This is a genomic window from Streptomyces sp. NPDC091387, assembly GCF_044756945.1.
Lineage (GTDB): Bacteria > Actinomycetota > Actinomycetes > Streptomycetales > Streptomycetaceae > Streptomyces.
Genome location: NZ_JBIVTZ010000014.1, coordinates 1 through 230,686, shown reverse-complemented (window position 1 = coordinate 230,686; position 230,686 = coordinate 1). Strand labels below are relative to the sequence as shown.

Here is a 230,686-nt window from a genome sequence, read left to right as displayed (position 1 = left end):
CCTCGCCGTTCCCGCGCATCCCGTTCCGCGAGTCGATGCTGAAGTACGGCAACGACAAGCCGGACCTGCGCGCCAAGCTGGAGCTCGTGGACATCTCCGACGTCTTCGCGGACTCGGAGTTCAAGGCCTTCGCGGGCAAGCACGTCCGCGCCCTCCCGGTGCCGGACACCGCGGGCCAGTCCCGGAAGTTCTTCGACGGCCTCGGCGACTACGCAGTCGAGCACGGCGCGAAGGGCCTCGCCTGGGTCCGGGTCGGCGAGGACGGCAAGCTGGCGGGCCCGATCGCCAAGTTCCTCACCGAGACGGACGTCAAGACCCTCACCGAGCGGCTCTCCCTCGTCCCCGGCCACGCCGTGTTCTTCGGCGCCGGCGAGTTCGACGAGGTCTCCAAGATCATGTCGGTCGTCCGCGTCGAGGCGGCCAAGCGCGCCGGTCACTTCGAGGACGGCGTCTTCCGCTTCTGCTGGATCGTCGACTTCCCGATGTACGAGAAGGACGAGGACACCGGGAAGATCGACTTCTCGCACAACCCCTTCTCGATGCCCCAGGGCGGCCTGAAGGACCTTGAGGAGAAGGACCCGCTCGACATCCTCGCCTGGCAGTACGACATCGTCTGCAACGGCATCGAGCTGTCCTCCGGCGCCATCCGGAACCACGAGCCCGAGCTGATGCTCAAGGCCTTCGAGATCGCCGGTTACGACCGCGAGACCGTCGAGCACGAGTTCGCGGGCATGCTCCGCGCCTTCCGCCTCGGCGCCCCGCCGCACGGCGGCATCGCCCCGGGTGTCGACCGCATCGTGATGCTGCTGGCCGACGAGCCCAACATCCGCGAGACGATCGCCTTCCCGCTGAACGGCAACGCCCAGGACCTGATGATGGGCGCGCCCACGGTGCTGGACGAGGCGCGGCTGCGCGAGCTGAACATCCAGCTCCGCAAGCCGGTCGCGCCCGCGAAGGACGCCACCGAGAAGTAGACGGGAAGCGCACCGGGAAGCAGCCCGTCAGCTGCACCGGGTTTCACGTGAAACAGCCCCTGGTCATCCGGCCGGGGGCTGTTCCGCGTCCCGGCCGCTCCCGGGACGTGCCGCGACGGCCCGCACCGGAGACGCACAGGAACGCACAGGCTGCACCCAAGCCCCTGCCAGCTGGGCTCCCTAACCTCCTGGACATGACAGATACTCAGGAACCCGCGCACAAGAAGGACCTGACCCGCCGCCGGATGATCCTCGCCGGTGGTGCGGCCGTCGCCGCGGCCGGAATCGGAGCCGGAGCCGTCGCGAACGCCTCGGCCGGCGAGGCCGGCGCCCACAAGGGCGGCAGCGGCGGGAAGAAGCCCGCCGGGCAGGGCGAGGCGTGTTACCGGCTCACCTCGGAGACCACGGAGGGCCCGTACTACATCGACGCCGACAAGATCCGGAAGGACATCACCGAGGACAAGGAGGGCATCCCGATGACCCTCCGCCTCAAGGTGATCGACTCCGACACCTGCAAGCCGCTCAAGCGGGCGGCCGTCGACATCTGGCACTGCGACGCGCTGGGCGTCTACTCCGGTTACGAGAGCATGAGCACGGGCGGCCCCGGAGGACCGGGCGGCGGCACCCCACCGACCGGCGCCCCCACGGACGCCCCGACCGGCGCCCCCACCGGTACGCCCCCGTCCGGCGGCCCCGGCGGCCCCGGTGGTCCCGGCGGTGGCGGACACAGCGAGCCCACCGACGACGAGCGCTATCTGCGCGGCACCCAGCTCACCGACCAGCACGGGTACGTGGAGTTCCGGACGATCTTCCCGGGCTGGTACCAGGGCCGTGCCGTGCACATCCACACCAAGGTGCACGTCGGCGGCAAGATGACCGACGCCGGGTACGAGGGCGGGCACACCTGCCACACCGGCCAGTTCTTCTTCGCGGAGTCCGCGGTCCTCGACTCGGCGAAGGCCGAGCCGTACTCCACCAGCACCACCACCCGCACGACCCTCACCGAGGACACCATCTACGACCAGAGCGGTGTCACGGGCGGGCTGATGAAGCTCTCGTACCGGAAGAACCACATGGCGCGCGGTGTCGTCGGCTCGATCACCATGGGCGTGGACCCGGACGAGACACAGGACGGGACGGGGATGTGACCGCACAGACCTGACCGGGTCGCGCACCGCCGCACGGAGGGGCTCCGGGCATACAAGTACACGAATCACCTGAACGGTTACAGCCGGATGGCCCCGGTGCCGGATTGGCGAAACCCGGCTGCGGCAAAGACTGCCTGGGACGACATCGGCACAGCGGACCCCCCGACCGTGTCCGCAAAGCCCCCGCGGCTTCGCCACCGACCGTTCAGGAGCCCCTCCGTGTCCGTGCCCCGTTCGAGCGTTCCTCGCCGGCTCCCGTACATCGTCTGCGCCGTCCTCGTCCTGCTCCTGGCCGGGTGCGGAACGGTCGGCATCGCCGGTACGGGTGGGAGCGGCGCGCCCGCGAGGAGCGCGGGCGTTCCCGGCTCGCCGGGAGCCGGCGGGGCGTCGGCCGCACCGTCGTCGGCCGCGCCCGCCGCACCGCCGAGACCCGCGCCGGCCCCACCGCGGGAGATCCCGGGGCTCGGCCCGCGGACCAGGGCGGCGATCCCGGCCGGTACCCGTCAGGCGTTCGTCGTCACCGGCGAGTCCGCGGACTCCAACCGCTCCACCGCCGTGCTCTACACCCGGGACGGCCCCGCCGCGGACTGGCGGGCGGCCATGGCGCCCTGGCCCGCCCACAACGCCCTGAACGGCTGGACCTCCGACCACTGGGAGGGCGATCTCCGCTCACCCGTCGGCGTCTACACGCTGACCGCGGCGGGCGGCCGGCTCGACCCCCCGGCCACGGCGTTCCCGTACGACCTGAGCCCGGACTTCAAGGTGGCGGGCGAGGGTTTCCACGGGGAGCCGCTGGAGGGGTCCTTCGACTACGTCGTCGCCATCGACTACAACCGCCTCCCCGGCACCTCACCCCTGGACCACACCCGTCCGCTCGGCACGGAGCGCGGCGGCGGCATCTGGATCCACGTCGACCACGGCGGCCCCACCCAGGGCTGCGTATCGATCGCGGAGGACCGGATGAAGGAGCTGCTGGGCCTGCTCGACCCCGCGCAGGACCCCGTCGTCGTGATGGGGGACGCCACGTCCCTGAGCGCCTGAGAGCGACCGCTCGTGCTCATCGCCGGACACGCGCGAAGGGGTGGGACCGCCGGCGCGGTCCCACCCCTTCGCCTACGTACGAGCCGTTACTCGGGCTTCTCCTCCAGGCGCGGGAAGAGCACCGCGCCCTTCGTCACCGTCGCGCCGGCCGGCAGCTGGCCCCAGTCGGCGGCGTTCTGCACGGGCCGGCCGGAGAGCGCGCCGAGGGACTCCTCGGCGCCCAGGCACTCCCACAGCTGCTGCGAGGTGTCCGGCATGACGGGATTCAGCAGGACCGCGACACCGCGCAGCGCCTCTGCGGCCGTGTACAGGATCGTCGCGAGGCGGGCCCGGCCCTCCGGCGACTCGTCCTTGGCGACCTTCCACGGCTCCTGCTCCGTGATGTAGCCGTTGACCTGCTTCACGAAGTCGAAGATCGCCAGGATGCCGCCCTGGAAGTCCAGCTCCTCGCCGATCTTCCGGTCGGCCACGGCGACGGCCTTCGACAGCCCGTCGTACACCGCCTGCTCGGCCTCGCCCGCGGCCGCGGCCGCGGGGAGCGCACCGCCGTAGTACTTGCCGACCATGGCCGCGAGGCGCGAGGCCAGGTTGCCGTAGTCGTTGGCGAGCTCGGAGGTGTAGCGGGCGGTGAAGTCCTCCCAGGAGAACGAGCCGTCGCTGCCGAAGGCGATGGCCCGCAGGAAGTACCAGCGGTACGCGTCCACGCCGAAGTGCGAGGTCAGGTCCTGCGGCTTGATGCCCGTCAGGTTCGACTTCGACATCTTCTCGCCGCCGACCATCAGCCAGCCGTTGGCGACGACCTTGCCCGGCAGCGGCAGACCCTGCGCCATCAGCATCGCGGGCCAGATCACCGCGTGGAAGCGCAGGATGTCCTTGCCGACCAGGTGCACGTTCGCCGGGAACGTACGGTCGAACTTCTCCTGGTTGGAGCCGTAGCCGACCGCCGTCGCGTAGTTGAGCAGCGCGTCGACCCACACGTAGATGACGTGCTTGTCGTCCCACGGGACCGGGACGCCCCAGTCGAAGGTCGAGCGCGAGATCGACAGGTCCTGGAGACCCTGCTTCACGAAGTTCACGACCTCGTTGCGGGCCGACTCCGGCTGGATGAAGCCGGGGTTGGCCGCGTAGAACTCCAGCAGCTTCGGGCCGTACGCGCTCAGCTTGAAGAAGTAGTTCTCCTCCTTGAGGATCTCCACCGGCTTCTTGTGGATCGGGCACAGCTTCGTGCCGTCCTCGGCCTCGATGAGGTCGCCGGGGAGCTTGTACTCCTCGCAGCCCACGCAGTACGGGCCCTCGTACCCGCCCTTGTAGATCTCGTCCTTGTCGTACAGGTCCTGCACGAACTCCTGCACCCGGTCGGTGTGCCGCTTCTCCGTCGTACGGATGAAGTCGTCGTTCGCGATGCCGAGGTGCTCCCAGAGGGGCTTCCAGGACTCCTCGACGAGCTTGTCGCACCACGCCTGGGGCGTGACGTTGTTCGCCTCGGCCGTGCGCATGATCTTCTGACCGTGCTCGTCCGTGCCGGTGAGGTACCACACCTTCTCGCCCCGCTGGCGGTGCCAGCGGGTGAGCACGTCGCCTGCGACGGTCGTGTAGGCGTGGCCCAGGTGAGGAGCGTCGTTGACGTAGTAAATGGGGGTCGAGACGTAGAAACTCCGCACGTCCTCGCCCCCCTGCTTCTCTGATCCAGTGGCCGCCATGGTCGAAATCCTAACGGTCCGTGGGAGATCCACTCGCACCGAATAAACGCGGGGGCGGATGCGGAGAGCTTTGCGAAACATCGCTTCCCGTAGCAAAGACGCATCCTGGGATGGAGTGGACACGCATGTACGAGGCAGAGGACATCACGATGCGGGTACTGGTCGCCGAGGACGAGGAGATCCTGGCGGAGCTGGTCGCCACCGGGCTGCGGCGGGCGGGGTTCGCCGTCGACACGGTGTACAGCGGTGATGCCGCCCAGGCCTACCTGGGACTGCACGACTACGACGTCGTCGTCCTGGACCGCGACCTGCCCCGCGTGCACGGCGACGACGTGGCCCGCGCACTCGTGGCCTCCGGCTCCCGGACCAGGATCCTGATGCTCACCGCCGCCGGGTCCATGGAGGACCGGGTCTCCGGGCTCGACCTGGGCGCCGACGACTATCTCGGCAAGCCCTTCGAGTTCCCCGAGCTGGTGTCCCGGGTCCGGGCGCTGCGGCGGCGCAGCGCCCGCCCCGTGCCGCCGCAGCTGGAGCGGTACGGAATCCGGCTCGACACCGTACGGCGCACCGCGTCCAGGGACGGGCAGGAGCTGGACCTCTCGCCGAAGGAGTTCACCGTGCTGCAACTGCTGCTGGAGGCCGACGGCGGGACGGTCAGCGCGGAGGAGCTGCTGGAGCGGGCCTGGGACGCCAACGCCGACCCCTTCACCGGGGCCGTCCGCGTCTGCATGAGCAAGTTGCGCGGCAAACTCGGCGAACCGGCGGTGATCCGCACCGTGCAGGGCGTCGGGTACGCCCTGTGAAGCATCCGGGACGGGTGCCGCACTCCACGATCAGGACCCGGATCGCGCTCGTGTACGGCGGGGTGTTCCTGGTGCTCGGCACCGCCCTGCTCGTCACCGTCAACCTGGCCTCCCGCGCCGGTACGGACTCGCAGGCCCGCTCCATCGCCCGCACGGCCGCGGTCGTCCAGCCGGGCTACGCGGTGAACGGCCCCCTCGTCACCCGCCGGAGCCTCGGCCCGCCGACCGTCTACGACCTCACCGACCACGTGAGCGACGCGGCCGGCCACCAGCTGCTCATCTGGTCCGCCGCCTCCCTGCTCGTGATGACGGCCTGCGCGGTGGGTGTCGGCTGGTGGACCGCGGGGCGGGTCCTGCGGCCCGTCCACGCCATGACCGCCAAGGCGCGCCGGCTCTCCGAGCACACGCTGCACGAGCGGATCGCCTCCAGCGGCCCCGACGACGAGCTCAAGGAACTCGGCGACACGCTCGACGCGCTGCTCGCCCGGCTGGAGAGGGCCTTCGACAGTCAGCGGCGGTTCATCGCCAACGCCTCGCACGAGCTGCGGACCCCGCTGGCCACCCAGCGGACGGCGATCCAGGTCGGCCTGGACGACCCGACGCCGGACGACCTCGTACGGACCCGGCAGACGCTCCTGGACAACAACCGGCGCAGCGAGCGGCTCATCGAAGGCCTGCTGGTGCTGGCGCGCAGCGAGCGCGGGCTCGCGAAGGGCGAGCGGGAGGACGTGGACCTGGCCCGGGTGGTGGCGGAGGAGGCGGGCCGGTACCCGGGGGTGACGGTCGGGTCCGTTCCCTGCGCGGTGCTGGGGAACCGGATGCTGCTGGCCCAGCTGGTGGCCAATCTGCTGGCCAACGCGGTGACGTACAACGTGCCCGGCGGGACGGTGGAGGTGTCGCTGACCACCGGGGGCGGGAGCGGGGTGCTCCGGGTCCGCAACACCGGCCCCGTGGTGGACGGGGCGGACATCCCCGGGCTGTTCGAGCCGTTCCGCAGGGGCGAGGGCAAGGACCGGATGGGGCGCGGTTCCGGACTCGGTCTCTCGATCGTGCGGTCCATAGCTTTGGCGCACGGCGGTACGGTCACGGCGGTGCCGGGCCCGGAGGGCGGGCTCGCCGTGACCGTACGCCTGCCGGTCGATCAGGAGCCGGCGGCGACCCAGGCGGGCAGCGCGGCGAGCACCTCGCGGTAGAACGCGGTGTCCGCGACCTCACGCGGGGCGGGGCCCGCGTGGAAGAAGCCGGCGTTCGGGGCGTCCAGCTTCCGCAGGAAGTCGAAGCCCTTCGCGTCCTCGTCGCCGAACGCGACGAACTGGAAGAACAGCGGCAGCCGTGCCGCGTCGGTCAGGGCCTGGCGGGCGGCCGGCTTGACGTCCGGCGGGCCGTCCGTCTGGAAGATCACCAGCGCCGGGCCGGTGGCCCCGGACTTCTCGTAGTGCGCGACGACCTCCTCGACGGCACGGTGGTAGTTCGTCCGGCCGAGCCGGCCGAGGCCCGCGTTCAGCTCGTCGATCCGGCCCTCGTGGCCGGACAGCTCGACCGTGCCGGTGCCGTCGATGTCCGTCGAGAAGAAGACGACCTGGACGGTGGCGCTCTCGTCCAGGTGCGCGGCGAGCGCGAGGGTGCGGTCGCCCAGGTGCTGGGCGCTGCCGTCCTTGTAGAACGGCCGCATGGAGCCGGACCGGTCCAGGACCAGGTAGACGGTGGCGCGCAGGCCGGTCAGCCCGTGCGCCTTCAGACCGGCCTGGGCGGCCTTGTACGGGGCGACGAGCTCCGGCGCGCGGGACTTGACCCGGGCGAGGGAGAGCGCGGGCTTGCCGTCGGCGGGGGCGGCGACGGGAGCGGGAGCGGGGGCGGGAGTGGGAGTGGGAGTGGGGAGGGCAGCGGCCGGTTCGGGCTCGGCTGCGAGTTCCGGTCCGGCTTCCGCCACCGGCTCCGCTTCCGGTTCGGGTTCCGGGTCCATGTCGATGGTGATCGGCGCGGGCGCGGCCTCGGCGGCGACCGGCTCGGCGGCCGCGGGGGCTTCGGCCGGAGCCTCGACGGGCTCCGGGGCCACGGCAGCCGCCACTACCTCGACCGGCTTCGACTCCTGCTCCGGCTTCGACTCCGCCTTGGGCGCCAGATCCAGCTTCAGCTCCGGCTTCGACTCCGGCTCTGCCTCCGCGGCCTTCGTCCTGGGCCCGGAGCCCTGCGACGGAACCGTGGGGGTGGCCTTGGGCGCGGGGGCGGCGGCCTTGTCGAAGGCGGCTGCCACCAGGTCCGTCGCCAGATCGCCGTCATCCTTGACGGCCCGGGACGTGGCGGTCCGGGTCGTCACGGACCCGGACTCGGCGGACCCGGACGTGGTGGACCGGGATGAAGTGGAGGAGGCCGGGGCCGGTACCGAGGCCTTGGTGGTCGCGGCGGGTTCGGGCTCCGACTCGGCCGGCACAAGCGCTTCGTCCACCGTCACCGACTCCGACTCAGCGGACCGGGTGCGCTCGCCCTGGGGCGGGACCGTGGCCGTCGTCGGGCCGTCCTGCTCCGTGACGTCACGGCCGAACACCTTGCGCAGCAAGCTCCGAATGCCCATGGGCGAGGCCTTTCACGTGAGTTGGGTGCGATGAATGTCCGTACTGCGGGAATTGATCCCTGGCCAGGGCGGATACGTAAGGTTAGCGGCCGGATCAGGCCGTTCGGTGGTGCGGCCCGCCTGAGGGACAACTGAGCCGAAACCGATCCCGGACCGAGTCCTGTCACCGCGTTGTGGTGGTCTGATGTACGTCATTCACATGTATTTCTGTAGTGCCGAGTTGCCTGGTTGACGCGAGTGGCCGGGCCCCGCGCGTATCGGGCGCACTAGAGTCGGAAGCATGGTTTCCGGTGAGGCTCCGCAGGCGGCGGGCAGTGTTCGGGTCGACGTCTGGATCTGGTCGGTCCGGCTGACGAAGACGCGTGCGCAGGCTGCCGCCGCCTGCCGTGCCGGTCATGTGAAGGTGGCCGGCGAGCGCGCCAAGCCGGCCCAGGCGTTGCACGTCGGCGACGAGGTACGGCTGCGCCATGCGGGCCGGGACCGGGTCGTGGTCGTGTCGAAGATCGTGAAGAAGCGGGTCGGGCCTCCGGTGGCGGCGGAGTGCTTCGTCGACAACAGCCCGCCCCCGCCGCCGCGCGAGGCCGCGATCCAGGTGCCGGTGCGGGACCGGGGCGCGGGGCGGCCGACGAAGCGGGACCGGCGCGAGATGGACCGGTTGCGGGGGGACGGGCCGCCCTCGGAGTGACCGGGCCGGTCCGGGTGCGGTGTTACGGCTGCGGGGAGGCGATCGCCCTGGCCGCAGCCACCTCCTGGCGCAGCGGGGCCAGTACGCCGTCCTCGTCGCCCGGGAGTTCGGCGCGCACCTCCACCAGGACCTCGCTCGCCCTGATGCCCGCCGCCAGTTCGCGCAGCTGCTGCTGCACCTCGGCCACCTCGGCCGGTTCCGGTTCCGGCGCCCCGTGGTTGACGCGGACCCTGGCCGCGGTCGTGGCGTCCACGATCCGTTCCACCGCGACGACCAGGGGCCACCACGCGGTGGCCCGGCGGCCGGTGGGGGGCGGTTCCGTCAGGGCGCGCTGGAACTCGGAGCGCACGGCGGACAGATCGCGGTAGATACGGCGCCGGGCCCGCACCCGTTCCGCCCGGTCGCCGGAGGCCTCCGGCTCGAAGGCGTACTCCACGTAGTCCGCGATGTCCGTCACCGCGTCGGCCAGGCGGTGGCCGATCCGGGTGTGCCAGCTCTCCGGCCACAGCAGGTATCCGGCCACCAGCACGATGCCGCAGCCGATCAGGCTGTCCAGGAAGCGCGGCCAGACGAGGTCCACGCCCTGGTGGTTCAGCAGGTCGGACAGGAGCAGGATGACCGGGGTGACGGCCGCCGTCTGGAAGGCGTAGCCCTTCGCCGTGAACGCCGGGATCAGCGAGGCGAGCAGCACCATCACCGGCACGTCCCACCAGCCGATCGGCACCTCCGCCAGCACCGGCGCCGCGATGACGAGGCCCGCCACCGTGCCCACCGAACGCAGCACGGCGCGGGAGAACACCGAACCGAAGTCGGGTTTGAGGACGAAGGTGACGGTCAGCGCCACCCAGTAGGAGCGCGGTACGTCGACCAGTGAGGTCAGCGACTGGGCCAGCCCGATGCAGAGGGCGAGGCGCAGCCCGTACCGCCATGAGGGCCCGGAGAGCAGGACGTTGCGGGTGGCGCGCCGGACGCGTGCCCCCAGCGCGGCGGGGCGGCCGAGCCGGTCGTCGACGTTGTACGGGTCGGGTTCCGCCTTGTGGACGACCGCGGCGGCGTGCCGCAGGGCGCTGTCCACGGCCCGGGTGGCGGGCGAGTCCGGTGCGGGCAGGGCGGGTTCGGCGTCACCGGTGCGGCTGTCCTCGATGTCGTCGGCCAGTTTCCGCACCGCCGCCGGGATCTCGGGAGGCAGCGGGCGCCGCCGCAGGTGCACCGCGGGGGCCGCCTCGACCAGCGGGATGACGACGTTGAGCTGGGACAGCATCCGCACCATGGTGCCGCTGCGGCCGTGGTAGCGGGCGCGGCGGGCCAGGATCAGGTCGTAGGAGGTGTTGAGGGACTGGGTGACGGCCTGCCGTTTCTCCTCGTACGCGTCGGTGCCGGCGGCGGCGAGCAGATCGGCGACCGTGCAGTACGTCCCGGCGACGGAGACCCGTTCCGGAAGTTTCCGCCGCAGGGGCCAGGCCAGCAGCGTCAGGGCGAGGACGAACAGTCCGCCGAGCGTCAGCAGCAGCGGCGCCACCCACCACGGTTCCGGCATCGGAAGTCCGGCGCCCACCACCGAGTTGAGCAGGAGCAGCAGCCCCGATACGGAGGCCACGGCGCCGATCGTCGACATCATCCCGGAGACGAGCCCGATGGCCGTGAGCACGGCCACGGCGCCCCAGCCGGACCCGTGCACGAGCGTGCCGATCATGATGCCGAGCGCGCCGAACACCTGCGGTACGGCGATGTTGAGGATGCGCATCCGGTACGCGTCGGCGGTGTCGCCGATCACGCCGGAGAGCGCGCCCATGGAGACGAGCGCCCCGTACACCGGCCGGTCGACGGCGAATCCGGCGGCGAGCGGCACGGCCAGGGCGACGGACGCGCGGGCGACGGCGGCCCAGGGGACGGGGGTGGGCTGCGGGCGCAGCCCGTACCGGAGCCAGACGGGCGGCATCCCCCGCCGCGGCGCCGCGGCGGAACCTGTGCCGTCCAATCCGTACCCCCTCCGGTGCTCAGCGGTCAGCCGCGGTATCCCTCGACCTCGTCGGCCGGGCGGACCCGGGCCTGTGACGGGTCGTCCCCGAACTCGCTCAGTGCGCGGCGCTGCCGCAGCAGGTCCCAGCACTGGTCGAGCCTGACCTCCACCGTACGCAGTCGCTTCCGCTCGTCGGAGGTGAGGCCCGGGTCGCGGCCGCCGCGGTCGCGCAGGGCGCGCTCCTCCGCGACGAGTCCGTCGATGCTGCCGATGATGTCGTGCTCCTGGTCGCTCATGACGTCCTCGTTCCGCTCGGTGGTGGAGGGTGCCGGCTGATGCGCCGGGGGTGGGGTTCAGCGGTGGCGGTGGTTGCGCAGCACGATGACGGTCTTGCCGCGGGCCCCGCCGGTCCGGTTGCGGTCCAGGGCCTGGGGGGCCTTCTCCAGGGGGAGTTCGATGTCGATGGGCACCCGGAGCACGCCTTCCGCGGCGCCCGCCGCCAGGACGTCCAGCAGGACGGGGCTGGGGTCGAGCCGGAAGTCGATGCCGCGCACGCCCCCGGGGAGCGCCGCCCCGGTCGCGGCGCCCCGGGTGCTGAGCGCGATGCCGCCGGGCCGGACCGTCGCGGCGTGGACGGCGAACGCCTCCGGGGTGCCGGAGACCAGGTCGGCCAGTGCGTCGATGCCGTCCGGGCAGACCGCGCGTACCGAGTCGGCCGCCGGGCCCCGGGTGGTGTCGACCGTGGCGGCGGCGCCCAACGACCCCATCCTGGACCGCTCGTCGCCGCGCACCGCCGCGATCACGCGCACGTCGCGGGCCCTGGCGAGCTGGGTCAGACAGCTGCCGACGCCGCCCGCCGCGCCGATGATCAGCAGGCTCTCGTGGCCGCGGAGCACCGCCGCCTCCAGGATCTGCGCGGCCGCCATCCCGGCTGTCGGCAGCGCGGCGGCGGTCCGGGCGTCCAGGCCGGGCGGGACGAGCGTGATGGCGGCGTCCTGCGGGACGCAGACGTAGTCGCAGTACGTACCGGCGCCGACCGCCGGGCCGGTCCGTCCGAAGACCTTGTCGCCGACCCGGAAGCGGTTGTCGCCGCGGCCGATCATGTCCACCCGGCCCGCGAAGTCCACGCCGACGACCAGCGGGAACACATGCGGGACCTGTCCTTCCAGGGAGCCGTCGGCCGTCTGCCAGTCGTAGGGGTTGAGGGAGGCGTACTCGACCCTCACCCGTACCTCGCCGGGCGCCGGTTCCGGCTTGGGGACCTCGACCAGTGCGGGGTCGGCCCGGAACGCGCCGACGGCGATGGCTCGCATACGGAAGACCTCCCAGTCGCCCCCGGCAGTGCACGCGATCCACTCTTCCCCGGCCCGCCCGCGCCCGCACGTCGGCGCCCGCGGGGCGCATCCGTCACGCGTCGGGCGACGGCACCGGCAGCACCCGCCGGGCCCAGATCCGTGCCGCCACCGCGCACACCGCCAGGGCAAGACCCGCACCGAGGACGATCCACACCGTCGTGCGCAGGGACGCCGTCAGCGCGTCGTAGACGGCGGCCGCCCCGTCGGTCTCGTTGCCCGGCACCTCGGCCAGCACCCGGTTGCGGGCGAAGGCGAGGGCGCCGCGCAGCAGCAGCGCGCCGACCGCGAAGCCGGTCCCGGCGACGGCGGTGGCGGCCAGCGCGGCGAGCGCGGAGCCCCGGCGGCCGGGCCCGCCGCGCACCCACGCCAGGACCACGGCCAGCAGGGCGAACACCAGCGTGCCGACGGCCGGCCAGATGCTCGCGGCCCGCAGCCACCGGAAGCTCTGCCGCAGCTGGTCGGCCCGGTCGGCGGAGACGATCTGGATGTCGGTGTGCTCGATGGGGATGCGGTCGGCGAACGGCACCCCGTTGTCCAGCAGGTTCTGCTTCACCTGTTCCGTCACGGGCGCCAGGTCGATGGTGACGCTCTCGCCGGTCCCGCCGTCCAGCGCGGCGGTGACGGCCTCGTGGGCGGTGCGGTTCGCGGCCTTCCACGCGGCCCGGAAGGCCTCGGTCGTGGTGAAGGACTGCACGGCCTGGTGCAGGAAGCCGCGCACGGTGTCCCCGAGCGGACCGACGTCGATCTGCTTCATCGCCTCGTCCGTGATCAGGTCGGCCACGGTGGTCTGCACAGCGGGATCGGAGGCCAGCGGCTCCACGGCGGCGACGTAGCGGTCGGTGTCGTCGATCTCCAGATCGACCCACGCCGAGAGCGCGCTCAGCGGTACCAGGACGGCGAGCAGCACCAGGAGGGCCGCCGAGAGTGCCGTCGAGAAGTAGGTCCGCACCCCACCAGGGAATCCCGGATGCGCCGGGAGCGCCCCGGGCCGTGAGCCATTCGAGTTGCCGGGCGGCGCGAGCAGGTGTGCTCTGGAGGGAAAGAGGGGGCGACGGAAGGAGCTTGCCGCCATGGCCGCACACGCTTCGGTACAGGCACGCGGAACGCGCTCGCGAGCGCGCGCCCGGCACCACTCCACCCTCAGCTGGGCGCTGCCCGTCACGCTCGGTGTGATCCTCGGCTGTTACGCGACGTCCATCGTCCGGGGCGGCGGTGTCCTCACCGGCGGGCAGCTCGCCCTCGGGCTGATCTCGGGCGCCGTGCTCGCGGCACTCTGCTTCGGTCTGGGCCGGATGCAGAAGCGGCTGCCGGCCGTGGCCGCGGCGGCGGCCTACGGCGCCCTGTTCGGCGGGTCCATCGGCTTCCTGTACAGCCTGTCCGGCAAGAGCATCCTCGCGGCGTCGGTGCTGGGCCTGCTGACCGGGGTGGGCATGCTGCTCGCCGCGTTCTACGCCTTCTACACCCACGAGGACTGAGCGCGCCGGCCGCGCATCCGCGTCCGCCTCCGTCAGCGATCCTTGACCTTCTCCGCGGGGGAAGGCCAAGGATCGGCGTGCCGGGCGAGCACCGCCCGCGGTCGCGCGGGCCGGTGCGGCGGGCGCCCCGGACAACGTGGCCTGTGCGGTGGCGGACGTCGTGGCGCTGTGACGGTACGGAGCCGGCCCGCGCGGGCGTGAGGAACGCGTGGGGCGGCAAGAGGGCGGGCCCGCGCGGTCGTGGTGAACGCGCGGGCCCGCCCTCTGCTTGTGCGTGTCGGCGTCAGCCGCGCACCACCGTCACCGGGCACGGCGCGTGCTGGGTGACGTGGAGGCTGACCGAGCCGAGCAGGGTGGCCTTGAAGCCGCTGTATCCGCGTGCGCCCACCACCAGCAGGCTCGCGCCCTCGGCCCGGTCCAGCAGGGTCTGCGCCGGGTTGCCGATCACCACGACCTTGCTGACGGCGGCGGCACCCACCGCGCCGAGGGCCTCCTCCAGCGCCTCGGTGAGCGACACGGTCGCCAGGGCCTGCGGGTCGAAGTCCTCCGGCAGGCCCGGCATCATGGACGCCCAGCTGGTGGCGGGGTACTCCCAGCTGTTGACGGCCTCGACCGTGTCACCGGTCAGCTCCGCCTGGCGTACGGCCCAGTGCAGTGCCTTGATCGACGACTCGGAGCCGTCAACGCCCACCACGATCCTGCCCATCTCTGCCTCCAGCTCGGTTCGGCTCGGTTGCACGGGTGCGCCGTGCGGTGTCCCGACGGCGCGCCCTCCCGCCCAACTCTAATCAAATAGGACGAAACCACAGCGCCGGGGGTCGGCACCGCACCACTCGGGCCGGTCAGGCCTGCCGGAGACCGGCCAGCTGCTGCTCGAACGGGACCACCTCGTCGTCCACGCCGAGGGTCCTGGACGCTCCGGAGACGGCCCGGCCACCGGTGATCGCGCTCGCCAGCTCGCCGCCCGCACGCCGGATCCGGGCCGGCAGCCCGTCGGCGTACGCGTCGCCCGACGCACCCCAGTCCTCCGACGCCGCGTACACCGACGTCGGCAGCGTGACGGCCCGCAGGTAGGCGAAGAGCGGGCGCATCGCGTGCTCCAGCACCAGCGAGTGCCGGGCGGTGCCGCCGGTCGCCGCGACGACGACGGGCTTGCCGGTCAGCGCGGTGTTCTCGACGAGGTCGAAGAACGACTTGAACAGCCCGCTGTACGAGGCGGTGAAGACCGGGCTGACGGCGATCAGCCCGTCCGCCTCCGTGACCGCGCCGATCGCTTCCTCCAGCGTGGCCGAGGGGAACCCGGTCACCAGGTGGTTGGCGATGTCGACGGCCAGGTCGCGCAGCTCGATCACCCGGACTTCGACCGGGCGGTCCTGCTCGGCGTCCAGCCGGTCCCGGGTGGCCCCGGCCAGCCGGTCGGCCAGCAGCCTGGTCGACGAGGGGCGGCTCAGCCCGGCCGAGACGGCGACGATCCTCAGCGGTTCGGTGGCGAACACGGTGTCAGCTCTCCTTCGCGATGACGGCGGGGTGCAGGGGCGCGGACTCGGGGACCCCGGCCGGCCGCAGGGCGGCGAACTCCTTGCGCAGCACCGGTACGACCTCCTCGCCGAGGATGTCGAGCTGCTCCAGGACGGTCTTCAGCGGCAGCCCCGCGTGGTCCATCAGGAACAGCTGGCGCTGGTAGTCGCCGACGGCGTCCCGGAAGGACAGCGTCCGCTCGATGACCTCCTGGGGGGAGCCCACGGTCAGCGGTGTCTGCTGGGTGAAGTCCTCCATCGAGGGGCCGTGCCCGTAGACCGGCGCGTTGTCGAAGTACGGGCGGAACTCCCGTACCGCGTCCTGCGAGTTCTTCCGCATGAACACCTGCCCGCCCAGGCCGACGATGGCCTGCTCGGCGGTGCCGTGCCCGTAGTGGGCGTAGCGCTGGCGGTACAGGCGCACCATCTTCTTGGTGTGCTCGATGGGCCAGAAGATGTTGTTGTGGAAGAAGCCGTCGCCGTAGTACGCGGCCTGCTCGGCGATCTCCGGCGAGCGGATCGAGCCGTGCCAGACGAACGGCGGGACACCGTCCAGCGGGCGCGGGGTCGCGGTGAAGGACTGGAGCGGTGTACGGAACTTCCCCTCCCAGTCGACGACGTCCTCGCGCCACAGCTTGTGCAGCAGGGCGTAGTTCTCGATGGCGAGCGGCATGCCCTGGCGGATGTCCTTGCCGAACCACGGGTAGACCGGGCCGGTGTTGCCGCGGCCCATCATCAGGTCGACGCGGCCGTCGGCGAGGTGCTGGAGCGTGGCGTAGTCCTCGGCGATCTTCACCGGGTCGTTGGTGGTGATCAGCGTCGTGGACGTGGACAGGATCAGGTTCTCGGTGCGGGCGGCGATGTAGCCGAGGGTGGTCGTGGGTGAGGACGGGACGAACGGCGGGTTGTGGTGCTCACCGGTCGCGAAGACGTCGAGGCCGACCTCCTCCACCTTCTGCGCGATGGCGATCGTGGCCTTGATCCGCTCGTGCTCGCTCGGCGTCCGGCCGGTCGTCGGGTCGGTGGTGACGTCCCCGACGGTGAAGATCCCGAACTGCATGGCGCCCGCCTCCAAGATTGTTGAACATTGAACTATGTGAACACACCTTACAACGGAGTGCCCCACCTCCCTATTCCACGGGACCCTCCGGTGCGGGGTCTGAGTACGCTGAACGGGTACGGAGGCCGCCCGGAGCCCCGGGCGGGACGGAGGCGAAACGGACATGAGCGGGACCAGCCCCGGGAACGACGACGCACCTCCGCCCGAGCCCGCGAGCGAGATCGACCGCGACTACGGCGGCGGCACGGAGGCCTGGAAGGAACGCGGCGTCGCCCTGCGCGTCTTCATCTACATCTTCGCCACGCACCTGTTCGCGGGCTTCGTCTGGATCCTCTTCTACGTGGGCGAGCACGCCGAGAAGTGAGCGCCGCAGCTCACCGAACCGTCGGGGTTCGACGTCCAGCGACCACGAGGCGGACTACGGGCAGGTGCCCGACCCGCGGGAGCTCGCGTGAGCGCGGGCCGCGGCGACCGGGCAGCGCCTCCCGCGCCGGAAGGGCAGTGGGAAGTCCGCTTCGCCGACGCGGCGGCGGCCAAAGGCTGGGAGAGCCTGGGCCGACAGGCCCGCAGCGACACATACCGCGCCTGGATCACCATGCGTACGGACCCGAGGCCGGCGGCCGGGGGTGCCCCGGCATCACAGGTTGAAGGGCAGCCTGGCCCACGGAACCCACCGGGGGCAGACCTGCGAACAGTGGCAGATCGAGGTGACCGGGGGCGGACGCGTCTGGTACCTCCTGGACACCGCGGCCGACACCTGCTGGATCACCTTCGCGAGCGCAGGGCACCCACGGGCCACAGACCGGTCATGAGTCCGAAAGGAAGGTGCCCCGGCCCCACGCCTCGGACATAGCGCGGAGCTGACGCCCGGCCGGTGACGTCCGGAATGTGCTGTTGCGCGGGGCGGGGCCGCGTTACGATCGCCCCATGACCTCCGTACCGTGCCGGAACTGGTGGCGCTCCTCCTAGGAGCGGCCACCTCTTCTGCGCGGGACCAGGGCCGTTCGATATGGACGGCCCTTTTCTGTGCCCTTTTTCGGTACGGGCTTCCCGCCCGGTGGGCCGTCCTCCACGCACACACCGACGCGAGGAGAGACCACTCATGACCACGACCACGACCACGACCACGCCCGCGACCGACGCCGCCCCGGACATCGCGCTGGAAGAGCGGATCCGGCGGTACCCGGAGAGGTTCCGGGTCCTGACCGGTGACCGGCCCACCGGGGCGCTCCACCTCGGGCACTACTTCGGCACGCTCCACAACCGGGTGCGGCTCCAGGACCTCGGGGTGGAGACGTTCATCGTCATCCCGGACTACCAGGTGCTGACCGACCGGGACGTGGCCGAGCGGCTCACCGCCACGATGGAGGGCCTGCTGCTGGACTACCTGGCCGTCGGCATCGACCCGGAACGCTCGGTGATCTTCAACCACAGCGCCGTGCCCGCGCTCAACCAGCTGATGCTGCCGTTCCTGAGCCTGGTCTCGGTCGCCGAGCTGGGCCGCAACCCCACGGTCAAGGACGAGATCGCGCACTCCCGGCAGGACTCCGTCAGCGGCCTGATGTTCACCTACCCGGTCCACCAGGCGGCCGACATCCTGTTCTGCAAGGGCAGCCTGGTGCCGGTCGGCCGGGACCAGCTGCCCCACCTCGAAGTGGCCCGGACCGTCGCCCGGCGGTTCAACGAGCGGTACGGGACCGTTTTCCCGGAACCCGAGGCGCTGCTCTCCGCCGTGCCGCAGCTGCTCGGCACCGACGGCACCAAGATGAGCAAGAGCCGCGCCAACTCCATCGCGCTCGGCGCCGGTACGGACGAGACGGCCCGCCTGATCAGGGGCGCCACAACGGACGCCGACCGGCACATCACCTACGACCCCGAGGGGCGGCCCGGCGTGTCCGGCCTGGTGCTGCTGGCCGCGCTCTGCCTCGACCGCGAGCCGCACGCCGTGGCCGAGGAGATCGGCGGCGGGGGCGCCGCCGCCCTGAAGCGGACCGTGACCGACGCCGTCAACACCCGGCTCGCACCGATGCGCGCCCGCCGGGCCGCGTACGCACGGGAGATGGGGTACGTACGGTCCGTGCTGCGCGCCGGCAACGAGCGGGCGAACGCCATCGCCGACGCGACGCTGACGCAGGTGCGGGAGGCGATGGGGGGCCTGGACCGGGGCCGCGCCTCATGACCGGTCAGCGAGGCGTCAACGAGCCACGTCGGCGCAGCAGTTCGGCCAGGCCGCGCCGGGTGGCCGCGATGACCACCCGGTCGGTGGGCTGGAGCACGTAGCCGGGGTGCAGGTTCCACACGAGGCCGCCGGGGCGGTCCCCGGCGCCGGGGACCGTTCCCGGCGCCGTCAGGTCCGGGCGGCGGTCGGCGGGCGGGGCGACGTCCAGGGCGAGGACCCGCCAGGCCCCCGAGCGGAACGCCTGCTCCACCGTCCGGCCCTCCAGCTGCGGATGCCCGGCCACCTCGATCGCGGCGAACAGCATCACCTTCCGCTCGACCGGCACCGCGCCCAGGATCTGCCGCCCCATCATGGCGACCGCGAAGGAGGGCGCGGCCAGATGGGAGACCGAGCGGGAGCGGGTCAGCGCCTGCGGGTGGGCGGTGCGCAGGGTGCGGTAGACGGCGGTGGCGAACTCGTCGTCGAACAGGCGCAGCGTCACCCGCAGATTCGGCTTGACCGAGCGGGCGTACAGCGCGGCCTCCAGATTGGTGGTGTCGATGCTGGTCAGGGCGAGCAGGGCGCGGGAGCGGCGGATCTTCGCCGCCTCCAGCACGCCCTCCTGCGTGACGTCCCCGATGACCACCGGCACGTGCAGCCGCCGGGCCACCGGGATGCCGCGCGCGTCCGGGTCGTCCTCCACGCACACGACGGGGATGCCGAGTTCGCGCAGCTGGACCAGGACACGGGTGCCGATCTTCCCGAGACCCAGCAGCACCACGTGCCCGGACAGACCGCGCGGCGGGCGGCGCAGCGAAGAGACGGTGCGGAGCGAGCCGAAGGCCTCCAGCACCCCGGCGACGAGGAGCGGCAGGAGCATCAGCCCGGCGACCCCGGACAGGAGCTGGATGATCTGGCGGGCCGTGGGGTCGCCGATGGCCGGGTCGCCCATCGCGAACAGGTCGAGCAGCGTCAGATAGGCGGCGTGCAGCGGATCGTCCCCGGTGGTGAACGTGGACGCCACCGCGAGCCCGAGGACGGCCGTGCCGACGCCCAGCGCGGACCAGCGCAGCCGGCGCGAGAAGATCTGGCTCAGCGGTGCGCCCCGGCCGCCCATCCGGGGCGTCGAGGAGGCCGGACCGCTCTGGCTGACGGCCTCCAGGACGATGGTGCCGCGCCCGGTCGCCGCAGCCACCTCGGCCTGGTCGGGCAGCAGCCGGGGGCCCTCGTCGCCGCTGCTGTCGGAGCCCTCGGTGCCGGCCGGGTCGTGGGTGGTGGAGGAGAGCAGCGCCAGGGTGCACAGGCCGGGGTCGGCGACCTGGCCGTTCCGGGGCGGGGTGCGTTCCGCGGCCCGCAGGAGCAGGCCCTCCGCCCGGATCACCTTGCTGGACCCGGCGAGCACGGTCGCCGCGAGGGCGGGGGCCGCGGTGTCGGCGTCGGACAGGACCGTGGTGGAGGCGTCCAGCGCGGTCTGGTCGAGCCCCGGCGAGGCGACGGCGGCCGCCTGGTCGAGCAGGGCCTCCAGATGCTGGCCGAGCTTGCGGTTGTAGAGCCGGATCACCAGCCGGACGCGGGGGTTGAGCCGACGGGCGGTCAGCGCGGCGCGGATGTTGCGCTCGTCGTCGTCGTAGACGAGGGCGAGGGCGGCGGCCGTGTCGACACCGGCCTCCTCCAGCGCCTCGTCGGACGGCTCGTGCGCCTGGAGGATGCGCACCGCCTCCACACCGGCGTTGGTGTCGCTGTCGCCGCTGCCGGCGCCGTTCCCGGCGTTGCGGTTCATCGCCGACGACATCCGGCCGAACAGGGCAGCCGCCCGGCCGCGCCCGGTCAGCGCCACCTCCGGCCGCCTCGGATCGGGCCCCGGCGGCAGGACGAGGGTGACCCGCTCCCCGTAGACGTAGCGCAGTTCCACGGCGAGGCGCTGGGCGAGCGCGTCGTCGCCGCAGACCACCATGTGGCCGGAGAACGGGGAGCGTTGGGGCTGCTGAGGAAGTGGGGGCACATGGCCCAGCATGCCTGTTCCCTTCTCGCGGCCCTAGTGATCGCCGCGGTGAGTGGTTCCGGGTGTTCCGGGCGTCCCCGGTGTCACGGACGCCGGCCCGGCCAGGAGCCCGCGGGGGTCCGCCGCCCGGCTGATGGCCGACTCGACCGCCGCGATCCGGTCCGCGAGCAGGCCGAGCGCGGCCACCGCACGGGTCACGGGGTCGCCGTCGGGGCCGCCGAGCGCCTGGGTGCGGACGTACGCGGCGGTGACGGCGGACCAGCGGGCGGCCTGCTCCGGACCGAGGGTTCCGCGCAGCGCGGCGAGCTTCAGCAGGGCGGCCTCCGCGCCCGTGGTGAGCGTCTGGGCCTCGCCCGCGTAGTGGTCGTCGATGACGTCCGACAGCTCGGCGTCGTTCATCACGGGCACGATCCGCTCGGCGATCCGGTTCATGTTCCGGTACGAGCCCTGGAGCCGGAAGGGCGGTTCGGTGCGCGTCGCGTCCGTCTGGGCCGCCGAGGCGATGTACGCGGCGTTGACCGCGAGAACGGTGTCGCGGGCGGTGAGCAGATGGCGCAGCACGGCGACGACGCGTTCCACCTCCGCGGGCGTGTACGGGTGCTCCAGCCGGTTCGCGCCGGACGCGGGTTCCGTGCCGGCGGCGAGCCGCAGCAGCAGCGTGAGGTCGTCGCGGGACCGGCCGGCGAGCGGGGCCAGCACCGGGTTGGCGGTCAGCGCGTTCTCCACGAAGCTCAGCGCGAAGACGTCCTCCCGGCCGCTCAGCACCTCGCCCAGGTTCCAGACGTCGGCCCGGTTGGCGAGCATGTCGGGAATCCGGAACTGCTCCCCCGACTCGGTGTAGGGGTTGCCCGCCATGCACACCGCGAACCGCTTGCCCCGCAGGTCGTAGCTGCGCGGCTCGCCGTCCCGCACTCCCTCGATCCGGCGGGTGGCGTCGCAGAGCGGGATGAACTTCTGGAGCAGTTCCGGTGAGGTGTGCTGGATGTCGTCGAGGTAGAGGAGGGTGTTGTTGCCCGCCTCCAGCGCGAAGTTGATCTTCTCGATCTCCTGGCGCGCGGTCGCGCTGCGCGCCTGCGCGGGGTCCAGCGACGTCACGTCGTGGCCGAGGTTGGGTCCGCTGATCTTGACGAGGACCATGCCGAGCCGGTCCGCGACGTACTCCATCAGCGTCGTCTTGCCGTAGCCGGGCGGAGAGACGAGCAGCAGCAGGCCCTGCGAGTCGGTGCGCCGGTCGGCGTCGGCGGTGCCGAGCTGCTTGGCGAGGCTGTCGCCGATCAGCGGCAGGTACACCTCGTCGAGCAGCCGGTTGCGGACGAACGCCGACATCACGCGCGGCCGGTGGTCGTCCAGCCGCAGCCGGGTACGCTCGGCGGCGGCCAGCGCGGTGCGCCGGCGCTGGTAGGCGCGGAAGCCGGGCACCGTGACCGTACGGAACTCCTCTGTACGGAAGAGGAGTTCGTCGATCCGCAGGCGCAGCCGGCCCCGGTCGATGCGCGGGTGGACGCCGAGGAGCCCCTCCACGGTCGCGGTGAGCGGCGCCTCGCCCTCGTAGCGGCGGACGGCCGGCTCCGGGCAGAGCTCGACGGCGACGGCCTCCGCGAGATCGCCGTCGTCGAGGTCAGAGCCGCTCGCGCGGGAGTACGAGCCGAGCCACCCCTCGACGAGCTGGCGGCGGGCCGGCAGGTCGTCCCCGAGGGCCGCGAGATCCTCGTCGTACGCCGAAGTGCCGGTGGTGCGGCGGAACTTGTCCAGGAACGTGCGGACCCCGGCGCTGGTGACGAAGCCCTCCGGGCCGCTCGTCAGCTCCTCGAAGAGGTACACGGCGACGGCCCGCGCGCCCTCGCCCGCGATGACGCCGGCCCACTCCTCCTGGAGTGCGGCGACGGCCGGGGCGAGCCCGAAGGTGTCGCGGGCGCGGGCCAGCGAGCGGGCCCGGCGCGTCCAGGAGGTCCGCAGGGACTCATCCGCCCGGTGCGCCCAGAAGAGCTGGGCGGCGGCCCGGACGGCGGGCGGGCAGCGCAGGAGCCCGGCCCCGGCGTGCAGCCGCAGCAGTACGGTCAGGATCGCGCCGGCGTCCTCGTCGTGGACGCCGCGCTGATACCCCTCGTCGTACGTACCGGCCGCCGACTCCCTTACAAGAGTCGCTAGTTCGGCCGGGTCCAGGGCGGCCAGCCGGTCCGCTCCCTGCTCGGCCAGCAGCCGGGCGGCCAGGTGCTCGCCGCGGTAGACGGCAGGGGACTCGGAGGGCAGCTGCTGGTCCCAGTACGGGCGCGTCGCACCGAAGTCCGGGTCCGTCACCGGCATCCGGTAGTCGGTACCGGTGACGGCGAACGCGAGCCCGTCCCCCTGGGGGACCAGCGTCAGATCGAACGGCTGGGTGTTCACCGCGAACCGGTGGCGGCCCAGCCGGATGGTGGCCCCGCCGTCCGCGTACAGCTCGCTGCGGTCCCGCAGCGCCCGCCCGGCCTCCTGGCGGGCCGCGAGCAGCTGCCCGTCCAGCTCCTCCGCCCGTACCGCGTCCCCGAGTTCGCGCAGCTCGGCCGCCGTGCGGCGGACCTTGGTGACCATCGGGTCGGAGGCGAAGTAGGTGTGGACGGCGTCCGCGTCGGACAGGGCGGCGCTGCGCCGGGAGACCGTGTCCAGCACCCGGGCGGCGGACTGGGCGAGGCGCTCGGTGCGGCGGGCGAGAGCGTCCTGAAGGGTCTGCCTGCGGGCCGAGAACGCCTCGTACACCTCCGTCCGCCGCTCGCCGAGCGCGGTCAGGAAGTCGTCGAACTCCGCGAACCGCGCCTCCAGGTTCTCCAGCTGGAGCAGCAGCCGCGCGAGCTGCTCGTCGCAGGTCTCGGGGGTGGCCGCGGCCGCCAGCGCGCCCGTCACCGCCTGCCCGAGCAGGGCGAACTCGGCGGCGAACTCGGCCCGGCCCTCGTGGTCGAGGAGGGTGCGGCGGCGGGCGTCGAGGATGGCGCGGACCCGGTTCACCCCGCCGAGCACCTCGGCGATCCGCTCCAGGATCGAGGTGCGGACGACGCCGTCACCGATGTCGAGCCCGGCGACGACGTCCGTGACCGTGCTCAGCCCGTCCGTCATCCCCGTCAGCCGCTCGCCGAGCGCGGCGGCGTCGGTGACGGTGGCGAGCGCGGACGCCTCCTCGGTGAGGCGGGCGATGTCCTCGTGGTAGCCCGCGAAGGCGTCGTCCCTGGCCAGGAACGCGACCGCGCGCCGGCCGGCCGAGGCCAGGTCGTCGGCGGTGGCGGCGGTGAGCTCGTCGATCCGCGCGGTGTCCGCGTACCGCATCTCACCGAGCGTCGCCAGATGGCCGTGCGCGGCGCGGAGTTCGGTGAGCCGGGTGACCCACTCGGCGGCGGACCGCGGGGCCTCGCCGCGGACCCGGCGCACCAGCGTGGTGATCCGGTCCGCGCTCTCGTCGAGCGCGTCGGCTGCCTGCCGGGTCAGCTCCTGGACGCCCTCGAACTCGGCCAGCACCTGCTGCGCGGTGTCCCGGACTTCGGTCAACGGGACTGCGAGGGAGCCGAGTTCGTCGTCGTCCAGCCAGTGGTAGCGGTCGGTGGCGCGGGTGCAGTCGGCCACCAGCCGCGCGTAGACCGCGGCGGTCGGGGTGGTCCCGTCCGCGCTGTGCGCGAGCGCGAGGCAGTCGGAGATGCCGCGCACCAGGTCGGCGTTGCCGATCCGGGCGAGCGGGCCGGTGCCGGCGGGGCGGGAGGCGGCGTAGGTGTCGGAGACGTACGGCGTCCGCCAGCGCTGCACCGGGTGAACCCGCGCCGGTCCGGCGTCCGGGCCCTCCACCGGGTCCCGCAGGAGTACGAGGGTCCCGTCGTCGAGCAGGGCGTGGCCGCGGCCCTGGAGCGGGGTGGCCACTTCCTGGCGGATCACGTTGTAGGGGAGCAGCAGGCTGCGGCCGTCGTCCCGGGAGCGGAACGCGTAGAGCACGTCCTCCCCGTTGGGGGAGCGCACGGCCCCCTCGAAGGCGGGCTCGGTGAGCGGCCGCGCGATGTCGAAGGTCTTGGCGGTGCCGGTGGTCAGGTAGAAGCCGCCGGGGAAGATGATCCCCTGGTCCTCGGGGAGCCGGTGGCAGGCCGGGCCGATCGCGTCCAGCCGCAGCACCGTGCCGAGAAGCGCGTTGAACACGAGGTGGCGGGCGGCCTCCTCCTTGTACGGGCGGACGCGGAGCAGGACCAGCGGGCCGAGCTCCGCGTACTCGACCTCGGCGTCGGCGAGCGACTGGAGGGGCTCGGTGACCGGCTCCCGGTAGATCCCGTCCGGGGTGTCCGTGTCGTTGACGGCCTTGACGGTGAGGTGGCCGCCGAGAGTGGTGACGAAGAGCCGCGCGTCGCTTCCGTCGCCCGTTCCCCCGATGGCGATGTGCGGGTGCCGACCCGGGATGTGGGCCTCGCGTCCGGCGACGGTCCAGGTGAAGTCGTGCGACGGCGGGAACACGTGGTCGCGCTCGCCGCGTGCGTCGAGGAACGCGCCGGGTGTCCCGTCGGGGCCGAGGGCCCAGCGCAGGACGCGGATGTCCTCGGCGCTCTCGCCGGTCCGGAACACGGCGAGGAGCCGCCCGTCGGTACGGCGCAGCCGCAGCAGCCGGGCGTCGCGGTAGTAGCGGTGCAGCCCATTGAACTCGCGGACGAACGCCTCGTCGGTGAGGAGCGCACCGGTGCCGGGGGCCAGCTCGGCGTCGTACAGCGCGAGTACGTCCTCGACGGCGGGCTCGTCGCCCCGGCCGGGGCCGCGTTCGAAGCCGAACAGCAGCCGGCCGCCGATCGCGACGAGGTCGCGGGGGGTGGAGGCCTGCTCGGTACGGATCTGCTCGCTGCCGAGCAGCCGCAGACCGGTGGAGCCGAACTCCTGCGTGCGGCGGGAGTTGAGCGCCTCGGCGCGGCGGGTGAGCTCCGCGGCCTGGCCGGCGAGCCGGCGGCGCAGCACGTCGTAGGCCCCGGCCTCCACGGGGCCGCCCGGGGGCGGCGGGGTTCCGGTGTCCATGCGGTGCGGCTCCTTACGGGTGGGCGGATGCGTGCGGCCGGGCGGCCGGTGGTGTCCTCAATCGCCGGACGGGCTTGAGGGGACGGGCTGGGAGGAAGGTTCGGGTGCGTCCCCGGCACCGTCCGTCCTCAATCGCCGGACGGGCTTGAACTGCCGCCCCCATCGGGCAGACCCGGTCCGTCCGGCGGTCGAGGACAGCGCGCCGGTCACGACACCGGCGTGCCGTTCCGGGACGGCGACTGGACCGCGTTCACCGGCAGGTCCGCGAGGCCCAGTTCACGTGCGTGGTCCAGGAGCCGGCGGACCTGGTCCGCCCCCGCGCCACCCGCTCCCGGTGCGGCCATCATCCGCATCAGCAGCGCCGACACCGTCAGGTTCTGTACATCGCCCGACGACACCGACCCCAGCACCTTGGTCAGGTCGTCCGTGAACGACGACGTGCCGTTCAGCCACGGCCCGGCGAGCGCCTTCGCCGTGTCGGAGTTCCCGACGAAGCCGTCGAGGCTCTTGCCCATGGAGATGGACGAGACCAGCCGGTCGAAGAAGACCGACTCCCCGCCGACGATGTCGATGTCGGCGTTCTCCAGCCCGGCGGACACGATCGTCGCCTGCGCCTGAGCCACCTGCCGCTGCACATCGAGACCGGCGAGCCGGATCTCCTTCTCCGCCTCCAGCCGCAGCCGGTACTCCTCGTGACCGCGCGACGCGTCGTCCAGGGCGGCCATCGCGGCCGCCTTGTCGGTGAGCCCCGCCGCCTCGGCCTTCAGCTTCTCGCCGATCACCGCCGCGTCGGCCGTCGCCTGGGCCTGCGTACCCTCCGCCGCCGCGAGCGCCTTCAGCCTGGAGCCCTCCGCCTCGGCCCTGAGCCGGGCGGACGTCGCCTCGGCCTCGGCCAGGCCGGTCTTCTCGATGACCTCGGCCGCCGCGTCCCGTACCCGCACCTCCGCGAGGCCGGCCGCGGCCGACTCCGCCTGCACGCCCTCGGCCAGCCGCAGCTTCGCGCGGGCGTCCAGGTCCGCGGTCTTCAGCCGGGCCTCGGCGAGCGTGAGCTGCTCGGCCGCCCGGTGGGTGGCCGCGGCCTCCGCCGCCTCCGCGGCCTTGATGTCCTTGACCAGCTGCTCCTGGGCCTCCGCCTCCGCGGCGATGATCACGGACTTGCGGGTGCGCTCGGACTCCTCGACGGAGCGCAGCGTCTTGATGGACTCCTCCTGCTCGGCGACCGTACGGTCCACCGCGATCCGCTCCCGGATCACATCGGCGACCTCGCGGCGCTCGGCCTCGACCTCCTTCGTCGCGGCGATCCGGTTCAGCTCGGTCTGCCGCTCGCGCCCGATGACCTCGATCATCCGGTCCTTCTCGATGCGCTCGTTCTCCACCGCGATGACCCGCTCGCGGTTCTTCTGCGCGACGGCGATCTCCCGGGCCTGGTTCTCCCGCTGGATGCCGAGCTGCTCCTCCGTCCTGATGAACGCCCCCTGGGCGCCGAGGCGTTCCTCCTCCTGGACCCGGGCGGTCACGGCCTCCTCGCGGGCCCGCAGCGTCTCGACCTCGCGGCGCTGCTTGATCTCGGCCTCGGCCTGCCGGCGCTCCAGCTCCAGGATGGTCTCCCGGGCGTCGACGTCCTGCCGGGTGATCTCCTTCTGCTCGGTGCGCTGGAACTCGTTGGTCCGCACGTGCTCGATCGCGGTCAGCTCGGTGATCTTCCGAATGCCCTGCGCGTCGAGGATGTTGGCGCCGTCGAGCTGCACCATCGGGGTCTGCTCGAGGAAGTCGATCGCGGCGTCGTCCAGGTGGTAGCCGTTCAGATCGGTGCCGATGACCCGGATGATCCGGTCCCGGAACTCCTCGCGCTTGGTGTACAGATCGACGAAGTCCAGCTGCTTGCCGACGGTCTTGAGCGCCTCGGAGAACTTCGCGGCGAAGAACTCCTGGATCGCGACCTTGTCGCTGGCCCGCTCCGTACCGATGGCCTGGGCGACCTTGATGACGTCCTCGACGGTCTTGTTGACCCGGACGAAGAACGTGATGTGGATGTCGGCGCGGATGTTGTCCTGGCAGATCAGGCCCTCGCGCCCGGTGCGCCGGATCTCGATGGTCTTCACCGAGATGTCCATCGATTCGGCCTTGTGCAGCACCGGCAGGACGACGGCACCGGTGAAGGTCACATCGACCTTCTTGGTCTTGGAGATGATCAGGGCCTTGCCCTGCTCCACCTTGCGGAAGAGCCGGGTGACGATCAGCAGCAGGGCGATGGCGACGAGCAGGACCACGGCGATGAGCAGGCCGAGGCCCAAGGAGATGGCTTCCATGACAGTCCTTGGCGGCTGGTGGTACGGAGAATGAGAGGTGGAGTGGGCACGGCTCGGGGACCGGTCGCCGTGCCGCGTCCGGGCGTGGCGGAGCGGACCGGCGCCGCGCGTGGCGGTGCGGTGCGGGTGGGCGTGGGGCTCAGGCGGTGTGGCCGGGGGCGGCGCGCCGGTGCGTGGGCAGCGGCTGCGGCGGTCCCGGGTCGAGCGCCTTGTCGTACGGCGAGACCCAGAAGAACTCGCCCGCGTCGTCCCATGCGTACAGCAGCCCCGAACTCCCCGAGGTCAGCTCCGCGTCGTCCGGCCGCAACTGCCTGACCTGGACGATCGCGGTGGACCCGTCGGCCGCGGCGACCTCGGCCTGCCCGAAGTCCGGACCGACCGAGCCGGTACGGATGGTGCAGACCCGGCCCAGGAAGTCCTGGCGCGATGGTGGAGGCTGGTCCGGGAAGAAGCGGCGGAAGTGGTGCACGAGCACCCGCGCCACGGCCCAGGAGATCAGCAGCGCGCCGGCGAGGATGCCGAAGGCGAGCGCGGCGCGGGCGGTGCCGGTGACGTCGCTACGGTGCAGCAGGACCGAACCGGCCAGCGAGGTGAACCAGGCGACGGCCACCATCAGGGACACCGAGACGGTGACCGGCACACCGCCGACCCCGGCCATGTCGGCGTCGAGGTCCGCGTCGAAGGAGTGGTGGTCGGCGGCGCCGGCCAGGACGAGCAGCCAGAAGGCGATCACGACGACGAGCGCCGCGGCGAAGAGAACGGCCGGGAAGGACAACGTCGCTGTCAGGAACTCCCGCATCGGTCCCACCCCCTGCCGTCCCGCCGACAGCACTGCCGGCGTCTGCGCGTGGTCCGGCGACGACCCGGGCGCCGCGGTACCGCCGTCAGCGGTCCCGCGGCAGCCGGGCCTTCCCCCGTACCCCCGTTCGCACCCCCGTGTTTCCCCCGTGGTCCCCCGGTTGGTGCTGACCGGATCGTGTCATTGGGGGCCGGGCCGTCGCACTGCCGGAACACGGCAATCTTTCTCCGTCCTCGATGCCGGGCACCGGCACCGGACCGTGAGCGTTGTGCCAATGTCAGCAACGAAGCAGAACTGGAGGCGGGCGCGTGCCTGAGCCGGAGATTCCCGACAGTTTCCTTGAGGGCTACGCCCACGTCCTGGGTGAGGTCGCCGTCACCGGCCGTCGGCTCACCCGTGAGGAGCTGGAGACCCGGCGCACTCTGGGCAGGCAGGCCGCCGAGGCCGGACACCAGCTCCGCGCCCTGGTCCGGATGCACCTGACCGAGACCCGCACCTCCTGGCCGGCCGCCGCCCCCGGCGCCACGGCGGCCACCTCTGCCGCGGTCGCCGAGAGCGTGCTGGCGGCGGCGGAGCAGGCGGTCGACGCGTTCGCGGAGGGCTTCGAGCGGGCGCAGCGGCTCACCGTGCGGCGCGAGGAGGCGGCCCGCCGGGAGTTCATCGACGACCTGCTGTACGGGCGCAGCGACCTGGGCCGGCTCGCCGAGCGGGCCACGCGCTTCGGGCTGCGGCTCTCGCGCGCCCACGCGGTGGCGGTGGCGGCGGGCCCCGAGGCGTACACCGAGACGGATGCCGTGCCCCGGCAGGTGGAGTCGGCGCTGCTGGCCCGGTTCAGCGGCCGGAAGATCCTCATCACGACGAAGGACGGGCGGCTGATATGCATAGCGCCCGGCAGTCAGCCCGACGTCCTGAGGTACTTCGCCAAGCAGGCGCACGCGGCGACGGACGGCGGCCGGGTCGCCGTCGGCCGTGCCCACCGGGGCCCCGGCGGTGTCGTCCAGTCGTACGACGAGGCGCTCGACGCGCTCGATCTGGCCGACCGGATGGACCTGGACGATCCGGTGCTGTACTCCGCCGATCTGCTGGTCTACCCGGTGCTGACCCGGGACCGGCAGGCGATGTCCGACCTGGTGCGCAGCGAGCTGGGCCCGCTCCAGGAGGCGCGGGGCGGAGCGGAACCGCTGCTCAAGACGCTGTCCGTGTACTTCGAGTCGGGCTGCGTGGCGGCCGAGACGGCCCGCCGGCTGGCGCTGAGTGTGCGGGCCCTCACCTACCGGCTGGAGCGGATCCACCAGCTGACCGGCTCCGACCCGTCCGACCCGATGCACCGCTACACCCTCCAGACGGCGGTGATCGGGGCCCGGCTGCTGGACTGGCCCGCGAAGGAGGTGTGAGCCGCCCGCGCGCTGCCTCCCCGGTCCTGCCGGGTCCCGGCAGGACCGCGCCCCGACGGCGCTCCCCGCATGCGGGCCGTCCGCCCTCCGCCTAGCGTGATCACTCGGGGGATACCGGCGGTGTGCGCAACGAGGGAGATCCGCACCATGGCCCGACACGCGCGTCCGTCACGGGAGCCGGCCGAGGGCGGGAAGGGGCGCGGCTCGTCCCACCGGTGGTGGGTGCTGGGGGTGATCGGGCTCGCCCAGCTGATGGTGGTGCTCGACGCGACGATCGTGAACATCGCGCTGCCCTCCGCCCAGCAGGACCTCGGCTTCAGTGACGGCAACCGCCAGTGGATCGTGACGGCGTACGCCCTCGCCTTCGGCTCGCTGCTGCTGCTCGGCGGCCGGATCGCCGACCTGGTCGGCCGCCGGGTGGTGTTCCTGACCGGACTCGTCGGCTTCGCGGTGGCCTCGGCGATCGGCGGTGGTGCCCCGAGCTTCGAGATCCTCGTGCTGGCCCGCACCCTCCAGGGCATGTTCGGCGCGCTGCTGGCCCCGGCCGCGCTCTCCCTGCTCACCACGACGTTCACCGTCCCGAAGGAGCGGGCCAAGGCCTTCGGTATCTACGGGGCCATCGCGGGCGCGGGCGGTGCGGTGGGGCTGCTGCTCGGCGGGGTGCTGACGGAGTACCTGGACTGGCGCTGGTGCCTGTACGTGAACCTGCTGTTCGCGCTCGTCGCCTTCCTCGGCGGCTGGCGCCTGCTGGACGCGGGCGCGCCCGTGGACCGTCCGAAGCTCGACATCCCGGGGACCGTGCTGGTCTCGGCCGGACTCTTCTGCATCGTGTTCGGATTCTCCAGGGCCGAGACGCATCCGTGGAGTTCCCCCGACACCTGGGGTTTCCTGGCGGCCGGCGTGGTACTCGTGGCGGCGTTCGCGTGGTGGCAGACCAGGGCCGCGCATCCGCTCCTGCCGATGCGGGTGGTGCTCGACCGGGACCGGGCCGCGTCGTTCCTCGCGATGTTCATCTCCGGCGGCGGCCTGTTCGGGGTGTTCCTGTTCCTCACGTACTTCCTGCAGAAGAGCCTGTTCTACTCGCCGGTCAGCACCGGTCTGGCCTTCCTGCCGATGATCGCCGTCATGATCGCGACGTCCGTGACGACGACGAACGTCCTGGTGCCGAGGCTCGGCGCCAAACCGATCGTGCCGCTCGGCATGGGCCTCGCGGCGGCCGGCATGGTGTGGCTGACCGCCCTGGACCTGAACAGCACCTATCTCGCCCATGTGCTGCCCCCGCTGATCTGCCTGGGGCTCGGACTGGGCATGATCTTCGCCACGGCGATGAACCTGGCCACCGCCGGGGTCGCCCCCCGGGACGCCGGGGTGGCCTCCGCGATGGTCAACACCAGCCAGCAGGTGGGCGGCTCCATCGGTACGGCGCTGCTGAACACCCTCGCCACCAGCGCGGCCACCCGCTACCTGGTCGGCCGCCGCCCGACCCCGGAGGCCGTCGCCCAGGCCCAGCTGGAGAGCTACTCCACCGCGTACTGGTGGTCCGCGGGCTTCTTCGCCGTCGGGTTCCTGGTCACGGTGCTCCTCTACCGCCGGGGCGTGCCCCACGCCCACCCGGTGGAGGAACCCGCACGGGCACGGAGCTGACCCCGGCCCTCAGCGCCCGCTCCCGGCGGTCAGCGCGCGGTCCTCAGCGGTTACTGCTCCCGGCGGTCCGGGCGCCCTCGGTGAGACGTACGAACGCGATGGCCTCGCCCAGGGTCGGGTGGTCCGCCTCGCTGCCGTCGACCGTGAACCCCGGGTACGCGCGGAGCCGCCGTGCGATCCGGGGGTGCCGGGGCGCGTACCGCGCCGTCAGCTCGCCGCCCTCCCCGGCCGGCAGATCGGCCGCCGTCACCGCGTGGAACCGGCGGCCCACCTGCACGGTGGCCTGCGGCGTCTGTTGCAGATCGCGGTACCAGTCGGCGGCGGGCCCGGATCCGGACGCCACCGTCCAGCTCCGCCGGCCGTCCACCGTCGCGGACTCGACGACCTCGACGGCCGTGCGGCGCGGCTGTCCCGAGGCGCGCCCGGTGTGGACGAGGAGCAGCAGACGCCCCCGGAACAGGGGTCCGAGCCCGGCCCGGAACATGTGGACCGGCAGCCGGACGGCGGCACGCCGCCAGCCCGTCGGAGGGGACGGGGGCCTGGGGTCGGACGAGGCCGCGGATTGATGCGTCACGGTGCAAACGTTGCACAATCCAAAGATGTACGCCACCGTCGCACTCCGTGAACCGGATGGCGGGACGACACCTTTCGGTCACGGCCCCGCCCGGCTTCCGGTACTGCCGGCCAGGCACGGTACAAAGGGGCATGGCCGCGCACGAACAGGCATCTGAGAAACGACCGTCCGCTCCCGGCAGGGACGACGTCGACGCGGTGACGCGGGCCGTGCTGACCGCGTCGAGACTGCTGGTGGCGGTCTCCGCACGGTCGCTGGCGGCGGTCGAGGACCGGGTGACGCTGCCGCAGTTCCGGCTGCTGGTGGTCCTCGCCACGCACGGGGACGCCAAGCTCGTCTCGCTGGCCGAGCGCCTGGGCGTCAATCCGTCGACCGCGATGCGGATGCTGGACCGGCTGATCGTCGCCGGTCTGGCCGAACGGCAGGTCAACCCGGCCAACCGCCGGGAGACGGCACTGCGGGTGACCCCGCAGGGCCTCCAACTGGTCGAGGACGTCACGGCCGGCCGCCGCCGCGAGATCGCCTCGATCGTCGAACGCCTCGCGCCGGAGCAGCGGTCCGCGCTGATCGAGGCGCTGACGGCGTTCACCGCGGCGGGCGGCGAGCCGGCCGTGTCCGGGGGCGGCGCGGACGCGTACCCCCTGGGCTGGGTGCCCGACCTCCCCGCCGCCCAGGACGACTGAGGTTCAGTCGGCGGTCTGAGCCAGCTCCTCCTGCGGCGCGGGCACCCGGGCGGCGGGAATCGTGCCGCTGTCGGCCCCGGGAGCCGTGCCGCCGTCCTTGGCGCGCCACTTCTTGATCAGCTCGACGGCGGGCTGGGTCCAGCGCGCGGTGAGCGGGCCGACGATGACCAGGATCAGGACGTACGCGGTGGCGATGGGGCCGATGCGGGGCTCGGTCGCCACGGCCAGACCGGCGATGACGATGGAGAACTCGCCGCGGGCGACGAGCGTGCCACCGGCCCGCCAGCGCCCGCGCGACCCGATGCCGGCCCGCCGGGCTGCGTACCAGCCGGTGGCGATCTTGGTGAAGACGGTGACGACGGCCAGCAGCGCGGCCGGGAGCAGCACCGGCGGGATGTCCGCGGGATTGGTGGAGAGCCCGAAGAACACGAAGAAGACGGCGGCGAAGAGATCCCGCAACGGGGTCAGCAGCTTGCGCGCCCCCTCCGCGACCTCTCCGGAGAGCGCGATGCCGACGAGGAATGCCCCGACGGCCGCGGACACCTGCAACTGCTGGGCCACCCCGGCGACCAGCACGGTCAGTCCGAGCACGACGAGCAGCAGCATCTCGGGGTTGTCGGAGGACACGGCCCGGCTGATCAGCCGCCCGTGCCGCAGCGCGAGATAGAGGACGAATCCGACGGTGCCGAGCGCGACGAGGAGCGCGATGCTCCCGCCGGCCAGGCCCACGCCCGCGAGCATCGCGGTGAGCAGCGGCAGGTAGACGGCCATCGACAGGTCCTCGATGACCAGCACCCCGAGGATGACGGGCGTCTCCCGGTTGCCGAGCCGCCCCAGATCGGCGAGCACCTTGGCGATCACCCCGGACGACGAGATCCAGGTGACCCCGGCCAGCGCCACCGCCCCCACGGGCCCCCACCCGAGCAGCAGCGCGGCGACGGCCCCCGGCGTCGCGTTGAGCACGAAGTCCACGGCACCGGACGGGTACTGCGTCTTCAGACTGGTGACGAGCTCACTCGCGCTGTACTCCAGCCCCAGCAGGAGCAGCAGCAGGATGACGCCGATCTCGGCGCCGACGGCGGTGAACTCCTCACTGGCCCCGAGCGGCAGCAGCCCGCCCTGGCCGAACGCGAGTCCGGCGAGCAGATAGAGGGGGATCGGCGAGAGCCCTATTCGCCCCGCGAACCGCCCGATGATGCCCAGTCCCAGAATGACGGAGCCGAGCTCCACCAGTAGTGCGGTCGTGTTGTCGTGCACGGTCAGCCCTCCGCAATGATTTCGGAGAGCGTGTCCACGCCCTCGCGCGTACCGACGGCGACGAGCGTGTCCCCGATGGCGAGCCGGAAGTCCGGCCCAGGTGACGGATGCGCACTGTGCGTACGCAGCACCGCCACGATCGAGGCCCCGGTCCGGGTCCGGGCCCGGGTGTCCCCGAGCAGCCGGCCCCCGTACGGGGAACGCGTCCCGAGCGGTATGTGCTCGGTGACCAGATCGATGCCGTCGGTCCGTACGGCGTCGATCGGCGCGGCGTCGATGAGGTGCGCGAGCCCGGTGGCCTCCTGTGGAGTCAGGGGTACGGAGAGCCGGCACGAATCAGGATCGTCCTGGTCGTAGAACCCGATGAACCGGCGCCCGTCGTGGTGCACGACGACGGAGATGTGCTGGCCCGATTCGGTGGTGTAGTCGTACTGCACTCCGACTCCGGGCAGCGTGGTGCGGTGGGTTCCCATGGCTTCCTCCCGAGGAGTGCGACGCTTACTGAACGCACTTGGTGATCTCTTTAGTCCCGCATTACCCTAACCGGACCCTTGATGGGGTCTTCGAGTTTGCGTTCCGCCCGTGGGTGGATGGCTTCCCTGGTGCGCCTTGCGCTGTGGGGCGGGCGGCTCTCTCCGGTACGCCTTGCTCTCCGGCGCCACGGACGAGCGGTGCGGTTTACGGGGTTCGGGCGGTGAACGGTGCGGGCTCGGGTTCAGTGATGGGCGATTTGGTCATGTATGCCGGACTTCGTGAAGCTGCTTCGAAATGGCAGGATGCGTCCAGAGAACCCGAGGTCAGGCAGTCTGCTCCCCGCGCGTGCGGGGATGAACCCTCGCCCGCAAGGGCCTGACCGGGCGAATGCTCCTGCTCCCCGCGCGTGCGGGGATGAACCCGGGAGGAGCGGGAGCAGCAGCGCCAGCGGGAGCTGCTCCCCGCGCGTGCGGGGATGAACCCGCCTCGCGACCGAGTCCGCGGCTCGCGTCGCGCTGCTCCCCGCGCGTGCGGGGATGAACCCGAGTAGGACACGTTCGGTTGCAGCCCGCCCACCTGCTCCCCGCGCGTGCGGGGATGAACCCCAGCAGCCGGGGTCTTTGCCTGCCCGGCCAAGCTGCTCCCCGCGCGTGCGGGGATGAACCCTATGACCGGACCGGTGGGTGCTGGGGGACTTCCTGCTCCCCGCGCGTGCGGGGATGAACCCGCGGTCGGCCTGCGAGATGCACAGCGGGTCGACTGCTCCCCGCGCGTGCGGGGATGAACCCCCGAACAGCACGTCGTCGGACGGGGGGAACACCTGCTCCCCGCGCGTGCGGGGATGAACCCTCGGGGTTGTCGCCCCCGCCCTGTCCGTCCGTCTGCTCCCCGCGCGTGCGGGGATGAACCCGCGGGGAGTTCGATCATGGTTGTCCCTCTCCGCTGCTCCCCGCGCGTGCGGGGATGAACCCGCCTCGCCCTGGTCGCCCCCCTCAGCAAGGCACTGCTCCCCGCGCGTGCGGGGATGAACCCACGTCGACGGCGACGCGGGGATGGAGCGAGAACTGCTCCCCGCGCGTGCGGGGATGAACCCGGGTGCACCATTCCAGCGTTCGCGGACACGGGCTGCTCCCCGCGCGTGCGGGGATGAACCCTGCCACGACAAGTCGTCATCGCCGCGCCGGCACTGCTCCCCGCGCGTGCGGGGATGAACCCGGCGACTGGACGGCAGACATGTGTACTCCGGGGCTGCTCCCCGCGCGTGCGGGGATGAACCCTGCCACGACAAGTCGTCATCGCCGCGCCGGCACTGCTCCCCGCGCGTGCGGGGATGAACCCGGCGACTGGACGGCAGACATGTGTACTCCGGGGCTGCTCCCCGCGCGTGCGGGGATGAACCCTGCCACGACAAGTCGTCATCGCCGCGCCGGCACTGCTCCCCGCGCGTGCGGGGATGAACCCTGGCGGCAGCCAAGGACGTGAAGGCCGAGAACCTGCTCCCCGCGCGTGCGGGGATGAACCCTTGCTGTACGGCTGCTCGCACTTGAAACAGCCCTGCTCCCCGCGCGTGCGGGGATGAACCCCCTCGCCACGACGGTCCGCACTACGACTGGTTCTGCTCCCCGCGCGTGCGGGGATGAACCCACCACGGCCGAGACGGTGATCGCGTCCTGGTCCTGCTCCCCGCGCGTGCGGGGATGAACCCGTCGGGGACACCACGGTGGCCCGGAGCAGCACCTGCTCCCCGCGCGTGCGGGGATGAACCCAGCAACCGGCCGCCGCCCGGCCCGGATGACCCCTGCTCCCCGCGCGTGCGGGGATGAACCCGGCCCCTGGATGGCGACGGTGGCGTTGAAGCCCTGCTCCCCGCGCGTGCGGGGATGAACCCGGGCCGAACTCCAGCTACAGCAAGATCGCTGCCTGCTCCCCGCGCGTGCGGGGATGAACCCGGGTACAGGCCGGCGGTCTGTACCGTCGAGGACTGCTCCCCGCGCGTGCGGGGATGAACCCGTCTCCGGCGACGCTTTGAAGGCCGCAGAGACCTGCTCCCCGCGCGTGCGGGGATGAACCCCACGTCGTCGACCCAGTGAATCTGCACACGGTCTGCTCCCCGCGCGTGCGGGGATGAACCCTCCACGGAGTCGCCATCGATCCGTGCGGTGATCTGCTCCCCGCGCGTGCGGGGATGAACCCAGCCGCGCGAACAACCCGCCCAGGGGTGAGTGCTGCTCCCCGCGCGTGCGGGGATGAACCCGCCGGTATCTGTCCGCCGTCGTCGATACCGTCCTGCTCCCCGCGCGTGCGGGGATGAACCCCGGTCCTGCGCCGCGATCATCAGAACCCGGACCTGCTCCCCGCGCGTGCGGGGATGAACCCGCGCGGTTGTACCGCTGGGCGCGCGTCAGGCCCTGCTCCCCGCGCGTGCGGGGATGAACCGAATGAGCGGCCGTTTCCCCGGCGCCCCCGACCCTGCTCCCCGCGCGTGCGGGGATGAACCCACATAGCCGTTCTTCTTGATCAGGACTCCGCCCTGCTCCCCGCGCGTGCGGGGATGAACCCGACGTACTTCGGCCTCACGACAAGACCAACGCCCTGCTCCCCGCGCGTGCGGAGATGAACCCAGCTTGGCCTCGGCCCCGGACGGCCACCGGGCCTGCTCCCCGCCGTGCGGGGATGAACCCCAGCACAAGGACTACGCGCAGCGGAACCTCGCCTGCTCCCCGCGCACGCGGGAATGAACCCTTGCCGACCTCGTTCGGGAGTATGCCCGCCCGCACCTGGACCGCTGTCGGCCTCGGGTACGGGCGGGAGATCAGCGAGCCGGGTGCTGCGGGTGCGACTGTGGGTGCGTTCGGGGCCTGGCGCACAGCATCCTGTGGACGTTGACCGTGCCCCCGGCGCCCGAGGCCGCGTCGATATAGATCTGCTCGGCCTCGTCCGGCCGCATCAGCTGCTCGCAGCGATCACAGATCACCGGGCCTCCTTAGGGGTGGCGACGAGGCGGCAGCGCGCGACCTCTTCGTACTCGGTGTGCCCCATCCGCCCGGCGTGCTTCAGCGCCCAGGTGTCAGGGGTGATGTGTGAGCGGCTCGGCTCGGGCTCTTTGCCGCAGCCCGGGGTGAGGCAGCGGATCAGGATGAAGGTCTGCGGTGCCTCGCCGCGGGGAGCGCCGATCGTCCACTCCGTGAACCGCATCACCGACCGGGGGGTCATCGGCGGGTCTCCCGCCAGGCGCGGCCGTGGGGCAGGGTGCTCCGGCGCGGCAGGCGGCGCACTGGGCGGTGTGCCCGAGGAACACGCGGTACGCGCCATCAGTGCCGGCGGGGCGGTGGCGGGGACATTCGCAGTCAGGGAACGCGGCGCTGGGGTCCACTGTCGTGACCGGAACAACCTCGGCCTCCGGCCGTAAGACGCGGGTGATCCCCGCCCTGTCCACTTCGTACACCTTGAGCGTCATTCCCATGGAGTGCCCCAGCCGTCGGTTGTCATCGCCTCAACAGCATCGACTGGTGGGGCTAACTGCGGTATGACCAGGAGGGGTTACCGAGGCGGTCATGCACTCGTTGCTCCTCCAGCAAGGCGCCTGCGCGTGCATAGGATCGCAACGGAAGTCACCATGGATGCCACCACCCCCGGCCTGCTCACCCCGGACGTGCTCGACAGAGCTGACGTTCGGGCGGCGCTCATCGAGCACGACTTCGCAGCCGTCTTCACCCTGATCAAGAAATGGGGCGGCCTCTCCCAGAACCGCATCGCCTCCGCCTGCCAGTTCACCCCGGGCAAGGTGTCCACGATCATCAGCGGGGCCCAGCGCGTCACCAGCTTTGACGTCGTCTGCCGAATCGCTGACGGTCTCCGCATCCCGGGCATCCTGCTCGGGCTCGCACCGCGGCCCTGGGAGGGCGATCGCACTTCAGCACAGCACGATCAGCCAGACGTTCCAGGTGAACGGCCAGACACGGACGAGATCCCGTGGCGGCCCGACGCCACTGTGGACCTGGCCACCCACCTCACCAGAAGTGATCTCGTGATGGACCGAAGGGCCCTCACTCGCGCCCTCGCCGGTGCCGCTGTAACCGGCGCTGCGCTCCTCGACAGCCTCGAAGGCTGGCTCGTGCCGGCCGCCATCGTGCCGGAGCACCGCCGTCCCGGTCGACTCGGCATGGGTGATGTCGCGGAGCTGGAGACCACCGCGCGGGCCTTCCGCCAGTGGGACCACCAGTACGGCGGCGGACTCCGGAGGAAGGCAGTGCTCGGCCAGCTCGCCGAGGTCTCCGGCGCCCTCGACGACCACCAGGCACCCGCTGTCGCGGACCGGCTGTATCGCGTCATGGCCCAGCTGGCCGGCACCGCCGCGACGATGGCATGGGACTCCGGTCTGCAACGGCGGGCCCAGGACTACTACCGCCTCGCGCTCCGTGCCGCGCACGCCGGAGGTGACATCATCTTCGGGGCCAACGTGCTCGCCGGAATGGCCCGCCAGATGCTCTACCGCGACCGGGCCGATGACGCGCTCCAGCTCATCCACCTTGCCCAGGAAGGCGCCCGCGATGTCATGGGGCCCCGAGTCCGTGCCATGCTCCACACGCGAGAGGCGTGGGCATACGCAACCCAGGGCAGACATGCGGGGTTCCAGCGGGCGACGGCCCGAGCAGCCGAGGCGCTGGCAGCAGCAGGCAGCGACGAAGAGCCCTACTGGATTGCGTACTTCGACGAGGCAGAGCTCGCGGGCGTCACCGGGGGACGGCTTCTCGACCTCGCCCGCGCCGACCCGCGCCGACACGCCGCCCAGGCAGCTGCCGAGATCCGGACCGCCCTGGCATACCGCGGCCAGGAGGCCGGGCGTTCCCACGCGCTCGACCGTATCGGCCTGGCGGAATGCCAGTTCCTCGCTGGCGATATCCGGTCGGCTGCCGCCGAAGCAACTCTCGCGGTGCAGGCCGCGCGAGGGACGCAGTCGGGGCGTGTCCGCGCACAGCTCGGGCAGTTGTACCCCTACACCGTGGGGCACAGCGCCTCGCGTCCGGTGCGGGAGGCGCGCGATAGTATCCGCGACCTGCTGTCGAGCTGAGGGACGGGCGCATGACGACATTGGCCGTGACCGGGCATATGGACCTGACAGACGAGAGCGTGCCGCTCGTGCGCGAGGCTCTGCGCAGTCTGCTGGCCGGCTACAGCGAGGACCTGACGGGGGTCTCCTGCATTGCAGCGGGATCGGACAGCATCTTCGCCGAAGAGGTTAATGCCGTGGGCGGACGTTTGGTGGTCGTGATCCCCTCTCAGGACTACCGCGCCCGGAAGGTCAAGCCAGAGTACGCGGCAGTCTTCGATCACCTGGTCGAGACCGCCGTCGAGGTGTTTACGCTGCCGCATGAGACTGCCGGCCGCCGCGCTTACGAGGCGGCCAACGCCGAGCTCTTGCAGCGTGCCGATCGGCTCGTCGCCGTCTGGGACGGCCTTGCTCCTTCGGGGAAGGGCGGGGGTACAGCGGACACGGTGGAGGAGGCCCGAGCTGCTGGAGTGCCGGTAGATGTGGTGTGGCCGGATGGAGCGGCACGACGGGGCTGACCCCGGACACGATGAGGGGCCCCCGCCGCCGGCCGAAGCCGGAAGCGGGGGCGTTCTGGATCATGGGCGGCGACGGTCGAGCAGCGCATACGCGGCTGGAGACGCGGTCGGGGCGGGCACGGACGCCCGTCGCGTCGGCATACGAGCGCATCCGGGTCTCCCGGCGGGGGCTGGAGGCTGTACCCGGCCGGGCAGGGGTGCCCGCTGGTCCCATTAGCCCCGTTACGCCCGTCTGCTCTGCTTTTTCCCGCCGCACCGGTCGAGCCTCAGATGCCCTTCTCACCGCGTAGCACCGACGGGCCAGGGGCCGACACCGCGGCACGAGCGGTCAAATGCTCCACCACGTCACCCGGATCGGGTGCGCCCTCCTTGAGTCGAGGTAACCCTCCGGAGCCTGGCAGGTGGCATTCGCGCACTGCGTTGGTTCAGTCAGTTTGACGTGCGGCTGCCGCGTAGTGAACGACCGAAAATGATCAGCACGATGATGACTACCACCACGCGAATCCCTGGGTCGACTGGGGGCATGGAACCGGCACCAGCTCCAATGACTGTCAGTAAGAGCTGTCGGGTGAACGGCTGGTCGAACTCAGGTTGTGCGGCTGCGGGTCCATGTGCTGCGGTCATGACTCATTCCGTTCTGCAGAGTGGCTTGGCGTGCAGGCTGACGGGTGCGGGTCCTGGCGAGGCGCGACGTAGATGGCCGCCCAACTCCGGTCCTGGTGCGCCTACTTCAGGAGCATGGCACACGTGCGTCATCCCCGAGCGGTCTTCCGCGAACCTGGTTGCAAGGTCATGAGTGCTCAACATGAGTTTATGCAGTTGAGGCTGCTGTGGACTGAACGTATGAGATTGCGGGAGCCGACCATCCGGACCCGGTTCCCTCGCACGTGCGAGGGAACCGGCGGCCAGATCGTCGGTGTAGTCCAGCCCCGATGGGGTTCATCCCCGCGTACGCGGGGAGCAAGCGTTGGGTGACGCCCAACGGGAGTTCATGCAGGGGACATCCCCACACTTGTGGGGAACCGGGGGCCGAGCCGACCTACGTCCGCGGCGCAACTCGCCAAGTTCGACGAGCCCGACGAGGGTCCAGAGTATGTCGCGACGAGGACAGTCCCAAGTTGCCGAATCGGGCAAACAGCCCTCCTCTCCCATTTACCCCCTTCGGGATGGATGCGGCCGTCTTCCCAAGTCCCGAGGGCGGCCACGCTCATTACCGCAAACACATCCTCCAAGGTGTGGATTCAGAAGACGAGGCACATTCGAACGCCAAGCTGTATTCAATGTCCGCATGTCCCACGCAAGCCGGATACGCCCCCTCCCCAGCTCGGCGTTGACCGCGCCCACTCGCACCGTGTGGGCCAAGCACGACCGTCCCACCGAAGGCTGGTTGCCCCTCTGGCAGCACATGTCCGACAGTGCGGCTATCGCCGGCCTCCTCTGGGACGAGTGGGTTCCCCGCCTGATCCGGCAGCAGATTGTTGACGTCGTCCCGCACCCGGACGACGCCCGCCGCCTCGTCGTCTGGCTGGCTGCCACGCACGACATCGGGAAGGCGACGCCCGCCTTCGCCTGCCAGGTCGATGGGCTCGCCGACGGCATGCGCGGGGCCGGGCTGGACATGCCGCACCAGAAGCAGTGGGGGGACGACCGGCGTATGGCGCCGCACGGGCTGGCCGGGCAGTTCCTGATGCAGGAATGGCTCGTGGAGCGGCACGGGTGGACGGTGCGCGCCGCCGGGCAGTTCGCGGTGGTGGCCGGTGGGCACCACGGAGTGCCACCCGGGTACGCGCAGATCCACGATCTCGACAGGCACCCCGAGCTGCTGCGCACTCCGGGGCCGAGCGAGGCACTTTGGCGCGGTGTGCAGGACGAGTTGCTTGATGCCTGCGCGGAGGCTTACGGCGTACGCGAACGACTCGACGCCTGGCGCTCGGTGAAGCTGCCGCAGACCGTGCAGGTGCTGCTGACGGCCCTCGTCATCGTCTCCGACTGGATCGCGAGCAACCCCGACCTCTTTCCGTACTTTCCCGAAGACGTACCGCGTACCCCGGACGAGCGGATTGCCGCCGCCTGGCGCGGACTTGATCTGCCTGGCCCGTGGGAGCCCGCAGAGCCGGAGGGGACGCCGGCCGAGTTGTACGCATCGCGGTTCGACCTGCCGGCCGGGGCCGGGATCCGGCCGGTGCAGGAAGCCGCCGTACGGCTCGCGCGTGCCCTTCCCGAGCCGGGGCTGATGGTGATCGAGGCACCGATGGGGGAGGGCAAGACCGAGGCGGCCCTCGCCGCGGTGGAGATATTCGCGGCCCGCAGCGGGGCCGGCGGGTGCTTCGTCGCCCTGCCGACCCGGGCGACGGGCAACGCCATGTTCCCGCGCCTCCTGAAGTGGCTGGACCACCTGCCGGGCGCCGAGCGCCACTCGGTCTTCCTCGCGCATGCCAAGGCCGCGCTGAACGACGAGTACGTGGGGCTGATGCGCGCAGGCGGAGGAGGTGGCGTCCGAGCCGTGGATGTGGACGGCCCGGCCGGTACCCGTCGGGCCTCGCGGGACGCCCGGCCGGGTGCGGCAGAGCTGATAGCCCACCAGTGGCTGCGAGGCCGCAAGAAGGGAATGCTCTCGTCGTTCGCGGTCGGGACGATCGACCAACTCCTGTTCGCGGGGCTCAAGAGCCGCCACCTGGCGCTGCGCCATCTCGCACTGGCGGGCAAGGTCGTCGTGATCGACGAAGCTCACGCTTCCGACGCCTACATGAACGTCTACCTGGAGCGGGTGCTGTCCTGGCTGGGCAGTTACAGGGTGCCGGTCGTCGTGCTCTCCGCGACCCTGCCCGCCGCCACGCGGCGGGCTCTGATCGGGGCATACACGGGTGACACCTCTCCGGAGGGAATCTCCGACAACGCCACCGCCGCGCAGGGATATCCGGTGCTGACGGCCGTCGCGCCGGGCAGCGCCCCACTGACCGAGTGCCCGCCGGCGGCTGCCGACCGGGGTACGGACGTCCTGCTCGAACCGCTCGACGACGATGTGTCCGTGCTCGGCGACACCTTGGCCGACGCGCTGTCCGGCGGTGGCTGCGCACTCGTCGTACGGAACACCGTCGACCGGGTGCTGGAGACGGCGGAACGGCTGCGCTCCCGCTTCGGCGGCACGGCGGACGTCACCGTCGCGCACTCCCGCTTCATGGACCTGGACCGGGCCGCGCTGGACGCGAGGCTCCTGAGACTCTTCGGGCCGAACGGCGATCGTCCGCGTGGGCCGAAACCGCACATCGTCGTGGCGAGCCAGGTCGCGGAACAGTCCCTTGACGTCGACTTCGACCTCCTGGTCACCGACCTCTGTCCCGTGGACCTCATGCTCCAGCGGATGGGGCGCCTGCACCGGCACCAGCGGGGACCCGGCCAGAACCAACGGCCGCCGGCCCTGCGCCGGGCCCGGTGCCTGGTCACGGGGGTTGACTGGAACGGCACACCGCCCGAACCGGTACGGGGTTCGGAGCGGGTGTACGGACGGCACACCCTGCTGCGGTCCCTCGCCGTGCTCCGCCCGTACCTGCACGCGCCGGGCAGCACCCTGAGCCTTCCGCAGGACATCCTCCAGCTCGTCCAGACGGCCTACGGAGAACAGCCGATCGGCCCGGCGAGTTGGGCGGAGGCGATGACCGCCGCCGATCTGGAGCACCGGACCCGCCGTGCGGAGCAACAGACCGAGGCGGAGGTCTACCGGCTGGACCGGGTCCGCAAGCCGGGGCGGCCGGTGATCGGCTGGATCGACGCGGGTGTGGGCGACGCCGACGACTCCCGGGCCGGCCGCGCCCAGGTCAGGGACAGTGAGGAGAGCCTTGAGGTACTGGTCGTCCAGCGGCAGCCGGACGGTTCGCTGACCACGGTTCCCTGGCTCGACCGGGGGCGCGGGGGGCTGGCGCTGCCGACCGATGCGGTTCCGCAACCGGGGGCGGCAAGAGCCCTCGCCGGGAGCACGATGCGGCTGCCGTTCCACTTCTCGAAGCCATGGGTCCTGGACCGGGCCATCGACGAGCTGGAGGAGCTGCTGATTCCGGCCTGGCAGGCGAAGGAGTGCCCGTGGCTGGCCGGGGAGCTGATTCTGGAGCTCGACGAGCACTGTCAGACCCAACTGGCAGGCTATGAAATCGAGTACAGCAGTACTGACGGACTCAGGGTGGGGCGCCCCGGCGCCCTCGACGTAAGGCTGGTGGAACACGTGCCGTCGTTCGATCTGGTGTCACGCCCGTGGCTGCCGGTCCAGCGGGTCGACGGCACGACTGCCGAGCTGTCGCTGCTGGACGTGTTCGCCCAGGCAAGCGGTGTGCGGAGGCTGGTGGGTGACGTCCCGACGCAGGAATTCGCCCTGGTCAGACTGTTGTTGGCGATTCTGCACGACGCCGTGGACGGGCCGGACGACGTCGAGGACTGGGCGGATCTCTGGGAGAGCGAGGACGCCTTCGAGGCCGTACCGGCCTACCTGGAGCGGCATCGTGCACGCTTCGACCTCCTCCATCCGCACCAGCCCTTCTTCCAGGTCGCCGGGTTGCACACGGAGAAGGACGAAGTCTTCTCACTGAACCGCATCGTGGCCGATGTCCCCAACGGAGACCCCTTCTTCAGCATGCGCATGCCCGAGGCCGAGCGCCTCGGTTTCGCCGAGGCCGCCAGATGGCTGGTCCACACCCATGCCTTCGACACGTCGGGCATCAAGTCCGGCATGGCGGGCGACGACCGGGTCAAGGGCGGAAAGGTCTACCCGCAGGGAGTCGGCTGGGCGGGCAACCTGGGCGGGGTGATGGCGGAGGGGACGAACCTGCGTGAATCGCTGCTCCTCAACCTCGTAGCCCCTGACCACTCCACCTTGCGTTTCAGGGACGACGACACTCCGGCCTGGTGCCGCGAGCCCTGCGGACCGGGCGCGGAGTCGCCGCTGAACCTCGCCTCCCGGCCCTCCGGCCCCCGGGATCTCTACACCTGGCAGACGCGGAGGGTGCGCCTGCACCACGACGACACCGGTGTGTACGGCGTCGTACTCGGCTACGGGGACCCCATCGTGTCGAGGAACAAGCAGCTGCTGGAGCCCATGACGGGCTGGCGGCGCAGCGAGGCGCAGGAGAAGAAGCACGGACTGCCGCGCGTCTACATGCCCCGTGAGCACGACCCCGCACGAGGTGCCTGGCGTGGCCTGGCCGGCCTTCTCCAGAACGGGCCGGGGAAGGGCGGAGCGCAGAGCGGGGAGCCGGCGGCATTTCTCCGGCCGGGCCTGCTGACCTGGATGGCACGACTGGTCCACGAACAGGCCCTGCCGAGAGGCTTTCTCTTCAGGACGCGCATCGTCGGGGCGCGATACGGAACGCAGCAGTCGGTGATCGACGAGTTGGTCGACGACGGCGTCACCATGCCCGTCGTCCTTCTGCACGCGCAGGACAAGCGGTACGCCGCTGCGGCCGTCGACGCGGTGGGTGACGCGGACCTCGCGGTGAGAGCGCTGGGTGACCTCGCTGCCGACCTCGCCCGAGCGGCCGGTTCCGACCACGACACGCACCGGGATGCGGCCCGCGAACGGGGATACGGCGAGCTGGACGGTCCCTACAGGCTCTGGCTGCGGCGGCTCGGGGAGAGCGACGACCCGGCGCGCGAGCGTGAGGCATGGCAGCAGCGGGTGGGCCGGATCATCAGGGATCTGGGCGACGACCTGCTGGATTCGGTGACCACCGCCGCGTGGGAGGGCCGAGTGCTGGACCTGGGCAAGGGCCCTCAGTGGTTCGACGACACGAGCGCCGACAAGTGGTTCCGGATCCGGTTGGGCAAGGCACTGCCCAGGGCTCTTCCGATCCCCGCGCCGCGCGGCGTCACATCGCAAGGTCCGCTCGGCGAAAAGGATTTGGTGGAGGAGACGGCATGAGCGCAGACCGGCGGAGGAGCGGCGCGTCGACCGGCGCCCCCGTACAGACGGAATCCCTGTCCGCCGCGGACCTGATCAACGAGACGGTGCACTCCCATGTCTCGCGCCTGCAGTGGGGGTACCGAGAGGACCGCTCGGAGGCTGTCGCCACCGTGGCACGCATCAGGCGGGGCGCCGGTAAGCCGGCCGGTGAGATCCCTGACCTCTGGGGCCTCATCGGGGCCGAAGCGCTGTACGTACGAGGGTGGCGCGAGGAGGACGCGGGCCGCGCCGAGAGCGCGGTTCACATGGCCGTCACCCTGTGGGCACTGCATCAACAGGGCCACCATGCGGCGGACATGCACGTCAAGGACGGTCCTGGCCTCGGCAAGGCCGTCCGCAGGCTGATGCCCGACGCCGCGATGGACGAGCCCATCCGCAAGCGGTTCGTACGCGCCGGCACAGCGACGTCCATCGACGCCCTGGCCACTCGTCTGCGCGAACTCGTCGTGCTGCTGAGGCGCGACGACATCGCCATGGACTACGGGAAGCTCGCCTCGCAGCTGTACGCCTGGCAGCGGCCGGGAGGCCGGGCCGAGGTGCATCGCGCATGGGGCCGGAGCTTCCACTCGTACGGGCCGGTCAAGCCCGAGGGGGACGCCCCGTAACGAGCTCGGGGACACCGCATCATCGCCTCTGCCTGCCGGGTGCTCCACCACCGGATCATCCGCACGACCGACAAGGACCCTTCGTGAGCCGCACCATTCTCGACGTGCACATCCTCCAGACCGTTCCGCCCAGCAACCTGAACAGGGATGACACCGGATCGCCGAAATCCGCGGTGTACGGGGGCGTCCGGCGTTCCCGTGTCTCCAGCCAGGCGTGGAAGCGGGCCACCCGGACGGCGTTCCGGAACCTCCTCGACCCCAGCGAACTGGGTGTGCGCACCCGGAAGGTGGCCGAGGCGCTGGCCGAGCGGATCATCGCCCAGGACGAGACGCTGAGCGACCAGCGGGAGAAGGTACTCGCCTTCGCCGCGGAGACAGTCGCCGCGGCGACCGGCACCAAGGTCGAGGCTCCCAAGCGCAGGGCGAGTTCGGCCAAGGAGCGGGCCGAGGGTGGGGAGGAGGCTTCGGAGCCGGCACCGGAGTCGTCCTATCTCCTGTTCCTGAGCACGCGCCAGATCGACGCCCTCGCGGGCCTGGCGGTCGAAGGGCTGCGGTCGGGCGAGCAGGCCAAGGAGTTCTTCAAGAACAAGGAGAGGAAGGCCAGGGCCAGGGCTCTCGCCAACAGCAGTCACTCCGTTGACATCGCGCTCTTCGGCCGTATGGTCGCGGACACCACCGACATCAATGTGGACGCGGCCGCCCAAGTCGCTCACGCGATCGGGGTGCATGCGGTGGAGACCGAGTCCGACTACTTCACCGCTGTGGATGACCGAAATGCCTCCGACGAGTCCGGGGCCGGAATGATCGGCACCGTCGACTTCAACTCGAGCACCCTCTACCGCTACGCCGCGGTTGATGTGGACCGGCTGCACGACAACCTCGGAGCGGGATCGAACGACGGGAGCCCCGCGACCGAGCCGGTACGCAGGGCCGTCGAGGCGTTCCTGGAGGGCTTCATCACCTCCCTCCCCACCGGCAAGATCAACACGTTCGGCAACCACACCCTCCCCGACGCCGTCGTGGTGAAGCTGCGGACGTCCCGCCCGATCAGCTTCGCCGGTGCCTTCGAGGCGCCTGTGGTCGCGAAGGGCACGGGAGGCCATGTCGAGGAGGCATGCACGGCACTCGCTACGTACGTGCCCGGTGTCGAGGCGGCGTACGGAGCCGAGAAGGACACGAGCACGTGGGTCGTGCGGGTCGGATCAGCCACGGACGCGCTGGCGGGCCTGGGTACAGAGGTCACCCTGGCCCAGCTCGTCGAGTCGGTGGGTGCGGCAGTCGGCGACCGGCTGGGCGGCGTCTGAATGAGCGTCCTGACCCTCCGGCTCGCCGGTCCGCTCCAGGCCTGGGGCTCTTCGGCCCGTTTCTCGCGCCGCACCACGGATTCGGCGCCCACGAAGAGCGGAGTGGTCGGCCTTCTGGCCGCGGCGCTCGGACGCCCCAGAGACGCTGATCTCTCCGACCTGGCCGCGTTGCGCTTCGGCGTACGCATCGACCAGCCGGGCACCCGTATCCGGGACTTCCAGACCGCGCACCACGACGACACGGGCAAATCCATGCCGGTGTCCGAACGCTTCTACCTCGCGGACGCCGTGTTCGTCGCTGGGTTTGAGGGCGACGAGGACCTGCTCGTACGACTGCTCGCAGCCGTACGCCATCCTGTCTTCCTGCCCTTCCTCGGTCGGAGGTCATGCCCGCCGAGCCGCAACATCGATATGGGGCTGCATCCCGGAGCCGAGCTGGCCGCGACGCTGGCCGCCCACGAGTGGCAGGCGTCCGACTGGTACTGCCGACGGCGGCGCAAGGACGAGTCCGTCGACCTCACCGTGCTCCTGGAAACCGGGCCCGACGACGACGGTGCGGAGGGGCCGGGTGATGCGGTACGGGATCAGCCGATCAGCTTCGACCCGCGTCACCGGCGGTACGGGCTGCGAGGAGTGGTCGCGCGAACGGTGACGGTTCCCAACCCCCGTGCCGACCGGAGGAACGAGCGGGCGGCCCTCGCCTCGCACGATGCGGTGGGCCACCTCACTCAGCTGGACAGGGACGGTGCCTGACATGTACCTCACGCGCTTTCGCTTCAACGCGGCGAGGACCGGTGCCCGGCGACTGCTGACGTCACCACAGATGCTGCACGCCGCGGTGATGTCCTCCTTCCCCGACGCACCCCCCACACCCGACGGGGGACCACGGGTGCTCTGGCGGATCGACTACAACTCAGCGGCCGAGGTGCTGCTGTACGTCACCAGCCCGGCCAGGCCGGATCTGACACATCTGGTGGAGCAGGCGGGCTGGCCGACGGCGGAGCCCCAGGGCTGGTCGACGTACGACTACGCCACCTTCCTGACCGGGCTGTCCGCCGACAGTGTCTGGGCGTTCAGGCTCACGGCCAACCCGGTGCACAGCATCCGTCGCAAGGAGGGCGAGCCGACGAAACGCACCGCGCACCGGACGCCCCGCTACCAGATCGAGTGGCTGCTCAAGCAGCAGGACCGCGGGGGCTTCGCCATCGTGGAGAAGGCGCCGGAGGCCCGTCGTTTGGAGCGGGGGGACGAGTACGAGCTGGCGGTGGGCGGGGCCCGGGGGCTGTCATTCAGTAAAAACAGTGCCTCGTCCGTCATGAACAGTCCCTCGTTCGGCAATAACAGTGCCTCGTCCGGTAAGGACAGTTCCGCCAATAGGGGCAGCTCCGGCAGTAGGGGCAGTTCCGCGGCGGCGGGCAGGAACGCCGTACGGATCGCCGCCGTGACCTACCAGGGCCGGCTACGGGTGACCGACCCCGAGGTCTTCCGCCTGAGGCTGGCTTCCGGACTGGGTAAGGCGAAGGCCTACGGCTGCGGGCTGATGACCCTTGCTCCCGTGGTGTGAGGACGGACCATGACCTCTTCGTCGCTGGGAGCTCGCAAGCTCTCGTCACCGCGTGAACTGAGCAGGGTGGGGGACCGGCTGTCCTTCGTCTATCTGGAGCGGTGCGTCGTGCACCGTGACGCGCACGCCATCACCGCCGAGGACGCGGAGGGCACGAGGCACATTCCGTCGGCGACCATCGGAACACTCCTCCTCGGCCCCGGAACCCGCATCACCCATCAGGCCATGAGCGTCCTCGGCGAATGCGGAGCGGGCGTGGTCTGGGTCGGTGAACACGGAGTCCGCTTCTACGCGGGCGGGCGTGCCCTCACCCGCTCCTCCGTCCTGGTGCAGGCTCAAGCCACGGCGTGGGCGAACCAACGCCGACGCCTGGCGGTCGCCCGCGACATGTACCGGCTGCGCTTCCCGGACGAGGACCCGGCCCGCCTGACCCGTCACGAACTGCTCGGGCACGAGGGCACGCGCGTCAAAGCCTGCTACCGCAAGGAGGCTGCCCGCACCGGCGTCCCCTGGCACGGCCGTCACTACACTCCGGGCGACTTCGCATCCGGCGACGCGCCCAACCAGGCGATCACCGCGGCGGCCCAGTGCATGTACGGCATCGCCCACGCCGTCGTGGCCGCTCTCGGATGCGCTCCGGGCCTAGGGTTCGTCCACTCCGGCCACGAGCTGTCCTTCGTGCTGGACATAGCCGACCTCTACAAGACAGAAATCGGCATCCCGGTCGCGTTCGACGCCGCGGCCGAGGGCCCCGAAGACATCGGCTCCCGAACCCGACGCGCCTTGCGGGACGCCGCGAACCGTACGGGCCTGATGGACCGCGTGGTCACCGACATCAAGCAACTCCTCGGGGCCGGGAGCGGTTCTGGAACCGGCGCTGATGCTGATGCAGGCGACGAAGAATCACGAGATCAGGTGATGCTGCAGTCGGACGGTGGCACGGAGCTCAGTGCCGGGCGTAATTACGACGAGGGCGTCATCTGGTGACGGTCATTGTCCTCACCAACTGTCCGATGGCCCTGCGCGGATTCCTCACGCGCTGGCTTCTGGAGATTTCCCCGGGCGTCTTCATCGGCGGCCCCTCCACGCGCGTGCGCCAGGCGCTGTGGGCGGAGGTCAGGCAGTATTCGGGCCAAGGGCGAGCGCTCCTTGCGTACAGCGACAACAGCGAGCAGGGGTACGCCTTCGAGACCCACGACCACAAGTGGCACCCGGTGGATCACGAGGGCCTCACGTTGATCCTCCGCCCGAAGGACAGACCGCCGCCCGCTCTGTCCCCACCCACCAAGGGCTGGAGCAAGGCCGCGAAGCGGCGTCGGTTCGGGGGGTCTTGAGGGCGTCGAGACGTCTGCGTCGCCGAGGTTGATCGAACCGAGTCACACCACTGCCATCCCCGCTGCCCGCGCCCGTCAATGACCGGAGCGGTGGCGGCCCCCGAAGGTGACGAGAGGGGTGAAATGTCCGAGTTGCTGAAGCTGCTCGAGTTCAGCCAGTCCGTCGGATAAACCCGCAGGTCACAGAGTCTGCTCCCCGTGCGTGCGGGGATGAACCCTGCCGCCGGGTGCGGTACTCGCGCACGCGGCCCTGCTCCCCGCGCGTGCGGGGATGAACCCCGTCCTCCTCCGGCATCGGCGACGCGTTGGGGCTGCTCCCCGCGCGTGCGGGGATGAACCCCACGTAGATCGTGATTGGACCCTTAACGTTTGCTGCTCCCCGCGCGTGCGGGGATGAACCCCTCCGGACCCAGTTCCCGGTGTACCCGCTGCGCTGCTCCCCGCGCGTGCGGGGATGAACCCGACCAGCTCGCCGCCGCCATCGCGGCGCACCCCTGCTCCCCGCGCGTGCGGGGATGAACCCCGATCGGGTGGATCGACTGACGGATGACGCCGCTGCTCCCCGCGCGTGCGGGGATGAACCCCTGATCCTGTCCACCATCGGCGTGAGCCTGTTCTGCTCCCCGCGCGTGCGGGGATGAACCCCCGATCGGCATGCCCTCCATGAACTGCTCGCCCTGCTCCCCGCGCGTGCGGGGATGAACCCATGTCGTTCAACGACACCGAACTCAGCGTCGTCTGCTCCCCGCGCGTGCGGGGATGAACCCACACCGAGATCACCCGGCGCAACAAGCCGGCCCTGCTCCCCGCGCGTGCGGGGATGAACCCGCCGCCGGACGGCCGTGGACGACCGCGAGATGCTGCTCCCCGCGCGTGCGGGGATGAACCCGCCTCGCGCTCCTCGCGCCTCCGGTCCCGGTACTGCTCCCCGCGCGTGCGGGGATGAACCCAGGCCCGGAACACGACGAACCCCCCGGGCTTACTGCTCCCCGCGCGTGCGGGGATGAACCCAGCGTTGGTCTCAGCCTCTGAGCAGCAGTTACCTGCTCCCCGCGCGTGCGGGGATGAACCCGGTCTCCCCAGAGGCGATCGCTTCGCGGACGGCTGCTCCCCGCGCGTGCGGGGATGAACCCTCGGCCTCTGTCCACTGGTCCAGCACCCATCCCTGCTCCCCGCGCGTACGGGGATGAACCCAACGGCGGGGACACGAACGGGGCTTACACCGGCTGCTCCCCGCGCGTGCGGGGATGAGCCCATGTAGAGCTGGGTCTGGCGGACGGCTAAGGGCTGTTCCCCGCGAACGCGGGGATGAACCAGAAGCACCAATCTGCTCAGGTGAGTAGGTTGGCTGCTCCCGCGCGCGCCGTGCCACTCGGCTCGGCGCCGTCGCGTCCGTACAGGCAGACCCCCGCACCGCACCAGCCGGCCTCGCGGCGCCGGGGGACAGACGCCCGTGTGCCCGAAGGCGAACACCCACGACGCCCGCGTGCTCGAGGCGGACGCCCACGCGCCCCAGGTAAACGCGCGCGTGCCCGGACGGTGGGGAACCGGCCGGGCACGTGGGTGTTGCTGTCGGGGGCGGACGTCAGTCCGTGACCTCGATCTTGCCGTTCTGGTTGGTCGAGGCCGCGGTGGCCGTTTCCGGCTGGGCCGGGATCTCCGACTTCGGGGTGGCGCCCCTGAGGTTCTTGAGCAGGGCGGTGAGGTCGACGCCCGTGGTGGAGCTGAGGAGCTCCATGCCCTGGGCGACGTTGTCCGTGACGGTGCGGGACAGCTGGCTCGCGCCGTCCGTCGAGATCACGGTCAGCTTGTCGATGGCGCTCAGCGGCTCGGACGCCTTGGCGACGACCTGCGGGAGTACCTCGACGAGCATCTGGAGCACGGCCGCGTCGCCGTACTGGGCGAAGGCGTCCGCCTTCTTCCGCATGGCCTCGGCCTCGGCCGAACCCCTCGCGGCGATGGCGGCGCCCTCGGCCTCGCCCTCGATGCGTACGGCGTCGGCGAGTGCGGAGCGGTGCAGCTTCTCGCCCTCACCGGTCAGGCGGGAGCGCTCGGCTTCCGCCTCGGCCTCCTTGACCTGGGCGATACGGCGGGCCTCGGCCTCCTGCTCGGCCTGGTAGCGGGCGGCGTCGGCGGGCTTGCGGACCTTGGTGTCGAGTTCGCGGTCCGTCAGCGCGGCCTGGCGCTCGGCGACCTTCTCCTGCTCCTGGAGGACTTCCTGCTGGCGGGCGGCCTCGGCGAGGGGGCCGGCGGCGTTCGCCTTGGCGGCGGCGGCCTCCGTCTCGGCCTTGATCTCGGCCTGCTTGAGGTAGAACGTCCGCTCGGCGATGGCGATCTCTTCTGCGGCCTTCAGCCGGGCCTGCTCGGAGGCGCGGCGGGCGATCGCCTCGGCGATGTCCGCCTCCTGCTTGGCGCGGGCGGCCTCGGGGCGGCCGAGGTCCTCCAGGTAGGAGCCCTCGGTGGTGATGTCCTGGATCTGGAAGGCGTCCAGGATCAGGCCCTGGCCGGACAGGCTGGCCTCGGCCTCCTCCGCCACCTGGCCGGCGAACGCGGCCCGGTCGCGGATGATGTCCTCGACCGACATCCGGCCGACGATGGCACGCAGTGCGCCGGAGAGCACTTCCTGGGTGAAGCCGACGATGCCGTTCTGCTGCTGCAGGAAGCGCTGGGCGGCGGCCCGGATCGCGTCCTCGCTGCCGCCGACCTTGACGATCGCGACGCCTTCCAGGTTGGACTTCACACCGCGCAGCGTGACGGCACCGCGCACGGCGATCGGGATGTGCCGGCTGGACAGGTCCAGGGTGAACTTCTGCTGGACGAACGGGACGACGAAGACGCCGCCGCCGACGACGACCTTCTGGCCGCTGTTGTCGATGCTGGCGCGCCCGGTCACCGGGTCGACGGACTTCTTGCCGCGGCGGCCGGTGATGATGAACGCCTCGCTGGGCCCGGCCACCTTGTAGCGGGTGATGACCACGAGGGCCAGCAGGACGAGGAGTACGACGACTCCGACGATGGCGATCAGTACTGGACTCATAAGGGTGTCCCCCTCTGCCTCCCGTCGGGGACGGCAGTTCTGTTGCGAGCGGTGGTGGGGCGGCCGGTTTGCCGGCTCAGCGTTCGACGGGGCGGACCGAGACCGAGGTGGTCGAGAGCGTGGCCTCGACCCAGATCTCGGTGCCGCGTGCGACCGGCACCGGGCTCTTGGCCGACAGCTTCACGACATGACCCCCCAGCCGCAGCAGTACCTCTCCGTAGCCGTCGGCCGGAATGGCCGTGACCACGGAGCCGGCCGAGCCGACGAGATCCGAGTCCCGCGGCGTGGCGCTGGTCTGGTCCCGCATCAGGGCCTGGCTGAACTTCCAGGTGAGCCAGGCGGCGACCAGACCGGCGAGGACACCGGCCCCGACGGCTGCGAACGTACCGACACCGGTCGTGCCGAGCACGATGGCGCCGCCGAAACCGAGCATCGAGACGAATCCGGCGATCACCGGAAGGGAGAGCAGACCGTCGAAGAGGCCGTCCAGCACGCCTCCGAAGAGGCCTTCGAGTATTCCGTCGAAGATCAGGGACAGTGCGAGCAGCACGATTCCCGCAATGCCGAGACCGAGAAACAAGGTCACGTGATCACCCCTCCCGGTCTGCGGAATCCCCCGAACATTTCCGTCGAACTGGCTGGATGGTCCCATACATGCCGGTCCGGTGACACTGCCGGGTTCCGGCAGTCTTCTAGGCGTTCCGGATGCCGGAGAGGTGGTCCGCCAGTGTGTCCAGTGACTGGAACGTGGCCCCGAGGAGTGCCACGTGCTTCCAGCGCAGCACTCCCTCCGCGTCGATCAGGAACACGGCCCGGCGCACGCCGATGCCCGGCGCCGCCACCCCGTACGCGCGTGCGATCTCGCGGCCGGTGTCCGCCAGCAGCGGCATCCGCAGGCTGTGGGCGCGGGCGAAGGACTCGTGGCTGTCCACGTCCTGGGGGCTGATCCCCCAGACCTCGGCGTCGAGTCCCTCGAAGGTCTCCATGCCGGAGGAGTACGAGCAGAGCTGCTTGGTGCACACGGCCGTGTTGTCGCCGGGGTAGAAGGCCAGGACCACGGCCCGGCCGCGGGCGGCGGAGAGCGTGTAGTCGCGGCGTTCGAACGTGTCACCGTCGAGCGCCCCGCCCGCGAGGGTGAAGTCCTGGACGGTACTGCCGAGTTGCGGTGAAGATCCCATGGTGTGTCCTTCGGTGTCCGGCGCTGCGGCGGTGGTGCCGCCCCTGCTCCGTACAGCATGCTCGGTACCGCTCCACCCATCCGCACCGGAGGTAGGCATGACACGACGACGACCGCCCGAGTCGGCGGTACTCCTGCTGCACGGCGGACGGGAGACCGGGGTCGGGGCGCCGCCGCCCGGACCGTTCAACCTGCCCGCGGTGCGGATGCGTCCGTTCGCGCACGCGCTGGGGCGGGCGCTGCCGGGGGACGTCCTGGTGCGTGCCGTCCGGTACGGGCACCGGGGCTGGAACGGGTCCCGGGCGGACCCGCTGCACGACGCCGTGCGCGCCCTGGACGAGGTGCGGCGGGAGGCGGGGGAGATCCCGGTGGTGCTGGTGGGGCACTCGATGGGCGGCCGCGCCGCACTGAACGCCGCCGGGCACCCACTCGTACGGGGTGTGGTCGGTCTCGCCCCGTGGTGCCCGGACGGAGACCCGGTCGAGCAGCTCGCCGGGCGCGACGTCGTCCTCGTGCACAGCACCCGCGACCGCGTCACCAGCCCGGAGGCCTCCCGCACGCTCACCGCACGGGCGCGCCGGGCCGGGGCCCGTACCTGTCTGGTCACCGTGCACGGCAGCGGCCACGCGATGCTCCGCCGCGCCCCCGCCTGGCACCGGCTGACCACGGCCCTGGTCACCGGGCTGCTGGGGCGGGCCCCGCTCCCCGGCCCCGTCGCCGAGGCCCTGCTGCTGCCGCCGGAGGCCCCGGCCGAGGACGGGACCGTCGATCTGGACCGGCTGCGCGCCGACGGCCTGGCGAGCGGGGCGGCGCCTCCGGTCCGCCCGCGCTGATCGGCGGCGGGCCGTCCGGGGATGCGGGGGCGGTGCGGGCAGCCGACGATGAGGGGCCGGGCAGTCGGGCGGCCCGCGCCCCGCTCCAGGAGGTTGCCTTGCAGGCCGATGAGTACGCCGGCGGTCCGCCGCCGCTCGACACCATGGCGCTCGCGGCCCTGATCGGCGGCACCACGGCCGGGGTGGCGGTCCTCGACACCAAGCTGCGCTACCTCTACGTGAACCCGGCCCTCGAACGGCTCAACGGCATCCCGGCCGCCGAGCACCTGGGCCGTACGGTCGCCGAGGTGCTCCCCGGGATCGACGTCCGCGAGGACCTGATGCTGGCGGTGCTCTCCGACGGCCGGCCCCGCGAGATCACCTCCAGCGGCCGGACCCCCGCGTCCGGCGCCGCCCGGCGCTACTGGCACGGCGCGTACCACCGGCTGGAGGTGGCCGGCCGGGTGGTGGGCGTCGCGGGCATCCTGCTGGAGGTCATGGCCTCCGACGAGGAGCAGCGCCAGCTGGCCCAGGCCCGCCGCCATCTGAGCCTCCTGGACAGCGCGAACACCCGCATCGGCACCACGCTCGACATGGACACGACCTGCGCCGAGCTGGTCGACCTCGTCGTACCGGGGCTCGCGGACCTCGCCACGGTCGAGGTCTTCCCGCCGGACGTCGCCCCGCCGGTGCGCCCCGCACCGCCCGGGGTGACCCGGCTGAGACGGGCGGCGCTCACGGCGGTGCCGGGGCTGCGCGAGCGGCTCGCGCCCTTCGGAGTGGCCGGCGACTACGTCGACTACCAGGAGGACGCGGCCGTGACGCGCTGTCTGGCCACCAACCAGCCGGTCGTCGAGAACCTCACGGGCGACGAGCGGCTGGGCCGCCTGGCACCCTCCCCCGAACGGGTGGCCGTCTACCGGTCCCTCGGGATGCACTCGGCGGTCGTCGTGCCGGTCTCCGTGCGCGGCGGGCCGATCGGTGTCCTCGCCCTGGTCAGGGCGGGGGACTCGCCGACCTTCACGGAGCAGGACGTGGTGGTCGCCCGGGAACTCGCCGGACGGGCGGCCGTCGACCTCGACCACGCGCGCCGTTTCACCCACGAGCACACCATCGCCCTGGAGCTCCAGCGCTCCCTGCTCTCCGAACCGCACCCGCCGCACCCGCACATCGAGGTCGCCACCCGCTATCTGCCGGCCGACCGGAGCGTGCTGGTGGGCGGCGACTGGTTCGACATCATCCCGCTGCGCGACGGACGGCACCTGAAGGCGATGGGCGATGTGATGGGGCACGGGGTGGAGGCGGCCGTCGCGATGAGCCACTACCGCTCGCTGCTGCGGCTGCTCGCCGACGAGGAGCTGCCGCCGCACCGCATCCTGCGACAGCTCGACCGGATGGTGGAGCGGTCCGGTCTCGACCGGGCGGCGACGTGTCTGCTCGCGGTGGTCGACCGGGCCGGCGGGATGTGCCAGGTGTCGAGCGCGGGCCACCTCCCGCCGGTGTTCATCGAGCCCGGGGCGGCGGGGACCCGGCTGGGCGACGTACCCGCGGGGCCGCCGCTCGGCACCGGGTTCGGCGGCTACCGGACGACGGAGGTGCGGTGCGCCCCGGGCACGGTGCTGTTCATGTACACCGACGGCCTGGTGGAGCGGCGCGGAGAGGACATCGACGTGTCCGTCGGCCGGCTCCTGGACCTGAAGCTGCCGGCGAGCGGGAATCTGGAGGAGCTGCTCGACGACGTCCTCGACCGCTTCGGTCCGGGCGCGGAGGACGACATCGCGGTGATGGCCTCGCGGGCCCTGTCCGGACCCGCCCGGGATGGGCCCGGACAGGGGTGAGCCCGGGGGCGCTGTCAGTGGCGGCTGCGAGGATCGGTGTCATGAAGCCCTTCCTCCTCGCCGACATCGAAGCAGCGGTCCGCAGCAGCTGGGGCCCCGACACCACCACGCCCGCGTACCGGCCGCACTGGACCCCCGCCAACCCCGCCCGCGACCAGTGCGGGGTCACCGCCCTGGTCCTGCACGACCTGCTGGGCGGTGACCTCGTACGCGGTGAGGTCCGGGTCGGCGGGGTGCGCACGGACTACCACTGGTGGAACCGGCTGGGCCCGGGGACGGAGATCGACCTCACCCGCGAGCAGTTCGCCCCCGAGGAGATCGTCACCGGCGGCACGGCCGTTCCCCGGCCCCCGGAGATCGTCCGCCTGCGCGAGGAGTACGAGCTGCTCCGGGACCGGGTCCTGGGGCTGCTCCACGGGAGCGCCGCACCGGGTGAGGACCGGGCCGGCGGTCAGCCCAGTTCGAGGCTGGTGATACCGAACAGCCCGGTGTGATCGACGTCCGGTGCCGGCCCGGTGTACATGCGGGCCGTCTCGAACGACGGGGTGAGGCCCAGCTGTCCGGCGAGCCGTACCGCGGCCGGGTTGACGTCGGGTACGTCCACCGCGACCGGGGTCGACGGATCGGTGGCCGCGAGCGCGCTCACCAGGGCGGCGGCCGTCTCCGGCGTGGCCGCGTACAGCGGGCCGATGCGCGAGGACGTACGGCAGGCGCGCAGCACGGCGAGCCCCTCCACCTCCCCCTCGCGCAGCGCGACCAGCGCGGTGCGGCCGGGAGCGGTGGTCCAGGCCGCCAGGAATCCGTCGCGCTCCGCCGGGAAGAACCGGCGGTCGTACGCGGTGACCTGGCCGAAGGGCAGGGTGCGGGCGTCGGCCAGGGTGACGCCGGGCGGCGGTGCGATGTCCACCGGCACCAGCCCCTCGTACCGCATGTTCGTCCAGACCGGGCGGAAGCCGGACCTGCGGTAGTTGGCCTGCTGCTCCACCACCCCGTCGAGGCCGGTGTTCCGCCCGTCCAGCCGGGCCGTCCCGGTGGCCCAGAGCCGGCTGCCGTAGCCCTGGCCGCGCAGTTCCGGGCGGGTGAGGTAGAAGCCCAGGAAGCCGTGGTCCGCGCCGTAGCGGATCACGGAGACGCAGGAGACGGGCGCACCGTCGAGCCTGCCGATCAGGAAGCCGCAGGGATCGGCGGCGAAGAAGGCCTGACCGTCGGTCAGGCCCGGGTTCCAGCCCTCGGCGTGGGCCCAGTCCGCCATCATCCTGATGTCGTCCGCGCTTGCTGTGGTGATCTCGAATGTCGGCACGGAACCACCCATACCAGGGCGCCGGCCGTTCCACGACAGTCCGCCGCGTTCACCACCCGGTCCAGAGCAGACTGTTGACGAGCAGGGCGACGGCCGCCTGGGCGGCCAGCCAGCCGCGGCGGCCGGGCGTGGGCAGCAGCGCGGCGGCGGGCAGCAGCCAGAGCATGAAGGGCTGCCAGATCCGTTCGGTCTCCGCCTTGCTCATCCCGGACAGGTCGGCGGCCAGCAGGGCGAGGAACGCCGCGAGTACGAGCAGGACCAGCCGCTGCGGCGCGGCGGCGGTCTCCGTCCGCAGCGCGCCCACCGCCCCGGGCACGGCCGCCGCGCTCCGGCGCAGGCCCGCGACCGTCGCCGGTCCGACGGCGATCACGGTGCACGCGAGGTTGGCCCAGACCCAGTACGAGTACGGGCGGAATCCGCCCGCCGCCTGGTAGTAGCGCTCGACCAGCAGGTGGTACGCCTCCCACCAGTCGAACCCGGCCAGGGTGAAGGCGACCGGTGCGGCCAGGGCCCCCAGGACGAAGAGCGGGACCGGCCGGGCGGTGCGGGCGATCAGGAGAACGGCCAGGAGCGGCAGGGCGACGAGCGCCAGACCGTAACTGAGGTAGCAGGTCAGTCCGTACAGCAGCCCCGCGCCGAGGGCGGCCGCCGCGGGGCTGCGGACCTTGCCGGTCGCGGCGAGGCCAGCAGGGCGACGGACCAGGCGGCGACGGCGGCGAAGTAGCCGTCCGCCGAGGTGCCGGCCCAGACCGCGACCGGCGCGAGGACGAGGAAGGGCGCGGCGCGGCGGGCCGTGCGCTCGTCGGCCAGCACACGGACGGCGACCAGTGCGGCCAGCGCGGCGGTGGTGCCGGTCACGACGCACCAGACCCCGGCCCAGGCGCCGCCGCCGAGCCCGATCCGGTCCAGCAGGACGAAGGTGAGGGTGGCGCCCGGCGGGTGACCGGCGACATGGGTGGGCCAGTTGCCCGGCGGGCCGATCAGGATGTGGTCGTTGAAGCCGCGCAGGGCGGCACCGATGTCGTCGAAGCGGCCGATGGCCCTGAGGTACTCGTGCTTGGTGGTGAGGCGTTCGGCGATGCCGCGCCCCCAGCCGTCGATCAGCGCCAGGGAGAAGACCCAGGCGAGCGAGGCGCCCCAGCAGACCGGCAGCAGGGCCCGCCAGCGCAGCCGGTCGGCCAGGGCCGGACCGTACGCGACGACGGCCACGGCGACGGCCGGCGCGGCGGCGGTGCCGGGCCCGACGTGCGGGTACCAGGTCGCGAGCAGCGGCGGCCAGTGGACGTACAGGACGCGGTCGAAGTCCTTCACGGCCCGGCCGACGAGCACGGCGGCGACGACGAGCAGCACGCCCGCGCCGGCCGCGGCCAGGTCGAGGCGGTGGCCGGTGCGGCGGTCGCTCTCCGGTTCGGTGCGCCGCTCCGCGCGGTCCTTGGTCTTCACCCACGCACGGTATGCACGCCGGGGCGGCGTGGGCGGGTGCGGACGGGGCGCGTCACCGAACCGTCAGATTCCGCACCCGACCAGGGCCGTCGCGGACCGCAGTCGGATGACGTCAGCGTTTCGTCAGGAGTCGCAGAAGCCCTGCCCCGGTACCCCGGGCATAGCGTCGGGGCATGGGCGACAGACGTCGGTTCCGACGCTTCAGACTTCCCGCACCCCTGCCCGGCCTCTCCTCCGGCCGCGCCGCCGGGCTCCTGGAACGGACCCCCTCCGCGCCCGGTTTCTGGCGCAGCCCGGTGCGCGGGGTCCGGTTCACCGCGGTGCTCGGGCTCGTCCTGCTCGGTGGGATCACGCTGCTGTTCGTGACCGGTCTGCTGTCGTACGCGGCGTACAACCCGGACCTGAACCCGGTCAACGACAAGACCCCGGACAAGGGCCTGCTGGGGTTCTACCTCTTCGCCTGGCCGACCGGTCCGCACTGGCTGTACCGGCTGACGCAGGGGCTGCACGTCACCGTCGGGATCGTGCTTGTCCCGGTGCTGCTGGCCAAGCTCTGGTCGGTGGTGCCGAAGCTCTTCGCGCTGCCGCCGGCCCGGTCGGTGGGCCATGCGCTGGAGCGGCTGTCGCTGCTGTTCCTGGTGGGCGGGGCGCTGTTCGAGTTCGTCACCGGACTCCTCAACATCCAGCTGGAGTACCTGTTCCCGGGCTCCTTCTACCCGCTGCACTTCTACGGGGCGTGGGTGTTCTTCGCCGCGTTCCTCGCCCACGCCGGGCTGCGGACCCCGCAGGCCGTGCGGGCGCTGAGGTCGGGCGCGCTGAGCGGGAACGTGCCGGGGGACCCGCTGGCCTCCCCGGCCCCGGCCGCGCCGACGCTCTCCCGGCGCGGGGCGCTGGCCATGGTGGGCGCCGGTTCGCTGGTCCTGCTGATCACCTCGGCGGGCCGGAGCTTCGACGGGCCGCTGCGGCAGATCGCGCTGCTCACCCCGCGCGGCGCCGCCGAACCCGGTTCGGGCCCCAACGGTTTCCAGATCAACAAGACCGCCGCCGCTGTCGGGATCACCACCGCGGAGACGGGGGAGGGCTGGTGGCTGACCGTCAGCGGACCCGCCGGTGACCTCCGGTTCACCCGGGAGCAGCTGCTGGCCATGGACCAGTACAGCGCGGCGCTCCCGATCGCCTGCGTGGAGGGCTGGTCCACCTCTGACCAGTGGTGGCGCGGCGTCCGGCTGAAGGACCTGGCGGAGCTCGCCGGGTACCCGCGCAACCCGCCCGGGGTGCTGGTGGAGTCCGTGCAGCGCAGCGGACCGTTCCGCCGGGCGGCGCTCCGCGACAACCAGGTCCGCGACCCCCGCTCGCTGCTGGCGTTGCAGGTCAACGGCGAGGACCTGTCCCCCGACCACGGCTACCCGGCCCGGATCATCGTCCCGGCCGCGCCCGGCGTGCTCAACACCAAATGGGTGTCCCGGCTGACCTTCGGAGAGCTGTGAGGAGAGCTGTGAGAAGAGCTGTGAACAGGCTGAACCCCCGTGACCTCGTGCGGCGCTGGTACGGGGAGGGCCCGCTGCACCTCCTGCTGATGGCCGCCTCCTTCGCGCTCGCGGGATACGCGGGGGTGCGGCTGCTGGCCGGCGACACGTTCGGCGTCGTCGTCTGGTTCGTCGGCGCGGCCCTCGTGCACGACCTGGTGCTGGTGCCGCTGTACGCGAGCGCGGACCTGCTGCTGCGGCGCTCGCTCGCCCCGCGCCCCGGCCTGGTCAACTTCGTCCGGGTGCCGGTCTTCCTGTCCGGCCTGCTGCTGCTGATGTGGTGGCCGCTGATCACCCGGCACACCAGGCGCTACGAGCCGGCGAGCGGGCTCTCCCCCGATGTGTTCCTGGGGAACTGGCTGCTGATCACGGCCGCGCTGTTCGTGCTGTCGGCGCTCTGGCTGGTCGTCAGGACGCTGCGGCCGCGGCGCAGGGAGACGAAGGTGCGGCCGTCCGCCTCCCACTGATCGACGGTCAGCCAGCCGAGGAGTCCGGCGTACCGCAGCAGTGCCGGTGTGCCGAGCCGGGCCCAGGGGAAGGGCGCGACGGGCGCGGCCCGGTCGCTACGTCCGTCGTCCAGCTGGACCCGGACCCGCTCGTCGATGTCCTGCGGGGCGGTCTCCGCGATGAGCAGCCCGCCGGGGGCGAGCACGGCCGCCGTCCGGTGCAGGAGTCTGCGCGGGTCGCCGCCGATGCCGATGTTGCCGTCGACGAGCAGGACGGTGCCCCAACGTCCCTCGCCCGGAAGGGGTTCGAAGACCGAGCGGTGCAGGGCGGAGCCGCCGAGCCGCAGGGTGCGGGCCACCGCCGCCTCGCTCACGTCGATGCCGAGCGCACGGTGGCCGCGGGCCGCCAGCGCCGCGACCAGCCGGCCGGGCCCGCACCCGATGTCCAGGACGGGCCCCTCGCAGCGGTGCAGCGCGGACAGGTCCGCGGCGTCCGCGCCCGCGCACCAGCGCTCCACGTCCAGCGGCAGCAGCCAGCCGTCCGTACGGCGCAGGAACAGCGGACCGTGACCGTTGCGCAGGGCGTTGGCGTACGGGTCGGTGCTCCAGGAGGTGGTGTCCGGGTGCGGCGGGCGGACCGTTCCGTGCCGGGGAACCGTCTGGCTCATCGGGCCACCGCCCCGGTCAGTCCGGCGAGTACGGAGGCGAACCGGCCGTGCGGCGCCAGGGCGGCGACGTCCACGGCGTCGGCAGCCGTGTCCACGTCCCGCAGCCTGGGCAGGTCACGCACCGCCAGCCCGGCCCCGACCAGCCGCCGGCGCTGCACCGCGCCGGTCTCCGGCACGGACATCGGCACCCCGCGCAGCAGCTCCGGGTCCGGCTCGGCCAGGCCCAGCGCCCAGAAGCCGCCGTCCTCGGCCGGGCCGAACCAGGCGTCGCAGCCGTCCCAGGAACCGGCGCGGAGCGCGGGCGCCAGATCGGCGGCGGTGATCTGCGGGGTGTCCATGCCGATGAGGAGCGTCGGCCCCGTGCTGCCGCCGAACGCGGCGGCCAGCCGTTCGTCGAGGCCGCCCGCGCACTGGCCCACCACCTCGATGCCCGGCGGCAGCCACGGCCCGGGCGCCCCGTCGAGGACGAGCACCCGCCGCGCGGCGGGCAGTGCGAGGACGGTGCGCAGGGTGTCGGCGAGCGAGGCCTCGGCGAGCCGTGCGGCCTCCCGCGGGGTGAAGGGCGGCGTCAGCCGGGTCTTGACCCGGCCGGGCAGCGGTTCCTTCGCGATGACCAGCAGGGTCACCGGCCCGACGGGCGGGGCCCCGCCGACGGCTCCGGTTCCGGCGCCCTTTGTCCCGCCGGTACAGGCCGCCGGGCTCACCGGGACACCCCCACCGCGACCGGCGCCTCGCCCAGCACCGCGCGCATGTCGCGCACCGCGTGCCAGGTGCCCCGCCAGGTGCCGGTGACCTTCGACTTCCCGGTGCGCGAGAGGTAGGGGACATCCGTCTCGGCGACCCGCAGCCCCGCGTCCGCCGCCCGCACCACCATCTGCAACGGGTATCCGCTGCGCCGGTCGGTGAGGCCGAGCGCCAGCAGGTCCGCCCGGCGCCCGGCGCGCATCGGCCCCAGGTCGTGCAGCCGCAGCCCGGTACGTCTGCGCAGCAGCCGGGACAGCGCCAGGTTCCCCGCGCGGGCGTGCAGGGGCCAGGCGCCGAGCCGGTCGGGGCGGCGGCGGCCGAGCAGCAGATCGCTCTCGCCGTCCGCGATCCGGCGGACGAAGCCGGGGAGCAGCCCGGGGTCCAGGGACCCGTCGCAGTCGCAGAAGCAGACGAACTCCGCCTCGGCGGCGAGCAGCCCGGCGTGGCAGGCGGAGCCGAAGCCGCGCCGCGGCTCGTGCACCACCGTCGCGCCGAGCGACCGGGCCAGTTCGGCCGAGCCGTCGGTGGAGCCGTTGTCGACGACGATGGCGCGCCAGCCGCGCGGGATCGCGCCGAGCACCCCGGGGAGGGCGGCGGCCTCGTCCAGGCAGGGCAGCACGATGTCGGCGCGGGGGCCGGAGGTGTCGCAGGAGTCGGTCACCCGGCTCACCCTACGGAGCACAATCCGACATTTCGGGCCATGGATTCTTACGAAACGTGGACGTCGACCGTGTGGCGGTGTCCACACGCCCGGCGCGCGGGGAACGGGTGCCAGGGTGGGGTCATGCAGCCCGCCCTTCCCGCCCGTCCGGCGCCGGGGGGCCCGGAAGCCGGGGGCGAGGTCTCCGGCCCCGGCCCCGCTCCCGTCCCCGGCCCCGCTCCCTCCCGTGACCCGGCCACCGCCCCCGTCCCCGGCCATGTCCTCGTCGTGGACGACGACCCGACCGTCTCCGAGGTCGTCGCCGGATACCTGACCCGTGCCGGCTACGACGTGGCCCGCGCGGCGGACGGCCCGGCCGCGCTGGAGTGCTTCGCCCGCCGCCGCCCCGACCTGGTCGTGCTGGACCTGATGCTGCCCGGCATGGACGGCTTCGAGGTCTGCCGCCGGATGCGGGCACACGGGCGGGTGCCCGTCATCATGCTCACCGCGCGCGGCGACGAGGACGACCGCGTCCTCGGCCTGGAGACGGGGGCGGACGACTACGTCACCAAGCCGTTCAGCCCGCGCGAACTCGTCCTGCGCGTCGATTCCGTGCTGCGCCGCGCCGGTGCGGCCGCCGTACCCGCCGGGCGCCCGGCGCTGATCGAGGGCGCGGGCCTCGTCCTCGAACCGGCGGCCAGGCGGGCGACCAGGGACGGCCGGGTACTGGCCCTCACCCTGCGCGAGTTCGACCTGCTCGCCTTCCTGCTGCGCCACCCGGGCCGGGCCTTCACCCGGGAGGAGCTGATGAGCGAGGTGTGGGGCTGGGACTTCGGTGACCTGTCGACGGTGACGGTCCATGTGCGCCGGCTGCGCGGCAAGGTCGAGGCGGACCCGGCCCGGCCGGAGCTCATCCGTACGGTCTGGGGCGTGGGCTACCGCCTGGACCTGCCGCCCGGCCCGCCGGCGGACGCCTCCTCGGGGGAGCCGGCATGACCGACATACTCCTCATCGCGCTGTTCGCGTTCCTCGGCGCGGCCGCGGCCGGGCTGCTCGGCGCGCTCGTCCTGCGGCTCTTCCGGCACCGCTCGCTCGTCGTCTCGCTGACCGTCGTCGCCGCCGTCGCCGTGACCGCGATGCTCGCCGGGACGCTGGCCGTCGCCTGGGCGATGTTCCTGTCGCCGCACGACCTGTCCGTGGTCACGACCGTCGTCGCGATGGCCGCCGTCGTCTCGCTCGTCACCGCGATGCTGCTCGGCCGCTGGGTGGCGGCGCGGAGCCGCGATCTGACCCTCGCCGCCCGCTCCTTCGGCGACGGCGGCACCTTCGCGGCGCCCGCCGCCCCGGCCACCGCCGAACTCGCCGCCCTCACCCGGGAGCTGGCCGCCACCAGCGCCAAACTCGACAGTTCACGTGAGCGCGAGCGCGCCCTGGAGACCTCGCGGCGGGAGCTCGTCGCCTGGATCTCGCACGACCTGCGCACCCCGCTCGCCGGGCTGCGGGCCATGTCGGAGGCGCTGGAGGACGGCATGGCCGTCGACTCACGGCGCTATCTGCGGCAGATACGCACCGAGGTGGAGCGCATGAACGACATGGTCGGCGACCTCTTCGAGCTCTCCCGCATCCACGCCGGTTCGCTCACCCTCAGCCCCACCCGGATCTCCGTGTACGACCTGGTGGGCGACGCGCTCGCCGGCGCGGACCCGCTGGCCCGCGAGCACGGCGTACGGCTGGTCGGTGACCGGATCGAGGCGGTGCCCGTCGAGGTCGACGGCAAGGAGATGAGCCGGGTCCTGGGCAACCTCCTGATCAACGCGATCCGCCGCACCCCCGCCGACGGCACCGTGGCGGTGGCCGCGCAACGCACGGGCGGCGGTGTGGTCCTGTCGGTGACCGACGGCTGCGGCGGCATCCCGGAAGAGGACCTGGCCCGGGTCTTCGACACCGGATGGCGCGGCACCCACGCCCGTACGCCCCCGGCCGGCGCGGGTCTCGGGCTCGCCATCGTGCGCGGGATCGTCGAGGCGCACGAGGGCCGGGCCGAGGTCCGCAACGTCACCGGCGGCTGCTGCTTCGAGGTCACCCTGCCGGTGGCGTGAGCGCGGGGCGGCGGACGCCGGGTCAGTGGGCCGGGCTCGCGGCCATGTCCCGCTGCGGGGCCGCCGCGAACTCCGCCATGCCCTCCGCGAAGCCCACCGCGGGCTTCCAGCCCAGCTCGTCGCGGAGCCGCCGGGAGTCGGCCGTGACATGGCGTACGTCCCCGAGCCGGTACTCACCGGTGACCGCCGGGGCCGGGCCGCCGTGGGCGGAGGCCAGGGCCTGGGCCATCTCGCCGATGGTGTGCGGCTCCCCGCTCCCGGTGTTGTACGCGGCGAAGCCGCCCGGCGGGAGCCCGGAGACGGCCTCCAGCGCCACCGCGTTCGCGGACGCCACGTCCCGCACATGGACGAAGTCCCGCCGCTGCGCGCCGTCCTCGAAGACCTGCGGCGGCTCGCCCCGGGCCAGCGACGAGCGGAAGAACGAGGCGACCCCGGCATACGGGGTGTCGCGCGGCATCCCCGGCCCGTACACGTTGTGGTAGCGCAGCGACAGCGCCCGCCCGCCGGTCGCGCGCGCCCAGGAGGAGGCGAGGTGTTCCTGGGCGAGCTTGGTGCTCGCGTACACATTGCGCGGGTCCACCGGCGCGTCCTCGCCGACGAGCCCCGGGGTCAGTTCCGTACCGCAGGAGGGGCAGAGCGGCTCGAACCTGCCCGCGGCCAGATCGGTCTCCGCCCTGGGCCCCGGCCGGACCGGGCCGTGGAGGCGGCACGCGTAGCGGCCCTCGCCGTAGACCACCATCGACCCGGCGAGCACCAGGCTCCGCACCCCGGCCCCGGCCGCGGCGGCGAGCAGCACGGCCGTCCCGAGGTCGTTGCACCCGACGTACTGCGGGGCGTCCGCGAAGTCCTTGCCGAGGCCGACCATCGCCGCCTGGTGGCACACGGCGTCGATGCCGCGCAGCGCGCGGTCCACGGCCTCGCGGTCGCGGACGTCCGCGACGATCAGCCGGCTGTCGGCCCGCCGGTCCGCTCCCTCGCCGTGCGCCGAGGGCAGCAGGGCGTCGAGCACCACCGCCTCGTGCCCGGCCGAGGTGAGGGTCCGGACGATCTCCGACCCGATGAACCCGGCTCCGCCGGTGACCAGTACGCGCATGACGGCCACGCTAGGACGCCGCGGCCGGTGGGCGGGGTTGCGCGGTCGGCACGTCACGGGACCGTAAGAACCGGACCCGTTCGGCGGGGCGGCTTCCGGCCGCCCGGTGACGACGGATCAGCCGAACAGGAACGCGCCGGCCGTGGCCGCGCCCAGCGCGGTCCCCGCGGTCACCTGGCCGACCGTGTGGTAGCCGAGCGCGACCCTGGACCAGCACACGGCGGCCGTCATCAGGTACCCGAACAGCCACCACGGCGAATGGACCACGGCGAGCAGGGCGACGACGGCCGAGGCGACCGAGGCGTCCACCGAGATCTTCCAGACCGTGTTCACGGCCAGCAGGACGACCGTCATCGCCCAGAGCGCGAGCATCGCGGTCAGGATGCCGGTGGGGGCGCCGCCCAGCACCATGACCGCGGAACCGGTGCCGATGGAGCCGAGGATGACGAGGAAGATCGGGGCCCGCTTGGTGCGGTCGACGACATGGCGGTCGCCCCAGGTGCCGCGTCCGCGTTCCCACTCGATGTAGCCGGCCGGGATGATCCCGGCGCACAGGGCGCCGAGCAGTCCCCACAGCAGTCCCGTCCACTCGCCCGCCGCCGCGCATCCGGTCGCGAGCATCCCGGCGAGCAGGAGATTACGTGGCTGGAAGACATCGGTCACCGTACGGGCGGTGGAGGTGGTGCGGGAGGTCTCCGCGAGGCCGGTGCCGCTCATGCCGTCTGTTCCTTCGCTGCTGCTGTCGCTGTGGAGGACTCCAGGACCTGCCGGGCCCGGTCGGCCGTGACCGTCCGGTACGCGGCGGCGACCCGGACCAGCCAGGCGACCTCGCCGTCCTGGTCGGTCGCGTGCTGGGTGCCGACGGCCGCCGCGTGCCCGGGGGCCGTGCCGTCGGCGTGGGCCGCGAGGGCCGCCTTGATCCAGTACGCGTCGGTGAGCGGTCCCGTCCGCTCCCGGTCGGTGGCGGTGGCCTCCGCGGCGGCCCCGGCGGCCGCGAGGAGGGTGTCGGGGGCGTAGTGGCGCAGCTTCTCCACCGCGTCGGCGATGTCCGCCGTCCAGCGGTCGATCCGCAGGTCCGCCGGGGTGCCGAACCGGGTCAGCTCGCGGACCAGCGGGGCCGGGGGGTCGAAGGGCTGGTCGGGGAAGGCCGCCATCAGCTCGTACCAGAGCGCGTGCAGTCGGACCTGGGCGCGCCAGAGCTTCGCCCGGCGGCGGAGGTTGCTCAGGGCGGGGATGGAGGCGCCGACCGCGAAGAAGGCGAACAGCACCACCTGCGCGGCCTCGGTGATCTCGTCGAAGTCCAGCGCGAAGGCCTCGCTCGGCGGGTCGATCACGCTCACCCAGAGGAACAGCGTCCGGCTGACGGTGTATCCGACCCCGATGAACATCGCGAACGTCATCATGCCGAGGCCGATGCGCAGGCGGCGGAGCCCGGCGCTCGCGGTGGCCAGCGCCCACTGGTAGGCGCAGACGGCGGACGCGGTGCCGAGGTAGAGGTAGAACACGCTCATGTAGAGCGTCGCGCCCCACTGCCCGGCGTGGTCGGCGACGAAGCGGTCCGAGGGGACGGAACGGTCGACGACCGTGAAGAACAGCACCGTCAGCAGCACCAGCGTGGCGACCGACGCCTTCGCGGCCACCTGCTGGATCAGCCGGGCGAACCGTACGTGCCGCGGGACGCCCCCGGCATCCGGGTACTGGCCGTAGATGGCGACGATGTAGCTGAGGATGGCCAGGATCGCGACGGTCGCCGTGTAGTGCTTGATCAGCACCGAGAGGTCGGTGACGGAGCTGTCGTTGAGCCCGATGCGCACGACCCGGGTCTTGGTCCACAGGGCGGCGGCGAATCCCGCGTAGCAGCCCCACAGGGCCCGGCGGCGCCGGTCGTCCTCGTCGCCCCAGAGGGCGGCCGGCATGCGCCACAGGGCGACGGCTGTCATCAGGCCGGCTATCAGGTAGCCGGCGAGGTCGAGCGGTGTCACGGCGGAAGTCCTCGGGGTGGGGGAAGGGTTCGGCTGCGGAGCGGGGGCCGGGCCGGTGCTACGTGCGGCGGAACAGTCCGCGGCGGCGGTGGGCGACCGGGAGGGAGAGCGAGTCGGCGAGCCGCCCCACCATGTCATCGCTCGTCACCTCCCTGGCCATCCGGGGGATGAGCGAGGCACCGAATTCGGCCATGCGTTCGTCGTGGGTGTCGTACTGGGTGCGGGCCTGCACGGCGTCGGGGGTCAGGAGCGCGTCGGGGCCGATGACCCGGGAGATCAGCGAGGTGTCGAAGACGGGCAGCAGCCGCTGGAGCTGCTCGGCGTCCAGCGAGGTGCCGTGGTCGAACCACTCGTGGCACAGCTCGTGCAGGATGACGTGCTGGGTCCGGTACGCGGTGGGCCGCCGGCGGTAGAGGACGAAGCTGGTCCCGCCGGCCTTCAGCCGCAGCCCGCAGGCGCCGTTGACGCGGGCCAGCCGGTCGGGCATCTCGTGCAGCACGATGGTGCGGTCGCCCGCCTCCTCCATGTTCGCCACCAGGCCGGCGATCGAGAAGGGCGCGGGCAGGGGGAGCCCGGCGAGTCCGGCCTCGCACTCTTTCCGCAGTCTGCGCAGGGACATGTGACCGAGGCCCTAACTCCGTGGTCCGCCGTCGGCGGGGCGCTGCCGGTTCTTCGCGTCCTCCAGCAGGGCGAGCGCGAACTGCAGCAGCTCCGGGGGCAGTCCCTCCTCGTTCAGTCCCCGTCCGGCCAGCCCGCTGATGTCCCCGGTGCGCCGCTTGGCCAGGAACTGCAGACCGTCGACGACGTCGTCGACGACCTCGGACTCCTCCTTGAAGAAGCGCCAGTCCACACCGAAGCCGAGACCGAGCGCCTTGAGGATGTCCTCGGAGGGCTGGGTGACCTTGCCGGCCAGGATGTTGGAGAAGTAGCTGTGCGAGAGCGATCCGCCGCGTTCCTTGACCAGGTCCGCGAAGACCCGCCCCGAGATCTTCCGGCCCGGGAAGGTCTTCTCGACCATGTACTCGACCTTCTGCCGCAACGTCCGCAGTTCCGGCGCGCGTTCCTCGCCGCTGTCCATCCGGCCCCCCACGTGTCCGTCCCCCGCGCGGGGCCTGTCCGGCGCCGTGCGGTGTCCGATTCGGTCAACGGGCTCGTACTGTAACGAACGCCCGGCCCGCCGCTCCCGGCGCGGGAGCCCATGAGCGCATTCCGAACGGGGACGTACCGGCACATCCTGCGGCGGTGTACAGGAGCAGGGTTGCGCAAATACTCTACGTCACTGTTAACTCGAAAAAACACGGGCAGGGGACCACGAGGGGAGCCCCTTGCCCGTGAGTTCGGCGGCGACGCCTGCGCGAACGGGGCCTCCCATGACGGGGCAGGGTGCGCACAGGGGTGTAGCCCTTCACGACGGGGGATGCGTGAAGGGCTACGTGTGCATTATGGCCCGAGGGCACGCAGTCATCAACTGACCCGCCGGTCAGTGTTCTTGCGAGCGCGGTGCCGGGGCTCCGCGGACGCGGCCGAAGAGGGCGGGACCGCGCCCCGGACCGGCGGCCCCGGGGGCCGCCCGCTCAGATAACTTCCCCCATCCGGCCAGGGAAATCTGTCGCGGCTATGATAGAGACGATGGCTCGCACAACGAGAGTTCCTCCTCCGGTCAACGAAGTCGGCGACACGCGGCAGGTGCCCATGCCCCCAGAAACCCCTCCGCATTCCACCGACCGTCTCGATGACGACGACTACCCCGCCTACACCATGGGCCGCGCCGCGGAGATGATCGGCGCCACGCCCGGATTCCTCCGCGCGATCGGCGAGGCCAGGCTGATCACCCCGCTGCGGTCGGAGGGCGGCCACCGCCGCTACTCCCGCTACCAGCTCCGCGTCGCCGCCCGCGCCCGGGAGCTCGTCGACGGGGGCACGCCGGTCGAGGCCGCCTGCCGCATCGTGATCCTGGAGGACCAGCTCGAAGAGGCGCTCCGGCTCAACGAGGAGCTGCGCAGGCCGACTCCCGGCCCCTGAGGGCCGCTTCTCACGCTTTTCAGGGCGCCGCCTTCCGGCTGTTCGCCGTCTCCACCACCGCCGCCGTGCTGCCCCGTTCGATGAGCCGGGGCAGCGGCACCTGGATGGTGTGCGCCGTGCCGCCGTCGAGCAGCGCGGTCAGCTCCCGCGCGGCGAGCCGCCCGAACGCGACCGTGTCCCTGGACAGCGCGGTCAGCCACGGCGCGGTGAGCCGGCACAGCGCGGAGTCCTCCCACGACACCACCGACACATCGGCCGGGACCCGGAAGCCGAGGCCCGCCGTCACCGCCACCCCGGCCGCGGCCATCACGTCGTTGTCGTAGACGATCGCGGTCGGCGGGGTGTCCTGCTCCAGCACCCGGCGGGTCACGGCCGCGCCCTCGGTGTCCGAGTAGTCCGTGGTCACCGAGTGGGCCTCGGTCAGTCCGCGCCGGTCGGCCTCGATGCGCAGGGACCGGATGCGCCGGTCGGTGTGCGCGAGCGAGGGCAGTCCGGCGATGTGCACGATGCGCCGGTGCCCCAGCTCGTGCAGCCGGCCGACGACGGCCGCCATCGCTCCCGCGTCGTCGGCGCGGATCTGTGAGAGGCCCGGGTGAGGGCCGGTGTCGCTGCCGGGGAGGGCGCCGATGACGACGCCGGGCAGGCCCAGTTCGTCCAGCAGGCCGACGCGCGGGTCATCGGTGCGGGGGTCGACGACGAGTACGCCGTCGACCCGCCGCTCGGCCCACCAGCGCCGGTAGACCGCGCACTCGGCCGTCACGTCCTCCACCACCTGGAAGAGCAGCCCGAGCCGGCGCTCGGCCAGGACCTCCTGGATGCCGGAGATCAGCTGGAGGAAGAAGGAGTCCACGCCCAGGTTCGCCGCCGGACGGGCCACCACCAGCCCCACGGTGGCCGAGCCCTCGCCCGACAGCGCGCGGGCGGCGGTGCTCGGATGCCAGCCCAACTGCTCGGCCACGCGCCGGATTCGGTCCCGGGTGATCGCCGAGACCCCCGGGCGGTCGTTGAGCGCGAAGGAGACCGCGCTCTCGGACACGCCGGCCCGCTGGGCGATGTCCTTCATGGTCGGCCGTCGTGCGGGCGTGCGTCTGGCCGGCGGGGTATCCCCGGCCGGCGGCCGCTTCGGTGTCACCGAGTGCCTCTCTCCTGCGTTCCCTGTGGCTCTCATGGGTCGTCGGGTTCGCGCTCCCCCGGGGGGCATCGTAGGGCTTCCCGGTCCCATGGTCGAGCGAACCGCTCCTGCAACTAATGCGCTTGAGCTGATGGCACCTAAAGCGCATTAGTCGTAGATCTTCAATGCAGTGTCACTCGGGTCTGACCTGCGGGTATGTCGAGAGTAGCCACTTAACTGCGGAGAATGTATTGACTTTCCGTCACGCGCATTGCAGGGTCTGCTGGGCGAACGCATCCGGCCGGTCCGCGACCTCCGGTTCGCCGTCCGCACGCCTGGTCCGAGCAAAGGAGCCGTTCACCGTGCGCATCTCTCGCAGAGCAGTCGCCACTGCCGCCGTCCTCGCCACTGTCCTGCCGTTGAGCGCCTGTGGCGGTGGATCGGGGACGGGTTCGTCCGACGCCTCGGGCAAGGTCGAAGGCAAGATCACCTTCCAGACCTGGAACCTCCAGGCGAACTTCAAGGACTACTTCAACGGCGTGATCGCGGACTTCGAGAAGAAGTACCCGGACACCGACGTCAAGTGGGTCGACCGCCCCGGCGAGGGCTACGCGGACAAGATCAGCGCGGACGCGGCCGGCGGCACCCTGCCGGACGTCGTCAACGTGTCGCCCGACCTGGTGGCCCCGCTGGCCAAGGCGGGCATCGCACTGGACCTCGACAAGGCGGCTCCGAAGTACCGCGAGGAGTACCTGGCGGGCGCCTGGCAGAGCCATCAGATACCGGGCACGGAAGGGACGTTCGCCTTCCCCTGGTACCTCAACACCGGGCCGATGTTCTACAACAAGCGCCTCCTCAAGGAGGCCGGACTCGATCCAAAGAACCCGCCGTCCACCTACGACGAGGTCTTCTCCGACGGTCTGAAGCTGGCCGAGAAGAGCAAGGGCAAGGTCGCCACCCTCGCGAACGTCCCCACCATCGAGGACTTCGGCCGCTACGGCGGACAGCTGATGAACAAGGAAGGCACCGGCTTCGCCTTCAACGACGCCAAGGGCATCGAACTCCTCACGCACTACAAGGAGTTGTACGACGCCAAGGCGCTCGACGCGCAGGCCCTGACCGCGACCCCGGAGTCGTCGGGCCACAAGTTCCTCACCGAGTCCGTGGCGATGAACCCGGGCAGCGCGCTGGACCTGGCCAACTTCAAGAAGCAGGCACCGAGCCTCTACAAGAACATCGGGATCACCGACCAGGTCAGCAGCACCGGCAAGGCCAACATGTACGTCATGGGCATCATGGTGAACGCGCAGACCAAGCGGAAGCCCGCCGCCGTGGCCTTCGCCCACTACATGACCGACGCGACCCGGCAGATGGAGTTCGCGAAGAAGGTCGCCATCTTCCCCAGCACCGCCGGATCGCTCGACGACCCGTACTTCACCCAGGAGGACGGCACCGACGAGACCCGCGTCCGGGTCGCCGCCGCCAAGTCCCTGAAGACGGCGGTCAATTACACGCCGGTCCTGTTCAGCGAGCAGATGAAGACCGAGCTGCGCAACCAGATCGCCAAGGCGCTGCAAGGAAAGCAGAGTCCCAAGGAAGCCCTTGACAACGCTGTCAAGGCCTGTGACCGGCTGTTGCAGCAGAGCTGAGCCCCCGGTGACCACCTCCGCCCCCGCCCCAGCCCGCCGCATCAGCCGCCATCTGCCCCTCAGCCCCTGGCTGTTCGCGGCTCCCGGGCTGATCGTGGTCGGTGCCTTCAGCCTCTACCCGTTCTTCAGCACCCTGGTCAACGCCTTCACCGACCGGCGGACCCTGGTCCCGGGGAAGTTCGTCGGCCTGGCCAACTTCCGTGAGCTGCTGCACGACGAGATGTTCTGGACCGGGCTGCGCAACAGCGCGCTGTACGTCCTGGTCGTCGTCCCGGCCCTCGTCATCCTGCCGCTGCTGCTGGCGATGCTCGTCCAGCGGCACATCCCCGGCATCACCTTCTTCCGCTCCGCCTTCTACACCCCGGTCGTCGCGTCCATCGTCGTCGTCGGCCTGATCTGGGTGTGGATGCTCGACGACCGGGGGCTGATCAACTCCCTCCTGGAAGCCGTCGGCATCGGCAAGGTCGGCTTCCTCAGCGACCAGTGGCTGCTGCTGGGCAGCGCGATGGTGGTCACGGTCTGGAAGGGCCTCGGCTACTACATGATCATTTACCTGGCCGCGCTGTCGAACGTACCGAGGGAGCTGCACGAGGCCGCCTCCGTGGACGGTGCCGGGGTCGTGCGCCGCTTCTTCACCGTCACCGTTCCCGCCATCCGCTCCACCATGGTGCTGGTCGCGGCGCTGTCCTCGGTCTCCGCCTTCAAGGTCTTCTCCGAGGTCTATCTGATGGCCGGCCCCTCCGGCGGCCCGGCGGGCGAGGACACCACCCTGGTGATGCTCGTCCAGCGGGTCGGCACCGGGCTGACCGGGCGGGTCGGGTACGCCTCCGCCATCTCGGTCGTCATCTTCGTCGTCACCGTCGGCCTGATGCTCCTGGTGCTGCGCGCCGACCGCAAGGAGGACGCGTGAGCTTCCTGAAGACCACCGACGCGGAAGGGCGCCGCGTCGCGCCCTGGCAGCTCGTCCTGCGGTACGTGCTGCTGCTCGCCGTACTGGTGCTGACCGTGGGACCGTTCCTGTGGCAGCTCTCGACCTCGCTGAAGGGTCCGAACGAGGACATCTTCAGCTCGCCGCCGAAGTTCTTCCCCAGTGATCCGACCCTGGACAACTACAGCAGGGTCGCCGACACCATCCCGGTGTGGGACTACGCCTTCAACTCCCTCAAGGTCGCCGCCGCCAACGTGGTCACCAACTGCGTCGGCGCCGCACTGGCGGGCTACGCACTGGCCCGGCTGCGCTACCGGGGGCGCGGGGCCGCGACGCTGGCGTTCATCCTCGCCATGCTCGTGCCCGTGGAGGGCATCATCATCGCCCAGTTCACCACCATGCGTGACCTCGGACTGAACAACACCCTGCTCGGGGTGCTGCTGCCGGGGTCCATCGGGGCGATGAACGTCCTGCTGATGCGCAACGCCTTCCTGAACCTCCCCCAGGAGGTGGAGGAAGCGGCCTTTGTGGACGGTGCCAACGTGTGGCAGCGCTTCCTCAGGATCGCGCTGCCCTCGGTCAAGGGCACCCTCGCCGTCGTCGCGATCTTCGCCTTCATGGGCTCGTGGGACGACTTCCTGTGGCCGCTGATCGTCCTCAGCGACCCGGAGAACTTCACCCTGACCATCGGGCTGAACTATCTGCACGGCACCTTCGCCAACGACGAACGGCTCGTCGCCGCGGGCACGATCATCGCCGTGCTCCCGCTCATCGTGCTCTTCGCCGGTCTGCAGCGCTTCTTCTTCCGGGGTGTCGGCGAAGGAGCCGTCAAGGGCTGACCCGCCCGACCCCGATCCGCCGGACGGGCCGCGGCCGACCGCCGCGGCCCCGCACCACAGAACCAGGACCCCTGTTCCGTATGAACACCTCCCCGATGCGTTTCGGCGCCAACTACACGCCCAGTCAAGGCTGGTTCCACCACTGGCTGGACTTCGACCTCGACGCCGTGCGCGCCGACCTGGACTCGATCGCCGGTCTCGGCCTCGACCACATCCGGGTCTTCCCGCTCTGGCCGCTCTTCCAGCCCAACCGCACCCTGATCCGCCCGCGCGCCGTCGAGCAGCTCGTCCAGCTCGCCGACGCCGCCGCCGAACGCGGGCTCGACGTCAGCGTGGACGGGCTCCAGGGCCATCTGTCGAGCTTCGACTTCCTGCCCGCCTGGACCCGGACCTGGCACCGGCGCAACCTCTTCACCGACCCCGACGTGGTCTCCGGACAGGCCGAGTACCTGCGGACGCTGGCCGCCGCCCTCGCCGACCGGCCCCACTTCATCGGGATGACGCTCGGCAACGAGATCAACCAGTTCTCGGGGGAGCCGCACCCCGACCCGGACCGCATCACCCCCGAACAGGCGGGCAACTGGCTGACCCGGATGCTCGACGCCTGCGAGGAGGGGGCGCCCGGAAAGCTCCATCTGCACGCCGAGTACGACGCCTCCTGGTACCAGGACGACCACGCCTTCACCCCCGCGCACGCGGCCCGGATCGGGGCCGTCACCGCCGTGCACTCCTGGGTCTTCAACGGCACCGCCCAGCGGCACGGCCGCACCGGCACCGCCACCGAGCACCACGCCGCCTACCTGATCGAGCTCTCCAAGGCCTGGGCCCTCGACCCGCACCGGCCGGTCTGGCTCCAGGAGGTCGGCGCCCCCGCCCCGCTGATCCCGGCCGAGCACGCCGCCGGGTTCACCGCGGCGACCGTCGAGAACGCACTGGACTGCGAGGACGTCTGGGGCGTCACCTGGTGGTGCTCCCACGACGTGTCCCGCTCGCTGGCCGACTTCCCCGAACTCGAATACGGGCTCGGCCTGTTGACCAACGACCGGCAGGTCAAGCCGGCCGGCCGGGCCATCGCCCGGATCATCGAGGAGCAGCGCGGCCGGACGCACCGGCCCGCGCTCCGGACCACGGCCCTCGTCGTCGACACCGGGGACGACACGACCGCGCCCCGCCGCTCCACCTGTGCCCCCGGCGGCGAGGTCTTCGAGGCCTTCGCCCGGCTCACCGCGGACGGGGCCCGCCCCACGACCGTCCTCGCGAGCAAGGCCGGCGACGCGGAGCACCTCGCCGCCCGCGGCATCACCGAGGTCGTCGCACCGGACCAGGTCCGGTGACCCCACGCGGTCCGTGACCACCGCGTACCGCACCGGAATCGCACCTCGCACGTTACGGAGCACACCATGAACGAGCCCGGCGCCGCCTCCGTCGCGCACCGCTGGTAACCGCCCCCACCACCCCACCTCATATCGGAGCCACCCTCATGCACGACGACCGCAGCCTGGTCGAAGCCCGTCTGAAGCGCGTTCTCGACGAGCGCATCCGGCCGGCCGTATACCCGGAATCCGTACCGCTGGACGTAGCCGTCTGGAACGCGCCGGGCGAGCCCGTTCCGGTCGCGGAGGGCCTCGCGGGTGCCACCGAACCGATCGCGGTCGGCGACCGGTGGGGCGCCCCGTGGGGCACCTGCTGGTTCCGGGTCTCCGGGACGGTCCCCGAGGCCTGGGCGGGCCGGACCGTCGAGGCGCTGCTCGACCTCGGCTTCGACGAGAACATGCCGGGCTTCCAGTGCGAGGGCCTCGTCTACCGCCCCGACGGCACCCCGGTGAAGGGCCTCAACCCGCGCAACCAGTGGGTGCGCGTCGGCGCCCCCGCCGCCGGTGGCGAAGAGGTGCTGCTGCACATCGAGGCCGCGTCCAACCCGGTCATCCTCGACTACCACCCCTTCCTGCCGACCCAGCTGGGTGACAAGGAGACCGCGGGCAGCGAACCGCAGTACACCCTCGCCCGGATGGACCTCGCCCTCTTCGACGAGAACGTGTGGAACCTCGTCCAGGACCTGGAGGTGCTGGGCGAGCTGATGCAGGAGCTGCCGGTCGACGGCGCCCGCCGCTGGGACATCCTGCGCGCCGTCGGCCGCTCGCTCGACGCGGTCGACCTCCAGGACGTCAACGGCACCGCGGCCGCCGCCCGCGAGCAGCTCGCCGCCGTCCTCGCGACGCCCGCGCAGCCGTCCGCGCACCGCATCAGCGCCGTCGGCCACGCCCACATCGACTCCGCCTGGCTGTGGCCGCTGCGCGAGACGGTCCGCAAGGTCGCCCGTACGACGTCCAACATGACGGCCCTGCTGGAGGACGAGCCGGACTTCGTCTTCGCGATGTCGCAGGCCCAGCAGTTCGCCTGGATCAAGGAGCACCGCCCCGAGGTCTACGCGAAGGTCAAGCAGGCCGTGGCGGACGGGCGGTTCGTGCCGTCCGGCGGCATGTGGGTCGAGTCCGACACGAACATGCCCGGCTCGGAGGCGATGGCCCGCCAGTTCGTGCACGGCAAGCGGTTCTTCCTCGACGAGTTCGGCATCGAGAACGACGAGGCGTGGCTGCCCGACACGTTCGGCTTCGCGGCCGGACTGCCGCAGATCATCAAGGCCGCGGGCTCCAAGTGGCTCCTCACCCAGAAGATCTCGTGGAGCCAGACCAACAAGTTCCCGCACCACACCTTCCGGTGGGAGGGCATCGACGGCACCCGGATCTTCACGCACTTCCCGCCCGTCGACACCTACAACTGCTCCATGAAGGGCAGCGAGATCGCCCACGCGGCGAAGAACTTCAAGGACAAGGGAGTCGCGCAGCACTCCCTCGCGCCGACCGGCTGGGGCGACGGGGGCGGTGGCACCACCCGCGAGATGATCGCCAAGGCGGCCAGGATGCGCAGCCTCGAAGGGTCCGCGACGGTCACCTGGGAGACGCCCACCGACTTCTTCACCAAGGCGGAGGCGGAGTACCCGAACGCACCGGTGTGGGTCGGCGAGCTCTACCTGGAGCTGCACCGCGCCACCCTGACCAGCCAGGCGAAGACGAAGCAGGGCAACCGCCGCAGCGAGCACCTGCTGCGCGAGGCCGAGCTGTGGGCCGCCACCGCCGCCGTGCGGACCGGCTCCGCCTACCCGTACGAGCAGCTGGACCGGATCTGGAAGACGGTGCTGCTGCACCAGTTCCACGACATCCTGCCCGGCTCGTCGATCGCCTGGGTGCACCGCGAGGCGGAGAAGACGTACGCGGCCGTCGCCGAGGAGCTGAACGGCATCGTCGACACCGCGCAGCGCGCCCTGGCCGGTGACTCCGCGGCGGGCCGGACCCTCCTCTTCAACTCCGCCCCGCACGCCCGCGGCGGCGTCCCGGCCGGTGCGTCGGCCGCCGTCACGGCCGCCGACGGCGGCACGCTCGCGCCGCGCGAGGGCGGCGGGTTCGTCCTGGACAACGGCCTGCTGCGGGTGGAGATCGACGCCCGCGGACTGGTCGTCTCCGCGTACGACATCGGCGCCGGGCGCGAGACGGTGGCCCCGGGCCAGGCCGCGAACCTGCTCCAGATCCACCCGGACTTCCCGAACATGTGGGACGCGTGGGACGTCGACGCGTTCTACCGCAACACCGTCACCGACCTGACGGACCTCGACGAGCTCACCCCCGTCGAGGACGGCGGCGCCGTGTCCGTACGGATCGTCCGCGGCTTCGGCGACTCGAAGGTCACCCAGCGGCTGACCCTCGCGCCGGGCGTCAAGCGGCTCGACATCGACACCGAGGTCGACTGGCACGAGACGGAGAAGTTCCTCAAGGCGGCGTTCCCGCTGGACATCCACGCCGAGCGGTACGCCTCCGAGACGCAGTTCGGGCACTTCTACCGGGCCACCCACACCAACACCAGCTGGGAGGCCGCCAAGTTCGAGGCCTGCAACCACCGCTTCGTCCACCTGGAGGAGCCGGGCTGGGGCGTGGCGCTGGTCAACGACTCGACGTACGGGCACGACGTGACCCGCACGGTCCGCGACAGCGACGCGGGCACGACCACCACCGTGCGGGTCTCGCTGCTGCGCGCCCCGCGCTTCCCTGACCCGGAGACCGACCAGGGCGTGCACCGCTTCCGGCACGCGCTCGCGCCGGGCGCCGCGATCGGCGACGCGGTCCGCGAGGGCTTCCGCATCAACCTGCCGGAGCGCCGGGTGGCCGGTGACCGCGAGGTGGCTCCGCTGGTGGCCGTCGACAACGACGCGGTCGTGGTCAGCGCGGTCAAGCTGGCGGACGACGCGAGCGGCGACCTGGTCGTGCGGCTCTACGAGTCGACGGGCGGCCGGGCCGGGGTGCGGCTCGCGGCCGGCTTCGAGGCCGTCGGTGTCGTGGCGACCGATCTGCTGGAGCGGCCGCTGGCCGACGCCGTGGTTCCCGAGCTCGTCGGCGGCGGCGTCCAGCTGTCGCTGCGGCCGTTCGAGCTGATCACGCTGAGGTTCGCCCGCGGCTGATCCCCGGCCCGGTGCGCCCGCGGACCCGTCCGCCGGCGCACCGGGCGGTGCGGCACCGCCCCGTGCGGCGGCGAATATCTACAGCGACAAGCACAGAATTTTACGCAATGCGCGATGAGGGTTTATGGCGCGCCGGGCGGAGTGTAATTACTTGCCGCGCCTGGCCGCATTCATTGTGCTACTGTAGATCTCAGTTGCAGTTGTGGTTCCCAAAGACTCCAAGTGCTCTCCTCAGCTAAATGGGCTGAGTGGGTGCACTTTTGTATTTCCGGTTCATTATCCGGATGGGGTAATCATCGCGGCGACGTGGGACTGGCACAGTGCGAGTCCCCGGGCTCTGCCCCAGAAGGAGATAAAACATGGCTACTGGCACCGTCAAGTGGTTCAACGCGGAAAAGGGCTTCGGCTTCATCGAGCAGGATGGTGGCGGCGCTGACGTCTTCGCCCACTACTCGAACATCGCCGCCAGCGGCTTCCGTGAGCTGCAGGAGGGCCAGAAGGTGAACTTCGACGTCACGCAGGGCCAGAAGGGCCCGCAGGCGGAGAACATCACCCCCGCGTAACCTGATTGCTTCGGCGCTCACGCGCTGAGATGCTTTCGCGCAGCTGGGGCCCGCACCTTGGGGTGCGGGCCCCAGCTCGTTGCTTTTCCGGGCCCACCCCCGAGCGATGCCGTGCCGGTGCACCACCGCCACGAGCTGCCGGGCAGGCGCCCAGAACCAAGATCTTCACCGTGCGGCGGACGATCCGCCATGGCTCCCGGACCGGAACACCGGCCCGCCGGAGCCCCGTGACGTGACCTGCAGGACCGCTCCGCGGGCCCGCTCGTCCCGTCATTGCGAAGCACCGGACCCGGTTCGGCCGGGCCCCGTATCGGCTCAAGACCGGCTGCCGGGCTTCGTTCACGTATGCCAACGGCCCGTTCTTGCGATTCTTGTGCCGCTCGTCGCGCAACGAATTCCTCGATACGCGCCATATCGAGGAAGGGTTCCGTATGAACCGCGACCGCACAGCCCGTTCAAATGACCGTTATTCCCGCACCACCTCCGGCGGCTCCCGTTCGGGCGGCGGCGGCTTCCGCTCGCAGGCCCCGAGCCGCCAGGGCGGCCAGGGCCGCTTCGGCGCCCCGGCCCAGCGCTCCGGTGGCGGCGGTGGCTACGGCCGCCGGCCCGCCGCGAAGCAGGGCGAGTTCGCCCTGCCGAAGACCATCACCCCGGGCCTGCCCGCCGTGGAGGCCTTCGCCGATCTGGACATGCCGTCGCCGCTGCTGTCGGCGCTCGCCAACGAGGGCGTCACGGTGCCGTTCCCGATCCAGGCGGCCACGCTGCCGAACTCGCTGGCCGGCCGTGACGTACTGGGCCGCGGCCGTACCGGCTCGGGCAAGACGCTCGCCTTCGGTCTGGCCCTGCTGGCCCGTATCGAGGGACGGCGCGCCGACGCCCGCCGTCCGCTGGCCCTGGTGCTCGTCCCCACCCGGGAACTGGCCCAGCAGGTCACCGACGCGCTCACCCCGTACGCCCGCTCGCTCAAGCTGCGGATGGCCACGGTCGTCGGCGGCATGTCGATCGGCCGGCAGTCGGCCGCGCTGCGCGGCGGCTCCGAGGTCGTCGTCGCCACTCCGGGCCGGCTGAAGGACCTGATCGAGCGGGGCGACTGCTCGCTGGACCGGGTCTCCATCACCGTCCTGGACGAGGCCGACCAGATGGCCGACATGGGCTTCATGCCGCAGGTCACCGAGCTGCTCGACCAGGTGCAGCCGGAGGGCCAGCGGATGCTGTTCTCGGCCACCCTGGACCGCAACGTCGACCTGCTGGTGCGCCGCTACCTGCACGACCCGGTCGTCCACTCGGTCGACCCGGCCGCCGGTGCGGTGACGACGATGGAGCACCACGTGCTCTACGTCCACGGCGCCGACAAGTACGCCACCACGACGGAGATCGCCGCCCGCGACGGCCGCGTGATCATGTTCCTGGACACCAAGCACGCCGTGGACAAGCTCACCGACCACCTGCTCAACAGCGGGGTCCGGGCGGCGGCGCTGCACGGCGGGAAGTCGCAGCCGCAGCGCACCCGCACCCTGACCCGGTTCAAGACCGGGCACGTCACGGTGCTGGTCGCCACCAACGTCGCGGCCCGCGGCATCCACGTCGACAACCTCGACCTGGTCGTGAACGTCGACCCGCCGAGCGACCACAAGGACTACCTGCACCGCGGCGGCCGCACCGCCCGTGCCGGGGAGTCCGGCAGTGTCGTCACGCTGGTGCTGCCCAACCAGCGCCGCGAGATGACGCGCCTGATGGCCGACGCCGGGATCGTCCCGCAGATCGCCCAGGTCCGCTCCGGTGAGGCCGAGCTCAGCCGGATCACCGGTGCGCAGACGCCCTCGGGCGTGCCCGTCGTCATCACCTCGCCGGTGTCGGAGCGGCCCAAGGGCGGTTCCTCGTCCCGCGGCCGCCGCAGCCGCCCGGCCCAGGCCCGGCGCACCTCGTCGTCCTCGGCGTCGTCTTCCTCGTCGTCGTCCCAGCCGCGGGGTGGCGGTGCGCAGCGCCGGCCCTCCGGCAACCGTGCCGCCTGACCGTTGCCCGCGTTCCCGTCCGGTTCCGCTCCCCGACCCCGTTGAGGCACTATGCGCTGCGTCATCGCCCGCTTCCCTTTCGACCTTTTCAAGCACGAGGTCGAGGCATCGATGAAGGGCATCAAGCCCGAACCCGTCACCGGGGAATCGGTGATCATCAGCCGTCGTGTCTATCCGGTCAAGCAGGTGGGTGAAGTGATCACCCGGCAGGACCGTCGCGACTTCACGGCCGGTGAGGTGACCCGGGCGCTGGGGCGTCTCGGCTTCACCTGCCGGTCCGTACCGGCGCCGTCCGCTCCGGTGGAGCTCAGCCCCATGGAGGCCGCTTCGGCCGCGCTGGGCAGTCCCGGACAGGACGCCTGAACCACCGCACCACACGCCGGGGCCCGGCTTCCCCTCAGGGGAGCCGGGCCCCGGTGCGTCGTGTGTCCCGCGGCGGTCAGCCCCGGAGCGCCTCGGCGAGCGTGACGCCGACGAACACCGCGCCCAGCCCCGCCACCACGCTCGCGACCACGTTGGCCGCCGCGTAGAACCGTGCGCCGTCCTCGGCCAGCCGCAGCGTCTCGTAGCTGAAGGTCGAGTACGTGGTCAGCGCCCCGCAGAGCCCGGTGCCCAGCAGCAGCTGTACGTGCGAGGAGGCGGCGCCGGCCGTCACCGCGCCGGTCAGCAGCCCCAGCACCAGGCAGCCCGTGACGTTCACCGTGAACGTTCCCCAGGGGAAGACGGTGTCGTGCCGGGACTGCACCGCCCGGTCGGTCAGGTACCGCAGGGGGGCGCCGACCGCGGCGCCGACGATCACCAGCAGCCAGTTCACCGGGGCTCCTGCGGCTCTCCCCGCCGCACCAGCTCGCAGGCGTCCAGGACGACCGGGCTGTCGCCGGTCAGCTCCTCGATCAGCGGCAGGAACGCGCGCACCTTCTCCTCGGTGTCCACGATCACCACCGCCACCGGCAGGTCCTCGCTCAGCGAGAGCAGCCGCTGGGTGTGGATCATCGACGAGGCGCCGAAGCCCTCGATCCCGCGGAACACGCTGGCGCCCGCCAGTCCCGCCGCGTGCGCCCGGTGCACGATCTCGGTGTAGACGGGCCGGTGGTGCCAGCCGTCGGTCTCCCCGACCAGGACGGTCAGCCGCAGGGCGCGCTCGGTCCTCGATGTCGTCATGACTGCCTCCACGCCAGCGCGCGGCGTGTCAGCCACACCGCGCTCCACACCGCCGCGAGGGCCGCGAGCAGTGTCAGTCCCAGATAGGCCAGACCGCTGCGGGCCCGGTCCGCGTCGACGAGGCGCTCGATGTCCACGGCGTAGGTGGAGAAGGTGGTGAACCCGCCCAGCACCCCGGTGCCGAAGAACGGCCGCACCAGCCGGTGGGCCGCCCACACCTCGCTGATCACCACCATGAACACGCCGATCACGGCGCAGCCGACGACGTTCACCACGAGGGTCGTCCACGGGAACCCGTCACGCGCCGTGGGCCACAGCAGCGACGCCCCGTAGCGCGCGGACGCGCCGGCCGCGCCGCCGAGCGCGATCACCGCGACGACCGGGACCTGGGGGTTCAGGGGCTTGGTGGGCACACGTCTCCTACCTGCCGGGGCGCCCGCCGGACGCGAGCGCGCTCGTCGCCAAGTAGGGACCGTTGGCGGCGCGCTCGCGGCCGCGGTTCGGGTACGGCGGGCCCCACCGCCGCGCGGTGGCCGTCACCGGCCCCCGCTTCCTCCAGATTATCGCGTGGTCCGTACGGGGGCGTGCCGGGCCCGATGCGGCTCCCGGGGCCCGGGGATCCCCGGTGTTAGGCTCGCGCGGCCGTCCGCGCGGATCGCGGTGTCACGAGGACCGACACGAGGGAATGGCCGTGGAGAAGACGCCTCCGAGGATCGTGGTGGTCGTACCCACCTATGACGAGCGGACGAACCTGCCGGTCCTCGTCGGCCTGCTGACGGACCTGGGCCTGCCCGGTCTGCGCGTTCTCGTGGTCGACGACAACTCCCCGGACGGCACGGGCGAGGTGGCCGACCGGCTCGCCGAGGAGACCGGGGGCGTCGTGGGGGTGCTGCACCGGACGGCGAAGGACGGGATCGGCCGGGCCTATGTGGCGGGGATGACGCGGGCGCTCGCCGAGGGCGCGGACGTGGTGGTCCAGATGGACGCGGACCTCTCCCATCCGGTGTCCAGGGTGCCGGTCATGGTCGACACGCTGTTCGCGGAGGACGCCGCGGTGGTGATCGGCTCGCGCTATGTGGAGGGCGGCTCGCTCGCGACGGAGTGGCCCCGGCACCGCAAGGCGCTGTCCGCCTGGGCCAATTTCTACGTCAACGCGATTCTGCGGCTGGGGGTGAAGGACGCCACCGCCGGGTTCAAGGCGTGGCGGGCCGCTGCGCTGAACGCGATCGACGTCCCCTCTGTGCACAGCAACGGGTACTCGTTCCAGGTGGAGATGAACCACCGCGCGGTCCGGCGCGGGCTGCGGATCGTCGAGGTCCCGATCCGGTTCGAGGAGCGGGTCAGCGGTGAGTCGAAGCTCGGTCTGCGGGTGCAGATCGAGTCCGCGATCGCCCCGTGGAAGCTGCTCCTGGGCCGGTACAGGGGCTGACTCCCGGCCGTTCACCCGATCGGCCACCGCATCTGCGGGCCCGGCGGGGAGGCCGCAGGGTGGTCCCATGTGGCCCCGTCGAGTCGTGCTGGGCGCCGCGGTCCTCCCGCTCGCCCTGCTGGTGCCGCGGGACTCCCCGGTGCGGCTCGCGCTGCCCGTGACGGCCGCCCACGAGCGGCCGCGCCCGGTGCCGCGCGGGGCGGCGCAGCCGGCGATCGTCAGCCGGGCGGTCTGGCGGGCGGACGAGCACCTGGTCAGGGAGCCGGCGGTCTACACGGGCCCGGTGCGGGCGGTCTTCATCCACCACACCGGCGAGTCCAACGACTACGACTGCGCGGACGTGCCCCGGATGCTGCGGGCGGTGGAGGAGTCCCACATCGAGGGCAACGGCTGGGACGACATCGGCTACAACTTCCTGGTCGACCGGTGCGGGACGATCTACGAGGGCCGGGCGGGCGGCGTCCGGCGTTCGGTCCGCGGCGCGCACACCACGGGCTTCAACGCCGACAGCGTGGGCATAGCGGTGCTGGGCAACTACGGAAGCGGGGCCACGGTGCCGCCGGTCCTGGTGCGGGCGCTCGCGAGGGTGGCCGCGTGGAAGCTGATGCCGGGCGCCGATCCGCGCGGCACGGTGCGGCTGGTCTCGACGAACGACGCGAGCAGGTTCCCCAAGGGCGCGGCCGCCGTGCTGCCCGTCATATCGGGCCACCGCGACGTGTACCAGACCAACTGTCCGGGCGAGGCGCTGTACGCCCAACTGCCCGCGATCCGGGCCGCGACGGCGGCTCTGCGCAAGGGGCGGTGAACGGCGGGGGACCGCCCCCGTCGGACGAGGCGAAGGCCCGGCTCGACGCCCGGCTCCGACGGCGTACGGGGGCAGGCCCCCGGGCCGGTGTCCACCGGTCGGTGGACACCCGGTTCCACCGGCCGGGGCTGCCGGGCGCGGGGCCCCGCGGACCAGCGTTCACCGCATGAGAACACGACCCGTACGGATGGCCCGCTGGGTGCGCGGCACCCGTGGAAGGCGATCGTCGGCTGGTGGCCAGGATGCGCCGGCCCGTGCCCGTCACGCTGACCGCCCGCGAGGCGGAGGTGCTGAACGCGGTCGCCGACGGGCTGTCCAACGGGGAGATCGGCCGACGGCTGTTCACCGGCGAGGCCACGGTGAAGACCCACCTGCTGCGGATCTTCGCCAAGCCCGACGTCAGCGACCGCACGCGTGCGGTGGTCGTCGCGATGAACGGCGGTCTGCCGCACCGGCGTCAGGCCGCTCCCGTGGAGTCCCGCCGGGTTCTCCGACGACCAGGCACTTGTCGATTATCGATATGCTGCTCTAAGGTGAGCATATCGATAATCGATGGAAAGAGATGCGATGAACACGCGACTCATGAGCGCCCTGTCCACGGTGACCTTCGGTCTGGCCGTCCTGAGCGGACTCGCCTTCCTCGGTACGGGCGTCACGCGCATGCTCGACGACGGGGCGGTCTGCGTGGAGACGGGCTTCTGGGCCAATGCCCGGCTGGCGTCGGACGGGCTGCCGGTCGCGAAGGGTGTGGAGGCGTCGGGCAGCCTCACGCGGCTCTGCCAGGACAGCCCCTCCGTGGGCCAGCGCGCGGCCGACCTGGGCGGCGAACTGCCCTGGCTGCTGTTCGGCGCCCTCGCGCTGCTGCTGTTCTCCCGGCTGCTGACGTCCGTGCTGCGGCAGGGCCCGTTCACCGAGGCGGTGGCCCGGCGGCTCACCGCCCTGGGCTGGTTCGTCACCGTGGGCACGCCGCTGGCCGGGCTCGTCGTCGGGTGGTCGCGGTCCTGGCTCGTCGGGAGCATGGCGCCGGGCGTGGGCTCCGGGCCGACGGTCACCGGACCGATGGTGCTCGTGCTCGCCGGCCTCGCGGGTGTGATCCTGGGGAAGATCATGCGGGAGGGCGCGCGTATGCGAGAGGACCTGGAGGGGACCATCTGATGCCCGAGGAGGAGCTCCACTCGATCCGCATCCACCTCGACCGGCTCCTGGCCGAGCGCGGAATGACGCTCACCGAACTGTCCGCGCGGGTGGGCATCACCGTCGTGAACCTGTCCGTGCTCAAGAACGGACGGGCCAAGGCCGTCCGCTTCTCGACGCTGTCGAGGATCTGCGACGTCCTCGGCTGCCAGCCGGGCGACCTGATCACCCACGAGCCCGCGGAGCCCGCCGGGCCCTCGGAGCCCGCCTGAGGGCCGGCCCGGCTCAGCAGTCGGCGGCGTCGCGCGACAGCCCGTACGCCGAGTCCAGCCGGTAGGTACCGCCCCTCGGTACGGTGAGCCTGGTCCAGTCGCCGTCCTGCCGCAGGCAGCCACCGGCACCGCGCCCGCCGACCGCGCGTGCGCGCAGCCACGGCGAGTACGCGAGCCGTACGGTCACCGAGCCCGCCTCCGGCACCCGGACCACCAGATCGGCCTCGCTGCCGCTCACGACCGAGGCCGGCGCCGGCACCAGGGGCACCGCGTCACGCACCCGGTAGACGGTCCAGCCGTCGTCCCGCCACACCTTCCGCAGCCAGGGCAGCCCGCTCCGCACCAGGGCCGCCTCCGCCTCCGCGGGACCGTCGGGCTTCCCGTGGTGCAGCACGACGTACCCGACGGCCCAACGGTCGAGCCAGGCACGGTAGGTGGCCGGGGACAGCGTCCCGTCGTAGAACAGCCGCCCCCGCTCCACGTCGAGTTGGCGGTTCCAGCCGCGTGCCATGTTCACGTGGCGGGCCAGGACGGTCGCCTCCCGGTGGTTGCGGGCGGGGACGACCTCCACCCGGGTGAGATCGGCGTTCAGGCGGCGCAGTTCGCCGACGACGCCGTCCGTGCGGGCCGCCCAGGACGGCGTGTGGTCGGAGACCCTCAGATCGTCCAGGGTCTTGTCGGCCAGCCAGTTGGCGGACAGCCCGAGGGCCACGGCGATCACGGCGATGCGCGTCCAGTGCCTCTCCCGGAGGAGCGTCAGGAGCGCCGCGAGGAGCACGGGGACCGCGACGAGACCGAGGAGCCGCTCGACGTTCGTGCCGATCGGGGAGGCGACGAGGAAGACGAGGACGACGCCGACGGCGTACACCACGGCGCCGTATCGCGGTACGCGCCATGCGCGCCCCGGCGGCGCCGCGACGGCCAGCGCGGCGCAGACGATGAGCGGCATCCACAGCCGGCCGCTGTGCATGGGCTGCTCGCCGCCGCCGGGGAAGAGCAGCGCGACGGTTCCCACGACGACGAAGAACGGGACGATCAGGACGACGCCCTTTCGCCACTGCCGGTCGAGGAGGTACGCCGCCCCCGCCACCACGAGGAACAGCCCCGCGACCGGACTGGCCATCGCCGCCAGCGCCCCGGCCACGACGGCGACCACGGCGCGGTGGGCGTACAGGCAGGCGACGAGCCCGATCGCGACGCCGAGCGCGAACGTCGTGCGGCCCGACGCGACGTTGCACCACAGGGCGAGCGAGGCGAGTACCGCGGGGGCGAGCGGCAGGCGCATCCCGGTGCGTACGAACAGCACGGCGATGAGCCACGAGCCGGCGATCCCGGCGGCCACGGAGACCGTCCGGACACCGAGGAAGGCCATCAGGTAGGAGGAGAAGACGCTGTAGCCGGCGGTGTGGATCCCGCCGTACCAGGAGAGGTTGTACGCCGAACCCGGGTGGCGTGCGGTGAATCCCGACCAGGCGAGCTGCGCGGCCAGGTCGCCGCCGCCGGTGGCCAGGACGAGCGCCCACACGACGTACAGCGGGACGACCACGGCAACGGCGACGAGCGGCACGCGCTGCCGCCGCCACCAGGGCGGGGCGGCCGGTTCCTCCTCCCGGCCGCCCCCCAGCCGATCGCCGACGTCACCCGCACCCGCTCGCACTTCCCCGCTGACACCCACCCGGCAACCCTAGGGCCTCCCGTCCGGAGCGGGCCGGACAAGGGGCGGACCGGCGTCGGGTCAGCGCAGGGTGTTCAGCATCTCCGCGCCGAACGGCGTGATGTCACCGGTGCGCCCTTCGATGGTCTTCGCGGCCCACTCGGGGTCGGCGATCAGCGCGCGGCCGACGGCGACCATGTCGAACTCGTCGCGCTCCATCCGGTCCAGCAGCCGGTCGATGCCGGTGACCTCGGAGCTGTTGCCCTGGAAGGCGCTGAAGAAGTCACCGTCCAGGCCGACAGAGCCGACGGTGACCGTGGGCCTGCCGCTGATCTTCCGCACCCAGCCGGCGAGGTTCAGGTCGGAGCCGTCGAACTCGGGCAGCCAGTAGCGGCGGGTGGACGCGTGGAAGACGTCGACGCCGGCCTCGGCCAGCGGCGTGAGCAGGGTGGCCAGCTCCTCCGGCGTCTGCGCGAGCTTCGCCTCGTAGGCGTCCATCTTCCACTGGGACATACGGAAGAAGAGGGGGAAGGCGTCCGACACGGCCGCGCGGCAGGCCGCCACGATCTCCGCCGCGAACCGGGTCCGCGCGACGATGCCGCCGCCGTAGGCGTCGGTGCGGCGGTTGCTGCCGGACCACAGGAACTGGTCGATCAAGTAGCCGTGCGCACCGTGCAGTTCGACACCGTCGAAGCCGAGGCGCTCGGCGGCGGCCGCGGCGTCGGCGAACGCGGCGATGACGTCGTCGAGGTCCTGCTGCGTCATGGCGCGGCCCTTGGGCTCACCCGCCAGGGACACGCCGGAGGGCCCGACCGGCTCCGCGTCCGCCACCGGCGGCGCCCCCTCGGTGCGCGTGACACCCACGTGCCACAGCTGCGGAATGATCGCGCCGCCCGCCCGGTGCACGGACTCCGCGACATTCGCCCAGCCCGCGAGCGCGTCCTCGCCGTGGAACCGGGGGACCCGGTCGCTGGTGCCCGCGGACGCGTGATCGACATAGGTGCCCTCGGTGATGATCAGCCCCACACCGCCGGCGGCCCGCCGCTCGTAGTAGTCCGCCACGTCCTGGCCCGGGACGCCGCCCGGGGAGAACTGCCGGGTCATCGGGGCCATGGCGATCCGGTTGCGCGAGGTGAGCCCGCGCACCGAGAAGGGGCGCGCGAGGGTGTCCGTTGCACGGCCGGCGGTCACGTCTGTCACTTGATGTCCTCTACGTAGGCTCGGGGCGTCCACCGGTCGCCAACACCGGTGCGCGGCCGCGGCATCCCCGTTCCGGGCCGGATGTGGTCAAGGTCTCGCGCGAGGGCCGCGACCGCCGGGAGATGCCGTCGCCCCCGCGGTGCGAGACAGGTCTGCCGAACCCCGGGGGAACACCTGGCGATGGGTCTGTCGGTGGGGGCAGGTCCGCTGCTGCCGTCGGCCTCGGTGGCGGACACGCCGCGGGAGACCGTGGTGCCGGCTGCCACGCGCGGCAGCCACGAGTCGGCGTCGCTGTTCTCCGCCGACACGCGGTCGGGGACCGACGGGGCCGGGGCCGAGCGGGTCTTCCACCAGCTGGAGGGCCGGACGGGCCTGGTCTGGACGCGTTACGCGGACGGCAGCTCCACCCCCGTGCCGGCGGGCACGGTTCCCGGGTCGAACCGTGGGACGGGCACCGATGTCCTGGCGCGCGACGACGGCAGCAGCGGTCCTGGCCCAGCCGTCGACCGGCGGCAAGAGCGTCACCGTCGTCGCCTCGTCGCCTCGTCGAACTCCGGCGTCTCCTCGGCGTCCGACCGTCCGGTGGCCTGTGGCGCCATGACGGCAAGGCCGCCGGTGCCGTCACCTCCCGTGTGCGGATCGCCTCCGGCTGGGGCAAGTCCTGTACGACGGTGGTCGGCCTGGGCGACATCACCGGTGACGGCCGCACCGACATCGTGGCCCGGGACGCCAAGGGCAAGCTGTACCGCCACAGCGGCACCGCGGCCGGCACCCTCGCCGGTGCGGTGATGATCGGCACGCGTGGCTGGAGCGCCTACAAGGGCCTGTACTGAACCGGCCCCGTAGCCACGGAGAGGGGCGGGGGATGGGGATGGGAACGGCGAGGACCGCGGTGGTGCTGGGGGCCACCGGGCAGATCGGGACCGCGGCGGTCGAGCGGCTGGTGGCCGCGGGGTGGGACGTGCGGGCCGTCAGCCGGGGCGGGGGAGGGACGTGGCCCCGGGAGTGGGGGGTACGGGCCCTGCCTGCGGACCGGAACGACGACGGGGCCGTGCGGCGGGTGGTGGGGAAGGGATGCGACCTGCTCGTCGACTGCGTCGCGTACGACACGCGACACGCGGATCAACTGGTGCGGCTGGGAGACCAGGTGGGCTCCGCCGTGGTCGTCTCCACGTTCATGGTCTACCGGGGTGACCGGGACGCGGGCGGTACCCGGTATCCCGTTCCGGTGACCGAGGCGCAGCCCACCGTCGTACCGGACGACACGACGTACGCCGGTGGCAAGGCGGCGCTGGAGCGGAGGCTGTGGGAGCGGGCGCCGTTCCCGGTGACGCTGTTGCGGGCCGGGATGGTGCACGGACCGGGCTCCGCCGCCCCGCGGGAGTGGTACTTCGTCAAGCGCGCCCTCGACCGGCGTCCGGTCCGGCTGCTGGCGTACGAGGGGGCGGGCATCTGCCACCCCACGGGCACCCGCAACCTCGCCGAGCTGATCCTGCGGGCCGGCCTGCGCCCCGGCCGCCGGGTGCTCAACGCCGGTGACCCGCGGCCGCCGACCGTACGGGAGATGGCCGCCGCCGTGGACGCGGTCCTCGGGTGCGAGAGCGAGCAGTACCTGATCCGGGGGCCGGGAGCGCCGGGGCTCGGGCGGACGCCGTGGTCCCTGGCGCACTCCTTCGTCATGGATGTGAGCAGGGCCGAGCGCGAACTCGGCTACCGGCCCGTCCACGACTACGCCGGCTCGCTGCCCGAGACCGTGGCCCGGCTGGTGGACGAAGTGCGGGGACGGGAGTGGCGCGAGGTGTTCCCCAAGCTGGCCGCGCGCTGGGGGCGGACGGCCTTCGCGTACGAGGCGGAGGACCGGGCCGTCGCGGCGGGGGAGGCGGGCGGGCAGGCGATCGTGGCGCCCGGCCCCTGACCACCACAGGCCGCTCGGCCACCACGGGCCACCTGATTACCACGGGCCGCTCCGGGTTCTGGACAACCTGTCGTGCCGCGCCGCCGCCGGAATCGGCGCGATCGCGGGGTTGCGGAGTGCGCCGGGGCCTGAGTGCGGGCCCCGTACCCGGCCGCACGCGCGTATACCGGCGGTGCGGCGGGCGGCGGCACCGCGGCGGCGTTCCGCCGCAAGCCGGATTCCGGCCCGGGGCACCTTGTCCGCTACGCATCGTTTCCGTCTGATCACCATTGGCAACGGCGGGCCCGTCCCTCAACGATGAGCCCTGCCGGGTGGATTCCTTCCGAGAGCGGTGGGACCGGTGTGGTGAAGGGAGTCCGTCATGAACGAGGAGACCCAGCACATCGAAGAGGTCACGGAAGAGGAGCTTCCCGAGTTCGCACTGATGGTGGACCTCCCCGACTAGGACGTCGGGGGAGTCGGCACCACTGCGCGCGCCGTGCGGCGGGCTCCGGCCCGCCGCACGGTGTCGTCGGCGCGGGGTGCGTCACGGCGTGACCGGCCCAGGAGGAGTGGCGAGAGAGGAGAGGGCCGCATGCGGGTGGAGCCGAGCGCCCGAGGCGCGGTAGCGGACCGGACACTGCTGCGGGAGCGGATGCGTACGGTGCTCGACCGGGCGGATCTGCGGGTGCCGCAGGAAGCCCTGCACCATCCGGCGACCGTCGAGACCGTTCATCTGGTGCAGCGCGCCCTGCGGTCCGGCCCGCTCGGCCCGGACCGGCTCCGGTCGTTCTCGGAGCGGCTCGACCGGGTGCCGCCCGCCCCCGTCTGCGGGGCGGCCGCGCCGCAGGGACACGTGAGCCGCAGTGTGGCGCGTGCGTTGCGGTCGGTTCCGGCGCGGGGCGCGGACGCGCCGGCGGTGACGGCGGACGTCGTCGAGTGGGAGACGGCCGAACGGGACGTGCTGGAGGCGGCGTTGGGCCTGCTGGAGCGGGTCTGGCCGCAGAGCGCCGCCGAGTTGCGGGAGACGGTGGTCGAGGTCGTGCTCCTGGGAGGCGCGGCGATCGACGGCTTCACGGACTTCGCCGTCCATGGCGCGGTGCTCATCAACAGAAGTCGTCTGCGGGACGGTTCGGGCGGGTTGCCCGGCGTCGTGCGGTGCGCCGAGGCGCTGGTCCACGAGGGGGCGCACACGCGGTGCAACGCGGCGGCGGTGGCCGAACCCTTCCTGCTGCCGGACGGGGCGGGCCGGGGCGGGACGGATCAGGGCGGACCGGTGCTGGTCGCCACCCCACTGCGGGCCGACCCACGCCCCCTGACCGGCCTCTTCCAGCAGACCGTCGTCCTCGCGCGCAGCGTGCTGCTCTACCGCGCACTGGCCGGGGAACCGTTCCCGGACCCCGGTCCGGCGGCGGTCGGGGCCCGGTACGCGAAGCTGCTGGACGGCGCCCGGCAGGCCGTCCGGACCCTGGCCGCCCACACGGACAGCCTCACCCCGCACGGCCGGACCGTGCTGGCGGAGTGCGCGGCGGTGATCGGTGAGCCCGCCCGCCACGGCGGGCCCGTACCCGAGGAATCCGCCCCCGGGGGACCCGCGTGAGCGCGTGGACGCCCCAGGTCTTCGTGCCCTACCCCGACCACCCCGGCGTCCTGATGGCACGGGTGGCCGCCCGGTCCGCCGCGTTCGAGGGGGCGACTTCCGCCGCCGGGGCCCGGGTGATCGTCGGCAGCGCCACCGGACACGACAGGGACCAGGTCGTCCGGGGTGCGCGCGGCGAACTCCTCGAACGGATGGGGAACATCGTGGCGGGCCGGGAGGCCGAGGCCGCCGCCGGGACCGTCGCCACCTGGAGCGAGCTGCGCCGCGAGGGCGTGCCCGCCCTGGAGCCCCACGAGCTGCCGCGGGAGCGCCGGTTGTGGGTGCGCGGCCGTACGGTGCGGGGCGCCGGAATCCGGGTACCGGCCGGGTCCGCGTACCTCCGGCACCGGCCCCCGCCCGGCTGCGGCGCCACACCGTCGGCCGGGTCCACCGGCGTCGCCTCCCACCCGGACCGCGAGGCCGCCGCGCGGCACGCGGCGTGGGAGGTACTGGAACGCGATCTGGTGCGCCGCAGCTGGTACGGGCCGGCCGCGTGGCCCCCGTACCGGCTGCCGGGGGAGCTGGGCGGAGCGCTGGGCGCGCTCACGGAGGCGCGGGGGCTGGTCGTCACCGCGCTCGCGCTGCCCGCACCGGCCGGCGCCGCCTGCGTGGTGGCGTGCCTGCACCGGCCCGACGGCACGGGACAGGCCTTCGGCGCCCGGTGCGGGCCGCCGGACACGCTCCCGGCGCTGGTCGAGAAGGCCGCGTACGAGGCGCTCATGGTGCGCTGGAGCATGGGCACAGAGACCGCCCGGCGGGCCTGGGACCAGTGGCACGGCACGACCCCGCCCGGGACGGCCGTGCAGCACGCGCTGTGGGCGTACCACCGGCAGGACAGCCTGGGCCTGTGGGGACCGGCCCGTGCGCCGGAGGCGGATCCGCCGGGAGCCCGCACCCGTTCCGCGCCGGCCGATCCGAGCGACCCCCTCCGCATCCTCGCCGAGCACACCGGCCAGGACGTGGTCCTCGTCGACACCACTTCCCGGCCCGCCCGCGACGCGGGCGTGCACGTCGTACGCGTCATCGCCCCCGGCGCCCTCCCGCTGCCCACGGGCAGCGGCCCCGGGCGCCCCCACCCGTTCGGTTAGGAGCCGCACCCGTATGACGTCAGAGCCCATCAACCAGAACCGACGCCCGCACTACGCAGTTGAGTTCGCGGACGACTACGACCGCTGGTTCGGCAAGCCCGGCGTGAGCGGCGCGACCGTGGACGCCCTCGAAGCGCTGGCCGGCGAGGGCGCGGTGCTCGAACTCGGCATCGGCACCGGCCGCATAGCGCTGCCCTTGCGGGCCCGTGGCCTCGACGTGCACGGCATCGACGCGTCGGAGGCCATGGTCGGCCGCCTCCGTGCCAAGCCCGGCGGCGTGGACCTGCCCGTCACCATCGGCGACTTCTCCCGGGTGCCGGTGCCGGACGGGGACGTCTTCTCCCTCGTCTACCTCGCGGCCGGCACGTTCTTCGAACTCCGCGAACAGGCCGACCAGGCACGCTGTTTCGCCCGGGTGGCGCAGCACCTCGCGCCCGGCGGCGTCTTCGTCTTCGACTCGCACGTGCCCGAGGCCCTCGCGGTGGCGGCGACCGGCTCCCAGGTCGTCTCCGAGGGGAGCGACCACCTGGTCCTGTGCTACCGGCGGATCGACCCGTCGGTCCAGCGCTACAGCTCGCACTACGTCATCCACGAGAACGACCGGACCCGGCGGATGCGCGTCGAGTTCCGGTACGCGGGAACGGGGGAACTGGACCTGATGGCCCGCCAGGCGGGGCTGCGGCTCAAGGAGCGCTGGGGGAGCTGGGCGGGCGCCCCCTTCACCCGGGACAGCACCTACCACGTGTCCGTGTACGAATCCCGCTGAGTACGACGCCCCCGCACCCCCCCGAGACCTCCGACGGAGGACCGCATGAGCCAGCACGGTCGACTACGGCAGCCCGGTGCGGAGGAACGGCCCGATCCGCCGGCCGAGCCGCTGCGGTCGTTCCCGCTCGGCCACGCGGACGGGCTCGGCCCGCTGCCGGAGCTGGCCGAGCTGCGCCGGGACGAACCCGTCGTCCGGGTACGGACGCCCGGCGGCGGCACCGCGTGGCTCGTCACCCGCCACGCCGACGTGCGCCGGGTGCTGGCCGACCCCCGGTTCAGCCGCGGCCGTGCGACCCGGGGGAAGGGGCCGGGAGGCCGGACGACGGCCCTGCCCGACTCGATCCTGGCCACCGATCCGCCCGACCACTCCCGGCTCCGCAGGCTCGTCGCGCCCGCGCTGACCGTCCCCAGGGCGGAGGCGATGCGCCGGGACATCGCGCGCCTGGCGGACGAGCTGCTGACGAGGATGACGGAGGCGGCGGGGACCGGGGAGGGGCCGGGTGCCGACCTCGTCCCCCACTTCTGCCGGCCCCTTCCCCTCACCGTCATCTGCGATCTGCTCGGCACCCCGCGCGTGGACGCCGACCTGCTCGACGCCTGGGACGGCGTCCTGCGCAGCACCACCGCGAAGAACGCCGAAGTGAGTGCCGCGGTAGCGGAGATGACCGGTTACCTCACCCGGCTCGTCGCCGCCAAGCGGGCCCATCCCGCCGACGACATGCTCAGCACGCTCATCGCGGCGCGCGACGACGGTGACCGGCTGAGCGAGGGCGAGCTCGTCTCGTTCTGCCTCGTGCTGTTCACGGGCGGCTACGGCACCACGGCGAACCGGCTGGCCGGGATCGTCCACCTGCTGCTCGAACAGCCGCAGCGGTACGCGGTGTTGTGCCGCGAGGGCCACCGGGTCCCGGGCGCCGTCGAGGAGCTCCTGCGGTACGCCCAGGCCGCCATGGGCGCCAATGTGCGGGTGGCCACCGAGCGCGTCCGGCTGGGGGACGTGACCGTCGGGGAGGGGGAGTCGGTCATCGCGCTCATGGCGTCCGCCAACCACGACGAGGACGTCTATCCCGATCCCGGCGTGCTCGACCTCACCCGGTCCGCCGCCGGCCACCTGGCCTTCGGCCACGGCGTCCACTTCTGCGTCGGCGCGCAGCTCGCCCGCGTCCAGCTCCAGGAGGCCCTGACCGCCCTGACCCGCCGCCTGCCCGGCCTCCGCGCCGCCGGTCCGCCCCGCTGGCGGACCGGGCAGACCACCAGGGCCCCGCAGTCGCTGCCGGTGACCTGGTGACGGCGGGCCGGGCACGTCACGCGACGGTCATGTCGCCCGGTGTTGCGTCGAGGTGACGCACAGTCAACGCTGTGGCGAGGTCGTGACGGCACCCCGGGACAAGGAGATCGGTGCCACCACGGAGATCGCCGACCTCGACAAGCAGTCCGCGGCGGTCAACGAGGTCGAGCGGAAGGCGCTGCGGCAGTACGCCTTCCTGCCGCTGTTCAGCGGTCCCCCGACCTACGGCGTGAAGGAGGGCCTCGCCAACGTCGGCGCGACCATCTTCTGCACCCCGCTCCCGGAGACGGTCGGCCGGCAGAAGTGGCGCGGACCCCGGTACGCCTGCGGGGCGTACCGGGGTCCGCGCCACGGGCCGGGCGGGTCAGGACCGGGTCGCGGCCGGATCCATCCGCACGACCGTCCGGTCCCGCCGGGCGCGTTCCGCGGCCCAGACGACCAGGTGGGACTCCAGGGTCTCGTACGGCCCCGAACCCACCAGCGAACGGTCCCCGCCGGCGACCGCCGCGACGAAGGCCCGCAGGAGCTCGGTGTCGGCGCCGCCGTGCCCGTCGGCGGCGGACGCCCCGCCGTCCGGGTCCAGGTCGAAGGTCTCCTGGGTGTCGGTGAGGAAGTCGTGCAGCGTGATCCTGCGCCCGTCGCCCTCGATCGAGCCGTGGGTGCCGAAGACCCGCGTCTTGCGGAAGTCGAGGGCCGTGAAGGCGGTCATGGTGAACGAGGCGGTGACCCCGCCCTCGTACTCCAGGTTCACGACCTGGTGGTCCACCACGTCGTTGTGCCCCGCGTAGACGCAGGTGCCGTAGGGCCCCTCCGCGAGTGCGGTGTGCAGTCCGGCCGGGGTGACGTCGTCGGTGAGCACGCCGAGCGGCCACTGCTCGTACACCGGGTCCCCGAGGAACCGCTCGTAGATACGGACCGCGGAGTACACACAGGTGCGCTCGACGGGGCAGCTGACACAGCGGTCACCCGCGCCCTCGGGCTTGTTCTCGGGCCGGAAGTGGTGCAGGCCGCCGAAGGAGGAGACCCGTTCGACGGGACGGCCGACGAGGTGGCCCAGCCAGTCGATGTCGTGGCTCGACTTGGCCAGCAGCATGGGGGACGACTGTGCCTCGACCGCCCACTGGCCGCGTACGTAGGAGTGGGCCTGGTGCCACCAGCCGACCGGCTCCAGATGCTCGATGCTGACGATGTCACCGATCCGGCCCTCGGTGATCAGCTGCTTCAGCTGCACCGAGTACGCGGTGTAGCGCAGCACGTGGCAGACGCCGAGCAGGATGTCGTTGCGCACGGACGCCTCGACGATCCGGCGCGCGTCCGCCTCCGACGGTGCCATCGGCTTCTCGAGCAGGAGGGCGTAGCCGAGGTCGGCCAGTGCCACGGCCGGATCGGCGTGCATCCGGTCGGGGGTGGCGACGACCGCGGCGTCGGCGAGCCTGGGACGGGCGGCGAGCGCGGCCCAGTCCTCGAAGACGTTGGCCTCCGGGAGGCCGAACTCCGCGGCGAGGGACTGCCGTCGGACGGGGTCGGGGTCGGCGACGGCGGTGACGGTCGCCAGGCCCTCGGAGACTGCGATGCGCGCGTACGAGGCCCCCCGGGCCCCGGCGCCGACGATCGCCAGAGTGACGGTCACGGAAAAGTCCTCATTACTTGACGGCACCCTGGAGGATGCCCTTGATGAAGTGGCGCTGGAAGAAGAGGTAGAGCAGGACGATCGGCGTGATCACGATGATCGTGCCGGCGGACAGCAGCGGGATGTTCTGGCCGAACTGCTGGACGAACTTGCCGAGTCCCGAGGGCGCGGTGCGCATCGCCGGATTCTGGATCAGGACCAGCGCGAGCAGGAACTGGTTCCAGGACCACATGAAATACAGCAGGCCGAGCGTGGTGAGCGCCGGTCCCGCCGTCGGCAGCAGCACCTTGGTCAGCGTCCGCCAGCTGCCCGCGCCGTCGACCGCCGCGGCCTCGGTGAGCTCCTGCGGCAGGGACTCGAAGTGGGTGCGCATCCAGTAGACGCCGAAGGGCATGAACAGACCGATGAGCGGCAGGATCACCGCCCAGTAGCTGTTCAGCAGGCCGACGGACCGCAGGTCGTAGTAGAGCGGGATGACGATCGCCTCGTACGGCAGCGCCATGCCCAGCATCAGGACCGCGAACAGGGGGCCCTTGACGCGCAGCCGCATGGACGCCAGGCCGTATCCGGCGAGCGTCGCGAGGATCAGCGCGATCGGTACGACTCCGAGCGCGATCACGGCGCTGGACTTCAGCAGCGAGCCGAAGCCCGCGGTGGTCCAGGCGGTGGCGAAGTTCCCCCACTGGGGATCGGACGGCCATGCGAGCCCCGGTGACAGCTCGGACTGGGGCTGGAGGGCGGCGCTGAAGAGCGCGAGGAAGGGGAAGAGAACCGACGCGGCGGCCAGGATCAGGACGAGCCGGGGCAGGTGCTTGGACATTTCATCGCTCCCGGGTGAGCCTGTTCAGGACGTACATGACCGCGCAGGTGAGTACGGACAGCACGGTGGCGAGCGCGCAGGCGGTGCCCACGCGGCCTGCGGTGAAGACGAGTTGGTAGACCTGGACACCGGGGACCATGGTCGAGTAGCCGGGTCCGCCGCCCGTCATGACGTACACGACGTCGAAGCCCGCGAGGGCGGCGATGACCGTGACGGTGCAGGCGACGCCGATCTCCTTGCGCAGACCCGGCACCGTGATGTGCCAGAACTGGCGCAGCCGGCCGGCGCCGTCGAGGGAGGCCGCCTCGTAGAGCGACGGGTCGATCTTGCCGATGCCGGAGAGCAGCAGCAGGAAGCACAGGCCGGTGGAGACCCAGGTGCCGATGAGGCCCACGGTCGGCAGCGCCCAGGAGAAGTCCCCGAGCCAGGCCCGGGTGAAGTCGCCGAGGCCGACGGCGCGCATGAGCTGGTTGAGCGGGCCGTCCTCGCTGTAGATCCACTTCCAGACGACGCCGACGGCGACGAGGGGGAGGACCTGGGGAAGGAAGATGACGGTACGGATCAGCGGCATCGCCCGCCAGGGCACGGAGGCCACCAGCGCGGCCAGCACGAGCCCCAGGCTCACCGGGATCACGGTGTAGAAGAGGATGAAGACGAAGGCGTGGAGCAGGGCGCTGCGCAGGGCGGGCTCGTCGAAGACCGCCGTGTAGTTGTCGAGGCCCGCCCAGGTGGCGACGCCGACGCCGTTCCAGTTCCAGAACGAGAGCCACACGCTGTGCACCCAGGGTGCGATGACGAAGGCGCCGTAGAAGAGGAAGGCGGGCAGGACGTACAGGAGCGGGACGAGACGGTGTCGCCTCGCGCGGTGGGCGGCCGGCCTCGCCGCGCGCACCGGGCGGGTGGCGTCCTCGGCCACCCGCCCGCCGCCGACGAGTACATCAGCCATGGGTGGCGGCCCACTCGTCCTGGACGGCCTTGATGAAGCCGGTGGTGTCGGTCTTGCCGGCGAGGAGTTCCTGGGTGCCGGCGGTGAGCTTGTCGTTCATGGTGGCGGTGGCGTTGTTGTTGAAGCCCACGAGGCCGTTCTCGGCGTTGACCTCGGCCCAGGCGGCGACGATGTCGGTCATCACCGTGTCCTTCTCGGGCTTGGCCGCCTTGATGTCCGCGGGCATGAAGCCGGCCTTGAACTGGGCGGCGGACGCCTCGGGGGAGTGCAGGAAGTCCAGGAAGGCCGCGGCCGCGTCGGGGTGCTCGGAGCGGGTGGAGACGGCGTACGCGACGGACGTGCCGATGGCGGTGGCGTGCTCACCGGGGAAGGTGAAGAACCCGGCGTCCTTGCCCAGCTTCGCGCCGATCTTCGCGGCGTCCCAGTTCCCGTCGACAAAGAACAGGCCCTCGCCCTTGGAGAACTTGTCGGTCGCGGTCTGCAGGTCGGTGCCGTTGGCGCTCTTGGGGAGGTAGCCCTTCTTCGCCCACTCGCCGACCTTGGTGACGGCGGCGCGGTTGCCCGCGGTGTCGAAGGTGGTGCCCTTCTGCCCGAAGGTCCACTTCGCGGCGGTCTCCGCGCCGTCCGCGGACTGGCCGGCGAGCTGGATCGGGAAGGAGGCGTGGCCCTCGGCGTTGCCCAGCTGGAGCGGCAACTCACCTGCCTTCTTGGCCTTGGCGAGCGCGGCCTCGAACTCCTCGATCGTGGCCGGCGGCTTGGAGATGCCGAGCTCCGCGGCCTTCGCCTTGTTGTAGTAGACGCCGACGAGCGAGAACCCTGCGGGAGCCGCGTAGAGGTTGCCCTTGCCGAGGGTGGAGCCGTCGGCGGCCACCCGCCACTGGTTGAGCTGGGTGCTGGCGTACGTCGTGTTCCAGCCGTACGCCTTCGCGTAGGGCGAGAGGTCGCGGACGAGCCTGTCCTTGACGGTGGTGCCCACGGAGTTCAGCAGTGCGATGTCCGGCGACTGGTCGGAGGAGAGCGAGAGGTTGAGGCTCTTGTTGTAGTCGTCGTAGTTGGTGTCCTGGTATTTGACCTGCACGTTGGGGTGCTTGGCCTCGAACGCCTCGATGATCGTCTTGACGGCCGCACCCGATTCCGGGGTGGAGACCAGCCTCAGGGTCACGTTCTCCTTGGGCACGCCGGTCTTGACGGGGCCGGTGGACTCGGCGGGAGCGTCGCTGCCGGCGCCCGGCGCGCAGGAGGTCGCGGAGAGCACCACGAACACGGTCCCGGCCAGCATTGTTCTGAGCTTCATCGGGTTGATCGCTTTCGGGAAAGGCGCAGGCGCCATGTGGCAGGATGACGAGTCGGGACACTAGCCGTGTATCCGAGGTTTAGTAAGAAAGTTTTCTATCGAAGTGACTCAAGTCACATGGAGTCCGTCCCGGCACGCGGGGACCGGCGAGGGGATTCGATGAGCGACGCAGAGGTCCCGCCCGGCGGCGACCAGAGCTCTCTCCGGCATCTGAACACCAGCCGGGTGCTGCATCTCCTGTACGACGGTGTCCCGTTGACGATCAACGCGCTCTCGCGGGTGACCGGGCTCTCCCGGCCGACCGTGCGCGGCATCGCGACGGCCCTGCTGGAGGCCGGGCTGCTCAAGCCGGACGGGCAGGACACGGTCCGCACCGGGGGGCGGCCCGCCCAGCGCTACGCCTTCGACCGGAGCGCGGGCCGCCTCGCCGGCCTCCGCTTCGACGTGGACGGCGTCTGGGCGCGGGTGACGGACCTCGCCGGGGAATCGGCCGTGACGGCGCACGCGCCGCTGCTCGCGGAGGACACCCCGGAACGCCGCCTCGACGCGGCGGTGGCGCTCGTCCGGGAGCAACTCCCCACGCCGGAAACCCCGTTGTGGGCCGTGGGCGCCGGTACGCCGGGCATCGTCGACAGCGCCGGAACCGTACGGCTGAGCGTCGCCATCCCCGGCTGGACGGGTGTCGAGCTCACCCGTGAGCTGGGAGACCGGCTGGGCTGTCCGGCGGTGACGGCCAAGGACACCAACCTGGCCGCGCTCGCCGAGCACCGGATCGGTGCGGCCCAGGGCACCCCCGACATCCTCTACGTGCAGATGGGCAGCCGGCTCGGCGTGGGCGTGCTGGTCGACGGGCTCCCGTTCACCGGGCGGACCGGGGCGGCGGGCGAGATCGGGCGCCACCCCGAGCTGGGCTGGCAGGACGCCCCGGCGAAGCTCTTCGCCGCGTCGGGCTCGTCGCGCGACAGCGAGGAGGAGGCGGGGGCGCTCGCCTTCGCCCGCGCGGCGCACGGCGACCCGGAGGCGCGGGCCGCGGTCGACGCCTACGCCCGCACCCTGGCGAACGGCATCGGCGCGATGGTGCTGGCCGTCGACCCCCGGCTGATCGTGCTGGGCGGCGGCCTGGCCAAGTCCGGTGCCGTGGTGCTCGATCCGATCCGGAGCCGGCTGGCGGAGATCTGTTACGAGGCGCCCCCGCTCGCCCTGACGGCCCTGGTGGACGACGTGGTGAGCGTCGGCGGGGTGGAGGCGGCGCGCGATCTGGTGCGCGCCGGTATGCGGGTGACCGTCGACCGGGTCCTCCACTCCTGACCCGGAGTCATCCCTGACCCCGGGCCTTGCGCGAGGCATTGACAGGGCTTGGGGCTCACCGGCACATTGCGGGCACACTTTCGAAGGAAAGTTACCTACGAAAGAGCTACGTAAGAGCCCTCCCTAAGGAGCAACTGTGAGACGTCGTCCCCTGCGGACCCTGCTCACCGGCGCGCTGGCCACCGCTCTCTGCCTCATGGGTTCCGCGCTGAGCGGACAGAGCGCCCGAGCCGCCGACTTCCCTCCCAGTCCGGTCGCGAAGCCGGGCTACACCATGGACTTCCAGGAGGAGTTCGACGGCACCTCGCTCGACGAGGACAAGTGGCTGCCGTACTACCTGCCCCACTGGACCCCGCAGCGGGAGAACGCCAAGGCGCGCTACACCGTCGCCGACGGCGTGCTCACCGAGCGCCTGGACCCGGACACCCCGGCCTGGAACCCCCAGTACGACGGCACGGTGAAGATCTCCAGCATCCAGACCTTCAACCAGGACTGGTGGCACCGCTTCAACTACGACATGCCGAACGACCACCACGAGCCGAAGTTCGACGGATACTCCACCCGGTACGGCTACTTCGAGACCCGGGCGAAGTTCTCGAACGTCGGCGGCGGAGGCCATCAGGCGCTCTGGCTGGTCGGCACCGACGACACCTCCAGCGCCGCGGCCAACTCCGAGATCGACTTCATCGAGACGTTCTTCAGCAAGCCCGAAACCTGGCGCATCGCCGCCTACGGCTGGGGAGACCCCGACTTCCTCGGCTCCTGGAACTCCTCCGAGGACCCGGTGCCCAGCGGGAAGCCGACGGAGGAATACCACGTCTACGGCATGGAGTGGACGCCGACCGAGCTGAAGTTCTACTACGACAACCAGCTCTTCAAGACGATCAACGACGCGCCCAACATGCCCATGGGCATGATCCTCGGCCTGTACACCGACGCGGGCTCCGGCCGGCACAACGACGTCTGGCCCAAGTCGTGGAACGTCGACTACCTGCGGGTCTGGAAGAAGGACGGCGGCTACCCGCAGACGTACGACCGCTACAAGAACCGCCAGACCGGCCAGTACATGCACATCAAGGACAGCACCGGCCGACTCCAGTACGGCGACGTGCCGGCCACCGACCTGACCTCGCAGTGGACCCGGGAGAGCACCGACGGCCACTACCGCTACAAGAACCGGGCCACCGGGGAGTACCTGAACACGGAGGGCGCCACCGGCACCGTCCAGTACGGGACGTTCCCGTCCACCTGGTGGAGCGGCCAGTGGACCGAGGAGAACGCCGACGGCCGCATCCGCTTCAAGAACCGTCAGACCGGCCAGTACATGCACACGGAGGGCGCCACCGGATCCGTCCAGTACGGCTCCGTGCCCGCGACGTACTGGACCAGCCAGTGGACGCGCGAACCCGCCCTCTGACCACCGCCTGACCCCCGGGCGCGCCCCCGCAGAGGGGCGCGCCCGCCTCCCTCCTGGAGCCACCCCGATGCGCCAGCCCGCACCCCCCGCCCCCGCCGTTCTCCGTGCCGCTCCGGCCGCCCTCGCCGCCGCCCTGGTCCTCGTGCTGAGCGGCTGCGATTCCGCCCCGGCGCCCGCGCCCGCCCCCGTCGGCGCCGCCGCCCCGGCCTCCCCCACCCCGCAGGGGGGCCCGCCCACGGGCCCGGCGGGCCGCTCCCTCTGGGCGCTCATCGACGACCGGGGCGACACCATCAGGTCGCTGCCGGACGACGACCCGGACGTCACCGCCGTCCGCAGGACCGTCGCCCTGCACTCGGCGGCCACCGACAACCGCGACCACCGGGCCCTCACGGACGGCGTCGGCGGAGCCGAAGGCGAATTCGGCTTCTACTCACCGGAGTTCATCCGGGCGCTCAAGGCCCAGGGCTACGACCGGCAGCTGGCGGTCCTCTACCGCACCAACCGGCTGACCACCCACCAGGTGAAGACCGCCTGGTACCGCTCCACGCTCTACGAGGACCGGGCGACGGCCAAGGCGGAGATGGACACGGTCATGGAGTTCACGGCCGCCACCCCGGGCTACCTGAAGAAGGGCGGCTTCGCCCTGAACACCCCGTACACCCAGCACCGGACCGTGAGCCTGGCCAAGCAGGGCGGGAAGTGGAAGATCACCGCGATCCGGAAGAGCCCTCTGACGAAGACGGCTCCGCGCCCGGAACCATCCTGAGGAAGGGTGCCCGGCCTCCCCGCAGCCTGTGATCCAGGTCACATCATCCGGGTCGATGACTTCGCCGTGCGTCGCCGGTCATACCTGCGACAACACTCGGACGAGGAAGGCCCGTCATGACGCAGACGCTCAACGCCCGCCGCACCGAAGCCAGTTCGCCGCCCGTCTCCCCTTCGGTGGGCCGACGGCTTTCGGCCGGCGCGGTCCTCGCGGGCCCGCTGTTCCTCGGCGCCGGCCTCGTCCAGGGTTTCACGCGGGAGGGCTTCGACTTCACCCGCAACGCGATCAGCCAGCTCGCCCTCGGTGACCTGGGCTGGATCCAGACCGTGAGCTTCCTGCTCACCGGCACCCTGCTGCTCCTCGGGGCGGCCGGCCTGCGCCGCGTGCTGAGACCGGAGCCGGGCGGGACCTGGGGGCCGGTCCTGATCGCCGTGTTCGGCGCCTCGTTCCTGGCCGCCGCGGCCTTTCAGGCCGATCCCGGAGGCGGCTTCCCCGTCGGCTCCCCCGACGTGGGCACGATGAGCGCGCACGGCGCCGGACACATGGCCGCCGGGGGAATCGGCTACCTCGCGCTGTGCGTCGCGTTCCTCGTCCTGGCCCGTCCGCTGGCGGCCCGCGGCCACCGCGGCTGGGCCCTGGTCTCCCGTATCGCCCCGGTCGTCGTCCTCGCCGGATTCATGGCCTCCGCCGCCGCGGTCCTGCTGTTCACCCTCGGGGCCGGCTCCGGGCTCTGCTGGCTGGCGGCCGTCGTGGTCCGACTGCTCACCGACGCCTCGCCGGACAGCCGCCCGACGCGGTGACCGTCCCTCACCGCGAGTGGAGCGCCCACTTGCTGCCGTCGACGGACGTCGTGCCCGGCAGCGCGATGAGTTCGGGCTTGAACAGCGGGGGCGCGCCCATCGCGGGCTCCCAGGTCGCCACCGTCTCGTCCTGCGGGACCTCGATCCGCCGCCCCTCGGCGAGATCGGACACCACCCGCAGCAGCAACCGCACCCCGAGCGGGGCCAGATGCTCGCGCCACAGGCTCTGCGCGGTCGAGCCCGGGGGCACGAACAGGTGCTCCTGGGCGGCGAGCGGGCCGGCGTCGGTGCGCTCGGTGAGGTGGTAGACGCTCCCGCCGGTGACCTTGTCACCGTCGCGGACCGTCCACCGGATCGCGTCCCGGCCGCGGTGCAGCGGCAGCAGGCTGGGGTGGTACCCGATGGTGGCGACGCCGGCCCTGGCGCGCGTCCGGCGGCCGAGGAAGGCGTGCGAGTGCGCGGCGACGATGACATCCACCCCGTCCGGGACATGCATCGCGCGCAGCTCGGCGGAGTCCGTCCACGGGATGTCCCTGGCGTACGCCCAGGAGCGCAGACGGTCCCAGGACAACGCGTTGCCCTCGTCGGACCGCCCCTTGCGCACCCGGGGGGCCGCCGCGCCGGCGATCTTGTGTCCCTCGTCCAGCAGGGCGTCCGCGACCTGCACCGCGAAGGCCCCTCGTCCTGACATGTAGATGTTCACGCGCGCTCCAGGCGGTCGCTGGTCGGGTTTCTGCGGCGGGCGGACACGACCGGCCGGGCCGGCCCGCTCACCCGTCGGCCTCTTTCAGTCCGGAGTGATCGGGCCGCAGCCGCACCGACAGCGCGGAGAGCCCGGTGAGGAAGTTGGACCGGATGCGCCGTGCCTCCCCGGTCTGCTCGATCCCGGTGGCGAAGTCCCGCAAGGCCATGAGCAGTTCGGCGATCTCGACCTTGGCCAGGTACGAGCCGACACAGAAGTGCGGGCCGTAGCCGAAGGCCATGTGCCTGTTGGGGGTGCGGCCGAGGTCGAACGTTCCGGGCCGGTCGAAGACCCGCTCGTCGCGGTTGCCGGAGGCGTGCCAGAGCGTGACGATCTCGCCCGGCCGCAGCCGGACGCCGTGCAGCTCTGTCTCGTGGACGACGCTGCGCCCGAAGTGCATCGTGGGTGACGCCCAGCGCAGCACCTCGTCCACCGCGGTGTCGATCGCGACCTCGCCGTCCTTGAGCCGCCGCCACTGCTCGGGCCGGGCCGCGAGCGTGTGGACGCAGTCGATCATCGTGAGCCGGCTGGTCTCGTCGCCCCCGATGATCAGGCTGTAGCAGTTGAGTACGACGTCCTCGTCGGAGAGCGGCACACCGTCGACGGAACTGCCGATCAGCATGCTGATCACGTCGTCGCCCGGCGACTCGCGCCGCAGCTCGACCAGGTCCATGAAGTACATCAGGATCTCGTTGCGGGCCATCTCGGAGTCGAGTTCGCCGATGTCCTCGTCGTCGGTCGACAGGGCGGTCTTGGTCTGGGTGAGCAGGTGGTCCCGGTCCTCCTCGGGGACGCCGAGCAGGTTCGAGATCGTGGTCATCGGGATCCGGCCGGCGATCTGCCCGGCGAAGTCGCAGCCGCCGTCCTCGACCGCCTCGCGGATCAGCTGCCGGGTGCTGACCCGTACCGCCCGCGCCACCTCGTCGAGCACCCGGGGCGAGAGCACCCGCTGCAGGATCTTGCGCAGCTCGTGGTGCCGGTGCCCGTCCGTGACGGCCAGCATCCGGCCGGCGCCGGCGTCACCGCCGCCCAGCAGCGTGACGAGCACGTTGCCGCGCTCGGACGTGAAGTTCACGTCGTCCCGGTAGGTGGCCATGATGTCGTCGTGGCGGGAGAGCACCCAGAACCCGCCGCGGCCGTCGGCCGGAGGGTTCCAGTGCACCGGGGCGGTGTCCCGCAGGGTGCGCCAGTACGCGTCGAGGTCGTGGTCCGCGAAGGTGTCCGGGTCGCCCAGGTCCACGGTGCCGGGTGCCGGTGCCCGTGTGTTCACGGTCACCAGTCCGTACGCCAGAACCGGCGCGGCTGGAAGGGGTAGGTGGGCAGGGGCACGCGGTGGCTGGTCTCCCCGAGGTGCAGGGAGGCGAAGTCCACCCGCTCGCCGTTCACCCAGGCCGCGGCGAGAGCGGAGAGCGCCGGTGCGTCCGCGCCGGAGTGCACGATCCCGTCGTCGTTGCGCGGGAAGGACTCCGCGTCCACCCGCGGGGCGTGCCCGGTGGTGACGGCCGGGCCGGGGGAGGAGCCGGCGGACAGCGCCCCGATCAGCTCCTCGCGGCTGCGGACCACGGCCGCCCACCGGCGGTCCATCACCTTGCGGCCCATGGTGAGGCTGAAGCAGACGTCGTCCAGCCGCAGTCCGGGGTTTGCTGCCAGCCAGTCCTTCAGCCGCGCGCACTGCCGGGCGAGGGCGTCGTCGTCCATGGCGGACAGCGTGGCCAGCCGCGGCCTGCCGACGGCCTCCGGGGCCCGCTCGGCGACGGCCGGCGGCTCCTCCAGCACCAGGTGCGCGTTGTAGCCGCCGCCACCGAGCGAGGTGATGCCCGCCCGGCGGATGCCGGACTCCGGCTCCCAGTCCGCCGACTCCAGCTGCGGTACGAACGGGGTGCTGGGGAAGTCGAGGTCCTCGTTGACCTCCGTCAGGTTGACCGTCCGCGCCAGCTTCCGGTGGTACAGGGACAGCGCGGCCTTCATCGCGCCGAAGCCGCCCGACACCACGCCGCCGTGGCCCACGTTGCCCTTGACGCCGCCGATCGAGCTGGTGCCGGTCTGCTTGCCGTACGCCATGGTCGCCGCGTGCACCTCCAGCTCGTCGGTCACCGGGAGACCGAGGCCGTTGGCCTCGTACATGGACACGGTGTCCGGGGTGATGCCGCCGACCTCCATGGCGGCGGCGATGCACGCGCTCAGCCGCTCGGGCTGCGCCAGACCGTAGGCCATCGCGCTGACCCCGTTGTTGTTGACGGCCGAGCCCTTGACCACGGCGTAGATGTGGTCGCGGTCGGCGACCGCCTGGCCCACCGGCTTCAGGAGCAGTGTGACGACACCGCTGGACAGCGCGGTGCCGGTCCCGTTGGCGTCGAACGGGCGGCAGTGGCCGTCCTTGGACAGGACGCGGTTCTCCTCCCACAGATGGCCGCGGGGGTGCGGGAGCCGGACCATGGCGCCACCGGCTATCGCGAGGTCGGTCTGGCCGAGCAGCAGCGACTGGCAGGCCAGGTGGACCGCGTAGTGGAAGCCGGCGCAGACGGCGGCGAGGGTGACGGCCTCGCCGGTCAGCCCCATGTAGTACAGCGCGTTGGACGTCATGGTGTCCGGCGACCACGCCAGGCTCGCCTCGATCGCCTCGGGGCCGACCGAGGCCCGGTCCGGTGGGGAGCCGTAGAGCGCGGCGGTCTGCGGGTTGTTGGCGCCGTACACGCCCACCTCGGCCTTGACCCGGTCCGGGTCGTAGCCGCCGTCCTCCATCGACTCCCAGGCGCTCTCCAGGAACAGCCGGTTCTCCGGCGTCATCGCGCTCGCCATCCGGTCGCTGATCCCGAACACCGTGGGATCGAACCGGTCGTAGCCGTCGAGCACACCGCAGGCCCGTACGTAGAACGGGTTGTGGATCAAGGTCTCGTCGACCATGATCTCGTCCTTGGCCAGGAACGACACGGACTCCCTGCCGTGCACGAGGTTGTCCCAGAACTGTTCCTTGGTCCGGGCGCCGGGTGTCCGGCACGACATGCCGATGACGGCCACATCGCCCGGGTCGTAGTCCTGCTCGGGGCTTTCTGTCATGGAAGGCTCCTGCCTCGGGTCGGGTGGGGTGGCTCAGCTGCCGGTGGAGGTGCGGCGGCCGCGCAGCGCGGCGCGGCGGGTGGTGGCGCGCAGGCGGGCCGACTGGACCACCTCGGGGGTGGCGCCGCTGTCGTCGTCGAGCCAGCGGCCGAGGGAGGAGATGTCGCGGAAGCTGAAGAGGTCGGGCACGCGGACGCGGCGGCCGAACCGCCGGGTCATCAGCCGGGCCAGCCGGACGAGCAGCAGCGAGTCGCCGCCCAGGTCGTAGAAGGCGGCCTGGACGTCGATGCCGGCCGGTTCGAGGCCGAGCAGTTGGCCCCAGATCTCCGAGAGCGCCACCTCGGTCGGGGTGCCGGCGGCCCTCAGGGGCGGGCCTGACTCGGCGGCCGGCGGCTCGGGGAGCGCGGCGCGGTCCAGCTTTCCGCCCGGTGCCAGCGGAAGGGCGGTCAGGAACACCAGGGTCCTGGGCACCATGTGGTCGGGGAGTCCGGTGGCGAGTCTGTCGGTGATGGCGGCCTGGAGTGCGGCGTCCAGCCAGACGCCCTCGCGGGGGTCGTCCGCGGGCACGACGTACCCGACGAGCCTGCTGCCCCGTACGACGGCGGCGGCTTCCCGGACACCGGGGCAGCCGGTCAGCCGGGCCTCGACCTCCTCCAGCTCGATGCGGTAGCCGCGCAGCTTGACCTGGTGGTCGGAGCGGCCGCCGAACCGGAGTTCCCCGTCCTCGGTGAACGTGACGATGTCACCGGTGCGGTACATGCGTTCGCCTTCCACGAACGGGTCGGGCACGAACCGTTCGGCCGTGGTGAGCGGCCGGTTGACGTAGCCGTGGGCGAGGCCGGCGCCGCCGATGTACAGCTCACCGGGCACACCGGCGGGCAGCTTCTTCAGGTTCTCGTCGAGGACGTAGGCGCGGACGCCCGTCGACGGCGTCCCGATCGAGGGTTCGCCGGTCCCGTCCCGCGGCACCGGCTTGAACGAGCAGAAGACGGTCCCCTCGGTGGGGCCGTAGGCGTTGAACACCCGCTCCGCGGCGGTCTCCTCGTACGCCCGGTCCACCAGCTTGCGCCGCAGCGGCTCGCCACCGAACACCACCGTGCGCACGTTCGGCGGCAGACAGGCGGCGTCGAGCAGGCCGTTCATCACCGACGGGACGACGTTGAGGTGGGTGATCCGGTCGGCGTACGGGCTCTCCGGCAGGTGGACGGCGCTCTCCACGAGCACGACGGCGCCGCCGCGGCACAGCGCGCCGAAGATCTCCATCACGGACATGTCGAAGCAGACCGAGCTGGCCGCGGAGACACCGCTCAGGTCGCAGCCGTCGAAGATCCGGTCCAGCTCGGCCAGCATGGCGACGCAGCCGCTGTGGTGGATGGCCACGCCCTTGGGCAGGCCCGTGGAGCCCGAGGTGTAGATGATGTAGGCGGTGTCGCCGGGCACGACGGGTACGGGCCTCTCGCCCGGCCGGGTCGTCACGGTCTCGCCCAGCAGGACCGCGGTCGGGCCGGCCGGGCAGTTGGCCAGGGACGCGGGCGTGGTCAGCAGCAGGCGGGTCCCGCTGTCCCGGACCATGAAGTCCAGCCGCTCGGCCGGGTAGTTCGGGTCCAGCGGTACGTAGCAGGAGCCGGTGCGCAGGATCGCCAGGATGCCGACGAGCAGGTCGGGGGTGCGCTCGACGCAGATGCCCACCGGGACACCGGGGCCGGCGCCTTCGGCGACGAGCTGTTCCGCCAGCGCCCGGGAGCGGGCGTTCAGGTCGCCGTAGGCCAGTACGCCGGCGTCGGAGTAGACCGCGGGGGCGGCGGGGTTCTTGACCGCCTGCTCGATGAACTCGGAGTGCAGGGTCTCGGTCACTGGTCTGTCTCCTCGGGGCGGCCGTTCGGCGCGATGTCCTGGAGGGCCAGGTCGGGGTGGGCGATCGAGGCGAAGAGCACGGTGCGGTAGAGCGCGAGCAGGGCCGTCACGGTCTGCCTCTCCAGATAGCTCGGTTTGTACTGGATGTGGCCGACGACCTCGCCGTCGATGTCGGCCATCGAGATCTCCAGGTCGAATTTGGCGAGGTGCCTGCGCACCGGCAGCGGTTCGAGCGGCAGGGCGCTGCCGGGCGCGATGGTGTCGCCGATGCCGTGGAAGAGCTTCACGGAGCGGGGGAACGCGTCCGAGGAGAGCCAGTTCACGACCACGTCGAACCACGGCGAGCGGCCCTCCGCCCTGGCCGGTTTCAGGGTGGACGCCAACAGGTCGAGCGGGTAGTTCATGTGTTCGAGCAGTCCGAGCGAGAAGGTGTGGACCTCGCTCAGCAGCTCCCGGAAGCTGCGCTCGCCGCTGGGTTCCGCCCGTACCAGCACCGTGTTCAGGTAGTAGCCGATGGCCGACTCCCAGCCCGGTTCGCCGCGTTGGGCGATGGCCGTGGCCAGCACGGAGTCCTCGACACCGGCCGCGCGGTTCAGCGTGGCGAAGAAGCCGGCCAGCACCACGGTGCTGATCGACACCCCTTCCCGCAGCGCGAACTCCCGCAGCAGACGGGTCTCTTCCGCGCTCCAGCGGAACGTGAGGTCGCGGCCCTCGTACGTGACGCCGGGAGGCCGCTCCATGGTGGACAGGTCGAGAGGGGCGGGCGGATCGGCCAGCTTCCGCGACCACCAGGTCAGCGCGGCGTCAGCGGCCGGGCTTGCCAGCCACCGCCGCTCCGACTCGACGAACTCCGTGTAGGGGGCGACCGGCTCCCGGCTCGCGGGGTCCGCGCCCTCGTAGAACTCCTGGAGTTCGCGGATCATCACGTCGGCCGACGCCGCGTCCGACGCGATGTGGTGGACCAGCACCAGCAGGTAGTGGTCCGCCGGTCCCCGCGTCATCAGCACCACCCGCACCAGCGGGCCGTTGTCCAGGTCGAGCGGCAGATGCCCGTACCCGGCCAGCTCCTCGCGCGCCTCCTCGTCGTCCAGCCCGGCGCTGTCCACCACGACGAACTCGTACACCGGCTCGTCCAGGATGACCTGGTACGGGCTGCCGCCCGCCTCGACGAAGAGCGTGCGGAGCGCGGGATGGCGCTCCATCACGGCCTGCACGGCGCGGTCGAGGGCCTGTTCGTCGACCTCCCTCCGGATCCGGGCGGCCACCATGAAGTTGTAGGGCACGGCGTCCGGCGCGACCTGCTGCATGAACCACAGGGAGGCCTGGCCGTGCGACACCGGTGCCAGTTCGAGTCCGAGACCGTCGGCGCGCAACTGGTCGAACGCCGGTGCGTCGGTGGCGTCCAGCAGTCCGCGCGCGGCCAGTTCCTCGACCAGCTCCTCGGCGTCCAGCTCGGACAGGCCGTCGAGGAACGCCCGGTCCTGCCCGCCCCCGGGCGGATCCGGCTGTGACTGGGTCTGTGGCCGGGTATTCCGGGGTTCCTCGCGGACGGCCGGTGCCGGCTCGGGCGCCGTGGTCGCGGCCGGAGCGCCGACGGTCCCGACGACGTGGTCGACGACCTCGGCCACGGTCCGGCCGTCCAGGAACACCACCGGCGACACCCGGTGCCCGAACAGCGACTGCAACCTGTTGACGAGGCGGATCGCCAGCATCGAGTCGAGGCCGAAGTCGCGCGGGGCGGCGCCCGCGTCGAACTTGTCCGCCGGCACCCCCAGCGCGTCGGCGATCTCGCCGAGGACGACGTCCTCCAGCGGCCTGGACCCCACGTCCGCGGCCGCGCCGGTGGTCGCGCTCACCGGCCCGTTCGTCGGTTCCTCGGCCCGGACCACGGGTTCGGCGACCGGTGCCGACGCGGCGCGGGCGCGGGGCTCGGTGTCCAGCCAGTAGCGGTCCTTCTGCCACTGCACGAGCGGGGTCTCCACGACCTCGGCGTCGTCGGTGAACAGTGAGTCGAACGTGAGCGGCACGCCCCTCACGAACAACGAAGCGGCGGCCCCCAGCAGGCAGCGGACGTCGTTCTCGTCACGCCGCAGGGAGTTGACCGCGTGCACGTCCGCGCCACGGGTCAGCGCGATCTCCTCGACCGCGCCGCGCAGCGTCTCGTGCGGGCCGATCTCGACGAAGTTGCCGACACCGGCGTCGACCAGCGCACCGATCGTGTCGGCGAACCGGACCTGGTTGCGCAGGTTGTGCGCCCAGTAGTCGACGCCGACGACCGGGTTCACCGTGTCCGCCAACGCCGTGGAGTGGAAGTCGATGGTGCCCGTGCGCGGGGTGATGCCCTCGACGCGCTCGCGCAGGGGCTGGATCAGCGGGTCCATGCCGGGGCTGTGCACCGGCCGTTCGACCCGGATCTTCCTGGTCGCGATCCCGGCCCGGCGGAGATCGGCCTCCAGGGCGCCGACGGCCTCGGGCGAGCCGGAGACCGCCGCGCTGGTGGGGCTGTTCACCACGGCGACGGCCACGTGCTCCGCGTACGGGGCGATCCACGGCAGCAGCTCCCGCTCCGGCAGGTCGACCGAGATCATGGCGCCCGCGGCGGCCTGCCGTTCGAGCAGGTGCGAGCGGGCGACCACGACGCGGGCGGCGTCCTCCAGCGACAGCGAGCCGGAGACGCACGCGGCCGCGACCTCGCCCAGGCTGTGCCCGACGACCGCGGCCGCCCGGATACCGAGGTCGAGCCAGACCTGCGCCAGCGAGACCTGGAGGGCGAACAGGACGGGCTGCTGGACGTCCATCTCCTCGAAACCGGCCCGGTCCGCCGGGGCGGCGAGCCGGTCGAGCACCGAGCAGCCGCCGGCCGCGCGCACGGCGGCGTCGCAGGCGTGCATCCGGGCACGGAATCCGGCGTGCGAGCGCAGGAGCTCCCGGCCCATGCCGACCCACTGCGTGCCGCCGCCGGAGAACACCAGGGCCACCCGCTGGTCGCGGTTGCCGGCGACCGTGCCGGTGACGACACCGGGGTGCGGCAGGCCGGCGGCCGTCCGGGCGAGCCCGTCCAGGACGTCCTGACGGTTGCGGGCGAGCAGCACGGTCCGGTGGTTGTGGTGGGTGCGCCTGGTCGCGAGGGTGTAGGCCAGGTCGGAGGCCCGCAGGCCCGGGTCGCGTTCGACGTGGTTGGACAGCTCGCGGCAGGTGTCGGCCAGCGCGTCCGCCGAGCGCGCCGTGACGGGCACGAGCTGCACCTGCTCGTCGGCCGCGACGTCGCCCCGGCCCGGCGTGACGTGCCGGCCCCGGTCGCCCGCGGTGAACGGGCCCGTCGTGACGGGGTGGCCGGCGGCGTGCAGCGCGCCGAGCGAACCGAGCAGGGTCCTGGCCTCGTCGGCGCCCCGCCGCAGCGAGGGCAGGGTGGCCGCCGGGAGGATCTCCGCCACGGACTTGAGCAGGACCGGATGCGGGCTGAGCTCGATCACCGCGTCGATGTCGTGGCCGCGCAGGGCCGTCAGGGCGTCGACCACGCGGATCTCGCCGCGCAGGTTGTCCGCCCAGTAGTCCGGCCCGAGCTCCGCGCCGTCGACGCGTTCGCCGGTGACCGTGGAGATCATCGGGATGCGGGTGGTCCGGGGCCGGATGCCGTCGAGTCCGGCCCTCAGCGGTGCGAGGACGTGGTCGACCAGCGGGGAGTGCGGCGCGTGGCCCATCCGCACCCGGTGGCTGGTGATGCCCTCGTCGCTCAGCCGCTGGACGAGCCCGTCGATCTCCTGGGGTGTGCCGGTGACCAGGGTGGAGCTCAGGCCGTTGTGTCCGGAGAGCGTGAGCCCGCCGCTCAGGTACTTCCCTGTGACGTCCGCGCCGGTCGTCACCACGATGCCCTCGCCGCGTCCGACGGCCAGCTGCTGGAGGAGCCGGCCGTGGCAGGCGGCCAGCCGCGACGCGTCGTCGAAGTCGAGCGCCCCGGCGATGTGGGAGGCGGCGAACTCACCGACGCTCTGTCCCACGACCACGTCCGGCTCCACCCCCAGTGAGCGCCAGGCGTCGGCCAGCGCGACCTGGATGCAGAACAGCAGCGGCTGGAAGACGTCCATGTCGTCGATCCGGCCGTCGGGCGCCAGCATCTGGTCGATGAGCGAGAAGCCCAGCAGCTCCCGCATCCGCTGGTCGGAGCGCACCATGGACCGCCGGAACACCGGCATACCGGCGAGCAGTTGCCGCCCCATGCCCACCCACTGCGACCCGTTGCCCGAGAACAGGAACGCCACCCGCGGCACGCGTTCCGCCTGCTCCCCGACGCTCAGCCCGTCGGCCGCCGAGCCGGCGGTGAAGGCGTCGAGCTGAGCCCGGAGCTCGGTCAGGTCACGGGCCGCGGCCGCCAGCCGGAACGGGCCGCCGTTGTGCGTCCGCCCGCAGACCGCCCGCAGGTCGTTCTCGTCCCGCAGCGCCGATACCCGCGCGGCCAGCGCCTCCCGGGAGTCCTCGGCCAGCAGCAGGAGCGAGCCCTCGGGATGCGGCAGTTCCTCGACGACGACGTGGCAGATCGCGCCGCCGAAGCCGAACGAGCTGACGCCCGCCCGGCGCGCGTCGGACCGTCGCGGCCACGCCGTCAGCCGGTCCTGGACGGTGAGGTTGTACGCGTCGAACATGACCTGCGGGTTCGGGGAGGCGTAGTGCAGGCTCGGTGGCAGCACGCCGTTGCGGATCGACAGGGCGAGTTTGACCAGGCCGACGATGCCGGCGGCGGCCTCCAGGTGCCCGACGTTGGACTTGACGGAACCGAGCCGCAGCGGCTCCGCGCGGTCACCGCCCAGGACCGCGCCGATGGCGTTGGCCTCGATCGGGTCGCCGAGGGGCGTCGCGGAGCCGTGGCACTCGATGTAGTCCACCAGCCGGGGTGCGATACCGGCCCGGCGGTAGGCGTTGCGGAGCATCAGCTCCTGCGCCTGGGGGTTCGGCGCGGTCATGCCGTTGCTCAGGCCGTCGTTCTGGGACGAGCTGCCCTTGATCAGGCAGTAGACCGGCAGGCCGCGCTCGATGGCCACGCTCAGCGGGGCCAGCACGACGACTCCGGCGCCCTCGCCCCGGACGTAGCCGTCGGCCCGCGCGTCGAACGGCTTGCAGCGGCCGTCCGGGGCGAGCGCGCCCATCTGGGCCATGGCGGTGTAGTAGTCGGGGACGAAGCTCAGGTTCACGCCGCCGGCCAGGACCAGTTCGCTCTCGCCCATCCAGATCGACTGGCATCCCACGTGCACGGAGACCAGCGATCCGGCGCAGGCGGCGTCGATGGCCATGCTCGGGCCCTGGAGGCCGAGGACGTAGGAGACGCGGTTGGCGATGATGCCGTCGTGCATGCCGGTCGCGGTGTGCGGGGTGATCCGGCTGTCGGGGCCGCGGTAGTGCGCCAGCGCGGCGTAGTCGCCCCAGCAGGAGGCCATGAACACACCGGTGTCGCTGCCGACGAGGCTCTGCGGCGCGACCCCCGCGTCCTCCAGCGCCTCCCAGGCCAGCTCCAGGACCAGCCGCTGCTGGGGGTCCATCTGGACGGCCTCACGGGGTGAGATGCCGAAGAACAGCGGGTCGAACCGGTCGATGCCGTCGATGAATCCGCCCCAGCGCACCGCGTCGCCCAGGAGCTCGCGCCGCGCGGCCGGCACCGGGCCGACGGCGTCCCGGCCCTCGGTCAGCAGCCGCCAGAACGCGGACGGGTCCGGTCCGCCGGGGAACCGGCAGCCGATGCCCACGATCGCGATGGGCTCGTGCGATCCGGTACGCCGCTCGCGGCCCGGGGCGGTCGCGGCCGCGGGCGGACCGTCGACGAGCACCTGGGACAACTCGTCGATGGTCGGGTACTGCCACATCCAGGTGACCGGAACCTTCAGGCCGAGGAAATCGGACAGCGAGGCGGCGATCCGAGACAGCTTCAGCGAGTCCAGACCGTACCGGTGCAGCGGTGCCCAGCGGTCCACCGTGTCCCTGGACACGTCCATCAGATCAACCACACGAGAAATAAGGAATTCTGTTACGTCGTGCACATCACGTGCTGCGTGCTCCTGGGGCATTTCGGCTCCTCGGCAAGGCAAATGAAATGTACTGGTAGAGCTTGCGGCCGGTTGCTTGAGGGCGCGGAAACTCCGTCAACCATGCGGTAACAGCGGGAAATGAGGTGGCCGTGGCACGTATGCGGGCATGCGTGCATACGCGGCCGTGTCCGGTGGTTGTCAAAAGGGATCAGCCGGCGCACAGGCGACCGGACCGAAGAACGCGTGAATCAGGGATTCGCTCGGCCGTGCCGAGTTCCGTACGGGAGCCGCTCGCGGGGAGACCCTCTCAGGGGCAGGGGGATCCGGGCCGGGCGGGACAGGAAGTCCCGCCCCGGAGAGCGCGGCATGGCTGTCGAGAAACTGGTACGCGCACCGAGACCCAACCCCCGTCAAGTCGTCCTGGCCGAACCGGATTCCGATCCGGTTCGGCATCGCTGCCCGGCAGTTCGAGCGCCGGGGTGCATCATCCGTTTCCTGGCCGAGCCGATCAGCGACCGCATTGTCCTCGGTGACATGCGGACGGAACTCGTCCTCCGCACTGCCACTGCCGATGAGCGCCGGGATTACATTTTCCTGGTCAGTAACTATGCGGACTGACGTGGACCGGAATAAGAGGCACTCGCCCGACCGACGCACATCAGAGTGCCACTCGGCGAATGGGGAGACAAGTGTTCTTCGCGGGTCAGGAGATGCGCTGGCGAGAACTGGCCCCCGGGTGACTGGTTCGCCGTCTTGCGCTTCTCCGGAAGTGCGGCGGTCCGGTCGTCATGGCCGAGGAGCGGGGGTGGCCTGGACAGCGGGCGGGCCGCATTGCAAGCTGCTCGGCATGAAATACAGCAACCACGAACGGGTGTCGGCCGACGCCCGCGCGGCCGGCTTACCGACCGGGGCCGCGTACCCCCGACGACCGGACAGCGGGGCGGGAATCCACACCCCGCCGGCCGGTCCGGCAACCACCGCCCCCCTGCCCGGCACAGCCGTGAGCGCGTTCGCGGGGAGTGCCGCATGACCGGTACGGGGGCGATACCGCGGGGCCGTCCCGGCCTGGCCCTCGCGGTGCTGGCCGGGGCGCTCGCCCTGGACGTGAGCGGTCTCGGAGTACTCAACGCCGCTTTGCCGTCCGTCGGAGACCGGTTCGGTCTGGCGGACAGCACGCTCCAGTGGGTCATGATCGCCTACGCGGTGACGTTCGCCGGGTTCCTGCTGGTGGGCGGCCGGCTGGCCGATGTGCTGGGCCGGCGGCGGGTGTTCGAGTGCGGGATCGCCCTGTTCACGGTGGCGGCGCTGGTGGGCGCCGTGGCGCCGAGCACGGGCGTGCTGCTCGGGGCGCGGGCGGCCCAGGGCATCGGCGCGGCCCTGTCGGGTCCGGCGGCGCTGGCCCTGCTGACCGAGGTGTTCCCGGCCGGTCCGGCGCGCAACCGGGCCTTCAGCGTGTACGCCGCGGTCGGCGCGGCGAGCTTCAGCGGCGGGGTGCTGCTGGGCGGGGTGCTGACCCAGTTCTTCGGCTGGCGTTCGGTGCTGTGGTTCTCGGTCGTGCTGGGGCTGGGCGTGCTGGCGGTGACGCGGGCCGGTCTGCCCGGCGGTGCCGGGCGCGGTGGCCGGCTGGATCTGCCCGGGGCGGTATCGGGCACGCTGGGGCTGACCCTGCTGGTGGTCGGCGCGAGCAGTGACGGCGCACTGGCGTGGAGCGCGCTCTGTGCCGCGGTGGCCTTCCTGGCGCTCTTCGTGGTGCGCGAACACCGCACCGCCGACCCGTTGCTCCCGCTCGGACTCTTCCGGGTCTCCTCGGTACGGGCCGCGAGCCTGGCGGCGTTCCTCCAGTACATGGGCTCGGTCGGGATGCTGTTCTTCGCGCCGCTGTATCTGCAGGGGATGCTGGACTACTCGCCGCTGGAGTCCGGCCTCGCGCTCGTCCCGATGTCGCTCGCCGTGTTCCTCACCGCGAACTACGCCACCGGCCGCCTGCTGGCCAGGCACACCCCGCGCACGCTGATGGCCGTCGGGCTCGTCCTGATCGGCGGGGGAACAGCGCTGTGGATGACCACACCGCACCACGGCGGCTATGCGCTGCACGTGCTGCCCGGCCTCGTCATCAGCGGGATCGGCCAGGGGCTGAACTTCCCCTCGATGACGTCCGCCGGGCTCACCGGTGTCGCGCCGGAACGGCACGCGGTCGCCGGTGCGGTGAATGTCGTGGCGCAGCAGATCGGCGCCAGTGTCGGCGTGGCGGTCATGGTCCTGGTCGCAGCGACCAGCGACGACCGGCTCACCGGCTACCACCTCGCCTACCTCGTGGCGGGCATCGCCTGTGCGCTGGGTGCGGTGTCCATCGCCGTGGTGCGGCGGGCACCGGACGCGAAGCGGACACCGTCGTCCGGTACACCGACATCCGGTACACCGACATCCGGAACACCGACATCTGAGACGCAGACATCTGAGACGCAGACCGTCATGACGGCGCGGCCCGAGGACTGAGGGCCGGTCACGCGGCACGGGGCTTCCCGGACGCGGCGCTCGGCCCCGCCGGGCCGTCCGCGTCCGGGGCACGCGAGTCGTACGGGACTCAGGACACGACCTATCGGACGGGACTCAGGACACGACCTATCGGACGGGACTCAGGACACGACCTGATAGATGCCGGTACTGCCGTCGATGCTCTCCCGGATGATGTCGGCGTGTCCGGCGTGCCGGGCGGTCTCCTCGATCATGTGGAGCAGGACCCACCGCAGGTTCCGGTCCATGAGGTCGGCCCGGCCGCACGGGGCGTCCAGCTCCAGGCCCGCGGTGATCTCGCGCGAGGTGGCCGCCTGCTCCTCGAAGTAGGCCGTCCAGTGCTGCACGGTGTCCTGCTCGCCGACACGGAAGTCCTCGGCGTCCCAGTCGCGGTCCTCCGGCTCGGGCCACTCGCCGGGGAGCACCCGCCCCGCCACGATGACCTGGAACCAGCGGCGTTCCCAGAGGGCGGAGTGCTTGAGCAGGCCCAGCAGGGAGAGCGAACTCGCCGTCGGTGTCCTGCGGGCATCCACGTCCGAGACGCCCCTGATCTTCCGCAGCAGATCGGCGCGCTGCTTGTCGAGGAACCCGCAGAGGGCTTCCCGCTCGGTGGATATCGAGAACTGATCGGCGGTCATGGCGCGGACGCTACCGGACCACCGATCCGGCCCGGCCCCGCACCGTCAACGGCACCACGCCCCTCCCTCCAGCGGCCGTTCGGGCCGCTCGGACCTGTCGCGGAACCCCTTCGAATGTCGCCGGCCCCCTGCAGATTTGTCCGCGATCGGTAACCGAGGGATCTTGTGAGGGTGTTCGTGTGTCTTGATGGGTGCACGGCATCGGCGGAGACGACAAAGGGGCGGGCGGACATGGCGAAGCACAAGGGAAGGGGATGGCACAGCCGGCTTCTGGCGGCGGCACTCGGAGTGACGGCGCTGGCCGCCGCGACCTCGGTGTGGACCGCACAGGCCGAGACCGCCGGAGGGCGTCAGCCGCAGGCGCACGCCTCCTCGCCGGACGGCCGGGCCCAGGGCGGGAAGGCGGCCAAGGTGGCTGAGGACATCGCGCACGCCTCGGACCGCGGCGCCAAGGGCGTCAACATCACCATCGACGACGGACCCGACCCGACCTGGACGCCGCAGGTGCTGCGACTGCTCAAGGACAGCGGTGTGAAGGCCACGTTCTGCATGGTGGGCACGCAGGCCCAGGCGCACCCCGACCTGGTCAAGGCGGTCGTGGCGGGCGGCCACCGGCTGTGCAACCACACGGTCTCGCACGACACCGCCATGGACACCAAGTCCGAGGCCTACCAGTCCCAGGAGATCCTGGACGCCGAACGCATGATCACCAAGGCGTCCGGTGGCGTCCGGCCGCAGTACTACCGGGCCCCGGGCGGCGCCTTCACCCCGTACAGCCGGCATCTCGCCGCGTCCCGGGGGATGCGGCCGCTGGGCTGGAACATCGACACCAAGGACTTCGAGCATCCCGGGGTGGACACCATGGTCGCCACCGTGAAGAGCGAGATCTCCAACGGGCCGACCGTCCTCTTCCACGACGCGGGCGGTGACCGCTCCCAGACCCTGGCCGCTCTGCGCCAGGTGCTGCCCTGGCTGCGGGAGCAGGGGTACTCCTTCGGCTTCCCCGTGCGGTGAGTGCGGCTCTCCGCCCGCACGGACGCCAAGTCCCGCCCGGTCAGCCGCGGTCCGGGCCCCGGACCCGTGGGGCGTCGCGGGGACCCCGTAACGCCTCACGTGGTGAACGCCGTTGGCACCCGGCACGGATCCCGTCCGCCCCGCCGCGAAGACACTCGTCAGCAGCCTGCGCCACCACAGCCTCGTCAACGGTCCCGTGAACCAGCGCTCCTACCCCGCCGCTGCCGCCGCCGACGCCTCGGCCAGGCGCTCGAACGTCTGGTTGAGTACCGCCCTGCGTTCGTCCTTGTACGCGGGCTTCGGTTCCAGGCCGTCGATCGTCCGCTCCCACACCGCCAGGAACGTCTTCTGCCAGGTCCGGATCACCTCGGGCGACGGGAGGGTCGGGCCCACCCATCCCTGCCGGTCCAGGAGGAGGAGCAACTCCAGGTTGCAGGGGACGGTCACACCCCAGTACTCGTCCGGTTCCAGCTCCACCGGATCGCCGGCCATCGCCTCCGTCACCTCGGTCACCAGCCGGCCGGCCAGCTCCGCGAGATGATCGGCCGCCGTGTCGCTGTCGAAGTTGCCCGCGCCCCACGTGCCCACTGTTCCGCCTCCGCGTCGTGCGTCGTCGTTTCCGTCCTTCATCACAGCAGACGCCACTGACAGCCGGGGCCGGCCGCGGGAAGCCCGATGTACGTGCGCAAGTCCGCTTGCGTGGCCGGAAGTCCGTGAGCGGCGAGGCTCTCGCCGAGGTCTCCCTCCGTGTTCCACCAGCCTTCGGGCAGGTCGCCAAGGGCGTACAGAAGCTGTTGCTGGGGGCGGGGGAGCCGCGCGTACGGGGGGCGGGGGGCAGCCAGGGGGCCGGGGAACAGGTCCGGCAGCACCGCCTTCGCCATGGACGCCCGTTGTGTCGCGCTGACGGACGGCAGGCAGGCGGCGACCGCGGCGCGTGCGGTGGGGGAGGGCGGGAGGGCGAGCAGAACGTCGGCGGTGTGGCCGTGGAAGTCGCCCCGGCCGAAGTCGGTCGCGGGTACGGGCGCGGGGGCCGTGGCTGCGGCAGCGAGTACGGCGACGGCCCGGTCGAGGAGCCGGCCGTCGAGTGCGGCGCTGCGGGCGGTCTGCGCGAGGGCGGCGGCGGCGGCCCAGCGTACGAGGCCGTCCTCGGCGTCCAGACCTGCGGTGAGGGGGTCCGGGAGCGTCTTCGGGCCGAGGATGCCGACGGCTACGAGCAAGGTGGCCCTCGCGACGGCGTCGTCCTCGCGCGAAGCGAGGCCGAGCAGGAGAGGCAGAGAGGCGCCCGCCAGTTCGGGGAACCAGGCCAGCAGGTAGGCGGTCCTGGTGCGCACCCGGGGGTTCTCATCGTCCAGGAGGCGGCACAGGGACGGGAGTTCGGCGCGTACGGCGTCGTACGAACGCATCGAGGAGTCGCGGGGATCGACCGGGTTGCCGGCCGCCAGCCAGTCCCGGGTGTCCCGCAGATCGCGGTGCCGCTGCTCGTCCTGCTCGGCCGCCAACTCCGCGTCGTACAGGGGGAGAAGCTTCTCGGAGGAGTTCTCTGCGGCCTCCGCGCGCCACGCGGCGATGTCGGCCCCGTCGATGATCTCGCACTCCTCGTCCCGGTCGACCGCGAGTCCGGTCAGCAGCCTCAACGCGTCTTCCCGGGCCGGGTCCGGGCCGGTGAGCGCGATCCGGGCAAGGAACGGCACGGCGTACGGTGACGCCTGGCAGCGGACGCCCTGGTGCGCGAGATGGTTGAACAGGTCGCTGAGGGCCTGCTGCCGTGCCTGGTCGTCATCCCCGCACAGGGCGCGCAGTTGGCCGGGGACGTCGGTTGCTGTCCCGTAGGCGTGGTTCAGGTGCGCCCAGTCCACTTCGTCGAGGCCGGTCAGCAGGTCGTCGTCCGCGGAGATCACGGCCGCATGATGTCAGACCACTCGGACACCGGTACCCGGCCTCGACGGGCGGGCCTTTCCGCCGGTGGCGGAGGGGATGCCTCCGGTGGTGACGCCTCCGGTGGCGCGGCCGGGGCGCAACCGGCTGCGTCACAAACCACTCTGTTCCCGGGAGTCACAGTTGTAGAGTCTGTGAACATCCCGGGAACTCTTCACCACGCATGACGTGCATGTCAGGCGTCCGTGAACGCGTTCTCCCGGTTCCACCACGTACCCCTGGGGGGGCTTTGTCTTCTGTGGAACCCGGCCGTGCCGTTTCCGCGCGCTCCAAGCGCGCGCGGCGGATCGCGGCCTGCACCGCACTCGTTCTCTCCGCCGGCATGCTGCTGGCGGCTCCGGCCTCGGCCGACGACGCGGCGCCCGCACCGCGTGACACCGCACCGCGTCTCACCCCTGACCAGGGTGCGCAGCCGACCCTCGTCCTGCCGAAGCGGACCGCGAAGAAGCCCGAGGCGGCCGCTGCCTCCGGCGCCGAGGCTGCGGCCTTCCCCGCGAAGCCGCGCTTCGATGTCGACGGCGACGGGCACAACGACATCATGTACCGCAGCGCGGACGGCGAAATGCACGTCATCCGGGACTACTGGAACGGCGCCTTCCAGTACACGATCCACCGCGACGACTACGACGAGCTGGCGAAGGACATCATCACGCCGGGCGACCTCGACGGCAACGGCAAGCCCGAAGTCCTCACCCTGTCCGCGGTCGGCAAGCTGTCGCTGTACCGGAGCCTGGACGCATACGACACCAGCAAATCCACCTGGTCAGGCGGCGGGTGGCAGAAGTACAACAAGGTCGTGGCTACCGGTGACCTGAGCGGTGACGGCCGCGGCGACCTGTTGGCGCGTACGCCCTCGGGCGACATCTACGCGTACCGGTCCACCGGAGAAGTCGACAGCGCGCCCTTCAAGGCCGGCGTCAAGGTGGGCTACGGCTGGGACGCCTACGACCAGATCGTGGCTGTCAACGATTCGAACAGCGACGGCATCGGTGACGTCTTCGCCCGGACTCCGTCCGGTGACCTGTACTTCTACGCCGGTACGGGCGACATCACGAAGCCGTTCAAGGCCCGCTGGAAGACCGGTTACCGCTTCGACGCCTTCAACCAGCTCGTCGGTGTCGACGATGTCGACGGCGACGGGCTCGGCGACGTCATCGCCCGCAGGCAGAACGGCGACATCTCCATCTACCGGTCCACCGGGTACGGCAGTCTCACGACGCCCGTCTCCGCCGGCACCGGATGGAGCAAGGCGTCGCTGCTCGTCGGCGCGGGCGGCAACCCGGACTACGGCAAGCACGAGATCGAGGCCCGGACCCACGAAGGCGAACTCTGGGGCTACGAGTCCAGGAACAACGGACAGTTCTTCCCCCGAGCCACCGGCAACGAGAGCGGCGAGCCCAGCGGCGGCGGGAACACGGGGTCGCGGGGGCTCGCCTCGTCGCTCGACAACGACGGCCTCCCCGATCACACCTTGCTGTACCAGGGCCAGCTGTTCACCGGGCCCCACTTCATCGGCCTCGGCTGGGACGTCTACGACAGCCTCACCGGTCCCGGCGACCTGAGCGGTGACGGCAAGGGCGACCTGCTGGCGCGCGACCGCAAGGGCGACGTGTACCTGTACCAGGGCAACGGTCTCGGCTCCAAGTTCGCGACCAAGCTCAAGGTCGGCTACGGCTGGGACACGTACAACCTGATCGTCGGCGCCGGTGACCTCAGTGGCGACGGGCTCTCCGACGTGGTGGCCCGCGACCGCAAGGGCGACCTGTACCTCTACCGGGGCACGGGCAAGGCGTCCGCGCCCTTCAAGGCACGCGTGAAGATCGGTACCGGGTACAACATCTACAAGTTGTTCGCCGCGCCGGGTGACTTCAACGGTGACGGCAAGGCCGATCTGGTCGGCGTCGACGGCAAGGGCGACGTGTACCGCTACACGTCCACCGGCACCGGGAAGGTCGACAAGCGCGTCAAGATCGGCTACGGCTGGGACATCTACAACGGCATCTTCTGATCCCTGCGCTCCGCCCGAAGCGCCCTCTCTCCCAAGGTCCGCGGCGGAGAGGGCGCTTCCGCGTGGGTCCGCGGCCGGCGTCCCGAAACGCGGTAGTGACCTCCGGGCCGGAGAACGGCACCCCGCCCGTCCTGCGTCCTTGCCAGGGACGCAGGACGGATCCGGAACGTACAGAAGGCTCGCCCCATGACGCACACCACGCAGCACGACCGCACGTTGCCGCCGACGAGCGGCAGCCCGCAACGCGGCGTCACCGCAACGACGTTCGCCGTCCTGCGGCGGCATCGAGGCACGCTGGGCGGTGCGACGGTCCGGGTCGTCGGCCTGTCCGGACTGGCCGCGCTCCTGATGACGACCGCGATATTCGCGCTCGCCTGGCCCGTCTTCACGCGTATGCGGAACCAACGCATCTGGTACCACTACCTTGAGGACCCCTACCTGCACGACCTCACCGACCTGGTACGGGTCGCCCTCTGGACGCTCCCGCTCTACCTGCTCCTCCTCGGCACCGGCAGCGCCGCCCTGCAGACCGTGTGCTCCCGGGCGGTCGCGGCAGGGCCCGGAGAACCGCTGGAAGGGGACCCGGCACGTGCCGCGGTCTCCGCGCGGCTGCGACCGCTGCTCGCCGTGTACGCGTTGCGCGGCCTGATCGTATGGTCCCTGCCGTTGCTCGCCGGAGTCGTGGCGCACCGGCTCACCGGCTACCAGCTCGACACCCCGTTGCCCCTGGAACGCGGCTCGGCGGCCTACACACTCGTCAAGGCCTCACCCGTGGCCGCCGGGTTCGCCGCTGTGCTGCTGCGCCTGGCGCTCACCCTCGCCCCGGCCGCCGCGGCGGACGGCCTCGGCGCCCGCGCGGCGCTGCGCCGATCCTGGTCGCTGACGTGGACGCGTGCCGGAGCGGCCCGCGTCCTCGCCCTCGCACTGCCGCTGACCGCGCTCACCGCGGGGATGCTCCGGCTGGTGGTGCAACTCGCCCTGCCGCTGCGCCCCTTCGTACGCGATCTCCTCGAACAGGCCACGGGCAACTTCTTCGCCGCGTATTACGCCGGCATCCTCACCCCCGTGCTCATCGGCGTCCTGGTCACCGCGGCGGTGCTCGGCCCCCTCAGCTGCACGGCCTTCGCGGTCCTCCACGACCGGCTACGGCCGACCGGCGCCTCTTCCTAGGGAGGGCCGTTGACCAGGTCGGGGTGTTCGAGCTGCGGTACGTGGCCCGTCGCCGCGACGATCTCGGCGCGGGCGCGGGGGAGGACACGGGGGACGCGCTCCAGCTGCCGCTTCGGGTGCACCAGCAGGCTGCGCTTGCCCATGACGAGGTAGAACGGCGTCCGGATCGACCCCAGCTCCTCGTCCGACAGCGGCAGCGGGGCGGGGCGGCGTATCCGGAAGGCACGGACGCTCGCCCGGACCAGCGCCCGCAGTTCGGGAACGACGCGACCAGATCGCAGAGGCGCTCATCCGCGTGGCCGGACGGCGAGGACTGCACGCCGTCGGGATGCGGGACGTGGCCGCCGAGGCCGGTGTGTCACTCCGGCTCGTGCAGTACTACTTCGAGACCAAGGAGAAGCTGCTCTTCTACGGGCTCCAGCACCTGACCGACCGCTTCACCGCACGGGTGGCCGCCCGTCTCCGCGCCGCCGGTACGGACCCGGGCCCGCGCGCGACGACCGAGGCGCTGCTGCTGGCCTCCCTTCCGACCGACGAGGAGGGCCGCACCTTCCACCTCCTCTACACCTCCTACTCGATCCTGTCCGTGACCGACGAGACGCTGGCCGCCCAGCCCTTCATCGACAAGCCCGACGCGGCGGAGAACGCCCTGACGGGGCTGCTCGAACAGGCCCAGGCGTCGGGCCTGGCCGATCCCGGTATCGCCGCCCGCATGGAGGCGATCAGCCTGCTCGCCATGACGGCGACCATGGGCACCAGCATCCTGGTGGGCCAGCGTGGTCCGGAGTCGGCCCTCGCGGTACTCCATCACCATCTGGACCGGATCTTTCTGACCGCAGAGGCGTCGGTGCGCTCGGCTGACGTCGGCTGATGGCTCGTCAAGAGGCGTCTGGGGCATGGAAAGAGGCCCAGGTCACCGACCTGGGCCTCTCTTCATGAGCCGGCGACGAGAACCGAACCCGTTCTCCGGGCTGGGGAACACTCGCCGCCCGGGCGGCCGGCACGCCACTGAACTGCGGTGATGCCCTCGACGGCAGGGTCTGGCCGCTACGTCACACCCGGGCGTGGGTGTGACGCCTCATATCATGATGCATTCGTACTGCTGGGCTGCCTTCGGGGATGCCGCCGCGACGGCTGTCGCCGTTCCTGTCACCAAGACGGTCAAGCAAACGAGGGTGGTGACCGCCAGGATTGTGCGCACGTACCATGTTCCTTCCGTGGTGATCTTGAGGCGGAAGGATAGCAAGATATCGAGAGGCAGTTCTATTCGCTGCGCGTCATGGAACTGGCATCCGAACCGTTGTCACGTATGTGTTCGATTTCATTCAGGCGGCGACCGATTCTGCGCGCATCAACAGTGTTTCGATGTTGAACCAATTCAAATGCGTGACGCAATGTCATGCGCGCTTCATTGACGTCTCCCGCCGCGAGTCGCACCTCCGCCAGCAGTATCCGTGCGGCGGTCTCCTCGTCGACGTCATGCGTGCGGGTGGCGACAGCCACGGCCGCTCGAAGCCGGTCGGTCGCGACGGTCAGGCGGCCGTCGGCCAAGTCCGCGCGCCCGAGGCGGCGCAGGGCTTCGGCCTCGTGGTGAGCTGTTCCTATCTCCTGTGCGATCTTCAGTGCTTCGAGGAAGTGCCGGCCGGACTCCTCAGTGCTCCCCAGTCGCCAGTACGCCTCGCCTATCCCGACCAGGGCTCCGGCCTGGCCCTTGCGGGCGCCGAGGGACCGGAACTCCGACAGAGTTTCACTGAACATGACAAGCGCTGTGGCGGACTCACCCGATTCCGTGAGGGCTTCGGCCAGATTCCTGCGTACGGTCGCACGGTCGTACCGGCTTCCGTCGGCTTCCAGGAAAGACAGAGATTCCTCGAACGAACTACGGGCCGAAGAGAACTCGCCCGCCTGCATCTGTAATTCGCCCATATTGTTGAGCGTCTGGGCGGTCGCGACTTTGTCGCCGGCTCGTCGAAAATCTGCGAGCGCTCCCTGGAAATGCAAAAGCGCCCGATCCCGTTCCCCGAGAAACAGCATGGTCACCGCTATGTTGTTTCTGCTGCGCGCTTTGTCCCAGAGGTCGCCCGAGAGCGACTTGATGGCAAGGGATTTCTGCAACAGGACGAGGGCCTTGCGATTCTCGCCGAGATGCCAGTTCAGCGTGCCGAGGACACGTAACGCCTCGGCCTCGGCAGGTCCGTCACCCAAGGACCGCGCGAGCTCCAGCGCCCGCTCTCCCGCCTCCCCGGCCTCCGCGTAGTCCCCGAGGCTCGCGTCCGCCGCGCAGAGGTCGATGAGGGCGCGGCAGAGCGCCGGCCCGTTGTCGTCCGTCCGGTCCCAGTGGGCGACGGCGTGCCGCAGGAGCTTCTTGGCGTCCTGCCAGTAGCACTCCGCCTGGAGGAACCCGGCCAGTGTGCACGCGAGTCGGGCGGCCGTCCCGGGGTCGCCGTTGCGCCGGACGTGGTCCTCGACGGCGAGGAGGTTGGCGCGTTCCGCGGCCAGCCAGGACCGTGCGGCCGTGGCATCCGGCAGGGGCGGCCGAGGCGTCGGCGGGAGCGGTGCCGGTGCGGCCGGCCGTATGCGCCGGGGATATGCCATGCGATCCGCGAGGTCGGCCGTCGTGACGTAGAAATCCGTCAGGCGGGCGACGGCCTGTCGGCGCTCCCGCTCACTGTCCTCCGCATCGGATAGGCCATGGGCATATTCATGCAGCAGATCGTGGTAGCGATAGCGGTCCGGTACGGGCTCTCTGAGTAGATGACACGCGAGTAGGCCCTCGAGTAATCGCTCCGTCGTGTCCTGAGGCAGACCCAGTAGGGCGGCCGCCGCGTCAGCGGTGAAATCCGGTCCGGGATACAGCCCGAGACAGCGGAACGCGGTCCGTTGCTGCGCGGTGAGCGTCCGGTAGGAGAGCGCGAACGCCCGCGTCATCTCCTGTTCCTGATCCGCGGTGCGAATTTCCGCCAGCCGTCCGGGACTTCGGGCGAGGCGCTCGGCGAGGACGGCCAGCGTCCAGGACGTACGGGCCCGGAACCGGTGCGCCACCAGTTCGATCGCGAGGGGGAGGTACCCGCACAGGCCCACGATCCGCGCGGTCTCCGCGATGTCGCGGGTGCGTGCCTCTCCCGCGAAGCCGCGGAAGAGCGTGATGGCGTCCTCCTTCGACAGGACGTCGAGCGGGACCGACAGCGCCTGGGGGATGCCGGTGAGGTGCCGGCGGCTTGCGATGATCGTCAGGGACGGCGAACCGCTCGGCAGCAGCGGGCCGACCTGTTCGGGGCCGGTCGCGTCGTCCAGGATGATGACCACGCGCCGCTCGGCCAGCATGGTCCGCCACAGGGCCGTACGCCCCTCCAGCTCCGCCGGAATGGAGAAGGCCGGCGCACCGAGCAGCCTCAGCAGGGTCGCCAGCGCCGCCCTCGCGGTCAGCGGTTCCTGGGCGGGGGAATGCCCGCGCAGATCGATGTACAGCTGACCGTCCGGGTACCTCTCGGCGAGCAGGAGGGCCGCAGTCACCGCAACCGCGGTCTTCCCCACCCCCGCCATGCCGGTGACCGCTTCCACCGCGACGACCGATCCGCCCTGCGCGCCCTTGTCGACGATCATCGAGGTCAGGGCCCGTAACTCCGACCGGCGCCCCACGAGCAACGGTTGCTGGGGCAGATTCCGGCGCGGCGGCACCTCGGGCGGAAGCGCAGCGGATACGGGCGCCTCAGGCACAGGCGTCTCGGGCGCGGGCACCGGAGGCGCACCGGCAGCGGCCGTGAGCGGAACGGCCGTGCGCTCCGTACCACTGCCCCCGTGTGCCAGCTCACGTGCCGGTACCCGGGCCAGCACGCCCTGGTGGATCAGGTCCAACTCGACGCCGGGCAGCGCCCCGTACTCCGTCATCAGTGACTTCCGGGCCCGCTGGTGGACCCGGAGCGCGTCCGCGTACCGTCCGCTGCCGTAGTACGCGATCATCAGCTGTCCGAGCAGCGTCTCGTCCCCGGGATACCGCTCGACGAGCGCGGACAGCTCCCCGACCTGCTCGGCGAAGCGCCCCAGCCTCAGGCCGGCCGCGATGCGTGACGTGCCGGCGCTGAGCCGGGTCTCCGCGAGCGTCTGCCGTACGGTCGCCGCCCAGAACCCCGGCAGTCCCGCCAGCGCCTCGCCCTGCCACAACTCCTCCGCGCGGGACAGCAGTTCCACCGCCCGCGCGTCGTCGTCACTGGTGAACGCCGCGTCGACGAAGTGCTGGAAGCGCTGCCGGTCCACGGAGTCACGCGGGGTCCGCAGGGTGTAGGTGTGGGCCTTGCCGACGATGGTCGGTGCGCCCGGCCCCGTACCGGCCGCCCGCAGCCGCCGGCGGATACGCGAGACATAGGTGTGCGCGTTCTCGCGTGCGCGTGCGGGCGGGTCACCGTCCCAGAGCCGTTCCATCAGCTGGCTGATCGCGACAGGACGGCCCGCATCAAGAGCGAGCGCGGCCAGTAACACCCGTTCTTTGTCCGATCCGAGCGTCAGCCAGTGCCCGTTCAGCCGCAGCCCCACCGGTCCGAGAATCTGGAATTCCACCAGCGCCCCCGCTGGTCCGTCGGATGGCCCACGAGCATGTCATTTCGCGGCCAATATCGCCATACACCGTTGCCATAGTTGGCGCGATCCGTTCTTATTCCTGATGGTCATTCCAAGGCGTGCCGGGGTAGGACTCGAAAGGGTTCGCGTCATGGGCAATCGATCTGCGGGGGGCGGATAGATGAGTGATTCAAGTGCGGTCCCACAAGGGCCACATGGAAATGAGATCGGTGGCGAGGCCAGACTGTACGGTCCCACCGTCCAGGCCCGTGAAGTGCACGGCGGCATTCATGTCCACTCCGCGCCGGCGGCGCCCACACGGCCCCCGCCGCCGCGCCAACTGCTGCCCGTTCCGGCTCACTTCACCGACCGGGAGCGGGATCTCGCGTCGCTGGACGGCCTCCGCGGCACGGGGTCGCCGCTGATCGTCGTCAGCGGTCCGGCGGGGATCGGCAAGACGACCCTGGTGTCCAAATGGCTCCGTTCGCTGAGCACCGAGTTCCCCGACGGGCAGCTGTACGCGGACCTGCGCGGGCACTCGGCGGGCGGGCCGGTGGGGCCCGCGGAGATCCTCGCCCAGTTCCTCCGGGCGCTGGGCTCCGGTGCGCCGTCCACGGACGCGGTCGAACTGGCCTCCATGTGGCGGTCCCTCACCGCCGACCGGCGGATAGCGATCATGCTGGACAACTCGTTCACGGCCGCCCAGATCAGGCCGTTGCTGCTCGGCGGGCCGGGCGGACTCGTGGTCGTCACCAGCCGCCGCAGGCTGACCGGCCTGCGGATGCAGGGAGCGGGCTTCCATCAGCTCGACGCGCTCGGTCCGGCCGCCGGTGTCGAACTGCTCACCCGCGGCATCGGCGCGGACCGCGTCGCGGGCGAACTCTCGTCGGTCCACCGCCTGGTGGCCCTCTGCGCGGGCCTTCCGCTCGCGGTATGCCTGGCGTCGGCCCGGCTCGCGACCAGGCCGAGACAGTCGGTCGGGGCGCTTGCCGACGCCCTGGCCCGGAACGCGGGCGGTGGCCGGCTGGCCGCGCTCGAAGTGGAAGGGGAGACCTCGGTGCGCAAGGCCCTGGACGCGTCGTACGCGGTGCTGAGCAGCGGGACCGCACGCCTGTACCGGACGCTCGGTCTGCTCCCGGTACGCACCTTCGACGCGACGATCGCCGCCGCGTCCTGCGGTGAGTCGCAGGAATGGGCGGAACGGCTGGACGAGCTGGTCGAGGCGAATCTCGTGGAGGACGTCGGCCCGGAGAGCTGCCGCTTCCATGACCTCTTACGGATCCACGCGCACGACCGCGCCCAGGAGGACGACACGGGCGCCGCCCGCGAGGAGGCGCTGCGGCGCTTCTGCGACTGGAGCCTGTACACGGCGACGGCGGCACAGGAGCGCCTGACCCCGGTGCAGTTCACCCTTCCCAGGACGTACGCCCACCGGCCGGATCTCCTGCTGCCGTTCGACGACGACATCGCCGCGCTCGGCTGGCTCGACGCCCATCGGACGCACCTGATGGGTGCCGTCCGGCTCGCGGCGGACAGCGGCTGGTACGACACGAGCTGGATGCTCGTGGACGCCCTGTGGCCGCTCTTCCTGCGCCTGCGCCACTACGCCGACTGGATCGAGGCCCACGAGATCGGCCTGAAGGCTGCCCGGCAGGCCGGGAACAGGGAGGCCGAGCGCCAGATGCTCAACTCCGGGGCCATCGGCCTGGGCGCCGCCGGCCGCACCGAGGACGCCACCGCCTGGTACCGGGACTCCCTGCGGGCCGCGCGCGAGGCCGGTGACGTACGGGACGAGGGCCAGGCGCTGCTGGGCCTCGGCGCATGCCATCGCGAGGCCGGGCGGCCCGCCGACGCCGTGACCCACCTGAACCGGGCGATCTCCGTCTGGGAGGGCTGCGGATACCCGCGGGGCGCGGCTCTCGCCCGGACCACGCTCGGCGAGATCGCCCTCGCGACGGGCGCCCCGGACGAGGCGGTCGACTGCTTCACCCGCGCCCATGACGCGATGGTGGCGGTGAACGACCCGCACGACGCCGCGCGGGCCCTCGCACTCCTGGGGCGCGCTGTTGTCCGGACGGGCGCGTACGCGGACGGGGTGGCGAGGATGAACGAGGCCCTGTCCGTCTTCACCGGGTCGGGAGCGGCCTTCTGGCAGGCGCGCACCCTGGAGATGCTGGGGGTGAGCGCCGCGGAGCACGGTGACGCGACGGCCGCGGAGGTGTTCCTCGCGCGGGCCCTCGCCCTGTTCGAGACCACGAGCCCCGCCGACGCGCTTCGGCTCGGCGGGGGCGGGTGATCCGGTCAGGGGAGCCGGGCCGTGGTCGACGGCCCGGCCCCGGTGGGTGGGGGGAACGTGTGCCGGTCAGCTGTCCGGTGCGTCGTGGGCGTACGGCCACTCCCGCAGCGAGCGCCCCGCCACCAGCCAGGCGTGCAGGCACGACGGCAGCAACGACTGCTCCGCGGAGACCTGATACGGCTGGTCGGGGCCGTACGGTACGAGGACCACGGACCGGTCGGAGCCGCCGGCCAGGGCCCAGCCGCCCGCGTCTCCGGTGCCGGAGGCGGTCAGGGGCACCGCGGCGATGCCGCGGGCCGGGTGGGCCGAGCTGAGCTCCGCCAGCCGCCGCAGAGCGTCGGCGACCGGGTGCGCCCGGCTTCCCTGGAGCACGTCCGCGCAGTCCAGCAGGGAGCCGTCCCGGCAGGCGTCCACGTCCACGACGAGGTGCTCGTCGATGACCGACGCGCCGTGGACGCGGTCCGCGGGGCTCAGCCGCACGCTGAACGACGCGCCGGCGCAACGGGCGTGCAGCACATCCGGGAAAGGGCTCGCCTCCACCACGACGAAGCGCTTCACGCCGACACCTCCCCGCGTCCCGGCGCCCACGCGGCGGGCGGCAGCGGCTCCGGCTCCGGCAGGGGGACGGTCACCGGCTCGTGCGCGGGCTGGCCCATCCCCAGGATCCCGTACATCAGCCTGCGCATGTTCCGGTTGAACCGGCCGGGCTCCGACGTGATGCGCGACCTGATCGCGGCATAGTCCTCGGGCCGGTACTCCCGTGCCGCGTAGTCGAGTTGGTCCACCAGGGGATGGGTGGGGGACATCGTCGGTGTGCGGGCGGCGAGGGTCGCCGCGGGCGAGGAGGGATTGATCTCCCCCTCCGGCGAGGTGGCCAGCAGCATCGGCGCCCCTGTGAGCGTCCCGTAGAGCGTGACCGAACCGTGATCACCGATGATCCAGTCCGCCGCGATCAGGACGCTGCGCCAGTCCGCCTCGGGCGGCACGACCGCGATCCCCAGCTGACCGCACCGCGCCAGCCACGACCTGACCTGGTAAGCCCCGTGCCCGGCCCACACATTGGGGTGCACGAGCAGGGCCGTACGGTAGCGCGGAGCCGGCAGCTCCCCGATCAGCCGCGGCAGCAGCGCGTCGAACCGGCCGAAGGACGACTGCGCTCCCCAGGTCGAGACCGCGACGACGAGTTTCTGTCCCTCGGCGAGCCCGAGCGCGCGGCGGTACGCGGCGCGCAGCGGCAGGCTGGCGGTGATCCGGTCGTGCACGGGATCACCGATCACGTGCGCCAGCGGGAGCGCCTCCGGGCAGTCGCGCGCCAGCTCGCTCAGCTCGGCGTGGTGCGGGACGACCACGGCGGCCGGCAGCCGCCCGCCGGGCAGGAGGTCCTGCCTGCGCAGCCCCGCCACGCCCGCGTTCGCTCCGCCGATCACCCGCTTCAGGTAGTTCGCCCCGTGCGGCAGCGTGATCAGCGGCGCGTCGATGTACTGCACGCCGCGCGGCCCTGCGGCGAGGGCGAGGTCGAAGGTCATGCGGGTCGCCTGGTCCCACGGCAGCACCACACTTCCCAGCCTCGCGAGGAAGGCCGGCACGTCGCCGCCGAAGGCGTGCGGCGGTGCCGTGAAGACGACCTGGAGCCGGAAGTCGGCCTCCAGCAGGGAAAGGATGTCGAGCAGCCGTTTCCCGTACGTCACGGTGTGGATCACCGCGAGTACCTTCTTGCGCCCCACCAGCGTGAGCCACTGCCGCGGCTCGGCCACGTTCGCCCCGACGGCGCCCGTTTCGAACCTGCTCGCCTCGGGCGTACTGGGCCCGTCCGTACCCGCTCCGTTCGTACTCGCTCCGGTCGTGCCCGATTCCGCCGTACTCAACGCCCTCATGGCGTCCCCCTGTTGGCTTCTCTTCGAGTGCCACGAACTGCTTCTGCCGACGGGATGCCCGGCATGGGGGACGGAAGGCTCGACGGACCCTTGCGAGAACCTTGCAGCGCTCTGCCGCAGCGGCAGTGGGCAGCGGGCTGCGCCGTGGGCGCGACTCGATGGCGCCGGTCCCGCGCAGGAGAAGTGCCTGGCAGTGCCGCTGCTACCGGTCCTGCGCACCCACCGCAGGGGCGCTGTCTCCCAGCATCTCCATCACGGCCCCGGCCGCGCCGCGCAGGCGGCGTCTGCGGAGGTCCAGGACGGGATCCGGGTTCGAAAGGCCCCGGGACGCCAGCAGGTTCATCAGGGCCCAGACCACCTCGGGGCGGCCCGCGAGGGGGAGTTCCCGGCCGTCCGGGGTGATGACCGCGGCCGCGGCGGTGCCGGCGAGGAGGCCGGTGCGGGGCCAGTCGACGACGAACGAGCGGCCGTCCGGAGCGGCGTACAGGACGACCTCCCGGGTGCGGTGCAGGACGGCGAGGTAGCCCATCGGCACCGTCATGCGCCGGGCGGCGTCGAACGCGGGGGTGCCGTCGGCTGGGTGGATGCGCAGCACCGTGTCGAGGACCGGTCCGTGGTGCTGGAAGGTGTGTGTGGCGGTCATCTGCAGGAAGCGGGCCCGCACCAGCACACCACCGCGGCGCGACCACCGGCGGCCGACGGAACCGAACCCGGCCGCCTCACCCGGAAGGCTGTCCACGAGCCACCGGTACTCCTCGCCCGGCTCGGTCACCGGCGCCCTGTCCTCGGGGGCGGCACGTTCCTGTTCGGCCACGGCGGTGTAGCGCGCCGCGACGGCGGGGTCCAGGCGCCGCAGATCGATGGTGTCGCCGTCCATCTCGATGCCCCCGGCCTCCAGGGAGATCCGCATCTGGCGCAACTGGCGCTCGGGGTGCCGGGTCACGTCGGTCAGCCGGCCGTCCAGACCGATGACCCGGCAGGTTCTCGTGCCCGCCAGCAGGGCGCTGCGCGGCCAGAGAGGGGTGACCCGTCCGGGGACCAGCGGATCGGCCGGGTCGGCGGGACGGCCCGGATCGATCAGCACGGCCAGCCGGCCCGCGGTGACCGCCGACAGGCACAAGGACGGCACCCGGCACCGGACCGTGACGTCGAACGGGGCGCCGCCCCCGGTCTCTTCGCCGTCGCGCACGTGCAGCCGCATCCTGATCACCGGGGTGAACTCGTCGGGGGCGAAGTCGCCGCCGTAGGTGGTGAAGGTCCCACCGCCCTCGGGTTCGTAGTGCCCGAGCGAAGCCTCCAGGACGTCCGCCCGCACCAGCCGCGCCTGTGCCGGGGCCTGTTCCGACCGGGGAGCCCACAGCACGAAGGTGTCGTCCCCGTACGAGACGCTCCGGTCCTTCAGCCCGTCCCCGCGCGTGATCCGGGGGAATGCGTCGCGCGTGAACCGGAGGGTCATCAGAGGGATCGCGGCCGACCCGGCCCCTCCGACGGCGAGCGCGATCCAGGCCCAGTCCTCGCCCGCGCGCCAGGCCTGGTACCCGATGAGGAGAGCGAGCGGAACCGGGAAGCAGAGGATCACGGCGCAGCCGAGGTTGCCGATCACCACACTGCCGTAGCTGCGCATGGCCCCCCTCAAGTCCGTCCCCGCGCCTCGCGGAACGAAGCATGGCCGGGGATCGCCGCCGCCCCATCGTCCCGCACCCTCAACCGCTACCGCAGACTCACCAGAAGATCTCTCGTAGGCCCGACGCCACCCAGCCCATCCCGACGAGGACAGCGAACACGCCACCCGCTCTGAAGGTGTTCACGGTGGCCGGTCCGGGGTCCACGAAATCGGAGACGCGTTCAAAGAGTCCCCCCGCAAGGTTCCAGAAGTTCCCGAGAAGCGAGACCCCGAAGAACAGGATTGAGGCGCCGACCAGAGTTGACAGCATCTGCGTTTGTCCCCCAGCGTGATCTGAAGCTGCGCCGGCAGAGCGACGAGACCGGGTCACGTGACTTCGCGGTACAGCAGAGCATCCGACGTCAGGGGCACCCTAGCCACTCGGCCCGGAACTGATGACCTCTTGGCTGCCCGGTCGAACCTGTCCACCGCCGGGTGCGGAAGGCCGGGAGACGCGTGGACAACGGCAGACCCTGACGGATCACGGGCCTGCGTACACAGGACGGGCCTGCGCACACAGGGCAGACGCTGGTCCCGGGGAAGCAGGGCGTGCCCGACGCTTCGGTACTCGTGGCGGGGGCGAGGAGGCTAATGACGTGCCCCCGCGGGGTGGCCTGTCAATGCGCTGCGCGCTCGGCTCCACGGGCGTAAGTCCTGCACAACAGGGACCAGTTGGCCACGGTGGAGCGTATACGCAGCGCCTCGCGTACTCGCTCCTCCGCCGTGTCGTCGTCGGGGTGCGCCGTGCCGGGCGGGAGATCGGCGGGCATGTGTCCGTCCCACAGCGTGGCCGCGTCGAGCAGGCACAGCAGGTGCCCCCGCGCGTCACCGGCGTCCCAGCCCTCCAACGCCGCCCTGCTGAAGTCACTTTGTGCTTCGCTCCATACAAGGTCCGAGCCGTCGATCGAGGCCCGGACCAGTTCCGCCCAGTAGGCCTCGTCGTGCGCGCCCGTACGCTGGCGCATGTGCCGTGCGGCGAACAACGCCATGGCTCCCGCGTCGTCGATCAGCGGGGAGAGCATCTGGTTGGACGAGAAGCCGAAGAAGAGGCGGCGGCCGTCGAGGACCAGCGATTCGATGCAGCCGATCGCACCGGTGTGGCCGGGCAGCCCGGTGGCCGGATCCACGGTGTCGTTCGCCGGTGGTGTACCCGCCGATGTTCCGTCGACTGCCATGGCCGCCTTCTCAGGTTCGTACTGCCGGACTCTCAGTGGAGTGTCCATCGCATCCCACTGACACTCGTCTCAGGTACCGCCACGGGTTCGGTGGGTCACTGGGCAGGGGGCGCAGCTCTTCCCCACCAAGGAATCGAGCGGCGTGCCTATTGCATCGCGTCGCAACTCTCGCAGCGGCTCACAGCCGCCCGCTCGACGTTGCCCTGGGTGGCGCGGAGTGGGCTGGAGGGCGCGAGACGACGCCATGCCCCGGGTGAGGGGGTGAGCACCCAGCCGTAGACGGGTGGCCGGATGTCGGCCGGGACGATGTGCCCGCAGCCGGGAAGGTGGGCCTTGCCACTGGCGTGGACGATGATTGCAGCCACTGGCCAGTCGCTCCATTCGCTGGTGGACGCGCGGCCGCGGGGTGGGCGCGGAGCGCAGTCTGCGCAGTTGTTCATCTCATGGCGTTCGCAGTACTGCATGGTCCTCACCCTGTCAGGCTTCGAGCCGTTGCTCCGTGCGCTTGAGTCAACTGAGGAGGCCAGGCGGGCTGATCGTGCCGTACCGAGGACGGGGATGCGCGACATGGCCCGGTCGAGACAGCAGCGAGCCACCCGGCCCCTGACCCGGGCCCTTGTTCCGGCGATACCTTCGAGGGACGGGACCGAGCCGTGCTTGGTCACATGGCCGCGAAGGCCTCCTGAATGGCCTTCCACGTGTCGGATCACCCCGGATCACTCGGCTGTTGCCCCACGGTTGTCGCTGTGTCCGGCTATCTGTCCCTGGTTGCCGTGAGGCATACCTATGGCATGACTAATGGCCAGAAAGCGGCTTCGGTGTTCCGACGCGCAGTGATCGATCCCGGGTCGGGGGATTCCCGCCCGGCCGCCGAGCGCGTCCGGCTTGAGCCGCACGGCCGGGCCGTGCGCCCGGACCGCGTGGCCACCGGGCAGGGTCGGAACGCAGGCACCGCCCACGTCGAGAACGTCCGTGCGTAAACGGCGGTGCACATCGGTGAGGTTCACGCCGCGCCGCTTCAGGGCGCGCAGCACCCGACCGGAGAGGGGCCGCCGCGGTTCGCTCGGTCGGGTCGGGGCAAGCTGGCCCGGGGTGGTGGGATCACGAGGGCAGCGTGATTCCGGGCGCCGGGGCACCTCTTGCCTGTTTTTTCCATTCTGCCAAGTTTGCTCGCATTCTATTTTGTGGCCGACTTGATTGTCGGAAACACCGCTGAAGAGAGTGGGTGGACTGGTGAATCGCGTATCGCCTACGCGCGCCTGCCGCGATTTATCTGCGACGCGGTGAGGCTCTTCTGCCGTTGTCTCAGGGGGAATTGAGTGCGATCTGAGTGATCGTTTTCGTGATAGAGTTTCAATGAATTTACAGGGCGCCACGAAAAAAGGGGAACGGCGTGAATACCGAGAAGGTCACGGCTCGACGGCTTACGGCCGAAGAGGTTTCGGAGTTGGGTCTCCAGGACGGAATCTTCGTCTCGGCAGCGATGGATGGACTCCCTCTCGACTGTTATGCTCCGGCTTTCCTTACGGAGCCGGGTAAGAATTTCGAGGGCGGGTCCTTTGCCGCGAGGACAATCTTCGGTGAGGAGGTCCACGTTCTTCCGGGCAACGCCGAAGAGAGCGGGGTCTGGGTTGCCGACAAGGCAGGAGAAGAGATCGAGGTCCTTCAGGGTGCCGGCGTCCTCCTGAATCTCGCCCTCTTCGTGCCCGGCGGGAATCAGGAAGCTCTGGAGTCGCTCTACACCGCCGCCCGGGAGGCTTTCGGCGCGGGGATCGTTCAGCGCTGGAGCGAGGAAGTCGCCGTGGTGCCGGATGTCAAGGTCGACCTCTTCGAGGAGCCGGCCAAGGCGCGGAAGAACACGAGCAGCCAGCTCCGTGACCGTCGTGCCTTGGACATCTACCCGACCCGAGTGCGGTTCCTGAAGCCCAGCGAGGGCTGGAAGTTCATTGTCGAACCGCACAAAGAGGTCGTCGATGACACACCGACGATCTGATCGGATGGCACATTAGCCCCGATCTTTCGTGGTAGCCCGTCAGCTTGCTGGCGGGCTCCTCTTCGTTTTCCGGAACGCATGCCGAAGGCCGGAGTGCGGCCGGGCGCCTTGATGAGTCAGAGGAACCTTTAGCGGTCCGCCTCGGATCAAAAGCTACTGATCACCTTGGGGCGTCGTTGAGGGGAAACCGCGCTGCGGCCCGAGTCTGATCTCACGTGGACGGCTTGGCGGTGGTTCGGGGTGCCGCATACGAACAAGAGCGACGCCGAGGAGCACCGAGATGACCAGGCGCAGACCGAGGAGAGGGAGCGGCCCGCCACCGGGGTCACCGCGGTGGTCTCGGCCGGGCGGAGGAGCCGCGCCGGGGCGCAGGAACCGTCGCTCACGCGGTCGCCGGACGAAGGTGCTGGCGGCCGCTGTGGGCGTTGTGGCGGTGGCCCTGATCACCCTGCCGTTCCTGAGCCACGGCAAGGGCCGACGGACGGCCCAGAGCACTGGCGCGGCCACCGGCTGCACTGCTGCCGGCCGAGCGACATCGGATGTGCTCCCTCACACCCCCGAAGTGTGGGGAGCGCGGTTCCTAGTTGCGGAGCTGGTTGTAGGCGCCGTAGGCCATCGCGTACTGGCCCCACCTGTTCGGGTGCGCCGGTGCGAGCTTCGTTTCGAGGGGCTCGATCCACCGGTCGGCTTCGCTCTGGCACATGTCATGGCCGACGGTCATCGTGTACGTGTCGGCGTACTCCGCGCCGGCGCTCTTGGCCCGGTCGGCGAGGGCCTGGTTGAGCTTTTTGTTCACATCGCGGAGGTAGGGCACGTCGCCGTCCGCGAACGGCACGCCGGGACGGCAGGCTTTCCCGGTTTCCGGGACGAGAGACGGATAACCGACCACCAGGACGCGGGCCTTGGGCGCAAGGGCACGTATGTAATCAAGCGTGACCGTGAGCTTTGACGCCGCGGAGTTGATGCGAGTGGCGATGGCATCGCTGCCGGACGCGTTGTAATGCGTCTTGCAGGGGCTGCCCGTCGGATCGCTGAAGCTGCCGACGACACAGGTGGTGATGATCTCGGTGAACCCGATGTCGTTGCCCCCGATGGTCAGTGTGACCAGATCGGTGTCGGCCGACAGGGCGCTGAGCTGGGCCGGGTTGGTGCCCTGGGCCTTGGCCATCTCCGCGGTGGTGGCACCACTGCAGGTGACGTTCTTGAAGGACTTCGCCTTCACCGCCCCGGCGATCACCGCGGGGTAACTCTCTCTGGTGCGGTCGCAGTCGGCGTCATCCACCAGGCTGAGACCGGCACCGGAGGCGTACGAGTCGCCGAGCGCCACGTAGTTGTCGTAGGTCGGGTGGGCCGACCCGGCAGCAGATGCAGCCGGAGTCATGAAGCCACCGAGGAGCCCGGCAGTGGTGCCGAGCGCTGCTGCGGCCAGTGACGCGGTGCGGACAGTACTGCGGAGAGTGCGTGCGAGTTGAGTCATTGCGCCTTCAGATAAGGGAAGTTGCCGGTATGCGGCACCGACTATGAAGAGATTCGGATGTCCCGGGTTCCCTGTCGCGGACACCAATTCCGCTCAGCCGGAATTCGTCTCGGCCAACCGCTTGACAGCGGATGCTGCGCGACCACGGTCACCGGGAGGCTCCGATCGCCCGGACAGGCACAGCGCGGTTCCGGACCGGTACCCGAGTGAGCGCGGTCTGCCCGCGAGTCCGGACGACGATGTGATTGCCGTCGCCACAAGCCGACGCGTAGTCCCAGTCCAGCTCCGGTGGATCGGCGGATCCGATGAGGAGCACCGGAAGATCGGGGTGGAAGTCCACAGCCCCAACCAGCACGACGCCCCTCCTGATCTGCCGAGATGCGCAGAGGCCATCGCCGCGCGAGGCGGCGGCCGCTGAGTCTCGACGACTCAGGCCAGGCCTGCCCCGAGGGCGCGGCGCACGGCGTCGGCGCGGTCCTTGATGTCCGCCTTGGCGAAGAGGTTGTTGATGTGCGTCTTCACCGTGGCCTCGCTGATGAAGAGCTTCTCGGCGATGGCACGGTTCGGCAGGCCCTGGCCGATCAGGGTGAGGACCTCGCGCTCGCGCGGGGTGATGTCGCCGGGCAGTGGCTGTCCGGGGGCCGGGGGCTTGGTGCGGACCGTCTGCAGGAGGCGGTTCTGGACTTCGCGGTCGAGGACGGACTGCCCGGCGGCGGCGGCGCGGATGGCGCGGGTGATGTCCTGGCGTCCCGCGTTCTTGGTGAGGTAGCCGATGGCGCCGGCGCTCAGCGCGGCCAGGATGGAGTCGTCGTCGGCGAACGTGGTCAGGATGACCACGGCGACCTCGGGGTGCTCCTCGGTGAGCCGCCGGGTCGCCTCGGTGCCGTCCATCACCGGCATCCGCAGGTCCATCAGGACCACGTCGACCGGGCCCGCCGCGACTGCGGCGAGTACTTCGGTGCCGTCGGCGGCCGAGGCGACGACGTCGATGTCCTCGGCCATCCCGAGGACCGCGGCCAGCGGCTCCCGTACGGCAGCCTGGTCGTCGGCCACGATCACGCGCAGCCGCTGAGGATTCCGCGTCGGTTCACTCATCCCGGTATCACTGCCTCCACTTGCCAGCCCCCTGCGTCCGGTCCTTCGGTGACCGGGCCCGCAGTGATCGTGCCACCCAGCAGGGCGACCCGTTCCCGCATGCCGATCAGCCCCATCCCGCTGCCGACGCCCGCGCGCACCGCCCGGGTCGCCGCGCTGTTACGGATCCTCAGTGTCGTCGATGCGGCATCGAACGTCAGCTCCACGTGTACTTCGCCGCCGGGCGCGTGCCGGGCGGCGTTGGTCAGCGACTCCTGCGCGATCCGCAGCAGGTTCTGCGCGACCTGGGACGGCACGTCGCGCGCGGTGCCGGTGAGGGTGAGGGCGTCGCGGTGGCCGGACGAGTCGAGCATCGCGGTCAGGCTGCCCACCAGCGGCAGCGAGTCCTCACGGAGCGCGTGCACGGTCCACTGGGCCTGCTTCAGGCTCTCCTTGACCATGCTGTGCGCCTTCTCGTTCGCCTCGCGGACCTTCTCCAGGTCACCCGTTTCGATCAGGGCGTCCGCCAGTTCCAGCTGCATGTTGATGCCCGCGAGGGAGTGGGCCAGGACGTCGTGCACGTCGCGGGCGATCCGTCCCCGCTCGGTGAGGACGGCGGCCTGGGCCTCGGCGCGGGCCGCCCGCTCGGCGGACTCCGCGGCCTCGATCACCGCCTGGACGGCGCGCCGGCGGCTGCGGTTGATGATGCCGAGGACGACCGGGGTGCCGGTGGCCAGACCGACCGCCCAGGGCAGCAGGTGGTGGCCGGGGCCGATGCGCAAGTACAGGACTCCGCCGCACAGCAGGCCGCAGAACGCCGCGAGGGCCAGGGCCGGCTTGGGCTGCAGCCGGTATCCGACGTGGCCGACGATGAAGAACGCGAAGAGGTAGCTCGATCCGCTGCGGCTGACGGCGATCAGGGCGGCCGCGGCGACGATGCCGAGGGTCAGCCAGACCAGGGCGACGCGGGGCGGGACCCTGTGCTCGGGCAGGTGCCGGGCGAGGAGGGCGAGGGAGCTGACGACGATGAGCGCGGCGACCACGAGGCCCCGGCCGCTGAGACCGATCGGCCGCACCGTGATGAACGCGGAGCCGATGACGCAGACGGTCAGGACCCAGCCCACGCGAGGATCGTGACCCGTGAAGGTCAGGGCGCCGGACGCCCGGTACGGGGCCGAGCCCGTACCGGGCACGCTCTGCTCCGCTGGGGCGCTCTGCTCTTCGGGGACGCTCTGTGCTTCGGGCACGGCGTGACCATAGTCCACGGTCAGGCCGCGCGGTCGAGAGAGGGCGCCGAGTGCGTCGATGCGGTCGTCTGCGTCTGCCTGCCGTTCACCATCCGGCTCCGGATGAAGATCGTCGCGAGCCGCGTGACGACCTCGGTGAGTGCCATCAGCACGAAGGCCGCGACCCAGGCCTGGTCGGAGGTGATGTGGTGGGCGATGCTGAACCGCGCGACGTTGTCGGCGCCGCCGTGCGAGACCCAGAACTGGAAGCCCATCCGGGCGCCCATGCCGAGCACCCAGAGGATCGCGGAGACCGCGCCGGCCTTGATCAGCAGGTGCTCGCCCGCCACCCGGATACGGGTGTAGACGCCGCCCGCGACGCCGAGCGCCGCGCCGACGGCCATGAGCGCGCCGATCAGCACCAGGTCGTTGCCCGCGGTGGGCACGCTGTCGAGGTACGTGTGGGCCACGAAGGCCACGATCCCCAGCGGGATCAGGAAGGTCTTGAGGTCGAGACGGCCTTCCCGCAGCTGCCGGAAGACGATCAGGACGAGGGCGATGTCGGTGATCCACTCGGTCGTTGTCATGCCCTCAAGACTGCTGGCGCAGGGCCTCGCGCACCTGGACCCATGGGTGGAACGACGGGTGGAGATCGTCGCCCCCCACTCCTCCACCCCACCAGCCCGCGCCGCTGCGCCGTACCGCTCGGCGAGCTCAGGGGCGAGCTCGGAGAGGCGGGTCCACCGATGCATCACGGCGGCCGCGCGCTCGGGGTCGTCAGGGGTGACATGGGCCGGCATGACATGCGCCCTGAGACGGGGCCGTGGCAGAAGCGGCCACGGAGCCGCGACGAGCGCCGCCGGATCATGCGCGGCATCACACAGGCGTGTTCCGGACAGGTCCGGCGGCGGTGCGCACAGGGACAGGTGAGGTGGGAGGGGCGGGGAGACAGAGGAGTTGGCGGGGCAGCGGCCGCAACTGCTGGTCCGCGCTGTGCCTCGAGCGAACGGAGTGAGACTCCGTGCCCCAGCGGCAGGTGAGGCGAGTACTGAAACGGCTGACCGAGAGCGTTGTGCCGGGACGTACTTCTGGGACAGTGAGACACCGGATTCCGAACCCACGGCACGTCGGCGGGGCGCAAGCCCTGCCGTCGTGAAAAGCCGCAGGAGGGCTGGTCCCAGGCCCCGCAGCACGTGTCGGGCCATCGCACTCAAGCACCGGATCGCGCAGGCAGTACCGCCCTCATCAACAGGAGGCACGCCCATGCACGTCCGCACCTCACCTCTGTCGAGCAGACCCGTCCGGGCCGTGATGCTCGTCCTGGGCATGGTGGCCGCTCTTCTGGCCGCAGCTCTTCCCGTCGCCGGCCCGGCACACGCCGCCGTACCCGACCGCTGGGGCTTCGCGTACCTGGACAACGCGACTCCCCCTCCCGGCTACGCGCCCGACCCCTCACGGCAGTGGGGCAGTTGGGCCTCACCGTCCGCCAATCCCGTCAAGGTCGACCAGATCGGCCTCGGTTCGTACGTGGTGCACTTCCCGCTGATCGGCGGACCGGGCGGCATCGCCCACGCCACCGCGGTGAACAGCGTTGCCCACTGGTGTCAGATCGCCGACTGGAAGACCGCGGGGTCCGGTCAGGACGTGTACGTGAACTGCTACCTCCCCAGCGGCGCACCGGACAACTCCACCTTCACGGTCCTCTACACGAGCAGCAGCGGCCTGCCCGCCACGCCCTCCGGTTCGTACGGCTACCTGAACTCGGACAGCAGCGGCACCGTACTCACCCAGTACAACTCCGCGGGCCCGGCCAATGCGGTGAGCAAGGGTGCGACCGGCATCTGGAAGGCGTGGCTTCCCTCTCTCGGGCTGTCCAGCTACGCGGGTGATCTCCAGGTCACCGCGGTCGACCCGAGGCAGGGAGCGCGGTGCAAGGTGTCCGACTGGACACCGGGGACGTCAGGCCAGACCGTGATCGTGGCCTGCTACGACGCGTCCAGCAAGCCGTACGACACCGAGTGGACTCTGAGTTACTCCTATCTGCGAGCGGTACACGGGCCGGCCTTTCCGCCGAAGTCCTTCGGATATCTCTGGTTCAACGGATCGCTGCCCGCCCTGACCAACTACAACTCCAGCGGAGCCACCAACACCCTCGGCGGCTCGGGAGCGCCCTTCACGGTCACCATGCCGTCGGTGGCCGTCCCGTCGGACACCGCCCACGCCACCGCCTACGGACCGAGCGCCGACTACTGCGGCCTGTACAAGCCCTGGGGCAGGACCAGCGGTTCTGTCGGGCTCTACGTAGCGTGCTTCGATCCCGGCGGAGCGCCGGTGAAGACGCCCTTCTTCGCCGCCTACACCTCGGCGTTCTGACCCGAGGCACAGGTATCACCGGGGAACGTCCCGGGAAAGGCGCGCTGCGGGGCGTTGCGGAGGCGCCGAGTGAGTGGCACCCGGCGGGGGCCGGCGCCGATGTGCCGGAGGCCCCGGCCCCGGCGGCCGGCCCGACCGGGTCGCGGCTCGGCGGCCACCGACTCGGGGAGCGTCTCGCCGACGTGATCCCGACGGCGCGAGGGCCCAGGTCGCCGGCGGTTTCCAGGGGCCGTCACACCACGTGGTCGGCTTGATCAGGCTGCGAGGAGTTCGTGCGGGCGCTCGGCCGGGATGCCCGGCCGAGCGTTCTGCGTGGGCGTCCATTGAGCTCGGCGGCGACGGCGCTGAGGTCCTCGGGGCTGTGGCCGGGCAGGTCGGTGCCCTTCGGGGAGTAGTGCCGCTGCCGACACGTTGTGGCACGGCCTCGGGGGAGACGTTGCGTAGCCACCCCGGATCCGGGCGACGCCGCGCGCCGGACGCGCCGGCCGAGTTCCTCTGAGCGTGGAAAACCTCTGCACGGGCCGATCTTGGCTGATATACGCTGCGCCAGACTTGTTCGAACAGTATGGCGAATCCGTGTCACCGGATACGCCACGCCCGGGGGGGCTTTCCCATGACTTCGCAGTCCCGCGCGGTGCTCGGCATCGTACTCACTCCCGTCCTCGCCCTGGCAGCCGCGGCCCCGGCCGCCGCCCACAACACCGCCACGGCCGCCGCCCACACGACCGCCAGGGCCGTGAGCGCGGCCACCGGCACCGCCGCCACGGCCACCACCCCGGCCGCCGTCGAGACGCGTGCGCCGGGTCCGTGGGGCACCCGCACCCTGCACGCCCCGAGCCCCGACCCCGCCTCCGCCTCGGGCGGGCTGAACGCCCTGGAGACGGCCGGGAACGGCGCCCTCGTCTCCCTCACCGGTGACGGGCTCTCCCGTTCCACCCGGATCCGGGCCGCCGGCAGCACCCGTTGGCTCGCTCCGCAGACCTGGCCGGACGCCGGCGGGTACAACACCGAGCTGGTCTCGCTCGGCGACGGTTCGGTGCGTCTGGTCTGGCGGGCCCAGCGCGCCGACGACCACAACAACTACTGGCTGATAGTGGCCACCCTCAAGCCCGGCGCGACGGCCTTCTCCGAGCCCGAGTACGTCGCCGCGGTCCCCCAGAAGGGCTACCACCACCTGGCGGCGGCCCCCGACGGCCGACTGGTCGCCGTGTGGTCGGTCTCCGGCGTCGTGAAGGCCGCCGAGAAGAACGGCCCGAAGGCCGCGTGGACCGCTCCGGCCGACCTGAACGAGCAGCCGCCGTCCGGCAGCCGGGACATTTCCAGCATGGACCTGGCGGTCGCCAAGGACGGCACCACCCTGCTGGTGTGGCAGTGGCAGGGGAGCAAGGCCGTCGTCGCCCTGGAGAAGGCCCCCGGCGCGTCCGCCTGGACCGCGGTCCAGCGCTTCCCGGTCCCGGGCGTGGACCTGGCGCGCCCGAAGGTCTTCGCCGGTCCGCAGGGCGGCTTCGACGTGTTCTACGACGATCTCGCGCACCTCATGCACACGCGCCGGTCCGCCGGCGCCACGCAGTGGAGCACCCCGCGGTCCGCCGCCGGCCACGGCAGCACGTACGGGATGACGGCACCCGTCTACCTGCCCAACGGCGACCTCTTCGCCGCCGGCGGGCCGGGCTACTCGACCGGCCCCTGGTACGCGGTGCGCTCGGCGGCCACCGGCGCCTGGCAGCCGTACGCGCAGCCCTTCTCCACGCACAAGAAGGTGCGTGCGGTCGGCGCGGCCGCCACCTCGGGCGGCACGGTCACGGTGACGTGGCGGGAGGGCTACTCGGGCGAGGAGTACACGATGGCCGCCGTCTTCAAGGGCGGCACCTGGTCCGTCCCGCGGCGGCTGAGCGCGACGAGTGCCCAGTTCGCCGGGGCGCCCCAGGTGGCCGCCGACGCGCTCGGCCGGCCCGTCGTGCTGTGGGACGAGTACAAGCTCACCGGGACGAACGGCTTCGCCCTGGACGGCGTCCACCAGGCCACCACCACCGCCCGCGCGCTGCCCAAGTGGCGTGACTACTCGGACGACGGCAAGGCCGACCTGTTCGGCCGCAACGGCACCGCGCTGAAGGTGTACGCGGGCGACTCGGCGAAGCTGTCCGCGGGGCAGCGCGCGAGCAGCTGGCCGACGGGCACGCTCGTGCTGCCGTTCGGCGACCTCGACGGCGACCGCTGCGACGACGTGTTCGTCCGCTACCCGAAGGGCGAGGCCCGCGTCTACCCGACGATCTGCGGCGGGCTGCCCGACCAGCAGTCTTTCCACGTCAAGGTGTCCTCGGACTGGAGCGGGTACGACGCGGTCGTCTCGCCCGGCGACGTGACGGGCGACGGCCGGGCCGACCTGCTGGCCCGGTCCGCGTCGACCGGGAAGCTGTACGTGTACGCGAACAACGGCGCGGGCGGCTTCAAGGCCCGCTCGCTCACCGGGTCCGGCTTCGGCGGCTACAAGAGGCTGATCGCCGCCGGCGACCTCGACGGCGACGGCAAGAACGACCTGCTGGCCCTCGACGCGTCGAACGAGCTGTGGTGGTTCAGGGGAACCGGCGCCGGCACGTTCAGGCCCCGCTCGCTGGTCTTCAAGGACTGGGGCACCTCCTACAAGGACGTGGTCGGCGGGCTCGACCTGTCCGGGGACGGCCGGGCCGATCTCATCTCGCTCGACAAGAACGGCCGCGCCTGGCTGAACCGGGGCAACGGCAACAGCGGTTTCGGCAACCGCTCGCAGGTGGGCAAGGCCATGAACTGGGCTCCTGTCCGCATCTCCTGACGGTGCGGGATCCGACGGCCACTCGGGACCACGGGGTCCCGAGCGGCCGCGAGGGCAGGGCTGCCGGCAGCGCGGTCACCGCGCCGGTGAGCTGTACGTCGGCCGCGATCGGGCCGTCGGCCTTCTCGACCGCGAGAGGGAGACGCATGCTGTCGTGTCCGGTGGAGGAACCCGCGGAGTGCCGGGCTGGGCGGGATCTCGACGACGCCAGGCCGGCCAGGGAGAGCCGAATACGAGCGAGCGTATCCAGCCAAGCACCAGCGGGGCGGTCACCGACTCTTCGCCTTCGCCCTCGCCCTCGCCCTCGCCCTCGCCCGACAACGGGACTTCACGGGAGCCGAGTTCGCGCGGCGCCACCGCGCCGGCCGTTCCGGTCACGGTCCGGATCGCATCCCGCGCCGACAGCACACCGCGCAGGAAGGTCCCCCGGGCAAGGGCACCACAGTGTCTGACGAGAAACGCCGGCTGCTCCATCCGCGGCGAGCACCCCTCGCGAAGCGGCTGCGAACGGGTCGATCGAGCCTTCTGCCCGGACGCGTTGGCCTCGCTCACCGAGGCCGAGTCACGCGCCTCCTACGAAAGCCAACGAGGAATCACCCGGCGTCAGTGTCCCTCGCTCTCGCCAACTGACGCGCAAGACGGCACAGAACGTCATCATGCAGGACACGGTTTCAGTAGATGTGGCGGCATTCATCATACTGGCCGTGGTATTTGTCGAGGCAGGGAGTTCTTCCCCATGTACAACGAGGAATCGGCTCCGCCGGACGCCGGTGACAAGCGTTCGGTCGCCGGGCGTTACCGACTGCTGTCAGTACTCGGCGAAGGCGGCATGGGCACCGTGTGGCGTGCCTACGACGAAGTGCTGCACCGCGAGGTGGCGGTCAAGGAGGTACGCACCCCCATCGAGCTGCCGGCAGACCACCGAGCGCGTCTGTACACCCGGCTGGAGCGGGAGGCGTGGGCGGCGGCACGGGTCGACAGCGCTGAGGTTGTGACCGTCTATGACGTGGTCACCTTCGACGGCCGGCCGTGGATCGTCATGGAACTCGTCCGCGGCCGGTCGCTGGCCGACCTCATCACCGCCACGGGCGCACTGCCACCCAAGGAAGCCGCGCGCATCGGCGCCAAGGTGCTGGCCGCACTTCGTGCCGCGCACGCGGCAGGAGTGCTGCACCGCGACGTGAAGCCCGCCAACGTCCTGCTCGCCGAGGACGGCCGGGTGGTACTGACCGACTTCGGAATCGCCACCGTGGAAGGAGACACGGCGCTGACGATGACCGGCGAGGTCGTCGGCTCCCCTGAGTATCTGGCTCCGGAGCGAGCATTGGGGCGGACGCCGGACGCCACGTCCGACCTGTGGTCGCTGGGCGCGCTTCTCTACACGGCCGTCCAGGGCCGTTCGCCGTTCCGGCAATCGACGGCGCTGGCGACACTGCGCGCCGTCGTGGACGAGGAATTGCCGTCGCCGCACAGGGCGGGCGCGCTCACGTCGGTCATCGAGGGACTGATGCGCAAAGACCCGCAGGATCGGATGTCCGCTGAGCAGGCTGCCCAGAAACTACGCCTGATCGAACGGGACATGGCAGAACCGCCGCAGACCGAGGAGCGGGCGGACGAGCGGGAGCGACCCGCCACCGGGGCCGCTGCGGTGGCCTCGGCCGGGCAGGACGGCGCCGGGTCGCAGGAACCGTCGGACGACCGTCGCTCACGCGGTCGCCGGACGAAGGTGCTGTCGGCCGTTGGGGGCGTTGTGGGCGTTGTGGCGGTGGTCCTGATCACCCTGCCGTTCCTGAGTCACGGCAAGGGAGCGACGGACGACGAGAGCAAGCTCGCCGCCGCCGGATCGACCACGTCGCCGGAGGCGAGGAACAGCACGGCCGGCGTGCCAGGAGGGCCGGAATCCGCGTCGGCGAAGCCCAAGAAGCCCGCCGACAAGGCCAACGGCCTCGTGCCCTCCGGGGCCCTCCCGAGCGCGGGGACCCCTTTCCCCAGCACAGGGACGACGGCGCACACCTCACCGACGGGGCGGGCGACCACTCAGGCCGATACCCCGGAACACGCCGCGAGTGATGCCGCGACGGCCCCGGCGCCGCTCGTCATCAAGCCGGTCGCGAAGCTGCACGCCGCCACGTCCTGGAAGACCGGCCGGCTACAGCTGGGCATGCAGGCCGATGGCAACCTCGTGCTCTACGACCGGCAGGAGAAGCGGGTGATGTGGGCGGCCGGCACCTCCGGCAAGGACAACATGGCGGCGTTCCAGGATGACGGCAATCTCGTCGTCTACACCGCAGCCGGCCGAGCGATATGGGCCTCGGACCCCGTCGGCTTCACGAACGCCACCCTGGTCATCCAGCCCGGCGGCAACGTCGTCATCATGGCCGGTGGAAAGCAGGTGTGGGCGACGAACACGCACATCTGACCCCGACAGCAGACACGTCCCGGGTGCTACGCCCTTGAGGGCGCGGCACCACTTCACGGGCGTCACCTTCATGGGCACCACGTTGACGGGCTTCGCCCAACTACCGTACGTGGCACGCTAATCACCGAACCAGCCAGAGAGCGGCACGCTGGCCGGCAACTCGAACATGCTCGCTCCTGTCCGGCAGGTGAACAGGACACCGACGAGACCGCCTGGAACTACTCCCTCGACCTGAACCTCACCGCTCACCACCGCACCTGCCACGTGCTCACCCCCGGCATGATCGAACGACGCTGGGGCCGGAACGTGAACATCGGCAGTGTCAACGCCCGCGCCGGCCGGACGAACCTCGTTGCGTACAGCACCGCGAAGACAGGGCTGCTGGGACTGACCCGCTCCCTCGCCCGTGAACTGGGCCCGTACGGGATCTGCGTCAACACCGTCATGCCCGGGGCCATCCAGGTCGAGGCCGAGAGCACCCTCCCCGCCCAGCACCGCGCGCGGCCGGAGGACCAGATCAAGCGCCAAGTGTGTCCGCGCCGTGGCCGGCCCGAGGATGTCGCGGCCCTGGTGGCGTTTCTCGTGGGCCCCTCCGCCTCGTTCATCACGGGGCAGTCCGTCCACGTCGACGGCGGCTGGCTGCTGCCGCACTGAGACCCATCAACAAGCGAGGAGACCAACCGAAATGATGGAACGAGTCCGCGCCGTCCTCGTCACCGCGGACGACACGATGCTGGTCATCCGCCGTACCCGGCCCGGCATCCCCGACTACTGGGTCCTGCCCGGCGGCGGCGTCGAAGCCGGCGACGCGTCCCGGGAGGCGGCTCTCCACCGGGAGATCCACGAGGAGATCGCGGGGAAGGCCGACATCATCCGCCTGCTCCACACGATGGAGTCCGACGACGAGCGTCAGCTCTTCTACCTCGCCCGCATCGCGACCTGGTCCTTCGACGACCGTACTGGTCCCGAGTTCAGCGCCGAAGGCCGCGGTGAATACGCGCTGGAGGAGATTCCGTTGACCATGGAGGGGCTCGATGGCATCGAGCTCAAGCCCGAGGAGATCGCCCACGTCCTACGGGGAGCCATCAGTGCCGGAAGCCTCGGAGTCGAGGCATCGCTCTGAGCCTTGAGCCTTCGAGTACGTCAGCACGCCATCAGGACCGACTCTGAGATGACCTGGCCCTGATGTTCCGCGGTGAAGCCCGGCTGGCCGTCGAGAGCGCGTAGACGCTGAACGTCCGGCCGGCAGTCGCGTCGGAGATCAGCCCCAGCTCGCGGCATCGGTAGACGAGCGAGTGGAGGGAGACTCCCCGGACTCGCCGGAGCTCGGCACGCGAATGGCACGGGCTCTGAAAATGGTCTAGACAACAAACAGTCCCCGGTCGCTGACCAGGGCCTTCATTATGGAGCGGGTAGAGGGCTGGCAGTGCAACGCACCTCGCAAGGGTGCGTGCTCCGGTTGGGCCGGCGGGTCAGAGGGGGATGATGCGGACCCGGTTGCCGCAGAGCTTGGTCATGTCGTCGCTGTCGGAGGTCAGCAGGGCGACTGGCTTCGGCTGGCGCAGTGCGACCTCGGCGACCGTGGCGTCGATGGCGTACTTGTGCCCGTGCAGTCCGGCGTCTTTGAGGAGCTCCGCTGCCGTTTTGGCCGCTTGTTCGGTGACCGGCTCCACCTTGACCCGGGATAGGGCCCAGTTCAGGCGAGGCTTGTTGATGCGGGAATGGCTGACTTCGACGATGGTGTTCGCCCCGATCACCAGGTCGGCTCCCACGTCGTGGAAGACCTGCAGCATTGCGAGGAGCTTGCGGTCCTGCGCGATCCAGGCAGAGAGCCCCTCCGAGTCGAGGACGACGGTCTCGATGCGCTCGCTCACGCGGCTTCCGCACCCTTGGCGGGGCCGGCGGAACCGAAGATCTTCGCGTGGGCCTCGGCGAGCTCCTCGTCGCTGAAGTGTCCGTGTTCTTCCTCGTGGCGGCGAAGGTCTTCGCCTAGCAACTGGTGCCGGATCTGGCGGGCTACGGCTTCCGCCACATAGCCGGAGACGTTGTCCGTGAGCTTGCGAAGCTCCGCCACCTGGTCGCTGGGGAGCGTGACGGTGATGCGCGTCGTTGAGGACATGCGGCAAGCATACTGAAGTATGCGCAGAACGGGCTGCTTATGCGCCTGACCTCGACAGCCGAGGTTGTATGACCCGGTGGGGCTTGTGGCGCTCCGGATAGCGGCAGCGGGGTGAGAACCCGCAGCAGTGTCTCTGATGGGCAAGCGAAAGGCCTGCCCTCGGCTGTGAGCTTCGCCGGCAGCCGCGGTACCCCGTGAGTCCCCGACCGATCTCGCGCGGTGGTGGCTCGGGGAACGTGTGATCCGGGGCCGCATTACTCATGCAGAGGTGAGTACGTGAACTCTGGTCGGTTCCGGGGTGAGCCGGAACTCTTGAGCCATGCCGCAACGACCCCTGAAACTCGTTCCCCAGCTGATGGCGATCCTCGCGCTGGCTGTGATGACGCTGGCGGTGTGGGCTGCCTGGCTGGGCTGGGACCAGCACCGTGACGTGCACCCTGATGGCTCGGAGACCGGCCCGTACGAGGCGTGGCAGGTGATCGGGCTGGTGCTGACTTTGCTGGCGCCGGTGTACTGGGCGGCATCTCGGCGCTACATCGCAGGCGCCGTGCTCGGCGTCACAGGCGGCTTGACCGCTGCCGCCTACTACGACTGGTCGGACGACTCCAGCGGCCTGTTCATGGTCGGCGTGGGGATGGGCATGGTGGGGAGCCTCGTCGTGACCGGCGTGGTTTCTGCCGTGATCGCCTCCGTGAAGACAAGCGCCGACTCAACTCGACAGTGATCTTGAAAACTGCCGTCGCAGCGATGTCGCTGTGGGTTCAACCCCACACCCGACCACAGGTGAGCGGCCCCTGACCAGGTGACCATCGCCCTGCACCGCCTCGAAGGTGCCTGCCGGGCCGGCCACGGATTCCGTGCCATGGCCGGTCTGTTCGCCGGGAACGGGCTGACCGCCGACACCTCGGCCCGGGACGTCTGCATGGCCGAGTCCGTCCTGTGGCACCTGGAGCGCACCGAGCCGGGAGCCCGCGTCGTGCTGGCGGCCCACAACGCCGATATCCAGAAAACGCCGATCTCCTTCGGCGGCCACCTCACCGGGTTCCCGATGGGCCAGCACCTGAGCAACGCTCTCGGCGACGACTACTTCGCCCTCGGCCTCACCAGCTGCGGCGGACACACTGCGGAGATGGTCCGCGACGAGCGGGCGCGCTTCGGTTTCACCATCGAGCACACCGCACTACAGCCACCCGAACCGGGCATTGTCGAAGCCGCCTTCGCCGCGGCCGGCCTCGGGCTCAGTGTCACCGGTCTCCACCAGGCGCGCACGGGGACCGCAGCACCCGCCTCCGCCCCCGATCGCGTCCGGCTGCAGAGCACCTTCTTGCACACCCCCGTCCTGGACGCGTTCGACGGCATCCTGCACACCCCGGCTTCGACCGTGACTGAGACCATGTACGGAACAGCCCTGAGGAGGGACATGACAAGTAGGTTCACAGAGTTGGCCGTCGACTGCCACGACCCGGAGAGGCTCGCGGCCTTCTGGTGTGAGGTCCTGGACTTCAAGGTGATCGAGCGGGCGGAGGGCAAGGTCGAGATCGGCTCCTGGGTGCCGACCGTCGAGGAGGTCAGGGCCCGCCAGATGCCGCCCACTCTGGTGTTCATCCAAGTGCCCGAGGGCAAGACCGTGAAGAACCGGCTTCACCTCGATGTCAGCCCGCTCGACGGCAGCACCGACAGCGAGGTGACCAGACTGCTCGGCCTCGGTGCCGTCAAGGTGGACGTGGGGCAGGGTTCCGGCAGGAGCTGGGTGGTCATGGCCGATCCCGAGGGCAACGAGTTCGACGTCCTGCGCACGCTCGCACCATCCGAGCCCTGAGAGGTCTGGACGACAACGAAGGCCCCGGTCGCTGACCAGGGCCTTCGTCATGGAGCGGGTGACGAGAATCGAACTCGCGCTCTGAGCTTGGGAATCAACGGTTCTTGGACGGCCAAAGTGGATCTGACCTGCATTTCCCGTCAGGCGGGGTGTATGGCTACGGTCTCTGGGAACCGCACCTGACCGCTGTTGTCCGCTCCGCTGGGCACGGATGGGGCACGGGAGTCGCTACGGATACCGTGCCCCAGCGTCTGAGCTGCTACGGCTGAGGCTCGTACAACCAACCGGCCCTCTTGCTTGTCTTGTTCGGCGACGTCTGACCGACATCGGCCGCCGAACAGGACTGAAGGACTTGATGAACCCAGCCAGACGCACGACCGCCACCGCCTTGGTTCTGGCCGCGGCAGGCGGAGTGCTCTACGCCACCGCCGTACCTGCTTCCGCGGCGGTGAACTGCACTTCCCCCGTCTTCAAGCGGCAGTTCTTCGCGAACACGACGTTCTCGGGCACGCCGAAGAAGACAGACTGCGATTCCGCGATCGACCAGAACTGGGGCAAGGGAGCACCCGTCTCCGGCGTGCCGTCCAACAACTTCGGCGTGCGCTGGTCGGTGACGCGCGACTTCGGCTCCGGTGGTCCCTTCGCGTTCACGGCCTCCGCCCAGGACGGAATGCGCGTCTACCTCGATGGCGTCCGGAAGATCAACGTGTGGAAAAACGTCTCCGCCACCGTCAAGAAGACGGTCAACGTGACGATCCCCGCGGGCAAGCACACGATCCGCTTCGACTTCGTCAACTGGACGGGTTCCGCGAACGTCAGGTTCGCCTATGCGCCGCGCACCTCCGCCGCCTACGACAAGGTCAAGCCCCTCACCCCGACGGGCGCGGCCGTCTCGTACAACGCCGCCACCGGCGCGGCCAAGCTCACCTGGACCAGGAGCAAGGAAATGGACCTGGCGAATTACCGGGTCTACCGGCGGCTGAAGGGCGCGCCGTACGGCAAGCAGCTCGCGACGACCACCGCCACGTCGTACACCGACAGCGCGCTGCCCAAGACCGGCGCGGCCTACTACTACGAGGTGCGGGCCGTCGACAAGGCGGGCAATGTCTCCGGCGGCAGCTCCGACAAGCTCGTCACCACCGTCGACAGGACGCCGCCCGCCGCGCCCTTCGTCGAATGGGACGCCTGCCCGGCCGACCAGCCCTACGCGGCACCGGAGCTGGTCACCACCGCGAAGAACGCCGCCGACATCGCCCGGTACGAGATGCAGCGGCTCGACGCGACCACGAAGCGCTGGAGCACCGTCTACTCCGGCACCAAGGGTGCGATCTGCGACACCGGCTACCGGGCCGACGGCAGCAAGGTCACCTACCGGGGGCGGGCCAGGGACGCCGCCGGGAACTGGTCGGCGTACTCGGCCGCCACGACGTTCACCACCCCCGACCTGACCCCGCCCGCCGCCGTCACGGGGCTCCGCGCCGAGTACCGGTCGGGCGTTCCGCATCTGGTGTGGTCGCCCGTCACCGGGGCCGCCTCGTACCAGGTCCTCCAGTACGACCCGGCGACCGGCGGCTACACCGACGCTCTTCCCGAGGGGAGCCCCAGCACCCGGACCGACGTGGTGCCGCGCCAGTCGGCCGCCGTCGCCGACAGCTACCGGTACGCGGTGCGCTCACTGGACGCCAAGGGCAACCCTGCCGCGCCGGTGGAGATCACTCTGGAGTTGGCCGACCGTCCGGAGGCCATCCCCGCGTTCAAGACCACTGCCCACGCGTTTGGCGAGGGTGTGGTGGTCGCGTGGAGCAGCGTCGACCCGTGGACCGTCGACGAGCGACCGCTTCCCACGTACAAGATCATCCGGACCGACACCGCGACCGGCGAGACCGACATCGTGGACCAGTGCAAGCCGAACAGCTCAGTGGACCTGCCGCTGGATGACCCGTACACGTACTGGACCTGGGCGGACGACGATGCTCCTCTGTCCGCCCGCACACAGGTCAACGGCCGCTGCCGGGACGTCCAGGGCAAGTCGGAGACGACGTACGAGTACCGAGTCGTGACGACCGACCGGTACGGACACGTGTCGCAGGCCGGCCCGCCCGCCACGGAGACCACCCCGGACACCCAGCGCCCCGCCGCGGTCCAGGACCTGACCGCGGAACGAGTCCCGCTCGGCGTCCGGCTGACCTGGACGCCGCCCGCCGACACCGATGTCTCGGGCTACCGCGCGTGGCAGGGCATCACCGACCCGGACAGCGGTGAGACGGTCTGGAAGAACAACTGCTGGACCGGCAGCTCCCTGACCAGGACCGAAATCCTCTGCCCGACCGTGCCGGACGGCGCCACCCACGTCTACAAGGTGGCCGCGATCGACGATCACCGCGACGATCCACTCGACGTCCTCCACCCCGCCGAGGTCTCGGTCACCCTGCCCGACACCCGGCCGCCGGGCTGGACGGAGACCGGGGTCCGTGAGGGCCAGTACCCGGATCTGTACGTCGGCTGCTCCGAAAGCTCCGGACTCGGGGACTGTTCCCGCTTCGCGAGCTACCGCGTGGAGCGCTGGGACCCCGTCACTGCCGCCTACGTCGCCCTGGCGGAGGGCGCGATGGGTGACGCCGCGTTCTACATGGACACCACGGTGCACGAGGACCGGCTCGGCCTGTACTACTACCGCGTCGTACGGCTCGACGCCTCGGGCGTCGAGGCCGTGAGCCGATCGACGGCGTACGGCATCTGGGACTCCTGGCTCTGACCGGACATGGGAGGGGACCGAAGGGTTCTTCGGTCCCCTTCCCATGCTGGGCGACGAGCGGTTCGACCGGCCGCAGGACTTCGACCTGGGCGTGTACTGGGTCTCCTGCCTCGATGACTTCCAGGCCCGCTGCTACATCGGCACAGCCACCGTCCGCCTTTCTCCCCGGGAATGCCGGCGCTTGCCCGGCAACGTTGCCCTTGCGGTGGTGAGGGCCTTCGGCTCCACCGCGACCGCCGGCGGTGAGGGCGGATGGGGCGAGGCGGTCATCCCAGTCGAGGGCACCGAGCACGCCTGCTGCGAGTTGCCGAGGCTCGGTGGGATGTCGAGATCGTTGCACGGGCCGAACTCCGCCAGGCCGTGGCCGCCACCGCAGCGACATTCGCCCGAGCCTACGAGAACAAGGGGCCAGGTGGTGCGCAGGTGGCGCGCAGGTGGTGCGCGACGCCGGGGGAAGCCTGGGCAACGACGAACCCCCAGGTCCATGACCTCGGGGTTCGTGAAAGAGCGGGTGACGAGAATCGAACTCGCGCTCTGAGCTTGGGAATCAACGGCTCTTGAACGGCTGTAGTGGCTCTGACCTGCATGTTTGGCTGGATCGGTCGAGGCTGGTGTGGTCTCTGGCCACCGCACTTGACCGCTGCTATCCGCTCCGAAGGGCACGGATGGGGCACGAGGGTGATCGATGCCGCCGTGCCGTGAGTGGGGAAGCGTCACCGTGCTGGATCAGGCGCTTGCCGTCGTGCGATTTCATCCCTGGCGATACAGGCGGTCGGCGGACCGCGTCTCAGCGTGGTCACCATCGAGGTGCAACGTGAGGTACTAAGGTACCGTGGATGTGGAGGTGGGATTCATGACCACGGCTTCGAAGCCGCCCCGGCAGTCGCCGCTCAAGGTGGACCCGGCGACGGACAAGTTGATCAGCCAGGGCGCGCATTTCCTGGGCCTGACGAAGAAGGACCTGGTCGCGGAGGCGGTACGGGTCTACCTGGACCAGAGGCGTGAGGATTTGCGTGAGGGCATGGTGGAGGCGCTCAGCGTCCTGGACGGCTCCCTGAAGTCGGACGTCATGCTCCTGACCGGGCTGACATCGGAGGAGATCGACGCGGTCGGCGGGATCGACGAATGAACCGGTCCCGCTGCGATGCGTCCCGCCAGGCCCACCCTGCGATGCCTATGCGATGACCTCGGACTCACCCTGCCGGCGGTGACCGACCCCCTGGACGAGATCGAGCACCCGATCCTGGCGAAGACCGCCGAGCAGTTCGCGGCGGACGATGCCAAGCATGAGCGCATCCGTGCTGTCGATGACCAGGTGTTGTTCAAGGTGAAGGTCCAGCGCTGGCGCGGGGCGGTCTGGGTGGACGCCGATCTTCCGTGGCTGGTGGCGGCCGGCCGCCGCGAGGACGGCTCCACCGACGACTTCTACGCCGCTCTCGAAGCCGACGGCAAGACCGCCCGCACCCGCTACAACGCCGGCAACACCGACGCGCTCAAGTCCGCCACGTACACCGCCCACTTACTCCCCGCTCGCGAGGACCACGTCCGCTATCGCGCCGAAGCGGGAGTCCGTTTCGTCCGGCGACTCCGGACTACGGTTCTGACCCTGAGTCGTGCGTCCCTCCGGGACGGCCAGGAACACGCGGTGGATTTCGACACCTTCACCGTCGGCCTTCAGGTCCGCGCCGACGACGGCCACGAAACCTACCTCGCGGTGCGGATCACGGGTTCGGTCCCGCCGAACCTCACCACTTTGATCCTGCGCAACGTCCCCGGCTGTGAGGCCGATGGCTGGTACCCCGAATACGCCCTGCCGGAGCGGGACCTGCTCCCCGCCGAACAAGCCTGGTCCAACCTGATGGACCCTCGTGAAGCCGCCCGAGTCCTCGACGCGGAGCCGTAGCAGCCGGAACAGAAACAAGGCCCAGGTCACTGACCTGGGCCTTCATTAAAGAGCGGGTGACGAGAATCGAACTCGCGCTCTGAGCTTGGGAATCAGCGGTTCTTGAGCGGTCGTTCCTGCTTTGACCTGCACGGTTGGCCGAGACGCACAGGGTCGGGGCGGCCTCGATGCACCGTACCTGACCGCTGGTGCCCGTTCTGCTGGGCACGGACGGGGCACGAGCGGAGGCGGCGGCCAAGGGCTTCAACGGCCGAGTTGGGCAGTCCTCCAGCGAGACCTCCGCGACGGCCGCGTCCGTGACAGTCTCCAGACGGGATGGAGATGTAGGGGTGGACGTCGTGAAGAGGGTTCTCGGGAGCAGATCGCGGAGCGCCGCCACGACGAATGCGTATTCGATGTCGAGTCCTGAACCAGAGACTCGGGCAACGGGGGCGAAGATCGACCGTACAGCGGATACTGGCCCTGAACGCGCCTCCGAACTCGCCACCACCCGCCCAACCCGATGACCGGCGGAACCGGCGCCGGGCCGACCCGCCGGTCTGCACGCGGCGCTGGACGGGGAGACCGTGCCTGGCGGTCTCGGGGGTTACATCGGAGGCCGCACCCACGAAGCGAAGCTCTGACCGGGGGCCGCATTGTCCCGCCAGTACCTGAGCACGGTCTCGCGCACGACCTCGAACCGCCCTGCGGTGGCAAGGCGGGCGATGGGCTGCCAACCGCCCGCGTCCGTTTCGAACGCGACGAGAAGCGGCGGTCCGGGCGCCGCAGCGGCCGCTCAGAGGTGACCGTCCAGGAACTTCCGTACCTCGTCGATGGTCATAGGCCCCGTGCCGTGCGCCACCGCCGCTCCCTCCTTCAGCAGGAGGCAGGACGGGGCTCCGGTGATCCCGTATCGCTCGGTTGCCGCCGGGCAACGCGTGATGTCGGTGCGGACGACCGTCAGGCGGCCCGTGTAGGCGGCGGCGATGTCGCCCACGACGAAATCCATCACCCGACAGGGCTCGATTGCCTTGGGCCATGCCCCGGTGAAGTATGCGAGGACCGGAACCTTGCTTCTTCCGAGGACGAAATCGAACTCCGCGTCCTCACGAGGTCGGTGAACCAGCTTTGTCATGGGAGCTCCTGACCTCACGTTTCGTACTCCATCCCATCATCCCTCGCGCGGTGTGCCAGGCCGCCCCCGGCCGGTCGTCCGGCCGGCTGCCGGGAGGGAGATACGGGCCGCCGCAGGACGGCGGTGGTCCCTGGGACGAGCGGCCCGGCCCCTTGTCGCGACGACCGGAAAGCCGTTTTCCAGGGTCATAGCGGCTTGGCACCGGGAACGAGCACGATTTCTGGACGCTCGAGGACGCGGCGGTGGACGGGTGACGCGTCAGCGGACCCGGAGACCGACCGCCAGCGTCAGTTCGAGGATGCGGTGTGCGAGATCAGGAAACAGCTCCCGCAGTTGCGACATCCGGTATCGAACCGTCTGGGGATGGACGAACAATGCCGCCGCGACCTCGTCCCGCCTGCCCTGGTGCAGCAGCCACGCTCGCAACGTCTCCTCCAGCCGTCGTGCGGTTGCGGCAGGCAAGGTCTGCAACGGTGCGAGGGCTCGGGCGCGCAGGTCCGCGAACGCGTCCTCGTCGGCGCTGAGCACCAGGTCGGGCAGGTGGTCCTCGGTGTCGCGAATGTCAGAGGAAAGGGAGCGTGCGCGTAGGGCTCGTGCGTACGAGGCGGACGCGTGGGTCCATGGCCGGGCCGGGCCGACCACGGCGGCGCGGTCGGTCAGCTGCCGTAGGAGACGTGATCGGTCGGCATCGGGGACGAGGAGCACACCGGTGGCATCCGGCAAATCGTCGAGGACGAGGGTGCTCGGGTCGAGTGTCCGGTAGGCGGGCCGGGCCTGGGCGGCGGGCAGCAGGACGGCGGTCAGCGAAACCGGGGTCTGCCACCTGGCCCGTTGGCCGGAGGCCAGCAGCACGTCCGGGCTCGCGCCGGCGAGGAGGTCGCGGGCCAGGTGTTCCAGGTGGCGCTCGTGGGCTCTGCCCCGGGCGGCCAGTTCGTCGGCGTGGCCCGCGGCGCTCGCGGCGGAGAGCTCGTCGATGTAGGCGAAGGTCAGCTCGGCGAACTTCGCGACCTCGGCGGCGGGCAGACCTGCGGGTACGGCACCCGCTGCCAGACATCGCCAGGCGACCCGGGCGCCGACGCGGTAGGCGCCGAGCAGGGCGTCCATCGAACGGCCGTCGCGCACCTCGCCGCGGCCCAGCTCGTAGGCGGCGTCCCCGGCGTCGCCGCCTGTGGCGTTCCCGCTCGCAAGGTCCAGGTAGTGCGCCAAGGCGGTGCGGACGGCTCTGCGGATGGTGGCGCCCATGCGGCCCGACAAGGCATGGGCGTAGGGAGGAACCTCGTCGATGATCGCCTGGACGACTTCGTCGGCGGTGGTCTTCAGTGCGGCCCGAAGGGCGGTGACCGTCGTCTCATCCAGGCTCAGTTCGCTGGCCCTCCGGATTGCATAGCTCATTTTTGTTCCCTGCGAACAATTCAGTCGACCAGATTTACGTCCTGTGGTCAGGACTTTACGCCTGGAGGCGCAGCAAGCTGGAGTCATGACGAGTGGAGCCCTCCGCAGTAGGGCGTGGAAACTGCTGGAGATGGTCACGACGCCGCTGCTGCCGTCGGACTACCTCGACCTGGTCAGCCCGCTCCGTGCGGGCGCTGACCTGTGTGGGCGCATCGAGGCCGTGCACTCCGAGACCGATAACGCCGCGACTGTCGTGATCAGGCCGGGGCGGGGCTGGCGCGGCCACACAGCCGGCCAGTACGTGAGGATCGGGGTCGACGTCGACGGAGTGCGCCTGTGGCGTGCCTACTCCCTCACCTCGCCGACAAACCGCCGGGACGGCCGTGTAACGATCACCGTGAAGGCGATCCCGGACGGAAAGGTCAGCAACCACCTGGTCCGCAGGGCGAAACCGGGCACGCTGATCCAGCTCGACCAGCCGACCGGTGACTTCGTCCTGCCGCAGGCCAAGCCCGCCAAGGTGCTCTACCTGACGGCCGGCAGCGGCATCACGCCCGTGATGGGCATGCTGCGCGACATCGAACTCGACGACGTCGTCATGGTCCACTGCGCGCCGCAGCCTCAGGACGTGATCTTCCGCAAGGAACTGCACAGTCTGGTCGCGGACAAGAAGCTTCGGCTCACCGAGGTGCACACCGACACGGACGGCAAGCTCGACATCGCCCGTCTCCAAGAACTCGTGCCCGACTGGGCCCAGCGCGAGACCTGGGCCTGCGGGCCCGCGGGTCTGCTCGACGCCGCCGAAGAGCACTGGACCGAAGAGGGCGTCCAAGAACGCCTGCACACCGAACGGTTCCGCCCCGGCACCGTCGTCGCCGGCGACGGCGGCGAGGTCACGTTCAGCGCCACCGGCAAGACCATCGACGCGGACGGCGCCACGCCGTTGCTCGACATCGGCGAGGAGGCCGGCGTGCTCATGCCCTCCGGGTGCCGTATGGGCATCTGCTTCGGCTGCGTCACGCCGCTCAAGGCCGGCGCTGTCCGCGACCTGCGCACCGGCGAGATCACCGAGGCCGAGCCGGGCGTCCTCATCCAGACCTGCGTGTCCGCCGCGGCGGGCCCCTGCGACATCGAACGGTAGGAACACCTTGACCGCCATCGACCCCACCGCCCACCTGACCGCAGAGCAGATCGAGGAGCTGGGCCGCGAGCTGGACGCGATCCGCGACGAGGTGATCGCCGGCCGCGGTGAGAAGGACGCCGCCTACATCCGTAAGGTCATCTCGGTACAGCGCAAGCTCGAACTGGCCAGCAGGGGTGTGCTGCTGTTCTCGATCTTCCCGCCCGCGTGGGTGCTCGGCACCGCCGGGCTGTCCGTGGCGAAGATCATGGACAACATGGAGATCGGCCACAACGTCCTGCACGGCCAGTGGGACTGGATGCGAGACCCGAAGATCCACTCCACCACCTGGGAGTGGGATCACGTCTCGCCGTCCGATCAGTGGAAGCACTCGCACAACGAGCTGCACCACACGTACACCAACGTGATCGGCAAGGACAACGACCTCGGCTACGGCATCATGCGCGTCGACGAGGACCAGAAGTGGCACCCCTTCCACCTCGGCCAGCCGCTGTGGAACTTCCTCAACGCCTGTTTCTTCGAGTACGGCATCGCAGCGTACGACCTGGAGCTCGGCAAGAACCTCACCAAGCGCCGCCGCAAGAACCCGGAGTTCCGCGCGCGGGCCAAGGCCGTGGGCCGTAAGATCCGCAAGCAGGTGCTCAAGGACTACGTGATCCACCCGTTGCTGTCGGGCCCCTCATTCCTCACCACACTCGGCGCCACGTTCACCGCGAACCTGGTCCGCAACATCTGGACCCACTCAGTGATCATGTGCGGGCACTTCCCCGAGGGCGTACAGGTCTTCGAACGCCAGTCGATCACGGGCGAGACACGCGGCCAGTGGTACCTGCGCCAGATGATGGGCTCGGCGAACATCAGCGGCAGCAAGGCCATGCACTTCATGACCGGCAACCTGTCGCACCAGATCGAGCACCACCTGTTCCCGGACCTGCCGAGCAACCGGTACGCGGAGGTCGCGGTGAAGGTGCGCGCGCTGTTCGAGAAGTACGAGCTGGAGTACATCACCGGCCCGCTGCCCAAGCAGGTGTTCTCCGCGTGGCACAAGGTCTTCCGGCTCGCGCTGCCGAACAAGCAGCCCAAGGTCGGAACGCCGGACCGTGAGCAGGACCTCATCGCCGCCTGACTCCCCGGCCGCACCTCAAGCCCTTGATGACGTCACCGCTGCGACACGACGGCCTACTCGGCCAGTGGAGTTTCCCCGCTGCCCGGGTCCTACAGCTTGGTGAGCGCACGCCGGACAGCAACTGAGTGGGAGCTTCTCTCCGGCTTCCACGACAAGCCACGCCAGATGAGAAGGGCGACGAGGTGGACTATGACTTCAGGAAGACCGGGTGGAGCAGCACTCTGTACGGCTGCACCGCCGGGTCGCTCCTCGATTGCTCCGCAAACGGCACGGAGAAGTGAAGCACCGCGGTGAACGCTCTGATGACACAGGGCGAGGGGACACCGCTGGTGCTGCCGGCGGGCCAGGCGAACAACCACCATTGACGGAACGGGGTACGCGACGACTTCCACGCGGCCCGTGGCCCGCAGCACCCTCACCCTCGATCTCCGCGACACGGGGAGATCGAGAAGCCCCACAAGCCCTACGGCACCGAGCTCTTCGCCCTGGACGTGGTCGCGGTGCTTGACTACCTCGGTATCGACGGGGCCGACGTCTACGGCACGTCCATGGGCGGACGCCTGGCCCAGCAACTCGCAGCCCGCCAGCCGCACCGGGTGCGCGCCTAGCCTCAGGTTAGCGGGGGCCTCTGGCGGGGCTCCAGCATCCGGTGCGGGGCACTTGTGGTCGGGAGGGTTGCTGTACTTCGTTGCTGTACCGCACTCAGGCAGCGTGGACCACAAGCCACAGACAGAGCCCACCACGATGGCGGGTGTGCCGAACATCCAGACGCGCGTGTGGCTCGCCGCACCGGCCCGCCGCCTGTACCACGCCGCAGATACCGACCGATGATAATCAATTGCGCGGTGCTTTAAAGCAGTTCTCCGAAACTGCAGAACGCGTAGCCGCTTTGGACGCTGAGGTGCGCTTACGGCAATCCACTATCACGCAGGTAATAAACTCCAAATCAGGGTCAGCGTCGTTAATGCCTGTGAGATATTGTCGTACGTCTTCTGGATCTCGCGAATGGCACATTACTACATAGAATCCGTAAGTGGCTCCAGCGGATCGCATATAGATCGGAAGCTGAACGGAGATACCATGTCGCAATTCCGTAATCTTGTCATCTTTCTTGAACTCTACGATCGCTGACGCGCTCTTCAGTCGCACGGTGAAATCCGTGGGTCCGCTACCATGGTCTGTATTGGGTTCAAGTTGAACCCCTAGGGACCCAAAAACGAGTCGCGAGAAGATGCGGAACATTCCCTGGTGCTGGCGCTCGTGCATTGCCTTGCCAGTGTCATCATGGAGCAGCTTCCAGCCTCCCTGATCCTCAATGGAAGACTGAAAGCGCGATAGAGTATCCAATACGGAATTGGCGAGCATATATTCATCGGAGGCTCCTCGAATCTCTAATTCGAGGAGCTTGGAAGACCATGCATCCCCCTGAGAAATGGATTCAAGGTCGGTGGTAATGGTCCGGTCCAGGGGCCCCCAGTGGCGCCCCTTAAGCCTTATGGTGCTGGAAGCGGGTTCTCGGTATCCGGCGACGACCAAGTCAAACTTCTCGGGCGAAATTAGGCGCCCAAGAACCAAAGAAATATCGTCCTGCCCAGACATATTGACGTCTGCCGTGCTAGTTAGACAGCAGTCGGACCGTACGACGGCTTTGATTACCCCTGAGGAGAGAGCGATCTCGGCTTCCTTCATGCCTGGCCCGACGGTTCGATAGGTAGTTGTTCCTGAGTGCAAGAACCAATCCCCTATGCCAGGTTGGCGATCTGTAGCTTCGGTCAGACCGAGGGCCTGGATGAGATCCCCAATCATGAGGCCGACGAGTGCCGATTTCTTCATGCTTTCCAAGGTGGATTTTTCGGCGGACTCCCAAATTTTATCGAATATGAGTTTACTTGTTTTGCCCAGCAGTCCATACAGAATGTTCGTCCGGGCGTAATAGGCTTGAACTAATAGGTTCTCGTCTTCCCTTGCCGGAATCTCATTCCAGGCCATACGTACCTTCCCTCCATGTTCCGGACGTCCATAGCTTATCGGCTTCTTTTGCGTGTCGGGCCCCGACAGCCAAAATGGGTGCTCCGTACTGCGTGAAGGTTGGTGGAGCGGGTTTGGGCTGGAGCCACTTTGGCGTGAGAGGTCGGGGCCCCTTCCGCTCGCCAGCGGATTGGGCACAGGGAGCATGTACCGGGTGGCGCGAAGCCCGAGAAAGGAAAGCGGTTCCTCGTCCTCCAGGCCTTCACGAAGAAGGACCCTGAGCGGCACCTCGCCTGGTTCGCGTCGAAGCAGTCGGCCGGGCTGCTCTTCATCGGGGAACACGGCACCGTTCCGGGCGCTCGACCTTCGGCCGGAAATGGTGCAAGGTGCGGAACGCAGCTGTGCTGCCGGACAGCTTCCGGTTCTACGATCTTCGCCACACCTGGCACACGGTTCCGCCCCGTTCCGGGGCGACGCTTAAGGACACCATGGTCCGCGCCGGACAGTCCTCGGAGCGGGCGGCGCTGGTCTATCAGCACTCTGACTACGACCGTCAACGAGAGGTCGCGGCCGGCCTGGATGAGCTGGTGTGAGCCGAGCGGAAGAAGGGCGCCGCGAAGGGGGATGCCGATCCTTCTGGTGCGGACCTGATGCAAGGCGCTAACAGCGGCTGGGCAGCACGAGGGCCCAAGCTGGGGATTGTCTCCCTGACCTGGGCCTTCATCATGGAACGGGTGACGAGAATCGAACTCGCGCTCTGAGCTTGGGAATCACCCTGGACTTCGACCCCCAAATGGCCTCTGACCTGGGGTGATGATTGGATGGGGTGCGCGCGTGTACAGCTTCGGTGAGCCCTCTGATTACCGCTGTTTACCGCCTCTACCGGCACGTTGTGGCACGGGCCTCTGAGTGGAGGGCCAGGAGACAACGGGCAACGGACGCGCAACTTTTCTTCTGCCTGCCTCGGTGACTTCGAGCCTGAGCCGCACGGGGTGACCGTTCCTCGCCCTAGACGCAGCTGGTGAAGCGATGTCGTCCTCCACGACGCCGCGTTCACCGACCGTTATGCCGACGCAGGGCGAGCTGCCGGCCGCCCCCGTATGCCCGATACGTGGCCTCGCCGTCACGATTCTCTTCGCGGTCGTCCTCTTCTTGGAGCGGGAGGCCTCCAGCCGGTGATCTCTTGCTGCGAGGTTCCGAGGCGTACCACGTGGCGACGGAAGGCTTCTTCGTACTTCTGGTAGGAGCCTGATGGCTCGGTGGGCCCGAGGTCTGGTTCGGGCCGCTGTACTCGGCGCAAGACGTCTCGCAGAGCTGCGAGAAGCGGAAACATCGATTCGAGTCCACCGGGGTCGGCATGTGCGCCGGATTCGACCAGATCGAGAAGCACTTGAGCGGTCTCATGGGCGTCCCACCCCGCCCACCCCATGACTGTGGCCGAGGACAGAGGGGAGAAGGGCGGTAGGTAGGACGTGAAACGTTCATTGGGGACGTCGTACTTGCCGCGTCGTTGCCAGTAGGAGGTTTTGACGAAGTCCGCAGACGTGTAGCGAGGCGGTACGACGAGGGTGTCGTCGAGCTGTTCCTGCCGGTCGGCTGTCCCGGCTCCTCCCTGTCCCGACGTCCATTGGCGCTCCCACGCGGCTTCCCAGCCGCTCCGCTTCACCAGGCCGGACTCCTTGTACCGCAGAGGAGGCGCCGCAGGCACGTGTGTGTCACTGAGTAGGCTCTGCACTACGTCCAAGACCTGCGTACCGGGCGAGTAGTGTGCTGCGAGCATGGCGAACTCCGCATCGTTCGCCAGCAACTTGGCCAACCGATCCACGGTGCGAGCGACTGGGCGGCGCACTCCGTCCGTCGTCTCGAACCACAGGTCTGGTCCCTCGCACCGATCGAGCATCCGCTCCCGCAGTCCGGCTTGAAGGAGTTGGTCCCAACCGGGCGTCGACCAACGGCGTTTGTTCTCCGGTCGCTCCAGCAGCCTCAGGTGGGCGTGCTGTTCGATGGCTTCGATGCGGGCTTGTACGAGGTCCCGATACGCGGCCGGCCAGTGTTGGGGGACTTCGGTGATAGGAATCGCTCCGTGACGGTCGAACCACGTCGTGGACACCAGGCCCTCTTGGGCCTTACGGGCCAGAACGATCTCGAACGCTCGCTCGCCCACCATGAGCGGCGGTGACCCGTCCAGCGGAGAGGCCAATTCGCAGTCATCGGGGAGCAATCCGTACGCCTTGTACACCTGCCAGTCGAGCTCTTCCTGTACGGCCACCATCCGAGAACGGGTCGAGGCCCAGCGGTATTCGGCGGAGTCGAGGAATTCTTGGTTGAGAGGTATGCGCGTATCGGCGATCGATGATGACAGCTCTGTGAGGCTGGTCGCCATCGCGTCGAGCGACGCGGCTCGTTCGAGGGGGAGGTGAGCGGGCAGAGGCAGGTCGCGCAGACGCGTCGAGGTGAACTCAAAGATCCTTTCCCACGCCTCGCCGCCCCGGAGCTGGCCGATTCTCGACTCGCCCTTGCTTTGGCTCATTTGCTTGAGCCAAAAGCAAGCGGCCGAGCTGTTGAGCACACCGAGCAATCGGAGATGGTCGACTTCCGAAGCTGCGGGCGAAAGCTTCAGTACGGGCGCCGAGTTCAGCGGGACCAGAGGCTCTCTGAGCAGACTGAAATGAGGGTGGGTCGCTACCCAGGGGAAGGCGATCGACCAAGAATGTACGTTTCGGTTCGAGGCGACCTGGTGCCAGTCGTACCAGGGCGCGGTGGAGTCCTTGATGCCGGGGCGCTCGACCAGCACCGACCAATAGGGTCGCAGACGTCGGTGGTGACCGGGGAAGTGCGACAGATCAACGGTCTTGGGCCGGTCGGAGTTCTCATCCCACGTGCGGGGGAAGAACGCCGCGGATTCGCTGTGTACGGACCAGTCGCGAACGCCGGACCCGGTCAGGACCTGCACACAGGCTCCCTGTTCGGCCCGGGATCGTCGGAACGACTGGCGCGGAGCGCAGAAGATGTCATCGGAGCCCGTAGCGGCTTGATAGCCGATCCGGGCAACGCGTTCACCGAGCCGCTCCCCCTGCTCCATTCGACGTAGCAAATCTCCACTGGTCGGGTCTGTAAGGCTCCAGGGAAAATGGGTCAGCTCGCTTCGTTGCTGGAAGAAGGACCGGGCCCAGCGATCTTCGGCGGCAACGGTCCTGTCTGACATGGCGCGCAGAGATTGCCATACGAGGCCGTCGCTCGCCGCCGCCGGAACCGCAGGCTCACCCTCTTTGCCGACCACCAAGTACACAGGCTGCTGCGGGTCCGGTTCGTGATTGCGCCCGGTGAGAACGACGGTCGGTGTGCCGTGCCCGGGGATATAGGCGCCAGAGGTGTCGATGATCCGGGAGACTTCGACTCTCGACAGCACCTGCTCGACGAGGGGGCGGCCAAACTCTCTTTTCATGAAGGAGTTGGCCGTCAGCAGACCCACGTATCCGCTGTTCCTGCCTTCCGCCGCGAGTCCGAAGGCCCGCTCGATGAAGGGCGCGGTGAGCGCGTACTTGCCTCTGCAACTCACGTAGGCATCGTGGTACACGGTGGAGAGCGACTTGTCCTTGACCGTGAGGTACGAGGGATTCGACACCACAGCGTGATAGGAAGCGCGGCCGAGCAGGTCGTGCCGGCGAGAGTAGTCGGAGAACTCCCCCCTCGGGGGCATCGCGGAGGGTTCCTCCAGGGCGAGTTCCCCCACCTGCGGAGCCCCCCGACCACGGAGCAGGGAGTCCCCCACCGCGACGACCACGGGTACGTCGGGGACCGCGCTCAGACGTCGTTCACCGGTGGCGTTCATGGCCGCTACCAGCAGGCGAAAGCGCGCGATGCTCACCGCACACGGGTTGATGTCCACGCCGTGGACGGACCGCAGTGCTCGGGCAGCCCGCTGCCAGGCGCCCATGCCGGGCTCGGCGTCGGTCCACAGTCGGAAGAGACGGCTGAAGAGGCCCAGCAGGAAGGTGCCTGATCCGCAGGCGGGGTCGACGGCCCGGAACCCAGGCAGACCGGACTCCGCGGCCGCCGGTTCGACTGTGAGATCAAGGATCATGTCGGCCACGAAGTCCGGCGTCACGACCAGCCCGTACGACTTCGTTGCCTGCTCGTCGAGGGCCGAGTAAAGGTCCTGTAGGAATCGTGTGTCGCGCGCCGCATCCGTGAAGTCGTGCTCAAGGAAGCCTGCAGGAGACCTGCGGAGCCAGAACGTCCGGAGAGTTCGAAGAGCCTTACTGCTGGGCGTGATCTTCCACATGGGGTTGCTGTACGGGCTGAGCACCTGCCCCATGACGGGCAGAGAGCGAACCCGGGCGAGCACGTCGAACACAACCTCTCGGGCACGCTCATCCGAGAGAGGCGAACCGTCCTGCGGTTCCTTAACGGCCAGAAGACCGGAAGCGTCGAGCATTCCGTTGTCCTCGCAGAACCTGATCATCGTCAGAGCCAGGAGCCAGGAGGCAGATGCTTGGCCGATCCGCTCGTCCCTCCATGAGCCCCAGGTCGCGGACGTCGTCCCTTCTTTCCTGGCACGTGCGTAGTCGCTCTCAAGGACAGCGGCGGCGGCGCTCTCCTGCGCGCGTTCCCGCAGATCACTCTTCAGGCCCACCATCAGCCCTCGAAGGTCTCGGCAGAGGAGCTCGCTGGAGATCACTGTCAGCTTCCCGTTCAGTCGGCCTATGGCCGCTCCCCCTGGGGGCCGACCCGTTGCGGCGAGATTACCAGCGAGAGATCACCGTAAATACTTGAGAGTGTTAGGCGAACATTCTAGGGTCATGGTGCGGTGGTCGACCGGTTGCCGCGCTGGACTGAGTGATGCGTAGCGAGCGGGCGGGTGTGCCCGGGGCGGGCGGTGCGCCGACGGGTGCACCGCTTCCTCCTCCTGCCGGGTCAACTTTGAGGGAGAGGTACTTCCATGAGTGGTGAGGGTTCAAGTATGAGGCGGCATTGGCTTGCGTTAGTCGGCCTGTGGGCCGCCCTCGGTGCCGTCGTCGCGTTCGCGGTCTTCCGGGAACTGAAGGTGGGGGCGGCGGATTCACTGGCGGCCGGGGGCGGGACCTTCGTAGGGGTCGGGACTCTGGGCTTGACGGTGTGTATGTACCTCTCCATGCGAGAGGATAGAACTTAGGAGTACAGTCCATAGGAGTTCATTCCTAAGGAGTGCCTTCGTGTCCAGTCCCGCGCGCTTGCCCAAGCCGACCCATCTCTTCGACCGGAGCGTCGAGTGGGACGCTCTCGCGGCATTCGTGAGCAGACCCCTGCCGCACGCCATGCTCGGGATCGTCAGCGGCAGGCGGCGGATGGGCAAGACCTACTTGCTGCGCGCCCTGGTGGAGCAACAGGGGGGCTTCTATTTCGGAGCCACGGCGGCGACGGAGACGGAATCACTGCGCCAGTTCGCCGCGGCGCTCGCCGATCACGTGGGATCGCCGGTCCCCTTTGCCTTCGCCACCTGGGACGACGCGATCTCCTACCTGTTCGGGCTGGCCTCGCCGCGAAGTTCTCAGGCGCCACTGCTTGTGGTCATCGATGAATTTCCGTACTTGGCGAAGACCGCTCCGGAGCTTCCGTCGATAATCCAGCGGGAGGTCGACCGGTTCCAGGTTGAGCAGAGCCGTATGCGGCTTCTTCTGTGCGGGTCGGCGATGTCCGTCATGGGCGGACTGCTGGCGAGTACTGCACCCTTGCGAGGGCGGGCTCAACTGGAACTTGTCGTAAGGCCCTTCGGGTACCGGGCGGCGGCTGAATTCTGGGGGGTTGCTGACGACCCCGCGCTCGCGGCCCGTCTCCATGCCGTGCTCGGCGGCACGCCCGCGTACCGCCGGCAGTTCCTCGCGGACGACGTTCCCACCAGGCTGGAGGAGTTCGACGACTGGATCAGCCGTACGGTCCTCTCGCCCTTCAGTCCTCTCTTCCGCGAAGCCCGGTACCTGCTTGCCGAGGAAGCGGACATCCGGGACACGGCCTTGTACCACTCGGTCCTTGCCGCGGTGGCCCAGGGGAATTCCACCCGGGGAGGAATCGCGGGGTACATCGGCCGTAAGTCGGTGGACATCTCACACCCTCTTCACGTCTTGGAGGACAGTCACCTCCTGGCACGGGAAGCGGACATCTTTCGCGCCGGGAAGTCCCAGTACAGAATCACCGAGCCGCTGATCAATTTCTACGAGGCGGTCATGCGGCCCGCCTGGGCACGGCTGGAAAGCGGACAGGCACGAGAGGTATGGGCACAGTCCGCGGAACGCTTCGCGGCACAGGTGGCCGGCCCGCACTTCGAAACGGTGTGCCGTGAGTACATCCTCGGGCCGGGCCGGGCCCTGCTCCGCTCCTCCCTGGGGGAGGTGGGCGGCGGAGTGGTGACGGACCCCGTGGCACGGCGGCAGACGCAGATCGACGTAGCCGTGGTGGAACCCGGGTCCGGGGGCAGCAAACAAGCGGTCCACCTGTTGGGGGAGGCGAAATGGGGCACCGTCATGGGGCTGAGCCACCTGGAGAGGCTTGCTAGCGCACGAGAAGTCCTCACCGCGCGGGGCATGGACACCAGCCACTGCCAGCTGGCCTGCTTCAGTGCGGCAGGCTTCAGCGACTCGTTGCGACGTGAAGTGTCACGTGGAGCACAAGGCGAGGACGGCGTACTGCTCATCGGCCTCGACGAGCTCTACGGCGGGGCGTTCCGGGCACCGCTCCATTGACTGCGCGCCGGACACGGAACGGGCGCACGGTGCCTGATGCGGTCCAGACAACAAAGAACCCCCGGGCCTCTGGCCTGGGGGTTTGCGTTGGAGCGGGTGACGAGAATCGAACTCGCGCTCTGAGCTTGGGAATCAGCGGTTCTTGGGTTGGTAGAGGTGCTCTGAACTGGTGTTTCGCAGAAGACAAGTGGATGGCCTCCGGTCTCTGAGAGCCGTATCCGACCGCTGTTATCCGCTCCGAAGGGCACGGATGGGGCACGGCAGCCGGGAGGGGTGGCCCGCGATGCATGTTCAACGTATGCCGGTGATGTGTGACCTGCTACCCCCTATTACCGACGGTATGACGGGCGTAGGCCGTCGACCCGGACCGTGCCCGCTGCGTAGGCGGGCGGAGCAGATTCTGACAGCCGAAGATGCCGATCAGAGGCGAAGTTAAAGGAGTCAAAAAGCGGCGCTTTTTGCGCAGCAGCGCAGCAGCTAGCGCAAATACAGGTCTAAATTTATCATTTCGATGCAAGTGTGTAAAATGGCGCCTTTGGTCTGGGATCATGCTGTTGTCATACCTATATCGAGAGGTGTAAGCGAAGCATGATTGATCTCCCGGCTCTACCGACCGGACCCAAATACATGACGATTAGTCCAAATATGGCTGAGCTGTGGTTGACCCACTGCAATCCTGCGCATAATCGAGTTCTCTCCGATACCGTCTATGAGCGGTATGCCAAGGCGATGGCGAACGGGGCCTGGAGGACAACGCACCAGGGCATCGCTTTCGATAAAAACGGAATGCTGCTTGATGGGCAACATAGGTTGATGGGTGTCAAGCACTCAGGCGTGTCAGTCGAGATGCTTGTTATTCCCAACTGTGAGGCGGAGACATTCGACGTACTCGACTCAGGGCATCGTCGGCAAGCAGCTCAGCTACTCAAGATCCCCCACCGAGTTATCGTTGCTGCAGCAGCGCGAATCATCGGGCAAATGTATAAAATGTGGGACCCTGTTACCCTCTTTGACGGTTTCTACGACACGAAAGCGCCCACCTCGGATATCTTGAGAGCTGTTGCAGCATGGCCAGAGCTCACGACCATGGCGCCTATTGCTGCGGCATCATATCGAGCCTCCGGGATTAATCAGCCAACTCACTTGGTGGTTCTCGCCCAAGCAGCACGGACCGAGCACGCAGAAAAGATCGAAGATTGGGCTAACGGTCTTATTTCTGGTGCCAATATGGATGCAAAAGATCCTCGCCTCGTGCTTAGGAACCGATTTTTCCGGGATCGCGTTATTCTTGGGACAAGTGGGGGGCGTCGAGCCTCTTATAATTTGATCGCAAAATCTTGGAACAATTGGGCGCAGGGAAAGCTTCTGGGAACTCTTAAGACTCTTGATGGCGAGGGTATTATTCCTGTGGTCGGGACTGAAAAATTCAGACCGTGAATCAAGCTGGCGGGTAATTGGAGTTAACCGCCCCAGCCGCCCGAGGTGTCTCTCTCCCGCTTCATGCCTGCAGAGGCGGGGCGGCCGCAGTGGGTCAGAAGGCATCCCGCGTCGCAAAGAGTTAAGGAATGTCGCCTCTCGCAGACCACGGAGGAGCTGTACCGGCGACTCCTGCGGCTGCACATCCTGCCGGCCTTCGAGGACCTGGACCTCGACCAGATCACGGCACCCCGCGTGCGGTCCTGGCGCTCGGAACGGCTCGACGCCACCGGGGCCGAGACCACCGTCGCCAAGAGCTGTCGGCTCCTCAAGGCCATCCTCGAGACTGCCGTCGAAGACGAGCTGATCCGGCGCAACCCCTGCCGCATCAGGGGCGCCGGAAAGGAGACGGCGGTTGAACGTTCCGCTGCCACCGTCGACCAGGTCGACGCGCTCGCCGATGCCCTCGGCCCCCGCTGGCGGCTGATGGTCTAGCTTGGCGCGTGCAGGCCTCTGCGTCCCGAGGAACAGGCCGAGCTGCGCCGAAAGGACATCGACCTGGACAACCTCACTGTCCGCGTCAGGCAGGCTGCCCCCGGAGCTGACCACGGGCAGGCGGGCGGAAGGGCCTACCAAGTCTGAGGCGGGCAAGCGGCTCGTCGTTCTGCCGGCCTTTCTGCGGACTGTCCTTCTCGGCACCTCGACTGGTACGCCGAGAAGGGCACGGACGGACTGCTGTTCGTGGGGGAGAAGGGAAAGCCGTTCCGCCGGTCCACCTTCGGGCGGAAGTGGCGCGCGGCTCGCTCGAAGGTGGGTCTTCCCGATGGCTTCCGCTTCTACGATCTTCGTCACACCGGGCACACCCTGACGACACGGTCCGGGGCCACGCTGAAGGACACGATGATGCGCGCGGGGCAGTCGACCGAGCGGGCCGCGCTGATCTATCAGCACTCGGACCTTGAGCTGCAGCGTGAGGTGGCGGTCGGCCTCGACCAGCTCGTGCCGGCCCGGCGTGAAGCGGCGGATGACCAGGCACCTGGCACGGATGTGGCACGAGATACCTGAGGTCCAGACAACAAAGAAGCCCCCGGCCGCTGGCCAGGGCCTTCATCATGGAGCGGGTGACGAGAATCGAACTCGCGCTCTGAGCTTGGGAATCAGCGGTTCTTGGGCCTTTGTAGGGGCTCTGAACTGCACTTTCGTGCTGGACGAGGTGTATGGCCACAGTCTCGGGGAGCCGTACCTGACCGCTGTTGTCCGCTCTGCTGGGCACGGATGGGGCACGTCGACGGCGGGTCTTCAGTCTGAGGTTCTGTGCTGGAGCGGGTCACCGAAAACGGAACGGAAGCCATCTGCGCTGCAGACGTTCCGGTGGCGCAGACGTCGGGCCCAGAAGGCTTCGGTGACGACGATCTGCGGGTCGGCGTGACGCCGAATGAAGGTGTAGATGAGCCAGCCGCGTCCGCCGGCCAGGTCCACGATGTGGGGGCCGCCGGGGCTTGTAGAGGCCAGAGGTCGGACGGTCATCCAGTGCGGGAGCGAGGCATCGGCGTCGATTCCCCGGAAGTACGGGTCTTCGGCTGTGATCAGTTCCGTACGGGCACTCATGACCAGGTCACTGCCTTCGGCGGGCATGTTCTGGAAGTCGTGCTGTGCCTGCTTCGTCCAGTCCATTTGTCAAGGCGGCCGGAGTGGTTCGTCGATCACTCTCCGGGCTTCCTCTCAGCGGCTTCGTGCCGGAGGCGGCTGTACTCCTCCAGAAGCCGGATGGACTCCTCGGGGTCCTCGGACTTGGCGGCGCGGGCTTCGAGGTCGCGAAGGTGCGAGTCGAGGACGGGATTCCGGGCGATGGCGTACTGCGTCCACCACAGGCGCATGAAGGCGGGCACGGGGGTGATGTTGAAGGCGTCGCCGATGACGCGCTTCCAGTGCGCCTCAAAGTCCGGGAGGAGGTGTGGAGTGTGTTCCTGAATCGCCAACCGAAGTGCTTGAGGTGTGTGTTCGGGCATGGGCGGCAACCGCAGGGGTTCCCCCTCGTACCCATCGAAGTGGAGTGCGTGGGCGGGCATGGTTCGTGCTCCTTGGTGTGGAGGGTGGGTCAGGCCGCCTCGCGTCGGTCCTCGGGCGACTGGTGCCCGCGGGCCATCTGCTCGAACCACTCGGCCGGCACCAGGTAGGCGACCGTCTTGCCCTTGCGGGTGATGGCGGCGGCCTCGCCGGCGATCCGGGTCCGGTCCAGGATCTCGCCCATCCCCTTGCGAAGGTCGATGGTTGTGTACGTCTTCGTCTCCATATGCTGAAGCATATAGCAACTATCATAGTTGACATACATGCCCGCGGGGTGCCGGCGGCCGGAAGAGCAGACGGCACGTCGGGTGCAGAGCGGGCGCGGGGTGCCTGATCGGGCTTGTGGTAACAAAAAAGCCCGGCCGTCGGCCTGGGGCTTCATGTGGAGCGGGTGACGAGAATCGAACTCGCGCTCTGAGCTTGGGAATCAATGACGGTTACGGGTGCCTCAGTGCTCTGATCAGGTGTTTTGTTGCCTACGGTGGTTATGGAGGCATCTGGATTTGGCCGCTTCTGACCCTGGCGTACCGAGGTGAAGGGCTGGGCCGGGGCTGGTCTGCGACTGAGCGGATATGAACGCGGGGTGGAGTAGGGCCGAGACCCCGAGAGGCACCGCGCGCAACGGGAACGGAGCGGTGTACTCCCGCGAAGGAGCCGGATGCTTTTGCGTAGATCTGCATCCGCTCAGCGTGGTGGGTTGGGCTGGACGAGGCCGCTCCGGTAGGCGATGACGACGAGTTGGGCGCGGTCACGGGCGTGGAGTTTGGTCATGGCGCGGTGGATGTGGGTGCGGACGGTCAGAGGGCTGAGGTGGAGCTGTGCGGCGATCTCGGTGTTGGTGTGGCCTTCGGCGGCCAGCGCCATGACTTCGCGTTCGCGGGCGGTGAGGTGGGCGAGGCTCTCCTCGGCTGCCGGGTAGGTGCTCGACCGGGGAGTGGCGAGGAAACGGGAGATGAGGTTGCGGGTCGCCTGGGGCGAGAGGAGTGCTTCGCCGGCGACGATGGTGCGGATGCCGTGGAGGAGCCCTTCGGCACCGACGTCCTTGCCCAGGAACCCGCTTGCTCCGGCGTAAAGAGCTTGGGCGACGTGCTCTTCGGTATCGAACGTGGTGAGGATGAGGATGCGTGTGGCAGAGAGGTCGGGGTCGGCGCAGATGGTGGCGGTGGCGGTGAGCCCGTCGGTCCCGGGCATGCGGATGTCCATGACGACGATGTCGGGGTGATGGGTGCGGGTGAGCTGGACGGCTTCGTCGCCGTCTGCGGCTTCGCCGACGACTTCCATGTCGGGTCGGGAGTCGATGAGGATCCGGAAGGTTTCGCGCAGGAGGGCCTGGTCGTCGGCGAGTAGAACGCGAATGGTCACGGGGTGTCCTCGGCAGGGGGATGGGAGTACAGGGGCAGTTCGACGGTGACTTCGAAACCGCCGGCAGGCCGACGGCCGGCGTGCAGCTGTCCGCCGACGGACAGTGCGCGTTCCCGTATTCCGATGAGACCGTACCCGGCGCCAGGGGTGCTGTCGGGGCCCGTCCCGTGGTCGGTGACGCTGATCGTGAGCCGGTCGTGGGCGTAGGTGAGAGTGACTTCCGCGGTACTGGTGCGGGCGTGCTTGGCGACGTTGGTGAGGGCTTCCTGCACGATGCGGTACGCGGTGAGCTCCACCCCGGGAGCGAGTGGCCTGGGCTCTCCGTAGGTGGTGAGGGTGACGGTGAGCCCGCCGGCGGAGTGCGCGTCGAGGAGGGCAGGGAGTTGGGCGAGATCCGGGGCCGGCTGGAGGGGCGTGTCAGGTGTGTCGCTTTGGCGCAGGAGTCCGACGGTGGCTTTCATCTCGCGCAGGGCCGCGGTGGTGGTCTCGCCGAGGGCGGTGACCATCTTCTCGGCCTGCTCGGGGTGGCTGCGGATAAGGAGCGCTGCGGTGGTTGCCTGGGCGTTGGCGAGGGCGAGGTGGTGGGCGGAGACGTCGTGGAGTTCGCGGGCGATACGCATGCGTTCCTCGGCGACTCGGTGCCGGGCCTCCTCCTCGCGGTTCCGTTCGGCGTATTCGGCGCGGGCGCGTACCGATTCCAGGTAGGCGGTGCGGAAGCGGGCGTTGGCCCCAAGGGCGGCCGGCAGGAGCAGATACGCGGCGGGCCCGATCACCTTGAGCGCCAGGGATTCGCCGGTGGGCCCACCGATCATGGAGGCGCCGACGACGAGGGCGACAGCTGCGAGGGTGAGGTTTCTGGTTGTTGCGCGGTCGGTGCGTTCGGCCAGTGAGTGGAGCGCAGCCATCAGCGGGGCGAGCAACAGGACAGTCATCACATAGCCGGCCAGGGCCGTACCGGTCGCGCAGAGGATGGCGATGCCGGTGACGAGTGCCGGTCGGGTGCGGTGCCAGAGCAGTGCGGCACAGGAAATGCCGGCCAGGAGGACGCCGATCCACCGGTGCGGTGGTGCCGCGAGGTGGTCGACACCGGCGTAGCTCCCGGGAAAAGCCACGACGAACAGCACCAGGGCCACCGTCGTGTCGACCCCACGAGGGTGACGGCGCAGGTAGCGCTGCCAGGTCGTCATCATCGCGCCTTCTGCCATGTAAGGGGTAGTACGGACACCGGGCCGGTGAAGGAGGGGTGGGGGGGCCCCGCCCGGGGGGGGGGCCCCCCCCCCCCCCCCCCCCCCCGCGGGGGGGCCCCCCCCCCCCCCCCCCCCCCCGGGCCCCCCCCCCCCCCCCCCTCGTGCGGGGGGGGGTGGGGGGGGGGCCCGCGGGGGGGGGGGGGGGGGGGGGCGCCCCGGGGGGGGGGGCCCCCCCCACCCCTCCAGGCTGCCACTAGTGGACGGGGAGACTCGGCCGCTCCGCTTCGCCGGGCGTTGCGGCCGCAGGGCTCGTGTCCCGGGTCAGGGCCTGGCCTTCGACGTCGACGCGGGGCACGATGCGCTCCAGCCAGCGGGGCATCGTCCAGGCACGCTCGCCCAGCAGCGCGAGGACGGCGGGCACGATCGTCATCCGGACGACGAGTGCGTCGAACAGGACGGCGGTGGCGAGGCCGAATCCGATCATCTTGATCATGGGTTCGCTGACGCCGATGAATCCGGAGAACACCGAGATCATGATGACGGCCGCGGCTGCGACCACCCGGGCGCTGTGGTTGAAGCCTGAGACGATCGCCTGACCGGGGCGTTCACCCTTGAGGTGGGCTTCCCGGATGCGGGTGACGAGGAAGACCTGGTAGTCCATGGCGAGGCCGAAGACGATGCCGACCATGACGATCGGCATGGTGTTCATGATCGGGCCGGTCTGATGTACGCCCAGCAGGCCGGCGAGCCATCCCCACTGGAAGACGGCGACGACCGCGCCGAGGGCGGCGAGGACCGACAGCAGGAACCCGAGGGCCGCCTTGAGCGGCACGAGCACGGAGCGGAACACGATCAGGAGCAGGAGGAAGGCCAGGCCCACCACGAGCCCGAGGTAGGGGATGAGGGCGCCTTGGACCTTCTGGTCGCTGTCGATGTTGCCCGCCGTGCTGCCGCTGACCATGAACGTGGCGCCGGTGGTCTTCTCGATAGTGGGGCGGCCGTCGCGCAGGGTGTGGATCAGTTCGCTGGTCCGCTCGTCCTGGGGGTCGGTGGCCGGGGTGACGGAGAAGATCGCGGTGTCACCCGCAGTGTTGAAGCGGGCGTCCGAGATGGATACGACACCGTCGACGGCGCTGATCTCCCGGGCGCTCGCTGCGACCGCACTCTTGGGGTCCTGTGCCGACTTGGCGTCTACGACGATGGTCAGCGGTCCGTTGAATCCCGGGCCGAAGCCGTCGGCCAAGGCGTCGTAGGCGCGGCGTTCGGTGGTCGAGGTCGGCTTGGAGCCGTCACCCGCCGTGCCCAGGTGCAGCTGTGCGGCGGGTAGGGCGATGACGCCCAGGGTCGCCACCCCGGCCAGCAGTACCAGCAGCGGGCGACGGACCACCAGTCGGGCCCACCGGCTGCCCAGGTTCGCCTTCCCTTCCACGGCCCCGGACCGGTCACCACGGCGGGCGGGACGGCGCTGCGAACGCGCCAGAGAGGCGCGGGGGAAGATCCCGAGCAGGGCCGGGACCAGCGTCACCGCGACCAGTACGGACAGCGCGACGGTTCCGGCCGCGGCCAGGCCCATCTGGGTCAGCGTCGGGATGCCGACCACCGACAGCCCCGCCAGGCCGATCACGACGGTCAGACCTGCGAACACCACCGACGAACCGGCTGTGCCCACGGCGACCCCGGCCGCGTCCTGAGGCGCGAGGCCCCGAGCGCGTTCCTCTCGGTAGCGGGAGACGATGAACATCGCGTAGTCGATGCCGACCGCGAGGCCCAGCATCATCGCCAACGTGCTGGTCGCGCTGGACAGGCCCAGTGCGCTGCTGAGGGCCATGATGGTCGCGGCGCCGATCCCGACACCGATCAGCGCGGTCAGCAGCGGCAGGCCGGCGGCGGCCAGCGAGCTGAACGTGATCAGCAGGACCACGGCCGCCACCACGACGCCGACCAGTTCGGTCGCGCCCCCGGAGGGCTGGGTGGCCAGGACCGAACCGCCGACCTCGACCGTCAGTCCCGCATCTCGTCCCTCATCGACGGCCTGCTCCAGGTCCTGCTTCACCGCGTCGTCGACGTCCTTCGCCTTCACCTCGAAGGTCACCGACGCATACGCCGCGGAGCCGCCCTTGCTCACTGTGTCCGTCCCGTATGGATCAGCCGCCCGGATCACTTGGTCGAGCCCACCGACCTTGCCCACAACCTCGGTGACGGCCGCCCGGTTCGCCTGGTCGGTGACCTTCTGACCCTCCGGCGCGACGAACACGAGCTTCGCGCTCGCCCCCTCCGAGGCGGCACTCCCTGTGCTGCCCGCGGGGAAGCGCTCTTCGATGAGGTCGAACGCCCGCTGCGACTCCGTCCCCGGCATCGAGTAGGAAGCATCAGGCGCGGCAGGGGCCAGCGCTGACGCCATCCCCGCCGCGACGAGCGCCACCACCCACACCGCCAGGACATGCCAGCGCCGGCGGAAGGCCAACCGGCCCAAACGATCAAGAAAAGCAGCCACAGGAGGATCTCCACATCCGAACTCGGGGAACCTTTTCACCCTGTCCGACCTGGTATTCCCCGTCGTCGTACAGCTGCCGACAGTTCTCTACTACGTACGCAGTAGGGGCTGCCCCGATGGCGGCCGCTGCTTTAGCAACAGACGGGTGGGTGGACGGTCACCACGTGCTTCAGGCCGCTACCGGTGGCGTCCGGACTCTTGGACCGGTCTTGTGCAGTGCGGCAGACGGCATCGGGCGACGCGGAGCCGAAGCGGCGCGTACGGGCTGGGTGCTACGGAGAACCCTTCCCCGGGTGGCTCGTCAATGCGGGTTCAGCGCGCGTCTGGCCGAGTTGATGATGTTGGGGGCGTCAGCCCCGTACACCGCCGATTCGCGGAGCGTCTTCCAGACCTTCGCGTACAGGGTGACGTTGTCGGCGTCGTCCAGCCACATCTCGGCGTGCCAGTCCTCGGCGACGACGAGGCGGTCGTCGAGGAGCCAGAAGCCGTTGGCCGGCACGATCTTCACGGACGCGGTGAACGGGATGATGCCCAGCTCGACCGTATCCATCCCGATCATGCCCGTGAGGCGGTCGAGCTGCGCGGCCAGGACGGCGGGAGGGCAGATCAGTGAGCGCAGCGCCGCTTCCCACATCAGCACGTGCAGCTTGTGGCCGGGCCGGTACAGCCACTGCTGCCGTCGTACCCGGGAGCGCACCGCATCCTCGATGTCGCCGGGTCCGCCCAGCAGCTCCGCGTAGCGCTGGATGACGTGGCGGGCGTACTCGGGGGTCTGCAGCAGTCCGGCGATCACCGACTCTTTCCCAGACCCATATCTCCGTGGTGCGCTCGATCTCCGCGCTCAGCCCCTCGTGCAGGGGCTTGAAGCCGTTGGCCAGTGCTCTGCGCCAGGATCTGATGTGGGACTCGAACCCGGCGAGCCGGGCGGTGAGCTCGGCGTATACACCTGGCTGCTCGGTGGCGTCGGCTTACGCCCGAAGGTCCTCGGGAGTGGCCGTCTGCCTGCCGTTCTCCAGCTTGCTGACCTTGGATCCTTGCCAGCCCAGCCGCTGGGCGAGCTGCTGACCGGTGAGCCGGCCTCCGGGGCACGAGAAGCGGAGTTCGCGCAGTCGCGCCCCCAGCGCCGCCCGTGCCTGCTGGTCGATGGCGCTGTCCCCGCACCACCTATGTGGTGCGGGGACAGCGCCATGCACAGGGCGTATATGGGAGTTTGGGCATACGGAGGGCACGGCGGCCCCTAGAGGTCTAGACAACGACGAACCCCCAGGTCGATGACCTGGGGGTTCGTGGAAGAGCGGGTGACGAGAATTGAACTCGCGCTCTGAGCTTGGGAATCACCCGGTACTTGGTCCCGTGTATAGCGTCTGACCTGTGGGAACGCGCACCGGTGACGTCGTCCAGGCTGCTCCGTCGGCACCCTTGGTGACCGCTGTTTGCCGCCGCTTCTGGCACGCTGTGGCACGGCCTCCCGTACGTGCGACCGCTCGGACGACGCTGCCCGGTCCGGGCTGCGTGGCCGATGATGATTGCCGACTGAGCACCATCAGAATGCGGCTGTTCGGACGCAGCAGGCCAGCTCTCGGGGCGCCCTGGTGCGGTGTGTCCAGTCGTTACCACGTGGTCAGGTCGACTACGTGGACACAGTGGGGGTCGGATGCGTCTGTCACCCAGCGTTCCTCTTCGCCGATGAGCGAGGGCAGGGCGGCCAGCAGGGCGGTCAACGCGCCGGTGAGCTGTACGTCGGCCGCGATCAGGCCGTCGGCCCTCTCGACTGCGAGGTAGAGGCGCATGGTGTCCTGGCCGGTGAAGAGGAACCCGCAGAGTGCTGGGCTGGGCGGGGTCTCGACGAACGGCCAGGCCAGCGTGCGCAGCACGCGCAGCGCTTGATCCGTGCTGGTCGCGTCGGCGGGTTCGAGGACGGTGGTATCCACCGGGACCAGGGGCATGCCCATCACGGTCGCGTCCGTGTGGGGGAGAGGGCCGGATGTGAGCGTGCGTGTCCAGCCAAGTACCAGTGGGGCGGTTACCGGCTCCTCGTCCTCGTCCGACAACGGGACTTCATAGGCGACCAGTTCGTGTGGCGCCACTGTGTCGGCGGCTCCGGTTACGACCCGAACCGCATCCCGCGCCGGCAGCACACCGCGCAGGAAGGTCCCCCCGGCAAGGGGCATCGCTGTGTAGTCGAGGAGGAAGCGCGTGATGTATGCCTGCTGCTCGATCGTCTCCCCGGCGGGGTTGTTCACTCGTTGATCCAGTCCGGGCACCTGTTCATGCCCTTGCAGTAGGCCGTGATGACACCGATCTTCTTGCCCCTGCCCGCGTCGTACTCACCATCGGACGTGCGGCGGGCGTACTGCACGATGACCACGATCGTGACCAGCTTGGTCTGGTTGCGGGCGACCCCGTAGTACTCGAGTCTGCCTCCGTTCTTCTTGTCGACCCTCCCGGCCAGAGCTGCGTCGACCACCCGGCACCTCTTGATGTTGTGTTTGCCGGAGAAGTGGTTCCAGCCGAGATCGGCGTTGCCGTAACGCGTAGGGATCACCCGTCCCTCGGGGTCGGTCTCCTCACACTTCACGCTCTTGTTCCAGTGCTGCGCCGCTGACGCCTCGCCCACGGGGGCGCCTGCGAGGCAGGCGCTCGCGACAACTGCGGTGAGAATCTTGATCATCTTTATGACCGGACCGTGCCACCCCACCGCACGGCATAGTCCTTCCCCATGGTCAGAATCGTTTCTCTTCCCCTGGACGGATGAGGTCTGATGGACAGCCGAGTGAACATGTCCGAGTCCGTCTCAGTGTCATCAGCTGCCTGGCGATGCTGACGGACAGGTCATCAGGGGCGACAGTGGTTGGTACTTCCTTGACACCGAGACCCGGACGCGGGATCACGCCAGAAGTGTCCCGACTGTCGGGTTCCGGCACGGCACGGCGCGGCATAGCGAGGAGAGCGACGTGCGTGAGAGGCGTCTGTCCGTCCCGGAAGTGGCTGAGCTCCTGGGTATGGCCGAGCGCTTCCCTCGGCGGCTTGTGGGGGTCTCTGAGTCGCCGAAAGAGGGGCAAGGTGGTGCGTAGGTGGTGCGCGATGCTTGGACCGGTCCAGGCAGCAAAGAAGCCCCGGGCCGTCGGCCTGGGGCTTTCTCATGGAGCGGGTGACGAGAATCGAACTCGCGCTCTGAGCTTGGGAATCACCCAGCACTCGAGCCAGAAAACTGCTGTGACCTGCGGTGATGGGCCTATCGTGGGGTGCTGCCGGAGGCTGCGGAAGGTCGCTGTTGACCGCTGTTTACCCCTACGACTGGCACGTAGTGGCACGGCATCGTCGAGGGACCGCCGGAGGAGCTCTCATCAGAGGCAGACCGGACGCCCGGTGGGAGGACCGTGGTCGCCCCGCCTCGCTCAATATCCGAGTCAGGCCGGCGGGCATACCTGCGAGTGGGTGGTGGCGGTGCCCGTGCTTGTGGGCTACAAGCCGCCTCTGAACGCTTCTTTCGGTGTCAGGCGCTGATGTCAGAAGCGGGATTAAGTGGGTTCGCGGGAACCAACCAGCGGGGGCCAGTACGCTTCGCGTACTGGCCCCCGCTGGACGAGGAATGTCACTTACGGACTGCCCACTTGCTATGCGTTCGTCAGCACGTCAACCCGTCGAGAGCGGTACTCTTCGCTCCGCTGACGAGTGGGACGGGCTTCGGCGGGGTCACAGGGGATACGAGGCTGTGAAGGCCAATCCGGTGTGCCGTCACCCGCGGAGTGGATTGCAGTGCGAATGGCAGTCTGCGCATGCTTCAAGACGTCTGGCTCAGAACCGCCAGTGACCACAAGATCAATCTCTACGGTCATCTTGTCGGCATCCATCGCTACGCCTGAATCACTAAGGCGCGGATCGCACTCCTCCAACGAGAGCAGTGCCTCCATGACCCTGCTAGCGCTGAATGCCAGCGTCTCCGCATCTTCAGGACCCTTCACGTGGAAGGTCCACCGCACACATGCTCGGAGATTCTCGTTCACGGGATCCCCTTCCAACACGGCTGGCGTTTCCCCCAGCTCACCACGTTCTTTGCGTAGCTTGCCCCACTTGGGGTCAAGTGATACCACCGCATGTGGGCGCCACACGGGCACTTCAGTGTGTAGTACGTCGGAGGGTCACCGATAGACCACCCGTTACGGTGAAAAAGATCGAGAACAGGCTCGTGATCTTTCGTGTGCTTCTTCCAGTAACCCACTCGACTCCCCGACGTAGCGTGGCGGGCTGGCCAAGCGTACGCGGGAGCGGCGATCACCTCTAGAACTTTGCCAGATTTTCCGACACACGGCTCGGTGAAATGATCGATCATTTTTAGTATAGCGCCGAGTGTCAAGAGCGACCGGTAGATCAACACCTCCCAGCCCACCGCTCACCTCAGCTCCCATCCCATCCGCCGGCACTCGCGAACTGCGCCCCTCCCACCCCGGAGTCTGAGTGCCCCCGCCGGAGGCACGTCTTGAAGCCGTGGGCTTGGTTCTCGTCTCATGCCCTACCCGGCCTATCCGCTGCGGGCGCGCGTCGGCGGCGGCCGCGCCGAGCGGGCCGGAGGCAGGAGCGCGGGTGTAGCCGGGGGTCTTGATGAAGTAGGGAAAGTTCTACCGCGCTGGAATCAGGTGCCTGCTGTGGTGCACCGAGCATGGTCGTCGGCCGTACTGGTGGGCACGGCTGACGACCATGCTCGGAGGTTCTCAGGCCGCAGCAGCGGCCTCACGTCCCCTGCGGGTGCGGTGGTGGAAGGAGATGTCCACGTCGGAAGCCGATTTGATGGGTTCGGCGTCCTGGACGGAGCCGTCGGGGGCGACGGTGGCGCCGCGCCAGCGTATGGGGGTGGCAATGGCGAGGGCGGGGGATTGCGGACGTCGTCGGTCCAGCCTTGAAGGAGATGCCCAGGCGGCGATGCGTAGGCCGTCGACCGCACGGCCGAGGGTCTGCTCGATGAGGTCCAGGGCAGCTGCGGGGGTGGGATTCATTGACCTGCCCGGCGGCCCGTAGGAGGGGCGCGGCTTCGAGGGTGCTGGCTGAAGGGCAGAGCGCGGATGCCCCTCGGACTGCCCAGGGAATCGTGAAACCCCGGCGTTCGCCGTAGCGACACAAAGCGACCTCAACCGGCACCATCGGAACAAACTGGGGTGAGTCGTTCACCTCGTCCAGCTGAAATTACTGCTGAACAATCGAGACTGGCGGTTGGCTGGGTTACAGCCAACTTTCGCGAAATGCGGCTTGTTTACGTCGCTACTTGCCAGTCCTTGTTGATGACACCGCTTCTCTCCCGCATCCTGGAAGGCTTTACATCGAACCACGACCTGGGGAACAGATGTCTCTTCACGCCGCTTTTCATGCAGACAATCCAGAGGCGGTCCACCGTGCACGCCAGCTTATCGAATACATGCGCGAAATTGTTCGTGGGTCGTACAAGCCGGTGCGGGATTGTCAGAAGTATCCGGAGGTTCTCTGGCTCTCCGGCCTGCCGGACGACAGGCTGAGGCGGCACCCGGACGGCGACCGGCTGCTGCTGAAGGTGTCGCACCGGCCGCCGAGGCCGGCCCCTGTCCTACCCGAGGTACTGGCGGGGTGGGTGGATCAGGAGGTCGCTGCCAGCGCGACGTCCGAGGCGCCACCGCTGGCCGAGTCGGGTCCGGGGCAGGGGTGGCAGGAGGACGAGAACGGTGATCTATTCGAGGTCTCCGAGATCGGCCGGGAAGAAGCACACGACGTGCTACGCGCCTACTCGCAATGGCTCGACACATGGCGCAAGTGGTCGGAAAAGGAACGCATCGACCGGCCGTACCGGGAACTCCATCAACAGCTGTACCGAATGGTGACCAGGATCCAGCAGGATGGTGAGGAGTACGAGGCTGTACTGGGCGCCGGATTCCTGAACGTCGGAGCCATGCGTCCGTCGGCACGTATAGCCCGGCACATTTTGACGGCGCCGCTGGTACTCACCATGAACCCCACCGATATGACCATCACGGTCGCTCTCTCGCCCGGCGACCCTGCGCGGCTGGAGGACAGCGAGTTCCTCGGCGAGGATGAGGGATACAGCACCCGGCTGCTGAGCCCGCTGCGAGAGCGTGTCGACGCGGACGGATTCCATCCGCTGTCCGGTGACTCCCAGGACGTGCTTGGTGACTGGTCGGAGAGGGCGTTCGGTACCGATCGCGCGGTGGCATTCCACCGTGGCTGGGGTCGCCCGCCCGCCGACCCGGCGCTGCCGGTGCCCACGCTCGGGTTCGCACCGGCGATCATTCTTCGTCAGCGGGGCCAGGGCGCCCTCGTGAACTTCTACGACGGCATTGCGAACCGGCTTGCCCAGCCTGGTGCCATGGCTCCCCTGGGGCTGGCTCAGTTGTTGTACCAGCTGGAAGCGGAGGACCGCAGGTTGTGGGGTACGGCGGGTGGCCGCGATGTGCCCCCGGCCCTTGGCCCCGACCCGCTGTTCCCGCTGCTATCGAACGAAGCTCAGCGGGAGGTGCTGAGGCGTCTTCAGACTGATACCGGCGTCGTCGTTCAGGGGCCGCCCGGCACGGGAAAGACGCACACCATCGCCAATCTCGTGTGCGCCTTGCTAGCGGACGGCAAGCGGGTGCTCGTGACGAGCGAGAAGAGCCAGGCGCTGAAGGTCCTGCGGCAGCAACTGCCCGCCGAACTGCGCAGCCTATGCGTCCTTCAGGGCGGTCGGCGCGAGGATGGCAGCGGCGATCTAGAACAGTCCGTGCGCGCACTCTCCCAGCTCAGTGCCACCCAGTCGACGGAGCGTCTCGACGTAAAGATCAAGGGCCACGAGGCGTTGCGGTCGAAGCTGTCGGACACCCGCGCGCGACTCCGTGACGAGCTCCGCACCCTTCGTGAGGGGGAGTGGTACGAACACCTCGATGTGGCATCCGGTTATGGGGGGCGGCTCGCAGAGATCGTGGAGACCGTCACTGCCGGGGCGTCGAAGTACGACTGGATGCCTGTCCTGCCCGCGTCATCACCGAGAGAACCTTCGCTGAGCGAGGATGAGGCCCAGCGCTTGCTGGGTCTGGTGTCCCGGCATGGGGCCGGTGTGCTGGAAGAGCATGCCGCCCGCTGCCCGGACCCCGCAGACTTCGTCGCACCCGTGTTGTTCGAGGAAGCGGTCAATGCCCTGGATGCTGCGGTGCGCTCTTGCGCCGAAGCGTCCTCCGATCCGCTTTCCCTCGAACTCGCGAATCAAGGCCGCGATCTGATCGCGACGTTGGTAGAACTTCTGGATGCGGCGGAACACGCACTTCAGAGCGAGGGGCTGCCAGGGGAGCCGGCCGCATGGTTGCCGGACGAATGGACTACTCGTGCGCTGCGGGATGGAATGGCCGGCCAGCGACAGCAGCTGTGGGACGGAGTGCGCCGGTCGGCCGCCCGCGCCGAGGAAGTGCAGAGCGTGCTTCAGCACATCCCCTTTGCAGCGCTTGACGTGCCTGACGTAGCACTTGCCGAGGAATCGCGTCTTATCGCCGCGGGGAGGGACCTCGAACAGTTCCTGCGAGGTGGGGGCAAGCTGCGCAAGCTGGTTCCGACGGCGGTACAGAAGGAAGCCCAAGCCCTTCTTCAGGGGTGCCGAGTGGACGGGCGACTGCCCAGGACGCCGGACGAGGTTTCCGCGCTGGTGGCTCACCTGGCAGCACGCCAGTGTGTCCGACAGCTGAACGAGCGCTGGCAGAGTGTCGGCGTGTCTGCAGCCGAGGGCCACACGGAGGTTGCTCTGTCGGAGTTGTTGGACCGGGTACCGACGCTCCGCGCGGTGGACGGGTTCACTCAGTCTGTGCGCATGCTGCACGACGTTCTGCTCAAGGCCCGGATCAAGGCCACGGTGCGGACGGCACAGCAGTGGGACGACGTCCGTACGTCGGCGAACGGTGCGGGACGGCTGCTTTGTGCCCGCGAGGCGGAGGAGAGGCTCCGGTACATCGCCGAGCAGCTGCCGCGGCCTGACGCCCACGGTGTGGTTGAACTGGCGGAGGTCCACAGAGCCGTCAGTGCTCGCGATCCGCAGGCATACATGTCCGCGATCGAGTCACTAACCGAGGCGTTCCACCGTGAGGCCGATCGCCGAGAAGCCCGGAGACTTCTGAGTCGACTGTCCGAGGATCACCCCGAACTGGCCCGGCGTTTTGCCGAGTCCTCGACCGAGACGGCTTGGGAGAGCCGCCTTGCGAACTTGGAGGGTGCCTGGGCTTGGCGGCGTGCGCGTACCTTCCAGGAGGCGATGCTGACACCTGGCAGAGAAGCCAGGCTGGAAGGGGAACTGGAAGCCGTCGAGTCACAGTTGAAGAGAACGGTTACCCAACTGGCGGCTGACAGGGCTCTGTACCACTGCCTGGACAGGATGACGGCTGGCCAGAAACAGGCACTGAGCGCCTACGCCTCGGCCACGTCGAACGCCGGCAGGGGAATGACGGCTCTCGGCAAGCGGCACCTTAAGGCCGCCCGTTCCGCGATGCGTGACGCGCGTGACGCTGTCCCGGCTTGGGTGATGCCGATAAAGCAAGTGGCCGAAATGATTGATCCCGAGCCGGATGCCTTCGATGTCGTCATCGTGGACGAGGCCAGCCAGGTCGGCTTGGACGGCCTGATGCTGCTATGGCTTGCTCCGAGGATCATCGTCGTGGGTGACGACAAGCAGTGTGTTCCGTTCTACACGGGCGGCAAGCACGAGCGGTTCAACGAACTCCTCGACTCACTCCTGCCCCATCTCACCGACTGGCAGCGGGACGGGCTCAGCCCCAAGTCCAACCTCTACGACCTGCTGTCCGCGCGCTTCAGCGAGACGATCCGGCTTACCGAGCATTTCCGGTGCATGCCAGAAATCATCAAGTGGTCTTCCGCTCAGTTCTATCCCGACAACGAACTCGTGCCCCTGCGGCAGTACGGAGCGGACCGGCTGCGGCCCCTCGAAGTCGTCCATGTCCATGAAGGCCACTGCGAAGGACGGCGAGAGACGCTGGTCAACAGGCCGGAGGCTGAACGCATCGTCGCCAAGTTGCAGGAACTTGCAGAGGACGAGGCGTACGCGGAACGGAGTTTCGGAGTCATCGTGCTCCGTTCCGGACATCAGACGAGGCTGTTGGAGAATCTAATCGACTCCCGGATCGACTCCGCGATCCAGGAGCGGCACAACATGCGTGTGGGCACGGCCGAGCAGTTCCAGGGAGACGAACGGGACGTCATCCTGCTCTCACTGGTTGTCGACGCCGACAACACCCGAGCCCTGACCGGCCAGGGCGACGGAAGGCGGTTCAACGTGGCTGCCAGCCGGGCCCGCGACCAGATGTGGCTGTTTACTTCCGTCACGCCGGACCAGCTGCGCAGTAAGGACCTGCGTCACTCCCTGCTCACCTACATGCAGGCGCCGCCGGAACTCCAAGGCACCTCTCCCGGCCTCTCCACCGTTTCAGCAGACGACCAATGCGAGCCGTTCGAATCCCTGTTCGAGCAGCGAGTCTTTCGAAGGATCAAGGAACGCGGCTACCACGTCGTTCCCCAGTGGAAGGCCAGCGGCAAACGCATCGACCTCGTCGTCGTCGGAGAGACAGGTCGGCTCGCCGTGGAGTGCGACGGCAGCCCGTATCACTCCAACCCTGACCAGATTCGTGACGACTACGAGCGAGAGCGTGAACTGCGACGGGCGGGCTGGCAGTTCTGGCGCATACGGAGTAGCGAGTTCGCCCTGTCTCCGGAGGATTCGCTAGCGCCGCTGTGGAAGCGCCTCGACGCTCTGGGCATCCGGCCCGGAGTTACCGAGCAGGACCAGGGCGATTCGGCGAGCACGTGGGCCCCGGTCGAGATCGACGATGCCGACCTCACCACCGATGAACTCGACGCCATGCTCGATGAGGATGCGTCCGTCTCTCTCGAAGGAGTTTGATGTGAACGAGATTTTCGACGACAGCACGCTGACGGAGATCGCCCACCTGATCTGCGGGGACGAGACGTCGTTGCTCTATAGGAAGGGATACGAGATTGCTGCGTTCTTCCATCGGGCGGGCTGGGACGACGTTCCGGATTACGACGGCACGCCGAGGCACAAGTGGGCCCTGGAACTCCTCAAGGAGAGGCAGGCGGACGGCACGGACGACGCTGAGCGCGCAATCCTGCGCCTGGCGAACCGTCTTGAGTACTACAACCAACAGCGTGAGTACCACGCCATGCTGAAGCGGCTCAACGAGGTACTTGTGCTCGATGGACGCCGGATTGGCGAGGACGGAGGCCAGTCGGCCCTCGTCCGCTGCGAAGCCGGTTTCGATGACCAAGTACGGCAGTTGCCGCGGGTCGAGCTGAAGGTATCCGTGACGGATGTGGTGAGCGACCCGGATCTTGCTACAGCCGTGCAACTTCGGCTGGACGAGGCACGCACGTGCTACGAGCATGGCGCCTATACGTCGGCGATCATCATGCTGGGCAGCCTTTTAGAGGGGGTACTCGCGCATGCGGCACAGGCCCGTGCCACAGAGGTACCCATGCCGAAGTCGTTGCGGAACATGGGGCTGAATGACTTCGTGGACTTCGCATTCAAGAACAAATGGATCGAGCACGATGCCAAGCTGGCCTCTGAGCTTGTCCGGCACTATAGGAATCTCGTCCATCCCCTGGCGGAGAAACGGACCGGACACAGCCCGAACCAAGACACGCTCGATATGTGCTGGCCGGTGGTGAACGCCACGCTGAACGATCTTGCGGCGACGGCGCCCCCCGTCCCTGTTCCTGTGCCTGCGCCCGCAGGTCCAGGCCGTGGCTACAACCCCAACGTTGCCACACAACGCCCAACGCCAGCCTCTGTGGCTCGTCGTCGTCCGGGCGGCGGAACATCGGCGGGCACATGAGTCGAGGGCGCAACTAATCCAGCGCAGAAGGGGTGCTGCGTGTTTTGCCAATCAGCGGCCGGTACGGGACCACCACCGTGAGGGCTGGCGAGTCCGGGGGCGAGCGCTGACGCGGTGGTCGCAGTTGCTTAGAGGAGCCCAGACAGGTGGGAGGGCCGCGGGCGGCCCGCTGCGCGACCTTCCTCCCTTGGGCAAACCCCACGCGCTGCCCTCGCCCTGGAAGGAGACCGGTCGTGACTGACCCCCTGCTCACCGTCGACCAAGCCGCCGAACGCCTCGGCACCACCGCACGCTTCCCGCGCCGCCTCATCGCCGAACGCCGGATCGCCTTCGTCAAGGTCGGCAGCCCCGTGCGCATCAAGGCGAGCGTCCTGGAGGCGTACATCGAGGGGAAAACCGTCCAGCCGATTCGCCGTCGCCGCTCTCGCTACGGAAGGGCCGCCTGATGGGGAACGCGAAGGGAAGCCGCCGGCGCTTCGGTGCCGTGCGTCAGTACAGGTCCGGCCGCTGGACCGCGAGCTACCTGGGTCCGGACGGACAGGACTTCCGAGCACCCGACACCTTCGACACCAAGAAGGACGCCGAGGTCTGGCTCTCCCAGGTCGAAGCAGACCTCACGCGCGGCAACTGGCAGGACCCGGACGCCGGGGCGGTGAACTTCAAGGAGTACGCCCTCCAGTGGGTGGATGAGCGCGGTCTCTCCGCGACCACCGATGAGCTGTACCGGCGTCTCCTGCGGCGTCACCTCCTGCCCACCTTCGAGGGCCTGGACCTGGACGAGATCACCGCATCCCGTGTCCGCACCTGGCGAACCGAGCGGCTGGCGTGCACCGGAGCAGCCACGACTGTGGCCAAGGCCTACCGGCTACTCAAGGCCATCATGGAAACCGCGGTCGATGACGAGCTGATCCGCCGCAACCCCTGCCGCATCCGGGGCGCTGGGAAGGAGTCGTCCGCCGAACGCCAGATCGCCACCGTCGCCCAGGTGGACGCGCTCGCGGATGCTCTCGGGCCCCGCTGGCGGCTGATGGTCTACCTCGGCGCTTACGGTCCGATGCGCCCGGAGGAACAGGCCGAGCTTCGTCGTAAGGACGTCGACCTGGACGAGATGACCATCCGGGTCCGCATGGCGGCTCCCGAGTTGACCACCGGTCGCCGCGCTCCTGGCGACACCAAGTCGGATGCGGGCAAGTGGGTCGTGGTCCTGCCGGCCTTTCTGCGGACCGACCTTCCGCGACACCTCGACTGGTACGCCGAGAAGGGCCCGGACGGACTGCTGTTCGTGGGGGAGAAGGGCGAGCCCTTCCGGCGTTCCACATTCGGGCAGAAATGGCGCAGGGCTCGCGCGCTCGTCGGGATGCCGGAGGGCTTTCGCTTCTACGACCTTCGTCACACGGGGCACACCCTGGCCACCCGGTCCGGAGCCACGCTCAAGGACACGATGGTCCGCGCCGGCCAGTCGTCGGAGAAGGCCGCGCTGATCTACCAGCACTCGGATCTTGAGCGACAGCAGGAAGTCGCGAGCGGGCTGGACGACCTCGTGCGGTCCGCCCGCAAGAAGGCTGACCAGGGGCCTTCTGGTGCGGATCTGGTGCGAGACCCCTGAACTGGTCCAGACAACAAAGAAGCCCCCGGCCGCTGGCCTGGGGCTTTTTCATGGAGCGGGTGACGAGAATCGAACTCGCGCTCTGAGCTTGGGAATCACCCGGTACTTGGTCCCGTGTATAGCGACTGACCTGTGGGAACGCGAACCGGTGACATCGTCCAGGCTGGTCCGTCGGCACCCTTGGTGACCGCTGTTTACCGCCGCTTCTGGCACGCTGTGGCACGGCCTCCCGTACGTGCGACCGCTCGGACGACGCTGCCCGGTCCGGGCTGCGTGGCCGATGATGATTGCCGAATGAGCACCATCAGAATGCGGCTGTTCGGACGCAGCAGGCCAGGTCTCGGGGCGCCCTGGCCTGCTGCGTCCAGTCGTTACCACGTGGTCAGGTCGACTACGTGGACACAGTGGGGGTCGGATGCGCCTGTCACCCAGCGTTCCTCTTCGCCGATGAGCGAGGGCAGGGCGGCCAGCAGGGCGGTCAACGCGCCGGTGAGCTGTACGTCGGCCGCGATCAGGCCGTCGGCCCTCTCGACTGCGAGGTAGAGGCGCATGGTGTCCTGGCCGGTGAAGAGGAACAGCACGTGAAGCTCCTGGCGGACTGGTGATCTTGGTCGTGAACCCGTCTACCAGGAGCTTTCTTCATGCCCATCGCCGGAGCTGCCGGTCCAACCACCCGTCAGGTTGGAAACGGCTCAGTGTGGTGAGCGGTCGTCCGACGGTGAGGGTGGTCAATTCCGGCGTCGGCGAGACACTGCAGGATCGTGTGGGCGGCAGGGGTGTTCGCCCGGTCGGGCCGAAGAGTGACGAAGCCTTGACGGGGGACGCCTCAAGGACCTTGCTGATGTTGCTGTCACCGAGTGAGTGAAAAATGAGCCTGCTGGCCGTAGCGCCCTCTGACTGTGGGGACGATACCCGCACCCTGCTTGGCAATCTGCTCGAAACAACCCGCGGCGACACCATTTGAGTGCAAGATGATGATCCGCGCGACTCACGCAGCGCAAAGCTGAGGGCAGCAGAGATGCCTTCTGTGCGCGCCGTTTCTACGACCTAGGGGTAGCCGTGGTCCGACGTAAGCGCAGGGATAAGCGACAAAGTCCCGCCGTCACAACTCCCCCGCCGAAGGACCAGAGCGAGCAGCTCACTCCGGCCGACCTCTCTTCACTTAGCCTCAGTCAGCCTGAGATGAAGATCCCTAAGGGATCCATCAATCGGATCAAGATCGGCCAGTCTTTTGCTGAATACGATGCCGCCCTGGAAGACCCAAAAATTTATGTTCACACGCCGGCGCTAGCTTCTGCGCAGGATACAGAAAGCGGAAAGGTATTCTTCGTAGGGAGAAGAGGTACAGGAAAGACTGCAATCAGAAAATACTGCAGCCTCAACAGCGACCGCACCCGAGTAATCGTCCCGGAGATCTTCAGTCCATCTTCAACACTGCAAGAAATTGACCTTTTGGCAAACACTAAGCAGCGCCCGTTTCGATCACTCGTCTCAGCCTTCAGGCGGGCACTTCAAATTGAAATACTATCGATGTGGAAGGACGGCCATCCAGGCTTCCACGAGGTTCCTAAAGTAATTGCAGAGGAAATCGAATCCTATGCTGAAATGGATTTCGATCTTAGGTGCCTACATTTCATCTCTCGCATCAGTGGAGCGCTGGCTGAAGGTAACGATGAGCAGTGGCTCCGAGAAAATAAGGCGGCCAAGTCGGTCGCAGATGGCATGAAGCTTCTTGCCTCCGGAGGTCTGCCCACTCACACACTTCTCATCGATAGCATCGACGACTACTGGGAGGGCAGTGACGAGGGGCTTATCTATTTGACTGCTTTCATGCATGCCTGCCTGGAAACAACCACTCAAATCCCCTGGGCCCGCACCATCTTGTTTCTCCGAGAGAACATCTTTGAACGCGTGCGGGCGCGCGACATGGAGTCTTCCAGGCTGGAGACCGCAGTCGTTGGGATGGAGTGGAACGAGCGTCAGCTTCTGGAAGTTGTCGAGCGACGGCTAAACCGTGGATTGACTGCTAAATTCCAGTTGGGTGGGGCAACCTGGAATGCATTCTTTGAAAATCCAGAAGAATCATGGAAGGATGTTCTAGATTACTGCCAAAAAAGACCCCGGGATATTCTGATCTATACCAGCAATGCTGTAGAGGCCGCACAGAATGGAGGTCATGAAAAGATTCTGATTGAAGATATTCAACAGGCCCGACGTCGGTTCTCTGACAACAGATTCCGTGACCTGGGTGACGAGTATGCGGAAAACTATCCGAAGATCTCTGTGGTGCTATCCCGCTTCTATGGCCTGGGTAACGCCTTCACCTTTGGGGGTGTGGAAGCCTTCATCAGGAAACTCCACAATGATGCGGAAGTGATCAGGCTCTGCGGCTCATGGCTTTATGAAAATTCCGCACCGGAGAAATTCATTCGCTTGCTCTATGACGTCGGTTTTATTGGCATCAGGGCGCCTGGGCGGAGCCCTAAGTTTCGCGCTCTGGGGCCGCAGGACACAAGCCCTCCTCCCGTGTCGGAAACCACGGACATTGTTATTCATCGATGCTACTGGGATGCACTCGACCTTCAAGACATGTTGGTGCGAACTCTTCCCGAAGACAAGGAATTCGGCCGCATTGGAATTATTGAGGACCTGCCTGATGGTCTTGACGAGTCCGAATACGCGGATACGATCGAGCTAGTCACGTCCTCGCTCAAGGAGTTGCCAACGGGCCCTGCTGGAGCCGTGGACTTCGAGGAAATCGTAGGCGAGGTGATTAAGCTTTGTTTTTTCCGTGTGCTAGGTAACGTGGAAGAGAAAAGTCGAAGCTTTGACGGTAAAGTAATTCGTGATTGGGTCGCCGCAAACCGGGCAAGTTCGGGCTTCTGGGAATCCGTGCGGGTTCGGTACAATGCCGTACAGATCATTTGGGAATGTAAAAATTATGGCGATCTATCCGCAGACGACTTTCATCAGCTCAGCTACTATATGAACGATGTCGGCGGACGGTTCGTAGTTCTAGTTTTTCGTGGCGAGATCAAAAATTCCTACTATGCACACCTTCAGAGGATCGTGACTCACAGCAAGGGTTTTGTCCTTCCTCTCAATGAGAAGGATCTGTTTATTTTCCTTCGTCAGGCAAAGAATGGGAAGATCAAGGAGGATCACATCCAAGATCGCTATGACAGTGTGGTGAGGCGCCTCTCTTAAGGTTTCGTCAAGGCAAGCCTACGGGCGTCCCTTAACTTCGAAGTTTCAACGGTCCACCGACGGAGCCGGTGGACCGTCACGAAACTTCGAGGTTAGACGTAGCTAGGGATGTCCTCGTAGTAGCGGTAGTGATCCGCGTCGTAGGCATCGTGACCTCGGTCGACCTTCCTGAAGGTGATCTCGAAGTCGTCGAACTGGCCGTCGTCGTAGGTCACGGTCCCGCTGCCAAGCCGCCTCAGTAGCCGGTCGGTGTACGTCGGCGATTCGATCTCCTCGGACTGCCAACCTTGAGCGCCGTACAGGTAGTCGAGGTACCAGACGAATCCGCCGTGCTTATCGTCGTAGAAGACACCGCGGGGTCGGATTTCGTGCCCGATAGGCAACTCGATCGAGGCGATCCGGTCCAATCGTTCGTCGATCCAATTGAGCGGGAACCCGACTGCGCTCCCGTGCCGGTTGGAGACACGGAGATAGAAGCCGCGGGTGATTCCGATGAACCGGTTCGGCTCGCTGGTGGCGAAGACTCTCCAACCGCTGGCTTCGGCGCTGGTCGGGAAAAACCGCTGGGCTACGGCCCAACCCCGGGGAGTGGTGAGCATGCGCTCGAGTTCCACTCCATCCCACACATGTGTGGGTACCCCCTTGGTTCGCTCGATTGACTCCAGTCGAGAGACCAGGGCGCTTGAGGGCTGGGTGGAGCAGACGAGGAGGAAAGCGTCGGCGTCGTGCTGAGCAACGGCGTCCACGATGCCGCCGATGCTTCCAACGTCTTCACCGCTGACGGAGCGCCCAGCGCCGTCCTTGGCATGAGCCATGTGCTTGCACGAGACCACCCAATTGCGCGTCTTTGCCCCTAGCGCTGCATCGCCCGGCTCCTCAAGAAGGAGGTCACGTCCGCCATCTGCTCCGCGGCCCGACCACTTGGCTCGATAGCCGAGGGCAAGGGCCAGTTCGCGGACAAGCTGTTCCAGATCCTCGCCGTCCGGTTCCAACTCGCGAAAGTCGAGCATCGTGCTCCCTGTCAGTGACGTGCTGTGGTCATCAACGTGATCTAGGTGCCCTTGCGTACCTGGTCGGCTGTCCGTCCGGTGAGCGTCGGGAGATCGCTGAATAGCAGGATTACCATCCAGCGCTGACAACGCGGTCGGAAGAGTCAGTCTGTGATGCGGGATGCCTGCTCGCGAAGCTCCTGGGCCTCGGGAACTCCGCCGTACCGGTGCAGGCGGACCCGCATGTCCTGGAGTGCGGCCTGGACCTTCACCGAGCGGATGCCGTCCGCGCTGTCGAGGAAGTCACGCCAGGTGGCCATGGCGCCGTCGACGTCGCCTTGACGGAGCCGTACGCCGCCGAGGTCGGCGAGGACGATGGCGCGGGTGCGGCGGCGGTCGAGGCCGTGGATGTCGAGGGCGAGGTGGAGGTGTTCCTCGGCGGCGTCGAGGTCGCCGAGGCGGGAGAGGATCATGCCGGATTCGTGGGCCCAGCGGCCCGGGGAGTAGTGGGCGGCCCAGGAGTCGCCGGCTGCGGCGGTCGGCTTGCCGATGGCGGTCTCGGACAGGGCGAGGTGCTTCGTGGCCATGCGACGGTCGTCGTCTTGGGCGGCGGCGTTGGCGAGGGTGGCCTCGTAATAGGCGACGGCTCGCGGGTTGTCGAGCTGGTGACCGTACTCCACGCAGGCTTCGCCGAGCTGGACGGCTTCGGCTCGGTAGCCGAGGTCGACGCACTGGACGGCGAGACCTCGGAGAGCCGTTGCCGACAGTTCCGGATCGCCGGCCTCGGCGGCCAGGCGGAAGGAGTGGGCGTAGTAGCGCTGGGCGAGTCCGCGCAGTTCGGGGGTGTCGCCTTCGTCCTGAGCCATCCAGCCGGCGAGGTGGACGAGCTGGGAGGTCGCGGCGAAAAGGTCGCGTCCGGTGGCTTCGGTGAAGTGGCCTTCCAGCCAAGGGGCGACGTCTTGGGTGAGGTAGCGGACGGCCAGGTGGCGGGCGTGCCCGCCGCCGAGTTCGGAGGCGGAGTCGCCGAGGGCCTTGACCATGTGGCGTACGGCGGCCACCTCGCCCTGGCCGACGCGGACGGCTCCGGGAAGGGCGGTCTGGGTTCGGCGGGTGATGCTGTCCATGTCGGGCAGGCCGAGTGCGGACAGCGCGTATCCGCTGGAGGCGAGGATGAACTCCCGGCGTTCCACGTCGCTCCTTCCCGGGTGCAGGACTGATGCAACGGTATCTGTGTGGGGTGCCACAGGCGTGGGCTCCGAAAGGTTGATCGCCTCGGGATCCAGTGCCAGCACCTGGGCGATGTAGGGCCACCAGTGGCCGGGGGTTCGTTCGCCTTCTATCCACCGCCGGGCGTGCTGACGCTGCAGGCGGCGCGGGTCACCGCATTCGGCGAGGCCGAGAGCACGCGCCAACTCCGAGGGTCCCCAGCTGCGTTCATGGCAAGCCCGCTTGATCAGTTCCGCGACGGCCGGGTTCTTCGGCACCCCGTCACCCCTCCCCACCTGGATTACGCGGGATTACGCAGGACTACATCCTGGGCCCTGTCCCGGGAGTGCGGCCCGTCGTTCACTGAACATCACCCCGCAGATCTCCGAATGGCTCGAATAGGCCCTGTTCAGGGCCTATTGGTGTCTGCCCGGACACGTTGAGAGGAACCGACGGTGGCGATGCGCAGTGACAACGCACGGACCCGCACGATCCCGCTCTCGCGCCACCCCAGCGCGGCACTCCGCGGTCCGAGAGGCGGTCCGATGAGCCGTTCCTACGTACCCGATCCGCTGGAGACCGCCCTGAGCTGGGTGTGGGCCCTCGGCACAGCTGCCGGGCTCGCGATGGTCGCACTTCTGGCCCACACCGAGCACTCCTCCGCTCAGGTGCCGTTGGCGCAGCTGACGCTCAGCTCCGAGGACGTTCCGTTGTCCGACGGCCCCGTATAGACACCCTGGCCCGTCCTTGCCTCTCGCCTCGGTTCGAGGCTCGGGGCCCCATCGAGTCCTTGCCGCAGGGCGCTCACGGCGCCCTCGCAGGCGTACCCGCTCCGCATCATCAGTGAAGGGAAGCCGATGTCCGGTCCGTACAACAGCGACACGTATCCCCTCCCCGTGTCGGTCGCGTTCAGCGGCCCCGACAACACCGGGAAGACCAAGCAGATCGGAATCCTCGCCCGGCGCATGGGCCCGGCCGCGACCTCAGCAGGCCCGCTCGACCACTACGACCCCCGCTGGACCGCCATCAAGGCCGACGGCATGGCCCGCTGGTGGTTCGAGACCGGCCCGGTCGAGGAGGTCGCCGATGTCCTGGCCACCTCCTACCTGGAACGCTCCCGGCACCCCTTCTCCGCGCCGGTGCGCCTGCTGGACCGGGGCATCCCGATGCTTGAGGCGTCCGTCGCAGCGACGGTCGCTGTACGAGACGACCTGGACGCCGCGCAGGCCGCAGACCGAGCCCGACTCATGCTTGCGCCGTACGAGACCGACCTGCGAGCCGCCGAGGAGAGCGAGTACGCCCTCGTCCTCCTGCACTGCGACGACCCGGAGGAAGGTACCTGCCGGAGCCTGGCTCACGAGGTGGCCGTCACCGACATCTACGCGGCGTACCAACGTCACCTCCATGAGCAGATCAACCGACTCGTCGGCGAGGGACGCTTCCCGATGGCGATCCGCATCAGCAATCGGCCGACCGTTGCCGTCCAGGACGAGGTGCGTCGGTTCCTGGCGCCCCTGCACCCGGACGTGCCCGGCAGGGCTCTGCCAGGAGTGCACGTCACCGCGCTGGGCGGCATGTCGGAGAGCGGTAAGAGCACGGCCGGCGAGTACCTGCGCACACAGCACGGCCACGCCCGCCTCAAGATCGGCTACCTCATCGAGGACGCGGCCGACCGGGCGGGGATCCGTGACCCCTATCGGCTGGGGTCAGTGGTGCAGGCTGAGTTGATCGTGGACTCGCTGGACCGCTTCTGCCAGGCCCACCACTTCCTCGACTCCGTCAGCATTGAGTCGCTGCACGACTTCGACTCGACTGCTGAACTCGCCCGGATGCTCGGTCCTCAGCTCACCATCGCCTACCTGGACGCCTGCGAGGGGACGCGCACCCGGCGGGGTACCGCCGGGGCCCAGGACGTCGTGGACCGTGACCTCATCAAAAGCGCACGAGGCGCGGACAAGATCGTCTCCATCGCGCACGAGGTCATCGGCAACGACGGGCCACGCCTGGAGCTGGAGCGGCGGCTGGACCGCATCGCGCTCAACCGCCGCTGGCCGGAGCACCAGCCCTCCACCATGCCGGTCAACGCACTCGGACTCCCCGTGCACCTGGAGTCCTACCTGGCGGAATTCCTTGACCGGACCACCGGCCTGCGCCCGTTGATCGATCTGCTGGCCGTCACCGGAAGCGGCGCCCGGGGCAAGTACCAGCACGGCTGGAGCGACCTCGACGTCCTTGTCGTGGCCGACACCTCCTCCCTCGACGAGATGCGTCAGATCCTCGCGGATCTGGAGACCGAACTCGGCGGGGTCAAACTGGGCATGACCGTACTGACCCGTGCCGAGTGCCGAGCCGGCGCCATCACCTCTCGACTCCTTCACGTCCTCGCTCTCATCGGCAGCGGGTCGCTGGTCCCCTTGTGGTCCACCCCCGGCCTGGCTCTGCCCGCTCCGGACGCGGCCACCGACGTCGCTGTAAGCCTGCGCGACGGCATCCAGGCCGCCATCGAGATCCGCCGACAGTTCCTCAAGGGCAGCCCTGACCTCCGCGCCCTCTACAAGGTCACCGCGCTGCTCGCGAAGATTCAGCTCCGCTTCAGTGGGATCGAGTGCCCTTCAGACAGCGACGCCCTCACCGTCCTCCTCGACGCCACACGGCAGGACACGAGCCTGGTCACCACCGCCCGCACCGAGCCGCTCGCCGCCGAAGCGCTCGCACTCCTCGTTCTCCAGGCTTGGCTGGACACCCTCCCTGGGGAGATGCGGTGAGCGCGAACGTCCGACGGCCCATGGCGGCAACGCGCGTCTTTCATAAGCCAGTGGCGACCCGGGAGCGGGCCGAAGTCGAGGCGAAGGGATGGGCACAGCTCCCCTCCCGCATCGCGGTTCCGGCCCTTCACGGGCAGATCGCGCTACCGGACAGACAACTACTCGCCTACGAGGACGTTTTCGCCAACGGCCGGTGCGAGCTGTTGATGGGCGATGTGATCGCCCTCGCCGACCGCGATCCGGCCGTCCAGCCCCGTCTGGCCCGCCTCGTGGACGGGGTCTGTGCCGACCTGCGAGCAGCGGCTGAGGAAACCGGGAGGAGCGTGCCGCTGGCCGAGTGCGTCCCGGACCTCTACCTCGAACGCATTCGCCCCGGTAGCCGACTGGACCGCTGGTATCTGCGCCGCGACCTGTCACTTGCCCTGCCCCACACCGATACGACCCTCAGCCTCCGGGAACTGGCTGGCTTCACCCTCACTGCCAACGGCAGACCGCTGACGTTGAACGTCGCCGACACCATCGACAACGTCCGCCTTGCCCTGGCTCCCGATCGCCGCAGGCTCGCCGTTCTCACGCAGGGTGATCCCACGGAGCCCAACATCGCTGACCCGCTGTGCTGGCTCGACTTCGAGTTCGCCGGGCGCAACACCGTCGCGGGCGAGGCCGCCAACCTGCTCTGGTACCTGATGGCCCTGGGCGGCTGGCTCGTTCCCCGCTACCAGCCCGATGTGTACGCCCGCACGCTCCGCCTCGCCCTGCCGCCCCTGGCCCGCCCGCGCATCGAGCACCTGGAACTGCACCGGCCCAGTCGGCACATCGATGTCCGATACACCTGGAACACCAGCCCCGGCCGCGCTGCGGCCGTCACCCGTGCACTGGACGGCCTTCGCAGGGAGAACGGCAGCGGCCTGGAGGAGATCCGTGCCTTTCTTGCCCTGCGCGTCCTCGGCGTCATCCCGCCCTCCCGGCTCACCGGACACGACCTCCTGCTCGTCCTGATCAAACTCGCCGAGAGCCAGGACCCGCACACGACGCCCGACACCTTCTTCACCACCACACCGGCCCCTCACCCCCACCCCGGCGAACGGAGCAGCAATGTCCCTGCCCCTGCTTGAGACTCCACTCCAGACCCGGCCGCTCCAAGGCCGTACCGCCCTCGTCACCGGCGGGGCCACCGGCATCGGCGCCGAGATCGGACGGGCGCTCGCCACCGCCGGAGCAACCGTCGCGGTCAACCACCTCGGCCAGGACCCCGACGCCCACGCCCTCCTCGCCGACTTCGAGCGCGCGGGCAGCCCCGGGATCGCGGTGAACGCCGACCTGACCGATCCAGGCGGCGTCCGGACCATGGCCGACCTCGTCCGCGCCGAGATCGGACCCGTCGACATCCTGGTGAACAACGCCGGCTCCTACCCCCGCGTTGCCTGGCAGGACACCGACGAGACCGCCTGGAACTACTCCCTCGACCTGAACCTCACCGCTCACTACCGCACCTGCCACGTGCTCACCCCTGGCATGATCGAACGCCGCTGGGGCCGGATCGTGAATATCGGCAGTGTCAACGCCCGCGTCGGCCGGACGAACCTCGTCGCGTACAGCACCGCGAAGGCAGGTCTGCTGGGACTGACCCGCTCCCTCGCCCGCGAACTGGGCCCGTACGGGATCTGCGTCAACACCGTCATGCCCGGTGCCATTCAGGTCGAGGCTGAGAACGCCCTCCCCGCCCAGCACCGTGCGCGGCCGGAGGACCAGATCAAGCGCCAGTGTGTCCCGCGCCGTGGTCGGCCCGAGGATGTCGCGGCCCTGGTGGCGTTTCTCGTGGGCCCCTCCGCCTCGTTCATCACGGGGCAGTCCGTCCACGTCGACGGCGGCTGGCTGCTGCACTGAGACGACCAACAAGCAAGGAGACAAACCGAAATGATGGAACGAGTCCGCGCCGTCCTCGTCACCGCAGACGACACGATGCTGGTCATCCGCCGTACCCGGCCCGGCATCCCCGAATACTGGGTTCTGCCCGGCGGCGGCGTCGAACCCAGCGACGAGTCCCGGGAGGCGGCCCTCCACCGGGAGATCCACGAGGAGATCGCGGGAAAGGCCGACATCATCCGCCTCCTCCACACGATGGAGTCCGACGACGAGCGTCAGCTCTTCTACCTCGCCCGCATCGCAACCTGGTCCTTCGACGACCGCACCGGTCCCGAGTTCAGCGCCGAAGGCCGCGGTGAATACGCGCTGGAGGAGATTCCGCTGACCATGGAGGGGCTCGACGGCATCGACCTCAAGCCCGAGGAGATCGCCCACGTCCTACGGGGAGCCATCAGGGCCGGAAGCCTCGGAGTCGAGGCATCGCTCTGAGCCTTCGAGTGCGTCAACACGCCATCAGGGCCGACTCCGAGTTGAGTCGGCCCTGATGGCGTCCGTACGCGCTGCTGGCTTGACGTCGGCTCGATGCCGCAAGCACCGGGCGTAGCAACGGGAGAGAGCCGCGCCCGCGTCTCCTCGGGGCGAGCGGAACTGCTACTGGACCAGCCGGAGCACCGGCTTCTGTTCCTGAACGTCCAGCAGGTTCTGCACCCTCTCGCTTGTCCACGCCAGCTCATGAGCCAGTCGGGAGATCGATAGGTCAGCTTCGCTGGCAGCCAGCTCGAAGGCCCGGCCAAGCAGCGAAGGCCGTTCACCAGGGAAGTTCGAGACGGATTCGGCGGTGAAGCCCGGCTGGCCGTCGAGAGCGCGTAGACGCTGGTACGTCCGGCTGGCAGTCGCGTCGGAGATCAGCCCCAGCTCGCGGCATCGGTAGACGAGCGAATGGAGGGAGACTCCCCAGACCCCCCTGAGCTCGGCCAGGCGTGCAAGATCCATTCGCCGCGGCAGGAACGGCAGGATGCTGTCCTGGGGGGTCAGGAACTCGGCGGCGAAGGCATCAGCCTGCTTCTCCTGACGGCTGTCACCGGTGGCATCGGCGTGAAGCACGAGGTGGCCGAGCTCATGGGCAGCTGTGAACCGGTGCCGATAGATGTCGTCGGCCCGGGCGGCGGTCAGAACGACGAGTGGCCGTGCTGCGCGGGTGGAGAAGGCGTCCACACTCGCGGCAGAGGGATCGCTGGCAGGCGGCATAACCACCACGATCCCGTGGGACTCCATCCGCCTCACCAGATGCGTGACAGGGCCGTCGCCGAGGCCCCAGCGCCTGCGGAGCTCACGGGCAGCGGAAGCGGGGTCGGTGGACAGCTCTTCGCCGGGATGGACCTCCCCACCGGCGAAGCCGGGCAGATCGACGAGAGGCAACTGAACGCGCTGTTCCAGCGCGTACGTGAGCTCCCAGACCTGCTCGGCGAACGCGAGCGCACGTTCCCGCTGGGACTTCGGTGTGCTGCGCAGGCTTCGGAAATGCGCCATGGAAGCGTCAAGCCGATTAGCCGGCCTCCCCAGCAGGAAGAACGTCACGGGAACCCCGAGGACCTCTGCGAGCCGGGGGATCAAGTCAGGTCGTGGCTTCGACACCCCTGTCTCGTACTGCCCCACGGCTGCAGGCGTCACCCCGAGCCCGGCCGCCACGTCCTTCTTCGTCATCTCCGCCAGACGGCGAGCTTGCGTCACCCGGGTGGGATCGAAGAGGTCGTAGACGGCGCGGGGCGTGACGCCTCGTTCTTCCGTACCGGGAATGAGGTCTTGCTTAGTGGGTCGCATCGTCTTCGCTGCTCTGGTCCTCAATGAGTTCTGCCTCAGTCTGCACGGGTACGTGCAGGGCCTGGTCAGAGGCGGTACGAGAGGACAGCGTAAGGGTGGGTTCGAGTCCTTCGGCGAAGCCGGTGTGTGCCGTGACCTGGCCCGGAATGCTGATCGGGCGCGGCGTGTACGAGGTGACCTCCTGAGGCAGGTGGAGCGGCTCCGGATCGGTTGCCCACTCCAGCTGCCGGTTCATCCCGAGCGCCGCGATGCCCCAGTACGCCTCAAGGAGCTCGGAGGCGTTGCAGGCGAAGGGAACCAGAACCAGCTGGGTGCCCTCCGGGACTGTCGCCAGAGCGCCGCGCGGCTCGGCGATCGGGACGGTCGGCCCGAAGTCGAGGTCGAACGGAACCTGAGTGTGCTTCGGCGCCGGTGCGAACGTGAAGAGTTCCCGCACCAGCCGGGACTGGCTGGGGATGCGTGCGCTACGTACGTCCGACTTGGTGTTGGAGTACCGGAACGGGTAGATCAGCCCCTTGCCGATGAGCATCAGCTCGTACGAGAAGCCAAATGGCTTGACCGCGCGGGCGCCAGGAACCTGCTTCAGTTCGTCCTGAAGCCGCTCGTACTGGTTCTCGTACCGGCTGGTGCCGTAGACGCGGGTGGTGCGGGAGGCGGCTTGTTCTTGCGCGGCCTGTGCGTTGGCCTGCATGTTGCGAAGGCCCTGCCCGACGCGGCAGCGTGTATCTGCTGCTTGCTCGCCGAACACGTCGGTCGTCCACAGTGACGAAGGCATACTCATGCGGACGACTCCTCGGGTCGGACTACGCATCGAAGCATTCCAGTGCGGCTTTGACTTTAGTTGATGTCGGAGATTTTGCATAACTGCTTTGGTGTTCGGCGTTTCTGTTGCCCAATCGCCACTGGCGTGGCCCCGAGGAGGTCGTGGCGCGTGGAGGAGATGCTGGGCCATTGAGCATGCTGGAAGCTGTGCTCCCTGCCCGGGAGCTGCCTGTTCCCTAAAGGAACAAGGCAGGCGTTCCCTGAGTGAACGCCTGCGCCGTTCCCTCAGGGAACGGCGCAGGCGTGGCGGAACTTGCCTCTGCCGGCTGATGGCTGCGTTCCTCGGGCCCAGACCTCTCACAGGCGGCGAGCCAGAGTGGGCTCCTCGGGGTGAGGGTCAGCGCGTGCGGCGCTGCTGGCGGGTATTGGTCTGGCGGTAGGTGGCCGACGGAGATGCCGGGGCGCTGCTCGTGGTGTCGGCGGCCAGGTCGGCGCGGCGGTGGAGGCGCCAGGTGAGGACTTCGCTGAGGCTGGTGGCGGTGTCGGTTTGCCGTCGGGCAGTGGCTTCGGTGAGGAGAGCGGTGGGCTTGTGGCCGACGGCTTCAGCCCGCGCGAGGGTGGCGGCGAGAGACGGCCAGCCGGGCTCCGCGAGAATCTGTTCGGCCAGCTCGGGAAGGGCCCGGCGCAGTGTGTTTTCCTGACGGCGACGCAGAGTCTCAGTCAGTCGTTCCCCGCGCTGCCGAAGCGTGGTCAGGGGCTCGGTGGCGGTGGCCCGGTAGGCGGTGCGGAGGTGCGTGACGGTCTGGCGGGCGGCTTCAGCCTGCTGGTGGTGTTGCCGGGTGCGATGCCAGTGCTGGGCGGCGATGACCGCGAGCAGGAGGGCGTCGAGGACGATCGTGAGGAGGGCCCCGTCTTGCGGGGCGGGCTCGCGCAGGACCGCCTTCACCGCGCAGCGGGTGGCCTGGGCCTGCTGGTGCTGGGCGGGGATTCGAGATCGGGCGGCGCGCTCGAAGACGGTGGCGGCTTGGACGAGCTGTGGGCGGAGGCCGACAGGGGCTACCAGAGGGAGTGCGTCGAGGGCCTCGGCGAGGGCGGTGATGTGGGCCTGTCCTGCCTCGTCCTCGTCGTGGGCGAGGTGGTCAGGCGTCTGGTCGACGGCGACGGCGAACCGCCGCCAGGCTGTGGTGCCAGTCTGCTCCGTCAGTTTTGTCGCGGTGGCTGTCAGGCGTTCGGCGATCTTGGGATAGGAGAGGTCGGGGGCGAGGGTGGAGCCGGAGAACCACACCGGCTCGCCCTGGGAGTTGGTGTCATCGCTGAGGGCGACCTTGTAGCCGCGGACGTCGCCGGACGGGAAGTACTGAACGTCGACGAGGGCACCGGTCCCCTCAATGATCTGGAAGAGCTCCGCTGCGGTCGTGGCCGCCGAGACTGCTGTGCGGACGGTGGTGCGCAGGTGCTCGCGGGTGGTGCGGGCATTGCCCGTGCGGCGGGCCTTCTCCTGCTCAGCGCGGGTGGGGCGTTTGGCGGCGGTGCGGTCTCCGCGCGGAACCTGGCGGAGCCCGTATTCCTTCTCGACGGCGACGAGTTCCTTGTCGGCGCGCAGGAAGTCGTTCCAGTTTCGTGCTGGGCGGAGGTCGCCTCGGACCTTGGTGGCGACGATGTGGATGTGGTCTTCGGCGTGGCGTACGGCGACCCACCGGCAGGCGTCGGCGTCGCCGTCCGGAGCGATGCCGGCGGCGTTGAGCACGCGGCGGGCGACGGTGGCCCACTCCTCGTCCGACAGGGCCCGGTCCTCGGGTGCGGCCCGGACCGAGCAGTGCCACACATGTTCCTTCGGCGCCTTGTCACCGGCCTGCTTCACGCGAAGGTCGAGGGCTGTGGTGAGTTGGGAGAGGGTGGCCTCCGAGTCACGGCCGGGGTCGGGGGCGAAGCCGTCCCACGAGGCGATGAGGTGAGGATCGGTGTGCTCGTTGGCACGGCCGGGTCCGTAGAGGTAGTTCAGGACGCCGCGGGTCTTGTGGCCGGGCTTGACGATGTTCGCGATCAATCAGATGGCCCGGTGCTGTGTGGCGGCCACATCGGCGGCGATGTCGATCGTTGTGGCTGCCTGGCGGGCCAGGAGCAGAACCCGCGCGGCCTCTGTCAGTACTGTCTTGTCCCCAGGGTGTGGATCGCCGCCCGCGTTGAGGCGGTGGGCGATCTGGTTGACGTTCGTACCGATCCGAGCGACCTGCGTACGCAGCGCGGCCAGCTCGTCGATCAAGTCGTCTGTCGCAGTGCGCCGGTCGGGCAACGCGCAGTCGCCGTGGAGGTGGGTCATGACCAGGGCCCCGACGAAGTGAGCGCCGGCCAGCCCGAGCCGATGTGCCTCGGCCTTGATCTCGCTCTTCTCCTCCGCGCTGTAGCGGACATCGACCCGCTCGGTGCGCTGGACGTCCTGGCGCGCACGACGGCTGGCGACCCGGTGGAGCGCAGCTTCTTCAGCGGCCCGCACCACACCGCCGTTCGTCCTGGGAGCGCCCTCGCTCCCAGGTGTCCCCGTCACCCCTGGGGCGGGCACTGCGTTGGACCGGCCCTTGGACGGTCCAACGCCATACCTTGCTCCGCCTGGTGCCTGGGGGCGTGTTATCTGCCGTCGCGGTCTGCTGGGGGGTTCGTGTTGCGCGTCGTGCATGGGTCTCTTTCCGAAGTGGGAGTTGGGCGTCGTACGTTGACCGGTCTTCGGCCTTGGACGGTTGCGCTGGCCGGGACTCGGTGAGGGCCTTCGTGGGTGAGGGGCGACCGGGGCGGATTGCTGCATGGACGACGTCATTGCTCTCGATTTGGCCGCTGCCGAGTTCACCGCGCGTCTCGGACGCCATCGGCATAAAGAGCGATGCCGGTACGAGGGACCTGGGCCACGGTCGTTGCACACGCGGCGGGGACCGGCTGAGTCGGCTGCCGGTCCCCGCTGGCTGGTCCCGCAGCTCGGAGCTCTGAAGCGTGAGCTCGGGGGGCCGACCGTACGGCGTAGACGGGTCGCACTGACCTGCAGTTTCCCTGCCTCTTCGGGGACCGGTCCCCGAAGAGGCAGGGGACAAGAAGGAGCTTGGTGGGGACCGGTCCCCACCTGAGTCGGGGACCGGTCCCCGACTGCCCGTCAGGGGGACTGTCCCCAGCAGACCGAGCTGTGCGGGGACCGGTCCCCGTTGTCCCCGCACTTCGCGGACCGGCCGAACAGGCGAGGGCGCTACACCGTCGGGACCGGTTCATCGAGGGCTGCCAGCAGAGCTGCCAGGTGCGCCTCCGGCCGGGTCATCTTGGCGCTCGCTGGCCCGCCACTGGGGCTGGCGGCTGAGTGGCGCGCTACTGGGGCGGGGCTCCGCTCGCGAGTGATCCATGCTCGCCAGTCGGCACCCCACGCGGCACCCGAGCGCGGAGACCCGCCGGCCCGGAAGGCCCGCCACTTGTCATCCGCCACTCGTACGCCCTCCTCGCCGAGGCGGGCGAGGTGCCCCTCGCTCCGCAGCCAAGATTCGCTGCCTGCGTCGATCTGCCATTGAGAGGCGGGGATGGGTGCACTGCTGCTGTACCTACTGGTTCCTATTGGTTCATTTCTGTTCTGGGGGTCGGATTCCGTTCCCCCGAGGTACCGGAATCCGGCACCCCCCGGGGTTGGATTCCGTACCCCGGGGTCGGATTCCGGCCCGTCCGCATTGCTGCTGGAGGTATCGGATTCCGGTACCTCGAGGGTTGGAATCTGGCCCTCCTGATGGGTCGGATCTCGAACGTCCTCGGTCATGAAACGGGCGGCTTCGGGGAGACGGTAATAAGTTTCCCCGCGAGGCCCTTTGCGTCCGTCGAGGCGGACTATCTCGCCGCTGGCGACCAGTTTGTCCAGCGCGTCCCGAACGGCGCTGCGCGACGCGTTCGCGCGGCGCATCAGGGTTGGGACGGAGGCGTAGGCCGTGCAGGTGTGGTCGATGCAGCGATCGGCGATCAAGGTCAGGACCATGCGGGCAGTGCCTTTGCTGAGGCTGTGGTCCCATACCCAGACGCGGGCATCGTGGCTCATGGTTCGGCGGCTCCTCGAAGCAGGGGGTGGTGGCGGTGGCTGCGAATCGCGCGACGGCGGTGCTGCCGTCGGACGGAGCTGGCGCACCGAGGACCGATCCGGGCGGCCTTCATTTCAGCGACTGGACCAAGAAGGAAGCCACATCGCCTCGCGCAAGTCCAGGGTTACTTCGCACAAAGCGAGCAGCCGACGGCGAACGCCGGTGGAACGCGGTCCAAAAACGATAGACCCGAATCGGCCGTTCACCAAGAAGTTCGTGCCGATGGTGCCCGTGACCGATCCGCCTTTGGCTTCAGGTCAGCAAAATGTGGGCCGGATCCCCAACTCCGGTACTCCCGAAATCTGCTGGGAGTCGAGGCAACATAGACGCACATCGCCGGTTAACCAAACCGGCGATGCAGAGGTATCACTACGGGACGCCGAAATAGTCCCAGCGGGGGCAGCGCGATAGCTCGACGCGGTCGCGATGCCCGTACGTCTGCCTCCGTGGGCGTGCCCCCGCTTGGGCGCATCGGTTTTTGACCCGCCGCCTCGTAGAAGGAACACCCTTGCCCCGACCCGCAGTGATCACCACCCCATGGCCCGTCGACACCTGGGAGGAGGCGGTCTCGAATGGCTGATCGCCTCCTCGGCGTGGCCGAGGCAGCCGAACGCCTCGGTGTCGGTGAGCGATTCATCCGCCGCCTCGTTTCTGAGCGCCGTATCCGATACGTCAAGGTCGGCAAGCACGTCCGCATCTCCGACACCGCGCTGGACGATTACATCGAGGCGCGGACGGTCGAGCCGGTCCGTACTCGCCGCTCCGGATTCGGGGTTGCGGCCTGATGGCCCGTCCGCGCCAGAAGGCTCCGCGCCGCACGTTCGGCGCTATACGACAACTGCCCTCGGGGCGCTATCAGGCCCGCTACCCCAGCACGGCCGATGACACCCTGCGGCCCGCGCCGGAAACCTTCGAGACCAGGCGCGATGCAGAGGCGTTCCTCGTCCAGGTCCAAGCGGACCAGATGCGGGGCGACTGGCTCGACCCGACCGCCGGTGAGGTCTTGTTCGCCGACTACACCACGCGCTGGATCGCTGAACGCGGCCTCGCCCCAACCACTGCTGAGTTGTACCGCCGGCTGTTCCGGCTCCACCTGGAGCCGACGTTCGGCGAGATGAACGTCAACATGATCAGCCCCGCTCGGGTCAGAGCCTGGCGGGCGGAGCGGTTGTCGGCCACCGGTGCCACCACGGTGGCCAAGTCGTACCGGCTCCTCAAGGCCGTGATGGAGACCGCAGTCGAGGACGACATGCTGCGCAAGAACCCCTGCCGTATCAGTGGGGCAGGTCGCGAGGACGCCGACGAGCGGCCGGTGGCGACGGTCGAGCAGGTCTTCGCCGCGGCGGAGGTGATCGGCCTGCGCTGGCGCCTCATGGTTCTGCTCGGTGCCTTCGCCTCGATGCGGCCCGAGGAACTCGCCGAGCTACGTCGCCGGGACGTGGACCTTGACGTCGGCACGCTCTGGGTTCGCCGTGCTGCACCGGAGCTCAGCACAGGTCACCGCGTGGTCGGCGCTCCCAAGTCCCGGGCGGGCCGGCGGGAGATCGTGCTGCCGTCTTTCCTCCACGAGGATGTCCGTCGACACCTGGAGTGGTTCGCCCAGCCGGGTCCGGACGGGCTCGTCTTCGTCGGCGAGAGGGGAGCGGCGCTGCGCGGTACCACGTTCGGCCGCAAGTGGCGCAGGGCTCGGGACACGGTGGGGCTGCCCGAAGGCTTCCGCTTCTACGACCTACGGCATACGGGCAACACGCTCGCGGCCGACACCGGTGCCAAGCTCAAGGACCTCATGGTCCGAGCCGGCCAGTCATCCGAGCGCGCGCAACTGATCTATCAGCACTCCACCAAGGAGCATCAGCGCAGGCTCGCCGCCAACATCGATCTCGACGTGCGCCGCCAACAGTCGGCTGCAGCCTCGGGGCGTGGTGGGGCGACTGTTCACCCGCTGGTGCCACGTCCGCCCGGACCATCCGCCCCACGGGCTGCGCGGCGTTGATCGCGCAAGAACAGCAGTCCGCACCGTGGGTGTGACGCAGGGCACTTGGAAGGGATCTCGCGACGCGGGACCCGGTAGTGGAGCGCTCGCCCTGAGGGGTGACAGATCCACTATTGATGCAGATGGGAAGGGGCGTTATGGCACGCGAATGGCACGAGCCCTAAAAATGGTCTAGACAACAAACAAGGCCCTGGTCTCCGACCAGGGCCTTCATCATGGAGCGGGTGACGAGAATCGAACTCGCGCTCTGAGCTTGGGAATCAGCGGTTCTTGGGCCGCCGAAGCGAGCCTGACCTGCGCTTTCATGTGGCGAGGCTTCCGTGGCCATGGTCCGTGGGAACCGCATCTGACCGCTGTTGTCCGCTCTGCTGGGCACGGATGGGGCATGGGTGCGGCTTCGCCTCATGGAGCTGGTCGAGACGGTCCCAGAAGTCACCACCCAGTCGTCATAGCGCGCGCACTGGAGTAATTCATCCCATTTGAACACATTGGAAGCCAATTTGGAAGTCGCTGCGGGTGAACGGCGGGCAGGAACCCCTCTTCCAGGTACGCGCCATCCGGCAGCCTTGCCCCGTCAATGACGACAGCCAATACGGCGAACCCTGCGGCTATCCAGGCGGTTCGGTGGCATGATCGCTGCATGTTGGCCCGGGTTCAGGCTCTTCGCGCACGTCGGCGCAGACGAGCCGCTGGTGACGAAATCTCCCAGCTGACCGAAAGTATCGAACGCCTCTGTCCAGGATACCCAATTCCGCTAAGAGTGCGATTGGCGCTTCGCGTAAACGATCGGACAGCACGTAGAGCGGGCGCTATAAGTCAGCTGTGTGGTTTTGTCATGGGAGTTTGGTGGCTGGCACCATTTGTTTTTATTCTGGATGATCAAAAAGGCTCGTTAAGGCAGACTTCCGAGGTTCTTTTCGGTGCGGCAGCTTCGGTGGCTGAGCACTCCGAAAATTCAGGGGATTTGATCACGCAACTACTTCGACTCTCCCTTAGTTTCGTGCTATTGGTAACCTACTACACATTGGTTGCATTCGGCCCCACGGTTGTTGCGTTCAGGGTGGCCTTTGGTTATCCCGGAATCAAGTTCCCCGGTCGTAGGGTCATTGTTCTGAACCGAAATGCATCTGTTGTTCGCGTGTGTTCTCTGGCAATTATTGCGATTTCTGCACCGATCGGGAAAACAGGAGAGCGACGTGTCACTAAACTGCATGAAGCGGTGGAAGCGATAGTCGCTCTCCGCCGTTCTTTGCGCTCCTTGGCCCGCCTGGAAGCTGGGCCTAAGGGGGGTCGGCGTGGCAGGAAACGTGTTGTGCGTCGGCATGTGCAGAGAGTCTCGCTCTTCCTGAAAGAAGCTGAAGAGCGTCTGGGGGAGGCGCCTGATCAGGACATTAGGGTTCTTGGTTTAACGCTGGTGGAAATGTCAACGCGGCTGGCAGACCGTCGGTACAGGACGCTTCTGGATGAAGAACTAATACAGCAAATCAATGTTTCTGAGAGGGAAACAACTCGTCTTGCCCTTGGGGCAGTGCTGGTTCTCGTGCTGTCCGGGACATCAATGTTCTTCCTCAGTCTGTTGGGATTGGCTGAAAGCCTGCAGCCGGTGGCAATTGGAGCGTCAATTGTCGTGTCGGCCGTAATCGTCTTCCGCGGTAAGGCGATGGAAAAACTGGAAACCCTGGGAATTTTCGGAAGCAATTCCGGACCACCGCAACAGTGAAGGTATTCGGCTGCCCCGAAAGGGCGCGCTAACGCTAACGAGCGAATGTGGGCCGCCAGTAGGTTGTTTGGCGGCCCACATTGAGGCATTCCCCAGCAATCTATTGATCATCTGCATCGATTGCACGACGAATGCGGAGCGGCATGTCCATCGGAACCGCGTCAGGGGAGTTGAAAGGCTCCAAGTCACCCTCATTAGTCTCCCGGTAAGTCTGTTGGAAGAGATATTCAGTCACAGTCCGCCCGCCATTGCGGGTGAGGCGGCGGCGCTCTTCGACCATCAAGTGCACCTCGTCGCCCAAGCTCCATGGGACTTCAGTGATCTGGCCAGGCTCAAACTTCACCGACACAGCTGGACTGGCGGGTGGTTTGATAACGGCCACGCCCGCAAGTTTAAGTTCAGTTACGCGCCCTGAAATAGTGCGCTGTACACGGGTGAATGCCTCTGCGTGAGTCTTTCGCAGTTCGCGAACGTATTGTTTTCCGGATTCGGAAAGATTCGAACTGTGAACAGAACCATCGCCTGAAAACCACCGAAGTTGTACTGACAGGTCGAACCTATCGAGCGCGCTCACCAGCTTAGAGAGACTCGATAGCATGGGAGTCCACTCGGAAACGTCCTCTCTGGCTTCGACCGTCTTAACCGCATCGAATAGTACGCCGATGGCTTGTTCTGTCACTTCGGTGACATTCTCACCTAGCGGCTCTCCGTCACCTGACAGATCTTCTTCGATATGCGTTTTGCGCATCGTTGGGCGCACGTGAAGGACGGTACTGCCGGACGAGATACCTACTAGCTCCAGCTCGACGTCCTCGTCTGTGGATGCTGTAACGCCGTCCTGGAGAGGCTTAAGGAGGGCGTTACCGACGGAGAACCTCAGACCGCCCTTGCCCGCCTCATCACCGGTTAGTCGGATAGTCAGCTCGTCGCGAAGGCGTGCCGTCGGATCCCACTCGCGCACAGAGGACAGCCACTCGGCCCTACGCTCCGAATCGACCGTATCCTCGTCCCGTTCGCTGGGGTCCTCATGCTCCAGCCACTCGTCCAGGTCGGCGCGATGACTGTTCAGCATGCGTTGCCGCCAACTCGCAGTCATAGAGTCACCTCCAAGTAGCCCCGCTTAGGAACGGCACTGTCCAGAGTAGGTGCATCCTTCTGGCCGGCAGGCCTGCAGCGCTGCCACCAGTCATCCCAAGCGCCGCGCTGGAGCAGATACTCGAGTTGCTGGTGCTCAAGTACATCGAGGTCAAAGACTGAGCGGATAGGGTGATAGCGCACCTCGAGAGCAGAGAGCAGGTACTCCCTTTCAGTGTGTACCCGCGTGAACGCCTTGGACATCCAGCCCGACCGAGGTTTCCCCTTAATCGCTTGGGCAGCAGTGTCGTTGATGAAAACCGTTAGGTCGGCGTTTCGAGGGTTGATTCGCGAGCTAACGAAGCTGCCGCCAAGCCACACACAGTGCACAAGCGATTCGCCCTTCAGCGTCTCACTAAAGTGCTCGTCCAGACGGAAGAAACGGGCCATGTACAGCTCGAATCCGCTCCAGATCTGTTGGCGAGTCGTCGAGGCCTCAAAGCGCTCGCTGTCGACGAGCAGGGCCCTCGTCTCGTCCGCGTCCAACTGGTACCTGCCAGGCGCGAGAAAATGATCTTGCCCGTTTGTGTGATCTATAAAGTCGATCACCGGCTCCCCCCATCTTCGACCGGTTCCCGGACGCTACACGACGGCACAGACATCGGATAGATCCCGATCTCCATGAAGGCAGGGCGCGTGCCCGTTGCAGAGAAAAGCTGATCGCAGTGCCGTACATCTGCAGAGCTCATTTGCGCTACAGGCCACTGGAGGACAACGACCTCCTGCCACTTCAATGGGGTCCTCGCGACGCTCGCCTCGCTCCGGCCGGCACGCGCGGACGGTGCCCCGTCCGTTCCGGAGTCTGAGGGTCCCCGCCGAGGCGTCGTTGTGAAGCCGCGGGCTTAGTTCTCGTCTCATGCCCTCCGGGCCTATCCGCTGTGGGCTCGCGTCGGCGACGGCAGGGCCGAGCCGGCCGGAGGCAGGAGGGAGCGCAGCCGGGTGCATTGATGAAGCCGCAGAGCTCTTTTGGTGCTGGAGCCAGGTGCTTGGCGTGGTTCGTGCTCGCACACAGCTGTCGGACGCACCTGGTGAGTGCGGCCGACAGCGGATTCGGAGATTGTCAGGCAGATGTGGCGGCCTCGCGGCCCCTCCGTGTCCGGTGGTGGAGAACTTCGTCGAAGGTGGCGCGGGCGCTGATGGGGTCGATGTAATGCATGGCCAAGAGGGCGGCGATGACGGCGCCGACCAGGTCGTTCTGGACCTCGGACCAGACGTGGTCGTCGCCGCAGGTGGTGAGGCCCTTCAGACCGTGGAGGGCGTGCATGGCCTCGCCGGCTTCTTCGGCGACCTTGCCGACCTGGAGGCTTTTGAGCTCCTCGTCGGGCAGATGGGCGCCAGCCGCTCGGCAGACGACGGAGAGCTTCTCGATGTTGTCCCACAGGGTGTCCATGGCGGACCTCCGGGTCGATGGGTTCGGTTATTCCTGTGCGGGTCGTCCGAGCTGGCGTACGGTCCATCCGGCCATGCGCCAGGCGTCGGCGTCGATGAGGTTGCGGAGGTCGACGAGGACCGGGACCGCGACCAATGGGGCGAGGGCCTTGGGGTCGGCCTCTCGGAAGTGGGGCCACTCGGTGGCCAGGACGATCAGTTGGGCGCCCTGGACGGAGTCGTCGAGGGCTTCGGCGTAGTCAAGCTCCGGGTGCCGACGCAGTGCCGTGGGCACGGCGTGCGGGTCGTGGACGGTGACGGTCGCTCCGCGCTGGTGCATGAGGGCGGCGATCGCCAGGGCTGGAGATTCGCGGACGTCGTCGGTGCCGGCCTTGAAGGAAGCTCCCCAGACGGTGATGCGTACGCCGTCGACGGGTCGGCCGAGGGTCTGCTCGATGAGCTTCAGTGCGGCGGTGGGGCGCGATTCGTTGACCTCCTCGGCGGCTCGTAGAAGGGTTGCTGCTTCGGTGGCGCCCAGGGTGCGGGCGGAGGCGGTGAAGGCTCGGACGTCCTTCGGGAGGCAGCCGCCGCCGTAGCCGGGGCCGGCGTTCAGGCCGCCGCGGCCGATACGCGGGTCCAGGCCGATGGCCTCGGTGAGCTGCTGGACGTCGGCTCCGGCAGCGGTGCACATGTCGGCGACGCCGTTGATGAAGGAGATCTTCATGCCGAGGTAGGCGTTGGCGGCGCCCTTGATGAGTTCGGCGGTGGCGGGGTCGGTGACGAACAGCGGGATCCCGTTCGCCAGGAGAGGCGCGTAGACCTGGCGCACAGCGTCCTCCGCGCGGACCGAGGGGACGCCGACGACGATCCGGTCCGGTCGCAGGGTGTCGTCGATGGCGTGGCCCTCGCGGAGGAACTCCGGGTTCCAGACGACCTCCACGTCCTCACCGGCCGGGGAGAGACGCGCGAGGAGTGCGCCGAGGTCGCGGGAGGTGCCGACGGTGACCGTGGACTTCCCGACGATCACGGTCGGGCGGGACAGGTGCGGGGCGAGGGCGCGGGCGGCGCCGAAGACCTGGCCGGTGTCGTAGCTCCGTCCGTCCGCGTCGATGGGCGTGCCCACGGCGAGGAAGTGGACGTCGGCGAACTCGGCGGCTTCGGCGAGGCTGGTGGTGAACCGCAGTCGCCCGGATGCGGTGTGGGTGCCGAGGAGTTCCGGGAGGCCCTCCTCGTAGATGGGGCACTCGCCGGCGTTGAGACGGTCGATCTTCGCCTGGTCCAGGTCCACGCCGACGACCTCGTGGCCGATCTCGGCCATGGCAGCGGCGTGGGGGATACCCAGGTGACCGCAACCGATGACGGATACGCGCATGGGGTCGACGCTCCTTTCCTTGCCTCTCGCCCGCCCGGGGAGTCCGGGCCGGCCGGGTGCGTCACGCTAGCGTCACCACCCGGCGCGGCCCTCTTCGTGCAGGTGAATCAACCAGCGTGCTGCTTCAGGAGATTGACGAGTGCGGGCAACGCCTCAGCGGCGGTTGCCCGGCACGCCAGGTCACCGTCCTGGGGTCCCTCCAGCGGGTACGGCATGAACTGGCCGTCGTGCCAGAAGCCCTCCGGGTCCAGGTAGACGATCTGCATGCCGCGTGCGCGGGCGCGAGCCTGGACCTTGCGTCGGTCGGCGTGCAGGCCGACAACGAGGAGTGCCTTGGCACCGTCGACCCACTCGACGTCGGGTACGGCCTGGTCGTAGCGGCGCATGAAGCACTCGTCGAGCCCGGCGCGCGCGGCGAGCACGTCGAAGTTGTTGGTGATGACCGGACCGACGAGGTGCCCGGCGTCCTTCAGTTCCTTCAGCGCCCGCATGGCCGGGGTCGGCTCGGCCAGGAAGCAGGCACGGAACATCTCCACGAATTCCGCAGTCTTCTCCTCCGGCTCCGTCAGCACCTCGTGGAGGAGTGTGTCCGCTGTCGGGGAGAGGGTGAAGCGGTGCTCCCGCGGCTCGTGGCCCTGGCGGTCGGTGACCCGGTAGATCTCGTGGAGCCGGTGCAGGGGCGGGATTCCCGCTTCGACCGACGTACCGCATCCGATCTCCACCTGGAACGGTCGCAGGTTCGCGAGGACGGACAGGTCCGGCACGCGGGTCGGCGTGCCGGGGCGGTCTTTGAACCGGATTCCAGTGGAGAGCACGTTCCACGGCAGTTGCCGGACAGCGGGCGGCGGCGCGTAGGACACAGAGGCGATCTGCACGTCCAGGCTCCGGTAGCCGGCTGGGAGGGCGCGGCCCGCAGCGGCGTCCTGGGGGTGGACGTTGTGCTCGGTGATCCGGCACTTCAGATCCCGCCGTGTCCATAGGAATCCACCGGGAGCCTCCTTCCAGCCACCGGTGGCGAGCGAATCCCACAGGGCATCGTGGTGTGCGTCGATCTCGTCGGCCGGGGCGGATGCGGAGTGATAGAGGTACAGGTCGGTCAAGCCGATGGCCGGCGCAGCCGTCGTGGGCACCAAGCCGTACCGGTAGCGGTAGTGGATGATCCGTCGCCGGGCATCGTCGGAGGCCGCCCAGCCGGACTGGCCGGCGGTGGCCTTCTCCTGGGTGCGGCGCCAGATACCTTCCTCGATGTACCGGGGGCGATCGGCGTTGCCGAAGTACGTGTTCCAGAGCTGCTGTTGGTCGGGGACGAGCTGGTCGATGACGACGTACGGGATGTCCATGATCCCTCCCTGGAGAATCACGCGTGGATGTTCCAGATGGCTGACGGGGTGCAGGCAGTCCCGCTCCGGGCGGCCGAAGCCGCGCTGAGAGCGACGGTTCTTCAGCGCCGCTCGACGAGAGAGCAGCGTGGGAGGCTCCGGCGGCCGAGCACGGGCAGGCGGTCCGGACGCCGGGAACGGCCTCAGCGGTCGGAGAGCAGGCTCGCGTCCGGTGCGACGGCGGAGGGCCGGTGGCCACGGCTTCCGAGGAGCGGGCCGGCGTGCTCACGCAGTGCCCAGGCCGGGCCGACCAGGCCGGCTACGGCCAGGAACGTGAGCGCGATTCGGCCTCCTTGGCCGGACCGTGCGGTTCTGGACGCGGCGTTTCGAGCATGGCGGCGCCGAGCCACGGTCACGAGGTGCCGCCGAGGGTGCGTTCGTGGGCGTCGAGGAGGCGGCTGGTCTGCGCGTACAACCGCTCCAGCTCGGCAGAGGTGAGGATGAGCGCGCCGTCGAGGGTCGAGCCGTCATCGAAGTGGAACTCGACGGGAACCGACCCTTGCCGGGCCCTCGGGTCGTAGACCGCGTCCCGGCCGGCCAGCAGCGTGGCGTGGGTGGCCTCCACCGGCACGGGCCTGAGCGTCGTCCCGTCGGCGGGCGCGGACCACTGGGTCCCGCCCCCGGGCGGGCGCAGGTGGTAGGTCGTGGTGGCGCCCTCACCAGGGAGGGCGACCACGACCCCCACACGGCCCTCGCGGGCGCTGTCGGTGGCGAGGTCGCCAAGCCGGGGAACGAAGGGAGCTGCGGTACCTAACCCGGCTCCCTGGGATGGGAGGTGGGGAGAACGTCGTGGCGTCATGCCCTGAAGTTAGGGACAGGACAACCCTTGAATATGAGCCGGAGGAATACGACCCCTATCCGTCGAGGTGGAAGCGGTCGGACATGCGCCGCAGCTTCTCCCGCGTGACTGCTCGTTCCGCGTAGACGATGCTGCGAAGCATCGAGCGGGCGATGGGGTGGTTCCGTACGAGCTGGGGCGCGATCCGCTCAGCCGTCTCCAACTCGGCCAGGGCCTTTCCCCGGTTCCCGTCCCACAGCCAGGCGCGCGCGACATCCATGTGGTGGTGCCCCTGGCGGGAGTTGGGCAGCGAGCCCACCAGTTCCGGGCTGGTACGGCGGTCTATCTCCAGCGCCTTGCCCTGCTTGCCCATTTCCAGGGCCACGCTGATCGCGTGGATCTGCACGTTCCCGGCGGAGAACGTCAGCGAATGCCGGTCGTACACCGGTGCCCCGACGTACGCGTCCATGCGATCGGCAGCAGCCTTCGCGTGGCCGATCCGGTCCTCGGCCTCCGAGGCGCGGCCGGCTCGGGCGGCGGAGACCGCAGCCCGCAGCTGCAGCGTTCCCCAGGCCCGCACGGCCAGCGGCTCGCCACGGTCGTACTCCTGCTCCACCGAGGTGATCGCCTTGTCCGAGAGCGTCAGCGCGTCGGCCCAGTCAGCCGTCGCCCACATGTCCCAGACCCTCATCCAGTCGGCGACGGCAGGCAGCACCGGATCTCCCGACAACCTGGCTGACCACGCGGCCCGTTCGCACGCCATGGCGACCAGTTCGGGGTGCCCGAGGGAGTGGGCGGCGGTGTGCGCGAACTTGCAGCACACGGCGTAGATGGCGTACGCCTCCTCCCGCTCGTGCCCCTCCGACTCCTCCGCCAGGGCGCGCGCCTCGCGGAACAGGTCCGGGAGGACCCGGAGAATCGCCACGTTGGAAGCGGTGTCCCGCAGGCGGTGAAGCCGGGTCATCTCACTCCACAGCTGTGATGCGGGCCGCGGGGCCCCGTCGAAGACGGGGACGAGGTCGTAGCGGCGCAGCTCGCGCAGGATCGACGAGGCGGCGACCTGCCACTGGTTGTCGTCCGGGGAGCTGCTGTACGGGCGCCCGATCAGGTCGTTCGGATGGACGTGCAGCTCTGCGGCCACCTGGTTGAGCAGCCCGACCCGGTCCAGCTCGATCAGGCCACGTTCCATTTTCGACACCCAGCCCTGCGACTTCCCCAGGGCCGTCGCCAGGTCGGCCTGCGGCATACCCAACCGCAGCCTCGCCCTGCGGACGCGCTTGCCGATCTCCTCGGCTTCCTCCAGCATCAGGACACCTCCCGGCCGCCGGACGATCCGGCGCGATCGCCGGTCTGTCCGTACAGAGTTCGTCTCCAGCACGGTACCCATGACGCGGCTTGCGCGTGAGACGAGCTGCCGGGACAGGGGTGCCACAGGCGTGTTCCCTGTTTCGCCATGAAGGGCCAACACGAGGCAGGGGGAACTTCGCCTTATCGGCGACCTGCTCGTCCGAGCCAGGTGCTGAGCCCTCCGCCGTTGCTGCTCTACGGCAGCGGATCATGTTGATGAGGAACACACCACGTCGCATTTCGCCGGAGGCAGCCAGTGACCGTCGTGACCGTCTTGCACCCGGGATCCATGGGCGCGGCGGTCACCGCCGAGCTTGTCGCCGGCGGCCATGAGGTGCTGTGGGTGCCCAAGGAACGCAGTGAGAACACGTGGCGCCGAGCCAGCGACGCCGCCGCCACGGCCTGTGACTCGCTCGCGGAAGCGCTGTCCCGAAGCGCGGTCGTTCTCTCGGTCTGCCCACCGCAGGCGGCGGAGGACGTGGCAGCGGCCGTGGCTGCGCACGCCTTCGCTGGGGCGTACGTCGATGTCAATGCCATCAGTCCCCAGCGCGTACAGCGCATCGCGGAGGAGATCCGCCCCGGCTCCGAGGTCGTCGACGGCGCCGTCTTCGGTCCGCCGCCAGGTGAAGGGCGTACGGCACGGCTCTATCTCGCAGGGGCCGGCTCCGCCGTCGACCTGGTGGAGCCGCTGTTCACGGACTCCTCGCTGGATGTGTGCCGGGCAGGCGAGGCCATCGGTTCCGCTTCCGCCCTGAAGATGGCCTTCGCCAGTTACCAGAAGGCCGCTCGTACTCTCGCAGGGGTCTCCCACGCGCTCGCACACGCCCATGGAGTCGGCGACCACCTCACAGCTGAAGCCGAGATCATGGTCTCTGCGATCCTCTCCGATCCGGGATATCTGCCGAGCGTGGCTGCCCGGGCCTGGCGCTGGGCGCCCGAGATGGAAGAGGTCGCCGATACTCTCCGGGCGGCCGACCTGCCTACGGATATGGCCGAGGCCACGGCTCGGGTCCTCTCGTTCTGGGAGCAGAGCAAGGACCGGTACGACTTGCCGGTGGCACAGGCCCTCTCTCAGCTCCGGTCGGGAAGAACCACTTGACTCCCTCCCGCTGAGAGCGTCTGCCCACGGGTGATCACCTCCGCCGAGGACGAGAGGTAGCGGTGGGTGTGGCCGGTGCCGCAGACTGCGGGAGAGTCACGGGGCGTAGGACGGTGCTGCGTGCCTGTGCCGCCAGAGCTTGCCGGCTTGGAGCGGGCCTCTGCGAGAGCCGTTGTACGCGCCAGGCCAGGGTGCGTGCTGGGGAGCGGGCGTCGTTGAGGGCACGTTCGTCTGCTGCTTGTTGCAACAGGCGTCCGGGATCGTGTCCTGCGGTTTCCGCGGCGGCCATTGCGGTGGTGAGTGCGTCGGTGGCGGGGTCGGTGAGGATCTGGTCGGCGTGCGTGGGGGCGGCCTGGCGGATGAGCTGGGCGTACCGGACTGCGACCTTCTGAGGCGGTCGATGCTGGCCGGCGGCAAGCAGGTGCCCGGATGAGGTTCGCTCGTAGGCGGCCTGGAGATGGAGCAGAGTCTGCTGGGTGGCTGCGGCCTGCTGGTTGTGCTGTTGTTGGTCGTGCCAGCGGGCGGCGGCGATGACGGCCAGGAGCGCGGCATCGAGGAACATCGCCAGGAGAGCTCCGTCCTTGGGTGATGGCTCGCGGAGCATAGATTTCACTGCCCCGCGCAGGGCACGGGCGTGGTGGTGTTCGGCGTGGATACGCGAACGGGTTGCCCGTTCGAAGGCAGAGGCCGCTGCCCGGAGTTCGGTACGGATATCTGGCGGTGCGGTGAGGGCCACGGCGTCGAATGCTTCGCCGAGGGCGGCCAGGTGGGCCTGGGCGGCTTCGGCGTCCGGCCGGCCGAGGTGGTGGGGGATGCGCTCCGTGGCTGCGGTGGCTTGGTGCCACGGGTGCGGCCGTAGACGCCCGTTGGGGTTGCCGACCGGGATGTCTGCTGCGGCGAGACGGCTCTGGATCTTGGGGAGGGAGAGGTCCGGCGACAGTGTGGAGCCGGAGAACCACACCGGTTCTCCTTCGGCGTTCGTGTCGTCTTCCAGGGCGACTTTGTAGCCGCGTGGGTCTCCGGAGGGAAAGTGCAGGACCTCGACGAGGACGCCGCTGGTGCGGGTGAGTAGAGCGAGAAACTCCTCGGTGGTCGTGGCAGCAGCCGCTGCTGTGCGGACGAGGGTGCGCAGGCGTACGCGGACGGGCTTGTCGTGGCCGGCCCGGTGGGCCTTCTCCTGCTCGGCGCGGGTGGGCCGTTTCGCGGCGGTGAGGTCTCCGCGTACGACTTGGAAGAGGCCGTATTCCTTCTCGAAGGCTGCGAGTTCGCGGTCGGCGGTGAGGTAGTCGTTCCAGTGGCGTGCGGTGCGCAGGTCGCCTCGGATCTTGGTGGCGGCGATGTGGATGTGGTCGTCGGCATGCCGGACGGCGACCCAACGGCAGCCGTCCGGATCGTCTGTCGGTGCGATGCCGGTTGCTGTGACGACACGGCGGGCGATCTCCGCCCATTCGGCGTCGTCGAGGATGCGGTCGCCGGGTGCTGCTCGGACGGAACAGTGCCACACGTGCTGCTTCGGGGCCCGGCCGAGTCGCCTGGCCTGCTGCGTGCGTAGGTCGAGGTCGGCCACGAGGAGCTTCTTCGTGGCGGCGGTGTCGTCGGTGCGGCCGGGGTCGGGTGCGAAGCCGTCCCAGGAGGCGACGAGGTGCGGGTCGGTGTGTTCGTTGGCCCGGCCGGGGCCGTAGAGGTAGCGGATGAGGCCGGCTGTGCTCTTGCCGCTGCTGATCTTTGCAATCACCGCGGCCCCTTTGTGGCGGCGGCCTGAGTGGCGGCTGCGGCGATGTGGCGGATGGTGATGCCGACCGTGCCGAGGGCGCGTTCCGCATGGTCGAGGAGTGCGGTGTCCCCAGGGTGTGGGCGGTCGCCGGAGTTGAGCTTCTTGGCGATCTGGTTGACGTTGTGGCCGATCTTGGCGACTTCACCTCGGAGGGCTGTGAGTTCGTCGATGTAGTCGTCGAGCTGAGTGCGCTGACCAGGCAGCGTGAGGTCTCCCTGGACGTGGGCCATGACGACGGCGCCGACGTAGTGGGCGGCGGCGACGTTCAGCGAGCGGGCCACGGTGAGGATCGCTGCTTTCTCGTCGGTGCTGTAGCGGACGTCCACGCGTTCCTTGCGCTGGGTCTCTTTGCGCTGACGGCGGCGGGCGACTCGGTGCAGTGCGGCGGCTTCGGCGGCACGCTGCGGTAGCACGGTGCGGGTGGTGGTGTCGACGGGCTTGTTCCGGTCGGGCGCCCCCTGGCGCCCGAGCTCCTCCGCCACCCCCGGGGCGGAGGCATCTGCGTTGGACCGGCCCGTGGACGGTCCAACGCCATACCTTGCTCCGCCTGATGCCGGGGTGGCGGTCATCTGTTGCTGCGCTGATGAGGGTTCGGGGTCGAGGCCGTGCATGGGGGCTCCTGCAAGCGGTGGTGGAGGGAGAGGGCCCGTTCCTCCCGTGCTGATTCATGGGAGGAACGGGCTGGGGAGACGTGCGGTGCGAGGTTCAGTCGGTGCTTGTGGTGACGGCGTCGAGTTCGGCCTGTAGCAGGTCCTTGACCTTGTCCAAGCGGGCGCGTGACATGCCGAATCCGTTGTCCCGGATCGCCTTCTCGACGTTGCGGCGGGAAACGCTGTCGCCTCGTCCGAGGGGAGCCGTGCGGCCGATGGCCACGGCCTGCTCCAGGGAAACGCTCGACTGCTTGCCTCCCGGCTTACCGGGCTGCTGCGGCACATCGGTATCCGTGTCCGTGGCGTGTGGTGGCGCGAGCTTACCGATGGTGTGTTCCGCGCGGGGTTCGTGGCGGTCGCCGCTGTTGTGGCGGTCGGTGGCTGTGGGGCGTCGGGCGACGAGGAGGTAGAAGTGGACGGCTCCGGCCAGGGCGAGCGGGGCGATGGCGGAGATGACTCCGACGGTGATGTCGTCGAGGGCGAGGTTGGTGTGGCGGGTCTGCTGGTTGAGGCGGACGGCGTGCAGGACGTTGGCCCAGATGCTTGTGGCGGTGGCGACGCCGACCAGGGCGGAGACGTAGAGGCGGGCGGACAGGGGTGCGGTCCGCAGGATGAGCAGGGCGCCGATCCCGATGGCGATGAACCCGTCAATGACGAGCGGGAAGGCATAGGTGAGCGCCCGGTGGATGTGGCTGGCGGCGGCCATCTGACGCAGCGCGTCGTAGGACAGTGCGAAGGCGGCCACGGCCAGCAGCGACACGCCCGTGCGGATCGCGGTGGCCAGTGGCAGTGGGGCAGACGGTGCCGCGGTGATGGCGGGGGAGGACAAGGGGAAATGCTCCAGAGTGCGGGGTGCGGCTGAGGTGGCTCTGAGGGCGGGGGACCCGTCACGACTCGTCGCGTGCCTGGTCAGGGCAGGTACGAGTGCGGCGGTAGCGACGAGTCGACTCGTCACCGGATCGCGACTCGTCACCGCCCTGACCTGCGCGGAGACGGGTCGTGACGGGTCGTGCCGGGTCAGGCCCCGGTCGCCGTTTCGGGGGTGGGCTCGGGGCAGTAGCGGGCCCAGGAATCGGCGAACTGCACGCGGGTGAAGCCCTTGGCCTGGACGTTGCCGTGGAAGCGGCGGGTGGCCGAGCTGATGCCGTACTCCCTCAGCAGGAGTTGCAGGCCCCGAGGGGTCAGGCCGTTGGCGGTGTACTCCGCCCAGGGCGTCTCGTCGTCCTGGTTGAGGATGTCGAGGAGTCGGCTGGTGCGGAGCGCCGGCGGGTTGCCTTCAGTGGTGAAGGCGCGGCGGATGTCGGCCAGCAGGCGAATGCCCAGGCTGCTGCGGTCCTGGTCGTGCTCGGCTTCGTGCTTGGCCATGATCTGGCAGGCGGTGCGGGCGAGGCCCGGCCATGCTCCGCCGGCGAGGTCGGCAACGCTCACCAGCGGCTGCCATGTGTCGGCCGCCCGGTCTTCGACCGGCATGGCCGGTGTCAGCTCCATCGCCTCGGCGTGCAGGGGAGTCAGCCAGGCGACGAGCCGGTCACGCAGCGCGTGGAGGGGCGGGGTGTCACGGAAAGTACGGAACTCCGCCACCTTCTCGCCCGGCCTGCGGCGCCGCATCCGGATCACGATCGACCGGTCCATGATCGTGTCCGGCAGGTCGCCAATGCCGGCGAGGGCCGCCATGGCGAACGTGGGGAACTTCGAGACCTCGTGGTTGGGTCCGGAAACCCGCAGGGTGGGGCGGTTGCGCTGGTGCCCCGCGTTGAGCAGGCCGCGCATCTCCTCGTTCTTCTCCGCGACCTTCGCGGAGCCGAAGAGAGTGTCGGCCTCGTCGACCAGCAGGGTGGGCGGTGTGGCGGTGATCGACCGGAACACCGCGGCGGCCGACGCGTTGACCGTGATCAACGGATCGTGAACGCTCTCGGTGATCACGTCCAGCAGCCGCGACTTGCCGCACCGCTTCGCCGGCCCCACGACGGCCAGTCGAGGAGCGTGCTGCCACGCCGTCTGCAAGTGCGTAGCCGCAACCCACAGGGTCACGGCTGTGAACGCCTCCCCGCTCGGCAGTACGACGTAGCGGCGAATCTGCTCCCGCAGCTCCGCGAGCACCGCCTCGCCCTCGGACGGCGGAGCAGGTTCGGGCTCCTCTGTCGGCGGCGGTACGGGCTCGGCGGGGCGGCCGGGTATGGCCACCGGCGGCCATAGGGCGGCGGTGTTCGGAAGGGATGGCGTGCTCTGGGCGGGATCGTCCATACTGGACATGTAGCTCCTCCGCTTGCGGGCCAATGGGACGGCAATCCCGGCCTCGCAGGTCAGTCGTTCAGGGATGGGCGGCATGAGGTTTGCGCTCTGAGCCCCTCGGTGTTGGGTCACCGGGGGGCTTTTTGTATGTCGGGGGCTGGCTGAAGGCATGCCTCGGCGGATCGGTGCGGTCTGCTGGGGTGCTTTACAGTACCACGGACTATGCGGATCGCATAGCGCTATGCGATCCGCAGAACGGATGCTAATCTTGTTCTATGCCGCACAACCGGCGGTACACGCAGCGAACGGGAGGAGGGGGCGATGCCGGATGACGAGGGAAACCCTGAGGGCGTGCTCCTCAGCGGCGAGGAGAACGCCGCTGTGCGGGTCAAACTGGAGCGCGAGAAACGCGGCTGGAGCACCACCACGCTGTCCGACCGCATGAACGACGTCGGCTTCGACATGAACCCGTCTGCGGTCTGGCGCATCGAGAACCGCAAGCGCCGGATCAACCTCGATGAGGCCATCGGCTTCGCCGAGATCTTCGGCGTCCCGCTCAGCAACTTCGTCGGGCCGCCCAGCCTGGCGACCATGGGCCGGGCCATGGAGCTGATCGACAACGTTGTTGCCGCCTACAGAGCCTCCAACCGTGCCAACCACGAGGCGCGGAAGGCTCGTGACCAGCTCGACGCCTATCTTGCCGAACACCCGGACATCCGTAAGGAGGCTGACGTGATGGTCTCCAACGCCATCGCCACCGAGCTGATGAAGAGCAACGAAGAGTACGGGCCTGCCTCCGACGCATAGCGGCCCACTCCACCTGGCGCAGCGGGAACGCAAACCCTCGCTGTGGCCGTCCTGCCCATCCCATCCCTGAACGACACGAGGCCAGGCGCGGGGTTGCCGCCCCATCCGCCGGCCGGAACCGGAGCACTCACTTGCGCCCTTCGGCGATACCGCACGCCCCCGTTCAGCCCCCGCGACCGCAGGGGGAGGTGATCACTACCGACACCCTCCTCACCGTGGAGCAGGCAGCCGAGCGCCTGGGCACCGGCGTGCGCTTCATCCGGCGACTCATCCAGGAGCGCCGCATCCGCTACGTCAAGCTCGGCAAGCCCGTACGGATCCCTGAGAGCGCCATCGCCGCCTACGTCGAAGAGCGCACCGTTCCGACTCTCGGCGACGCGCGTTCCCGCTTCGGGAAGGCAGCCTGATGGCTGTCCGTAAGCCGCAGCGGCGGCGCGAGTTCGGCACCGTTCGCCAGCTCCCGTCGGGGCGGTGGCAGACGCGCTACTGGGCACCGGACGGCAGCCGTCGCACCGCCCCGGAGACCTTCGATACGCGTACCGAGGCCCAGACCTGGCTCACGCTCACCCAGGCTGACATCGAGCGCAAGCACTGGGTTGATCCCGACGCCGGCTCGATCAACTTCGAGACGTACGCCCAATGCCGTTGCTTGAGGGGTGCAAGTAGTTCCTCTCCCGGGCACGGTGACTGCCGGGGTGCTGGTTCGTTGACCGGGCATGCATCCGTGGATCG

181 protein-coding genes, 8 pseudogenes and 2 CRISPR repeat arrays (1 of these 191 cut by a window edge) are annotated in these 230,686 nt (G+C 69.8%); of the genes and pseudogenes, 94 read left to right on the top strand and 95 right to left on the bottom strand.

Going from position 1 to position 230,686, the window contains the following annotated elements; genetic code table 11:
* From aspS to ACIQM0_RS28205, 3 genes are all read left to right on the top strand, one after another.
* Positions 1-974, top strand: the 3' portion of a protein-coding gene (aspS, locus tag ACIQM0_RS28215; RefSeq protein WP_401291776.1) for an aspartate--tRNA ligase. The gene continues 811 nt to the left of window position 1, outside the view; only the last 974 of its 1,785 coding nucleotides appear in the window; its start codon lies beyond the left edge, outside the window; it ends in the stop codon at positions 972-974.
* Positions 975-1,168: 194 nt separating this feature from the next.
* Positions 1,169-2,122 (top strand): intradiol ring-cleavage dioxygenase, encoded by a 954-nt coding sequence (locus ACIQM0_RS28210; RefSeq protein WP_401291773.1) that lies wholly within the window; start codon positions 1,169-1,171, stop codon positions 2,120-2,122.
* 219 nt (positions 2,123-2,341) lie between these two features.
* Complete coding sequence (locus tag ACIQM0_RS28205; protein ID WP_401291770.1) at positions 2,342-3,163, top strand: L,D-transpeptidase family protein; 822 nt, start codon at positions 2,342-2,344, stop codon at positions 3,161-3,163.
* An 86-nt stretch (positions 3,164-3,249) separates the two neighbouring features.
* Here ACIQM0_RS28205 and metG read toward each other — a convergent pair whose 3' ends face one another.
* Entirely contained in the window at positions 3,250-4,863 is a 1,614-nt protein-coding gene (metG, locus tag ACIQM0_RS28200) for a methionine--tRNA ligase (RefSeq protein WP_401291767.1), read from the bottom strand.
* A 149-nt stretch (positions 4,864-5,012) separates the two neighbouring features.
* On the opposite strand from metG, the gene ACIQM0_RS28195 reads away from it, so the two are divergent.
* Both ACIQM0_RS28195 and ACIQM0_RS28190 read left to right on the top strand, forming a co-directional pair.
* Positions 5,013-5,666, top strand: coding sequence for a response regulator transcription factor (locus tag ACIQM0_RS28195; protein ID WP_385040154.1), 654 nt, complete (start codon positions 5,013-5,015; stop codon positions 5,664-5,666).
* Entirely contained in the window at positions 5,663-6,859 is a 1,197-nt protein-coding gene (locus ACIQM0_RS28190; RefSeq protein WP_401291765.1) for a sensor histidine kinase, read from the top strand. The genes ACIQM0_RS28195 and ACIQM0_RS28190 overlap by 4 nt, the downstream gene beginning before the upstream one ends.
* Here the strand turns inward: ACIQM0_RS28190 and ACIQM0_RS28185 are convergent.
* A complete protein-coding gene (locus ACIQM0_RS28185) occupies positions 6,808-8,238 on the bottom strand; it encodes a VWA domain-containing protein (RefSeq protein ID WP_401291763.1) in 1,431 nt (476 codons plus the stop codon). The genes ACIQM0_RS28190 and ACIQM0_RS28185 overlap by 52 nt on opposite strands.
* A 280-nt stretch (positions 8,239-8,518) precedes the next feature.
* Between ACIQM0_RS28185 and ACIQM0_RS28180 the strand changes: the two genes are divergently transcribed.
* Positions 8,519-8,923 carry an RNA-binding S4 domain-containing protein gene (locus ACIQM0_RS28180; RefSeq protein ID WP_401291760.1) on the top strand — a complete coding sequence of 135 codons (405 nt, stop codon included), beginning with the start codon at positions 8,519-8,521 and terminating at the stop codon, positions 8,921-8,923.
* A gap of 22 nt (positions 8,924-8,945) precedes the next feature.
* Here ACIQM0_RS28180 and ACIQM0_RS28175 read toward each other — a convergent pair whose 3' ends face one another.
* The 4 genes from ACIQM0_RS28175 to ACIQM0_RS28160 all read right to left on the bottom strand — a co-directional run bounded on the left by ACIQM0_RS28175 (position 8,946) and on the right by ACIQM0_RS28160 (position 13,187).
* Complete coding sequence (locus tag ACIQM0_RS28175; RefSeq protein WP_401291865.1) at positions 8,946-10,862, bottom strand: FUSC family protein; 1,917 nt, start codon at positions 10,860-10,862, stop codon at positions 8,946-8,948.
* Between the two features lie 65 nt (positions 10,863-10,927).
* Positions 10,928-11,179, bottom strand: a complete 252-nt coding sequence (locus ACIQM0_RS28170) for a DUF2630 family protein (protein ID WP_401291757.1) — start codon at positions 11,177-11,179, stop codon at positions 10,928-10,930.
* 57 nt (positions 11,180-11,236) lie between these two features.
* On the bottom strand, positions 11,237-12,196 hold the full coding sequence (locus ACIQM0_RS28165; protein WP_401291754.1) for an NADP-dependent oxidoreductase: 960 nt from the start codon (positions 12,194-12,196) through the stop codon (positions 11,237-11,239).
* 94 nt (positions 12,197-12,290) lie between these two features.
* Positions 12,291-13,187 carry a hypothetical protein gene (locus ACIQM0_RS28160; protein WP_401291752.1) on the bottom strand — a complete coding sequence of 299 codons (897 nt, stop codon included), beginning with the start codon at positions 13,185-13,187 and terminating at the stop codon, positions 12,291-12,293.
* Between the two features lie 121 nt (positions 13,188-13,308).
* On the opposite strand from ACIQM0_RS28160, the gene ACIQM0_RS28155 reads away from it, so the two are divergent.
* Entirely contained in the window at positions 13,309-13,713 is a 405-nt protein-coding gene (locus ACIQM0_RS28155) for a hypothetical protein (protein ID WP_401291749.1), read from the top strand.
* 283 nt (positions 13,714-13,996) lie between these two features.
* On the opposite strand, the gene ACIQM0_RS28150 is transcribed toward ACIQM0_RS28155, so the two are convergent.
* From ACIQM0_RS28150 to ACIQM0_RS28140, 3 genes are all read right to left on the bottom strand, one after another.
* A complete protein-coding gene (locus ACIQM0_RS28150; RefSeq protein WP_363021297.1) occupies positions 13,997-14,419 on the bottom strand; it encodes a universal stress protein in 423 nt (140 codons plus the stop codon).
* 136 nt (positions 14,420-14,555) lie between these two features.
* On the bottom strand, positions 14,556-15,209 hold the full coding sequence (locus ACIQM0_RS28145) for an FMN reductase (protein WP_401291746.1): 654 nt from the start codon (positions 15,207-15,209) through the stop codon (positions 14,556-14,558).
* 4 nt (positions 15,210-15,213) lie between these two features.
* Positions 15,214-16,290: an LLM class flavin-dependent oxidoreductase gene (locus ACIQM0_RS28140; protein WP_363021116.1), complete on the bottom strand. Its 1,077-nt coding sequence runs from the start codon at positions 16,288-16,290 to the stop codon at positions 15,214-15,216.
* A 220-nt stretch (positions 16,291-16,510) separates the two neighbouring features.
* Here ACIQM0_RS28140 and ACIQM0_RS28135 point away from each other — a divergent pair, with 220 nt between their 5' ends.
* Positions 16,511-16,654: a DUF6126 family protein gene (locus ACIQM0_RS28135; RefSeq protein ID WP_385345914.1), complete on the top strand. Its 144-nt coding sequence runs from the start codon at positions 16,511-16,513 to the stop codon at positions 16,652-16,654.
* Between the two features lie 738 nt (positions 16,655-17,392).
* Positions 17,393-18,469, top strand: coding sequence for a tryptophan--tRNA ligase (trpS, locus tag ACIQM0_RS28130; RefSeq protein ID WP_401291743.1), 1,077 nt, complete (start codon positions 17,393-17,395; stop codon positions 18,467-18,469).
* Positions 18,470-18,473: 4 nt separating this feature from the next.
* Here the strand turns inward: trpS and ACIQM0_RS28125 are convergent, their stop codons facing one another.
* From ACIQM0_RS28125 to ACIQM0_RS28110, 4 genes are all read right to left on the bottom strand, one after another.
* Positions 18,474-20,462: an NAD-binding protein gene (locus ACIQM0_RS28125; RefSeq protein WP_401291740.1), complete on the bottom strand. Its 1,989-nt coding sequence runs from the start codon at positions 20,460-20,462 to the stop codon at positions 18,474-18,476.
* A gap of 21 nt (positions 20,463-20,483) precedes the next feature.
* Positions 20,484-25,451 carry a DNA repair ATPase gene (locus ACIQM0_RS28120; protein WP_401291737.1) on the bottom strand — a complete coding sequence of 1,656 codons (4,968 nt, stop codon included), beginning with the start codon at positions 25,449-25,451 and terminating at the stop codon, positions 20,484-20,486.
* Positions 25,452-25,657: 206 nt separating this feature from the next.
* Complete coding sequence (locus ACIQM0_RS28115) at positions 25,658-27,760, bottom strand: flotillin family protein (protein WP_401291735.1); 2,103 nt, start codon at positions 27,758-27,760, stop codon at positions 25,658-25,660.
* A gap of 139 nt (positions 27,761-27,899) precedes the next feature.
* Positions 27,900-28,559 (bottom strand): hypothetical protein, encoded by a 660-nt coding sequence (locus tag ACIQM0_RS28110; protein WP_401291732.1) that lies wholly within the window; start codon positions 28,557-28,559, stop codon positions 27,900-27,902.
* Positions 28,560-28,867: 308 nt separating this feature from the next.
* Here ACIQM0_RS28110 and ACIQM0_RS28105 point away from each other — a divergent pair, with 308 nt between their 5' ends.
* The gene (locus tag ACIQM0_RS28105; RefSeq protein ID WP_401291730.1) at positions 28,868-29,953 is read left to right on the top strand and encodes a PucR family transcriptional regulator; all 1,086 of its coding nucleotides are present in this window, start codon (positions 28,868-28,870) and stop codon (positions 29,951-29,953) included.
* Between the two features lie 147 nt (positions 29,954-30,100).
* A complete protein-coding gene (locus ACIQM0_RS28100) occupies positions 30,101-31,597 on the top strand; it encodes an MFS transporter (RefSeq protein WP_401291727.1) in 1,497 nt (498 codons plus the stop codon).
* A 43-nt stretch (positions 31,598-31,640) separates the two neighbouring features.
* On the opposite strand, the gene ACIQM0_RS28095 is transcribed toward ACIQM0_RS28100, so the two are convergent.
* Positions 31,641-32,171: a nitroreductase family deazaflavin-dependent oxidoreductase gene (locus ACIQM0_RS28095; protein ID WP_401291724.1), complete on the bottom strand. Its 531-nt coding sequence runs from the start codon at positions 32,169-32,171 to the stop codon at positions 31,641-31,643.
* A 131-nt stretch (positions 32,172-32,302) separates the two neighbouring features.
* On the opposite strand from ACIQM0_RS28095, the gene ACIQM0_RS28090 reads away from it, so the two are divergent.
* On the top strand, positions 32,303-32,854 hold the full coding sequence (locus tag ACIQM0_RS28090; RefSeq protein WP_401291722.1) for a MarR family winged helix-turn-helix transcriptional regulator: 552 nt from the start codon (positions 32,303-32,305) through the stop codon (positions 32,852-32,854).
* A 3-nt stretch (positions 32,855-32,857) separates the two neighbouring features.
* Here the strand turns inward: ACIQM0_RS28090 and ACIQM0_RS28085 are convergent, their stop codons facing one another.
* From ACIQM0_RS28085 to ACIQM0_RS28070, 4 genes are all read right to left on the bottom strand, one after another.
* On the bottom strand, positions 32,858-34,111 hold the full coding sequence (locus tag ACIQM0_RS28085; protein ID WP_401291719.1) for a cation:proton antiporter: 1,254 nt from the start codon (positions 34,109-34,111) through the stop codon (positions 32,858-32,860).
* Between the two features lie 2 nt (positions 34,112-34,113).
* Positions 34,114-34,584: a cation:proton antiporter regulatory subunit gene (locus ACIQM0_RS28080; protein WP_123460321.1), complete on the bottom strand. Its 471-nt coding sequence runs from the start codon at positions 34,582-34,584 to the stop codon at positions 34,114-34,116.
* Positions 34,585-34,917: 333 nt separating this feature from the next.
* Positions 34,918-37,327: direct repeats of the CRISPR family, unit length 29 nt; unit sequence CTGCTCCCCGCGCGTGCGGGGATGAACCC.
* 70 nt (positions 37,328-37,397) lie between these two features.
* Positions 37,398-37,559 (bottom strand): hypothetical protein, encoded by a 162-nt coding sequence (locus ACIQM0_RS28075; RefSeq protein WP_401291716.1) that lies wholly within the window; start codon positions 37,557-37,559, stop codon positions 37,398-37,400.
* Positions 37,556-37,798 (bottom strand): hypothetical protein, encoded by a 243-nt coding sequence (locus ACIQM0_RS28070; RefSeq protein WP_401291713.1) that lies wholly within the window; start codon positions 37,796-37,798, stop codon positions 37,556-37,558. The genes ACIQM0_RS28075 and ACIQM0_RS28070 overlap by 4 nt, the downstream gene beginning before the upstream one ends.
* A gap of 313 nt (positions 37,799-38,111) precedes the next feature.
* Here ACIQM0_RS28070 and ACIQM0_RS28065 point away from each other — a divergent pair, with 313 nt between their 5' ends.
* From ACIQM0_RS28065 to cas2e, 9 genes are all read left to right on the top strand, one after another.
* Positions 38,112-39,656: a helix-turn-helix domain-containing protein gene (locus ACIQM0_RS28065; RefSeq protein ID WP_401291711.1), complete on the top strand. Its 1,545-nt coding sequence runs from the start codon at positions 38,112-38,114 to the stop codon at positions 39,654-39,656.
* Positions 39,657-39,667: 11 nt separating this feature from the next.
* Complete coding sequence (locus tag ACIQM0_RS28060) at positions 39,668-40,153, top strand: hypothetical protein (protein ID WP_401291708.1); 486 nt, start codon at positions 39,668-39,670, stop codon at positions 40,151-40,153.
* A gap of 1,288 nt (positions 40,154-41,441) precedes the next feature.
* A complete protein-coding gene (gene casA, locus ACIQM0_RS28055; RefSeq protein WP_401291705.1) occupies positions 41,442-46,058 on the top strand; it encodes a type I-E CRISPR-associated protein Cse1/CasA in 4,617 nt (1,538 codons plus the stop codon).
* Positions 46,055-46,705, top strand: coding sequence for a type I-E CRISPR-associated protein Cse2/CasB (gene casB, locus ACIQM0_RS28050; protein ID WP_401291702.1), 651 nt, complete (start codon positions 46,055-46,057; stop codon positions 46,703-46,705). Before casA ends, casB begins: the two co-directional genes overlap by 4 nt.
* Positions 46,706-46,788: 83 nt before the next feature.
* Entirely contained in the window at positions 46,789-48,009 is a 1,221-nt protein-coding gene (gene cas7e, locus ACIQM0_RS28045) for a type I-E CRISPR-associated protein Cas7/Cse4/CasC (protein ID WP_401291699.1), read from the top strand.
* The gene (cas5e, locus tag ACIQM0_RS28040; RefSeq protein ID WP_401291697.1) at positions 48,010-48,762 is read left to right on the top strand and encodes a type I-E CRISPR-associated protein Cas5/CasD; all 753 of its coding nucleotides are present in this window, start codon (positions 48,010-48,012) and stop codon (positions 48,760-48,762) included. It begins immediately after the preceding gene.
* A gap of 1 nt (position 48,763) precedes the next feature.
* The gene (cas6e, locus tag ACIQM0_RS28035) at positions 48,764-49,573 is read left to right on the top strand and encodes a type I-E CRISPR-associated protein Cas6/Cse3/CasE (protein WP_401291694.1); all 810 of its coding nucleotides are present in this window, start codon (positions 48,764-48,766) and stop codon (positions 49,571-49,573) included.
* 9 nt (positions 49,574-49,582) lie between these two features.
* Positions 49,583-50,560, top strand: coding sequence for a type I-E CRISPR-associated endonuclease Cas1e (gene cas1e / locus ACIQM0_RS28030; protein ID WP_401291691.1), 978 nt, complete (start codon positions 49,583-49,585; stop codon positions 50,558-50,560).
* Positions 50,557-50,907 (top strand): type I-E CRISPR-associated endoribonuclease Cas2e, encoded by a 351-nt coding sequence (gene cas2e, locus ACIQM0_RS28025; RefSeq protein ID WP_385029951.1) that lies wholly within the window; start codon positions 50,557-50,559, stop codon positions 50,905-50,907. The genes cas1e and cas2e overlap by 4 nt, the downstream gene beginning before the upstream one ends.
* 189 nt (positions 50,908-51,096) lie before the next feature.
* A CRISPR array of direct repeats spans positions 51,097-52,223; the repeat unit is 29 nt; unit sequence CTGCTCCCCGCGCGTGCGGGGATGAACCC.
* A 269-nt stretch (positions 52,224-52,492) separates the two neighbouring features.
* Here the strand turns inward: cas2e and ACIQM0_RS28020 are convergent.
* The 3 genes from ACIQM0_RS28020 to ACIQM0_RS28010 all read right to left on the bottom strand — a co-directional run bounded on the left by ACIQM0_RS28020 (position 52,493) and on the right by ACIQM0_RS28010 (position 55,122).
* Positions 52,493-53,944, bottom strand: coding sequence for a flotillin family protein (locus ACIQM0_RS28020; RefSeq protein ID WP_401291688.1), 1,452 nt, complete (start codon positions 53,942-53,944; stop codon positions 52,493-52,495).
* Positions 53,945-54,020: 76 nt separating this feature from the next.
* Positions 54,021-54,530 (bottom strand): hypothetical protein, encoded by a 510-nt coding sequence (locus ACIQM0_RS28015; protein ID WP_363021145.1) that lies wholly within the window; start codon positions 54,528-54,530, stop codon positions 54,021-54,023.
* 106 nt (positions 54,531-54,636) lie between these two features.
* The gene (locus ACIQM0_RS28010; RefSeq protein WP_401291685.1) at positions 54,637-55,122 is read right to left on the bottom strand and encodes a peroxiredoxin; all 486 of its coding nucleotides are present in this window, start codon (positions 55,120-55,122) and stop codon (positions 54,637-54,639) included.
* Between the two features lie 97 nt (positions 55,123-55,219).
* Here ACIQM0_RS28010 and ACIQM0_RS28005 point away from each other — a divergent pair, with 97 nt between their 5' ends.
* The 3 genes from ACIQM0_RS28005 (at position 55,220) to ACIQM0_RS27995 (ending at position 58,265) form a co-directional block, all read left to right on the top strand.
* Positions 55,220-55,954, top strand: a complete 735-nt coding sequence (locus tag ACIQM0_RS28005; protein WP_401291683.1) for an alpha/beta hydrolase — start codon at positions 55,220-55,222, stop codon at positions 55,952-55,954.
* Between the two features lie 143 nt (positions 55,955-56,097).
* Entirely contained in the window at positions 56,098-57,771 is a 1,674-nt protein-coding gene (locus ACIQM0_RS28000; RefSeq protein ID WP_401291861.1) for a SpoIIE family protein phosphatase, read from the top strand.
* A gap of 41 nt (positions 57,772-57,812) precedes the next feature.
* Positions 57,813-58,265: a hypothetical protein gene (locus ACIQM0_RS27995; protein ID WP_401291680.1), complete on the top strand. Its 453-nt coding sequence runs from the start codon at positions 57,813-57,815 to the stop codon at positions 58,263-58,265.
* Here the strand turns inward: ACIQM0_RS27995 and ACIQM0_RS27990 are convergent.
* On the bottom strand, positions 58,223-59,071 hold the full coding sequence (locus ACIQM0_RS27990; RefSeq protein ID WP_401291677.1) for a GNAT family N-acetyltransferase: 849 nt from the start codon (positions 59,069-59,071) through the stop codon (positions 58,223-58,225). The genes ACIQM0_RS27995 and ACIQM0_RS27990 overlap by 43 nt on opposite strands.
* Before the next feature lie 49 nt (positions 59,072-59,120).
* Positions 59,121-60,514: pseudogene (locus ACIQM0_RS27985) on the bottom strand (hypothetical protein).
* A 173-nt stretch (positions 60,515-60,687) separates the two neighbouring features.
* On the opposite strand from ACIQM0_RS27985, the gene ACIQM0_RS27980 reads away from it, so the two are divergent.
* Entirely contained in the window at positions 60,688-62,001 is a 1,314-nt protein-coding gene (locus ACIQM0_RS27980) for a molybdopterin-dependent oxidoreductase (protein ID WP_401291674.1), read from the top strand.
* A 349-nt stretch (positions 62,002-62,350) separates the two neighbouring features.
* On the opposite strand, the gene ACIQM0_RS27975 is transcribed toward ACIQM0_RS27980, so the two are convergent.
* From ACIQM0_RS27975 to ACIQM0_RS27965, 3 genes are all read right to left on the bottom strand, one after another.
* Complete coding sequence (locus ACIQM0_RS27975; protein ID WP_401291671.1) at positions 62,351-63,154, bottom strand: class I SAM-dependent methyltransferase; 804 nt, start codon at positions 63,152-63,154, stop codon at positions 62,351-62,353.
* Entirely contained in the window at positions 63,151-63,774 is a 624-nt protein-coding gene (locus ACIQM0_RS27970; RefSeq protein ID WP_401291858.1) for a DUF2064 domain-containing protein, read from the bottom strand. Before ACIQM0_RS27970 ends, ACIQM0_RS27975 begins: the two co-directional genes overlap by 4 nt.
* A gap of 80 nt (positions 63,775-63,854) precedes the next feature.
* Entirely contained in the window at positions 63,855-64,568 is a 714-nt protein-coding gene (locus ACIQM0_RS27965) for a glycosyltransferase family 2 protein (protein WP_401291668.1), read from the bottom strand.
* Between the two features lie 114 nt (positions 64,569-64,682).
* Between ACIQM0_RS27965 and ACIQM0_RS27960 the strand changes: the two genes are divergently transcribed.
* Both ACIQM0_RS27960 and ACIQM0_RS27955 read left to right on the top strand, forming a co-directional pair.
* Entirely contained in the window at positions 64,683-65,534 is an 852-nt protein-coding gene (locus ACIQM0_RS27960; RefSeq protein ID WP_401291665.1) for a response regulator transcription factor, read from the top strand.
* On the top strand, positions 65,531-66,637 hold the full coding sequence (locus ACIQM0_RS27955; protein ID WP_401291662.1) for a sensor histidine kinase: 1,107 nt from the start codon (positions 65,531-65,533) through the stop codon (positions 66,635-66,637). The genes ACIQM0_RS27960 and ACIQM0_RS27955 overlap by 4 nt, the downstream gene beginning before the upstream one ends.
* 22 nt (positions 66,638-66,659) lie before the next feature.
* On the opposite strand, the gene ACIQM0_RS27950 is transcribed toward ACIQM0_RS27955, so the two are convergent.
* The 5 genes from ACIQM0_RS27950 to ACIQM0_RS27930 all read right to left on the bottom strand — a co-directional run bounded on the left by ACIQM0_RS27950 (position 66,660) and on the right by ACIQM0_RS27930 (position 70,790).
* The gene (locus tag ACIQM0_RS27950; RefSeq protein WP_401291660.1) at positions 66,660-67,730 is read right to left on the bottom strand and encodes an NAD-dependent epimerase/dehydratase family protein; all 1,071 of its coding nucleotides are present in this window, start codon (positions 67,728-67,730) and stop codon (positions 66,660-66,662) included.
* 117 nt (positions 67,731-67,847) lie between these two features.
* Positions 67,848-68,447 (bottom strand): hypothetical protein, encoded by a 600-nt coding sequence (locus tag ACIQM0_RS27945; RefSeq protein WP_401291657.1) that lies wholly within the window; start codon positions 68,445-68,447, stop codon positions 67,848-67,850.
* The gene (locus ACIQM0_RS27940; RefSeq protein WP_401291654.1) at positions 68,444-69,712 is read right to left on the bottom strand and encodes an MAB_1171c family putative transporter; all 1,269 of its coding nucleotides are present in this window, start codon (positions 69,710-69,712) and stop codon (positions 68,444-68,446) included. The genes ACIQM0_RS27945 and ACIQM0_RS27940 overlap by 4 nt, the downstream gene beginning before the upstream one ends.
* Positions 69,713-69,770: 58 nt before the next feature.
* Positions 69,771-70,331 carry a toxin gene (locus ACIQM0_RS27935; protein ID WP_401291651.1) on the bottom strand — a complete coding sequence of 187 codons (561 nt, stop codon included), beginning with the start codon at positions 70,329-70,331 and terminating at the stop codon, positions 69,771-69,773.
* A 12-nt stretch (positions 70,332-70,343) separates the two neighbouring features.
* A complete protein-coding gene (locus tag ACIQM0_RS27930; RefSeq protein ID WP_363021160.1) occupies positions 70,344-70,790 on the bottom strand; it encodes a hypothetical protein in 447 nt (148 codons plus the stop codon).
* Between the two features lie 614 nt (positions 70,791-71,404).
* On the opposite strand from ACIQM0_RS27930, the gene ACIQM0_RS27925 reads away from it, so the two are divergent.
* Entirely contained in the window at positions 71,405-71,734 is a 330-nt protein-coding gene (locus tag ACIQM0_RS27925) for a MerR family transcriptional regulator (RefSeq protein WP_362958337.1), read from the top strand.
* Between the two features lie 19 nt (positions 71,735-71,753).
* Here ACIQM0_RS27925 and ACIQM0_RS27920 read toward each other — a convergent pair whose 3' ends face one another.
* Positions 71,754-72,797: a LacI family DNA-binding transcriptional regulator gene (locus ACIQM0_RS27920; RefSeq protein WP_401291647.1), complete on the bottom strand. Its 1,044-nt coding sequence runs from the start codon at positions 72,795-72,797 to the stop codon at positions 71,754-71,756.
* Between the two features lie 410 nt (positions 72,798-73,207).
* Between ACIQM0_RS27920 and ACIQM0_RS27915 the strand changes: the two genes are divergently transcribed.
* The 8 genes from ACIQM0_RS27915 to ACIQM0_RS27880 all read left to right on the top strand — a co-directional run bounded on the left by ACIQM0_RS27915 (position 73,208) and on the right by ACIQM0_RS27880 (position 83,709).
* On the top strand, positions 73,208-74,494 hold the full coding sequence (locus ACIQM0_RS27915; protein ID WP_401291644.1) for an extracellular solute-binding protein: 1,287 nt from the start codon (positions 73,208-73,210) through the stop codon (positions 74,492-74,494).
* A gap of 7 nt (positions 74,495-74,501) precedes the next feature.
* Positions 74,502-75,404 (top strand): carbohydrate ABC transporter permease, encoded by a 903-nt coding sequence (locus ACIQM0_RS27910; protein WP_401291641.1) that lies wholly within the window; start codon positions 74,502-74,504, stop codon positions 75,402-75,404.
* Entirely contained in the window at positions 75,401-76,261 is an 861-nt protein-coding gene (locus ACIQM0_RS27905) for a carbohydrate ABC transporter permease (RefSeq protein ID WP_401291638.1), read from the top strand. Before ACIQM0_RS27910 ends, ACIQM0_RS27905 begins: the two co-directional genes overlap by 4 nt.
* Before the next feature lie 80 nt (positions 76,262-76,341).
* Positions 76,342-77,595 (top strand): glycosyl hydrolase, encoded by a 1,254-nt coding sequence (locus tag ACIQM0_RS27900; RefSeq protein WP_401291635.1) that lies wholly within the window; start codon positions 76,342-76,344, stop codon positions 77,593-77,595.
* 146 nt (positions 77,596-77,741) lie between these two features.
* Entirely contained in the window at positions 77,742-80,771 is a 3,030-nt protein-coding gene (locus tag ACIQM0_RS27895) for an alpha-mannosidase (protein ID WP_401291632.1), read from the top strand.
* A gap of 359 nt (positions 80,772-81,130) precedes the next feature.
* Positions 81,131-81,334, top strand: coding sequence for a cold-shock protein (locus tag ACIQM0_RS27890; protein WP_015609674.1), 204 nt, complete (start codon positions 81,131-81,133; stop codon positions 81,332-81,334).
* Positions 81,335-81,765: 431 nt separating this feature from the next.
* Positions 81,766-83,346 carry a DEAD/DEAH box helicase gene (locus ACIQM0_RS27885; RefSeq protein WP_363021167.1) on the top strand — a complete coding sequence of 527 codons (1,581 nt, stop codon included), beginning with the start codon at positions 81,766-81,768 and terminating at the stop codon, positions 83,344-83,346.
* A 51-nt stretch (positions 83,347-83,397) separates the two neighbouring features.
* Entirely contained in the window at positions 83,398-83,709 is a 312-nt protein-coding gene (locus ACIQM0_RS27880; protein ID WP_363021168.1) for an SCO5918 family protein, read from the top strand.
* A gap of 76 nt (positions 83,710-83,785) precedes the next feature.
* On the opposite strand, the gene crcB (ACIQM0_RS27875) is transcribed toward ACIQM0_RS27880, so the two are convergent.
* From crcB (ACIQM0_RS27875) to crcB (ACIQM0_RS27865), 3 genes are read right to left on the bottom strand one after another with little or no spacing between them, the layout of a single operon-like run.
* Positions 83,786-84,160, bottom strand: a complete 375-nt coding sequence (gene crcB, locus ACIQM0_RS27875; RefSeq protein WP_401291628.1) for a fluoride efflux transporter CrcB — start codon at positions 84,158-84,160, stop codon at positions 83,786-83,788.
* Positions 84,157-84,507, bottom strand: coding sequence for a DUF190 domain-containing protein (locus ACIQM0_RS27870; protein ID WP_385030028.1), 351 nt, complete (start codon positions 84,505-84,507; stop codon positions 84,157-84,159). The genes crcB (ACIQM0_RS27875) and ACIQM0_RS27870 overlap by 4 nt, the downstream gene beginning before the upstream one ends.
* Positions 84,504-84,920, bottom strand: a complete 417-nt coding sequence (gene crcB, locus ACIQM0_RS27865) for a fluoride efflux transporter CrcB (RefSeq protein WP_401291625.1) — start codon at positions 84,918-84,920, stop codon at positions 84,504-84,506. Before crcB (ACIQM0_RS27865) ends, ACIQM0_RS27870 begins: the two co-directional genes overlap by 4 nt.
* A 272-nt stretch (positions 84,921-85,192) precedes the next feature.
* Between crcB (ACIQM0_RS27865) and ACIQM0_RS27860 the strand changes: the two genes are divergently transcribed.
* From ACIQM0_RS27860 to ACIQM0_RS27840, 5 genes and pseudogenes are all read left to right on the top strand, one after another.
* Positions 85,193-85,936, top strand: a complete 744-nt coding sequence (locus ACIQM0_RS27860) for a polyprenol monophosphomannose synthase (protein ID WP_401291622.1) — start codon at positions 85,193-85,195, stop codon at positions 85,934-85,936.
* A 67-nt stretch (positions 85,937-86,003) separates the two neighbouring features.
* Positions 86,004-86,741 carry a peptidoglycan recognition protein gene (locus ACIQM0_RS27855; protein WP_401291620.1) on the top strand — a complete coding sequence of 246 codons (738 nt, stop codon included), beginning with the start codon at positions 86,004-86,006 and terminating at the stop codon, positions 86,739-86,741.
* Positions 86,742-86,965: 224 nt separating this feature from the next.
* Positions 86,966-87,196 (top strand): annotated as a pseudogene (locus ACIQM0_RS27850) (response regulator transcription factor); the annotation flags it as partial.
* Positions 87,197-87,308: 112 nt separating this feature from the next.
* Positions 87,309-87,896, top strand: coding sequence for a DUF2975 domain-containing protein (locus tag ACIQM0_RS27845; protein ID WP_401291617.1), 588 nt, complete (start codon positions 87,309-87,311; stop codon positions 87,894-87,896).
* Positions 87,896-88,147 carry a helix-turn-helix transcriptional regulator gene (locus tag ACIQM0_RS27840; RefSeq protein WP_363021175.1) on the top strand — a complete coding sequence of 84 codons (252 nt, stop codon included), beginning with the start codon at positions 87,896-87,898 and terminating at the stop codon, positions 88,145-88,147. Before ACIQM0_RS27845 ends, ACIQM0_RS27840 begins: the two co-directional genes overlap by 1 nt.
* 13 nt (positions 88,148-88,160) lie before the next feature.
* Here the strand turns inward: ACIQM0_RS27840 and ACIQM0_RS27835 are convergent, their stop codons facing one another.
* Together ACIQM0_RS27835 and ACIQM0_RS27830 are read right to left on the bottom strand one after the other, a co-directional pair.
* Positions 88,161-89,714, bottom strand: coding sequence for a hypothetical protein (locus ACIQM0_RS27835; protein ID WP_401291855.1), 1,554 nt, complete (start codon positions 89,712-89,714; stop codon positions 88,161-88,163).
* 168 nt (positions 89,715-89,882) lie between these two features.
* Positions 89,883-91,001, bottom strand: a complete 1,119-nt coding sequence (locus ACIQM0_RS27830; protein ID WP_401291614.1) for an NADH:flavin oxidoreductase — start codon at positions 90,999-91,001, stop codon at positions 89,883-89,885.
* A 632-nt stretch (positions 91,002-91,633) separates the two neighbouring features.
* Between ACIQM0_RS27830 and ACIQM0_RS27825 the strand changes: the two genes are divergently transcribed.
* From ACIQM0_RS27825 to ACIQM0_RS27800, 6 genes are all read left to right on the top strand, one after another.
* Positions 91,634-91,834, top strand: a complete 201-nt coding sequence (locus ACIQM0_RS27825; RefSeq protein WP_401291611.1) for an FG-GAP repeat domain-containing protein — start codon at positions 91,634-91,636, stop codon at positions 91,832-91,834.
* Positions 91,835-91,866: 32 nt separating this feature from the next.
* Positions 91,867-92,916 (top strand): NAD-dependent epimerase/dehydratase family protein, encoded by a 1,050-nt coding sequence (locus ACIQM0_RS27820; RefSeq protein WP_401291608.1) that lies wholly within the window; start codon positions 91,867-91,869, stop codon positions 92,914-92,916.
* A gap of 574 nt (positions 92,917-93,490) precedes the next feature.
* Positions 93,491-94,495, top strand: coding sequence for an aKG-HExxH-type peptide beta-hydroxylase (locus ACIQM0_RS27815; RefSeq protein WP_401291605.1), 1,005 nt, complete (start codon positions 93,491-93,493; stop codon positions 94,493-94,495).
* Positions 94,492-95,622 (top strand): YcaO-like family protein, encoded by a 1,131-nt coding sequence (locus ACIQM0_RS27810; RefSeq protein ID WP_401291603.1) that lies wholly within the window; start codon positions 94,492-94,494, stop codon positions 95,620-95,622. Before ACIQM0_RS27815 ends, ACIQM0_RS27810 begins: the two co-directional genes overlap by 4 nt.
* Before the next feature lie 13 nt (positions 95,623-95,635).
* Complete coding sequence (locus tag ACIQM0_RS27805; protein WP_401291600.1) at positions 95,636-96,388, top strand: class I SAM-dependent DNA methyltransferase; 753 nt, start codon at positions 95,636-95,638, stop codon at positions 96,386-96,388.
* Positions 96,389-96,433: 45 nt separating this feature from the next.
* Positions 96,434-97,678, top strand: a complete 1,245-nt coding sequence (locus tag ACIQM0_RS27800) for a cytochrome P450 (RefSeq protein WP_401291598.1) — start codon at positions 96,434-96,436, stop codon at positions 97,676-97,678.
* Positions 97,679-98,042: 364 nt separating this feature from the next.
* Here ACIQM0_RS27800 and ACIQM0_RS27795 read toward each other — a convergent pair whose 3' ends face one another.
* From ACIQM0_RS27795 to ACIQM0_RS27780, 4 genes are read right to left on the bottom strand one after another with little or no spacing between them, the layout of a single operon-like run.
* The gene (locus tag ACIQM0_RS27795) at positions 98,043-99,308 is read right to left on the bottom strand and encodes a Gfo/Idh/MocA family protein (RefSeq protein WP_401291595.1); all 1,266 of its coding nucleotides are present in this window, start codon (positions 99,306-99,308) and stop codon (positions 98,043-98,045) included.
* A 13-nt stretch (positions 99,309-99,321) separates the two neighbouring features.
* Positions 99,322-100,128, bottom strand: coding sequence for a carbohydrate ABC transporter permease (locus ACIQM0_RS27790; RefSeq protein ID WP_363021189.1), 807 nt, complete (start codon positions 100,126-100,128; stop codon positions 99,322-99,324).
* A 1-nt stretch (position 100,129) separates the two neighbouring features.
* Positions 100,130-101,074, bottom strand: a complete 945-nt coding sequence (locus ACIQM0_RS27785; protein WP_401291592.1) for a carbohydrate ABC transporter permease — start codon at positions 101,072-101,074, stop codon at positions 100,130-100,132.
* Positions 101,067-102,368 (bottom strand): ABC transporter substrate-binding protein, encoded by a 1,302-nt coding sequence (locus tag ACIQM0_RS27780; protein WP_401291589.1) that lies wholly within the window; start codon positions 102,366-102,368, stop codon positions 101,067-101,069. Before ACIQM0_RS27780 ends, ACIQM0_RS27785 begins: the two co-directional genes overlap by 8 nt.
* A gap of 159 nt (positions 102,369-102,527) precedes the next feature.
* Here ACIQM0_RS27780 and ACIQM0_RS27775 point away from each other — a divergent pair, with 159 nt between their 5' ends.
* From ACIQM0_RS27775 to ACIQM0_RS27760, 4 genes are all read left to right on the top strand, one after another.
* Positions 102,528-103,676 (top strand): ROK family protein, encoded by a 1,149-nt coding sequence (locus ACIQM0_RS27775; RefSeq protein ID WP_401291586.1) that lies wholly within the window; start codon positions 102,528-102,530, stop codon positions 103,674-103,676.
* A 136-nt stretch (positions 103,677-103,812) separates the two neighbouring features.
* Positions 103,813-105,093 carry a family 16 glycosylhydrolase gene (locus ACIQM0_RS27770; RefSeq protein WP_401291583.1) on the top strand — a complete coding sequence of 427 codons (1,281 nt, stop codon included), beginning with the start codon at positions 103,813-103,815 and terminating at the stop codon, positions 105,091-105,093.
* 67 nt (positions 105,094-105,160) lie between these two features.
* The gene (locus tag ACIQM0_RS27765) at positions 105,161-105,859 is read left to right on the top strand and encodes a hypothetical protein (protein ID WP_401291580.1); all 699 of its coding nucleotides are present in this window, start codon (positions 105,161-105,163) and stop codon (positions 105,857-105,859) included.
* Positions 105,860-105,975: 116 nt separating this feature from the next.
* Positions 105,976-106,659: a DUF998 domain-containing protein gene (locus ACIQM0_RS27760; RefSeq protein ID WP_401291578.1), complete on the top strand. Its 684-nt coding sequence runs from the start codon at positions 105,976-105,978 to the stop codon at positions 106,657-106,659.
* A 7-nt stretch (positions 106,660-106,666) separates the two neighbouring features.
* Here the strand turns inward: ACIQM0_RS27760 and ACIQM0_RS27755 are convergent, their stop codons facing one another.
* From ACIQM0_RS27755 to ACIQM0_RS27735, 5 genes are all read right to left on the bottom strand, one after another.
* Positions 106,667-107,362, bottom strand: a complete 696-nt coding sequence (locus ACIQM0_RS27755; RefSeq protein WP_401291575.1) for a formyltransferase family protein — start codon at positions 107,360-107,362, stop codon at positions 106,667-106,669.
* A gap of 67 nt (positions 107,363-107,429) precedes the next feature.
* A complete protein-coding gene (locus ACIQM0_RS27750; RefSeq protein WP_401291572.1) occupies positions 107,430-108,677 on the bottom strand; it encodes a cytochrome P450 in 1,248 nt (415 codons plus the stop codon).
* The gene (locus tag ACIQM0_RS27745) at positions 108,674-110,458 is read right to left on the bottom strand and encodes a beta-ketoacyl synthase N-terminal-like domain-containing protein (RefSeq protein ID WP_401291569.1); all 1,785 of its coding nucleotides are present in this window, start codon (positions 110,456-110,458) and stop codon (positions 108,674-108,676) included. The genes ACIQM0_RS27750 and ACIQM0_RS27745 overlap by 4 nt, the downstream gene beginning before the upstream one ends.
* Before the next feature lie 33 nt (positions 110,459-110,491).
* Positions 110,492-112,312, bottom strand: coding sequence for an amino acid adenylation domain-containing protein (locus ACIQM0_RS27740; RefSeq protein ID WP_401291567.1), 1,821 nt, complete (start codon positions 112,310-112,312; stop codon positions 110,492-110,494).
* Positions 112,309-118,293 carry an acyltransferase domain-containing protein gene (locus ACIQM0_RS27735; RefSeq protein WP_401291564.1) on the bottom strand — a complete coding sequence of 1,995 codons (5,985 nt, stop codon included), beginning with the start codon at positions 118,291-118,293 and terminating at the stop codon, positions 112,309-112,311. Before ACIQM0_RS27735 ends, ACIQM0_RS27740 begins: the two co-directional genes overlap by 4 nt.
* Before the next feature lie 399 nt (positions 118,294-118,692).
* Between ACIQM0_RS27735 and ACIQM0_RS27730 the strand changes: the two genes are divergently transcribed.
* A complete protein-coding gene (locus ACIQM0_RS27730; protein WP_401291561.1) occupies positions 118,693-118,944 on the top strand; it encodes a hypothetical protein in 252 nt (83 codons plus the stop codon).
* 408 nt (positions 118,945-119,352) lie between these two features.
* The gene (locus tag ACIQM0_RS27725; RefSeq protein ID WP_401291558.1) at positions 119,353-120,822 is read left to right on the top strand and encodes an MFS transporter; all 1,470 of its coding nucleotides are present in this window, start codon (positions 119,353-119,355) and stop codon (positions 120,820-120,822) included.
* Positions 120,823-120,962: 140 nt separating this feature from the next.
* Here ACIQM0_RS27725 and ACIQM0_RS27720 read toward each other — a convergent pair whose 3' ends face one another.
* The gene (locus ACIQM0_RS27720; RefSeq protein WP_401291555.1) at positions 120,963-121,478 is read right to left on the bottom strand and encodes a DinB family protein; all 516 of its coding nucleotides are present in this window, start codon (positions 121,476-121,478) and stop codon (positions 120,963-120,965) included.
* 231 nt (positions 121,479-121,709) lie between these two features.
* Here ACIQM0_RS27720 and ACIQM0_RS27715 point away from each other — a divergent pair, with 231 nt between their 5' ends.
* The gene (locus tag ACIQM0_RS27715) at positions 121,710-122,492 is read left to right on the top strand and encodes a polysaccharide deacetylase family protein (protein ID WP_401291552.1); all 783 of its coding nucleotides are present in this window, start codon (positions 121,710-121,712) and stop codon (positions 122,490-122,492) included.
* Positions 122,493-122,702: 210 nt separating this feature from the next.
* Here the strand turns inward: ACIQM0_RS27715 and ACIQM0_RS27710 are convergent, their stop codons facing one another.
* Positions 122,703-123,080: a DUF4259 domain-containing protein gene (locus tag ACIQM0_RS27710; protein ID WP_401291853.1), complete on the bottom strand. Its 378-nt coding sequence runs from the start codon at positions 123,078-123,080 to the stop codon at positions 122,703-122,705.
* Positions 123,081-123,121: 41 nt separating this feature from the next.
* A complete protein-coding gene (locus ACIQM0_RS27705; protein WP_401291549.1) occupies positions 123,122-124,390 on the bottom strand; it encodes a hypothetical protein in 1,269 nt (422 codons plus the stop codon).
* A 275-nt stretch (positions 124,391-124,665) separates the two neighbouring features.
* Here ACIQM0_RS27705 and ACIQM0_RS27700 point away from each other — a divergent pair, with 275 nt between their 5' ends.
* Both ACIQM0_RS27700 and ACIQM0_RS27695 read left to right on the top strand, forming a co-directional pair.
* Positions 124,666-126,435 carry an FG-GAP repeat domain-containing protein gene (locus ACIQM0_RS27700; RefSeq protein WP_401291850.1) on the top strand — a complete coding sequence of 590 codons (1,770 nt, stop codon included), beginning with the start codon at positions 124,666-124,668 and terminating at the stop codon, positions 126,433-126,435.
* Positions 126,436-126,621: 186 nt separating this feature from the next.
* The gene (locus ACIQM0_RS27695) at positions 126,622-127,605 is read left to right on the top strand and encodes a hypothetical protein (RefSeq protein WP_401291546.1); all 984 of its coding nucleotides are present in this window, start codon (positions 126,622-126,624) and stop codon (positions 127,603-127,605) included.
* Here ACIQM0_RS27695 and ACIQM0_RS27690 read toward each other — a convergent pair.
* Positions 127,602-127,871: pseudogene (locus ACIQM0_RS27690) on the bottom strand (alpha/beta fold hydrolase); the annotation flags it as partial. The gene ACIQM0_RS27695 and the pseudogene ACIQM0_RS27690 overlap by 4 nt on opposite strands.
* 8 nt (positions 127,872-127,879) lie before the next feature.
* Here ACIQM0_RS27690 and ACIQM0_RS27685 point away from each other — a divergent pair.
* Positions 127,880-128,476 (top strand): TetR/AcrR family transcriptional regulator, encoded by a 597-nt coding sequence (locus ACIQM0_RS27685; protein WP_401291848.1) that lies wholly within the window; start codon positions 127,880-127,882, stop codon positions 128,474-128,476.
* A gap of 392 nt (positions 128,477-128,868) precedes the next feature.
* Here the strand turns inward: ACIQM0_RS27685 and ACIQM0_RS27680 are convergent, their stop codons facing one another.
* Positions 128,869-132,159, bottom strand: coding sequence for an AfsR/SARP family transcriptional regulator (locus tag ACIQM0_RS27680; protein ID WP_401291543.1), 3,291 nt, complete (start codon positions 132,157-132,159; stop codon positions 128,869-128,871).
* Positions 132,160-132,433: 274 nt separating this feature from the next.
* Here ACIQM0_RS27680 and ACIQM0_RS27675 point away from each other — a divergent pair, with 274 nt between their 5' ends.
* Positions 132,434-134,455 carry a tetratricopeptide repeat protein gene (locus ACIQM0_RS27675; protein WP_401291540.1) on the top strand — a complete coding sequence of 674 codons (2,022 nt, stop codon included), beginning with the start codon at positions 132,434-132,436 and terminating at the stop codon, positions 134,453-134,455.
* A 66-nt stretch (positions 134,456-134,521) separates the two neighbouring features.
* On the opposite strand, the gene ACIQM0_RS27670 is transcribed toward ACIQM0_RS27675, so the two are convergent.
* From ACIQM0_RS27670 to ACIQM0_RS27645, 6 genes are all read right to left on the bottom strand, one after another.
* Entirely contained in the window at positions 134,522-135,013 is a 492-nt protein-coding gene (locus tag ACIQM0_RS27670) for a hypothetical protein (RefSeq protein ID WP_401291537.1), read from the bottom strand.
* Entirely contained in the window at positions 135,010-136,179 is a 1,170-nt protein-coding gene (locus ACIQM0_RS27665) for a hypothetical protein (RefSeq protein WP_401291845.1), read from the bottom strand. Before ACIQM0_RS27665 ends, ACIQM0_RS27670 begins: the two co-directional genes overlap by 4 nt.
* A 352-nt stretch (positions 136,180-136,531) precedes the next feature.
* A complete protein-coding gene (locus tag ACIQM0_RS27660) occupies positions 136,532-137,953 on the bottom strand; it encodes a hypothetical protein (RefSeq protein WP_401291534.1) in 1,422 nt (473 codons plus the stop codon).
* 97 nt (positions 137,954-138,050) lie between these two features.
* Positions 138,051-138,263: a hypothetical protein gene (locus tag ACIQM0_RS27655; protein WP_401291531.1), complete on the bottom strand. Its 213-nt coding sequence runs from the start codon at positions 138,261-138,263 to the stop codon at positions 138,051-138,053.
* A 346-nt stretch (positions 138,264-138,609) separates the two neighbouring features.
* Positions 138,610-139,167, bottom strand: coding sequence for a hypothetical protein (locus ACIQM0_RS27650; RefSeq protein WP_401291528.1), 558 nt, complete (start codon positions 139,165-139,167; stop codon positions 138,610-138,612).
* Between the two features lie 146 nt (positions 139,168-139,313).
* Positions 139,314-139,532 carry a hypothetical protein gene (locus tag ACIQM0_RS27645; RefSeq protein WP_401291525.1) on the bottom strand — a complete coding sequence of 73 codons (219 nt, stop codon included), beginning with the start codon at positions 139,530-139,532 and terminating at the stop codon, positions 139,314-139,316.
* 1,028 nt (positions 139,533-140,560) lie between these two features.
* Here ACIQM0_RS27645 and ACIQM0_RS27640 point away from each other — a divergent pair.
* Positions 140,561-141,160: a hypothetical protein gene (locus tag ACIQM0_RS27640; RefSeq protein ID WP_401291522.1), complete on the top strand. Its 600-nt coding sequence runs from the start codon at positions 140,561-140,563 to the stop codon at positions 141,158-141,160.
* 580 nt (positions 141,161-141,740) lie between these two features.
* Here the strand turns inward: ACIQM0_RS27640 and ACIQM0_RS27635 are convergent.
* From ACIQM0_RS27635 to ACIQM0_RS27620, 4 genes are all read right to left on the bottom strand, one after another.
* Positions 141,741-142,637: an SGNH/GDSL hydrolase family protein gene (locus ACIQM0_RS27635; RefSeq protein ID WP_401291519.1), complete on the bottom strand. Its 897-nt coding sequence runs from the start codon at positions 142,635-142,637 to the stop codon at positions 141,741-141,743.
* A gap of 429 nt (positions 142,638-143,066) precedes the next feature.
* Positions 143,067-143,732, bottom strand: a complete 666-nt coding sequence (locus ACIQM0_RS27630; protein WP_401291516.1) for a response regulator — start codon at positions 143,730-143,732, stop codon at positions 143,067-143,069.
* Entirely contained in the window at positions 143,729-144,835 is a 1,107-nt protein-coding gene (locus ACIQM0_RS27625; RefSeq protein WP_401291842.1) for a sensor histidine kinase, read from the bottom strand. Before ACIQM0_RS27625 ends, ACIQM0_RS27630 begins: the two co-directional genes overlap by 4 nt.
* Before the next feature lie 143 nt (positions 144,836-144,978).
* The gene (locus ACIQM0_RS27620) at positions 144,979-145,524 is read right to left on the bottom strand and encodes a hypothetical protein (RefSeq protein ID WP_401291513.1); all 546 of its coding nucleotides are present in this window, start codon (positions 145,522-145,524) and stop codon (positions 144,979-144,981) included.
* A gap of 676 nt (positions 145,525-146,200) precedes the next feature.
* Between ACIQM0_RS27620 and ACIQM0_RS27615 the strand changes: the two genes are divergently transcribed.
* The 5 genes from ACIQM0_RS27615 (at position 146,201) to ACIQM0_RS27595 (ending at position 153,661) form a co-directional block, all read left to right on the top strand.
* A complete protein-coding gene (locus ACIQM0_RS27615) occupies positions 146,201-147,310 on the top strand; it encodes a hypothetical protein (protein WP_401291510.1) in 1,110 nt (369 codons plus the stop codon).
* A 613-nt stretch (positions 147,311-147,923) separates the two neighbouring features.
* Positions 147,924-150,119: an FG-GAP repeat domain-containing protein gene (locus tag ACIQM0_RS27610; RefSeq protein WP_401291507.1), complete on the top strand. Its 2,196-nt coding sequence runs from the start codon at positions 147,924-147,926 to the stop codon at positions 150,117-150,119.
* A gap of 736 nt (positions 150,120-150,855) precedes the next feature.
* Positions 150,856-152,538 carry a protein kinase gene (locus ACIQM0_RS27605; RefSeq protein ID WP_401291839.1) on the top strand — a complete coding sequence of 561 codons (1,683 nt, stop codon included), beginning with the start codon at positions 150,856-150,858 and terminating at the stop codon, positions 152,536-152,538.
* 120 nt (positions 152,539-152,658) lie between these two features.
* Positions 152,659-153,192, top strand: a complete 534-nt coding sequence (locus tag ACIQM0_RS27600) for an SDR family NAD(P)-dependent oxidoreductase (RefSeq protein WP_401291836.1) — start codon at positions 152,659-152,661, stop codon at positions 153,190-153,192.
* A gap of 31 nt (positions 153,193-153,223) precedes the next feature.
* Positions 153,224-153,661 carry an NUDIX domain-containing protein gene (locus ACIQM0_RS27595; RefSeq protein WP_401291505.1) on the top strand — a complete coding sequence of 146 codons (438 nt, stop codon included), beginning with the start codon at positions 153,224-153,226 and terminating at the stop codon, positions 153,659-153,661.
* A 349-nt stretch (positions 153,662-154,010) separates the two neighbouring features.
* On the opposite strand, the gene ACIQM0_RS27590 is transcribed toward ACIQM0_RS27595, so the two are convergent.
* Both ACIQM0_RS27590 and ACIQM0_RS27585 read right to left on the bottom strand, forming a co-directional pair.
* Positions 154,011-154,412, bottom strand: a complete 402-nt coding sequence (locus ACIQM0_RS27590) for a DNA-binding protein (protein WP_401291502.1) — start codon at positions 154,410-154,412, stop codon at positions 154,011-154,013.
* Positions 154,409-154,657 (bottom strand): hypothetical protein, encoded by a 249-nt coding sequence (locus ACIQM0_RS27585; protein WP_401291500.1) that lies wholly within the window; start codon positions 154,655-154,657, stop codon positions 154,409-154,411. The genes ACIQM0_RS27590 and ACIQM0_RS27585 overlap by 4 nt, the downstream gene beginning before the upstream one ends.
* 319 nt (positions 154,658-154,976) lie before the next feature.
* Here ACIQM0_RS27585 and ACIQM0_RS27580 point away from each other — a divergent pair, with 319 nt between their 5' ends.
* The 6 genes and pseudogenes from ACIQM0_RS27580 (at position 154,977) to ACIQM0_RS27555 (ending at position 161,134) form a co-directional block, all read left to right on the top strand.
* Entirely contained in the window at positions 154,977-155,381 is a 405-nt protein-coding gene (locus ACIQM0_RS27580) for a hypothetical protein (protein ID WP_401291497.1), read from the top strand.
* Between the two features lie 138 nt (positions 155,382-155,519).
* A pseudogene (locus tag ACIQM0_RS27575) lies at positions 155,520-155,969 on the top strand (erythromycin esterase family protein); the annotation flags it as partial.
* Between the two features lie 108 nt (positions 155,970-156,077).
* Positions 156,078-156,476, top strand: a complete 399-nt coding sequence (locus tag ACIQM0_RS27570) for a VOC family protein (protein WP_401291834.1) — start codon at positions 156,078-156,080, stop codon at positions 156,474-156,476.
* Between the two features lie 355 nt (positions 156,477-156,831).
* The gene (locus tag ACIQM0_RS27565; protein ID WP_401291494.1) at positions 156,832-159,231 is read left to right on the top strand and encodes a PA14 domain-containing protein; all 2,400 of its coding nucleotides are present in this window, start codon (positions 156,832-156,834) and stop codon (positions 159,229-159,231) included.
* Positions 159,232-160,084: 853 nt separating this feature from the next.
* The gene (locus ACIQM0_RS27560) at positions 160,085-160,360 is read left to right on the top strand and encodes a hypothetical protein (protein WP_030595208.1); all 276 of its coding nucleotides are present in this window, start codon (positions 160,085-160,087) and stop codon (positions 160,358-160,360) included.
* Between the two features lie 78 nt (positions 160,361-160,438).
* Positions 160,439-161,134, top strand: a complete 696-nt coding sequence (locus ACIQM0_RS27555) for a hypothetical protein (RefSeq protein ID WP_401291491.1) — start codon at positions 160,439-160,441, stop codon at positions 161,132-161,134.
* 775 nt (positions 161,135-161,909) lie between these two features.
* Here the strand turns inward: ACIQM0_RS27555 and ACIQM0_RS27550 are convergent.
* Together ACIQM0_RS27550 and ACIQM0_RS27545 are read right to left on the bottom strand one after the other, a co-directional pair.
* Positions 161,910-162,248 carry a thioredoxin domain-containing protein gene (locus ACIQM0_RS27550; protein ID WP_363021229.1) on the bottom strand — a complete coding sequence of 113 codons (339 nt, stop codon included), beginning with the start codon at positions 162,246-162,248 and terminating at the stop codon, positions 161,910-161,912.
* Between the two features lie 258 nt (positions 162,249-162,506).
* A complete protein-coding gene (locus ACIQM0_RS27545; protein WP_401291488.1) occupies positions 162,507-163,640 on the bottom strand; it encodes a PucR family transcriptional regulator in 1,134 nt (377 codons plus the stop codon).
* An 85-nt stretch (positions 163,641-163,725) separates the two neighbouring features.
* Here ACIQM0_RS27545 and ACIQM0_RS27540 point away from each other — a divergent pair, with 85 nt between their 5' ends.
* The 3 genes and pseudogenes from ACIQM0_RS27540 to ACIQM0_RS27530 form a co-directional block, all read left to right on the top strand.
* Entirely contained in the window at positions 163,726-164,781 is a 1,056-nt protein-coding gene (locus tag ACIQM0_RS27540) for a ferredoxin reductase (RefSeq protein WP_401291485.1), read from the top strand.
* A 7-nt stretch (positions 164,782-164,788) separates the two neighbouring features.
* Positions 164,789-165,907, top strand: a complete 1,119-nt coding sequence (locus ACIQM0_RS27535) for a fatty acid desaturase family protein (protein ID WP_401291482.1) — start codon at positions 164,789-164,791, stop codon at positions 165,905-165,907.
* Between the two features lie 437 nt (positions 165,908-166,344).
* Positions 166,345-166,515, top strand: a pseudogene (locus ACIQM0_RS27530) (alpha/beta fold hydrolase); the annotation flags it as partial.
* Between the two features lie 226 nt (positions 166,516-166,741).
* Here the strand turns inward: ACIQM0_RS27530 and ACIQM0_RS27525 are convergent.
* Positions 166,742-167,896 carry a hypothetical protein gene (locus tag ACIQM0_RS27525; protein ID WP_401291479.1) on the bottom strand — a complete coding sequence of 385 codons (1,155 nt, stop codon included), beginning with the start codon at positions 167,894-167,896 and terminating at the stop codon, positions 166,742-166,744.
* Between the two features lie 365 nt (positions 167,897-168,261).
* Between ACIQM0_RS27525 and ACIQM0_RS27520 the strand changes: the two genes are divergently transcribed.
* Complete coding sequence (locus ACIQM0_RS27520; protein ID WP_401291476.1) at positions 168,262-168,468, top strand: integrase; 207 nt, start codon at positions 168,262-168,264, stop codon at positions 168,466-168,468.
* Positions 168,469-168,998: 530 nt separating this feature from the next.
* Here ACIQM0_RS27520 and pglX read toward each other — a convergent pair.
* Positions 168,999-172,556, bottom strand: a complete 3,558-nt coding sequence (gene pglX / locus ACIQM0_RS27515) for a BREX-2 system adenine-specific DNA-methyltransferase PglX (RefSeq protein WP_401291474.1) — start codon at positions 172,554-172,556, stop codon at positions 168,999-169,001.
* 532 nt (positions 172,557-173,088) lie between these two features.
* On the opposite strand from pglX, the gene ACIQM0_RS27510 reads away from it, so the two are divergent.
* The 3 genes and pseudogenes from ACIQM0_RS27510 to ACIQM0_RS27500 form a co-directional block, all read left to right on the top strand.
* Positions 173,089-174,594, top strand: coding sequence for an ATP-binding protein (locus tag ACIQM0_RS27510; RefSeq protein ID WP_401291831.1), 1,506 nt, complete (start codon positions 173,089-173,091; stop codon positions 174,592-174,594).
* Positions 174,595-175,182: 588 nt separating this feature from the next.
* The gene (locus ACIQM0_RS27505) at positions 175,183-176,031 is read left to right on the top strand and encodes a hypothetical protein (protein WP_401291471.1); all 849 of its coding nucleotides are present in this window, start codon (positions 175,183-175,185) and stop codon (positions 176,029-176,031) included.
* Positions 176,032-176,139: 108 nt separating this feature from the next.
* Positions 176,140-177,075 (top strand): annotated as a pseudogene (locus tag ACIQM0_RS27500) (tyrosine-type recombinase/integrase); the annotation flags it as partial.
* 234 nt (positions 177,076-177,309) lie between these two features.
* Here the strand turns inward: ACIQM0_RS27500 and ACIQM0_RS27495 are convergent.
* The 10 genes and pseudogenes from ACIQM0_RS27495 to ACIQM0_RS27450 all read right to left on the bottom strand — a co-directional run bounded on the left by ACIQM0_RS27495 (position 177,310) and on the right by ACIQM0_RS27450 (position 188,114).
* Complete coding sequence (locus ACIQM0_RS27495; protein WP_401291468.1) at positions 177,310-177,684, bottom strand: hypothetical protein; 375 nt, start codon at positions 177,682-177,684, stop codon at positions 177,310-177,312.
* Positions 177,685-177,713: 29 nt separating this feature from the next.
* Entirely contained in the window at positions 177,714-178,079 is a 366-nt protein-coding gene (locus ACIQM0_RS27490; RefSeq protein ID WP_030595201.1) for a hypothetical protein, read from the bottom strand.
* A gap of 29 nt (positions 178,080-178,108) precedes the next feature.
* Complete coding sequence (locus ACIQM0_RS27485) at positions 178,109-178,303, bottom strand: type II toxin-antitoxin system Phd/YefM family antitoxin (RefSeq protein WP_073874853.1); 195 nt, start codon at positions 178,301-178,303, stop codon at positions 178,109-178,111.
* Positions 178,304-178,761: 458 nt separating this feature from the next.
* Positions 178,762-179,439, bottom strand: coding sequence for a response regulator (locus tag ACIQM0_RS27480; protein ID WP_401291464.1), 678 nt, complete (start codon positions 179,437-179,439; stop codon positions 178,762-178,764).
* A complete protein-coding gene (locus ACIQM0_RS27475) occupies positions 179,436-180,644 on the bottom strand; it encodes a sensor histidine kinase (protein ID WP_401291461.1) in 1,209 nt (402 codons plus the stop codon). Before ACIQM0_RS27475 ends, ACIQM0_RS27480 begins: the two co-directional genes overlap by 4 nt.
* Positions 180,645-180,879: 235 nt before the next feature.
* Positions 180,880-183,120, bottom strand: coding sequence for an MMPL family transporter (locus ACIQM0_RS27470; protein WP_401291458.1), 2,241 nt, complete (start codon positions 183,118-183,120; stop codon positions 180,880-180,882).
* A 301-nt stretch (positions 183,121-183,421) separates the two neighbouring features.
* Positions 183,422-184,265: pseudogene (locus ACIQM0_RS27465) on the bottom strand (helix-turn-helix domain-containing protein).
* A gap of 465 nt (positions 184,266-184,730) precedes the next feature.
* A complete protein-coding gene (locus tag ACIQM0_RS27460) occupies positions 184,731-185,363 on the bottom strand; it encodes a hypothetical protein (RefSeq protein WP_401291455.1) in 633 nt (210 codons plus the stop codon).
* The gene (locus ACIQM0_RS27455) at positions 185,360-185,791 is read right to left on the bottom strand and encodes a hypothetical protein (RefSeq protein WP_401291452.1); all 432 of its coding nucleotides are present in this window, start codon (positions 185,789-185,791) and stop codon (positions 185,360-185,362) included. The genes ACIQM0_RS27460 and ACIQM0_RS27455 overlap by 4 nt, the downstream gene beginning before the upstream one ends.
* A gap of 2,041 nt (positions 185,792-187,832) precedes the next feature.
* Positions 187,833-188,114, bottom strand: a complete 282-nt coding sequence (locus ACIQM0_RS27450) for a hypothetical protein (RefSeq protein WP_401291449.1) — start codon at positions 188,112-188,114, stop codon at positions 187,833-187,835.
* Positions 188,115-188,458: 344 nt separating this feature from the next.
* On the opposite strand from ACIQM0_RS27450, the gene ACIQM0_RS27445 reads away from it, so the two are divergent.
* The 4 genes from ACIQM0_RS27445 to ACIQM0_RS27430 all read left to right on the top strand — a co-directional run bounded on the left by ACIQM0_RS27445 (position 188,459) and on the right by ACIQM0_RS27430 (position 195,591).
* Positions 188,459-193,030 carry an AAA domain-containing protein gene (locus tag ACIQM0_RS27445; RefSeq protein ID WP_401291446.1) on the top strand — a complete coding sequence of 1,524 codons (4,572 nt, stop codon included), beginning with the start codon at positions 188,459-188,461 and terminating at the stop codon, positions 193,028-193,030.
* A gap of 1 nt (position 193,031) precedes the next feature.
* Entirely contained in the window at positions 193,032-193,985 is a 954-nt protein-coding gene (locus tag ACIQM0_RS27440) for a hypothetical protein (RefSeq protein ID WP_401291443.1), read from the top strand.
* A gap of 233 nt (positions 193,986-194,218) precedes the next feature.
* Positions 194,219-194,431 carry an excisionase family DNA-binding protein gene (locus ACIQM0_RS27435; protein WP_401291440.1) on the top strand — a complete coding sequence of 71 codons (213 nt, stop codon included), beginning with the start codon at positions 194,219-194,221 and terminating at the stop codon, positions 194,429-194,431.
* Positions 194,431-195,591 carry a tyrosine-type recombinase/integrase gene (locus ACIQM0_RS27430; RefSeq protein WP_401291437.1) on the top strand — a complete coding sequence of 387 codons (1,161 nt, stop codon included), beginning with the start codon at positions 194,431-194,433 and terminating at the stop codon, positions 195,589-195,591. Before ACIQM0_RS27435 ends, ACIQM0_RS27430 begins: the two co-directional genes overlap by 1 nt.
* A 371-nt stretch (positions 195,592-195,962) precedes the next feature.
* Here ACIQM0_RS27430 and ACIQM0_RS27425 read toward each other — a convergent pair whose 3' ends face one another.
* Entirely contained in the window at positions 195,963-196,172 is a 210-nt protein-coding gene (locus tag ACIQM0_RS27425; RefSeq protein ID WP_401291435.1) for a hypothetical protein, read from the bottom strand.
* A gap of 601 nt (positions 196,173-196,773) precedes the next feature.
* Between ACIQM0_RS27425 and ACIQM0_RS27420 the strand changes: the two genes are divergently transcribed.
* Positions 196,774-198,798 (top strand): P-loop ATPase, Sll1717 family, encoded by a 2,025-nt coding sequence (locus tag ACIQM0_RS27420; RefSeq protein ID WP_401291433.1) that lies wholly within the window; start codon positions 196,774-196,776, stop codon positions 198,796-198,798.
* Positions 198,799-198,890: 92 nt separating this feature from the next.
* On the opposite strand, the gene ACIQM0_RS27415 is transcribed toward ACIQM0_RS27420, so the two are convergent.
* Together ACIQM0_RS27415 and ACIQM0_RS27410 are read right to left on the bottom strand one after the other, a co-directional pair.
* Entirely contained in the window at positions 198,891-199,808 is a 918-nt protein-coding gene (locus tag ACIQM0_RS27415) for a restriction endonuclease (RefSeq protein ID WP_401291431.1), read from the bottom strand.
* A 143-nt stretch (positions 199,809-199,951) separates the two neighbouring features.
* On the bottom strand, positions 199,952-200,977 hold the full coding sequence (locus ACIQM0_RS27410) for a tetratricopeptide repeat protein (RefSeq protein WP_401291428.1): 1,026 nt from the start codon (positions 200,975-200,977) through the stop codon (positions 199,952-199,954).
* Positions 200,978-201,538: 561 nt separating this feature from the next.
* Here ACIQM0_RS27410 and ACIQM0_RS27405 point away from each other — a divergent pair.
* The 5 genes from ACIQM0_RS27405 to ACIQM0_RS27385 all read left to right on the top strand — a co-directional run bounded on the left by ACIQM0_RS27405 (position 201,539) and on the right by ACIQM0_RS27385 (position 206,113).
* Complete coding sequence (locus ACIQM0_RS27405) at positions 201,539-201,724, top strand: hypothetical protein (protein WP_401291426.1); 186 nt, start codon at positions 201,539-201,541, stop codon at positions 201,722-201,724.
* A gap of 126 nt (positions 201,725-201,850) precedes the next feature.
* Complete coding sequence (locus ACIQM0_RS27400) at positions 201,851-203,758, top strand: nucleotidyltransferase domain-containing protein (RefSeq protein WP_401291424.1); 1,908 nt, start codon at positions 201,851-201,853, stop codon at positions 203,756-203,758.
* A 50-nt stretch (positions 203,759-203,808) separates the two neighbouring features.
* Entirely contained in the window at positions 203,809-204,873 is a 1,065-nt protein-coding gene (locus ACIQM0_RS27395) for a hypothetical protein (RefSeq protein WP_401291421.1), read from the top strand.
* Positions 204,854-205,645 (top strand): SDR family NAD(P)-dependent oxidoreductase, encoded by a 792-nt coding sequence (locus tag ACIQM0_RS27390; protein ID WP_401291419.1) that lies wholly within the window; start codon positions 204,854-204,856, stop codon positions 205,643-205,645. Before ACIQM0_RS27395 ends, ACIQM0_RS27390 begins: the two co-directional genes overlap by 20 nt.
* Before the next feature lie 30 nt (positions 205,646-205,675).
* Entirely contained in the window at positions 205,676-206,113 is a 438-nt protein-coding gene (locus ACIQM0_RS27385) for an NUDIX domain-containing protein (RefSeq protein WP_401291417.1), read from the top strand.
* A gap of 162 nt (positions 206,114-206,275) precedes the next feature.
* On the opposite strand, the gene ACIQM0_RS27380 is transcribed toward ACIQM0_RS27385, so the two are convergent.
* The 4 genes from ACIQM0_RS27380 to mobC (ACIQM0_RS27365) form a co-directional block, all read right to left on the bottom strand.
* Positions 206,276-207,445 (bottom strand): helix-turn-helix domain-containing protein, encoded by a 1,170-nt coding sequence (locus ACIQM0_RS27380; protein WP_401291415.1) that lies wholly within the window; start codon positions 207,443-207,445, stop codon positions 206,276-206,278.
* Positions 207,432-208,226 (bottom strand): hypothetical protein, encoded by a 795-nt coding sequence (locus ACIQM0_RS27375; RefSeq protein WP_401291413.1) that lies wholly within the window; start codon positions 208,224-208,226, stop codon positions 207,432-207,434. Before ACIQM0_RS27375 ends, ACIQM0_RS27380 begins: the two co-directional genes overlap by 14 nt.
* A gap of 378 nt (positions 208,227-208,604) precedes the next feature.
* Positions 208,605-210,254: a relaxase/mobilization nuclease domain-containing protein gene (locus ACIQM0_RS27370; RefSeq protein WP_401291410.1), complete on the bottom strand. Its 1,650-nt coding sequence runs from the start codon at positions 210,252-210,254 to the stop codon at positions 208,605-208,607.
* Positions 210,255-210,752 carry a plasmid mobilization relaxosome protein MobC gene (gene mobC, locus ACIQM0_RS27365; protein WP_401291407.1) on the bottom strand — a complete coding sequence of 166 codons (498 nt, stop codon included), beginning with the start codon at positions 210,750-210,752 and terminating at the stop codon, positions 210,255-210,257.
* A 2,121-nt stretch (positions 210,753-212,873) separates the two neighbouring features.
* On the opposite strand from mobC (ACIQM0_RS27365), the gene ACIQM0_RS27360 reads away from it, so the two are divergent.
* The 3 genes from ACIQM0_RS27360 (at position 212,874) to ACIQM0_RS27350 (ending at position 216,014) form a co-directional block, all read left to right on the top strand.
* Positions 212,874-213,086 carry an excisionase family DNA-binding protein gene (locus ACIQM0_RS27360; RefSeq protein ID WP_401291404.1) on the top strand — a complete coding sequence of 71 codons (213 nt, stop codon included), beginning with the start codon at positions 212,874-212,876 and terminating at the stop codon, positions 213,084-213,086.
* On the top strand, positions 213,086-214,294 hold the full coding sequence (locus ACIQM0_RS27355; protein ID WP_401291401.1) for a tyrosine-type recombinase/integrase: 1,209 nt from the start codon (positions 213,086-213,088) through the stop codon (positions 214,292-214,294). Before ACIQM0_RS27360 ends, ACIQM0_RS27355 begins: the two co-directional genes overlap by 1 nt.
* Positions 214,295-215,129: 835 nt before the next feature.
* Positions 215,130-216,014: a hypothetical protein gene (locus ACIQM0_RS27350; RefSeq protein WP_401291399.1), complete on the top strand. Its 885-nt coding sequence runs from the start codon at positions 215,130-215,132 to the stop codon at positions 216,012-216,014.
* A gap of 100 nt (positions 216,015-216,114) precedes the next feature.
* Here ACIQM0_RS27350 and ACIQM0_RS27345 read toward each other — a convergent pair whose 3' ends face one another.
* The 7 genes from ACIQM0_RS27345 to ACIQM0_RS27315 all read right to left on the bottom strand — a co-directional run bounded on the left by ACIQM0_RS27345 (position 216,115) and on the right by ACIQM0_RS27315 (position 223,351).
* Entirely contained in the window at positions 216,115-217,110 is a 996-nt protein-coding gene (locus ACIQM0_RS27345) for a hypothetical protein (RefSeq protein ID WP_401291396.1), read from the bottom strand.
* The gene (locus ACIQM0_RS27340) at positions 217,107-217,697 is read right to left on the bottom strand and encodes a DUF6932 family protein (protein ID WP_401291394.1); all 591 of its coding nucleotides are present in this window, start codon (positions 217,695-217,697) and stop codon (positions 217,107-217,109) included. The genes ACIQM0_RS27345 and ACIQM0_RS27340 overlap by 4 nt, the downstream gene beginning before the upstream one ends.
* Positions 217,698-218,208: 511 nt before the next feature.
* Positions 218,209-218,538 (bottom strand): MazG-like family protein, encoded by a 330-nt coding sequence (locus tag ACIQM0_RS27335; RefSeq protein WP_401291392.1) that lies wholly within the window; start codon positions 218,536-218,538, stop codon positions 218,209-218,211.
* Positions 218,539-218,565: 27 nt separating this feature from the next.
* The gene (locus tag ACIQM0_RS27330) at positions 218,566-219,888 is read right to left on the bottom strand and encodes a UDP-glucose dehydrogenase family protein (RefSeq protein WP_401291389.1); all 1,323 of its coding nucleotides are present in this window, start codon (positions 219,886-219,888) and stop codon (positions 218,566-218,568) included.
* 107 nt (positions 219,889-219,995) lie between these two features.
* Entirely contained in the window at positions 219,996-221,228 is a 1,233-nt protein-coding gene (locus tag ACIQM0_RS27325; RefSeq protein ID WP_401291386.1) for a hypothetical protein, read from the bottom strand.
* A gap of 391 nt (positions 221,229-221,619) precedes the next feature.
* Positions 221,620-221,943 (bottom strand): hypothetical protein, encoded by a 324-nt coding sequence (locus tag ACIQM0_RS27320; protein WP_365374510.1) that lies wholly within the window; start codon positions 221,941-221,943, stop codon positions 221,620-221,622.
* 178 nt (positions 221,944-222,121) lie between these two features.
* Entirely contained in the window at positions 222,122-223,351 is a 1,230-nt protein-coding gene (locus ACIQM0_RS27315; RefSeq protein ID WP_401291384.1) for a helix-turn-helix domain-containing protein, read from the bottom strand.
* Between the two features lie 297 nt (positions 223,352-223,648).
* Between ACIQM0_RS27315 and ACIQM0_RS27310 the strand changes: the two genes are divergently transcribed.
* Positions 223,649-224,491, top strand: coding sequence for a DUF1932 domain-containing protein (locus ACIQM0_RS27310; RefSeq protein WP_401291382.1), 843 nt, complete (start codon positions 223,649-223,651; stop codon positions 224,489-224,491).
* 34 nt (positions 224,492-224,525) lie between these two features.
* On the opposite strand, the gene ACIQM0_RS27305 is transcribed toward ACIQM0_RS27310, so the two are convergent.
* From ACIQM0_RS27305 to ACIQM0_RS27290, 4 genes are all read right to left on the bottom strand, one after another.
* Positions 224,526-226,226 carry a relaxase/mobilization nuclease domain-containing protein gene (locus ACIQM0_RS27305; protein WP_401291380.1) on the bottom strand — a complete coding sequence of 567 codons (1,701 nt, stop codon included), beginning with the start codon at positions 226,224-226,226 and terminating at the stop codon, positions 224,526-224,528.
* Positions 226,223-226,747 (bottom strand): plasmid mobilization relaxosome protein MobC, encoded by a 525-nt coding sequence (gene mobC / locus ACIQM0_RS27300; RefSeq protein WP_401291377.1) that lies wholly within the window; start codon positions 226,745-226,747, stop codon positions 226,223-226,225. The genes ACIQM0_RS27305 and mobC (ACIQM0_RS27300) overlap by 4 nt, the downstream gene beginning before the upstream one ends.
* 223 nt (positions 226,748-226,970) lie before the next feature.
* Positions 226,971-227,744 (bottom strand): DUF2637 domain-containing protein, encoded by a 774-nt coding sequence (locus tag ACIQM0_RS27295; protein ID WP_371606327.1) that lies wholly within the window; start codon positions 227,742-227,744, stop codon positions 226,971-226,973.
* A gap of 188 nt (positions 227,745-227,932) precedes the next feature.
* A complete protein-coding gene (locus ACIQM0_RS27290) occupies positions 227,933-229,159 on the bottom strand; it encodes a DUF3631 domain-containing protein (RefSeq protein ID WP_401291829.1) in 1,227 nt (408 codons plus the stop codon).
* Between the two features lie 309 nt (positions 229,160-229,468).
* Here ACIQM0_RS27290 and ACIQM0_RS27285 point away from each other — a divergent pair, with 309 nt between their 5' ends.
* The 3 genes and pseudogenes from ACIQM0_RS27285 to ACIQM0_RS27275 form a co-directional block, all read left to right on the top strand.
* Positions 229,469-229,954, top strand: a complete 486-nt coding sequence (locus ACIQM0_RS27285) for a helix-turn-helix domain-containing protein (protein WP_401291373.1) — start codon at positions 229,469-229,471, stop codon at positions 229,952-229,954.
* Between the two features lie 188 nt (positions 229,955-230,142).
* Complete coding sequence (locus ACIQM0_RS27280; protein ID WP_401291370.1) at positions 230,143-230,361, top strand: helix-turn-helix domain-containing protein; 219 nt, start codon at positions 230,143-230,145, stop codon at positions 230,359-230,361.
* Positions 230,361-230,686, top strand: a pseudogene (locus ACIQM0_RS27275) (hypothetical protein); the annotation flags it as partial. The gene ACIQM0_RS27280 and the pseudogene ACIQM0_RS27275, both read left to right, overlap by 1 nt.

Bases quoted from the DNA above. Each gene is read 5' to 3' on its own strand.
- ACIQM0_RS27400 (WP_401291424.1), top strand. From the start codon at position 201,851: ATGTCCGGTCCGTACAACAGCGACACGTATCCCCTCCCCGTGTCGGTC.
- ACIQM0_RS28165 (WP_401291754.1), bottom strand. From the start codon at position 12,196: ATGCGAGCCATCGCCGTCGGCGCGTTCCGGGCCGACCCCGCACTGGTC.
- metG (WP_401291767.1), bottom strand. From the start codon at position 4,863: ATGGCGGCCACTGGATCAGAGAAGCAGGGGGGCGAGGACGTGCGGAGT.
- ACIQM0_RS28170 (WP_401291757.1), bottom strand. From the start codon at position 11,179: ATGAGCGACCAGGAGCACGACATCATCGGCAGCATCGACGGACTCGTC.
- ACIQM0_RS27505 (WP_401291471.1), top strand. From the start codon at position 175,183: ATGATTGATCTCCCGGCTCTACCGACCGGACCCAAATACATGACGATT.
- ACIQM0_RS27550 (WP_363021229.1), bottom strand. From the start codon at position 162,248: ATGACAAAGCTGGTTCACCGACCTCGTGAGGACGCGGAGTTCGATTTC.
- ACIQM0_RS27565 (WP_401291494.1), top strand. From the start codon at position 156,832: ATGAACCCAGCCAGACGCACGACCGCCACCGCCTTGGTTCTGGCCGCG.
- ACIQM0_RS27955 (WP_401291662.1), top strand. From the start codon at position 65,531: ATGACCGACATACTCCTCATCGCGCTGTTCGCGTTCCTCGGCGCGGCC.
- ACIQM0_RS27695 (WP_401291546.1), top strand. From the start codon at position 126,622: ATGACGCACACCACGCAGCACGACCGCACGTTGCCGCCGACGAGCGGC.
- ACIQM0_RS27290 (WP_401291829.1), bottom strand. From the start codon at position 229,159: ATGGACGATCCCGCCCAGAGCACGCCATCCCTTCCGAACACCGCCGCC.
- ACIQM0_RS28125 (WP_401291740.1), bottom strand. From the start codon at position 20,462: ATGCTGGGCCATGTGCCCCCACTTCCTCAGCAGCCCCAACGCTCCCCG.
- ACIQM0_RS27960 (WP_401291665.1), top strand. From the start codon at position 64,683: ATGCAGCCCGCCCTTCCCGCCCGTCCGGCGCCGGGGGGCCCGGAAGCC.
- ACIQM0_RS28210 (WP_401291773.1), top strand. From the start codon at position 1,169: ATGACAGATACTCAGGAACCCGCGCACAAGAAGGACCTGACCCGCCGC.
- ACIQM0_RS27660 (WP_401291534.1), bottom strand. From the start codon at position 137,953: ATGCGCAGCTACGGCAGTGTGGTGATCGGCAACCTCGGCTGCGCCGTG.
- ACIQM0_RS27980 (WP_401291674.1), top strand. From the start codon at position 60,688: ATGGGCGACAGACGTCGGTTCCGACGCTTCAGACTTCCCGCACCCCTG.
- ACIQM0_RS27735 (WP_401291564.1), bottom strand. From the start codon at position 118,293: ATGGACGTGTCCAGGGACACGGTGGACCGCTGGGCACCGCTGCACCGG.
- ACIQM0_RS28090 (WP_401291722.1), top strand. From the start codon at position 32,303: ATGGCCGCGCACGAACAGGCATCTGAGAAACGACCGTCCGCTCCCGGC.
- ACIQM0_RS27330 (WP_401291389.1), bottom strand. From the start codon at position 219,888: ATGCGCGTATCCGTCATCGGTTGCGGTCACCTGGGTATCCCCCACGCC.
- ACIQM0_RS27615 (WP_401291510.1), top strand. From the start codon at position 146,201: ATGCACGTCCGCACCTCACCTCTGTCGAGCAGACCCGTCCGGGCCGTG.
- ACIQM0_RS27490 (WP_030595201.1), bottom strand. From the start codon at position 178,079: ATGCCCGCCCACGCACTCCACTTCGATGGGTACGAGGGGGAACCCCTG.
- ACIQM0_RS27455 (WP_401291452.1), bottom strand. From the start codon at position 185,791: ATGATCAAGATTCTCACCGCAGTTGTCGCGAGCGCCTGCCTCGCAGGC.
- ACIQM0_RS27485 (WP_073874853.1), bottom strand. From the start codon at position 178,303: ATGGAGACGAAGACGTACACAACCATCGACCTTCGCAAGGGGATGGGC.
- ACIQM0_RS27650 (WP_401291528.1), bottom strand. From the start codon at position 139,167: ATGGCAGTCGACGGAACATCGGCGGGTACACCACCGGCGAACGACACC.
- ACIQM0_RS27655 (WP_401291531.1), bottom strand. From the start codon at position 138,263: ATGCTGTCAACTCTGGTCGGCGCCTCAATCCTGTTCTTCGGGGTCTCG.
- trpS (WP_401291743.1), top strand. From the start codon at position 17,393: ATGACCACGACCACGACCACGACCACGCCCGCGACCGACGCCGCCCCG.
- ACIQM0_RS27325 (WP_401291386.1), bottom strand. From the start codon at position 221,228: ATGGACATCCCGTACGTCGTCATCGACCAGCTCGTCCCCGACCAACAG.
- ACIQM0_RS28120 (WP_401291737.1), bottom strand. From the start codon at position 25,451: ATGGACACCGGAACCCCGCCGCCCCCGGGCGGCCCCGTGGAGGCCGGG.
- ACIQM0_RS27355 (WP_401291401.1), top strand. From the start codon at position 213,086: ATGGCCCGTCCGCGCCAGAAGGCTCCGCGCCGCACGTTCGGCGCTATA.
- ACIQM0_RS28195 (WP_385040154.1), top strand. From the start codon at position 5,013: ATGCGGGTACTGGTCGCCGAGGACGAGGAGATCCTGGCGGAGCTGGTC.
- ACIQM0_RS27780 (WP_401291589.1), bottom strand. From the start codon at position 102,368: ATGAAGCTCAGAACAATGCTGGCCGGGACCGTGTTCGTGGTGCTCTCC.
- ACIQM0_RS27525 (WP_401291479.1), bottom strand. From the start codon at position 167,896: ATGGCCTGGAATGAGATTCCGGCAAGGGAAGACGAGAACCTATTAGTT.
- ACIQM0_RS27430 (WP_401291437.1), top strand. From the start codon at position 194,431: ATGGGGAACGCGAAGGGAAGCCGCCGGCGCTTCGGTGCCGTGCGTCAG.
- ACIQM0_RS27870 (WP_385030028.1), bottom strand. From the start codon at position 84,507: ATGACGACATCGAGGACCGAGCGCGCCCTGCGGCTGACCGTCCTGGTC.
- ACIQM0_RS27570 (WP_401291834.1), top strand. From the start codon at position 156,078: ATGACAAGTAGGTTCACAGAGTTGGCCGTCGACTGCCACGACCCGGAG.
- ACIQM0_RS27360 (WP_401291404.1), top strand. From the start codon at position 212,874: ATGGCTGATCGCCTCCTCGGCGTGGCCGAGGCAGCCGAACGCCTCGGT.
- ACIQM0_RS27385 (WP_401291417.1), top strand. From the start codon at position 205,676: ATGATGGAACGAGTCCGCGCCGTCCTCGTCACCGCAGACGACACGATG.
- ACIQM0_RS27745 (WP_401291569.1), bottom strand. From the start codon at position 110,458: ATGACAGAAAGCCCCGAGCAGGACTACGACCCGGGCGATGTGGCCGTC.
- ACIQM0_RS27345 (WP_401291396.1), bottom strand. From the start codon at position 217,110: ATGACTGCGAGTTGGCGGCAACGCATGCTGAACAGTCATCGCGCCGAC.
- ACIQM0_RS27995 (WP_401291680.1), top strand. From the start codon at position 57,813: ATGAAGCCCTTCCTCCTCGCCGACATCGAAGCAGCGGTCCGCAGCAGC.
- ACIQM0_RS27775 (WP_401291586.1), top strand. From the start codon at position 102,528: ATGAGCGACGCAGAGGTCCCGCCCGGCGGCGACCAGAGCTCTCTCCGG.
- ACIQM0_RS27950 (WP_401291660.1), bottom strand. From the start codon at position 67,730: ATGCGCGTACTGGTCACCGGCGGAGCCGGGTTCATCGGGTCGGAGATC.
- ACIQM0_RS27800 (WP_401291598.1), top strand. From the start codon at position 96,434: ATGAGCCAGCACGGTCGACTACGGCAGCCCGGTGCGGAGGAACGGCCC.
- ACIQM0_RS27390 (WP_401291419.1), top strand. From the start codon at position 204,854: ATGTCCCTGCCCCTGCTTGAGACTCCACTCCAGACCCGGCCGCTCCAA.
- ACIQM0_RS27935 (WP_401291651.1), bottom strand. From the start codon at position 70,331: ATGTCCCTGCGCAGACTGCGGAAAGAGTGCGAGGCCGGACTCGCCGGG.
- ACIQM0_RS27840 (WP_363021175.1), top strand. From the start codon at position 87,896: ATGCCCGAGGAGGAGCTCCACTCGATCCGCATCCACCTCGACCGGCTC.
- ACIQM0_RS27580 (WP_401291497.1), top strand. From the start codon at position 154,977: ATGCCGCAACGACCCCTGAAACTCGTTCCCCAGCTGATGGCGATCCTC.
- ACIQM0_RS27900 (WP_401291635.1), top strand. From the start codon at position 76,342: ATGAACACCTCCCCGATGCGTTTCGGCGCCAACTACACGCCCAGTCAA.
- ACIQM0_RS27860 (WP_401291622.1), top strand. From the start codon at position 85,193: ATGGCCGTGGAGAAGACGCCTCCGAGGATCGTGGTGGTCGTACCCACC.
- ACIQM0_RS28065 (WP_401291711.1), top strand. From the start codon at position 38,112: ATGACCAGGAGGGGTTACCGAGGCGGTCATGCACTCGTTGCTCCTCCA.
- ACIQM0_RS27560 (WP_030595208.1), top strand. From the start codon at position 160,085: ATGACCACGGCTTCGAAGCCGCCCCGGCAGTCGCCGCTCAAGGTGGAC.
- ACIQM0_RS27540 (WP_401291485.1), top strand. From the start codon at position 163,726: ATGACGAGTGGAGCCCTCCGCAGTAGGGCGTGGAAACTGCTGGAGATG.
- ACIQM0_RS27445 (WP_401291446.1), top strand. From the start codon at position 188,459: ATGTCTCTTCACGCCGCTTTTCATGCAGACAATCCAGAGGCGGTCCAC.
- ACIQM0_RS27760 (WP_401291578.1), top strand. From the start codon at position 105,976: ATGACGCAGACGCTCAACGCCCGCCGCACCGAAGCCAGTTCGCCGCCC.
- ACIQM0_RS27895 (WP_401291632.1), top strand. From the start codon at position 77,742: ATGCACGACGACCGCAGCCTGGTCGAAGCCCGTCTGAAGCGCGTTCTC.
- ACIQM0_RS28100 (WP_401291727.1), top strand. From the start codon at position 30,101: ATGGCCCGACACGCGCGTCCGTCACGGGAGCCGGCCGAGGGCGGGAAG.
- ACIQM0_RS28115 (WP_401291735.1), bottom strand. From the start codon at position 27,760: ATGGAAGCCATCTCCTTGGGCCTCGGCCTGCTCATCGCCGTGGTCCTG.
- ACIQM0_RS27765 (WP_401291580.1), top strand. From the start codon at position 105,161: ATGCGCCAGCCCGCACCCCCCGCCCCCGCCGTTCTCCGTGCCGCTCCG.
- ACIQM0_RS28005 (WP_401291683.1), top strand. From the start codon at position 55,220: ATGACACGACGACGACCGCCCGAGTCGGCGGTACTCCTGCTGCACGGC.
- ACIQM0_RS28070 (WP_401291713.1), bottom strand. From the start codon at position 37,798: ATGACCCCCCGGTCGGTGATGCGGTTCACGGAGTGGACGATCGGCGCT.
- cas1e (WP_401291691.1), top strand. From the start codon at position 49,583: ATGACCTCTTCGTCGCTGGGAGCTCGCAAGCTCTCGTCACCGCGTGAA.
- ACIQM0_RS27495 (WP_401291468.1), bottom strand. From the start codon at position 177,684: ATGGACTGGACGAAGCAGGCACAGCACGACTTCCAGAACATGCCCGCC.
- ACIQM0_RS27805 (WP_401291600.1), top strand. From the start codon at position 95,636: ATGACGTCAGAGCCCATCAACCAGAACCGACGCCCGCACTACGCAGTT.
- ACIQM0_RS27880 (WP_363021168.1), top strand. From the start codon at position 83,398: ATGCGCTGCGTCATCGCCCGCTTCCCTTTCGACCTTTTCAAGCACGAG.
- ACIQM0_RS27730 (WP_401291561.1), top strand. From the start codon at position 118,693: ATGGCTGTCGAGAAACTGGTACGCGCACCGAGACCCAACCCCCGTCAA.
- ACIQM0_RS27635 (WP_401291519.1), bottom strand. From the start codon at position 142,637: ATGACTCAACTCGCACGCACTCTCCGCAGTACTGTCCGCACCGCGTCA.
- ACIQM0_RS27945 (WP_401291657.1), bottom strand. From the start codon at position 68,447: ATGAGCGGCACCGGCCTCGCGGAGACCTCCCGCACCACCTCCACCGCC.
- ACIQM0_RS27925 (WP_362958337.1), top strand. From the start codon at position 71,405: ATGCCCCCAGAAACCCCTCCGCATTCCACCGACCGTCTCGATGACGAC.
- ACIQM0_RS27930 (WP_363021160.1), bottom strand. From the start codon at position 70,790: ATGGACAGCGGCGAGGAACGCGCGCCGGAACTGCGGACGTTGCGGCAG.
- ACIQM0_RS27885 (WP_363021167.1), top strand. From the start codon at position 81,766: ATGAACCGCGACCGCACAGCCCGTTCAAATGACCGTTATTCCCGCACC.
- casA (WP_401291705.1), top strand. From the start codon at position 41,442: ATGTCCCACGCAAGCCGGATACGCCCCCTCCCCAGCTCGGCGTTGACC.
- casB (WP_401291702.1), top strand. From the start codon at position 46,055: ATGAGCGCAGACCGGCGGAGGAGCGGCGCGTCGACCGGCGCCCCCGTA.
- ACIQM0_RS28180 (WP_401291760.1), top strand. From the start codon at position 8,519: ATGGTTTCCGGTGAGGCTCCGCAGGCGGCGGGCAGTGTTCGGGTCGAC.
- ACIQM0_RS28080 (WP_123460321.1), bottom strand. From the start codon at position 34,584: ATGGGAACCCACCGCACCACGCTGCCCGGAGTCGGAGTGCAGTACGAC.
- ACIQM0_RS27720 (WP_401291555.1), bottom strand. From the start codon at position 121,478: ATGACCGCCGATCAGTTCTCGATATCCACCGAGCGGGAAGCCCTCTGC.
- ACIQM0_RS28185 (WP_401291763.1), bottom strand. From the start codon at position 8,238: ATGGGCATTCGGAGCTTGCTGCGCAAGGTGTTCGGCCGTGACGTCACG.
- ACIQM0_RS28150 (WP_363021297.1), bottom strand. From the start codon at position 14,419: ATGGGCAGGATCGTGGTGGGCGTTGACGGCTCCGAGTCGTCGATCAAG.
- ACIQM0_RS27620 (WP_401291513.1), bottom strand. From the start codon at position 145,524: ATGACAACGACCGAGTGGATCACCGACATCGCCCTCGTCCTGATCGTC.
- ACIQM0_RS27715 (WP_401291552.1), top strand. From the start codon at position 121,710: ATGGCGAAGCACAAGGGAAGGGGATGGCACAGCCGGCTTCTGGCGGCG.
- ACIQM0_RS27920 (WP_401291647.1), bottom strand. From the start codon at position 72,797: ATGAAGGACATCGCCCAGCGGGCCGGCGTGTCCGAGAGCGCGGTCTCC.
- ACIQM0_RS27380 (WP_401291415.1), bottom strand. From the start codon at position 207,445: ATGCGACCCACTAAGCAAGACCTCATTCCCGGTACGGAAGAACGAGGC.
- ACIQM0_RS27855 (WP_401291620.1), top strand. From the start codon at position 86,004: ATGTGGCCCCGTCGAGTCGTGCTGGGCGCCGCGGTCCTCCCGCTCGCC.
- ACIQM0_RS28010 (WP_401291685.1), bottom strand. From the start codon at position 55,122: ATGGGATCTTCACCGCAACTCGGCAGTACCGTCCAGGACTTCACCCTC.
- ACIQM0_RS27375 (WP_401291413.1), bottom strand. From the start codon at position 208,226: ATGAGTATGCCTTCGTCACTGTGGACGACCGACGTGTTCGGCGAGCAA.
- ACIQM0_RS27585 (WP_401291500.1), bottom strand. From the start codon at position 154,657: ATGTCCTCAACGACGCGCATCACCGTCACGCTCCCCAGCGACCAGGTG.
- ACIQM0_RS27975 (WP_401291671.1), bottom strand. From the start codon at position 63,154: ATGAGCCAGACGGTTCCCCGGCACGGAACGGTCCGCCCGCCGCACCCG.
- ACIQM0_RS28000 (WP_401291861.1), top strand. From the start codon at position 56,098: ATGGCGCTCGCGGCCCTGATCGGCGGCACCACGGCCGGGGTGGCGGTC.
- ACIQM0_RS27820 (WP_401291608.1), top strand. From the start codon at position 91,867: ATGGGGATGGGAACGGCGAGGACCGCGGTGGTGCTGGGGGCCACCGGG.
- ACIQM0_RS27285 (WP_401291373.1), top strand. From the start codon at position 229,469: ATGCCGGATGACGAGGGAAACCCTGAGGGCGTGCTCCTCAGCGGCGAG.
- ACIQM0_RS27890 (WP_015609674.1), top strand. From the start codon at position 81,131: ATGGCTACTGGCACCGTCAAGTGGTTCAACGCGGAAAAGGGCTTCGGC.
- ACIQM0_RS27405 (WP_401291426.1), top strand. From the start codon at position 201,539: ATGAGCCGTTCCTACGTACCCGATCCGCTGGAGACCGCCCTGAGCTGG.
- ACIQM0_RS27420 (WP_401291433.1), top strand. From the start codon at position 196,774: ATGAAGATCCCTAAGGGATCCATCAATCGGATCAAGATCGGCCAGTCT.
- ACIQM0_RS27815 (WP_401291605.1), top strand. From the start codon at position 93,491: ATGCGGGTGGAGCCGAGCGCCCGAGGCGCGGTAGCGGACCGGACACTG.
- ACIQM0_RS27630 (WP_401291516.1), bottom strand. From the start codon at position 143,732: ATGAGTGAACCGACGCGGAATCCTCAGCGGCTGCGCGTGATCGTGGCC.
- ACIQM0_RS27545 (WP_401291488.1), bottom strand. From the start codon at position 163,640: ATGAGCTATGCAATCCGGAGGGCCAGCGAACTGAGCCTGGATGAGACG.
- ACIQM0_RS27785 (WP_401291592.1), bottom strand. From the start codon at position 101,074: ATGGCTGATGTACTCGTCGGCGGCGGGCGGGTGGCCGAGGACGCCACC.
- ACIQM0_RS27845 (WP_401291617.1), top strand. From the start codon at position 87,309: ATGAACACGCGACTCATGAGCGCCCTGTCCACGGTGACCTTCGGTCTG.
- ACIQM0_RS27335 (WP_401291392.1), bottom strand. From the start codon at position 218,538: ATGGACACCCTGTGGGACAACATCGAGAAGCTCTCCGTCGTCTGCCGA.
- ACIQM0_RS27595 (WP_401291505.1), top strand. From the start codon at position 153,224: ATGATGGAACGAGTCCGCGCCGTCCTCGTCACCGCGGACGACACGATG.
- ACIQM0_RS28155 (WP_401291749.1), top strand. From the start codon at position 13,309: ATGGCCGCACACGCTTCGGTACAGGCACGCGGAACGCGCTCGCGAGCG.
- ACIQM0_RS27350 (WP_401291399.1), top strand. From the start codon at position 215,130: ATGGGAGTTTGGTGGCTGGCACCATTTGTTTTTATTCTGGATGATCAA.
- ACIQM0_RS27725 (WP_401291558.1), top strand. From the start codon at position 119,353: ATGACCGGTACGGGGGCGATACCGCGGGGCCGTCCCGGCCTGGCCCTC.
- ACIQM0_RS27790 (WP_363021189.1), bottom strand. From the start codon at position 100,128: ATGTCCAAGCACCTGCCCCGGCTCGTCCTGATCCTGGCCGCCGCGTCG.
- ACIQM0_RS27475 (WP_401291461.1), bottom strand. From the start codon at position 180,644: ATGGCAGAAGGCGCGATGATGACGACCTGGCAGCGCTACCTGCGCCGT.
- ACIQM0_RS27415 (WP_401291431.1), bottom strand. From the start codon at position 199,808: ATGCTCGACTTTCGCGAGTTGGAACCGGACGGCGAGGATCTGGAACAG.
- ACIQM0_RS27450 (WP_401291449.1), bottom strand. From the start codon at position 188,114: ATGAATCCCACCCCCGCAGCTGCCCTGGACCTCATCGAGCAGACCCTC.
- cas5e (WP_401291697.1), top strand. From the start codon at position 48,010: ATGAGCGTCCTGACCCTCCGGCTCGCCGGTCCGCTCCAGGCCTGGGGC.
- ACIQM0_RS27315 (WP_401291384.1), bottom strand. From the start codon at position 223,351: ATGCTGGAGGAAGCCGAGGAGATCGGCAAGCGCGTCCGCAGGGCGAGG.
- ACIQM0_RS27610 (WP_401291507.1), top strand. From the start codon at position 147,924: ATGACTTCGCAGTCCCGCGCGGTGCTCGGCATCGTACTCACTCCCGTC.
- ACIQM0_RS28110 (WP_401291732.1), bottom strand. From the start codon at position 28,559: ATGCGGGAGTTCCTGACAGCGACGTTGTCCTTCCCGGCCGTTCTCTTC.
- ACIQM0_RS27605 (WP_401291839.1), top strand. From the start codon at position 150,856: ATGTACAACGAGGAATCGGCTCCGCCGGACGCCGGTGACAAGCGTTCG.
- ACIQM0_RS28060 (WP_401291708.1), top strand. From the start codon at position 39,668: ATGACGACATTGGCCGTGACCGGGCATATGGACCTGACAGACGAGAGC.
- cas6e (WP_401291694.1), top strand. From the start codon at position 48,764: ATGTACCTCACGCGCTTTCGCTTCAACGCGGCGAGGACCGGTGCCCGG.
- ACIQM0_RS28140 (WP_363021116.1), bottom strand. From the start codon at position 16,290: ATGCAGTTCGGGATCTTCACCGTCGGGGACGTCACCACCGACCCGACG.
- ACIQM0_RS28020 (WP_401291688.1), bottom strand. From the start codon at position 53,944: ATGAGTCCAGTACTGATCGCCATCGTCGGAGTCGTCGTACTCCTCGTC.
- ACIQM0_RS28175 (WP_401291865.1), bottom strand. From the start codon at position 10,862: ATGCCGCCCGTCTGGCTCCGGTACGGGCTGCGCCCGCAGCCCACCCCC.